The 225388-nt window shown below is 60.5% G+C and carries 214 protein-coding genes, 3 pseudogenes and 1 riboswitch (2 of these 218 only partly in view); of the genes and pseudogenes, 110 read left to right on the top strand and 107 right to left on the bottom strand.

Going from position 1 to position 225388, the window contains the following annotated elements:
- From ACVWXD_RS26495 to ACVWXD_RS26530, 8 genes are all read left to right on the top strand, one after another.
- A protein-coding gene (locus ACVWXD_RS26495) for a hypothetical protein (RefSeq protein ID WP_032884242.1) crosses the window boundary here: on the top strand, positions 1 to 208 show its 3' portion. It extends 32 nt beyond the left edge of the window; the window shows 208 of its 240 coding nt (coding positions 33-240); the start codon falls outside the window, past its left edge; it ends in the stop codon at positions 206 to 208.
- Positions 209 to 288: 80 nt separating this feature from the next.
- Positions 289 to 1647 (top strand): glutamine synthetase family protein, encoded by a 1359-nt coding sequence (locus ACVWXD_RS26500; protein WP_032884240.1) that lies wholly within the window; start codon positions 289 to 291, stop codon positions 1645 to 1647.
- A gap of 58 nt (positions 1648 to 1705) precedes the next feature.
- Positions 1706 to 3070 (top strand): aspartate aminotransferase family protein, encoded by a 1365-nt coding sequence (locus ACVWXD_RS26505; protein ID WP_032884238.1) that lies wholly within the window; start codon positions 1706 to 1708, stop codon positions 3068 to 3070.
- 181 nt (positions 3071 to 3251) lie between these two features.
- Positions 3252 to 4346 carry a polyamine ABC transporter substrate-binding protein gene (locus tag ACVWXD_RS26510; protein WP_032884518.1) on the top strand — a complete coding sequence of 365 codons (1095 nt, stop codon included), beginning with the start codon at positions 3252 to 3254 and terminating at the stop codon, positions 4344 to 4346.
- Positions 4347 to 4554: 208 nt separating this feature from the next.
- Positions 4555 to 5649, top strand: a complete 1095-nt coding sequence (locus ACVWXD_RS26515; protein ID WP_457371506.1) for a polyamine ABC transporter substrate-binding protein — start codon at positions 4555 to 4557, stop codon at positions 5647 to 5649.
- 67 nt (positions 5650 to 5716) lie between these two features.
- Positions 5717 to 6859, top strand: coding sequence for an ABC transporter ATP-binding protein (locus tag ACVWXD_RS26520; RefSeq protein WP_003195240.1), 1143 nt, complete (start codon positions 5717 to 5719; stop codon positions 6857 to 6859).
- The gene (locus ACVWXD_RS26525; RefSeq protein WP_032884234.1) at positions 6856 to 7776 is read left to right on the top strand and encodes an ABC transporter permease subunit; all 921 of its coding nucleotides are present in this window, start codon (positions 6856 to 6858) and stop codon (positions 7774 to 7776) included. Before ACVWXD_RS26520 ends, ACVWXD_RS26525 begins: the two co-directional genes overlap by 4 nt.
- Positions 7773 to 8657 (top strand): ABC transporter permease subunit, encoded by an 885-nt coding sequence (locus ACVWXD_RS26530; RefSeq protein ID WP_032884233.1) that lies wholly within the window; start codon positions 7773 to 7775, stop codon positions 8655 to 8657. The genes ACVWXD_RS26525 and ACVWXD_RS26530 overlap by 4 nt, the downstream gene beginning before the upstream one ends.
- A 119-nt stretch (positions 8658 to 8776) precedes the next feature.
- Here the strand turns inward: ACVWXD_RS26530 and ACVWXD_RS26535 are convergent, their stop codons facing one another.
- Positions 8777 to 9415, bottom strand: a complete 639-nt coding sequence (locus tag ACVWXD_RS26535) for an HD domain-containing protein (protein ID WP_099601719.1) — start codon at positions 9413 to 9415, stop codon at positions 8777 to 8779.
- Between the two features lie 292 nt (positions 9416 to 9707).
- On the opposite strand from ACVWXD_RS26535, the gene ACVWXD_RS26540 reads away from it, so the two are divergent.
- On the top strand, positions 9708 to 10679 hold the full coding sequence (locus tag ACVWXD_RS26540; protein WP_457371507.1) for a GlxA family transcriptional regulator: 972 nt from the start codon (positions 9708 to 9710) through the stop codon (positions 10677 to 10679).
- A gap of 29 nt (positions 10680 to 10708) precedes the next feature.
- On the opposite strand, the gene ACVWXD_RS26545 is transcribed toward ACVWXD_RS26540, so the two are convergent.
- Positions 10709 to 13063 (bottom strand): penicillin acylase family protein, encoded by a 2355-nt coding sequence (locus ACVWXD_RS26545; RefSeq protein WP_457371508.1) that lies wholly within the window; start codon positions 13061 to 13063, stop codon positions 10709 to 10711.
- A 27-nt stretch (positions 13064 to 13090) separates the two neighbouring features.
- Positions 13091 to 13666, bottom strand: a complete 576-nt coding sequence (locus tag ACVWXD_RS26550) for a DUF6436 domain-containing protein (protein ID WP_032884222.1) — start codon at positions 13664 to 13666, stop codon at positions 13091 to 13093.
- A 104-nt stretch (positions 13667 to 13770) separates the two neighbouring features.
- On the opposite strand from ACVWXD_RS26550, the gene bipL reads away from it, so the two are divergent.
- Complete coding sequence (gene bipL, locus ACVWXD_RS26555; RefSeq protein WP_032884220.1) at positions 13771 to 14712, top strand: phospholipase BipL; 942 nt, start codon at positions 13771 to 13773, stop codon at positions 14710 to 14712.
- Between the two features lie 104 nt (positions 14713 to 14816).
- On the opposite strand, the gene ACVWXD_RS26560 is transcribed toward bipL, so the two are convergent.
- Positions 14817 to 15569, bottom strand: a complete 753-nt coding sequence (locus ACVWXD_RS26560) for a DUF2059 domain-containing protein (RefSeq protein WP_457371509.1) — start codon at positions 15567 to 15569, stop codon at positions 14817 to 14819.
- Positions 15570 to 15700: 131 nt separating this feature from the next.
- Between ACVWXD_RS26560 and ACVWXD_RS26565 the strand changes: the two genes are divergently transcribed.
- Both ACVWXD_RS26565 and ACVWXD_RS26570 read left to right on the top strand, forming a co-directional pair.
- Positions 15701 to 16333, top strand: a complete 633-nt coding sequence (locus ACVWXD_RS26565) for a 2OG-Fe(II) oxygenase (RefSeq protein WP_095185157.1) — start codon at positions 15701 to 15703, stop codon at positions 16331 to 16333.
- A 2-nt stretch (positions 16334 to 16335) separates the two neighbouring features.
- Positions 16336 to 16818 carry a DUF523 domain-containing protein gene (locus tag ACVWXD_RS26570; protein ID WP_032884217.1) on the top strand — a complete coding sequence of 161 codons (483 nt, stop codon included), beginning with the start codon at positions 16336 to 16338 and terminating at the stop codon, positions 16816 to 16818.
- On the opposite strand, the gene ACVWXD_RS26575 is transcribed toward ACVWXD_RS26570, so the two are convergent.
- Complete coding sequence (locus tag ACVWXD_RS26575) at positions 16769 to 17293, bottom strand: transporter substrate-binding domain-containing protein (protein WP_401384216.1); 525 nt, start codon at positions 17291 to 17293, stop codon at positions 16769 to 16771. The genes ACVWXD_RS26570 and ACVWXD_RS26575 overlap by 50 nt on opposite strands.
- 134 nt (positions 17294 to 17427) lie before the next feature.
- On the opposite strand from ACVWXD_RS26575, the gene ACVWXD_RS26580 reads away from it, so the two are divergent.
- Positions 17428 to 17868 (top strand): DUF4399 domain-containing protein, encoded by a 441-nt coding sequence (locus tag ACVWXD_RS26580; RefSeq protein WP_457371510.1) that lies wholly within the window; start codon positions 17428 to 17430, stop codon positions 17866 to 17868.
- Between the two features lie 68 nt (positions 17869 to 17936).
- Here the strand turns inward: ACVWXD_RS26580 and serA are convergent, their stop codons facing one another.
- Complete coding sequence (gene serA, locus ACVWXD_RS26585; protein ID WP_003176761.1) at positions 17937 to 19166, bottom strand: phosphoglycerate dehydrogenase; 1230 nt, start codon at positions 19164 to 19166, stop codon at positions 17937 to 17939.
- A gap of 205 nt (positions 19167 to 19371) precedes the next feature.
- Between serA and ACVWXD_RS26590 the strand changes: the two genes are divergently transcribed.
- The 4 genes from ACVWXD_RS26590 to ACVWXD_RS26605 all read left to right on the top strand — a co-directional run bounded on the left by ACVWXD_RS26590 (position 19372) and on the right by ACVWXD_RS26605 (position 23668).
- Complete coding sequence (locus ACVWXD_RS26590; RefSeq protein WP_032884215.1) at positions 19372 to 20766, top strand: FAD-binding oxidoreductase; 1395 nt, start codon at positions 19372 to 19374, stop codon at positions 20764 to 20766.
- A gap of 23 nt (positions 20767 to 20789) precedes the next feature.
- Positions 20790 to 21455, top strand: a complete 666-nt coding sequence (locus ACVWXD_RS26595) for a fumarylacetoacetate hydrolase family protein (RefSeq protein WP_260367075.1) — start codon at positions 20790 to 20792, stop codon at positions 21453 to 21455.
- 251 nt (positions 21456 to 21706) lie between these two features.
- Entirely contained in the window at positions 21707 to 22633 is a 927-nt protein-coding gene (locus ACVWXD_RS26600; RefSeq protein WP_095185154.1) for an SdiA-regulated domain-containing protein, read from the top strand.
- A gap of 120 nt (positions 22634 to 22753) precedes the next feature.
- Positions 22754 to 23668 (top strand): SdiA-regulated domain-containing protein, encoded by a 915-nt coding sequence (locus ACVWXD_RS26605; RefSeq protein ID WP_032884208.1) that lies wholly within the window; start codon positions 22754 to 22756, stop codon positions 23666 to 23668.
- A gap of 51 nt (positions 23669 to 23719) precedes the next feature.
- Here the strand turns inward: ACVWXD_RS26605 and rpiA are convergent, their stop codons facing one another.
- Positions 23720 to 24391: a ribose-5-phosphate isomerase RpiA gene (gene rpiA, locus ACVWXD_RS26610; RefSeq protein WP_017253881.1), complete on the bottom strand. Its 672-nt coding sequence runs from the start codon at positions 24389 to 24391 to the stop codon at positions 23720 to 23722.
- A gap of 136 nt (positions 24392 to 24527) precedes the next feature.
- On the opposite strand from rpiA, the gene ilvA reads away from it, so the two are divergent.
- Both ilvA and ACVWXD_RS26620 read left to right on the top strand, forming a co-directional pair.
- A complete protein-coding gene (gene ilvA / locus ACVWXD_RS26615; protein ID WP_181642978.1) occupies positions 24528 to 26042 on the top strand; it encodes a threonine ammonia-lyase, biosynthetic in 1515 nt (504 codons plus the stop codon).
- Between the two features lie 42 nt (positions 26043 to 26084).
- Positions 26085 to 26498 carry a DUF2269 family protein gene (locus ACVWXD_RS26620; RefSeq protein ID WP_095185153.1) on the top strand — a complete coding sequence of 138 codons (414 nt, stop codon included), beginning with the start codon at positions 26085 to 26087 and terminating at the stop codon, positions 26496 to 26498.
- 149 nt (positions 26499 to 26647) lie between these two features.
- Here the strand turns inward: ACVWXD_RS26620 and ACVWXD_RS26625 are convergent, their stop codons facing one another.
- Complete coding sequence (locus tag ACVWXD_RS26625; RefSeq protein ID WP_181642977.1) at positions 26648 to 27307, bottom strand: histidinol-phosphatase; 660 nt, start codon at positions 27305 to 27307, stop codon at positions 26648 to 26650.
- Positions 27308 to 27450: 143 nt separating this feature from the next.
- Between ACVWXD_RS26625 and ACVWXD_RS26630 the strand changes: the two genes are divergently transcribed.
- Together ACVWXD_RS26630 and ptsP are read left to right on the top strand one after the other, a co-directional pair.
- Positions 27451 to 27930 (top strand): RNA pyrophosphohydrolase, encoded by a 480-nt coding sequence (locus ACVWXD_RS26630; RefSeq protein WP_003176750.1) that lies wholly within the window; start codon positions 27451 to 27453, stop codon positions 27928 to 27930.
- Positions 27931 to 27952: 22 nt separating this feature from the next.
- Complete coding sequence (ptsP, locus tag ACVWXD_RS26635; protein ID WP_032884201.1) at positions 27953 to 30232, top strand: phosphoenolpyruvate--protein phosphotransferase; 2280 nt, start codon at positions 27953 to 27955, stop codon at positions 30230 to 30232.
- A 126-nt stretch (positions 30233 to 30358) separates the two neighbouring features.
- Here the strand turns inward: ptsP and ACVWXD_RS26640 are convergent, their stop codons facing one another.
- Positions 30359 to 31105 carry an NRDE family protein gene (locus tag ACVWXD_RS26640; protein ID WP_032884199.1) on the bottom strand — a complete coding sequence of 249 codons (747 nt, stop codon included), beginning with the start codon at positions 31103 to 31105 and terminating at the stop codon, positions 30359 to 30361.
- 121 nt (positions 31106 to 31226) lie between these two features.
- Here ACVWXD_RS26640 and ACVWXD_RS26645 point away from each other — a divergent pair, with 121 nt between their 5' ends.
- The 3 genes from ACVWXD_RS26645 to ACVWXD_RS26655 all read left to right on the top strand — a co-directional run bounded on the left by ACVWXD_RS26645 (position 31227) and on the right by ACVWXD_RS26655 (position 33776).
- The gene (locus tag ACVWXD_RS26645) at positions 31227 to 32009 is read left to right on the top strand and encodes a sulfite exporter TauE/SafE family protein (protein WP_032884198.1); all 783 of its coding nucleotides are present in this window, start codon (positions 31227 to 31229) and stop codon (positions 32007 to 32009) included.
- A 65-nt stretch (positions 32010 to 32074) separates the two neighbouring features.
- Positions 32075 to 32887 carry a prolipoprotein diacylglyceryl transferase gene (lgt, locus tag ACVWXD_RS26650; RefSeq protein ID WP_032884196.1) on the top strand — a complete coding sequence of 271 codons (813 nt, stop codon included), beginning with the start codon at positions 32075 to 32077 and terminating at the stop codon, positions 32885 to 32887.
- Between the two features lie 55 nt (positions 32888 to 32942).
- A complete protein-coding gene (locus ACVWXD_RS26655; protein WP_015886389.1) occupies positions 32943 to 33776 on the top strand; it encodes a thymidylate synthase in 834 nt (277 codons plus the stop codon).
- Positions 33777 to 33892: 116 nt separating this feature from the next.
- Here the strand turns inward: ACVWXD_RS26655 and cadR are convergent, their stop codons facing one another.
- A complete protein-coding gene (gene cadR, locus ACVWXD_RS26660) occupies positions 33893 to 34333 on the bottom strand; it encodes a Cd(II)/Pb(II)-responsive transcriptional regulator (RefSeq protein ID WP_032884195.1) in 441 nt (146 codons plus the stop codon).
- 85 nt (positions 34334 to 34418) lie between these two features.
- Between cadR and ACVWXD_RS26665 the strand changes: the two genes are divergently transcribed.
- The 8 genes from ACVWXD_RS26665 to ACVWXD_RS26700 all read left to right on the top strand — a co-directional run bounded on the left by ACVWXD_RS26665 (position 34419) and on the right by ACVWXD_RS26700 (position 44067).
- Entirely contained in the window at positions 34419 to 36677 is a 2259-nt protein-coding gene (locus ACVWXD_RS26665; protein ID WP_457371511.1) for a heavy metal translocating P-type ATPase, read from the top strand.
- A gap of 16 nt (positions 36678 to 36693) precedes the next feature.
- The gene (locus ACVWXD_RS26670) at positions 36694 to 37557 is read left to right on the top strand and encodes a LysR family transcriptional regulator (protein WP_032884193.1); all 864 of its coding nucleotides are present in this window, start codon (positions 36694 to 36696) and stop codon (positions 37555 to 37557) included.
- A 237-nt stretch (positions 37558 to 37794) separates the two neighbouring features.
- Complete coding sequence (locus tag ACVWXD_RS26675; protein ID WP_401383897.1) at positions 37795 to 38859, top strand: putative 2-aminoethylphosphonate ABC transporter ATP-binding protein; 1065 nt, start codon at positions 37795 to 37797, stop codon at positions 38857 to 38859.
- A gap of 1 nt (position 38860) precedes the next feature.
- Positions 38861 to 40567 carry a putative 2-aminoethylphosphonate ABC transporter permease subunit gene (locus ACVWXD_RS26680; protein WP_401383899.1) on the top strand — a complete coding sequence of 569 codons (1707 nt, stop codon included), beginning with the start codon at positions 38861 to 38863 and terminating at the stop codon, positions 40565 to 40567.
- A gap of 19 nt (positions 40568 to 40586) precedes the next feature.
- Positions 40587 to 41609 (top strand): putative 2-aminoethylphosphonate ABC transporter substrate-binding protein, encoded by a 1023-nt coding sequence (locus ACVWXD_RS26685; RefSeq protein WP_095185149.1) that lies wholly within the window; start codon positions 40587 to 40589, stop codon positions 41607 to 41609.
- Positions 41610 to 41744: 135 nt separating this feature from the next.
- A complete protein-coding gene (locus ACVWXD_RS26690) occupies positions 41745 to 42878 on the top strand; it encodes a TIGR03364 family FAD-dependent oxidoreductase (RefSeq protein WP_095185148.1) in 1134 nt (377 codons plus the stop codon).
- A complete protein-coding gene (locus tag ACVWXD_RS26695; protein WP_181642972.1) occupies positions 42878 to 43432 on the top strand; it encodes a phosphonate degradation HD-domain oxygenase in 555 nt (184 codons plus the stop codon). The genes ACVWXD_RS26690 and ACVWXD_RS26695 overlap by 1 nt, the downstream gene beginning before the upstream one ends.
- Before the next feature lie 92 nt (positions 43433 to 43524).
- Positions 43525 to 44067: a hypothetical protein gene (locus ACVWXD_RS26700; protein ID WP_181642971.1), complete on the top strand. Its 543-nt coding sequence runs from the start codon at positions 43525 to 43527 to the stop codon at positions 44065 to 44067.
- A gap of 6 nt (positions 44068 to 44073) precedes the next feature.
- Here the strand turns inward: ACVWXD_RS26700 and ACVWXD_RS26705 are convergent, their stop codons facing one another.
- The gene (locus ACVWXD_RS26705; RefSeq protein ID WP_181642970.1) at positions 44074 to 45441 is read right to left on the bottom strand and encodes a DUF3482 domain-containing protein; all 1368 of its coding nucleotides are present in this window, start codon (positions 45439 to 45441) and stop codon (positions 44074 to 44076) included.
- Positions 45434 to 46813 (bottom strand): DUF2868 domain-containing protein, encoded by a 1380-nt coding sequence (locus ACVWXD_RS26710; protein ID WP_457371512.1) that lies wholly within the window; start codon positions 46811 to 46813, stop codon positions 45434 to 45436. The genes ACVWXD_RS26705 and ACVWXD_RS26710 overlap by 8 nt, the downstream gene beginning before the upstream one ends.
- A 69-nt stretch (positions 46814 to 46882) precedes the next feature.
- Between ACVWXD_RS26710 and ACVWXD_RS26715 the strand changes: the two genes are divergently transcribed.
- Positions 46883 to 47395 (top strand): dihydrofolate reductase, encoded by a 513-nt coding sequence (locus tag ACVWXD_RS26715; RefSeq protein WP_122763940.1) that lies wholly within the window; start codon positions 46883 to 46885, stop codon positions 47393 to 47395.
- Positions 47396 to 47472: 77 nt separating this feature from the next.
- Here ACVWXD_RS26715 and ACVWXD_RS26720 read toward each other — a convergent pair whose 3' ends face one another.
- Positions 47473 to 48864, bottom strand: a complete 1392-nt coding sequence (locus ACVWXD_RS26720) for an L-cystine transporter (RefSeq protein WP_457371513.1) — start codon at positions 48862 to 48864, stop codon at positions 47473 to 47475.
- A 242-nt stretch (positions 48865 to 49106) separates the two neighbouring features.
- Between ACVWXD_RS26720 and ACVWXD_RS26725 the strand changes: the two genes are divergently transcribed.
- Complete coding sequence (locus ACVWXD_RS26725) at positions 49107 to 50168, top strand: HAD family hydrolase (protein WP_095185144.1); 1062 nt, start codon at positions 49107 to 49109, stop codon at positions 50166 to 50168.
- Between the two features lie 193 nt (positions 50169 to 50361).
- On the opposite strand, the gene ilvD is transcribed toward ACVWXD_RS26725, so the two are convergent.
- Positions 50362 to 52203, bottom strand: coding sequence for a dihydroxy-acid dehydratase (gene ilvD / locus ACVWXD_RS26730; RefSeq protein ID WP_032884175.1), 1842 nt, complete (start codon positions 52201 to 52203; stop codon positions 50362 to 50364).
- 281 nt (positions 52204 to 52484) lie between these two features.
- On the opposite strand from ilvD, the gene ACVWXD_RS26735 reads away from it, so the two are divergent.
- Positions 52485 to 54218: a DUF4153 domain-containing protein gene (locus tag ACVWXD_RS26735; protein WP_122681963.1), complete on the top strand. Its 1734-nt coding sequence runs from the start codon at positions 52485 to 52487 to the stop codon at positions 54216 to 54218.
- On the opposite strand, the gene ACVWXD_RS26740 is transcribed toward ACVWXD_RS26735, so the two are convergent.
- Positions 54215 to 55375 carry an MFS transporter gene (locus ACVWXD_RS26740; RefSeq protein ID WP_122763938.1) on the bottom strand — a complete coding sequence of 387 codons (1161 nt, stop codon included), beginning with the start codon at positions 55373 to 55375 and terminating at the stop codon, positions 54215 to 54217. The genes ACVWXD_RS26735 and ACVWXD_RS26740 overlap by 4 nt on opposite strands.
- A gap of 250 nt (positions 55376 to 55625) precedes the next feature.
- A complete protein-coding gene (locus ACVWXD_RS26745; RefSeq protein WP_003213799.1) occupies positions 55626 to 56822 on the bottom strand; it encodes a class I SAM-dependent rRNA methyltransferase in 1197 nt (398 codons plus the stop codon).
- 169 nt (positions 56823 to 56991) lie between these two features.
- Here ACVWXD_RS26745 and ACVWXD_RS26750 point away from each other — a divergent pair, with 169 nt between their 5' ends.
- On the top strand, positions 56992 to 57858 hold the full coding sequence (locus ACVWXD_RS26750) for an HDOD domain-containing protein (RefSeq protein WP_032884170.1): 867 nt from the start codon (positions 56992 to 56994) through the stop codon (positions 57856 to 57858).
- A 22-nt stretch (positions 57859 to 57880) separates the two neighbouring features.
- Positions 57881 to 58693 (top strand): bifunctional DNA-formamidopyrimidine glycosylase/DNA-(apurinic or apyrimidinic site) lyase, encoded by an 813-nt coding sequence (mutM, locus tag ACVWXD_RS26755; RefSeq protein ID WP_095185142.1) that lies wholly within the window; start codon positions 57881 to 57883, stop codon positions 58691 to 58693.
- A 117-nt stretch (positions 58694 to 58810) separates the two neighbouring features.
- Here mutM and ACVWXD_RS26760 read toward each other — a convergent pair whose 3' ends face one another.
- From ACVWXD_RS26760 to ACVWXD_RS26780, 5 genes are all read right to left on the bottom strand, one after another.
- Positions 58811 to 59062 (bottom strand): YfhL family 4Fe-4S dicluster ferredoxin, encoded by a 252-nt coding sequence (locus ACVWXD_RS26760; protein ID WP_032884168.1) that lies wholly within the window; start codon positions 59060 to 59062, stop codon positions 58811 to 58813.
- Positions 59063 to 59323: 261 nt separating this feature from the next.
- Positions 59324 to 59803, bottom strand: coding sequence for a pantetheine-phosphate adenylyltransferase (coaD, locus tag ACVWXD_RS26765; RefSeq protein WP_003176711.1), 480 nt, complete (start codon positions 59801 to 59803; stop codon positions 59324 to 59326).
- 103 nt (positions 59804 to 59906) lie between these two features.
- Entirely contained in the window at positions 59907 to 61502 is a 1596-nt protein-coding gene (locus ACVWXD_RS26770; RefSeq protein WP_032884166.1) for a GMC family oxidoreductase, read from the bottom strand.
- 39 nt (positions 61503 to 61541) lie between these two features.
- Positions 61542 to 62087 carry a twin-arginine translocation pathway signal protein gene (locus tag ACVWXD_RS26775; protein WP_095185140.1) on the bottom strand — a complete coding sequence of 182 codons (546 nt, stop codon included), beginning with the start codon at positions 62085 to 62087 and terminating at the stop codon, positions 61542 to 61544.
- Positions 62088 to 62115: 28 nt separating this feature from the next.
- On the bottom strand, positions 62116 to 63543 hold the full coding sequence (locus ACVWXD_RS26780; protein WP_457371514.1) for a coniferyl aldehyde dehydrogenase: 1428 nt from the start codon (positions 63541 to 63543) through the stop codon (positions 62116 to 62118).
- Positions 63544 to 63689: 146 nt separating this feature from the next.
- Here ACVWXD_RS26780 and ACVWXD_RS26785 point away from each other — a divergent pair, with 146 nt between their 5' ends.
- Together ACVWXD_RS26785 and ACVWXD_RS26790 are read left to right on the top strand one after the other, a co-directional pair.
- On the top strand, positions 63690 to 64361 hold the full coding sequence (locus ACVWXD_RS26785) for a TetR/AcrR family transcriptional regulator (protein WP_095185138.1): 672 nt from the start codon (positions 63690 to 63692) through the stop codon (positions 64359 to 64361).
- A 31-nt stretch (positions 64362 to 64392) separates the two neighbouring features.
- Positions 64393 to 65247 (top strand): sulfurtransferase, encoded by an 855-nt coding sequence (locus ACVWXD_RS26790; protein ID WP_457371515.1) that lies wholly within the window; start codon positions 64393 to 64395, stop codon positions 65245 to 65247.
- Between the two features lie 120 nt (positions 65248 to 65367).
- On the opposite strand, the gene ACVWXD_RS26795 is transcribed toward ACVWXD_RS26790, so the two are convergent.
- The 4 genes from ACVWXD_RS26795 to ACVWXD_RS26810 form a co-directional block, all read right to left on the bottom strand.
- Positions 65368 to 66363 (bottom strand): hydrolase, encoded by a 996-nt coding sequence (locus ACVWXD_RS26795; RefSeq protein ID WP_260367821.1) that lies wholly within the window; start codon positions 66361 to 66363, stop codon positions 65368 to 65370.
- A gap of 192 nt (positions 66364 to 66555) precedes the next feature.
- Positions 66556 to 67167, bottom strand: a complete 612-nt coding sequence (rsmD, locus tag ACVWXD_RS26800) for a 16S rRNA (guanine(966)-N(2))-methyltransferase RsmD (protein WP_032884156.1) — start codon at positions 67165 to 67167, stop codon at positions 66556 to 66558.
- Positions 67167 to 68651, bottom strand: coding sequence for a M16 family metallopeptidase (locus ACVWXD_RS26805; protein ID WP_095185136.1), 1485 nt, complete (start codon positions 68649 to 68651; stop codon positions 67167 to 67169). Before ACVWXD_RS26805 ends, rsmD begins: the two co-directional genes overlap by 1 nt.
- Complete coding sequence (locus ACVWXD_RS26810) at positions 68644 to 69999, bottom strand: M16 family metallopeptidase (RefSeq protein WP_032884151.1); 1356 nt, start codon at positions 69997 to 69999, stop codon at positions 68644 to 68646. Before ACVWXD_RS26810 ends, ACVWXD_RS26805 begins: the two co-directional genes overlap by 8 nt.
- 233 nt (positions 70000 to 70232) lie before the next feature.
- Here ACVWXD_RS26810 and ftsY point away from each other — a divergent pair, with 233 nt between their 5' ends.
- From ftsY to rpoH, 4 genes are all read left to right on the top strand, one after another.
- Entirely contained in the window at positions 70233 to 71648 is a 1416-nt protein-coding gene (ftsY, locus tag ACVWXD_RS26815) for a signal recognition particle-docking protein FtsY (protein ID WP_457371516.1), read from the top strand.
- Entirely contained in the window at positions 71645 to 72316 is a 672-nt protein-coding gene (ftsE, locus tag ACVWXD_RS26820) for a cell division ATP-binding protein FtsE (RefSeq protein ID WP_003213784.1), read from the top strand. Before ftsY ends, ftsE begins: the two co-directional genes overlap by 4 nt.
- Positions 72313 to 73335: a permease-like cell division protein FtsX gene (ftsX, locus tag ACVWXD_RS26825; RefSeq protein ID WP_032884149.1), complete on the top strand. Its 1023-nt coding sequence runs from the start codon at positions 72313 to 72315 to the stop codon at positions 73333 to 73335. Before ftsE ends, ftsX begins: the two co-directional genes overlap by 4 nt.
- A 129-nt stretch (positions 73336 to 73464) precedes the next feature.
- Complete coding sequence (gene rpoH, locus ACVWXD_RS26830) at positions 73465 to 74319, top strand: RNA polymerase sigma factor RpoH (protein ID WP_003176698.1); 855 nt, start codon at positions 73465 to 73467, stop codon at positions 74317 to 74319.
- A gap of 120 nt (positions 74320 to 74439) precedes the next feature.
- Here rpoH and mtgA read toward each other — a convergent pair whose 3' ends face one another.
- Positions 74440 to 75162, bottom strand: coding sequence for a monofunctional biosynthetic peptidoglycan transglycosylase (gene mtgA / locus ACVWXD_RS26835; protein ID WP_457371517.1), 723 nt, complete (start codon positions 75160 to 75162; stop codon positions 74440 to 74442).
- Between the two features lie 74 nt (positions 75163 to 75236).
- On the opposite strand from mtgA, the gene ACVWXD_RS26840 reads away from it, so the two are divergent.
- The 4 genes from ACVWXD_RS26840 (at position 75237) to trmB (ending at position 77467) form a co-directional block, all read left to right on the top strand.
- Positions 75237 to 75614: a DUF423 domain-containing protein gene (locus ACVWXD_RS26840; RefSeq protein ID WP_401382908.1), complete on the top strand. Its 378-nt coding sequence runs from the start codon at positions 75237 to 75239 to the stop codon at positions 75612 to 75614.
- 71 nt (positions 75615 to 75685) lie between these two features.
- Positions 75686 to 75886, top strand: a complete 201-nt coding sequence (thiS, locus tag ACVWXD_RS26845) for a sulfur carrier protein ThiS (RefSeq protein WP_032884144.1) — start codon at positions 75686 to 75688, stop codon at positions 75884 to 75886.
- Positions 75887 to 75934: 48 nt separating this feature from the next.
- Positions 75935 to 76729: a thiazole synthase gene (locus tag ACVWXD_RS26850; protein ID WP_457371518.1), complete on the top strand. Its 795-nt coding sequence runs from the start codon at positions 75935 to 75937 to the stop codon at positions 76727 to 76729.
- Positions 76730 to 76738: 9 nt separating this feature from the next.
- Positions 76739 to 77467: a tRNA (guanosine(46)-N7)-methyltransferase TrmB gene (trmB, locus tag ACVWXD_RS26855; RefSeq protein ID WP_032884142.1), complete on the top strand. Its 729-nt coding sequence runs from the start codon at positions 76739 to 76741 to the stop codon at positions 77465 to 77467.
- A gap of 140 nt (positions 77468 to 77607) precedes the next feature.
- Here trmB and ACVWXD_RS26860 read toward each other — a convergent pair whose 3' ends face one another.
- The 9 genes from ACVWXD_RS26860 to ACVWXD_RS26900 form a co-directional block, all read right to left on the bottom strand.
- Positions 77608 to 77931, bottom strand: a complete 324-nt coding sequence (locus tag ACVWXD_RS26860) for a DUF3392 domain-containing protein (RefSeq protein WP_032884141.1) — start codon at positions 77929 to 77931, stop codon at positions 77608 to 77610.
- 17 nt (positions 77932 to 77948) lie between these two features.
- A complete protein-coding gene (hemW, locus tag ACVWXD_RS26865) occupies positions 77949 to 79151 on the bottom strand; it encodes a radical SAM family heme chaperone HemW (RefSeq protein WP_032884140.1) in 1203 nt (400 codons plus the stop codon).
- Positions 79148 to 79744 carry an RdgB/HAM1 family non-canonical purine NTP pyrophosphatase gene (rdgB, locus tag ACVWXD_RS26870; protein WP_457371519.1) on the bottom strand — a complete coding sequence of 199 codons (597 nt, stop codon included), beginning with the start codon at positions 79742 to 79744 and terminating at the stop codon, positions 79148 to 79150. The genes hemW and rdgB overlap by 4 nt, the downstream gene beginning before the upstream one ends.
- Positions 79741 to 80175 (bottom strand): DUF4426 domain-containing protein, encoded by a 435-nt coding sequence (locus ACVWXD_RS26875; protein WP_032884139.1) that lies wholly within the window; start codon positions 80173 to 80175, stop codon positions 79741 to 79743. The genes rdgB and ACVWXD_RS26875 overlap by 4 nt, the downstream gene beginning before the upstream one ends.
- A gap of 21 nt (positions 80176 to 80196) precedes the next feature.
- Positions 80197 to 80817, bottom strand: a complete 621-nt coding sequence (gene metW / locus ACVWXD_RS26880) for a methionine biosynthesis protein MetW (protein ID WP_010207236.1) — start codon at positions 80815 to 80817, stop codon at positions 80197 to 80199.
- Between the two features lie 7 nt (positions 80818 to 80824).
- Positions 80825 to 81964, bottom strand: a complete 1140-nt coding sequence (gene metX, locus ACVWXD_RS26885; RefSeq protein ID WP_095185132.1) for a homoserine O-succinyltransferase MetX — start codon at positions 81962 to 81964, stop codon at positions 80825 to 80827.
- Positions 81965 to 82086: 122 nt separating this feature from the next.
- A complete protein-coding gene (locus ACVWXD_RS26890) occupies positions 82087 to 82677 on the bottom strand; it encodes a YggT family protein (RefSeq protein ID WP_032884137.1) in 591 nt (196 codons plus the stop codon).
- Positions 82678 to 82686: 9 nt separating this feature from the next.
- A complete protein-coding gene (gene proC / locus ACVWXD_RS26895) occupies positions 82687 to 83505 on the bottom strand; it encodes a pyrroline-5-carboxylate reductase (RefSeq protein ID WP_457371520.1) in 819 nt (272 codons plus the stop codon).
- A 33-nt stretch (positions 83506 to 83538) separates the two neighbouring features.
- Positions 83539 to 84225 carry a YggS family pyridoxal phosphate-dependent enzyme gene (locus ACVWXD_RS26900; protein WP_032884134.1) on the bottom strand — a complete coding sequence of 229 codons (687 nt, stop codon included), beginning with the start codon at positions 84223 to 84225 and terminating at the stop codon, positions 83539 to 83541.
- A gap of 57 nt (positions 84226 to 84282) precedes the next feature.
- Between ACVWXD_RS26900 and ACVWXD_RS26905 the strand changes: the two genes are divergently transcribed.
- Positions 84283 to 85317 carry a type IV pilus twitching motility protein PilT gene (locus tag ACVWXD_RS26905; RefSeq protein ID WP_122756281.1) on the top strand — a complete coding sequence of 345 codons (1035 nt, stop codon included), beginning with the start codon at positions 84283 to 84285 and terminating at the stop codon, positions 85315 to 85317.
- Positions 85318 to 85457: 140 nt separating this feature from the next.
- Here ACVWXD_RS26905 and ACVWXD_RS26910 read toward each other — a convergent pair whose 3' ends face one another.
- Positions 85458 to 86093, bottom strand: a complete 636-nt coding sequence (locus ACVWXD_RS26910; protein ID WP_032884130.1) for a C40 family peptidase — start codon at positions 86091 to 86093, stop codon at positions 85458 to 85460.
- A 250-nt stretch (positions 86094 to 86343) separates the two neighbouring features.
- Here ACVWXD_RS26910 and ACVWXD_RS26915 point away from each other — a divergent pair, with 250 nt between their 5' ends.
- A complete protein-coding gene (locus ACVWXD_RS26915; RefSeq protein WP_027606088.1) occupies positions 86344 to 86772 on the top strand; it encodes an NINE protein in 429 nt (142 codons plus the stop codon).
- 132 nt (positions 86773 to 86904) lie between these two features.
- Here ACVWXD_RS26915 and ACVWXD_RS26920 read toward each other — a convergent pair whose 3' ends face one another.
- From ACVWXD_RS26920 to gshB, 7 genes are all read right to left on the bottom strand, one after another.
- A complete protein-coding gene (locus ACVWXD_RS26920; protein ID WP_032884129.1) occupies positions 86905 to 88176 on the bottom strand; it encodes a dihydroorotase in 1272 nt (423 codons plus the stop codon).
- On the bottom strand, positions 88173 to 89177 hold the full coding sequence (locus ACVWXD_RS26925; RefSeq protein ID WP_015886339.1) for an aspartate carbamoyltransferase catalytic subunit: 1005 nt from the start codon (positions 89175 to 89177) through the stop codon (positions 88173 to 88175). The genes ACVWXD_RS26920 and ACVWXD_RS26925 overlap by 4 nt, the downstream gene beginning before the upstream one ends.
- Before the next feature lie 24 nt (positions 89178 to 89201).
- On the bottom strand, positions 89202 to 89708 hold the full coding sequence (pyrR, locus tag ACVWXD_RS26930) for a bifunctional pyr operon transcriptional regulator/uracil phosphoribosyltransferase PyrR (RefSeq protein WP_122756283.1): 507 nt from the start codon (positions 89706 to 89708) through the stop codon (positions 89202 to 89204).
- Between the two features lie 73 nt (positions 89709 to 89781).
- Positions 89782 to 90219 carry a Holliday junction resolvase RuvX gene (gene ruvX / locus ACVWXD_RS26935; protein ID WP_457371521.1) on the bottom strand — a complete coding sequence of 146 codons (438 nt, stop codon included), beginning with the start codon at positions 90217 to 90219 and terminating at the stop codon, positions 89782 to 89784.
- Positions 90219 to 90788 (bottom strand): YqgE/AlgH family protein, encoded by a 570-nt coding sequence (locus ACVWXD_RS26940; protein ID WP_032884125.1) that lies wholly within the window; start codon positions 90786 to 90788, stop codon positions 90219 to 90221. Before ACVWXD_RS26940 ends, ruvX begins: the two co-directional genes overlap by 1 nt.
- Positions 90789 to 90855: 67 nt before the next feature.
- Positions 90856 to 91761, bottom strand: coding sequence for an energy transducer TonB (locus tag ACVWXD_RS26945; RefSeq protein WP_032884124.1), 906 nt, complete (start codon positions 91759 to 91761; stop codon positions 90856 to 90858).
- Positions 91762 to 91838: 77 nt separating this feature from the next.
- Entirely contained in the window at positions 91839 to 92792 is a 954-nt protein-coding gene (gene gshB / locus ACVWXD_RS26950) for a glutathione synthase (RefSeq protein WP_032884123.1), read from the bottom strand.
- 238 nt (positions 92793 to 93030) lie between these two features.
- On the opposite strand from gshB, the gene pilG reads away from it, so the two are divergent.
- The 6 genes and pseudogenes from pilG (at position 93031) to ACVWXD_RS26980 (ending at position 102817) form a co-directional block, all read left to right on the top strand.
- On the top strand, positions 93031 to 93438 hold the full coding sequence (gene pilG, locus ACVWXD_RS26955; protein WP_095185125.1) for a twitching motility response regulator PilG: 408 nt from the start codon (positions 93031 to 93033) through the stop codon (positions 93436 to 93438).
- Between the two features lie 46 nt (positions 93439 to 93484).
- Positions 93485 to 93850, top strand: coding sequence for a twitching motility response regulator PilH (pilH, locus tag ACVWXD_RS26960; RefSeq protein ID WP_014720320.1), 366 nt, complete (start codon positions 93485 to 93487; stop codon positions 93848 to 93850).
- Between the two features lie 12 nt (positions 93851 to 93862).
- The gene (locus tag ACVWXD_RS26965; protein WP_032884121.1) at positions 93863 to 94387 is read left to right on the top strand and encodes a chemotaxis protein CheW; all 525 of its coding nucleotides are present in this window, start codon (positions 93863 to 93865) and stop codon (positions 94385 to 94387) included.
- Positions 94384 to 96436, top strand: a pseudogene (locus ACVWXD_RS26970) (methyl-accepting chemotaxis protein). The gene ACVWXD_RS26965 and the pseudogene ACVWXD_RS26970 overlap by 4 nt, the downstream one beginning before the upstream one ends.
- Before the next feature lie 113 nt (positions 96437 to 96549).
- Complete coding sequence (locus ACVWXD_RS26975) at positions 96550 to 102369, top strand: Hpt domain-containing protein (RefSeq protein WP_457371522.1); 5820 nt, start codon at positions 96550 to 96552, stop codon at positions 102367 to 102369.
- On the top strand, positions 102362 to 102817 hold the full coding sequence (locus tag ACVWXD_RS26980; RefSeq protein ID WP_032884118.1) for a chemotaxis protein CheW: 456 nt from the start codon (positions 102362 to 102364) through the stop codon (positions 102815 to 102817). Before ACVWXD_RS26975 ends, ACVWXD_RS26980 begins: the two co-directional genes overlap by 8 nt.
- Positions 102818 to 102872: 55 nt before the next feature.
- Here ACVWXD_RS26980 and ACVWXD_RS26985 read toward each other — a convergent pair whose 3' ends face one another.
- Complete coding sequence (locus ACVWXD_RS26985) at positions 102873 to 103508, bottom strand: LysE/ArgO family amino acid transporter (protein ID WP_032884116.1); 636 nt, start codon at positions 103506 to 103508, stop codon at positions 102873 to 102875.
- Between the two features lie 22 nt (positions 103509 to 103530).
- Positions 103531 to 104337, bottom strand: coding sequence for a 2OG-Fe(II) oxygenase (locus ACVWXD_RS26990; RefSeq protein ID WP_260367829.1), 807 nt, complete (start codon positions 104335 to 104337; stop codon positions 103531 to 103533).
- A gap of 288 nt (positions 104338 to 104625) precedes the next feature.
- Between ACVWXD_RS26990 and ACVWXD_RS26995 the strand changes: the two genes are divergently transcribed.
- Positions 104626 to 105261, top strand: coding sequence for an NBR1-Ig-like domain-containing protein (locus ACVWXD_RS26995; protein ID WP_242461392.1), 636 nt, complete (start codon positions 104626 to 104628; stop codon positions 105259 to 105261).
- A gap of 20 nt (positions 105262 to 105281) precedes the next feature.
- Here ACVWXD_RS26995 and ACVWXD_RS27000 read toward each other — a convergent pair.
- Positions 105282 to 105569, bottom strand: a pseudogene (locus tag ACVWXD_RS27000) (HigA family addiction module antitoxin).
- 211 nt (positions 105570 to 105780) lie between these two features.
- Between ACVWXD_RS27000 and ACVWXD_RS27005 the strand changes: the two are divergent.
- The 12 genes and pseudogenes from ACVWXD_RS27005 to madM all read left to right on the top strand — a co-directional run bounded on the left by ACVWXD_RS27005 (position 105781) and on the right by madM (position 114507).
- On the top strand, positions 105781 to 106164 hold the full coding sequence (locus tag ACVWXD_RS27005; protein ID WP_457371523.1) for a polymorphic toxin type 44 domain-containing protein: 384 nt from the start codon (positions 105781 to 105783) through the stop codon (positions 106162 to 106164).
- Complete coding sequence (locus ACVWXD_RS27010) at positions 106142 to 106561, top strand: hypothetical protein (protein WP_032884113.1); 420 nt, start codon at positions 106142 to 106144, stop codon at positions 106559 to 106561. The genes ACVWXD_RS27005 and ACVWXD_RS27010 overlap by 23 nt, the downstream gene beginning before the upstream one ends.
- Positions 106562 to 106838: 277 nt before the next feature.
- Positions 106839 to 107078, top strand: coding sequence for a DUF6124 family protein (locus tag ACVWXD_RS27015; protein ID WP_457371524.1), 240 nt, complete (start codon positions 106839 to 106841; stop codon positions 107076 to 107078).
- 298 nt (positions 107079 to 107376) lie between these two features.
- Positions 107377 to 109047 (top strand): malonate decarboxylase subunit alpha, encoded by a 1671-nt coding sequence (mdcA, locus tag ACVWXD_RS27020; protein WP_095185123.1) that lies wholly within the window; start codon positions 107377 to 107379, stop codon positions 109045 to 109047.
- A pseudogene (locus tag ACVWXD_RS27025) lies at positions 109048 to 109882 on the top strand (triphosphoribosyl-dephospho-CoA synthase).
- Positions 109882 to 110181, top strand: a complete 300-nt coding sequence (locus ACVWXD_RS27030) for a malonate decarboxylase subunit delta (RefSeq protein WP_032884109.1) — start codon at positions 109882 to 109884, stop codon at positions 110179 to 110181. The pseudogene ACVWXD_RS27025 and the gene ACVWXD_RS27030 overlap by 1 nt, the downstream one beginning before the upstream one ends.
- Entirely contained in the window at positions 110174 to 111016 is an 843-nt protein-coding gene (locus ACVWXD_RS27035) for a biotin-independent malonate decarboxylase subunit beta (protein WP_457371525.1), read from the top strand. Before ACVWXD_RS27030 ends, ACVWXD_RS27035 begins: the two co-directional genes overlap by 8 nt.
- On the top strand, positions 111013 to 111783 hold the full coding sequence (gene mdcE, locus ACVWXD_RS27040) for a biotin-independent malonate decarboxylase subunit gamma (RefSeq protein ID WP_181642956.1): 771 nt from the start codon (positions 111013 to 111015) through the stop codon (positions 111781 to 111783). Before ACVWXD_RS27035 ends, mdcE begins: the two co-directional genes overlap by 4 nt.
- Positions 111777 to 112373, top strand: a complete 597-nt coding sequence (locus ACVWXD_RS27045; protein ID WP_260367831.1) for a malonate decarboxylase holo-ACP synthase — start codon at positions 111777 to 111779, stop codon at positions 112371 to 112373. Before mdcE ends, ACVWXD_RS27045 begins: the two co-directional genes overlap by 7 nt.
- The gene (mdcH, locus tag ACVWXD_RS27050; protein ID WP_442117677.1) at positions 112370 to 113269 is read left to right on the top strand and encodes a malonate decarboxylase subunit epsilon; all 900 of its coding nucleotides are present in this window, start codon (positions 112370 to 112372) and stop codon (positions 113267 to 113269) included. The genes ACVWXD_RS27045 and mdcH overlap by 4 nt, the downstream gene beginning before the upstream one ends.
- Before the next feature lie 67 nt (positions 113270 to 113336).
- Positions 113337 to 113741, top strand: a complete 405-nt coding sequence (madL, locus tag ACVWXD_RS27055) for a malonate transporter subunit MadL (protein ID WP_027606068.1) — start codon at positions 113337 to 113339, stop codon at positions 113739 to 113741.
- Position 113742: 1 nt separating this feature from the next.
- The gene (gene madM / locus ACVWXD_RS27060; RefSeq protein WP_032884101.1) at positions 113743 to 114507 is read left to right on the top strand and encodes a malonate transporter subunit MadM; all 765 of its coding nucleotides are present in this window, start codon (positions 113743 to 113745) and stop codon (positions 114505 to 114507) included.
- Positions 114508 to 114616: 109 nt separating this feature from the next.
- Here the strand turns inward: madM and ACVWXD_RS27065 are convergent, their stop codons facing one another.
- On the bottom strand, positions 114617 to 115531 hold the full coding sequence (locus ACVWXD_RS27065) for a LysR family transcriptional regulator (RefSeq protein WP_032884099.1): 915 nt from the start codon (positions 115529 to 115531) through the stop codon (positions 114617 to 114619).
- Positions 115532 to 115675: 144 nt separating this feature from the next.
- On the opposite strand from ACVWXD_RS27065, the gene trhA reads away from it, so the two are divergent.
- Positions 115676 to 116293 carry a PAQR family membrane homeostasis protein TrhA gene (gene trhA / locus ACVWXD_RS27070; RefSeq protein ID WP_032884097.1) on the top strand — a complete coding sequence of 206 codons (618 nt, stop codon included), beginning with the start codon at positions 115676 to 115678 and terminating at the stop codon, positions 116291 to 116293.
- 18 nt (positions 116294 to 116311) lie between these two features.
- Here trhA and ACVWXD_RS27075 read toward each other — a convergent pair whose 3' ends face one another.
- A complete protein-coding gene (locus ACVWXD_RS27075) occupies positions 116312 to 117214 on the bottom strand; it encodes a LysR family transcriptional regulator (RefSeq protein ID WP_032884095.1) in 903 nt (300 codons plus the stop codon).
- 108 nt (positions 117215 to 117322) lie between these two features.
- Between ACVWXD_RS27075 and ACVWXD_RS27080 the strand changes: the two genes are divergently transcribed.
- From ACVWXD_RS27080 to ACVWXD_RS27090, 3 genes are read left to right on the top strand one after another with little or no spacing between them, the layout of a single operon-like run.
- Positions 117323 to 118564 (top strand): D-amino acid dehydrogenase, encoded by a 1242-nt coding sequence (locus tag ACVWXD_RS27080; RefSeq protein WP_095185116.1) that lies wholly within the window; start codon positions 117323 to 117325, stop codon positions 118562 to 118564.
- Between the two features lie 10 nt (positions 118565 to 118574).
- Positions 118575 to 118925 (top strand): RidA family protein, encoded by a 351-nt coding sequence (locus ACVWXD_RS27085; protein WP_032884091.1) that lies wholly within the window; start codon positions 118575 to 118577, stop codon positions 118923 to 118925.
- Positions 118926 to 118941: 16 nt separating this feature from the next.
- Complete coding sequence (locus ACVWXD_RS27090) at positions 118942 to 119844, top strand: transporter substrate-binding domain-containing protein (protein WP_095185115.1); 903 nt, start codon at positions 118942 to 118944, stop codon at positions 119842 to 119844.
- 73 nt (positions 119845 to 119917) lie between these two features.
- Here the strand turns inward: ACVWXD_RS27090 and ACVWXD_RS27095 are convergent, their stop codons facing one another.
- Entirely contained in the window at positions 119918 to 120637 is a 720-nt protein-coding gene (locus ACVWXD_RS27095; protein WP_032884087.1) for a 16S rRNA (uracil(1498)-N(3))-methyltransferase, read from the bottom strand.
- Positions 120638 to 120669: 32 nt separating this feature from the next.
- Positions 120670 to 122076 (bottom strand): adenosylmethionine--8-amino-7-oxononanoate transaminase, encoded by a 1407-nt coding sequence (locus ACVWXD_RS27100; RefSeq protein ID WP_457371526.1) that lies wholly within the window; start codon positions 122074 to 122076, stop codon positions 120670 to 120672.
- 272 nt (positions 122077 to 122348) lie between these two features.
- Here ACVWXD_RS27100 and ACVWXD_RS27105 point away from each other — a divergent pair, with 272 nt between their 5' ends.
- Positions 122349 to 122900 carry a cytochrome b gene (locus ACVWXD_RS27105; RefSeq protein WP_032884081.1) on the top strand — a complete coding sequence of 184 codons (552 nt, stop codon included), beginning with the start codon at positions 122349 to 122351 and terminating at the stop codon, positions 122898 to 122900.
- 32 nt (positions 122901 to 122932) lie between these two features.
- On the top strand, positions 122933 to 123511 hold the full coding sequence (locus ACVWXD_RS27110) for a YceI family protein (protein ID WP_095185113.1): 579 nt from the start codon (positions 122933 to 122935) through the stop codon (positions 123509 to 123511).
- Between the two features lie 94 nt (positions 123512 to 123605).
- Here ACVWXD_RS27110 and ACVWXD_RS27115 read toward each other — a convergent pair whose 3' ends face one another.
- The 5 genes from ACVWXD_RS27115 to ahcY form a co-directional block, all read right to left on the bottom strand.
- Entirely contained in the window at positions 123606 to 125498 is a 1893-nt protein-coding gene (locus ACVWXD_RS27115) for a DEAD/DEAH box helicase (protein WP_032884076.1), read from the bottom strand.
- Positions 125499 to 125719: 221 nt separating this feature from the next.
- Entirely contained in the window at positions 125720 to 126511 is a 792-nt protein-coding gene (locus ACVWXD_RS27120) for a substrate-binding periplasmic protein (protein ID WP_032884074.1), read from the bottom strand.
- A gap of 63 nt (positions 126512 to 126574) precedes the next feature.
- Complete coding sequence (locus ACVWXD_RS27125; RefSeq protein ID WP_032884073.1) at positions 126575 to 127657, bottom strand: hypothetical protein; 1083 nt, start codon at positions 127655 to 127657, stop codon at positions 126575 to 126577.
- Between the two features lie 83 nt (positions 127658 to 127740).
- Positions 127741 to 128586, bottom strand: a complete 846-nt coding sequence (metF, locus tag ACVWXD_RS27130; RefSeq protein WP_032884515.1) for a methylenetetrahydrofolate reductase [NAD(P)H] — start codon at positions 128584 to 128586, stop codon at positions 127741 to 127743.
- A gap of 177 nt (positions 128587 to 128763) precedes the next feature.
- Positions 128764 to 130173 carry an adenosylhomocysteinase gene (ahcY, locus tag ACVWXD_RS27135; protein WP_032884071.1) on the bottom strand — a complete coding sequence of 470 codons (1410 nt, stop codon included), beginning with the start codon at positions 130171 to 130173 and terminating at the stop codon, positions 128764 to 128766.
- 21 nt (positions 130174 to 130194) lie between these two features.
- Positions 130195 to 130301: riboswitch (S-adenosyl-L-homocysteine riboswitch) on the bottom strand.
- 198 nt (positions 130302 to 130499) lie between these two features.
- Between ahcY and ACVWXD_RS27140 the strand changes: the two genes are divergently transcribed.
- Entirely contained in the window at positions 130500 to 130904 is a 405-nt protein-coding gene (locus ACVWXD_RS27140; protein WP_032884068.1) for an acyl-CoA thioesterase, read from the top strand.
- Positions 130905 to 130980: 76 nt separating this feature from the next.
- Entirely contained in the window at positions 130981 to 131868 is an 888-nt protein-coding gene (locus tag ACVWXD_RS27145; RefSeq protein ID WP_401382965.1) for a formate/nitrite transporter family protein, read from the top strand.
- On the opposite strand, the gene ACVWXD_RS27150 is transcribed toward ACVWXD_RS27145, so the two are convergent.
- The gene (locus tag ACVWXD_RS27150; RefSeq protein ID WP_260367833.1) at positions 131862 to 133121 is read right to left on the bottom strand and encodes a cation:proton antiporter; all 1260 of its coding nucleotides are present in this window, start codon (positions 133119 to 133121) and stop codon (positions 131862 to 131864) included. The two genes, ACVWXD_RS27145 and ACVWXD_RS27150, sit on opposite strands and share 7 nt — an antisense overlap.
- A 205-nt stretch (positions 133122 to 133326) precedes the next feature.
- Between ACVWXD_RS27150 and ACVWXD_RS27155 the strand changes: the two genes are divergently transcribed.
- The gene (locus ACVWXD_RS27155; protein ID WP_032884065.1) at positions 133327 to 133713 is read left to right on the top strand and encodes an MAPEG family protein; all 387 of its coding nucleotides are present in this window, start codon (positions 133327 to 133329) and stop codon (positions 133711 to 133713) included.
- A gap of 57 nt (positions 133714 to 133770) precedes the next feature.
- On the opposite strand, the gene mltA is transcribed toward ACVWXD_RS27155, so the two are convergent.
- On the bottom strand, positions 133771 to 134958 hold the full coding sequence (gene mltA / locus ACVWXD_RS27160; RefSeq protein WP_179179789.1) for a murein transglycosylase A: 1188 nt from the start codon (positions 134956 to 134958) through the stop codon (positions 133771 to 133773).
- A 128-nt stretch (positions 134959 to 135086) separates the two neighbouring features.
- Here mltA and ACVWXD_RS27165 point away from each other — a divergent pair, with 128 nt between their 5' ends.
- The gene (locus ACVWXD_RS27165) at positions 135087 to 135536 is read left to right on the top strand and encodes a c-type cytochrome (RefSeq protein WP_401382969.1); all 450 of its coding nucleotides are present in this window, start codon (positions 135087 to 135089) and stop codon (positions 135534 to 135536) included.
- 6 nt (positions 135537 to 135542) lie between these two features.
- On the opposite strand, the gene ACVWXD_RS27170 is transcribed toward ACVWXD_RS27165, so the two are convergent.
- The 5 genes from ACVWXD_RS27170 to ACVWXD_RS27190 form a co-directional block, all read right to left on the bottom strand.
- Positions 135543 to 135938, bottom strand: a complete 396-nt coding sequence (locus ACVWXD_RS27170; protein ID WP_032884062.1) for a DUF1090 domain-containing protein — start codon at positions 135936 to 135938, stop codon at positions 135543 to 135545.
- Positions 135939 to 136005: 67 nt separating this feature from the next.
- A complete protein-coding gene (gene ligB / locus ACVWXD_RS27175) occupies positions 136006 to 137670 on the bottom strand; it encodes an NAD-dependent DNA ligase LigB (protein WP_260367834.1) in 1665 nt (554 codons plus the stop codon).
- A 95-nt stretch (positions 137671 to 137765) separates the two neighbouring features.
- Positions 137766 to 138116 carry a DUF1090 family protein gene (locus ACVWXD_RS27180; RefSeq protein ID WP_032884059.1) on the bottom strand — a complete coding sequence of 117 codons (351 nt, stop codon included), beginning with the start codon at positions 138114 to 138116 and terminating at the stop codon, positions 137766 to 137768.
- Between the two features lie 214 nt (positions 138117 to 138330).
- Positions 138331 to 139521: a methionine adenosyltransferase gene (gene metK, locus ACVWXD_RS27185; RefSeq protein WP_032884058.1), complete on the bottom strand. Its 1191-nt coding sequence runs from the start codon at positions 139519 to 139521 to the stop codon at positions 138331 to 138333.
- A gap of 18 nt (positions 139522 to 139539) precedes the next feature.
- Positions 139540 to 140535, bottom strand: a complete 996-nt coding sequence (locus tag ACVWXD_RS27190) for an ArsR/SmtB family transcription factor (protein ID WP_095185106.1) — start codon at positions 140533 to 140535, stop codon at positions 139540 to 139542.
- A gap of 272 nt (positions 140536 to 140807) precedes the next feature.
- On the opposite strand from ACVWXD_RS27190, the gene tkt reads away from it, so the two are divergent.
- From tkt to fba, 6 genes are all read left to right on the top strand, one after another.
- Positions 140808 to 142805, top strand: coding sequence for a transketolase (tkt, locus tag ACVWXD_RS27195; RefSeq protein WP_095185105.1), 1998 nt, complete (start codon positions 140808 to 140810; stop codon positions 142803 to 142805).
- Between the two features lie 138 nt (positions 142806 to 142943).
- Positions 142944 to 143999, top strand: a complete 1056-nt coding sequence (epd, locus tag ACVWXD_RS27200; protein WP_032884053.1) for an erythrose-4-phosphate dehydrogenase — start codon at positions 142944 to 142946, stop codon at positions 143997 to 143999.
- Positions 144000 to 144025: 26 nt separating this feature from the next.
- Positions 144026 to 145189 carry a phosphoglycerate kinase gene (locus tag ACVWXD_RS27205; protein WP_032884052.1) on the top strand — a complete coding sequence of 388 codons (1164 nt, stop codon included), beginning with the start codon at positions 144026 to 144028 and terminating at the stop codon, positions 145187 to 145189.
- A gap of 29 nt (positions 145190 to 145218) precedes the next feature.
- Positions 145219 to 145446, top strand: a complete 228-nt coding sequence (locus ACVWXD_RS27210; RefSeq protein WP_032884051.1) for a hypothetical protein — start codon at positions 145219 to 145221, stop codon at positions 145444 to 145446.
- A 60-nt stretch (positions 145447 to 145506) separates the two neighbouring features.
- Positions 145507 to 145839, top strand: coding sequence for an MliC family protein (locus ACVWXD_RS27215; RefSeq protein WP_017531025.1), 333 nt, complete (start codon positions 145507 to 145509; stop codon positions 145837 to 145839).
- Positions 145840 to 146111: 272 nt separating this feature from the next.
- Positions 146112 to 147176, top strand: a complete 1065-nt coding sequence (fba, locus tag ACVWXD_RS27220; protein ID WP_032884050.1) for a class II fructose-bisphosphate aldolase — start codon at positions 146112 to 146114, stop codon at positions 147174 to 147176.
- A 161-nt stretch (positions 147177 to 147337) separates the two neighbouring features.
- Here fba and ACVWXD_RS27225 read toward each other — a convergent pair whose 3' ends face one another.
- From ACVWXD_RS27225 to ACVWXD_RS27235, 3 genes are all read right to left on the bottom strand, one after another.
- Positions 147338 to 148117 (bottom strand): hypothetical protein, encoded by a 780-nt coding sequence (locus tag ACVWXD_RS27225; RefSeq protein ID WP_457371527.1) that lies wholly within the window; start codon positions 148115 to 148117, stop codon positions 147338 to 147340.
- Between the two features lie 573 nt (positions 148118 to 148690).
- Positions 148691 to 148879 carry a hypothetical protein gene (locus ACVWXD_RS27230; RefSeq protein WP_122681993.1) on the bottom strand — a complete coding sequence of 63 codons (189 nt, stop codon included), beginning with the start codon at positions 148877 to 148879 and terminating at the stop codon, positions 148691 to 148693.
- Between the two features lie 142 nt (positions 148880 to 149021).
- A complete protein-coding gene (locus ACVWXD_RS27235) occupies positions 149022 to 149687 on the bottom strand; it encodes a polysaccharide lyase family 7 protein (protein ID WP_032884045.1) in 666 nt (221 codons plus the stop codon).
- A 308-nt stretch (positions 149688 to 149995) separates the two neighbouring features.
- Here ACVWXD_RS27235 and ACVWXD_RS27240 point away from each other — a divergent pair, with 308 nt between their 5' ends.
- Genes ACVWXD_RS27240 through ACVWXD_RS27250 form a run of 3 tightly spaced genes read left to right on the top strand, consistent with a single transcriptional unit; the run spans position 149996 to position 152961 of the window.
- Positions 149996 to 152101 (top strand): putative bifunctional diguanylate cyclase/phosphodiesterase, encoded by a 2106-nt coding sequence (locus tag ACVWXD_RS27240; RefSeq protein ID WP_181642948.1) that lies wholly within the window; start codon positions 149996 to 149998, stop codon positions 152099 to 152101.
- A gap of 43 nt (positions 152102 to 152144) precedes the next feature.
- Positions 152145 to 152645: a M48 metallopeptidase family protein gene (locus ACVWXD_RS27245; RefSeq protein WP_032884043.1), complete on the top strand. Its 501-nt coding sequence runs from the start codon at positions 152145 to 152147 to the stop codon at positions 152643 to 152645.
- Between the two features lie 19 nt (positions 152646 to 152664).
- Positions 152665 to 152961, top strand: a complete 297-nt coding sequence (locus ACVWXD_RS27250) for a winged helix-turn-helix domain-containing protein (protein WP_032884042.1) — start codon at positions 152665 to 152667, stop codon at positions 152959 to 152961.
- 106 nt (positions 152962 to 153067) lie between these two features.
- On the opposite strand, the gene ACVWXD_RS27255 is transcribed toward ACVWXD_RS27250, so the two are convergent.
- Entirely contained in the window at positions 153068 to 153520 is a 453-nt protein-coding gene (locus ACVWXD_RS27255; protein WP_095185098.1) for a GNAT family N-acetyltransferase, read from the bottom strand.
- Between the two features lie 201 nt (positions 153521 to 153721).
- Here ACVWXD_RS27255 and ACVWXD_RS27260 point away from each other — a divergent pair, with 201 nt between their 5' ends.
- Positions 153722 to 154459, top strand: coding sequence for a substrate-binding periplasmic protein (locus tag ACVWXD_RS27260; RefSeq protein ID WP_032884040.1), 738 nt, complete (start codon positions 153722 to 153724; stop codon positions 154457 to 154459).
- Positions 154460 to 154568: 109 nt separating this feature from the next.
- On the opposite strand, the gene yccS is transcribed toward ACVWXD_RS27260, so the two are convergent.
- The 10 genes from yccS to betI all read right to left on the bottom strand — a co-directional run bounded on the left by yccS (position 154569) and on the right by betI (position 169299).
- Positions 154569 to 156752 carry a YccS family putative transporter gene (yccS, locus tag ACVWXD_RS27265; protein WP_032884039.1) on the bottom strand — a complete coding sequence of 728 codons (2184 nt, stop codon included), beginning with the start codon at positions 156750 to 156752 and terminating at the stop codon, positions 154569 to 154571.
- Between the two features lie 220 nt (positions 156753 to 156972).
- Positions 156973 to 158151, bottom strand: a complete 1179-nt coding sequence (locus ACVWXD_RS27270) for a BaiN/RdsA family NAD(P)/FAD-dependent oxidoreductase (protein ID WP_032884038.1) — start codon at positions 158149 to 158151, stop codon at positions 156973 to 156975.
- 159 nt (positions 158152 to 158310) lie between these two features.
- Positions 158311 to 159648, bottom strand: a complete 1338-nt coding sequence (dbpA, locus tag ACVWXD_RS27275; RefSeq protein ID WP_233897098.1) for an ATP-dependent RNA helicase DbpA — start codon at positions 159646 to 159648, stop codon at positions 158311 to 158313.
- A 130-nt stretch (positions 159649 to 159778) separates the two neighbouring features.
- Positions 159779 to 161206, bottom strand: coding sequence for a multidrug transporter subunit MdtD (gene mdtD, locus ACVWXD_RS27280; RefSeq protein WP_032884036.1), 1428 nt, complete (start codon positions 161204 to 161206; stop codon positions 159779 to 159781).
- A 35-nt stretch (positions 161207 to 161241) separates the two neighbouring features.
- Positions 161242 to 162132, bottom strand: a complete 891-nt coding sequence (locus ACVWXD_RS27285) for an alpha/beta fold hydrolase (RefSeq protein ID WP_032884035.1) — start codon at positions 162130 to 162132, stop codon at positions 161242 to 161244.
- Between the two features lie 183 nt (positions 162133 to 162315).
- Entirely contained in the window at positions 162316 to 163632 is a 1317-nt protein-coding gene (locus ACVWXD_RS27290) for a TldD/PmbA family protein (protein WP_122756298.1), read from the bottom strand.
- Positions 163632 to 165074 carry a TldD/PmbA family protein gene (locus ACVWXD_RS27295; protein ID WP_099601671.1) on the bottom strand — a complete coding sequence of 481 codons (1443 nt, stop codon included), beginning with the start codon at positions 165072 to 165074 and terminating at the stop codon, positions 163632 to 163634. The genes ACVWXD_RS27290 and ACVWXD_RS27295 overlap by 1 nt, the downstream gene beginning before the upstream one ends.
- Positions 165075 to 165276: 202 nt before the next feature.
- Complete coding sequence (gene betA / locus ACVWXD_RS27300) at positions 165277 to 166980, bottom strand: choline dehydrogenase (RefSeq protein ID WP_032884032.1); 1704 nt, start codon at positions 166978 to 166980, stop codon at positions 165277 to 165279.
- Positions 166981 to 167122: 142 nt separating this feature from the next.
- A complete protein-coding gene (gene betB, locus ACVWXD_RS27305) occupies positions 167123 to 168595 on the bottom strand; it encodes a betaine-aldehyde dehydrogenase (protein WP_032884031.1) in 1473 nt (490 codons plus the stop codon).
- A 110-nt stretch (positions 168596 to 168705) separates the two neighbouring features.
- Positions 168706 to 169299: a transcriptional regulator BetI gene (betI, locus tag ACVWXD_RS27310; RefSeq protein ID WP_032884029.1), complete on the bottom strand. Its 594-nt coding sequence runs from the start codon at positions 169297 to 169299 to the stop codon at positions 168706 to 168708.
- A gap of 389 nt (positions 169300 to 169688) precedes the next feature.
- On the opposite strand from betI, the gene ACVWXD_RS27315 reads away from it, so the two are divergent.
- Positions 169689 to 171623 carry a BCCT family transporter gene (locus tag ACVWXD_RS27315; protein WP_233897097.1) on the top strand — a complete coding sequence of 645 codons (1935 nt, stop codon included), beginning with the start codon at positions 169689 to 169691 and terminating at the stop codon, positions 171621 to 171623.
- 177 nt (positions 171624 to 171800) lie between these two features.
- Here ACVWXD_RS27315 and choV read toward each other — a convergent pair whose 3' ends face one another.
- The 3 genes from choV to ACVWXD_RS27330 form a co-directional block, all read right to left on the bottom strand.
- Positions 171801 to 172979: a choline ABC transporter ATP-binding protein gene (gene choV / locus ACVWXD_RS27320; RefSeq protein WP_032884027.1), complete on the bottom strand. Its 1179-nt coding sequence runs from the start codon at positions 172977 to 172979 to the stop codon at positions 171801 to 171803.
- The gene (gene choW, locus ACVWXD_RS27325; protein WP_003194913.1) at positions 172976 to 173821 is read right to left on the bottom strand and encodes a choline ABC transporter permease subunit; all 846 of its coding nucleotides are present in this window, start codon (positions 173819 to 173821) and stop codon (positions 172976 to 172978) included. Before choW ends, choV begins: the two co-directional genes overlap by 4 nt.
- Positions 173822 to 173890: 69 nt before the next feature.
- Positions 173891 to 174838, bottom strand: coding sequence for a choline ABC transporter substrate-binding protein (locus ACVWXD_RS27330; RefSeq protein ID WP_032884025.1), 948 nt, complete (start codon positions 174836 to 174838; stop codon positions 173891 to 173893).
- 416 nt (positions 174839 to 175254) lie between these two features.
- On the opposite strand from ACVWXD_RS27330, the gene ACVWXD_RS27335 reads away from it, so the two are divergent.
- Both ACVWXD_RS27335 and gbdR read left to right on the top strand, forming a co-directional pair.
- Positions 175255 to 176631 carry an L-serine ammonia-lyase gene (locus ACVWXD_RS27335; protein WP_099601669.1) on the top strand — a complete coding sequence of 459 codons (1377 nt, stop codon included), beginning with the start codon at positions 175255 to 175257 and terminating at the stop codon, positions 176629 to 176631.
- A gap of 590 nt (positions 176632 to 177221) precedes the next feature.
- On the top strand, positions 177222 to 178325 hold the full coding sequence (gene gbdR / locus ACVWXD_RS27340) for a choline metabolism transcriptional regulator GbdR (protein WP_032884022.1): 1104 nt from the start codon (positions 177222 to 177224) through the stop codon (positions 178323 to 178325).
- A 103-nt stretch (positions 178326 to 178428) separates the two neighbouring features.
- Here the strand turns inward: gbdR and ACVWXD_RS27345 are convergent, their stop codons facing one another.
- The 5 genes from ACVWXD_RS27345 to ACVWXD_RS27365 form a co-directional block, all read right to left on the bottom strand.
- Positions 178429 to 178692, bottom strand: coding sequence for a hypothetical protein (locus ACVWXD_RS27345; protein WP_032884020.1), 264 nt, complete (start codon positions 178690 to 178692; stop codon positions 178429 to 178431).
- A gap of 251 nt (positions 178693 to 178943) precedes the next feature.
- Positions 178944 to 179420, bottom strand: coding sequence for a thioesterase family protein (locus ACVWXD_RS27350; protein ID WP_095185094.1), 477 nt, complete (start codon positions 179418 to 179420; stop codon positions 178944 to 178946).
- Positions 179421 to 179559: 139 nt separating this feature from the next.
- Positions 179560 to 180525: an L-carnitine dehydrogenase gene (locus ACVWXD_RS27355; protein WP_339482618.1), complete on the bottom strand. Its 966-nt coding sequence runs from the start codon at positions 180523 to 180525 to the stop codon at positions 179560 to 179562.
- A gap of 125 nt (positions 180526 to 180650) precedes the next feature.
- Entirely contained in the window at positions 180651 to 181538 is an 888-nt protein-coding gene (locus tag ACVWXD_RS27360; RefSeq protein WP_122682001.1) for a BKACE family enzyme, read from the bottom strand.
- 73 nt (positions 181539 to 181611) lie between these two features.
- Complete coding sequence (locus ACVWXD_RS27365; protein ID WP_032884015.1) at positions 181612 to 182556, bottom strand: choline ABC transporter substrate-binding protein; 945 nt, start codon at positions 182554 to 182556, stop codon at positions 181612 to 181614.
- A gap of 193 nt (positions 182557 to 182749) precedes the next feature.
- Here ACVWXD_RS27365 and ACVWXD_RS27370 point away from each other — a divergent pair, with 193 nt between their 5' ends.
- Both ACVWXD_RS27370 and ACVWXD_RS27375 read left to right on the top strand, forming a co-directional pair.
- On the top strand, positions 182750 to 183694 hold the full coding sequence (locus ACVWXD_RS27370; RefSeq protein WP_164444906.1) for a GlxA family transcriptional regulator: 945 nt from the start codon (positions 182750 to 182752) through the stop codon (positions 183692 to 183694).
- Positions 183695 to 183762: 68 nt separating this feature from the next.
- The gene (locus ACVWXD_RS27375) at positions 183763 to 184941 is read left to right on the top strand and encodes an AAA family ATPase (RefSeq protein ID WP_181642939.1); all 1179 of its coding nucleotides are present in this window, start codon (positions 183763 to 183765) and stop codon (positions 184939 to 184941) included.
- Between the two features lie 124 nt (positions 184942 to 185065).
- Here ACVWXD_RS27375 and ACVWXD_RS27380 read toward each other — a convergent pair whose 3' ends face one another.
- The 3 genes from ACVWXD_RS27380 to ACVWXD_RS27390 are packed head-to-tail and all read right to left on the bottom strand — an operon-like array spanning position 185066 to position 186447.
- The gene (locus tag ACVWXD_RS27380; RefSeq protein ID WP_032884011.1) at positions 185066 to 185482 is read right to left on the bottom strand and encodes a DUF3010 family protein; all 417 of its coding nucleotides are present in this window, start codon (positions 185480 to 185482) and stop codon (positions 185066 to 185068) included.
- A gap of 40 nt (positions 185483 to 185522) precedes the next feature.
- Entirely contained in the window at positions 185523 to 186005 is a 483-nt protein-coding gene (locus ACVWXD_RS27385) for a hypothetical protein (RefSeq protein ID WP_122754262.1), read from the bottom strand.
- A gap of 40 nt (positions 186006 to 186045) precedes the next feature.
- On the bottom strand, positions 186046 to 186447 hold the full coding sequence (locus tag ACVWXD_RS27390) for a lysozyme inhibitor LprI family protein (protein ID WP_032884009.1): 402 nt from the start codon (positions 186445 to 186447) through the stop codon (positions 186046 to 186048).
- 219 nt (positions 186448 to 186666) lie between these two features.
- Here ACVWXD_RS27390 and ACVWXD_RS27395 point away from each other — a divergent pair, with 219 nt between their 5' ends.
- The 6 genes from ACVWXD_RS27395 (at position 186667) to etfB (ending at position 194428) form a co-directional block, all read left to right on the top strand.
- Complete coding sequence (locus tag ACVWXD_RS27395; protein WP_032884008.1) at positions 186667 to 187644, top strand: dipeptidase; 978 nt, start codon at positions 186667 to 186669, stop codon at positions 187642 to 187644.
- 77 nt (positions 187645 to 187721) lie between these two features.
- Positions 187722 to 188252: a DUF5943 domain-containing protein gene (locus tag ACVWXD_RS27400; protein ID WP_005792152.1), complete on the top strand. Its 531-nt coding sequence runs from the start codon at positions 187722 to 187724 to the stop codon at positions 188250 to 188252.
- A gap of 15 nt (positions 188253 to 188267) precedes the next feature.
- On the top strand, positions 188268 to 190328 hold the full coding sequence (gene dgcA, locus ACVWXD_RS27405) for a dimethylglycine demethylation protein DgcA (RefSeq protein ID WP_179179799.1): 2061 nt from the start codon (positions 188268 to 188270) through the stop codon (positions 190326 to 190328).
- Between the two features lie 155 nt (positions 190329 to 190483).
- Positions 190484 to 192427, top strand: a complete 1944-nt coding sequence (gene dgcB, locus ACVWXD_RS27410; protein WP_122682006.1) for a dimethylglycine demethylation protein DgcB — start codon at positions 190484 to 190486, stop codon at positions 192425 to 192427.
- Positions 192427 to 193647: an electron transfer flavoprotein subunit alpha gene (gene etfA, locus ACVWXD_RS27415; RefSeq protein ID WP_095185087.1), complete on the top strand. Its 1221-nt coding sequence runs from the start codon at positions 192427 to 192429 to the stop codon at positions 193645 to 193647. Before dgcB ends, etfA begins: the two co-directional genes overlap by 1 nt.
- Positions 193648 to 193657: 10 nt before the next feature.
- The gene (gene etfB, locus ACVWXD_RS27420) at positions 193658 to 194428 is read left to right on the top strand and encodes an electron transfer flavoprotein subunit beta (RefSeq protein ID WP_457371528.1); all 771 of its coding nucleotides are present in this window, start codon (positions 193658 to 193660) and stop codon (positions 194426 to 194428) included.
- A 136-nt stretch (positions 194429 to 194564) separates the two neighbouring features.
- On the opposite strand, the gene ACVWXD_RS27425 is transcribed toward etfB, so the two are convergent.
- The 14 genes from ACVWXD_RS27425 to gbcA form a co-directional block, all read right to left on the bottom strand.
- Positions 194565 to 196484 (bottom strand): secretin N-terminal domain-containing protein, encoded by a 1920-nt coding sequence (locus ACVWXD_RS27425; RefSeq protein WP_457371529.1) that lies wholly within the window; start codon positions 196482 to 196484, stop codon positions 194565 to 194567.
- A gap of 18 nt (positions 196485 to 196502) precedes the next feature.
- Positions 196503 to 196994 carry a hypothetical protein gene (locus tag ACVWXD_RS27430; protein WP_122754264.1) on the bottom strand — a complete coding sequence of 164 codons (492 nt, stop codon included), beginning with the start codon at positions 196992 to 196994 and terminating at the stop codon, positions 196503 to 196505.
- Positions 196991 to 197527, bottom strand: a complete 537-nt coding sequence (locus tag ACVWXD_RS27435; protein ID WP_032884514.1) for a hypothetical protein — start codon at positions 197525 to 197527, stop codon at positions 196991 to 196993. The genes ACVWXD_RS27430 and ACVWXD_RS27435 overlap by 4 nt, the downstream gene beginning before the upstream one ends.
- Before the next feature lie 5 nt (positions 197528 to 197532).
- Positions 197533 to 198087, bottom strand: a complete 555-nt coding sequence (locus ACVWXD_RS27440) for a hypothetical protein (protein WP_122754265.1) — start codon at positions 198085 to 198087, stop codon at positions 197533 to 197535.
- The gene (locus ACVWXD_RS27445) at positions 198084 to 198809 is read right to left on the bottom strand and encodes a hypothetical protein (protein WP_457371530.1); all 726 of its coding nucleotides are present in this window, start codon (positions 198807 to 198809) and stop codon (positions 198084 to 198086) included. Before ACVWXD_RS27445 ends, ACVWXD_RS27440 begins: the two co-directional genes overlap by 4 nt.
- The gene (locus ACVWXD_RS27450) at positions 198790 to 200427 is read right to left on the bottom strand and encodes a GspE/PulE family protein (RefSeq protein ID WP_032883997.1); all 1638 of its coding nucleotides are present in this window, start codon (positions 200425 to 200427) and stop codon (positions 198790 to 198792) included. Before ACVWXD_RS27450 ends, ACVWXD_RS27445 begins: the two co-directional genes overlap by 20 nt.
- Positions 200428 to 200431: 4 nt before the next feature.
- Positions 200432 to 201616 (bottom strand): type II secretion system F family protein, encoded by a 1185-nt coding sequence (locus ACVWXD_RS27455; protein ID WP_032883996.1) that lies wholly within the window; start codon positions 201614 to 201616, stop codon positions 200432 to 200434.
- Positions 201613 to 202077, bottom strand: coding sequence for a transglycosylase SLT domain-containing protein (locus ACVWXD_RS27460; RefSeq protein WP_032883995.1), 465 nt, complete (start codon positions 202075 to 202077; stop codon positions 201613 to 201615). Before ACVWXD_RS27460 ends, ACVWXD_RS27455 begins: the two co-directional genes overlap by 4 nt.
- A gap of 6 nt (positions 202078 to 202083) precedes the next feature.
- A complete protein-coding gene (gene gspG / locus ACVWXD_RS27465) occupies positions 202084 to 202515 on the bottom strand; it encodes a type II secretion system major pseudopilin GspG (protein WP_095185080.1) in 432 nt (143 codons plus the stop codon).
- 202 nt (positions 202516 to 202717) lie between these two features.
- Entirely contained in the window at positions 202718 to 204226 is a 1509-nt protein-coding gene (locus ACVWXD_RS27470; RefSeq protein ID WP_181642929.1) for a lytic polysaccharide monooxygenase, read from the bottom strand.
- A gap of 70 nt (positions 204227 to 204296) precedes the next feature.
- Positions 204297 to 204803 carry a type II secretion system protein gene (locus ACVWXD_RS27475; RefSeq protein ID WP_178075193.1) on the bottom strand — a complete coding sequence of 169 codons (507 nt, stop codon included), beginning with the start codon at positions 204801 to 204803 and terminating at the stop codon, positions 204297 to 204299.
- The gene (locus ACVWXD_RS27480) at positions 204790 to 205170 is read right to left on the bottom strand and encodes a type II secretion system protein (protein ID WP_032883989.1); all 381 of its coding nucleotides are present in this window, start codon (positions 205168 to 205170) and stop codon (positions 204790 to 204792) included. The genes ACVWXD_RS27475 and ACVWXD_RS27480 overlap by 14 nt, the downstream gene beginning before the upstream one ends.
- Positions 205145 to 205639, bottom strand: a complete 495-nt coding sequence (locus ACVWXD_RS27485) for a prepilin-type N-terminal cleavage/methylation domain-containing protein (protein ID WP_181643044.1) — start codon at positions 205637 to 205639, stop codon at positions 205145 to 205147. Before ACVWXD_RS27485 ends, ACVWXD_RS27480 begins: the two co-directional genes overlap by 26 nt.
- Positions 205640 to 206451: 812 nt before the next feature.
- Positions 206452 to 207747 carry a glycine-betaine demethylase subunit GbcA gene (gene gbcA / locus ACVWXD_RS27490; protein WP_032883986.1) on the bottom strand — a complete coding sequence of 432 codons (1296 nt, stop codon included), beginning with the start codon at positions 207745 to 207747 and terminating at the stop codon, positions 206452 to 206454.
- 284 nt (positions 207748 to 208031) lie between these two features.
- Between gbcA and gbcB the strand changes: the two genes are divergently transcribed.
- Positions 208032 to 209132 (top strand): glycine-betaine demethylase subunit GbcB, encoded by a 1101-nt coding sequence (gene gbcB, locus ACVWXD_RS27495; protein WP_032883983.1) that lies wholly within the window; start codon positions 208032 to 208034, stop codon positions 209130 to 209132.
- 533 nt (positions 209133 to 209665) lie between these two features.
- On the opposite strand, the gene ACVWXD_RS27500 is transcribed toward gbcB, so the two are convergent.
- Both ACVWXD_RS27500 and ACVWXD_RS27505 read right to left on the bottom strand, forming a co-directional pair.
- Complete coding sequence (locus ACVWXD_RS27500; protein ID WP_401382779.1) at positions 209666 to 209788, bottom strand: hypothetical protein; 123 nt, start codon at positions 209786 to 209788, stop codon at positions 209666 to 209668.
- A 647-nt stretch (positions 209789 to 210435) separates the two neighbouring features.
- Positions 210436 to 211476: a threonine aldolase family protein gene (locus ACVWXD_RS27505; protein ID WP_457371531.1), complete on the bottom strand. Its 1041-nt coding sequence runs from the start codon at positions 211474 to 211476 to the stop codon at positions 210436 to 210438.
- Positions 211477 to 211566: 90 nt separating this feature from the next.
- On the opposite strand from ACVWXD_RS27505, the gene ACVWXD_RS27510 reads away from it, so the two are divergent.
- The 8 genes from ACVWXD_RS27510 to fdhA all read left to right on the top strand — a co-directional run bounded on the left by ACVWXD_RS27510 (position 211567) and on the right by fdhA (position 221577).
- A complete protein-coding gene (locus ACVWXD_RS27510) occupies positions 211567 to 212295 on the top strand; it encodes a TraX family protein (RefSeq protein WP_457371532.1) in 729 nt (242 codons plus the stop codon).
- Between the two features lie 238 nt (positions 212296 to 212533).
- Positions 212534 to 213787, top strand: coding sequence for a serine hydroxymethyltransferase (glyA, locus tag ACVWXD_RS27515; RefSeq protein ID WP_181642927.1), 1254 nt, complete (start codon positions 212534 to 212536; stop codon positions 213785 to 213787).
- A gap of 22 nt (positions 213788 to 213809) precedes the next feature.
- Positions 213810 to 215060: a sarcosine oxidase subunit beta gene (locus ACVWXD_RS27520; protein ID WP_010207084.1), complete on the top strand. Its 1251-nt coding sequence runs from the start codon at positions 213810 to 213812 to the stop codon at positions 215058 to 215060.
- 15 nt (positions 215061 to 215075) lie between these two features.
- Positions 215076 to 215378 (top strand): sarcosine oxidase subunit delta, encoded by a 303-nt coding sequence (locus ACVWXD_RS27525; RefSeq protein WP_003194855.1) that lies wholly within the window; start codon positions 215076 to 215078, stop codon positions 215376 to 215378.
- Positions 215375 to 218392, top strand: coding sequence for a sarcosine oxidase subunit alpha (locus ACVWXD_RS27530; RefSeq protein ID WP_032883975.1), 3018 nt, complete (start codon positions 215375 to 215377; stop codon positions 218390 to 218392). Before ACVWXD_RS27525 ends, ACVWXD_RS27530 begins: the two co-directional genes overlap by 4 nt.
- A 129-nt stretch (positions 218393 to 218521) precedes the next feature.
- Positions 218522 to 219154 (top strand): sarcosine oxidase subunit gamma, encoded by a 633-nt coding sequence (locus tag ACVWXD_RS27535; protein ID WP_032883974.1) that lies wholly within the window; start codon positions 218522 to 218524, stop codon positions 219152 to 219154.
- A 168-nt stretch (positions 219155 to 219322) separates the two neighbouring features.
- Complete coding sequence (gene purU, locus ACVWXD_RS27540; RefSeq protein ID WP_032883972.1) at positions 219323 to 220180, top strand: formyltetrahydrofolate deformylase; 858 nt, start codon at positions 219323 to 219325, stop codon at positions 220178 to 220180.
- Between the two features lie 197 nt (positions 220181 to 220377).
- Positions 220378 to 221577, top strand: a complete 1200-nt coding sequence (gene fdhA, locus ACVWXD_RS27545) for a formaldehyde dehydrogenase, glutathione-independent (RefSeq protein WP_005792122.1) — start codon at positions 220378 to 220380, stop codon at positions 221575 to 221577.
- A 135-nt stretch (positions 221578 to 221712) separates the two neighbouring features.
- Here fdhA and ACVWXD_RS27550 read toward each other — a convergent pair whose 3' ends face one another.
- From ACVWXD_RS27550 to ACVWXD_RS27560, 3 genes are all read right to left on the bottom strand, one after another.
- A complete protein-coding gene (locus tag ACVWXD_RS27550) occupies positions 221713 to 222171 on the bottom strand; it encodes an anti-sigma factor (protein ID WP_095185075.1) in 459 nt (152 codons plus the stop codon).
- Positions 222172 to 222247: 76 nt separating this feature from the next.
- Positions 222248 to 222925 (bottom strand): anti-sigma factor, encoded by a 678-nt coding sequence (locus ACVWXD_RS27555; protein ID WP_095185074.1) that lies wholly within the window; start codon positions 222923 to 222925, stop codon positions 222248 to 222250.
- Positions 222922 to 223548, bottom strand: a complete 627-nt coding sequence (locus ACVWXD_RS27560; RefSeq protein ID WP_122754275.1) for a sigma-70 family RNA polymerase sigma factor — start codon at positions 223546 to 223548, stop codon at positions 222922 to 222924. The genes ACVWXD_RS27555 and ACVWXD_RS27560 overlap by 4 nt, the downstream gene beginning before the upstream one ends.
- 130 nt (positions 223549 to 223678) lie before the next feature.
- On the opposite strand from ACVWXD_RS27560, the gene ACVWXD_RS27565 reads away from it, so the two are divergent.
- Complete coding sequence (locus ACVWXD_RS27565; protein WP_032883963.1) at positions 223679 to 224251, top strand: DUF2780 domain-containing protein; 573 nt, start codon at positions 223679 to 223681, stop codon at positions 224249 to 224251.
- Here ACVWXD_RS27565 and ACVWXD_RS27570 read toward each other — a convergent pair.
- Complete coding sequence (locus ACVWXD_RS27570) at positions 224248 to 225135, bottom strand: acyltransferase (RefSeq protein WP_181642923.1); 888 nt, start codon at positions 225133 to 225135, stop codon at positions 224248 to 224250. The genes ACVWXD_RS27565 and ACVWXD_RS27570 overlap by 4 nt on opposite strands.
- Before the next feature lie 172 nt (positions 225136 to 225307).
- Here ACVWXD_RS27570 and rloA2 point away from each other — a divergent pair, with 172 nt between their 5' ends.
- Positions 225308 to 225388, top strand: partial view of a retropepsin-like aspartic peptidase RloA2 gene (gene rloA2 / locus ACVWXD_RS27575; RefSeq protein WP_032883961.1) — the beginning only. 420 nt of this gene lie beyond the right edge of the window; the window shows 81 of its 501 coding nt (coding positions 1-81); its start codon is at positions 225308 to 225310; its stop codon lies beyond the right edge, outside the window.

Consider the following 225388-nt stretch of genomic DNA (forward strand, 5'->3'; position numbering starts at 1 on the left):
CTGCTCCAGCCAGGCGTTGTCCGCAGTTCGTTCGCCCCGCGTGAATGTCCCTGCACCGGCCAATATTCTTGACGGCCAGTCCGACCTCTTCTTTGCCACCTCAACTGCCTCTGACCGGCTCCCGTCCACGGAACCGATCATGATTCTGCACGACTTTGGCGTGAGGAATGCAACGCTGCAGCAAATGGCAGGTAAGCTCCTACCCTGAATGAACAAAACGACGCGGATGCTGCGTCAACCAACGCCTGGCCTTTAATGGATGCCAGGAAACCCAGCCCAGAGGCATTTATGAGTAACAACCTCGACCAGCTCACCGATTGGTTGAAAGACCACAAGATCACAGAAGTCGAATGCATGATTGGCGACCTCACCGGCATCACCCGGGGCAAGATCTCGCCGACCAACAAGTTCATCGCCGAAAAAGGCATGCGCCTGCCCGAGAGCGTTCTGCTCCAGACCGTGACCGGCGACTATGTCGAAGACGACATCTATTACGAATTGCTCGACCCGGCCGATATCGACATGATCTGCCGCCCCGACCAGAACGCGGTATTCCTGGTGCCTTGGGCCATCGAGCCCACTGCCCAGGTGATCCACGATACCTACGACAAGCAAGGCAACCCGATCGAGCTGTCGCCGCGCAACGTGCTCAAGAAAGTCCTCAAGCTCTACGCCGACAAAGGCTGGCAGCCCATCGTGGCGCCGGAGATGGAGTTCTACCTGACCAAACGCTGCGAAGACCCTGACTTCCCGCTGCAACCGCCGATTGGCCGTTCCGGGCGCCCGGAGACCGGTCGTCAGTCCTTCTCTATAGAAGCCGCCAACGAATTCGACCCGCTGTTCGAAGACGTCTACGACTGGTGCGAACTGCAGGAGCTGGACCTCGACACGCTGATCCACGAAGACGGTACCGCGCAGATGGAAATCAATTTCCGTCACGGCGATGCGCTGTCCCTGGCTGACCAGATCCTGGTGTTCAAACGCACGATGCGTGAAGCAGCGCTCAAGCACAACGTGGCGGCCACCTTTATGGCCAAGCCGATGACCGGCGAGCCCGGCAGCGCGATGCACCTGCACCAGAGCATCATCGACATCGCGACTGGCAAGAACGTCTTCTCCAATGAAGACGGGAGCATGAGCCAGCTCTTCCTCAACCACATTGGCGGCCTGCAGAAATTCATCCCTGAATTGCTGCCGCTGTTTGCTCCCAACGTGAACTCGTTCCGCCGTTTCCTGCCCGACACCTCGGCGCCGGTCAACGTGGAATGGGGCGAAGAAAACCGCACCGTCGGACTGCGCGTACCGGATGCCGGCCCGCAGAACCGCCGCGTAGAAAACCGCCTGCCGGGGGCCGACGCCAACCCTTATCTGGCGATTGCCGCCAGTTTGCTGTGCGGCTACATCGGCATGGTCGAAGGCCATAACCCGAGCGCACCGGTGGTAGGTCGTGGTTACGAACGACGCAACCTGCGTCTGCCGTTGACCATCGAAGACGCCCTGGAACGCATGGAAAACAGCAAGACCATCGAGAAATACCTGGGTCAGAAATTCATCACAGGCTACGTCGCGGTCAAGCGGGCCGAGCATGAAAACTTCAAGCGCGTGATCAGTTCGTGGGAGCGGGAATTCCTGCTCTTCGCCGTCTGATGCGCCGGGCGCACGGGGTAACCCGCGCGCCCTTAACTGAAAAGTCTAGGAGATTGGTATGTCCAGCAACAACCCGCAAACCCGTGAATGGCAAGCCTTGAGCAACGATCACCACCTGGCGCCGTTCAGCGACTTCAAGCAATTGAAAGAGAAAGGCCCACGGATTATCACCAAAGCCCACGGCGTTTACCTGTGGGACAGCGAAGGCAACAAGATCCTCGACGGCATGGCCGGCCTGTGGTGCGTGGCGATCGGTTATGGTCGCGATGAACTGGCTGACGCCGCCGCCAAACAAATGAAAGAACTGCCGTACTACAACCTGTTCTTCCAGACCGCTCACCCGCCTGTGCTGGAGCTGGCCAAAGCCATTTCCGACATCGCACCCGCCGGCATGAACCACGTGTTCTTCACCGGTTCCGGCTCCGAAGGCAACGACACCATGTTGCGCATGGTCCGCCACTACTGGGCGATCAAAGGCCAGCCGAACAAGAAAACCATCATCAGCCGTAAGAACGGCTACCACGGCTCCACCGTGGCCGGCGCGAGCCTGGGTGGCATGACTTATATGCACGAACAGGGCGACTTGCCGATCCCGGGCATCACCCACATCGCCCAGCCGTACTGGTTCGGTGAAGGTGGCGACATGAGCCCCGAAGAGTTCGGGATCTGGGCCGCCAACCAGTTGGAAGAGAAGATCCTCGAGTTGGGCGTGGACACCGTCGGTGCCTTTATTGCCGAGCCGATCCAGGGTGCCGGTGGCGTGATCGTCCCGCCCGCCACTTACTGGCCGCGCATCAAGGAAATCCTCGCTAAATACGACATCTTGTTTGTGGCCGACGAAGTCATCTGCGGGTTTGGCCGTACCGGTGAGTGGTTCGGTAGCGATTTCTACGACCTCAAGCCAGACATGATGACCATCGCCAAGGGCCTGACCTCGGGTTACATCCCTATGGGCGGCCTGATCGTGCGCGACGAAGTGGTCGAGGTGCTGAACGAAGGCGGCGATTTCAACCACGGGTTTACCTACTCCGGTCACCCGGTGGCCGCAGCGGTGGCCCTGGAAAACATCCGCATCATGCGTGATGAAAAAATCATCGAGCAGGTCAACAGCGAAACGGCACCCTATTTGCAGCGTCGTCTGCGCGAGCTCAATGATCACCCGTTGGTGGGCGAAGTTCGCGGAGTGGGTCTGTTGGGCGCCATTGAGCTGGTGCAGGACAAGGCCACGCGCAAGCGTTATGAAGGCAAAGGCGTGGGCATGATTTGCCGCAACTTCTGTTTCAACAATGGCCTGATCATGCGCGCCGTGGGCGACACCATGATCATTTCCCCGCCACTGGTGATCAGCAAGGCTGAGATCGATGAGTTGGTGACCAAGGCGCGCAAGTGCCTGGATCTGACTTTGGCGGCATTGCAGGGCTAAGTGCTAGGCTCAGTGCGCAGAGCACTGGGCAGTTATAAATGTAGGGGCTTTGGTTGAAAGCCGGCCCCTTAACTTGCCAGACTGTCGCCCTGTTTTGTTGCCCTCTGGAAGGGCCGCAGAACATGAAAAAACGTGGCCCAAAAAAGAAAAATTGGAGCATCACCAAATGAAGGCATTAGGTTTGAAGAACGCTGGCAAGACCCTCCTCGCCTTGTCCCTGATGGGCGCAATGGCGGGCGCGGCCCAGGCAGACGATAAGGTGCTGCACGTCTACAACTGGTCCGACTACATTGCACCGGACACCATCGCCAACTTTGAAAAAGAGTCGGGCATTAAAGTGGTGTACGACGTTTTTGACAGCAACGAAACCCTGGAAGCCAAGTTGCTGGCAGGCAAGTCCGGTTACGACATCGTCGTGCCGTCGAACAACTTCCTCGCCAAGCAGATCAAGGCCGGTGTCTACCAGGAGCTGGACACGTCCAAGCTGTCCAACTACAGCAACCTGAACAAGTCCCTGCTTAAAGCCGTGTCGGTCAGCGACCCGGACAACAAGCACGCCTTCCCGTACATGTGGGGTTCGATCGGCATCGGCTACAACCCGGAGAAGGTCAAGGCTGCGCTGGGCGTGGACAAGATCGACTCGTGGGACATCCTGCTCAAGCCTGAGAACATCGCCAAGCTCAAAAGCTGCGGCGTGAGCTTCCTCGATTCGCCGACCGAAATGCTGCCAATCGCGCTGCATTACCTGGGCCTGCCGACCGACAGCCAGAAGAAAGAGGACCTCAAGCAAGCCGAAGCGCTCTTCCTGAAGATCCGTCCTTCGATCGGCTACTTCCACTCCTCCAAGTACATCTCGGACCTGGCCAACGGCAACATCTGCGTGGCCGTGGGTTACTCGGGTGATATCCAGCAGGCTAAATCCCGCGCGGCTGAGGCCGGTGGCAAAGTGAAAGTTGCCTACGACATTCCGAAAGAAGGCGCTGGTAGCTTCTTCGACATGGTCGCCATCCCTAAAGATGCCGAAAACGTCGACGCCGCTTACAAGTTCATGAACTACCTGCTCAAGCCGGAAGTCATGGCGTCGATCACCAACAGCGTGCGTTTCCCGAACGGTAACGAGAAGGCCACCGCACTGGTCGACAAAGACATCACCAGCGATCCGGGCATCTACCCGCCAGCCGATGTGCAAGCCAAGCTCTACGCCATTGCTGACTTGCCAGCCGCAACTCAGCGCGAAATGACGCGCAGCTGGACCAAGATCAAATCGGGCAAGTAAGCCTTAAAACCTGTGGAAGGGGGCTTGCCCCCGATGGCGTTGTATCAGAAACACATGCGCAAGCTGACACACCGCCATCGGGGGTAAACCACCTCCCGCACATTAAATGACAGAAAGTTTTGCCGGATCGGTTTATCGAGGGTAAGTTGCGCGCCGGTTTTGTTGCCGGGCAACAACTTCAGGCCCAACTATTTAAGAGGACCTCCACTTGCCAATTTCTTTATTTCGCAAAGCCATGCTGGTGGGCGCAGGTGTCACGCTGGCTGTCAGCGTGCAGGCCGCATCGACGGTGCATATTTATAACTGGTCGGACTATATCGGTACCGACACCCTGGCCAACTTCGAAAAGGCCACCGGCATCAAGCCCGTGTATGACGTGTTTGATTCCAACGAAACCCTGGAAGGCAAGTTGCTGGCCGGACGTACCGGCTACGACGTAGTCGTGCCGTCCAACCACTTCCTCGGCAAGCAGATTAAGGCTGGGGCGTTTCAGAAACTCGACAAATCGCTGCTGACGAATTACGCAAATCTTGACCCGGCCTTGCTCAAACGCCTGGAAAAGAACGACCCAGGCAACCAGTACGCCGTGCCGTACCTCTGGGGTACCAACGGCATCGGTTACAACGTCGACAAAGTGACGGAAGTGTTGGGCGTCGACAAGATCGACTCCTGGGCTGTGCTGTTCGAGCCGGAAAACATGAAGAAGCTGGCCACCTGCGGTGTGTCGTTCATGGACTCGGCAGATGAAATGCTGCCGGCGGTGCTCAACTACATGGGCCTGGACCCTAACAGCACCAACCCTGAAGACTACAAAAAGGCCGAAGAAAAGCTGCTTAAAGTACGGCCCTACGTGACCTACTTCCATTCGTCCAAATACATCTCGGACCTGGCCAACGGCAACATCTGTGTGGCGGCCGGTTTCTCTGGCGATGTGTTTCAGGCCAAGGCCCGTGCGGCTGAGGCAGGTAAGGGCGTGAACATCGCCTACGCGATTCCAAAAGAAGGCGGCAACCTGTGGTTTGACGTGCTGGCGATCCCCAAGGACGCCACCAACGTTAAACAGGCCCACGCCTACATCAACTATTTGCTGCAACCTGAGGTAATCGCCCAGGTCAGTGATTACGTCGGTTACGCCAACCCTAACCCAGGGGCGGACAAACTGATGGAGCAATCGATACGCACCGACGAAGCGGTTTACCCACCGCAGGCGGTTCTCGATCGGACATTCGTCAACTTCGAGCTACCCCCGAAAGTGCAACGTTTAATGACCCGTAGCTGGACCAAGGTCAAGACGGGCAAGTAAGGCTCAAATTATCCAAGGGTCGTCCGTATTGGGCGCTCTGCACTCTTTTTTTCTGGGAGTTTCGTAAATGGCAGTTGCCTCCGGCGCCTACAAGAAAGCCCTCGAAGGGGACCAGACACCGAAGAAGGTGTTGGTCAAAATCGACCGGGTCACGAAGAAGTTCGACGAGACGATTGCCGTGGACGATGTGTCCCTGGAAATCAAGAAAGGCGAGATCTTCGCCTTGCTCGGCGGTTCGGGTTCGGGCAAATCCACGCTGCTGCGCATGCTCGCAGGTTTCGAGCGCCCGACCGAGGGTCGCATCTACCTCGACGGTGTGGACATCACCGACATGCCGCCGTACGAGCGGCCGATTAACATGATGTTCCAGTCCTATGCCCTGTTCCCGCACATGACCGTGGCGCAGAACATCGCCTTCGGCCTGCAACAGGACAAGATCCCCAAGGCCGAAGTCGACGCCCGCGTAGCCGAAATGCTCAAGCTGGTGCAGATGAGCCAGTACGCCAAACGTAAGCCGCACCAGTTGTCCGGCGGCCAGCGTCAGCGTGTGGCCCTGGCCCGCTCCCTGGCCAAGCGCCCGAAACTGCTGCTGCTCGATGAGCCCATGGGCGCCCTCGACAAGAAACTGCGTTCGCAGATGCAACTGGAGTTGGTGGAGATCATCGAGCGCGTCGGCGTGACCTGCGTGATGGTGACCCACGACCAGGAAGAGGCCATGACCATGGCCGAACGCATCGCAATCATGCACTTGGGCTGGATCGCACAGATCGGCAGCCCGATCGATATCTACGAAACCCCTACCAGCCGCCTGGTGTGCGAGTTCATCGGTAACGTCAATATTTTCGACACCCAAGTGGTGGACGACGCCGAAGGCCACGCCGTGCTCAAGTGCCCGGACTTGGACCGCGACATCTACGTGGGCTACGGCATCGCCACCTCGGTGGAAGACAAGTCGGTGACCTACGCCATCCGCCCGGAAAAACTGCTGGTCACCACCGAAATGCCGACCTGCGAGCACAACTGGTCCAGCGGCAAGGTGCACGACATCGCTTACCTGGGCGGCCACTCGGTGTTCTACGTGGAACTGCCGAGCGGCAAGCTGGTGCAGTCCTTCGTCGCCAACGCCGAGCGCCGTGGTCAGCGGCCGACCTGGGGTGATCAGGTTTACGTGTGGTGGGAAGACGACAGCGGCGTGGTACTTCGCTCATGAACACAAAAAAGCTCAAGCGGCGCTTGAACCGCCTCGTCCCGAGCGGCAAGCAGGTGGTCATCGGGATTCCGTTCCTGTGGCTGTTCCTGTTTTTTGCCCTGCCGTTTTTCATCGTCCTGAAAATCAGCTTTGCCGAAGCCGACGTGGCAATCCCGCCGTACACCGAGATCTACACCTACGTTGAACAAAAGCTGCAAGTGGTGCTGAACCTGGCCAACTACAGCTTGTTGGCAGGTGATGAGCTGTATATCGCTGCGTACCTGGGCTCGCTGAAGATGGCGTTCTTCAGCACGTTGCTGTGCCTGCTGATCGGCTATCCGATGGCGTATGCCATTGCCACTGCGCGCAAAGAGATGCAGACCGTGCTGGTGCTGCTGATCATGATGCCGACCTGGACCGCGATCCTGATCCGCGTGTATGCGTGGATGGGCATCCTCAGCAATAACGGCTTGCTCAATGGTTTCCTGATGTCCATGGGGCTGATCAACGAACCGCTGCAGATCCTCAACACCAACATCGCGGTGTACATCGGCGTGGTCTATTCGTACTTGCCGTTCATGATCCTGCCGCTGTACGCCAACTTGGTGAAGCACGATCAGAGCCTGCTGGAAGCCGCATCCGACTTGGGTTCGAGCACCTTCAACAGCTTCTGGAAAATCACCGTGCCGCTGTCCAAGAACGGCATCATCGCCGGCTGCATGCTGGTGTTTATTCCGGTGGTGGGCGAGTTCGTGATTCCGGAACTGCTGGGCGGCCCGGAAACCCTGATGATCGGTAAAGTGTTGTGGCAAGAGTTCTTCAACAACCGTGACTGGCCGGTGGCGTCTGCCCTGGCGGTAGTGATGCTGGCGATCCTGATCGTGCCCATCATTCTGTTTAACCGCAGCCAAGCCAAAGAGATGGAGGGCAAGATATGAAGCGCGTCAGTTTCTCAAGCTTCATGCTGGTGGCGGGGTTGTTGTTCATCTACCTGCCGATGTTGATCCTGGTGATCTACTCGTTCAACGAATCCAAGCTGGTAACGGTGTGGGGCGGTTGGTCGATCAAGTGGTACGTGGGCCTGCTGGACAACACCCAGTTGATGGGCTCGGTGGCACGTTCCCTGGAAATCGCCTGCTACACGGCGGTGGCCGCTGTTGCGCTGGGTACGTTGGCGGCGTTTGTGCTGACGCGCATCAGCCAGTTCAAGGGCCGCACGTTGTTCGGCGGCCTGGTGACCGCGCCGTTGGTGATGCCGGAAGTGATCACCGGTCTGTCGCTGTTGCTGCTGTTCGTGGCTATGGCGCAGATGATCGGTTGGCCCCAGGAACGTGGCATCGTCACCATCTGGATCGCCCACACCACGTTCTGTGCGGCGTATGTGGCGGTGGTGGTGTCGGCGCGTTTGCGTGAGCTGGACCTGTCGATTGAAGAGGCGGCCATGGACCTCGGCGCGCGGCCTTGGAAGGTGTTCTTCCTGATCACCATCCCGATGATCGCGCCGTCGTTGGCGGCAGGCGGCATGATGTCGTTTGCGCTGTCCCTGGATGACCTGGTACTTGCCAGCTTCGTCTCGGGCCCGGGTTCGACGACGTTGCCGATGGAGGTGTTCTCGGCGGTGCGTCTTGGGGTTAAACCTGAGATCAACGCCGTCGCCAGCCTGATTCTGTTGGCGGTGTCGTTGGTGACCTTCCTGGTGTGGTTCTTCAGCCGTCGTGCCGAAGAGATGCGCAAGAAGGCCATCCAGCAAGCCATCGAAGAAGCCGCTGCCGATGGCTGGCAGCAGCCGGACAGGCGTCGGGCTCCAGCGCCGGTCTAAAGGCCTGCGCAGTCCAAATGTGGGAGGGGGCTTGCCCCCGATGGCAGTGGGTCAGTCAATAGACGCAGTGACTGACACTCAGCAATCGTGGGCAAGCCCCCTCTCACATTTGATGCATTTCAGGTCCAAGGCGATTGGCGAATCACCTCGACAAAGTTCATCGGTTTGAACCCCGGCTCCTGATCCACCAGTACATCCGTCTTCACGTTGCCAAACGTGGTCTGCGGGCGATGGCGCAAGCCGTCGGCGAACGCACAGATGATGCACTCCTTGAACCCTTCACCCCGTGGATGCGCATGCACCACTGCTTCGCGCTGCACACTGCTAAACGCGGCGTAGTCCATGCCCAGCACGTCCATCTCCACCCCGGCAGTCACCAGCGCGACGGTGGGGCGCAGATGCTGCGGCACACCTGGCGTAGTGTGCAGGGCGATGGACAGCCACACCTGTTCGATATCGTCATCGCTGAGCCCGTAAGGTTTGAGGAAGGCCGCCGCCGCGTTGGCGCCGTCCACTTCGAAACGCTCGTTATCGCTGCGATACCCTTCCACCAGGCCCAAGTCATGGAACATCGCGCCCACGTAGAGCAACTCCGGGTTATAGGCCAACTGCTTGCGCTCACCGCTCAATGCGCCGAATAGAAATACCCGCCGCGAGTGGTGGTAGAGCAGATCGGATTCGATGTCGCGGATGTACTCGGTGGTGGCCTTGGCCAGGGCGCTGTCGGGGATCTTGATACCGGCGATGGTGGTGGTCATGGTTGCTCTCCTCTGGAAAGCAATCAGTTTGGTCGCTCGTCTGTGCAGCGGCCATCGCGGTGAGGGCGCGATCCCGGCCAATGTGCCGACACATCGTGCCAAGCAGAAATCGACTAGGGTGTAGCGGGCGATATCACTCTTGAAGCCTGCGAAAATCCCAATGTGGGAGGGGGCTTGCTCCCGATTGCTGAGTACCAGGCACTGCATCTGCTGGCTGATACAGCGCCATCGGGAGCAAGCCCCCTCCCACAGGGTTTGCATTTTATTCCGCTAGAAAAAGGTGTCTGTGAGCATGCACAAGACCGTCGCCATCCTGATCTTCCCCGGCGTCCAGTCACTGGATGTGACCGGCCCCATGGATGTGTTCTGCGAAGCCAACCGCTTTCTGCCGCCCCAGGATCACTACCAGATAGAGGTCATCGGGCTAGGCCACGGCACCATGGCCGCCTCCAATGGTTTGGCATTGCAGGCCCACAGGCATTACAGCGAAGCCCTGCAGGCCTATGACCTGCTGCTGGTCGCCGGTGGCCCGCAGTTGCCGTTCGAAGATTTCGGCGTGTCGTTCGATAATTGGCTGCGTGGCGCCACCGCTCGGGCGCGACGTTTCGGCTCGATCTGCAACGGCGCCTTCATGCTGGCGCGCGCCGGATTGCTGGACGGAAAAACCGTCACCACCCATTGGAACGACGCCGCTGACCTGGCGCGCCTGTGCCCCTCGGCCCAGGTCGAAGCCGACCGCCTGTACGTCCAGCACGGCAACCTCTACACCTCGGCCGGGGTCACGGCGGGCATCGATTTGTCGTTGTACCTGCTGGCCCAGGACCACGGTCCGGAAGTGGCTTTGAGCGTGGCCAAGCGCCTGGTGGTGTTCACCCAGCGTTCGGGCGGGCAGTCGCAGTTCAGCCCTTTTCTTACACCCCACGCCGAAACCACATCGGCGGTAGCGCTGGTGCAGCTGTATGTATTGGCGAATTTGACCGGGGATCTGACCATCGCCGACCTGGCCAAGGCTGCCAATATGAGCGCGCGCAATTTTTCTCGGGTGTTTGCCCGTGAGGCGCAGGTTACGCCTGCGGAATTTGTTGAGCTGGCCCGGGTGGATGCGGCGCGGGTGATGCTTGAAAGTACTCACGCGCCATTGAAAACCGTGGCGTACCAATGCGGTTTTCGCGATGCCCAGCACATGCGCAGTGTGTTCAATCGCCGCCTGGGGGTGACGCCGCAGCAGTTTCGGCTCAACTTTGCGCCCCCAGCAACGGCGTAGACCAACGGTAGGCGTTGGCTTGCATAGGGCTACCGCGCCGGTAGTAGCTTCAAGGTGCCGCGCGTATTCGCCGTGACTTCCTCATCACTGAAATGCGCTTGCTCGTAACCGCCTTCGATATAGGTCTCTGCCTGGTCGCCATAGTGCTTGTCAAACGGCACACCGCTTTGACCGACCGGGTTGATCGTCAGCGCGTGGGCCACATCGGCGAAGTCGATCAGACGGCGGGTCGAAGGGCCGTAGGTCACCGGCCAGGGCGCGGGGCCGATGGCGGCCGACTGATTGTTCGGCACTTCGTGAGTGCCGGGCGCCGGGAAGGGGCCGACGTTGAGAATCAGGTCCCGCGGCTTTTGCGAACCCAGCGGATGGCCGTGGGTCAGGGTATGGGCCTTGCCCCACTGCCACTGGGTCGGGTCATCGCCGAAAGTGGCTTTCAGGTGCGTGAGGCTGTTGTCCCAGGCGAGTTTGACGGTGTCGGCGCGCTTGCCGTCCCACCAGGGTGAGTCCGGGGCGGCAGCCAGGCGGGGCAGGGCGGCGTCGATTACGCGGGTGGTGAGCAGGGTCTTGAACATGGCGTCACCCAGTTTCGGGTGGAAGGCTGCATCGGCGAGGTTGAACAGGAACTGGTTGAACAGCGTGGCGCTGATGGAATCGAGTGGGTAGTCACCCTTCCAGCTTGCAAGCTGTTCCACCTGTTTCAACTGTGCCGGGTCTTTGACCACCTCACGCAGCACCGGCAACAACGGCGCCAACAGGCGCGGGCCGAAGGCGGTAGTGGTACCCAGTTGCAGGGCCTGGCTGTTGTTCACATCCCACTTCACGCTTTTGTCGCTTAACTGCGCGTTCAACTGCTGGCCACGGTCGGCCAGATTGTAATAGCCGGGGATTTCCAGGCCGGTGGGTGATGCCGGTTGGGCATTGGCCGACACCACATAGCCACGCGCGGGGTTTTCTTCCTGGGGGTTGGCGCTGAAGGGGTAGAAGCCCAATTTGTCGGCCTGGGCGGTGCTGCCGTCGAGGATAAACCCAGGGTTGACGCCGGCCGGACGAATCGGCAACTGCGCCGCCGCCCACCAGCCGATATCGCCCTTGGCGTTGGCCCACACGATATTCAGCCCCGGCGCCGACACTTTGGCCGCCGCCGCACGTGCCTTGGTCAGGGTGTCGGCGCGGTTGAGCTGATAAAAGCCGTCGAGAATCGGGTTCTGGGTGTCGAGGAAGGCCCACCACATGGCGATGGGCGTCTTGCCGGCGCTCTCGCCGAGTACGTCATTGATAATCGGCCCGTGGGGCGACTGGCGCAGGGTGAAGGTGACTGGCGTCTGGCCCTTCACCGCGATCTGTTGTTCGCTGCTGGTCATGTCGACCCATTGGCCCTGGTACCAGACCTGGTTGGGGTTGTCCGGGTTGAGCTTCTCGGCGATCAGGTCGACGTCGTCGTTCTGGAACATCGTCAGGCTCCAGCCGAAATCCAGGTTGTGCCCCAGGAAGGCCACTGGCACCAGCGCGTTGTGATAGCCATACAGCTCAAAGCCCGGCGCCGACAGGTGCGCCTCGTACCACACCGACGGCACCGAGAAGCGGATATGCGGGTCACCCGCCAGTAGCGGCTTGCCGCTCTTGGTGCGACTGCCGCTGATGGCCCAAGCGTTGCTGCCTTCGAACTGCGGCAAGCCGTTGTCGGCCAAGGCCTGTTCGCTCAGGGACGCGATGGCACCGAGGGTTTGCCAATCGCCGGCAGCCAGGTTGAGTGCGCCTTTGGGTTGCCAGTCGAGGTCGAACACTTTCAGGTAGTTACCGCCCAATTGGTCGCGAACGTAGGTCAACAAGGGCTCGGTGCGAAACGCGGCGGCAAAGCTGTAGGCCATATATCCGGCGACGCTGATGGTGTCTTCGGCGGTGAACCGGCGCTTGGGGATGCCCAGCACGTCAAACTCCATGGGGCTGGCGTGGGTGTCCTGATACTGATTGATTCCATCCAGATAGGCTTGCAGGGCCTTCCAGGACGCAGACTCGTGATCCATCTGCTCCACATAGCTCAAGGCCCGCTCACGGATGCGCAGGCTACGAAACAGTTTGTCGGTCTCCAGCAGCTTGGGGCCGAGTACTTCGGCCAACTCTCCACGGGACAGGCGCCGCATGATCTCCATCTGGAACAACCGGTCCTGGGCGTGCACATAGCCCAGGGCGCGATACAGGTCTGTCTCGTTGTCGGCGCGAATATGCGGCACGCCACGGTCGTCGTAGCGCACCGTGACCGAGCCTTGCAGGTTGGCCAGCGTGACCGAGCCCTGGCGAGTGGGCTGCTTGCTGTACACGTACCAGCCGCCGCCGAGGGCGATCAGCACCAGCAGAACCGCGAGAACCCGCAAGACGCGCTTCATGAACTTTCCTTACCGGGAGTGGAGTGACTAACGATCTTCAGGCCACGAACAATAGCAGCCCACTGCCAAGGTGTGAGTGGCATTCACTTCGCGCCCCGCTTGGAGTGCCTTCAGGATCGGCTCGATAAAACTGTTGCTGGCGTTGCACGTCAGGCCTTCGCTGTACGGCCCGAAATACGCGAGCTTGCCCGTGCGATCCCAGATGCCCACGGCCGGGCTGGCCGGTACTTGGTCGGCGCCGGGCAGGGCGGTGAGGATCTTCATGCTGCGCAGGTTGTCTGGCAAACGGCCGTGGCTGTCAGGTTTTTGCAGGGCGTAGAACTCGACGCCTTGTGGCGCGTATTGCTCGATCAACTCGCCCAAGTGTTGCTGATTACCGACGTTGCACGGGCAGGCCGGGTCCCAGAAGTGCACCAGGCGGATCGGGCCAGGCCCGCTCAGCTCGGCGGGCAGGCGCAGTGCATCGCCGGAAAACACCGCTGTGTGTTCGCTGAAGGCGCGCAGGTAGCGGCCCTGGAACCAGTCATACGCGGCCCACAGCGCGACAGCGCAGATGATCAGGATCAGGCTGGCGAACAGGGTGGTACGGTAGGGTTGTCGCATCCGGATCTATCCTCGAAGGTCGCGTAGCTTGCCATGCTTGTCCTGACAGATGAATATCGCAGCTCGATATTCATCTGCCCTGTGCGTTAAGTCTGGAACCCCTTATGCCCGTTACCTTTGACCCCGATCATCTGCGCGACAGCTTGCGACCCCTGGTGGATGCGCAACCGCTCAGCGCCGAAGCGCGGGTGTACCAGCGCTTTTATGGATTGGACCTGGCCGCGCGCAAAGTGCCGGCTGTGAGCCGCCTGGGGCGCTTTGAGGTGCGCGGGTTCGAGGTGGTGGGGCAGGTGTGGTCGCCCCCACAACCGGTGGCGACGATGTTTATGTTTCACGGCTTCTACGACCACATGGGCCTGTACCGCCACGTGGTGGACTGGGCGCTGGACCAGGGTTTTGTGGTGATCGCCTGCGACCTGCCGGGCCATGGCCTGTCCAGCGGCGCGCGGGCCAGCATCGATGATTTTGCGGTGTACCAGGAGGTGGTGCAGGCGCTGTTCGCCCAAGCCCAGGCGCTGAAATTGCCGCAGCCCTGGCATCTGTTTGGGCAGAGCACGGGCGGCGCGGTGGTGGTGGACCATTTGCTCAACCAGGGGGCCGACAGCCCGGCCCAAGGCAAGACCTTCCTGCTGTCACCGTTAGTGCGGCCGCGTGCGTGGGGGTGGTCGCAGGTCAGTTATTACCTGCTGCGTCCGTTCGTCAAAGGTATCGCCCGGCGTTTCAGCGAGAACACTAACGACCCCGCCTTCAAGCCGTTCCTGGAGGCCGACCCGCTTCAGCCGCGCCAACTGCCCACCGCCTGGGTGGGGGCGTTGGCGCGCTGGATCAAGCGCATCGAAGCCGCACCGCGCAGCCCCCGGAGGCCGGTGATTGTGCAGGGTGAGGAAGACATGACGGTGGACTGGCAGCACAACTTGCAGGTGCTTCGGGGTAAGTTCGACCAGCCTGAGGTGCTGATGCTGAAGCGGGGAAGGCATCACCTGGCGAATGAGATTCCCGAGATTCGTGAAGAGTACTTCCGGTATTTGACAGACCATTTGAAATAACACAATCCAAATGTGGGAGGGGGCTTGCTCCCGATAGCGGTGCATCAGTCAGCTTATCTGTAGCTGACCCACTGCCATCGGGGGCAAGCCCCCTCCCATATTTTCTACTGCGTCAGGCTTGAAGTGCTTTGGCCGACCGCCAGCCCCGCGCGAATAGCTGCCAGCGCCGCCTGGTAATACGCCTTACCTTCCGGCGACTCTGCAAACGTGGCGAACTCTTCCAGCTCCGGGTCGGACAAATCCCGATAGACGTACAGCAGGGTGTTGTTCAGATCCTTATCGATCTGCTGCATCAGCCGTTCACGTTGACCATTCAACATGCCCTGCGCCTGAGCACCGCCCAGCAAACCGGGAATCATTTGGCTCAAACTGTCGGCCGCCACGCCGGCAATCGCCAGGCTGACTTCCGCACCGGCCTCGCGGGCGGGCAGGGCCTGGGCCAGGTGGCCGATGATCAGGCTGCGGGTGGCGTCGGCTTCGATTTTCGGCAGGCCTTGGGCGTTTTTGGCCAGTTGGTCGCGGCGGGTGGCCAGCAGCTCTGCGGCGACAATCTTGCGGCCCAGCGGTGATTGGAAGAACGCCAGGGCAGGCTTGGGATCCGCCAGGTTCTTGCGCAATTGTGCCTCGGCGCGCTGGTCCATGGCCTGGGCGGCAAAGCGCTTATTGCTGTTGTCCACCAGCGCCTGGTACACCGCCGGCGGCAGGCTATTGCGGTAGCGCTGCTGGGCGGCACTGAGGGCGTCATTGAAATGCGCACGTTGTTCGGCCCAGCCGGCGACCTTGTACAACTGGTCATGGCCGTCTGCCCAAGCGGGCAAAACGCAGAACATCAGCAAGGAAAAAAACAAACGACGCATATGGACTCCTGTCAGTCGGCCACTATTGTCCGTGTCGGGCGTAGGATTTGTCGAGAAGTCCTATCAGTCACCTGACTAAAGTGTATTGAGACGCTCGACGGCGCTGTCGGATTTGAAGGCGTATGGATACTATGCGCGCCATGCAAATACCCCTTGATCACCCCCTGCTGCAACGCATTGTCGACGACCTGGCCGAGAAAGGTTGGTCGCAGCAGAACGGCTTCCTGCCCCAGGCTCTGACCCTGGAACTGGCGGCTGAGTGCCGTAAACGTGCGGCCGAGGGTGAATTGGCACCGGCGGCGGTGGGGCGCGGACCATCCCAGGAGATCCGCGAGGGCATTCGCGGCGACCATATCCAGTGGCTGGAGGAGGGCGACGCCGCCGTCTGCGACAGCTACATGGCGTTGATGGACAGCCTGCGCCTGGCGATGAATCGAGGGCTGTTCCTCGGTCTGGAAGACTTCGAAAGCCACTTCGCGATGTACCCACCAGGGGCGTTTTACCTCAAGCACCTGGACCGTTTCCGCGACGATGACCGGCGCATGGTTTCGGCGGTGATCTACCTGAATGACGCCTGGCTGCCCGAGCATGGTGGCCAGTTGCGCATGTACCTCAAGGACGGTGTTGAATACGATGTGGTGCCTACCGGCGGTTGCCTGGTGGTGTTCCTGTCGGGCGAAGTGCCCCACGAAGTTATGCCCGCCACGCGCGAACGCCTGTCCCTCACCGGCTGGTTTCGGCGGCGGGGCAACGAGCCGTTTTAATCATGCAAAAGATACTGATCAGCCGCTGCCTGCTCGGGCACAAGGTGCGTTATGACGGCGGAGCCAGCGGGCCGTTCGATCAATTGGCTGCGTGGCAGGCCGAAGGCCGTGTGGTTGCGATCTGCCCGGAAGTGTCGGGCGGTTTGCCGACGCCCAGGCCCTCTGCCGAAATTCCCGGCGGGCAAGGCATCGATGTCTGGGAAGGTCGCGCCAAAGTACTGACTGCCGAGGGCGAAGACTTCAGCGCCGCCTTCCTAGACGGCGCCCGCCAAGCGTTGGCGCTGGTGCAGCGCCACAACATCCGCGTCGCCATCTTAAAGGCCAATAGCCCATCCTGCGGCAACCTGCTGACCTATGACGGCACCTTCACCGGCGTAAAGGTGAGCGGCGAGGGCGTCACGGCGGCGCTGCTCAAACGCCATGGGGTGCAGGTGTTCAGTGAGCTGGAGTTGCCGGAGGCGGCACAGGCGTTGGCGCTTCTGTAGAGGCATCCCCCTCTAACCACTTCTGCGACAGCGCTTTCAACCGGCCATCGTCCTTCACCCGCTTCAACGCCCCGTCCAGGCTGGTCTTGAACGCCGGGTTGCCTTTCTGGAACGGGATTGCCAGCTCGGGTTTCTCGCTATAAGCCTCGCTGAAATCGAACTGATCCTTAAGCTCGGCAGTCAGAGCGATATGGTTGATGGCCACGTCGTATTTGCCGGTGGCAACCCCTGGCAGCAGGTCGGCGCCATCAGTGGTGATAAACGAGGGGCGCACGTCCATTTCTTTAGCCAGCAGTTCTCCCAGCTCGACTTCAAAACCGGTGAGCTTTTCGCCTTCCTTGAAGTTATAGGGCGGGGTGTTGGCTTCAATGGCGATGCGCAGTTCACCGCGATCATTGACGTCGTCGATCAGTTCGGCATGAGCCAAGGGGCTCAGAAGGGGAAGCAAAAGTAACAGGCCAGGCGAAAAGCGCATGGTCACTCCTAAAGAATTCGAATGTGCGAGACGCCGTTCAGCATCGCTTTGCTATGGTGGTGAGTGACTTGGACAGCAATTTATCGCGAAGTTGTCATAACCCTACAGATTTCACAGAAAAACTGGAGAAGCGAATGAAAGCCCTTTTGTCCCGTGCAACGATTACCAGCCTGTTGCTGGGTGCCTCGGTGTTGGCAAATGCCGCTGATGTGCCTCGTACCCCAGCACCCAAGGGCGCGGAGGTGTTTATCGTCTCGCCCAAAGATGGCGCCACCGTCGACAAAACCTTCACTGTCAAATTCGGCGTCAAGAGCCTGGACCTGGAGCCGATCGACAAGCAAGTGCCTAACGCCGGCCACCACCACTTGCTGGTAGACCAGGACGTGCAGTCGCTTAAAGCCGACGAAGCCATCCCGGCCACTGCAACTTCGATTCACTTCGGCAAGGCGCAAACCGAAACCGAACTGACCCTGACTCCAGGCAAGCACACCCTGCAGCTGGTAGCTGGCGACAACGTGCATCGCCAGTTCGAACCCACTGTAGCGTCGAAAGTGATCACGGTTAACGTCAAGTAAGATGTGTTCAGACAAAAAAATGGGAGGCCCCTGCGGGTCTCCCATTTTTTTGTGCAGCGTTTAAAGCGTTAGAACAACACGCGGCTACGGATAGTGCCGTTGATGTGCTGCAGCTTCTCTTGCGCCAGGTCCGAGTACTCGGCGTCGACGTCGATCACCACGTAGCCAACCTTCTCGTTGGTCTGCAGGAACTGACCGGAGATGTTGATGCCGTTTTCCGCGAAGACCTTGTTGATCTCCATCATCACGCCAGGGATGTTCTGGTGGATGTGCAGCAGACGGTGCTTGCCAGGGTGAGCCGGCAGGGCCACTTCCGGGAAGTTCACAGACGATACCGACGTACCGTTGTCGCTGTACTTGACCAGCTTTTCCGAGACTTCCAGGCCGATGTTGGCCTGCGCTTCGGCGGTGGAGCCGCCGATATGCGGAGTCAGGATCACGTTGTCCAGGCCACGCAGTGGGCTTTCGAAGATATCGTCGTTGGAGCGAGGCTCCACCGGGAACACGTCGATGGCGGCGCCGATCAGGTGCTTGTCCTTGATCGCGTCGGCCAGGGCGTCCAGCTCGACCACAGTGCCGCGCGCGGCGTTGATCAGGATGCCGCCTTTCTTAATGGCGCGGATTTCCTTCTCGCCGATCATCCACTGGGTCTCAGCGGTTTCCGGAACGTGCAGGGTCACGATATCGGACATGCCCAGCAGCTCGGTCAGGCTCGACACCTGGGTAGCGTTGCCCAATGGCAGCTTGGTCAGGGTGTCGTAGAAGAACACCTGCATGCCCAGGCCTTCAGCCAGTACCGACAGCTGAGTGCCGATCGAGCCATAGCCGACGATGCCCAGCTTCTTGCCGCGGATTTCGAAGGAGTTGGCCGCGCTTTTGATCCAGCCGCCACGGTGGCAGGAAGCGTTCTTCTCCGGGATGCCGCGCAGCAGCAGGATGGCCTCGGCCAGCACCAGCTCCGCAACGGAACGGGTGTTGGAGTACGGTGCGTTGAACACCGCGATGCCGCGTTCGCGCGCAGCGTTGAGGTCGACCTGGTTGGTGCCGATGCAGAAACAGCCGACAGCCACGAGTTTCTTGGCGTGATCGAAGATTTCTTCGGTCAGCTGAGTGCGGGAGCGAATGCCGATGAAGTGCGCGTCGGCGATCTTTTCCTTGAGCTGGGCTTCCGGCAGAGAACTGGTGATGTACTCAATGCTGGTGTACCCGGCGGCTTTCAGAACGTCGACAGCCGATGGGTGGACGCCTTCCAGAAGAAGGAACTTGATCTTGCTCTTATCGAGAGAAGTCTTGCTCATCTGCGTAAACCTGTATCCCGGAGAAAAATGGCAGGGAATCGAGCAGCGCAAGCTGACCCGGACGGCAGGAAAGCCGTCACCGCAGAAACGCCCTTGGGCTCTGTCCTGCGGGGGCGGTATGCTAGCATACGCGCCCCGCTAAACACCTATTCCTGCGACGTGAAGCGTTCTCAGGATGACCATGAATTGTTCGAGAGTTCTGTCGATGACCCATCCTGCCCTGATTGATGAGCTAAAGACCCTGGTTGAGCCCGGCAAAGTGCTGACCGACGCCGACTCCCTGGAGACTTACGGCAAGGATTGGACCAAGCACTTCGCACCCGCGCCCACCGCCATCGTGTTCCCCAAGACCATCGAGCAGGTACAGGCCATTGTCCGTTGGGCCAATGAGCATAAGGTGGCACTGGTGCCGTCTGGCGGTCGCACTGGCCTGTCTGCAGCTGCTGTTGCGGCCAATGGCGAAGTGGTCGTGTCCTTCGACTATATGAACCAGATTCTGGACGTGAACCTCACCGACCGCACCGCCGTGTGCCAGCCGGGCGTGGTCACAAAGCAGTTGCAGAACGTCGCCGAAGAAAAAGGCCTGTACTACCCGGTGGACTTCGCCTCATCCGGTTCCAGCCAAATTGGCGGCAATATCGGCACCAATGCCGGCGGGATCAAGGTTATTCGCTACGGCATGACCCGTAACTGGGTCGCCGGCATGAAAGTCGTCACCGGCAAAGGCGATGTGCTGGAACTGAACCGCGACTTAATCAAGAACGCCACCGGCTACGACATGCGCCAGCTGTTCATCGGCGCTGAAGGCACCCTGGGTTTTGTGGTCGAGGCCACCATGCGCCTGGACCGTGCGCCGAAGAACCTGACCGCCATGGTGCTCGGCACCACCGACTTCGACTCGATCATGCCGGTGCTGCACGCGTTCCAGAGCAAGCTGGACCTGACCGCGTTCGAGTTCTTCTCCGACAAAGCCCTGGCCAAAGTGCTGGGTCGTGGCGATGTGCCGGCACCGTTTGAAACCGAGTGCCCGTTCTACGCACTGCTGGAATTCGAAGCCACCACCGAAGAAGTCGCCAACCACGCGCTGGAAACCTTCGAACACTGTGTCGAACAGGGCTGGGTGCTGGACGGCGTGATGAGCCAGAGCGAAACCCAACTGCACAACCTGTGGAAACTGCGCGAGTACATCTCCGAGACCATTTCCCACTGGACGCCGTACAAGAACGATATCTCAGTCACTGTCTCCAAAGTGCCAGCGTTCTTGAAAGAAATTGACGCGATCGTCGGCGAACACTATCCGGACTTCGAAATCGTCTGGTTTGGCCATATCGGTGACGGCAACCTGCACTTGAACATTCTCAAGCCGGAAAGCCTGAGCAAGGACGAGTTCTTCGCCAAATGCGCCACCGTGAACAAATGGGTGTTCGAGACCGTTGAGAAATACAACGGCTCTATCTCCGCCGAACACGGCGTGGGCATGACCAAGCGCGATTACCTGACGTACAGCCGTTCGCCGGTCGAAATTGAATACATGAAGGCCGTCAAAGCAGTGTTCGACCCGAACGGGATCATGAACCCTGGCAAGATCTTCGCTGTTTAACCGCCCCCCGAAGGAGTCGTTCCATGAGCTACCAGCACAAGTATGTCGACGGCACCAACATCCACTTCCCGGTGGGTAAAGTGGTGTGCATTGGCCGTAACTACGCCGAACATGCCAAGGAACTGGATAATCCAGTGCCGACCGAACCGTTGCTGTTCATCAAGCCCGGCAGCTGTGTCGTGGCGCTGGAAGGCGGTTTTGCCATCCCTGCCGACCGTGGCTCGGTGCACTACGAAGCGGAAATCGCGGTATTGATCGGCAAGCCGTTGTCGAACAAGCCAAGCCGTGAAGAAGTGCTGGACGCCATCTCCGGCTTCGCCCCGGCCCTGGACCTGACACTGCGTGACAAACAGGCCGAGCTGAAAGCCAAGGGCCTGCCGTGGGAAATTGCCAAATCCTTCGACGGCGCGGCAGTGATCGCACCGTTCGTGGTGGGCAGCACTTTCCCGGACGTGACCGATATCGGCATTCGCCTGACCATCAACGGCGAATTGCGCCAGGACGGCAACAGCTCGCAAATGCTCAACCCGATCATCCCGATGATCCAGCACATGGCCGGCTGCTTCTCGCTGCAGGCTGGTGATGTGATTCTCACCGGCACCCCGGCTGGCGTGGGTCCGCTGAATGTGGGTGATGAGTTGGTGTTGGAATTGGCGGGCGTGAATCGCTTCGACAGCAGCGTTCGATAAGCACCTGGCCAACGCGGTCAAACCTGTGGGAGGGGGCTTGCCTCCGATGGCGGTGTATCAGTTAAGTGGATGTTGACTGACGCGCTGCTATCGGGGGCAAGCCCCCTCCCACATTGGAGTTGTGTCGGCCGGTAAAGCCCCGGGTTTTTGCATTTTTTTCACACGCCATCCGGATAATCCCCAGCCTCCAGAGCGCGGGCCCGTCGATCCTGTGCTATCACCTAACGCTGACTTTCCGGAAAAAGCGCCCCATGGCCGTGTCCCTGCCCTCCGCCACACCCAAGCCGCGTTCCCGTTTTGCCCTGCGCTGGTATTCCTGGCTGTTTCTGGCGGGGGCCATCTTTTATGGCGTTGCCTGGGCCATGCATTGGGATGACCGCGGCGTGCTGTGGGTGCTGGAGCGCTTCGAGACGCCCACCGAGCGCAGTGAAAGCGTATGGCTGCCGGACTACCACGCGGTCATCGACGCCAAGGTGTTGCCGGGAATGGAGAAGGACGAAGCCTCGGACGTCGCCTACAACCCGCAGACCAAAACGCTGTTTTCCGTCATGGGCAAAAACCCGTTCCTCGTTGAGTTGAGCCTGCAAGGCGATGTGCTCCGCAAGATGCCGCTCAATGGCTGGGAAAATCCGGAAGGCGTGACGGTCCTGGAAAACGGGCTGATGGCAGTGGTCGACGAGCGCCAGCACAGCCTGACCATCGTCAAGGTCGACGCGACGACCCAACAGTTGAACAAGGCTGATTTCCAGGCCTACGACCTGGGCCCGTCCAAAGACCAGAACAAAGCTTTTGAGGCGATCACCTGGGACAAGCGCAACCAGCAACTGGTGTTGGGCGAAGAGCGCCCGCCGGCATTGTTTACCTGGAAAAGCGACGGCAGCCAGATCCTGAACGGTGATAAACAAAAACTCGCCAGCAAAGAACTGGATATGCGCAACCTCTCGGCCCTGGCTGTCGATCCGCGCACCGGCCACCTCCTTGCGCTTTCGGCCGACTCTCACCTGCTGCTGGAGCTGGACGAGAAGGGCGAACAAGTCAGCTTCATGACCTTGCTGGGCGGCTTCAATGGTCTCAACAAAACCATTCCTCGTGCGGAAGGGGTGACCATGGATGAGGAAGGCACTCTGTACATAGTGAGTGAGCCGAATCTGTTCTATCGTTTCGAAAAGCAGAAATAATCGACCAGTTACGTCGGATATTTCTCTATCAGCGGCATTCGCCAGACATCCGGGCGCGTTTAAGTTTAAATTCAGACAGGCGTGATATTCATTCGCCACTTTTGATTTTGAGCCCGCCCAATGCGCCGACTTGCCCGCCCCAAGCCCATTCTTTTTCTGTTCGTGCTGATCGCCCTGATCTGCGCCGGGGTCGCTGGGCAGCACTTTCGCTTGTTCGAGCGCGCTTGGTTCAATTGGCAGACATGGCGTCATCCCGCCGATGAGCGTTCCATTGGCCTCGCCGATTACCGGGTAACGCTGGAGGCCCAAGTCATCGAGGGGCTCGATGACGATGTCTCGGCACTCACCTATGACCCTGTGCGCAAAAGCCTGTTTACCGTGACCAATCAAAACGCCGAACTGATCGAGTTGTCGCTGGACGGCAAGATCCTGCGGCGCATTCCCTTGGTGGGATTTGGTGATGCCGAGGCCGTGGAGTTCATCAGCGACAACATCTACGTCATCACCGATGAACGCCAACAGCGCCTGATCAAGGTGCATGTTGACGACGACACCCAGTTCCTCGACGCCGCAGATGCAGAGCAAATGACCCTGGGCCTGCATGTAGGTGGCAACAAGGGCTTTGAGGGGCTGGCCTATGACTCAGTGGGCAAGCGCCTGTTCGTGGCCAAGGAGCGCGATCCGATGTTGATCTATGAGGTCCACGGGTTTCCTCATTTCAAACCGGAAAAAACCTACTCGGTGCACGTGATCAATAACCCCAAGCGTGACGCCGGGCTGTTTGTACGCGATCTGTCGAGCCTGCAATACGACGAGCGCAGCGGCCATCTGCTGGCGCTGTCGGATGAGTCATTTTTGGTGTTGGAACTGGATATCGACGGTCGCCCATTGAGCAGTCTTTCTCTACTCAATGGGCGCCATGGCCTGAAAAAACGTGTGCCTCAGGCCGAAGGGATCGCCATGGACGACGAAGGTACGTTGTACCTGGTCAGCGAGCCGAACCTGTTCTACGTGTTCAAGAAACCCAGTCCCTGACACACCGCCATTCGGGGGCAGGCCCCCTCCCACGTTGGATTGGTGGTGTCCTCAGGCCTTGAGGGTTTTCACGCCTTCGGAAGTGCCCAAGAGCAGCACATCCGCCGGACGCGCAGCGAACAGGCCGTTGGTGACCACGCCGACGATGGCATTGATCTGCGTTTCAAGCTCCACCGGATTGGTGATCTGCATATTGAATACGTCGAGGATGATGTTGCCGTTGTCGGTCAGCACGCCTTCGCGGTAAACCGGATCGCCGCCCAGCTTCACCAGCTCGCGGGCCACGTGGCTGCGGGCCATCGGGATGACTTCCACCGGCAGCGGGAATGCGCCGAGGACCGGTACCAGCTTGCTGGCGTCGGCGATGCAGATGAAGGTCTTGGCCACGGCCGCGACGATCTTCTCGCGAGTCAGGGCTGCGCCGCCGCCCTTGATCAGGTTCAGGTGCGCGTCGCTCTCATCGGCGCCGTCGACATAGAACTCCAGGTCGCTCACGGTGTTGAGCTCGTACACCGGAATGCCATGGCCTTTCAGGCGTGCGGCAGTGGCTTCGGAGCTGGCCACGGCGCCATCGAACGCGCCCTTGTGCTGGGCCAGCGCATCGATAAAGCAGTTGGCAGTGGAGCCGGTGCCGACACCGACGATGCTTTTGTCGTCGAGTTTAGGAAGGATTAAATCGACAGCGGCCTGTGCCACTGCCTGTTTGAGTTGATCCTGGGTCATGCGGGCTCCGGAACGGGCGGGGAGTAAAGAGGGGCGCGAGTATAACCCAACAAAACCTCGGGATTCGTGTGGTCGTACGGCCAAAAGCCGGGTTAGACTCCTCGGCCCTGCCCAACTCGCCCAGTGATTCCCGCCGATGCTTGAACAGTACGTCAAAAAGATCCTCACCTCGCGCGTTTACGACGTTGCCGTAGAAACCCCGCTGCAGACCGCCCGCCAGCTCTCCGAGCGGCTGGGCAACAAGGTCTGGCTCAAGCGCGAAGACTTGCAGCCGGTGTTCTCGTTCAAGATTCGCGGCGCGTACAACAAGCTGACTCAGTTGACGGCTGAAGAGCGCGCACGCGGCGTAGTCACGGCGTCGGCGGGCAACCATGCGCAGGGCCTGGCCCTGGCGGCCAAGGTGCTGGGGGTCAAGGCCACTATTGTGATGCCCAAGACCACCCCTGAGATCAAGGTCGAAGGCGTGCGCTCTCGCGGCGGTAAAGTGGTGCTGCATGGCGACTCTTTCCCAGAGGCGCTGGCCTACTCGCTGAAACTGGTCGACGAAAAAGGCTACGTCTACATTCACCCCTACGATGATCCGCACACCATTGCCGGGCAGGGCACCGTGGCGATGGAGATTCTGCGCCAGCATCCAGGGCCGCTGGATGCGATCTTCGTACCCGTGGGTGGCGGTGGTTTGATCGCGGGCATCGCGGCGTACGTGAAATACCTGCGCCCGGAAATCAAGGTCATCGGCGTCGAGCCGGACGACTCCAACTGCCTGCAAGCTGCCATGGCCGCGGGTGAGCGCGTGGTCTTGCCGACGGTTGGGATCTTTGCCGACGGCGTGGCGGTGGCGCAGATCGGCCAGCACACCTTTGAAATCTGCAAAGACTATGTCGACGAAGTGATCACCGTGAGCACCGATGAAATCTGTGCGGCGATCAAGGACATCTACGACGATACCCGCTCCATCACCGAGCCAGCAGGCGCGTTGGGTGTGGCCGGGATCAAGAAGTACGTTGAGACCCGTGGTGTCAGCGGCAAGACGTTCGTCGCCATCGACTCCGGGGCCAACGTTAACTTCGACCGCCTGCGCCACGTGGCTGAGCGCGCTGAGTTGGGTGAAGGCCGTGAAGCCATCATCGCCGTGACCATCCCTGAGAAACCGGGCAGCTTCAAGGCGTTCTGCGAGGCCGTGGGCAAGCGCCAGATCACCGAATTTAACTACCGTTACCACTCCGGCAGCGAGGCGCACATCTTTGTCGGCGTGCAGACCCACCCGGAAACCGACCCGCGCAGCGCGCTGATCGCCAGTCTCACCGAGCAGGGTTTCCCGGTGCTCGACCTGACAGAGAACGAACTGGCCAAGCTGCACATCCGCCATATGGTCGGTGGGCATGCCGCGCACGTCAGCAATGAAGTGGTGTTTCGCTTTGAGTTCCCGGAGCGTCCGGGGGCGCTGTTCAACTTTCTTAACAAGTTGGGCGGGCGCTGGAATATCTCGATGTTCCACTATCGCAACCACGGCGCGGCTGATGGTCGTGTGGTCGCCGGCCTGCAAGTGCCGGCGAACGAGCGTCACCTGGTACCGGCAGCGCTGGAGGCGATTGGCTACCCGTATTGGGATGAAAGTGATAACCCGGCCTACAAACTGTTCCTCGGTTGAGCGACTACGCTGATTGGGGGCAGCCTCTAAGGAATACGAAACATGGAAACCCTGATCACCCTGAAAGTTGTCCACATCGCGGCCACCGTGGTGTTGTTGCTCAGCGGCCTTGGCTTGGCGCTACTGGCCTGGCGTAAACGCAGCGCCGGCCCAGCCGTCACCGTGCAGCGTCCGTGGGCGTTTGTGTGGTTGCTGATGGGTATTTGTATGGTGAGCATGCCGTTCACCGGCTGGTGGCTGGTGCACCTGGTCGGCTGGCCATTGGGGCAGACTTGGATTCTGGGCTCCAGCATTCTCTACACCGTGGCGGCGCTGGCGTGGTTCTGGCTGGTGGCACGGCTCAATCGCTTGCGGAAAGGCGAGGGCGGCAGCCTGAATTTCACTCTGGTGCTGGCGGTGGTGAGCCTGGTGGGGTTTGTGGCGATTGCCGGGCTCATGGGCGCCAAGCCGGTTTAACGCGGTGAGGGCTTCTGTGGTGAGCGAGCTTGCCCCGCGCTGAGCTGCGAAGCGGCCCTGACAAAGGCCCGCATTTTTCCTGATAAGACCGGTTGGCAGGTTTTGGGGCTGCTTCGCAGCCCAGCTCGGGGCAAGCCCGCTCACCACGGTTACTCGCTACGCAGCGTAATCACCGGCCAACCACGTTTCTCGGCTTCAGCGCGCAGATTCGGATCCGGATCCACCGCCACCGGATGCGTCACTTGCTCCAATAGCGGCAGGTCATTCATCGAGTCGCTATAGAAGTAGCTGTCTTCCAGGCTATACCCCGTTTCTTCCAACCAACGATTCAAGCGCGTCACCTTGCCTTCTCGGAAGCACGGCACGTCAGTGCTGCGCCCAGTGTATCGGCCATCTTCCATCTCGCACTCGGTGGCGATGAGGGTTTCAACGCCCAGGCGTGCGGCAATTGGCGCGGTGACGAAACGGTTGGTGGCGGTGATGATCACCAGCTTGTCGCCAGCGGCGCGGTGCTTGGCCAGCAGTTCGACGGCCAGTGGCAGCATGATCGGCTCGATGCAGTCGCGCATATAGTCGTTGTGCCACTCATCCAGTTGGGCCATTTCGGTGCGGCCGAGGATTTCCAGGCAGAAATTCAGGTAGGCGGCGTTGTCCAGCTTGCCGGCCAGGTAGTCCTGATAGAACTCGTCGTTGCGGGCCTTGTAGGCTACCGGGTCGAGAATCCCGCGTTCGCACAGGTAATCGCCCCACGCGTGGTCGCTGTCACCGCCGATAAGGGTGTTGTCCAAGTCGAATAAAGCCAGGCGCATTGCAGTTACTCGCTGAAAAGTCTGTAAAAAGGCGTCCAGAATACGGTCTTTTCACAAGAGTGCACATAAGCTAAGAAGCCTCGTTGCCGCTTGCGCAACCTTTGTGGAACAATGCGGCGACATGCGTTTGCGAGGTTGTTGCCGTGATCGACCCCGATGGTTTCCGTCCTAATGTCGGGATTATTCTTACGAATGATGCCGGACAGGTGCTATGGGCTCGCCGAATCAACCAAGATGCCTGGCAGTTTCCTCAAGGCGGAATCAACCCCGACGAAACCCCTGAAGACGCCTTGTACCGTGAGTTGAACGAAGAAGTCGGCCTTGAGCGCGAAGATGTGCAGATTCTGGCCTGTACCCGTGGCTGGTTGCGCTATCGTTTGCCGCAACGCCTGGTGCGTACCCACAGCCAACCGCTGTGCATCGGCCAGAAGCAGAAATGGTTTCTCCTGCGCCTGATCTCCAACGAGCAGCGGGTGCGGATGGATTTGACCGGTAAACCGGAGTTCGATGGCTGGCGTTGGGTCAGCTATTGGTACCCGTTGGGCCAGGTGGTGACATTCAAGCGCGAGGTTTATCGTCGCGCTCTCAAAGAGCTTGCCCCGCGCCTTTTAGCGCGCGACTGACGACGGAGTTCGACCCCGAGCCATGCTCAATACGCTGCGCAAGATCGTCCAGGAAGTTAACTCCGCCAAGGATCTCAAGGCGGCGTTGGGGATTATTGTGTTGCGCGTCAAGGAAGCCATGGGCAGCCAGGTCTGCTCGGTTTACCTGCTGGACCCAGAGACCAACCGTTTTGTGCTGATGGCCACGGAGGGCTTGAACAAGCGCTCCATCGGCAAAGTCAGCATGGCGCCCAATGAAGGTCTGGTGGGCCTGGTGGGGACGCGTGAAGAACCCCTCAACCTTGAAAACGCGGCTGATCACCCGCGTTATCGCTACTTTGCCGAAACCGGTGAAGAGCGCTACGCGTCATTCCTCGGCGCACCGATCATTCACCACCGCCGCGTTGTCGGCGTGTTGGTCATCCAGCAAAAAGAACGTCGCCAGTTCGACGAAGGTGAAGAAGCCTTCCTCGTGACCATGAGCGCGCAGCTCGCCGGGGTTATTGCCCACGCCGAGGCCACGGGTTCGATTCGCGGCCTGGGCCGTCAGGGCAAGGGCATCCAGGAAGCCAAGTTCGTCGGCGTACCGGGTTCGCCGGGTGCTGCCGTCGGTACGGCGGTGGTCATGCTGCCACCGGCCGACCTCGATGTGGTGCCGGACAAGACCGTCAACGACATCGACGCCGAAATCAAACTGTTCAAGACCGCCCTGGAAGGCGTGCGCGCCGACATGCGCAACCTGTCGACCAAGCTGGCCACCCAGCTGCGCCCTGAAGAACGTGCGCTGTTCGACGTTTACCAGATGATGCTCGACGACGCGTCCCTCGGGAACGAAGTCAAAACCGTGATCAAGACCGGTCAATGGGCCCAGGGCGCACTGCGCCAAGTGGTCACTGATCACGTCAACCGTTTCGAATTGATGGACGACGCCTACCTGCGCGAGCGTGCCTCGGATGTGCGCGACCTGGGTCGCCGTCTGCTGGCTTACCTGCAGGAAGACCGCACCACCAACCTGGTCTACCCCGACAACACCATCCTGATCAGTGAAGAACTGACCGCCACCATGCTCGGCGAAGTGCCGGAAGGCAAACTGGTGGGCTTGGTCTCGGTTCTCGGTTCGGGTAACTCCCACGTCGCGATCCTGGCCCGCGCCATGGGCATTCCGACGGTGATGGGCCTGGTGGACCTGCCGTACTCCAAGGTCGACGGCATCGACATGATCGTCGATGGCCATCGTGGTGAAGTCTTCACCAACCCCAGCGACGTGCTGCGCAAGCAATACGCCGAAGTGGTGGAAGAAGAGAAACAACTGGCGCTGGGCCTGGATTCATTGCGCGAGTTGCCGTGCGTGACCACTGATGGTCACCGCGTACCGCTGTTGGTGAATACCGGACTGCTGGCCGACGTGGCCCGGGCGCAGCAGCGCGGCGCCGAGGGCGTGGGGCTGTACCGCACCGAAGTGCCGTTCATGATCAACCAGCGTTTCCCGAGTGAGAAGGAGCAGCTGGCGATTTATCGCGAGCAACTGCAAGCCTTCCACCCGTTGCCGGTGACCATGCGCAGCCTGGACATTGGCGGCGACAAGTCACTGTCGTATTTCCCGATCAAGGAAGACAACCCCTTCCTCGGCTGGCGCGGCATTCGCGTCACGCTCGACCACCCGGAAATTTTCCTCGTACAGACTCGCGCCATGCTTAAGGCCAGCGAAGGTCTGAACAACCTGCGCATCCTGTTGCCGATGATCTCCGGCACTCATGAGCTGGAGGAGGCGCTGCATTTGATCCACCGCGCCTGGGGCGAGGTGCGCGACGAAGGCGCTGACGTACCGATGCCGCCGATTGGCGTCATGATCGAAATTCCAGCGGCGGTGTACCAGGCCAAAGAACTGGCGCGGCAGGTGGACTTCCTGTCGGTCGGCTCCAACGACCTGACCCAATACCTGCTGGCCGTGGACCGCAACAACCCACGGGTAGCCGATCTCTACGACTATCTGCACCCGGCGGTGCTGCAAGCGCTGCAACACGTAGTGCGCGACGCCCATGCCGAAGGCAAGCCGGTGAGCATCTGCGGTGAAATGGCTGGTGATCCGGCGGCGGCGGTGCTGTTGATGGCGATGGGCTTTGACAGCCTGTCGATGAACGCCACTAACTTGCCGAAGGTGAAGTGGATGTTGCGCCAAGTCGAGCTGAGTATGGCCAAGGATCTGCTGGCGGAGTTGATGACCATCGACAACCCGCAAGTTATCCACAGCTCGCTGCAATTGGCGCTGAAGAACCTTGGGCTGACACGGATGATCAATCCGGCCTCTGCCAAGACCCTCTAACGCCTGGCGGCGATCAAAAATGTGGGAGGGGGCTTGCTCCCGATGGCGGTGTGTCAGTACCAGATATTCTGACTGACACACTGCCATCGGGAGCAAGCCCCCTCCCACGTTGGTTTTGTGGTGTGCCTAGAGCGTGAGTTCGACTTCGCCGAGTCGGCCACCATGGGGCCCAAAACTACGCTCCACCATCCGCCGCGTGCCATCGGCATTTACAATCAGCGCCGTACTCGCCCGTGTTCCATAACTTGGGCTGGCGATAAATACGCTCGATAACAGGCTTTCAGTCGCCAACCCCACGCCGGTATCCGGCAACTCAGCAAAGGGCGCGATCTGCGGATCGCTCAGAATCTCCAGTAGCGCTTCGGGTTGCGGATTGTTCAGCAACTCACTCAGCGCTGCTTTGGCCTTAAGCAGTTTCGGCCAAGGCGTATCCAGCCCTGCGTTGGATAACCCGTACACGCCCGCTTTCAACTGCGTGGGCTCGGTGTGATTGGCGTTGTAATGCCACAACTCATCCCGCGTGCCCACCAGCAGGTTAAACCCGGCGTATTCAATCGATCGGCCGTTAACGTCGGCCAAGTAGTCGTCAATGGGCAGTGAACCGCTGAGAAAGCGCGCCACCAATTCCCCGCGCGACTTGCGTGCAGGCGGTTGGTGGGGATCACGGATATTGGTCAGGGCAGCAAATCGCCCATCGGCATTCACGCCAAGCCAAGTGCCGCCTGCTTCCTGATCGCGACCGGCATAGATTTCGGGCACGTCCGGCCACTGGGCCAGCGGCAGACTGGGGCGGGCATAGAACTCGTCACGGTTGGCCGCGACGATCAGCGGTTGGGCGTGGCCCGGCCGCCAGGCGAAAACAATCAGGCACATCAGGCGATTCCCTTTTGTGTTTTTTGCCACTCTACCCACACCGGCAGCGGTGTTCCATCGTATCCAGTTGGGCCGCATGCCTTCCATCCGTTAACATGCCGGACTTGATTCGGGGGCTCCCATGGAATTTCTGCTGTATTTGCTGCTGGGCGCCTGTGCGGGTGTACTCGCCGGGCTGTTTGGCGTGGGCGGCGGGATCATTATCGTGCCGGTGCTGGTGTTCAGCTTCACCTTGCAGGGCTTCGACCCGCAGGTGCTGACTCACTTGGCCGTAGGCACATCCTTGGCGACGATCATCTTTACCTCGGTCAATGCCGTGCGTGAGCACCACCGACGTGGCGCGGTGCGTTGGCCGATCTTTGTGTGGATGACCGTGGGCATCCTGATCGGTGCAGGTTTCGGTGCGCTGACCGCCGAGGCGATTTCCGGTCCGCATTTGCAGAAGATCATTGGCGTGTTCGCGCTGATCATCGCCGTGCAACTGGCCCTGGAGGTTAAGCCCAAGGCCAGTCGAACGGTGCCAGGCAAGGTCGGCCTGACCCTGGCCGGTACGGTGATTGGCTGGGCTTCGGCCATTTTCGGCATCGGCGGCGGCTCGCTGACCGTGCCGTTTTTGACCTGGCGCAGCGTGCCGATGCAACAGGCGGTGGCCACCTCGTCCGCCTGTGGCCTGCCGATTGCCCTGGCCAGTGCATTAAGTTTCATGATTCTGGGCTGGCATGACCCGCTGTTGCCCGCTCATAGTCTAGGGTTCGTGTATTTACCGGCGCTGCTGGGCATTGCCCTGACCAGTATGGTGTTTGCCCGCTTTGGCGCACGCCTGGCGCATCGGTTGTCGCCGCGGTTGCTCAAGCGGTTGTTCGCCGGCTTGCTGTTTTGCGTGGGCTTAAACTTTTTGCTGTAACGCAGACTTAATCGCGCCCGGGCATGGTCCGGTCGCCATAACGCATGATTTAACGAGGAGTCGCAATGCTGCCTTACCCGCAGATCGACCCGGTGGCTCTGGCCATCGGTCCGCTGAAAATCCACTGGTACGGGTTGATGTACCTGATCGGCATCGGCGGCGCCTGGCTGCTGGCCTCCCGCCGCCTGAACCGTTTCGACCCGACCTGGACCAAGGAGAAACTCTCCGACATGGTCTTCTGGCTGTCCATGGGGGTCATCGTCGGCGGGCGTCTGGGGTATGTGCTGTTCTACGATCTGTCCGCCTACATCGCCAATCCGACACTGATTTTCGAAGTGTGGAAGGGCGGCATGGCGTTCCACGGCGGGTTTATCGGCGTAATGATTGCTGCCTGGTGGTTCGGCCGCCGCAATGGCAAGTCGTTCTTCCAACTGATGGACTTCGTTGCGCCGTTGGTGCCGATTGGCCTGGGCGCCGGGCGTATCGGTAACTTCATCAACGCCGAGCTCTGGGGCAAGCCGACCGACGTGCCGTGGGCCATGGTGTTCCCGCCGTTCAGCGACCCGGCACAACTGCCGCGCCATCCGTCGCAGCTATACCAGTTCGCACTGGAAGGTGTGGCACTGTTCCTCATTCTGTACATCTTCTCGCGCAAACCGCGCCCGACCATGGCCGTTTCCGGCATGTTCGCGCTGTTTTACGGCATCTTCCGTTTCATCGTCGAATTCGTACGTGTGCCGGATGCGCAACTGGGCTACCTCGCGTGGGGCTGGCTGACCATGGGTCAGGTGTTGAGCATCCCAATGATCCTCGTGGGGCTGGGCCTGCTGTGGTGGGCGTACAATCGCCCGCAGCCGCTGAAGAACACCGCGCTTTAAATTCGAATGCCGGGGCCTGCGTGCGGGCTCCGGCTTCAACGATACGGGTACTTACATGAAGCAATATCTCGAACTACTGAACGACGTCGTGACCAATGGCCTGACCAAGGGCGATCGCACCGGCACCGGCACCAAGGCCGTGTTCGCCCGTCAGTATCGGCATAACTTGGCCGACGGCTTCCCGCTGTTGACCACCAAGAAGCTTCACTTCAAAAGCATCGCCAATGAGCTGATCTGGATGTTGAGCGGCAACACCAATATCAAGTGGCTCAACGAAAACGGCGTGAAGATTTGGGACGAATGGGCCACCGAAGACGGCGACCTGGGCCCGGTCTACGGCGAGCAGTGGACTGCTTGGCCGACCAAAGACGGCGGGACGATCAACCAGATCGACTACATGGTGCACACGCTCAAGACCAACCCCAACAGCCGTCGCATTCTGTTCCACGGCTGGAACGTCGAATACCTGCCGGACGAAACCAAGAGCCCACAGGAAAACGCGCGAAACGGCAAACAGGCCCTGCCACCGTGCCACCTGCTGTACCAGGCGTTCGTGCATGACGGCCATCTGTCGATGCAGTTGTACATCCGCAGCTCCGACGTATTCCTTGGTCTGCCGTACAACACCGCTGCCCTGGCGTTGCTCACCCATATGTTGGCGCAACAGTGCGACTTGATCCCTCACGAGATCATCGTCACCACTGGCGATACCCATGCCTACAGCAACCATATGGAACAGATCCGGACCCAACTGGCGCGTACACCGAAGAAGCTGCCGGAGTTGGTGATCAAGCGTAAGCCGGCGTCGATCTACGATTACAAGTTCGAAGATTTTGAGATTGTGGGCTATGACGCTGATCCAAGCATCAAGGCCGATGTCGCTATCTAGCGTCTGACGCCGTCCAATGTGGGAGGGGGCTTGCCCCCGATTGCGGTGGGTCAGTCACCCAATACTTAACTGACCCACCGCCATCGGGGGCAAGCCCCCTCTCACATTTGGTCCGTTTAATGGCCGTGGCTTCTGCCTACATGTGAGGGCTCAGCCTCGCTGGCCTGCATACTCCCGCTGACCTCCAACTGCTGCAAAATCCCACAGTGATCCCCGCCGCCACAGCGTTGGCGCAAGTCCAGCAACTGCACCTGCAACGCCAATAACCCGTCGATCCGCGCTTTCACATGGTGGATATGCTCGTCGACCAACGCATTCACGCTTTCGCATTGGTCCTGTGGACTGTCGCGCAGGCTGAGCAGGCTGCGGATTTCTTCGAGGGTCATGTCGAGGCTGCGGCAGTTGCGGATAAAGATCAGCCGCTCGGTGTGCGCCTGGGTGTACACGCGGTAGTTGGCGTCGGTGCGCGCCGGCGGCGGCAGCAGGCCTTCTTTCTCGTAATAACGGATGGTTTCCACCTGACAGTCAGTCAGTTTGGCCAATTCGCCGATCTTCATCGCAGCAATCTCCAAATGGGTGCTTGACCCTATAGTGGCTACAGGGTCTTTACTTGGCAACAGGCACCTTTACGGACGCGACCGAATGAGCGACTCCATCCACACCCCGCATAAACACGATCACGATCACGATCATGATCATGGCCCTAAGAAACTCACGCCTGTGCATAACCACGGCCACGGTGGTGCCTGCTGTTCCGGCACTCCAGCACCCGAGTTGGTGCAATTGAGCGAAGCGCCCACCGCCGGCTCGCGCCTCAGCACCTTCCGCATCGAAGCCATGGACTGCCCCACCGAGCAAACGCTGATCCAGAACAAACTGGGCAAGTTGGTGGGTGTGCAGCAACTGGAATTTAACCTGATCAACCGCATCCTCGGCGTCACCCACGACTTGCCGAGTACCGCGCCGATCATCGATGCCATCAAGTCCTTGGGCATGCAGGCCGACCCGATCGAGGAAGGCACCCCGGCTGCCGAACCTCCTGCCAAAAAACACTGGTGGCCGTTGGCGTTGTCCGGCGTCGGTGCGTTGGGCGCCGAAGTGCTGCACTTCACGAATGCCGCGCCGACGTGGGTCATTGCCCTCGTGGCGCTGGTGTCGATCCTCAGCGGCGGCCTCACCACCTATAAAAAGGGCTGGATCGCCCTGAAGAACCTCAACCTGAACATCAACGCCTTAATGAGCATCGCCGTGACGGGCGCGATCCTGATCGGCCAGTGGCCGGAAGCCGCCATGGTGATGTTCCTGTTCACCGTCGCCGAGCTGATTGAAGCCAAGTCCCTGGACCGTGCGCGCAATGCCATCAGCGGCTTGATGCAGATGACCCCGGAACAGGCCACGGTGCAGCAGGCCGACGGTAACTGGGTTGAGCAGGAGGTTAAAAGCATCGAACTGGGCGCCATCGTCAGGGTTAAACCCGGCGAGCGCATCGGCCTGGACGGTGAAGTCACCGCAGGTCAATCCACCATCGACCAGGCGCCGATCACCGGGGAAAGCCTGCCGATTGAAAAAACCGTGGGCGATAAAGTCTTCGCCGGCACCATTAACCAAGCCGGCTCCCTGGAATACAAAGTCACGGCAGCGGCCAATAACTCCACACTGGCGCGGATCATCCACGCCGTCGAGCAGGCACAAGGTGCACGGGCTCCGACCCAGCGCTTCGTCGACAGTTTTTCCAAGGTCTATACCCCGGCCGTCTTCCTGTTTGCCTTGGGTGTAGCGATTATTCCGCCGCTGTTCATGGCCGGTGTCTGGTTCGACTGGATCTACCGCGCCCTGGTGCTGCTGGTGGTTGCCTGCCCCTGCGCGTTGGTGATCTCCACTCCGGTGACGATCGTCAGCGGCCTGGCGGCGGCGGCGCGCAAAGGCATCCTGATCAAGGGCGGCGTGTACCTGGAGGGTGGTTACAAGCTCGACTACCTGGCGCTGGACAAGACCGGCACCATCACGCACGGCAAACCGGTGCAGACCGATTACTTGGCGTTGTTCCCAAACGTCGAGGACAGCGCACCGGCCCTCGCCGCCAGTTTGGCTGGGCGTTCTGACCACCCGGTGTCGTTGGCCATTGCGAATGCGGCTGTGGATAAAAACCTGCCGGTGCACGTTGTGGATAACTTCGAAGCCCTGGCCGGTCGTGGTGTGCGCGGCGATATCAAGGGTGAGACTTACCACCTGGGTAACCACCGTCTGGTAGAAGACCTCGGCCTGTGCTCGCCTGAGCTGGAAGAAAAGCTGTTCGCGCTGGAGAAGCAAGGAAAGTCCGTGGTGTTGCTGCTCGATAAGTCCGGCCCCCTGGCGCTGTTCGCCGTGGCCGATACCGTCAAGGACAGCAGTCGCGAGGCCATTCAGCAATTGCACGAGTTGGGCATCAAAACCCTGATGCTCACCGGCGACAACACCCACACCGCCCAGGCGATTGCGGCCCAGGTCGGCATCGACCAGGCTCAAGGCGACCTGTTGCCCACCGACAAACTGCAAGCCATCGAAACCCTCTACGGCCAAGGCCACCGGGTGGGCATGGTCGGCGACGGCATCAACGACGCCCCGGCCCTGGCCCGCGCCGAGATCGGTTTTGCAATGGCCGCTGCTGGTACCGACACTGCCATCGAGACTGCCGACGTGGCGCTGATGGACGATGATTTGCGCAAGATACCGGCATTCATTCGTTTGTCGCGGCAAACGTCGAGTATCCTCAAGCAGAACATCGCCCTGGCGCTGGTGATCAAGGCGATCTTCCTCGCAGTCACTTTCCTGGGGATGGCCACCATGTGGATGGCGGTCTTCGCCGACATGGGCGTGAGCCTGCTGGTGGTGTTCAATGGCCTGCGCCTTTTGCGCAAATAAACGATGAGAGGGCGGTGTGCTGAGTGCTGAGCTGAAGGCGTTTTTTATGGTCGCCCGCCTGGGCAGCATTACCCAGGCGGCGAAAAAACTCGGCCTGAGCCAGCCCACAGTCACCACCCAGATCCGCAACCTGGAAAGCCAGTACGGCGTTGAGCTGTTCTACCGCGGTGGTCGCCGCCTCACGGTCAGTGATGACGGCGCCCGGTTGCTGCCGATGGTCAAGGCGTTGTTGCAGCAGGAAGCGGACATCGAGTTTTTCCTGCGCAACAGTGGTCAACTCCAGGGCGCTTTGCGCATTGCCGCGACAGCGCCGTATTACATCCTCGACCTGGTCAAAGCCTTTCGCGAACGCCTGCCCCATGTGGAGGTGTCGGTGGACATCGGCAATTCTCAGCAGGTACTCGAAGCGCTGGACGAGTACCGCGTAGACGTCGCCGCCTCTTCGCAGTTGCTGGAAGACCCGCGTTTGATCCGCCGCGTATTGGGCACTGATCCTCTGGTGTTGGCGGTGCATCGCAATCATCCCCTGGCCAAGCTTGATCATGTGCCATTGACTGCCCTGGCCGGACACACCTTATTGATGCGCGAAGCAGGTTCCACCACCCGACGGCTTACCGAGGAAATGCTGCAGGGTGCTGGGGTGAGCTATGGGCCGTTGCTGGAGATCGGCAGTCGCGAGTCAATCCGGGAGGCGGTGTTGCGCAATATCGGTATCAGCATCATTGCTCGACAGGAAGTGCCCCATGATCCGCAGTTGCGGGTGTTGACCATTGAGAATGCGCCGCAGATTCCGGAGTACCTGTACTGCCTCAAAGAACGAAAAGGCGCTCGCCTGCCGGCGGCGTTTCTAGGGTTGGCGCAGGAAATGTCGCCAATTTAGAGGTTTGGTGGCTGCCTTTAGGGCCAATCGGGGGCAAGCCCCCTCCCACACTTGGGATGTGTTCGCAGATTAAAATGTGGGAGGGGGCTTGCCCCCGATTGCGGTAAACCAGGCACCCCCCTCCAAATCACCTACACAAATCCACCAATACCACTATCACTCCCTTTTGCCTTTCTGCCACAAGAGGGACGCATTGCCCGCCTAGCATGGCCTTCATCAGTTCGATGAGGTGCCACCATGAACACAGTCCTGACTCAACCCGGCGCGCCAATGAAAGCGCGCGGTATCCAGAAACGCTTCGGCGCCTTTACCGCGCTGGACCACGTGTCCCTGGACGTCGCCGCCGGCGAGCTGGTGTGTCTGCTGGGTCCGTCTGGCTGCGGCAAGACCACCTTGCTGCGTTGCATCGCCGGCCTGGAGCGCCAGGACAGCGGCGAACTTTACCTGGGTGATCGCGATGTTTCCCTGCTGCCACCTCAGGCGCGGGACTACGGCATTCTGTTCCAGTCCTACGCGCTGTTTCCCAACCTGACCATCGAAGCGAACATCGGCTACGGCCTCACCGGCAGTGGTCGCGATGAAGTGCGCCAGCGTGTTGGGCAGATGCTGGAACTGGTTGGTCTGGTCGGCAGCGAAAAGAAATACCCCGGCCAGCTCTCCGGCGGCCAACAGCAGCGCGTTGCCCTGGCCCGCGCCTTGGCGCCGGCCCCTTCGTTGCTGCTGCTGGACGAACCCATGTCCGCCCTCGACGCCCGCGTGCGTGAGCACCTGTGCACCGAGCTGCGCCAGCTGCAACGGCGCTTGGGCATCACCACGCTGATGGTCACCCACAACCAGGACGAAGCCATGTTGATGGCCGACCGTATTGCCGTAATGAACAACGGTAAGGTCGAGCAATACGCCACGCCCCAAGAAATTTACGACCGCCCGGCCACGCCGTTCGTGGCGGAGTTTGTCGGCCAGGGCAACTGGCTGCCGTTCAGCCGCAACAGTGCCAGCCATGCCCAGGTCGGCGGGATGAACATGCGCTTGGCCGAGGATGCCGGTGTGGCCACGTCCGGCCGCCTGTTCTGCCGACCGGAAGCCATCAGCGTCAACCCGCCAGTGCATGAAGAAAACCTGTTCGCGGCCAAGGTCCGCGAGATCACCTTCCTCGGCAACCGCTGCCGCATGAGCTTTGAACTGGACCAACTGCCTGGCCACCCGCTGCTGGCTGAACTGGCCCCGGAGGCGATGCCGCGCCTGGGCGCTCAAGACATCTGGGTCGCCTTGCCGCCGCGCAGCCTGCAGGTGTTTGCCTGAGATGGCCGCTGTCATGACCCTGCCGCGGCAAGTTTCCCGCGCCGAAACCTGCGACCGTATTTTTGTGCTCGGCGGCAAACTGCTCTGGCTGTGCCTGCTTAGTGTTGCCGTGTTGATGCCGCTGCTGGCGATCTTCTGGCGCGGCTTTAGCAGCGAGGCCGGGCAGGGCGGTGGCCTTGTGGCCGCTCGGGATTTAATCACCAGCGAGAACTTCCACTGGCTGCTGGGCAATAGCCTGAAAGTCTCCCTCAGCGTGGCGGCCATTGTCGTACCTCTGGCCTACCTGTTTGCCTACGCGCTGCAACGCACGTTGATTCCAGGCAAGGCGATCTGGCGAGGCCTGTCGCTGCTGCCGTTGATGGCACCGTCGATGCTGCCGGGCATTGCGCTGGTTTATCTGTTCGGTAATCAGGGCATGCTGCGCGGGCTGCTTTCGGACAACATCTACGGCTTCTGGGGGATTGTGCTCGGGGAAGTGATCTACACCTTCCCGCACGCGTTGATGATCCTGTTGTCGGCGCTGTCCCTGGCGGATGCGCGGCTGTTCGATGCCGCCTCTAGCATGGGCGCCAGCCCGGCACGGGCGTTTCGCAGCATCACCTGGCCGGCCACGCGCCAGGCGGTGTTCGCCGCATTCTGCCTGGTGTTCACCTTGACCATTACCGACTTCGGCGTGCCCGTGGTGGTCGGTGGTGATTACCAAGTGCTGGCGTTGGAAGCCTACAAGGCGGTGGTCGGCCAGCAACAATTCGGTCGCGGCGCGTTGATCGGCATGGTGTTGCTACTGCCGGCGCTGTTCAGTTTTGGCGTGGATGCGTGGTTGCGCCGGCGTCATGGCGACGCCATGAGTGGCCGTGCCCAGGTGTTCCAGCCCACGCCATCGCGGGTAAGGGATGGCTGCTACCTGGCCATCGTCCTACTGATCTGCTCCGTGTTGCTGCTGGTGTTCGGCATGGCGGTGTACTCCTCGCTGGTGAAATTCTGGCCGTACAACCTGTCGCTGTCGCTGAACCACTACCAGTTTGAAGACACGGCGGGCGGCGGCTGGCTGGCCTATCGCAACAGCCTGCGCATGGCCTTGTGCACAGCACTGATTGGCAGTGTGCTGATCTTCACCGGCGCCTATCTGATGGAAAAAACCAAAGGTCAGAAGGGCCTGAACCTGGCGCTGCGCATGCTCAGCTTTGTCCCGATGGCCGTGCCGGGTTTGGTGCTGGGCCTGGGCTACGTGTTCTTCTTCAACCTCAACGGCAACCCGCTGCACGTGTTCTACGGGACCATGACCCTGCTGGTGGTGTGCACCATTGCTCACTATTTGACCACTGCGCAGATGACCGCCACCACCGCGTTGCGCCAGCTGGACGCCGAGTTTGAAGCCGCCGCGCTGTCGCTCAAGGCGCCGCTGTACCGTCATTACCTGCGCGTCACCGTGCCGATCTGCCTGCCGGCGCTGCTGGACATCGTGCGCTACCTGTTTGTGTCGGCGATGACCACCGTGTCCGCCGCGATCTTTCTCTACAGCCCCGACACCATCCTCGCCGCCGTCGCCGTGTTGAACATGGACGACGCCGGCAATGTGGGCGGCGCGGCGGCCATGTCGACCCTGATCCTGTTCACCTCGGCCGGCGTCTCGCTGCTGCTGGCGTGGGCCTCACGTGGCGCGCTGCGCCGATCCCAAGCCTGGCGCCAGACCGCGCCCGGCCAATAACCCTTAAAGGAGGTATTCCATGTTCAAGCCCCTGGCGCTGGTCGCTGCCGTACTCACTGCATTCAGCCTGAATGCCTTCGCCAAAACCGAACTGACCGTGTACACGGCCCTCGAAGCCGAGCAGTTGAAGACCTACAAAAAGGCGTTCGAGCAAGCCAACCCTGATGTTGAAATCAAGTGGGTACGCGACTCCACCGGCATCATCACGGCCAAGCTGCTGGCCGAGAAAGATCGCCCGCAAGCCGACGTGGTCTGGGGACTGGCGGCCTCCAGTCTGGCGATCCTCGACCAGCAGGGCATGCTCGACAACTACGCGCCTAAGGACCTGGACAAGATCGGCAAAAACTACCGCGACGCTGCCAACCCCCCGGCCTGGGTCGGCATGGACGTGTGGGCCGCGACCATCTGCTTCAATACCGTCGAAGCCGAGAAACAGGGCCTGACCAAGCCGGTGAGCTGGCAAGACCTGACCAAGCCTGAGTACAAGGGCAAGATCGTCATGCCCAACCCGGCATCGTCCGGCACCGGTTTCCTGGACGTAAGCGCGTGGCTGCAGACCTTCGGCGAGAAACAAGGCTGGCAGTACATGGACGACCTGCACCAGAACATCGGCCAGTACGTTCACTCCGGTTCCAAGCCTTGCAAGCTGGCGGCTTCGGGGGAATTCCCGATTGGTATTTCGTTTGAATACCCGGCGGTACAGCTCAAGCGCCAGGGCGCGCCGCTGGACATCATCCTGCCCAAAGAAGGCCTGGGTTGGGACATCGAAGCGACTGCCGTGATCAAGGGCAGCGCCCATGCCGACGCGGCGAAGAAACTGGCGGACTTTTCTGCCAGCCCTGCGGCGATGGAGTTGTACAAGGACAACTTTGCCGTGCTCGCCCAGCCGGGAATCGCCAAGCCGCAGACCGAATTGCCAGCGGACTACGAGCAGCGTTTGATCAAGAACGACTTCGGCTGGGCCTCCAAAAACCGCGACAGCATCCTGACTGAATGGCGTAAGCGCTATGACGGCAAGTCGGAGAAGGTAGCGGGTCAGTAAGGTTTTCGTTAGGGCTGATGGCCCTAGCGGGAGCAAGCCCCCTCCCATAGTCGACCGAGTTCCTGCATGAGAATGCGGTCAACTGTGGGAGGGGGCTTGCCCCCGATGGCGGTCTTGAAAACAGGACATCACTAAATGACACACCACAGCGACCTGCTGATCATCGGCGCCGGCATCCTCGGCCTTTCCCACGCTTATGCAGCCGCCAAACGCGGCCTCAAGGTCAAAGTCTTCGAGCGCAGCGCCACGCCGTTGGGCGCCTCGGTGCGCAACTTCGGCCAGGCTCTGGTCACCGGCCAACCACCGGGGCCGATGCTCGACCTGGCGCGGGAAAGCCGTGCGATCTGGGGGCAGTGGGCGCAAGTCGCCGGGCTGCAACTTAAGCGCAACGGCTCGTACTTGTTCGCCCGCACCGAAGCTGAAGAACACCTGCTGGAAGCCTTCTGCGCCGGTCGCGCGCAGGAGTACGGCTATAACGTCGAGTTGCTGCAAGGCGCAGCAATGAAGGATCTGTACGGCGGCCAGTTCCGCCACCACCGCGCCGCGCTGCATGGCAAGGACGATCAACAGCTGTATTCGCGCGAGGCGATTCCGGCGCTGATCAACTACCTGACGCAAGCGCTGAACGTGGAGTTTCATTTCTCCACGCTCGTGCGCGACGTGGAGCCGGGGCAACTGCACAGCACGGCGGGGAGCTTTCGTGGCGAGCAGATCATCGTCTGCTCCGGCCACGATTACCAAACCCTGCTGGCCGAATCGATTGCGCCGCTCAACCCGCAGGTCTGTCGCCTGCAAATGCTGCGCGCTCGGCCGGTGCTCAACCTGAACCTGCAACACGCCTTGCTCACCGGCCTCAGTTGCGTGCATTACGGTGCTTTCGCCGACTTGCCGGAAGCCGCGCCGGTGCAGGCGCAGATCCTTCGCGAAGCACCGTACCTGCATGAGCATGGCATTCACTTGCTGATCAGCCCGACGCCTCACGGCGAACTGATCATCGGCGATTCCCACGAGTACGGCAGCGATGCGTCGCCCTTCAACGCCGAACAGGTCGACGACTGGATGATCGAACTGGCCCAGCAGACCCTGGGCTGCAAGATCCAGGTGGTGGAGCGTTGGCAGGGCGTTTATGGCTCGCGTGGACCGGCGCCGTTTTCGTTCTTGCGGGCGGCGCCAGGCGTGAGTGCAGCGTTGATGCACACCGGCGTGGGCATGAGCGTGGGACCAGCGATGGCCGAGCGCAATATCCGCGCGTTGTGTGGGGAGGCGTGATGAACCGGGAACAGGTGATTACCGACGTCTTCGGTTTGTACGAACAGCACGGCACGGCGGACTACATCGGCGAGCCGGTGTCGCAGATCGAACACATGTCCCAGACCGCGCAGTTGGCCATGGCAGAAGGTTTCGATGATGAAGTGGTATTGGCAGCGTTCTTTCACGACATCGGCCATCTCTGCGGCCAGGGCAACGCGAACATGGGTGGTTATGGCGTGGTCAGCCATGAGCGGTTGGGGGCGGATTACCTGCGTCGGGCAGGGTTCAGCGAACGCATGGCCAGGCTGGTGGAATATCACGTGCAGGCCAAGCGCTACCTGACCTTCAGTCAGCCGGATTACTACGCGCGCCTGAGCGAAGCCAGCCGTCGAACCTTGGCTTATCAGGGCGGCGTGATGACGGCCGATGAGGCACGGGCCTTCGAGCAAGACCCGCTCCATGCAATCAGCCTGCGCCTGCGCCACTGGGACGAATTGGCCAAGCAAATGCACGTGCCGGTGCTCGATCTGCGGGCACTCAAGGCCAAGGCCGCACGGCTACTGGCTGCGTAGATTGGCCTTACGCCAAACGCAGATACGCCGCCTAGAACGCCGGTGGTCGGCTCACTAAGGTGTTTGCTTCTTTAATTCAAGGAGCAACGCTGATGCGCTACTTAAAAGTGACGGCCCAGGACATGAGCGGCAATGGTCAGGCGGACACGGTTATCCTGCACTTCTATGAGCAGCAGGCAGGCTGTCCCGATGAGCTGATCCACGAGATCTTTGCGGTGGACATGAGCGCGGATGGCAGGGTCGACCTGCAATGGGCGGACGACCTTAACCCCATTACCCGCCCCAGCGGGTTGGAAAAGCATCGAGTGGACACCTTTGCCGACAGCTTTTTGAAGTTGAACTGGTTCAATCGGCGCAGCCATTGGCAGCGTACGTTGACGATGTACGTCGATCATTACGCAAAAGCAGGCACGCCCAACGCGGTCAAGCTGGACTTCCATGAGCGCACGGCGTCGCAGTGCAAGGGTTCGCTAATCTACAAGGCCGCCGCCTATGACGGTGATGGCGACGGGGTGCTGGAATCGTTTACCAACAGTGATATCGACCGCGACGGTATCGCGAACAAAGCCGATAAAGAGTTGATCCGCACGTTATGCACGGCTTTTCTGGGATTTGAGTGGTACGCGTCCCAGTAAGCGCAGTCACGCTTCATCGAGCCGTGCGGCCAGGGCTTCGACCTGCTCCTGACGCTCGGTCTGGCTCAGCTTGGCGTGGGGGTTGAGCGACGACCATTGCGGATGGGCACGGGCTTTGTGCAGCGCCTCCGGCAACTTGCCTTCGCGCCAGGTTTTGTCCTGGGGCGTATCGACCTTAATGCTGTGCATCGCCGCGTGGCCGCGCACGCTCAGGGCCTTGAGCAACTGGCGTTGGCGCAGGGCGAGCAGTCGCAGGACGCTATCATCGACGGTCAACTCGCGTTGGCCCTTGATCTTGCCCAGCAGGCGGCTGCCATAGCTGCGCGCGGTTTGCAGCGCGCCCCCGGCGATGGCACCGGCCAGGGCAGCGGCGCCCAGCGTCAGCCCGCCAACCAGCAGATCCACGCCGGCACCCGCCGCCGCGCCGGCAGCGATCCCGCCACCCACGCGCACGCCGAGTTGCTTGAGGGTTTCCGGGTTGAACAGGTCGTCGCCCCAGCGGCCATCCAGCAGCGGCAAGTCGCTGGCGGCAGCGTCTTGTGGGCGGAAACCGAACAGCTTGAGCAGGGCCTCCACACATTTTTGTTCGCGCTGGCGCACGGCCTTGCGCAAATCGCCGATGGCTTGCTGCTCATCTTCAGTGACCACGCTGCGCCTGCACGCGGCGCAGTCGATCAATAATTCGGCGATCAACCGCGCTGCGCTTTGCTGGCGGGCCTGGCGTTGGGCTTGCTGATCAAGGACCAAGCGTTCCAACTGCGGTCGTGCGTTTTCCAGCAGCAGGGCCAGACTTTCATACAGACGACGCTCGCCGTCTTCCGGCGGCGCGACGCTGTCGAAACGCACCAGCGCATGCAGGCCGAGGCGGGCCAGGGCTTCGCGCCAGTCCGGTTCGCGGTGGTCGCTGCTGCTGACGAAATTGAGCACCGGCAGCAAGGGTTTGCCGCAACTGGCCAGTACTTGCAGCTCATCGCGGTACTTGGCCAGCACCGGCTCGCGGGCATCAATCACATACAGACCGGCGTCCGAGGCCAGCAGTTGGCGCAGCACTTTGGCTTCCTGCTCGAAACGCTGGCGCGCTTCGCTGCCTTCGAGGAACCGCGCCAGGCGCGCCGGGCCGTCCAAGCGTTCGCCGGGTCGGTCGAGACGTTCCAGGTAATCAAGCAGGGCGATGGCATCTTCCAGGCCGGGCGTGTCGTACAGCTCCAGCAGGGCTTCGCCGTCCACCGACAGGCGCGCGCCTTCCACATGCCGCGTGGTGCTGGGACGATGGGAGACTTCACCGAAGCCCACATCCCGGGTCAGGGTGCGCAGCAGCGAAGTTTTGCCCACGTTGGTGTGGCCGACCACGGCGAGTTTCAGCGGTTTAGTCATGACCGGTCTCCAGCCAGTTCAACGGCGCGCAGTCGGCGAAGGGCAGCTCCAGCTGATGCAGCGCGGTGTGCCAATCGCCGAGGCGTTCGGCATCCAGCGCTTGGCCGGGCGGCGCTTGCAGCAGCCAGACGCGGGTGGCTGCGGCGCTGCGCGCGAGTTCGGCGATCAGCGCGAGGCTGCCGCGATCCGGTGAACGGCGGGGGTCGCAGGCGATGGCCAAGCGCGCGGGCGGGAAGCGGGTGAGCTGCTCCAACAGCTTGTTGCGCGATTCACGGCTGTCGAGGATGCCGGCGTTTTTCACTTGGGCTGGTAGCTTGGGCGGCCAGGGGTGTTGGTCGTCCAGCTCGATGGCCACCAGCAGGGCGCCGTCGCTTTCCAGCTCGCTGACGCCGCCGGTAACGTGGTGCAGTTGCTCGGGCGCGGCGTCGTTGACGCCGAGGCGTTCACTGCTTGGCATCAGGCGTTCACGCAGTTGGCTATAGCCCGGTAGGTTCAGGTCCAGACGCAAGGCCGCGCGTCCTGCTTTCCAACGCCACAGGCACAACAGGGCGAGGATGAGTCGGGGCAGCAGGCCGTAGACCAGCAACACGCCCACCAACCAAGCGGCCCAGGCTTGGCGGGCGCTTTCGATATTGAGGGCGGAGTCGCCGCTGGCGCGGATCATCTCGACGGTCGGTACATTGAAACCAAGCACAGCTGGCAGGGCGCCGAGGGCCTGGGTGACGGCGACGAAAGTGTCGGCACCGAGAATGGTGGTTTCCCACACAAAGCCGTAGCGCCTTGTGGCGAGCAGTGTCAGCAGAATGATCAGCGCGCTGAGCAATGCCAGCAGCCACAGTCCGTTGACCAGCACACCGACTGCCCAGCGATTGAGTTTCTGGCGCTGCAACAACAGCAATAACGCCGGGGCCAATTGCGCGGCCTTGGCGTCACGGGCGAGTTTTTCACTGAGCCACAGCCATAAGCGACCAAGGCTGGCGCTGTGCTCTCCAGCAAACAGCAGGCCCAGTGCCCAGCTTATCAACAGGATCAGGTTCAAACCGAGCAGGCTGCCCAGGGCCCAGAACACATTCACCGGGGCCAAGCCGTTGCCCAGTGCCGCGAAGGCCAGCCCGGCGCCGCTGATAACGGCGACTAGCGCCAGCAGCACCAGTGCCAAACGCGCACCTTGCAGCCAGCGGGTGAGGGCGGCAGTCAGCCCATCGCGCTCGGCCAGATGCAAGGCGCGATGCTGGATGCGCGTCGACAGATCGCCGCCGGCCGTGCGGGCCAGGCGGTTGGCTTCCAAGTCTTCCAGAGCGCCTGCGTGTTCTTCACGCAGGCGCACGGTTTCTGTCAGCCAGAGTTTTTGCAGCGGGTTCAGTGCAGTCACGCGCCGTCCTGTTGAGCAAGTGAGGTTGGAGCATAACCGCTAGGTCTTGGCTCTGGTATTCTCGTCGCCATGAAAAAAACTCTCCCTTTAAGCCTGATCGCGGCCCTCGGTGAAAACCGCGTGATCGGCGTCGATAACAGCATGCCCTGGCATTTGCCGGGGGATTTCAAATATTTCAAGGCCACCACCCTTGGCAAGCCAATCATCATGGGGCGCAAGACCTGGGATTCTCTGGGTCGACCGCTGCCTGGGCGCTTGAACCTGGTGGTCAGCCGTCAGACCGATCTTAAGCTTGAAGGTGCGGAAGTTTTTCCGTCACTCGATGCCGCCGTGGCGCGGGCTGAAGCTTGGGCGCTGGAGCAGGGCGTGGATGAGTTGATGCTGATCGGTGGCGCGCAGTTGTATGCGCAGGGGCTGGAGCAGGCGGATCGGTTATATCTCACGCGCGTGGCGCTGAGTCCGCAAGGGGATGCGTGGTTTCCGGAGTTTGATGCGAACCAGTGGACGTTGGTTTCCAATCTGCCAAACCCAGCTGAAGGTGATAAGCCGGCTTACAACTTCGAAGTCTGGGAAAAAGCCTAAAAGCATCGGGGCAAGCCCCCTCCCACATTGAAGTGCATTCCAAATGTGGGAGGGGGCTTGCCCCCGATGGCGGTCTATCAGGCCTGCGCTAACTCCGCATGCTCATCTGCATCCAACAATGCCTTGTCCGTCTGCCCCATGATCTGGCTGGTAATTGCCCCTGCCGTCATCGAACCATTCACGTTCAACGCCGTACGGCCCATGTCGATCAGCGGCTCCACGGAAATCAGCAGCGCCACCAGTGAGACCGGCAAGCCCATGGCCGGCAGCACGATCAGCGCGGCAAACGTCGCACCGCCACCCACGCCAGCAACACCGGCCGAACTCAGGGTCACAATCGCCACCAGGGTCGCGATCCATAGCGGGTCCAACGGGTTGATGCCCACGGTCGGCGCCACCATCACCGCCAACATGGCCGGGTAGAGGCCGGCGCAACCGTTCTGGCCGATGGTCGCGCCGAACGAAGCAGCGAAACCGGCGATGGATTGCGGAATGCCGAGGCGGCGAGTCTGCGCCTCAATGCTCAGCGGGATAGCCGCCGCGCTGGAACGGCTGGTGAAGGCAAACGTCAGCACTGGCCAGACCTTGCGGAAGAAGCGCAGCGGGTTGATCCCGGCCAGCGACAGCAGCAGGCCATGCACCACGAACATCAGGCCCAGGGCCAGGTACGACACCAGCACGAAACTGCCGAGCTTGATGATGTCTTGCAGGTTGGAACCGGCGACCACTTTGGTCATCAGCGCCAATACGCCGTATGGGGTCAGTTTCATCACCAGGCGCACCAGACGCATCACCCAGGCTTGCAGGGTGTCGATGGCGTTGAGCACTTTCTGGCCTTTTTCCACGTCATCCTTGAGCAGTTGCAGCGCGGCAACTCCCAGGAAAGCAGCGAAGATCACCACGCTGATGATTGACGTTGGCTTGGCGCGGGCCAAGTCGGCAAACGGGTTTGACGGCACAAACGAGAGCAGCAACTGAGGGATGTTCAGGTCGGCGACCTTACCTGCGTAATCACTCTGGATCACTTGCAGGCGCGCCATTTCCTGGGTGCCGGCCACCAGGCCCTCGGCGGTGAGGCCGAACAGGTTGGTCAAACCGATACCGATCAATGCCGCAATCGCGGTGGTGAACAGCAGCGTGCCGATGGTCAGGAAGCTGATCTTGCCCAAGGACGCTGCGTTATGCAGGCGCGCCACAGCGCTGAGGATCGAGGCAAATACCAGCGGGATCACGATCATTTGCAGCAACTGCACGTAGCTGTTACCGACTAGGTCGAACCAGCCGATGGAGGCCTTGAGCACCGGGTTGCCGGCACCGTAAATGCTGTGCAGCGCCACACCAAACGCCACGCCCAGGACCAGGGCAAACAGAACCTTCTTGGCGAGGCTCCAGTTTGTGCGACGGGTTTGTGCCAGGCCCAATAGCAGGGCCACGAACACGAGTAAGTTGAGAATCAGGGGCAGATTCATTGAAGCTCCGTTGAGAAGGCAGCCAATCGCGTGAGCCTGCGATTGCGAACCGGAAATCCTAACAGCTTGAAATATATTGATTTAATACCAATATGGAATGGTGACTGTCGTTTTTGGAATAAGCCTTTGACGCTCAGGCGTATGCCGTTGGCGGGATCAGGACGCGCGCGGTCGCGCTCAACATGGGAACTGTCACGAGGATTTGTTAGCGTCGATGTCTTTCACTCAGGGAGACAACGTCTATGAAGCTCGCGCCGAAACTACTGGTATCCGCCGCACTTTGCCTGGGACTCGCCAGCCAGGCGTTTGCCGCCACGGAGTTGAAACACTGGCCCGCACCTGCGGCCAAGCAACTGAACGACATGATCGCCGCCAACGCCAACAAGGGTAACTACGCGGTGTTCGACATGGACAACACCAGCTACCGCTACGACCTCGAAGAGTCCCTGCTGCCCTACATGGAAAACAAGGGCCTGATCACCCGCGACAGCCTTGATCCTTCGCTCAAGCTGATGCCGTTCAAAGACACGGCCGACCATAAGGAAAGCCTGTTCAGTTACTACTATCGCCTGTGCGAAGTGGACGACATGGTCTGCTACCCCTGGGTCGCCCAGGTGTTTTCCGGCTTCACCCTCAAGGAACTCAAGGTTCAGGTGGATGAGCTGATGGCGTCCGGCAAGCCCGTGCCGGTCAGCTATTTCGAAGGCGACGTGGTGAAGAAGTCCGAGGTGCAGCCGCCGAAAGTCTTCACCGGCCAGACCGAGCTGTACAACAAGCTGATGGAAAACGGCATCGAGGTGTACGTGATGACGGCCGCTTCCGAGGAACTGGTGCGCATGGTCGCGGCGGATCCGAAGTACGGCTACAACGTCAAACCTGAAAACGTCATCGGCGTGACCACCCTGCTCAAGGACCGCAAGACCGGCGAGCTGACCACCGCCCGCAAGCAGATCACCGCAGGCAAATACGATGAGAAAGCCAACCTCGGCCTGGAGCTGACCCCCTACCTGTGGACCCCGGCGACCTGGATGGCCGGTAAACACGCGGCGATCCTCACCTACATCGACGAATGGAAAAAACCGGTGATCGTCGGTGGCGACACGCCGACCAGCGACGGTTACATGCTGTTCCACGATGTAGACGTCGCCAAGGGCGGCGTGCACCTGTGGATCAACCGCAAAGACAAATACATGACTCAACTCAACGGCATGATGGCCAAGCATGCTGCGGCGCAGGCCAAGGAAGGGTTGCCGGTGACGGCGGATAAGAACTGGGTGATCGTCAAGCCGGATGAGATTCAATAACCACGGCTCTACGCCGGTAAATGTGGGAGGGGGCTTGCTCCCGATAGCAGGGTGCCAGTCGGTGCATGTGTTGACTGACCCATCTATATCGGGAGCAAGCCCCCTCCCACATTGTGATCCTCAGTGTTTTGGAGAATTGCTCCAGGCAAAAAAATGCCCCGCACTTGGCGGGGCATTTTTATTGGGGCGAGGCTTACAGGCCGTCGAGCATCGCCTTGTTACGCACAGCACCCTTATCGGCGCTGGTGGCCAGCAGGGCATAAGCCTTCAGCGCGGTGGTCACTTTACGTGGACGTTTTTCAACCGGCTTCCAACCTTTCTTGTCCTGTTCGACCCGGCGCGCCGCCAGTTCTTCATCGCTGATCAACAGGTTGATCGAACGGTTCGGAATGTCGATCAGCACCTTGTCGCCATCCTGCACCAGGCCAATCGCGCCACCGGCAGCGGCTTCTGGCGAAGCATGGCCGATGGACAGGCCCGAGGTGCCGCCGGAGAAGCGGCCGTCGGTCAGCAGGGCGCAGGCTTTGCCCAGGCCTTTGGATTTCAGGTAGGACGTCGGGTAGAGCATCTCCTGCATACCCGGACCGCCTTTCGGGCCTTCGTAGCGGATGATCACGATGTCGCCTTCTTTCACTTCGTCGGCGAGGATGCCGCGAACCGAGCTGTCCTGGCTTTCGTAGATCTTGGCGCGACCTTCGAAGACGTGGATGGACTCATCCACACCGGCGGTTTTCACCACACAGCCATCGAGGGCGATGTTGCCGTAGAGCACGGCTAGGCCGCCTTCTTGGGAGTAGGCGTGTTCGACACTGCGGATGCAGCCGTTTTCACGATCGTCGTCCAGGGTGTCCCAACGGGTCGACTGGCTGAACGCAGTCTGAGTCGGGATGCCCGCCGGGCCGGCCTTGAAGAAGGTATGCACGGCTTCATCGTCAGTCTGGGTGATGTCCCACTTGGCGATGCCTTCGGCGAGGGACTTGCTGTGCACGGTCGGCAGGTCAGTGTGCAGCAGGCCGCCACGGGCCAGAGAGCCTAAGATCGAGAAGATCCCGCCGGCGCGGTGCACGTCTTCCATGTGGTACTTCTGGATGTTCGGCGCGACTTTGCACAGTTGCGGCACGTGACGGGACAGGCGGTCGATGTCGCGCAGGTCGAAATCGATCTCGGCTTCCTGGGCGGCGGCCAGCAAGTGCAGGATGGTGTTGGTGGAACCGCCCATGGCGATGTCCAGGGTCATGGCGTTTTCGAACGCCTTGAAGTTGGCGATGTTGCGCGGCAATACCGAGTCATCGTTCTCGGTGTAGTAACGCTTGCACAGCTCGACGATGGTGCGGCCGGCCTGCAGGAACAGTTGCTCGCGGTCGCTGTGGGTCGCCAAGGTCGAACCGTTGCCCGGCAACGCCAGGCCCAGGGCTTCGACCAGGCAGTTCATCGAGTTGGCGGTAAACATGCCGGAGCACGAACCGCAGGTCGGGCAGGCGCTGCGCTCGTATTCCGCAACCTTCTCGTCAGAAGCGCTGGAATCGGCGGCGATGACCATGGCGTCGACCAGGTCCAGGCCATGGGAGGCGAGCTTGGTCTTGCCGGCTTCCATCGGGCCGCCGGAGACGAAGATCACCGGGATGTTCAGGCGCAGGGAGGCCATCAGCATGCCGGGGGTGATCTTGTCGCAGTTGGAGATGCAGACGATGGCGTCGGCGCAGTGCGCGTTGACCATGTACTCCACGGAGTCGGCGATGATCTCGCGGCTTGGCAGCGAGTACAGCATGCCGTCATGACCCATGGCGATGCCGTCATCCACGGCGATGGTGTTGAATTCTTTTGCTACGCCGCCAGCGCGTTCGATCTCGCGGGCGACCAGTTGGCCCAGGTCCTTGAGGTGGACGTGGCCCGGTACGAACTGGGTAAAAGAGTTGGCAATCGCGATGATCGGCTTCTTGAAGTCGTCATCTTTCATCCCCGTGGCACGCCACAGTGCGCGCGCGCCGGCCATGTTGCGGCCGTGGGTGGATGTTTTCGAGCGGTAATCAGGCATTGGAGCACTCCGGGCGGCTAATCGGTATCAAAGGGGAGTGAGCTTCTAGTGACGTCTGGAACACCCGAAAAATGGCCCTGGTGTCCGGAAGTTGCCGCAAACGTGACGGGATCGCCGTGCGCATTGGCCTTGAGCTCATAAACCCGCCGGGGGATGACTGGCGATGAATAGGGCCGATTCTACACCGCTGGCGGCTGGAGGGAACGGGGCAATACTCATGTCCGTGGGCTTTGTTTAGACTAGCGACCCTTTGCCCCCCACCCCTCTCCAAAGGAATTGGAATGCCCGGTATCCATCGTTTTCTTGGGTTTTACCTGCTGATCGGTCTGATCCAGGGAATCGTCTTCAATTACTCCGATCAGCTCTATCGCTTGAGCGAAACTCTGTTTTTTGTCACCTACACCGTTGTGTTGGTCGGCGGTACCACCTTGCAGTTGCTGGGGGAAAAAGCCCTGCGGTGGCGGTCGCTGCTACCTACGCTGGCGTTCACCCTGTTGATGGGCGGCATGACGCTGTGGGTCTGTTACGGCCTCGACCATGTCGGCAATAGCCGTTGGGCGATCAATTCCTGGTTTATCAGCGTGATGTTGTTGAGTTATGTCTGTGCCACGTTTTTGTTCGCCTGGCCCGCCGAAAAAGGGCAGCGCTGGCGTTATGAGGACCTGTTTCAGCAGGCCTGGAACAGCGTGTTCATCGTGCTGTACGCCCTGATCCTGGTGGGGGTGTTCATGTTGTTGCTCAAGCTATGGGGCCGACTGTTCCTGATGCTGGGCATCGAATTTTTTGAGCATCACTTCTGGAGCCAGCGATTCCTGTGCATCAGCTTGCCGTTGGTGTTCGCCCTGGGCATGTACCTGGCGGCGCGCAGCGAGAAAGTCATCGGCCAGATGCGCGGCATGCTGTTCAGCGCCTGTGGCTTGTTGTTGCCGTTGATCGCCCTGATCAGTCTGCTCTTTACCCTGACTTTACCGTTCACCGGGCTCCAACGAATTTGGGCGACGGGTTATTCAACGCCCATTCTTCTGGTACTGGCAGGTGCGCAACTGTTCTTGCTCAACGGTGTTTTTCAGGAGGGTGTTCAGCCTCGGCCGTACCCCAAATGGTTAACGCGTTTTATCGAGTTGAGCCTGCTGTGTCTGCCGATTCTCGCCGCCATCGCGTTTTATTCGAGCTGGCTGCGGGTGGAGCAATATGCCTTGTCGCCACAACGCTTCATTGCGCTGGCGGCGGCGCTATTGTGTGGCTTGTATGGCCTGGCGGCCGTTTGGGCGGTGGTGTTGCGTTCGCCGATCTGGCTCGCCAACTTGCGGGTGACCAACCCGGCCCTGGCGTTGCTGTTTTGTGGGCTGGTGGTGTTGGTCAATACGCCGATCCTCGATCCGGTACGTTTGAGCGTCGACGATCAGGTCCGGCGTTTGCTCGACGGGCGCACCAAGGCTGAAGCGTTCGATGCGGACTACTTGCGGTTTGGCCTGGAGAAAGCAGGCGAGGAGGCGTTTGCAAAGTTGCAGGTCGACTTGGATCAGGAACGCATTCTGGACCCGGATTCGCGCCGCGCCTTGCGTGAGCGGATGGACGACACGGCGCTGAGTTTCACCGAGCGCTATGCAAAGGAACAGGCGGAGCGGCCCAAGCCCGAACTGGAATGGATCGGCCCGGAGCCCAAAGGCAGCGAGCAATTTGCCGAGCTCAGCCTGAGCACGGACTCCCCTTGCGAGTTGGGTTGCGTGCTGTGGGCGGTCGACCTGGATCAGGATGGCCAACCCGAAGTGCTGGCAATGCCGAGCACCAGTTATCGTCACGATTCCAAGCCGCCACGCATTTTCGTGCTGGATGAGAAGGGCGAATGGGACGATCGTGGTCCGTTGTTGTGGACGCAGCTGCCGGACGGTTATGTCGACACGGAGACGCTGATCCACGATATCCGCGAAGGAAAGGTTTCGCTGGTCAAACCCCGTTATTTGCAGTTGCAGACCAGCGATATGCTGCTTACGCCGGTGATTCGGGAGCCTTAGCGGCCCGCACGGCTGTTGGTCATCAGCCCCCACAGGCTGAGCACAATGAACCCGATGGCGATGGTGATGAGCAGATAATCGCCGGCCTGGGCCAGTGCGGCGCTGCTGATGGCCGCCGTGAGAAACATGATGCTGTTCCCGGCCGATGCTGCGGTGCCCGCACTGCTTGAGAACAACAGCATCGCTGCGGAAATCGCAGCAGGCCGAACCAGGGTGACGGCCAGGGCGCTGATCAGCATTGGGATGAGCAAGGTCACGGTGCTGATGGCTTTCAGGCTCACGATCAGGGTTAACAGTGCGCCAGCAACGAGCAGTAGTCCGAGACCGATGTTGATTTGCCGGGACAGCGTCATGCGTTTTTGCAAGTGCGAGGCTGCGACGCCCCCGAGCAGGTAGGCCACGCCATACACCATCAGCACCAACGCGTACTGGTACTCGGACAGCTTCAGCGCATCCATGAAAATCAGCGGTGTCACGCTGATCAAGGCGAAATAGCAGGCAAACACCAGGGCGGCGATCCACCAATAGCGCAGAAAGTCGCGATTGGCGGCGACTGCTTTGAGCGTGCCCAGGATCGAAACGGGTACGCGGTGCGGGCTGGCAGCCTGGGAAGGCAGAATGCAGAACGCATGGATCAACATGCCCAATGCCATGAGCGCAAACCCATAGAAGCTCCCTTGCCAGTCGAAGGTGGTTTGCAGCCAGGAGCCGATCAGTGGTGATAGGGCGACAAACGAGCCGCTCAGGGTCATGTAATAGAGGCGTACCCGGGCTCGGTCCTGTTCGTCGAACAGGTCTTCCACCAGTGCATGGCCCAACACGAAGAAGCCGCAGCCCATGGCCTGCACCGTGCGAAACAGCAGGAACGTCAGGTAATCCGGGGCCATTGCGCAGCCTATCGCCCCGAGGATCGACAGCGTGATGCAGCCGAGCAGCACTTCCTTGCGACCCCATTTATCCGACAGCGGGCCAGTGACCAGTTGGGAGATCGAAAACACCAAAGTGAACAGGCTGATGGACAGTGCGATGTCTGCGCTGGGCGTATCGAACTGCGCAGACAGGGCGGGAAACGAGGGCAGCAGGATATTGATCGGGAAGAAGCTGATCAGGGAAATGCAGGTGATTAGGATGAAGCGGGAGAGAGACGGCCCAGACATTGTTTTTGTTTTCCGGAGTAAAACCAGAAACTGATACTAGTCTGCGAAAAGTGGAATTCAATCAAAAGCGTTGATAGAAATTTCCTGAGTAGACGTGGCTTGCTTGGGTAGGAAAAGTTTTCACGGCAACCACAAAACAAATGTGGGAGGTGGCTTGCCCCCGATTGCGTAGTGTCAGCCCCCTATTAGTTGGCTGACGCACGGCTATCGGGGGCAAGCCCCCTCCCACATTTTTATCTGTGCTTGCCTGTTAGCTATTCGGCAACAACCGGCACGTAATGCTCTTGATGTAGCGTGTCTCGGCAATTGCCGGGTGCACCGGGTGATCCGGACCCTGGCCGCCACGCTCAAGCATCTGGATATTGCGGTCCAGATGACGGGCGCTGGTCAGCAGAATGTTCTGCAGGTCGTCTTCCGGCAGGTGCATGGAGCACGAGGCGCTGACCAGGATGCCGTCCTTGCTGAGCAGACGCATGGCTTGCTCGTTCAGGCGGCGGTAGGCGCCTTCGCCGTTCTTCATGTCTTTTTTGCGTTTGATGAAGGCCGGTGGGTCGGCGACGATCACGTCGAAACGCTCTTCGCTGGCTTTCAGTTCTTTCAGCGCTTCAAAAACATCGCCTTCGATGCAGGTCATTTTTTCGGCAACGCCGTTCAGCGCAGCGTTGCGCTCGACGCCGTCGAGGGCGAAGGCGGAAGCGTCGACGCAGAACACTTCACTGGCGCCAAAGGCTGCTGCTTGCACGCCCCAGCCGCCGATGTAGCTGTACAGGTCGAGTACGCGTTTGCCTTTGGCGTATGGGGCCAGGCGTGCGCGGTTCATGCGGTGGTCATAGAACCAGCCGGTTTTCTGGCCTTGGATCACTGGGGCTTCGAATTTCACGCCGTTTTCTTCCAGCGCGACCCACTCAGGCACCAGGCCGAACACGGTTTCGACGTAGCGGTTGAGGCCTTCGGCGTCGCGCGCGGCGGAGTCGTTCTTGAACAGGATGCCGCTCGGCTTGAGCACTTGGGTCAGTGCGGCGATCACGTCTTCCTTATGGGCTTCCATGGTCGCCGAAGCGATCTGCACCACCAGGATGTCGCCGAAACGGTCGACTACCAGGCCCGGCAGCAGGTCGGAATCGCCGTAGACCAGGCGGTAGAACGGCTTGTCGAACAGGCGATCACGCAGGGACAGGGCAACGTTGATGCGGTGCACCAGCAGCGACTTGTCCAGCGGCAACTTGATATCGCGCGACAGCAGGCGTGCGCAGATCAGGTTGTTCGGGCTCATGGCCACGATGCCCAGGGTCTTGCCGCCGGCCGCTTCCAGGATAGCCTGGTCGCCTGCCTGGAAGCCGTGAAGAGGTGTGGCGGCCACATCGATTTCGTTGCTGTAGACCCACAGGTGGCCGTTGCGCAAACGACGATCGGCGTTGGCTTTGAGACGCAGGCTTGGCAGGGACATGACGTCGCTCCGGAAAAAAGAGCGGGAGTATACCTTGTTGCGTAGGAAATCGCGGCGCCGCCGGACATGTGGCCAGCACCCAAATTTGGTCCGGCTCCATCCGGTTTTTGAGGTGTCGGTCAGCTTTGCTTAGGGGGTAGAATCCTCGCCTAGCCCAGAGTGTGTACTTATGTCCCAAGAGCTTTCCGCCGAACAGATCCAGCAGGCCCTGCAAGGCATCAGCGTACCGCCCCAACCGCAAATCATGGTGGATTTGCAAATGGAGCAGTACATGCCTGACCCGGACCTGGAAGTGATCGCACGGTTGATCTCCCAGGATCCCGGCCTGTCCGGCGCGTTGCTGAAGATTGTCAACTCACCGTATTACGGCCTGAGCAACAAGATTGCCTCGATCCAGCGCGCAGTGAACCTGTTGGGCAGCCGGTCGATCATCAACCTGATCAACGCGCAGTCGATCAGGGGCGAGATGAGCGACGACACCATCGTCACCCTCAACCGCTTCTGGGACACCGCCCAGGATGTGGCCATGACCTGCCTCACACTGGCCAAGCGCACGGGTTCCCAGACCGTAGACGAGGCCTATGCCTTGGGCTTGTTCCACGATTGCGGGGTGCCGTTGATGCTCAAGCGCTTCCCCAACTATATGACCGTGCTGGAGCAGGCCTACGCCAATGCCGGCCCTGACTGCCGCGTGGTCGACACCGAGAACAATGCGTTCAACACCAACCATGCGGTGGTTGGCTACTACACCGCCAAGTCCTGGCGCCTGCCGGAACATGTGACCGATGCCATCGCCAACCACCACAACGCCCTGGCGGTTTTCAGCGATGAGTCGTCGCGCAACCCGCAGGTGAAGAACCTGCTGGCAATCCTGAAGATGGCCGAGCACATCTGCTCGTCCTACCGGGTGCTGGGCAACCAGTCGGTTGACCATGAGTGGAACGCCATCGGCCCTCTGGTGCTGGACTACGTGGGCCTGTCGGATTACGACTTCGAGAGTATGAAGTTGTCGATCCGCGAACTGGGCGCGCACTGACTCCCCCCTTCAAGAGGTACACATGCCCGAGTTACCAGAAGTCGAAACCACCCGGCGCGGGATTGCGCCGCACCTGGAAGGCCAGCGCGTCAGCCGCGTAGTGGTACGTGAGCGGCGCCTGCGCTGGCCAATCCCGGAAGACTTGGACGTGCGCCTGTCCGGGCAGCGCATCGTGCTGGTAGAGCGGCGGGCCAAGTACCTGTTGATCAATGCCGAGGTGGGCACCTTGATCAGCCACTTGGGCATGTCAGGCAATTTGCGCCTGGTGGAAGTCGGTATGCCGGCGGCCAAGCATGAGCACGTGGATATCGAGCTGGAATCGGGCATGGCCCTGCGCTACACCGACCCTCGGCGCTTTGGCGCGATGCTCTGGAGCCAGGATCCGCACAACCATGAGTTGCTGATCCGTCTGGGGCCGGAGCCGTTGACCGACCTGTTTGATGGCGAGCGCTTGTTTCAACTGTCCCGCAGGCGGTCGATGGCGGTTAAGCCGTTCATCATGGACAACGCGGTGGTGGTGGGCGTGGGCAATATCTATGCGACGGAAGCGCTGTTTGCGGCGGGGATTGATCCGCGTCGTGAGGCGGGTGGTATTTCACGCGGGCGGTATTTGAAGCTGGCGATTGAGATCAAACGCGTGCTGGCGGCTGCCATTGAGCGGGGCGGCACCACGTTGCGGGACTTTATCGGCGGGGATGGGCAGCCGGGGTATTTCCAGCAGGAGTTGTTCGTCTACGGCCGGGGTGGCGAGGCGTGCAAGGTCTGTGGGACTGAGCTGCGCAACGTGGTGCTGGGGCAGCGGGCGAGTGTGTTTTGCCCCAAGTGCCAGAGCTGATTGTTGTGTGATGGCGGATATAACCATCGGGGGCAAGCCCCCTCCCACATTTGAAATGCATTACAAGTGTGGGAGGGGGCTTGCCCCCGATAAGGCCCTGACAGGCGCTGAAGAACCTCAGGCCTTACCGGTAATCTTCCGGTACTTCTCCATCAGTTCCTCTTCAGTCTCCGGACGCGCCTCATCCAGCGGAATGCAATCCACCGGGCACACCTGTTGGCACTGAGGTTCGTCATAGTGGCCGACACACTGGGTGCACAGGTTCGGATCGATCACGTAGATCTCCTCACCTTGGGAAATGGCAGCGTTCGGGCACTCGGGTTCGCAGACGTCGCAATTGATGCAATCGTCGGTGATGATCAGGGACATGGAAACTCCTGCCAGGGCTGTCAGCCAGGGCATCTGAAAACTAATGCGCGCAATTGTGCCGCATTGGCGCCCGCAGTGCGAGCCGGTCTGACTTGTGGCTTTTGATTTTTGTGGTGAGCGGGCTTGCCCCTCGCTGGGCTGCGAAGCGGCCCCAATCCAGGCGGCCGGGGTTTGCCTAAAGCTACGCGGTGCTCTTATTGGGGGCTTCGCAGCCCGGCACGGGGCAAGCCGGCTCACTACAGGTAAACCGGCAAACCTCGGCTACTTCTTGAAGCGCAGCGTCAGCGCGTCCGCCACGGCAGGGTGCACGAACTTGGTGATATCTCCGCCCAAAGCGGCGATTTCACGGACTAACGTCGAGGAAATGAACGAGTAACGTTCCGAAGGCGTGAGGAACAGGCTCTCAACGTCCGGCGCCAGTTGGCGGTTCATGTTGGCCAGTTGGAATTCGTATTCGAAGTCCGATACCGCACGTAGGCCGCGCAGGAACACATTGGCGTTCTGCTCTTTGGCGAAGTGCGCCAGCAGCGTCGAAAAGCCCACGACTTCGACGTTAGGCAGGTGCTTGGTGACCTCACGCGCCAGCTCCACGCGCTGTTCCAGGGGAAACAGCGGGTTTTTCTTGGGGCTGGCCGCGACCGCGATGATCACATGGTCGAACAAGCGAGAGGCGCGTTCGACCAGATCGCCATGGCCTTTGGTAATCGGGTCGAAGGTTCCTGGGTACAACACTCGGTTCATCGCGTCGTCCTGGCGGAGTCCGTTGGGGAACCGGATGGTATCGCAGCCATCCCGGTCGGCCAAGTCGACTTATGTAGATACATGCCGCTGATCGAGCGTTTTTTCATGCTGTTTTCAGACGTTCGGCCAATGCTGTGGCCAGTTGGGCGGTCAATCCGTACACCGACAATTGGGGGTTGGCCCCAATGCTGGTGGGGAATAACGAGCCATCGTGGATCGACAGATTACGTAATTGGTGATGGCGACCCAGGCTGTCGGCCACGGCGTTTTTCGGGTCTTCACCCATCGCGCAACCGCCCATCACATGGGCGCTGCCCAGGGTCGTGCGATGCAGTTCCAGGTTCAAACCGTCAATCAGTTCGCGGGCTTGCGCCAAGGTGTTTACGTAGCGCGCATCGTGATGCAGCGGCTTGACCGACTTGGCGCCCGCTGCAAACTGAATTTCGGCCATGCTGTGAAAGGCCCGGCGCAGGCCGTCCCAGGCGTAGGGTGAAACCTGATAATCGAGAACGGGAGTGCCGTCGCCGCGCAAATCTACCGTTCCACCAGGGCTGTCGGGGTGAAAACCGTCGCGCAAAAGGGCGAGCATGGCGTGAGTATTCGGCAATTGGCTCATGTCCAGCGCGTTCCCGGTGCCGTAGCCGCCGAACAGCGTGCTGGCCAATCCTGGGTGTAAGGGCGGCGCTTCTAGCTTGTAGGACATTTTGCCGGTCGTGCCGTCCTGCCATTGGAAGTGATCGGAGTAGATCGACTGCGGTGCACCGTAGAACGGGTTGATCACCTCGTCGAACAACCCGGCGGAGAAATTCACAAGGTGCAAAAAGGTGCGCTTGCCCAAGCGCGAGTGCGGGTCGGGTGCGTCCGAGCGCATCAGCAACGCCGGGCTGTTGATACCGCCGCCCGACAGCACGTAGTGTTTTGCCTTGACTGTGATCTTGCGCCCGGTCGGCGATACGCAGCGCTCATCCATGGCCACGCATTCCAGGCTGCTGATGGTGTCGCCGCTGTATTTGAGGTGTTCGGCGCGGGCCAGGTAGAGCAACTCGCCGCCTTTCTCCAGGGTGGACGGTATGGTGGTCACCAGCATCGATTGCTTGGCATTGACCGGGCAACCCATGCCGCAATAGCCCAGGTTGAAACAGCCACGCACATTGCGCGGGATCACATGCCAGCTGTAGCCAAGTTTTTCGCAGCCTTTGCGGATCACGTCATTGTTGGCGTTCGGCGGCATGGCCCAAGGCGCGATGCCCAGGCGTTGTTCCATTTTTTCGAACCACGGCGCCATCTCGGCGCTGCTGTGGCCTTTGACCGCGTATTCACTGGCCCAGTGAGAGAGGGTGGCGTCCGGTGTGCGGAAGCTGGAGGTCCAGTTGATCAACGTGGTGCCGCCCACTGCCCGACCCTGCAGGATAGTAATCGCGCCGTCCTTGCTCATGCGGCCGATGCCTTCCTGATACAGGCTGGTGTAGGCCTCGTCCTCCAGCAACTTGAAGTCGCTGCTGGTCTTGAGTGGGCCTTCCTCGATCAGCAGCACTTTATAGCCGGCGGCGCTGAGGATCTCGGCCGTGGTGCCGCCACCGGCGCCGCTGCCGATGATGGCGACGTCGGCTTCCAGCGTCAGGTCATTGTCGAGGGCGGCGCCGTTGTGGGTTTTCCAGCCACGGGCCAGGCCTTCGCGGAACAGATCGGGTACGGGCATCAGGATCGTCTCTTGTTTTTATTGTTGAGGGGATGCGGATCAGATCTTCGGCGGGCCGGGATAGCCGCAATGGGCCCAGGATGCGGGCTGGAAGTACCAGGCCATGATCACCAGCTTGAGCAATGAGCCCTGGCCCATGCGCAGCAGGTTCAGGTAGCTGTTTTCCCAGCGGTGCAGGAAGTTGTGGATCTGCTCTGTGCTGGCGTTCTCCCAACTGCCCCAGATACCGGTCAACGGACCTCGGGTGATGGCCATGCCCAATACGTCGAACAGCTGCTGGGTGAGCTTGAACATCTCGGGCGACAGGCGCTGCAGGCTGAAATCGAGTTTTTTCAGAGTGTCTTCAACGCCGTTGGCCACCTCCTGGGCGCTGGCTACACCTTCCAGCAATACCGGAATGACCGCGCGTAAAAACGGCAGATCGCTGCTGCGCAACAGGGCAAAGCCGCTGGCCGGTGTGCTGCTGGAACAGCCGCTGAGGCTGGCGCCAAGCCCGGCGGTGGCGAGGAAGGCGCTGGCGCACAGGCCGATTTTCAAGACGCCGCGCCGCGACAGCGCGGGTGAATCAGTGAGGCTAGGGTTCATTGTTATTGTTATCCCGTGGGTGGCGGTGTCAGCGAACGAACAGCTTCTGGATCAACTTCTGAATAGCCTTGCCATAAGGCGGGTAGATCAACTTAGCGGCGTTCAGGCGCTGCTTCACCAGCACACCCTTAGCCTTGCTGAAAGTCAGGAAACCTTCATGCCCGTGGTAATGGCCCATGCCCGAAGGGCCGATGCCGCCAAATGGCATGTCGTCCTGGGCCACGTGCAGCAGGGTGTCGTTCAGGCACACGCCGCCGGAATGGGTCTCGTGCAGCACTCTGTTCTGTTCGCCCTTGTCGTAGCCGAAGTAATACAGAGCAAGCGGGCGAGGGCGTTGGTTGATGTAGGCAAACGCCTGGTCGATACCGCGATACGGCACGATCGGCAGCACTGGGCCGAAGATCTCGTCCTGCATCACAGTCATGTCGTCGCTGACATCCAGCAGCAGGCTGTGGGCCATGCGGCGCGCCTGGCCTTGCTCGTACAGCGGAATCAGCGTCGCGCCTTTGTCGGTGGCGTCCTTGACGTAGCTATTGAGCCGAGCCAAGTGCCGTTCATTGATGATTGCGGTGTAGTCCGGGTTGTCTGCCAGGGTCGGATAAAATCCGCGAACGGCTTTGCTGTAAGCCTCGACGAAGCCCTCGACACGGTCTTCCGGCACCAGCACGTAATCCGGCGCCACACAGGTTTGACCGGCATTCAAGGCTTTGCCGAAGGCGATGCGTTCGGCGGCGTCCTTGAGCGGTACATCGGCGGAAACGATGGCTGGCGACTTGCCGCCCAGCTCCAGGGTGACCGGCGTGAGGTGCTCCGCCGCTGCGCGCATCACGTGTTTGCCGATGCTGGTGGCGCCGGTGAACAGCAGGTGGTCGAAGCGCAGCTTGGAAAACGCCATGCCCACGTCGGCTTCCCCCAACACCACGCACACCAGATCCTCGGGGAAGATTTTCGCCAACAGGGTTTTGAGTAGTTCGCCGGTGGCGGGAGTGGACTCGCTGAGCTTGAGCATCACCCGGTTACCTGCCGCCAACGCGCCGACTAACGGCCCAATGGCCAGGTACAGCGGGTAGTTCCACGGCACGATCACCCCGACCACGCCCAGCGGTTGGTAAATGACCTTGGCTGAGGCCGGTTGAAAGGCAATGCCTACAGCACGGCGGGAAGGTTTCATCCAACCTTTGAGGTGTTTGCTGGCGTAGTGAATGCCATGCAGGCTTGGCATCAATTCGGCGAAAAGGGTCTCGTCGGCGCTGCGGTGGCTGAAGTCCTGGCTGATTGCGTTGATCAGCGCCTGACGCTCGTCGCTGAGCAGGTCGCGCAGGGCCTTGAGCCATTGCTGGCGTTGTGCTGCCGGCGGCATGGGGTTGGCGGCGTAGGCGCGATGTTGAGCGTCGAACAGGCCCTGGAGCTGATCCAGCACCTGGGAATCTTGCAGGTAGGCAACGTTGGCAGACATGGCGCAGCACCGATTGTTATTGGTCTGCCTGGATTTTTAGAGTCATTGCTCTAAATTGTCAAATAACATTGCGGCAACATGCAGATTTATCCTGGCAAGGATAGGTCGTAAGATGCGCCATCACGTGTATAGAAGCTGATTCCCCTATGGCACCACGAGTAAAGACCAGCGAGCGCATTGTGCAAACCAGCCTGGAGCTTTTTAACCAGCAGGGTGAGCGCAGTATCAGCACCAACCATATCGCCGCCCATATGGAAATTTCGCCGGGCAACCTGTACTACCACTTCCCCAACAAGCAGGCGATCATCGCCGTGCTGTTCCGTGAATACGAAGCGCTGGTAGACAGTTTTCTGCGTCCGCCACAGGGGCGCGCCGCGACGGTTCAAGACAAACGTTTCTACCTGCAGGCCCTGCTGGCCGGGATGTGGCGCTATCGCTTCCTGCATCGCGACCTTGAACATCTGCTGGAGAGCGATCCCGAGCTCGCCACCGGTTATCGGCGCTTTTCCCAGCGTTGCCTGACCCAAGGCAATGCGATCTACCGGGGGTTCGTCGACGCTGGCATCCTCAATATGGACCCTGTTCAAACCGAAGCACTGACCCTCAACGCCTGGATCATCCTCACGTCGTGGGTGCGTTTTCTGTGCACCACCAATGAAAATTCTGCCCATTTGAGCGCCGAAGCCATCAAGCGTGGGGTGTATCAGGTGCTGGTGCTGGAGGCCGGTTTTGTCACGCCTCAGGCGAAAGAGGACGTGGATGCGCTGTTCAAAGAGTTTTACGTGCCGCTGAACCAGGCACTGGAAGAAGTGAAGTAGGCCTTTCCCACTGCATTCGTAGGAGTTCGTCATGCCGCTTGCCCAACTGATCAGTCCCCAGCAATTGGCCGAGCGCCAGAAGTCGACCGGGCTGGTGATCCTGGACTGTCGTTTTGCCTTGGAAGACCCGGATTACGGACTTTGCAGCTACGCCGAAGGGCATATCGACGGCTCGCAATATGCCGACCTGGAACGCCATCTCAGCGGCCCGGTAATCAAGGGTGTGACCGGCCGCCACCCATTGCCGGCGGCGGACACTTTTGCCGAGCAATTGCGGGCCTGGGGCATCCATGCCACTACCGACGTGGTGCTCTATGACGACGGCCCCGGCGCATTTGCCGCCCGCGCCTGGTGGCTGCTGGCCTGGCTGGGCAAGCGCGATGGCGTGTTTATCCTGGATGGCGGCCTCAAGGCCTGGCATGTAGCTGGTTTCCCTTTGAGCCTGGACGCGCCGGTGACAGAGCCTGGCACCTTCGCGGGTACGCCGGACAATCATCTGTTGCTGGACGCCGAACACCTGCAAAAACGCTTGGGCCAACCCGGCCTGACCTTGATCGATGCCCGTGCCCAAGCGCGTTTTCGCGGTGACGTTGAACCTATTGATCCGATTGCCGGGCATATCCCCGGTGCGCAATGTGCGGCGTTCAACGAAAACCTGGGCAGCGATGGACGTTTCCTGCCGGCCGACCAACTCAGGCAACGCTTCGCCGCGCAGTTGCAAGGCCGCTCGCCGGAAGATCTGGTGGCGTACTGCGGCTCGGGTGTGACGGCCTGCCACAACCTGTTCGCCCTGAGTCTGGCGGGTTATCCGTTGGGCAAGTTGTATGCGGGGTCGTGGAGCGAGTGGATTACCGATCCTGCGCGGGCAATTGCGACTGGCGACTGATTTACCGGTCGTGTAAACCCAATCCAAATGTGGGAGGGGGCTTGTCCTCGATTACGGAGTATCAGTCGACACATTATTGACTGTTCCACCGCAATCGGGGGCGAGCCCCCTCCCACATGTTTAACCGTGTTTTGACAGTAACCATTGGGGAATGCGCCGCTCCAAGTAGTAGCTGGGGCGTTTCAGTGAGCCATCGACGAAGCCCACGTGCCCACCTTTGGCCGTCAGCTCAAACTTGGTGCACGCCGACAGCTCGCTGGCCTCGGGCAAGCTGTGGGCGAATACGAACGGGTCGTCGGCAGCCTGGATAATCAACGTCGGCGTGCGTATAGCACCCAGGTAGTAGCGACTCGACGCGCGGCGGTAATAGTCCTCGGCACTCAAGAACCCGTGCAGCGGCGCGGTGACCCGGCCATCGAAGTCCCAGAAGGTACGCATCTTCTCCAGTGAGCCGAGCGCTTCCAGGGTTTTCAACCCGTCCTCCCGACCATCCTGCAAAAACTGACGCTGCTTGACGCGGATATACGCGAGCATCTCGCGCATGAAGTGCTTCTGGTAAACGCGCGAGAAGCCTATCCCGATGCGGTCCGCACACTGGTCCAGGCGAAACGGCACCGACACCGCCGCCGCGCCTTGCAGCCCGGATGCCTCGCCGGTTTCCCCCAGGTGCTTAAGCAGCACATTGCCACCCAGCGAATAACCCACCGCATACAGCGGCGCCAGCGGCCGCTTGGCGCGTAGATGCGCAATGGCGGCGGCCAGGTCTTCGCTGGCGCCCGAGTGATAGCTGCGGGCCAACAGGTTGGGCTCGCCCGAGCAACCACGCCAGTTCAAGGCCGCACTGGCCCAGCCTTGCGCTGCGAGGACTTTTTGCAGGCCGGCTACATAGGGGGAATTGGACGAGCCGGTCAGCCCATGCAGCACCAGCACCAACGGCGCCTGCGCGTCATGCGGGCCATGCCAGTCGAGGTCAAGAAAGTCGCCGTCTTCCAGCCACAGGCGTTCGCGTTGGCGTTCGATATGGGTGGTAGGGCGCCACAGCGGCCCCCACAGGGTTTGCAGGTGAGGGTTGCCGAGGCCGAAGGCGGGGGTGAATTTTTCAGAGGAAGGGGTCATGCAGATCTCTGTGGCAAGCGCGTTTGCTGTGGTGAGCAGGCTTCTGTGGTGAGCGGGCTTGCCCCGCGCGGGGCTGCGGAGCGGCCCAGACCAAGCGACCGAGTTCTAGCTGATGGTGCGCGGTGTTTTTATTGGGGCTGCTCCGCAGCCCCGCGCGGGGCAAGCCCGTTCACCACAAAAGCTGGATTACTCTCAGTTCTCGACCAACCGATGCCACAACGCGTAATACACCCGCCCGGATTTCTGCTCCCGGTGCAGTCGCCACGCGCCCGGCAGTCCCAAGGAAGATGGCGCAGTCTCGCTTTCAGTGTAGATCCAAGCGTCGGGCGCCAGCCATTGGCGTTCTTCCAGCAGCGTGCACACGGTCGGCAAGAGGTTCTGGTTAAACGGCGGGTCGAGGAACACTACGTCGTACTCGCTGGCCGCCTGGGTTTCCAAGTAGCGCAGAGCATCGGCAGTTTGTACCTGGCCATTGGTGCAACGCAGGGTGCCCAGGTGTTCCTTGAGGCTGGAGACCGCCACATTGCTGGCATCCAGCGCCTGTGCCTGAGACGCGCCACGGGACAAAGCTTCCAGGAACAGTGCGCCACTGCCAGCGAACGGGTCCAAGACCTTAGCGCCCGCGATATACGGCGCGAGCCAGTTGAACAGGGTTTCACGCACGCGATCCGGCGTTGGGCGCAGGCCCACGACATCGGGGAAGCTCAGCTTGCGGCTGCCCCATTCACCGCCAATGATGCGCAGTTGGCCCACACCGTTGTGTACGTTGTGGACAGGTTTTTTCGGGCGAGATGAACTGGCCATTAATGCTCCGGAACCCCGAGCGGCTGCTCGGCGGGTTTATCAGTGGGGGGCGGTAGTGGCTTTTGCGCAATCGTCGGGCCGGCGGTCACGATGACCATCTTATCGGCGCTCAAGTGTTTATTCATTGCAGCCTTGACCTGCTCTACGGTCAGGGCCTGGGATTGTTTCATGAAATCTTCCAGATAGCTCAGCGGCAGGTTGTAGAAACCCATGGCGCCCAGCTGACCGACGATATCGGCGTTGCTGGCGGTAGACAGCGGGAAGCTGCCGGCCAGCTCGCGCTTGGCGTCATCCAGCTCTTTTTGCGTCGGACCGTTCTTGAGGTAATCGGCCACGACGTCTTCGACCAGGCGCAGGGTGCCGCCGCTCATTTCGGCGCGTGTCTGCAGGTTGATCATGAACGGACCGCGTACCTGCATCGGTGAAAAACCGGAGTAAACACCGTAGGTCAGGCCACGCTTTTCACGTACTTCGCTCATCAAACGGGTACCGAAGCCACCGCCGCCGAGGATCTGGTTACCCAGGGACAGGGCCGCGTAGTCCGGGTCGGCGCGGTCGATGCCGAGTTGGGCGAACAGCAAGTGCGTCTGCTTGGATGGGAACTCGATATGGCTCAGGCCGGCCTTTGGTTCAGTCGGCTGGGCAATCTTCGCCAGGGCCGGGCCTTTAGGCAGCGATGCGGACACCTTTGCGGTCATGGCTTCAGCTTCGGCGCGGGTCAGGTCGCCTACCACCGCAATCACCGCATTACCGGCGGCGTACGCCTTGGCGTGGAACGCCTGCAACTGCGCCAGGTTAATTTTCGGCACGCTTTCAGGTGTGCCTTCGCTCGGGTGCGCATAAGGGTGATCGCCGTACAAGCGCTTGAACAGCTCCAGGCTGGCGAGTTTGCCGGGGTTTTGCTTCTGATATTCGAAGCCGGCGAGGATCTGATTCTTGATGCGGGCCAGGGAGTCGGCCGGAAAGGTCGGCTTGCCGATCACGTCGTCAAACAGCGCCAGGGCGGCGTCGCGTTTATCGCTGGCACTCAGGCTGCGCAGGGATACCAGTGCCATGTCGCGGTAAGCGCCATTGCCGAAGTCGGCGCCCAGGCCTTCAAAACCACTGGCGATCTGGCTGACGTCCTTGCCCGGTATGCCTTCGTTGAGCATGGCGTTGGTCATCAACGCCAGGCCCTGCACATCGCCATCCTGGCTGCTGCCGGCGGCGAACAGGATGCGCATGTCGAACATCGGCAGTTCATGAGCCTCAACAAACAGCACCTTGGCGCCTTCGGCGGTGGTCCAGGTTTGCACGTCGAGCTTGCGGTTGGTGGGTGCCTTGCCGTCCAACTCCGCCAAGGATTGCAGTTTGTTGGCTGACTGGGCTTTTTCAAGCGCCGGGCTCGCGACCGATTCACTTGGGCGCAGGAAATACACGGCGCTCGCCGCGATCAGGGTAACGGCGATCAGGCCAGGCAGGATCAGGCTTTTGCGATCACTCATGAGCAGTCTCCTCAGGCAGAACATGGGCGACGCTCAGACGCTCGCGGGTGAAATAAGTACGCGCGGCCTTCTGGATATCTTCAGGCGTCACGCTTTGCAGGTCGGCGAGTTCACTGTCCATCAGCTTCCAGGACAGGCCGACAGTTTCCAGGGAGCCGATGGCCGTGGCCTGGCTGGTGATGGAGTCACGCTGATAGACCAGGCCGGCGATGACCTGAGCGCGGATGCGTTCCAGTTCTTCGGCGGTTGGCGGCTTGGCTTTGAGTTCTTCGAGCAGTCGCCACAGGCCGGCTTCGGCTTGGGCAACGGTCTTTTTCTTCTGCTGGTTTGGAGTGGCCGACAGCATGAACAGGGTGTCGCCGCGGGTATAAGCGTCGTAATTGGTGGAGGCGGCCGAAACCAGCTCTTCACCGCGTTCCAGCTGCTCCGAGATGCGCGCACTGTAGCCGCCATCCAACAGGGCCGAAATCAGGCGCAGGGCTTGCACCGAGCGTTTATCTTCGGCAGTCGCCAGGCCAGGAACGTTGAAACCGAGCATCACGCTCGGCAATTGGGTCTGTACGTGCATCGTCAGCAGGCGCTCGCCGGGTTCGGCCAGCTCCATCGGGATCTTCGCGGGCGGTACGTCACGCTTGGGGATCGGGCCAAAGTAGCGTTGGGCCAGGTTCTTCACTTCGTCCGGAGTTACGTCGCCGACTACCACCAGGGTGGCGTTGTTCGGCACGTACCAGGATTGGTACCAGTGGCGCAGTTCTTCGACCTTCATGCGGTCCAGATCGGCCATCCAGCCGATGGTCGGCGTGTGGTAGCCGCTGGCCGGGAAGGCCATGGCCTTGAAGCGCTCGTAGGCCTTGGACATCGGGTTGTCGTCGGTGCGCAGGCGACGTTCTTCTTTAATAACCTCGATTTCGCGGCTGAACTCGTCGGCCGGTAGACGCAGGCTTGCCATGCGGTCGGCTTCAAGTTCGAAGGCCACGCCCAGGCGGTCACGGGCCAGGACTTGGTAATAAGCGGTGTAGTCATCGCTGGTGAACGCGTTTTCTTCGGCACCCAGGTCGCGCAGGATCAGCGAGGCTTCGCCGGGGCCGACTTTGGCGCTGCCCTTGAACATCATGTGTTCCAAGGCGTGGGACAAACCAGTCTGGCCCGGGGTTTCGTAGCTCGAACCCACTTTGTACCAAACCTGGGAAACCACCACCGGGGCGCGATGATCTTCGCGCACGACGACCTTGAGGCCGTTGTCCAGGGTGAATTCATGGGTGGGTTGTGGGTCGGCAGCCAAGGCTGTAAGAGGCAGACAAACTGTGCTGAACAGCAGGCCTGCGGCGCGGCGGGCTAGAGCATTCATTCGTTTTTAAACCTGTTGGGCTGCCCGCTTGGTCTTAGCGTCAGCGGGCGAGGAGGTGCTAGGATACTGGTCGAATATACGGACGGCCACTGCGGCAGTCTTGTTGAGGCCCTATTTAGGCCTTACAAAATGTTGCGCATGAACGAGCTGGCTAAAAAACAGTCTGTTACGCATCGAATTTTATTTACCGACGTGCCGCTCTGGCACTTCGCTACCTTGAGATAGCCGTCTCCATGTTTGGTTCCAACGACGACAAGAAGACCCCAGCTGCGGCTGGCGAGAAGAAAGGCCTGTTCGGATGGCTGCGCAAAAAGCCGCAGGAAACCGTTGTCGAACAGCCACAGGTTCAAGCTGAGCCGATCCCCGAACCTATAGTAGAAGCCGAGCCGGTTGCCGAAGTGCCTGCGCCGGTGGTGTTGCCGATGGCTGAGCCGGTGTTGCAGCCAGTGGTTGAGGCCGAGCCTGAGCCTGAGCCTGAGCCTGAGCACAAGCCGTGGCCTGAGTTGCCAGTGGCCGAAGAGCCCGTGGCGTTGGTCGAAGACATACAGGCTGAGCACGTGGTCCCGCCGATTCCTGCGGTGGTTGAGCCGGTCGAGGTGGTGGCCGAAGCGCCACTCGCCGTGGAGGTCCCGGTTCCTGCGCCTGTTGTGGCCGCTGAGCCTGCCCAAGTTATCGAGGTTGTCGAGCCAGAGCCGATCGCCCCACCCACCGAAACAAGCAAGACCGGCTTCTTCGCTCGTCTCAAGCAAGGCCTGAGCAAGACCAGCGCCAGCATCGGCGAAGGCATGGCCAGCCTGTTCCTGGGCAAGAAGGTCATCGATGACGAACTGCTGGAAGACATTGAAACCCGTCTGCTGACCGCCGACGTGGGCGTCGAAGCTACCGCGGTGATCATCCAGAGCCTGACCCAAAAGGTCGCGCGCAAGCAGCTGACCGATGCCGATGCACTCTACAAATCCTTGCAGGCCGAACTGGCGGCGATGCTCAAGCCCGTGGAAGCACCGCTGGTGATCACCCCGAACAAGCCGTTCGTGATCCTGGTAGTGGGCGTCAACGGCGCCGGCAAGACCACCACCATCGGCAAACTGGCCAAGAAACTGCAATCGGAAGGCAAGAAAGTCATGCTCGCTGCCGGCGACACCTTCCGCGCCGCTGCCGTTGAGCAATTGCAGGTCTGGGGTGAGCGCAACAAGATTCCGGTGATCGCCCAGCACACGGGTGCCGATTCCGCCTCGGTGATCTTCGACGCCGTGCAAGCCGCCAAGGCTCGTAACATTGATGTGCTGATCGCGGATACCGCTGGTCGTCTGCACACCAAAGACAACCTGATGGAAGAGCTGAAGAAAGTCCGCCGCGTTATCGGCAAGCTCGACGCTGACGCGCCGCACGAAGTGCTGCTGGTGCTGGACGCCGGTACCGGCCAGAACGCTATCAGCCAGGCCAAACAATTCAACCAGACGGTCCAACTGACCGGCCTCGCGTTGACTAAGCTCGACGGCACGGCCAAAGGCGGTGTGATCTTCGCCTTGGCCAAGCAGTTCGGGTTGCCGATTCGTTATATCGGCGTCGGTGAAGGCATCGACGACCTGCGCACCTTTGAAGCCGAACCCTTTGTACAGGCACTGTTTGCCGAGCGGGAGCGTTCATGATTCGATTCGAACAGGTCGGTAAACGCTATGCCAACGGGCATGTCGGCTTGCATGAGCTGAGCTTTCGAGTGCGTCGCGGCGAGTTCTTGTTTGTCACCGGTCACTCGGGGGCCGGCAAAAGTACGCTGTTGCGCCTGCTGCTGGCCATGGAACGCCCGACTACCGGCAAGTTACTGCTCGCCGGCCAGGACCTGGCCACCATCAGTAATGCGCAGATCCCGTTCCTGCGCCGCCAGATCGGCGTAGTGTTCCAGAACCACCAGTTACTGTTCGATCGCACGGTGTTCAACAACATTGCGCTGCCGCTGCAGATTCTTGGGTTGTCCAAGGCCGAAATCGTCAAGCGTGTGGATTCTGCCCTGGAGCGCGTGGCGCTGTCGGACAAGACCGACCTCTACCCCGGCGACCTCTCGACTGGTCAGCAGCAGCGCGTCGGCATCGCCCGCGCCATCGTCCATCGCCCGGCCTTGCTGCTGGCGGACGAACCTACCGGTAACCTCGACCCGCGTCTGGCGGCCGAGATCATGGGGGTGTTCGAAGACATCAACCGCCTGGGCACCAGCGTATTGATCGCCAGCCACGACCTGGCGCTGATCGCCCGCATGCGCCACCGCATGCTGACCCTGCAGCGCGGTCGCCTGATCGGTGACGGGGAGGCTGGCGTATGAGTGCCACACGTAGCCCTAAGGTTTCCGAGCGCGTTGCGCCAAAACCGGCCGACCCGCAACCGAAAAAGAAAAAACACGACGATGACGACGGCCCGGACTTCAGCACCTTGCTGCGCGCCTGGATCGAAAGCCACCGCGCCAGCCTGCTGGACAGCTTGCGCCGTCTGGGCAAACAGCCGATCGGCAGCTTTTTCACCTGCCTGGTGATGGCTGTGGCCTTGAGCCTGCCAATGGGCTTGTCGCTGCTGCTTAATAATGTGGAGCGTTTGGGCGGTTCCTGGCAGCGTGCGGCGCAGATTTCGCTGTACTTGAACCTGGATGCCAGTACCAAGGAAGGCGAAGCGCTACGGGACGATATCAAGAATATGCCGGGCGTCGCGGACGCCGAGTACGTTAGCCGCGACCAGGCCCTTGAGGAGTTCCAACAGCAGTCCGGCCTGGGCGAGGCGCTTAAAGAGCTGCCGCAGAACCCACTGCCCGGCGTGGTGCTGGTGACCCCGAATGAAGTCGACAAGCCGGCCCTTGAAGCCCTGCGGCAAAAACTCGCAGAGATGCCGAAGGTGCAACAGGCGCAACTTGATCTAGTCTGGGTAGAGCGCCTGGCGGCGATCCTCAAGCTTGGCGACCGTTTTGTGTTCGGCCTGACGGTGCTGTTGGTGTCTGCATTACTTTTGGTGATAGGTAATACCATTCGTCTTCATATTGAAAACCGTCGCATCGAGATAGAAGTGATTAAACTGGTCGGCGGCACGGACAGCTATGTGCGTCGGCCTTTTCTGTACATGGGCGCGCTTTATGGCCTGGGTGCGGGGATTTTGTCCTGGGGCGTGCTGGCGTTCGGCCTGAACTGGCTGAACGACGCAGTCGTTGGGCTTGCCGGCTTGTACGGCAGTGATTTTGCCCTGGCCGGGGTACCGGTGGCCGATGGTCTGTCACTCTTGCTTGGCGCGGTATTGTTGGGTTATATCGGTGCCTGGATTGCGGTCGCACGGCATTTACGTGAGCTGGCACCGAAGTAGTTAATGTCAGATTAATGTGGTTTCGTTTGTATTGACCGTATCAGTGGTTTAGGGAACTTGTCCTACGGTTCCCGGTCAATTTTCGCAGTGCTGAACTGCACGAGTTATGTGAGTCGGAGGTTTTTTCGTATGACCACTTCTTTGCAACCTGCTTATGCCTTGGTCCCTGGTGCGAACCTGGAAGCCTATGTGCACACGGTCAACAGCATTCCATTGCTGACGCCCGAGCAGGAGCGTGAACTGGCCGAGAGTCTCTACTATGAGCAGGATTTGGGGGCGGCTCGGCAGATGGTGCTCGCCCACCTGCGTTTTGTCGTACATATCGCCCGTAGCTATAGCGGCTACGGGTTGGCCCAGGCTGACCTGATTCAGGAAGGCAACGTCGGCCTGATGAAGGCTGTAAAGCGCTTCAACCCTGAGATGGGCGTGCGCCTGGTGTCGTTTGCCGTGCACTGGATCAAGGCGGAAATCCACGAGTTCATCCTGCGCAACTGGCGCATTGTGAAAGTCGCGACCACCAAGGCCCAGCGCAAGCTGTTCTTCAACCTGCGTAGCCAGAAGAAACGCCTGGCGTGGCTGAACAACGAGGAAGTCCACCGCGTGGCCGAAAGCCTCGGTGTGGAGCCCCGTGAAGTGCGCGAAATGGAAAGTCGCCTGACCGGCCATGACATGGCCTTCGATCCGGCCGCCGAAGCGGACGACGACAGCGCCTTCCAATCGCCGGCCAACTATCTGGAAGACCACCGGTACGACCCGGCGCGTCAACTGGAAGACGCCGACTGGAGCGACAATTCCAACCACAACCTGCACGAAGCGCTGGAAGTGTTGGACGACCGCAGTCGTGACATCCTCTACCAGCGATGGCTGGCGGAAGAAAAAGCCACGCTGCACGACTTGGCGCAGAAGTACAACGTGTCGGCCGAGCGAATTCGTCAGCTTGAGAAAAGCGCGATGAACAAGCTGAAGTTGTCGATCGCCGCTTAAAAGCGCCGCTTAAAAATGTGGGAGGGGGCTTGCCCCCGATAGCAGAGTGTCAGTCGACATAAAAATGACTGATCCAACGCTATCGGGAGCAAGCGTCCTCCCACATTTTTTTGTGTTGTATCAGTCGGACCAAGGCGCTTTGCGCGAGTTGTTCAGTTCCACCAGATAACCATCTCCGCCTAGCTGGCTCATCTGCTGGCGAATCCACGCCGCCCGCCGCGCCACATAAGCGGTCGGGTGGCTGGCACTCCATACCCGTGGGTTAGGCAACACCGCCGCTAAATAACTGGCCTGCTGCCGGGACAAGCCCTTGGCGCTTACGCCGAAGTGATGCCGTGCCGCCGCCTCCGCGCCGAATACGCCTTCATCCCATTCCACGCTATTGAGGTACACCTCAAGAATCCGTTGCTTGGGCCACAGCACCTCGATCAACCCGGTAAACCAGGCCTCCAGCCCTTTGCGCAAATAACTGCGGCCAGCCCACAGGAACAGATTCTTCGACACCTGCTGACTCAACGTACTGGCGCCGCGAATCGAACCGCCGCGCTCGTTGTGCAGGATCGCCGCGTGGATCGCGCCGAAATCAAAGCCCCAATGCTGCGGGAAGCGCTGGTCTTCACCGGCCATCACCGCCACTTTGAGCTCATCGGAGATCTCGTCCCACGGCACCCAGGTGCGCTGCAGGTCAATGGGTTCGCCGTCGAACCAGGATTCGACCTTGCGCTCCACCATTAGGGCAGTGAAGGGCGGCGGGACGACACGAAACAGCAGCACCAGCAAAACACTGCCGATGGCAAACCATTTCACGACGTTGAGAAAGCGTTTGAATAGGAGACGCAGCATAGAGATGGCTTGGCCGAACCCGTTGAGCGGGCCATTATACAGACCCTGCCCGATGAGTCTGACTGGAGTTCCCTATGCTGCGTAGCTTTCTGATGCTGGCCGCGTTTTTCGGCTTCACCGGTGTGGCCTTGGGCGCGTTTGCCGCCCACGGCCTGAAAAACCGTCTGAGCGCCGAGTACCTGGCGATCTTCCATACCGGAGTGACCTACCAACTGGTGCACACACTGGCGCTGTTCGGCGTGGCGTTGCTGGCCGCCCAACTTCCCGGCCGCCTGGTGACTTGGGCCGGTATCTCGTTTGTCATCGGTATCCTGCTGTTTTCCGGCAGCCTCTACGTGCTGACCATGACCGGTATCAGCAAGCTCGGCATCATCACGCCGTTCGGTGGCCTGGCGTTCTTGCTCGGCTGGTTCTTCCTCGGTTTGTTTGCCTGGCGCTTGCAGGTCGTCTGACCAAGGGACTTGGGCCGGCAACGCCAATCAAGCTAGAATGCTGGCCCCTAAAAACGATGGCGGCCCGCGGCATGCGCATTCTGTTGAACGGCGAATCCTTTGAACTGCCCGACGGTGAAACCGTTTCGGCCCTGCTGACCCGTCTGGACCTGACCGGGCGTCGCGTCGCAGTGGAGCTCAACCTGGATATCGTTCCGCGTAGCCTCCACGCCGAGACTGCGCTCACCGAAGGTGATCAGGTTGAAGTGGTCCACGCCATCGGCGGCGGCTAGTCGCCTGCCCGAATTCTGCAGAACCTCACCCCATTTCGAGGATTTCCCATGAGCATCGTTCGTAGCGACAAGCCCTTCGTCCTGGCCGGTCGTACCTACCAGTCCCGCTTGCTGGTCGGCACCGGCAAGTACCGCAACATGGAAGAAACCCGCCTGGCCATCGAAGCCTCGGGCGCTGAAATCGTGACCTTCGCCGTACGCCGCACCAACCTCGGTCAGATCGAGGGCGAGCCGAACCTGCTCGAAGTGCTGTCGCCGGATCGCTACACCTTCTTGCCGAACACAGCCGGTTGCTATGACGCCATTGAAGCCGTGCGAACCTGCCGCCTGGCCCGTGAGCTGCTTGATGGTCACAACCTGGTGAAGCTGGAAGTGCTGGCCGACCAGAAAACCCTGTTCCCCAACGTGATCGAAACCCTCAAGGCCGCTGAGACGCTGGTCAAGGAAGGCTTCGACGTGATGGTCTACACCAGTGATGACCCGATCATCGCCCGTCAATTGGCGGAAATCGGCTGCATCGCCGTGATGCCGCTGGCCGGTCTGATCGGTTCCGGCCTGGGTATCTGCAATCCGTACAACCTGCAGATCATCCTCGAAGAAGCCAAGATTCCCGTACTGGTGGATGCGGGCGTAGGCACTGCCTCCGACGCGACCATCGCCATGGAGCTGGGTTGCGACGCTGTGCTGATGAACTCCGCCATCGCCCATGCTCAGCAACCGATCATGATGGCCGAAGCCATGAAACACGCCATCGTCGCAGGCCGCCTGGCTTACCTCGCCGGGCGCATGCCGAAAAAACTCTACGCCAGCGCCTCTTCGCCGCTGGATGGTCTGATCAAGTAAGAGCCATTGATGACTGAATCAAACGAAACGCCGAACACCGTGGAAGAAGCAGGCGACGAGTCCAAGCATCGCCGCATCAAGAGCTTTGTGATGCGCGCCGGTCGTATGACCGAAGGCCAGCAAAAGGGTCTGGAGCAGGGCACGCCGCTGTTCGTATTGCCCTTGGCCGATGCGCCCGTGGACTACGACCAAGTGTTTGGCCGTTCGGCCCCGCGCTCACTGGAAATCGGCTTCGGCATGGGCCACTCCCTGCTGGAAATGGCCGCTGCCGCGCCGGACCAGGACTTCATTGGCGTGGAAGTACACCGCCCAGGTGTCGGCGCACTGCTTAACGGCGTCCTGACTCAAGGCCTGACTAACCTGCGGGTCTACGACTGCGACGCGATTGAAGTGCTTAACCGTTGCATCGCCGACAACAGCCTTGACCGCCTGATGCTGTTCTTCCCGGACCCATGGCATAAATCCCGCCACCACAAACGCCGCATCGTCCAGGCTTCCTTCGCGGAGCTGGTGCGCAGCAAGCTCAAGGTTGGCGGCATCCTGCACATGGCCACCGACTGGGAGCCGTATGCCGAATACATGCTGGAAGTGATGGACGTTGCCCCTGGCTACCGCAACCTGGCCGAAGATGGCAAATGCGTGCCGCGCCCGGCTGAGCGTCCGATCACCAAGTTCGAACGTCGCGGCGAGCGGTTGGGGCATGGGGTTTGGGATTTGAAGTTCGAGAAGCTGGCGTAACTCGCCACTGACTTGAAATGCAATTCAATGTGGGAGGGGGCTTGCCCCCGATAGCGGAGTGTCAGTCGACATCAAAGTGACTGATCCACCGCTATCGGGGGCAAGCCCCCTCCCACAGTTGTTTTGTGTTGGATTTGAGGTCAGCGGCGATCGGCGACGACGCCAATCAACACCAGCACCACCACCAACACCGGCGCCAGGCTGTAGTTATTGAACTGGCTCAAGCCCCGCACAATCCACGGTGTGGCGTAGATCAATGCAGCGCCGCTGCCGACCATGCATACCAATGCCATCAGCGGGACGCGCAAGGCGCCGGCGATGCTGCCCAGGCGTGCTTCGACCCAGCCCTTGATATCTGCGCCGAACAGCACCAGCAAACAGCCCACGAGCGCTAGGGAGATTTCCGACAGGTTGCTGCGGCTCCAGCGGGATACGGTGGCGAGCAGGTCGAGTACCAAATCCATTCGAATTCCTTAGAGCGTCAGCTCAAAAACTTCTGCAACAGGTCATTGAGAAAGAGTTGCCCGCGATCAGTGGCCGCCAGGCGTGACGGTTCGACCTGCATTAAGCCACTTTGTTCTGCCTCGCGACGTGCCTCGTCGAGGCTCGCCAGGTCGAGGCCCGTGCGCTCGGCGTAGAGCCTGGCGTCGACGCCGTCGGTGAGGCGCAGAGCGTTCATCAGAAACTCGAAAGGTAGCTCGTCATTGGTCAGCTCCTTCGCCCCAGCCTGGAAGCTTTTGGCCGGGTTCAGGTAGTCCTTTGGCGCGCGGGTCTTCCAGGTGCGCACGATGCGCCCGTCCGGATGGCTGAGCTTGCCGTGGGCACCGGCGCCGATGCCGATAAAGTCGCCGAAGCTCCAGTAATTCAGGTTATGCCGCGCCGGGCGGCCCGGTTGGGCATAGGCTGACACTTCGTATTGGGCGTAACCGTGCTCGGCCAGCAGTGCCTGGCCTGCTTCCTGGATGTCCCAGAGGGTGTCGTCTTCTGGCAGCGCCGGCGGCTGGTTCCAGAACACCGTGTTGGGTTCCAGGGTCAATTGATACCAGGACAAATGCGTGGGTTTGAGCGCGATGGCCTGGCGCAGGTCACTGAGGGCGTCGTCCAGGGACTGATCGGGCAAACCGTGCATCAGGTCCAAGTTGAAGTTATCAAATCCGGCCTGGCGCGCCATCCCGGCAGCGCGTACAGCTTCGTCGCCATTGTGGATACGGCCCAGGGCCTGAAGTTTTTCCTGCTGGAAGCTCTGGATACCGATGGACAGGCGGTTGATCCCCAGCTTGCGGTACGCCACGAACTTCTCTTGTTCGAACGTGCCGGGGTTGGCTTCCAGGGTGATCTCGATATCGCCGGCAAACGGGATGCGCGCTTCCACGCCTTTGAGCAGGCGACCCAGTGCTGCAGCGCTGAACAGGCTTGGGGTGCCACCGCCGAAGAAGATCGAACTCAGTTCCCGGCCGTAAACGGCATGCAGATCCTGATCGAGGTCGGCCAACAGTGCGTCCACGTACTCTTCTTCCGGCAGCACTTTGCTTGCGGTGTGAGAGTTGAAGTCGCAATACGGGCATTTACGTACGCACCACGGGATGTGGATATACAGCGCCAGGGGCGGCAGCACGGGCAAGGCCGCCCGAGGTGTTTGCGCGCCGCCGTGGATCAGCGGCAGCGCCTGGGTGTCGTGGGTCATTTCAGGCTCAGGCGTTGGCGCAGCAAATCCATTGCGCGGGCGCGGTGGCTGATCTGGTTCTTGTCGGCCGGGCTCAGTTCTGCGCTGGAGACATTGCGCTCTGGCACCCAGAACAGCGGGTCATAGCCAAAACCATGCTCACCGCTGGCCGCATGCAGGATGCGCCCGTGCCACAGGCCTTCGCAAAGGATCGGCAACGGGTCGTCCGCATGGCGCACCAGGGCCAGCACGCAGACGAACTGCGCGCCGCGTTCGGCGTCCAGCACGTCCTTGAGGGCGTCCAGCAACTTGGCGTTGTTGGCCGCGTCACCTTTGCCATCGGCGTAGCGCGCCGAATAGATGCCAGGTGCTCCGCCGAGAAAATTCACCGCCAGGCCAGAGTCATCCGCCAGCGCCGGAAGGCCCGAGATACGCGCCGCATTGCGCGCCTTGAGGATGGCGTTCTCGACGAACGACAGGCCTGTCTCTTCCGGCTCGACCTGGCTGAACTCGCCAATCGAGCGCAGTTGCACGGAGTCGCCGAGCATGGCCTGCAGTTCTTTGAGTTTGCCGGCGTTATGGCTGGCGAGTACGAGCTGGGTAAGGTTCATCATTCCGCCGGAAACAGTTCCTGGTTGAATTGGAAGCTATGGGCTTTGCCGCCGGTTTCAACGTTGATGGTAAACGTCTTGTATTCCCGCTGGGTCACGGCGTAGGGCGCGAGATAATTGATCCCGCCTTTTTCGTTGATTTGCTTGAAGGTGAGGATCTCGCTCTTGCCGCCCAGATCCTTGATGGTGCCCGTTACTTGTGCGGCCACGGGGGTCACGCCCTTGATCACGGTCACATTGATCAAGCCCTTTTCCTTACTGCGTACCACGCCGACTTTCTGGGCGGTTTCCGGTTGCAGGAAGCTGGAGGTGAAGGTGTTGTAGTGAACGGTGATATCGCCGAAGTCTTTCTTGCGATTTGCGTCGATAGCGTCGGCTGCCAAGGCGTTGGCACCCAGGCAAGCGGTCAGTAGAAAAATAGCCAAGCGACTCATGAGCGCCCCTCTGGAAAATGATTAGACGGCAATTTTGTGGTCGGTCAGGCCAGGACTGCTGACCCGGTAGATACCGATTTCGCCCAACAGGTTGGGCCATAGTTTACTCGCCCAGCCGTGACGGTGCTGTTGATCGACGGCAAGTCGGTTAATCACTTTGGCTTCACGCTCGCCACACAGCGCTTCGAAGTCTTCGAAGGTGCAGAAGTGGATGTTCGGCGTGTTGTACCAGGTGTAAGGCAGGAAATCCGACACCGGCATGCGACCCTTGGTCGCCAGGTACCAGCGGCAGCGCCAGTGGCCGAAGTTAGGGAAGGTGATGATGCACTGGCGACCCACGCGCAGCATTTCGTCGAGGATGCGGTCAGGGTAGTGCACCGCTTGCAGGGCTTGGGTCATCACCACGATGTCGAAGCTGTTGCTGGCAAAGTTACCCAGGCCCTTGTCCAAGTCCTGCTCGATCACGTTGATGCCCTTGGCCACGCACTGGGCGATGTTGTCCGGGTCGTTTTCCAGGCCATAGCCGGTGACTTGCTTGTTGTCGCGCAGCCAGCTCAGCAGTTCGCCATCGCCGCAGCCCAGGTCAAGCACGCGGCTGCCGGCGGGGATCCATTCTTGGATGATTTCCAGGTCGGCTCTCATGGCGTTCTCACACTGTAATCCGGTTCATGTAATTGCCGAACGCCTGCAAGTAACGCGGGATCGGAATCAGAAAGGCGTCATGGCCTTGCGGCGCATCGATCTCCAGGTAGCACACGTCTTTGCGTGCGGCCATCAGTGCATCCACCAGCTCGCGGGAGCGGGCCGGGGAGAAGCGCCAGTCGGTGGTGAACGACATCACGCAGAACTTGGCCGTGGCGCCTTCGAAGGTTTTCGCCAGGTCATCGTCGTGGTTGGCCGCCGGGTCGAAATAGTCCAGGGCCTTGGTCATCAGCAGATAGGTGTTGGCATCGAAACGCCCGGAGAACTCCTCGCCCTGATAACGCAGGTAGCTTTCGACCTGGAATTCGACGCTGTGGAAATCGTAGTTGAGCTTCTCGCTCTTGAGGCCACGGCCGAATTTTTCGCCCATGGAGTCATCGGACAGGTAGGTGATATGCCCGACCATCCGCGCCAGCATCAAGCCGCGCTTGGGAATCACGCCCGCTTCCTGGAACGAACCGCCGTGGAACTCGGGGTCGGTGAGGATCGCCTGGCGCGCCACTTCGTTGAAGGCGATGTTTTGCGCCGACAACTTGGGGGCCGAGGCGATGGCCAGACAATGGCGTACGCGATCAGGGTAGGTGATGGTCCATTGCAGTGCCTGCATCCCGCCCAGGCTGCCACCGATCACGGCGGCCCACTGGTTGATGCCCAACAAATCGGCAAGACGCGCTTGGCTGTGTACCCAGTCTTCCACGGTCAGCACCGGGAAGTCGGCGCCGAACGGCTTGCCGGTTTCCGGGTTGATACTGCTGGGGCCAGTGGAGCCGTTGCAGCCGCCGAGGTTGTTCAGGCTGACCACGAAGAATTTGTTGGTGTCGATGGGCTTGCCGGGACCGATACAGCTGTCCCACCAACCGGGCTTGCGCTCGTCGGCACTGTGGAAGCCTGCTGCGTGGTGATGACCGGACAAGGCGTGGCAGATCAGCACGGCGTTGCTCGCCGTGGCGTTCAGTTGGCCATAGGTTTCGTAGATCAGGTCGTAGGCGGGCAGAGAACGGCCGCAGGCCAGGGCCAGGGGTTCGCTGAAGTGCGCCACTTGGGGCACGACCAGACCAACAGAATCGGGGGGGAAGGCAGCTGGCATCGACCCTGCTCTCGTTTAAATGAGGCGTAAGTCTAAAGACCACTGCACCCAGCGGCAAGCAAAGGCCTGCGCGCTGCGAAATGAGGGAGGGAGGGAGCAAGCCCCTCCCTCATTTGTTTGCGTCAGATCAGCAGGCGCAGAATCTCAGGCATCCCGGTCATGGTGGCCAGGTTGTTGATCACCAGCATGTCCAGCAGCTTGAGCACCATGAACGCCAGGATCGGCGAGATATCCAGGCCGCCCAGGTTCGGCAGCAGGCGGCGGAATGGCGCCAGGGCGGGCTCGCAGATCTGGTTCACCAGTTCGGCGCCAGGGTTGTGGCTACCCGGGGCGACCCAGGACAGGATCACGCTGATGATCAAGGCGAAGAAGAAAATCTTCAGGAACAGCGCGGTCACACCGATGATTGCCCAAATCAGCAACTGTATGAAATTGCCGGTGGTGCCGTACGTCAGCAGCAGTGTCAGCGCCATCAAGGCCAACTGCACCAGGATCGCCAGTACCAGCGACGACATATCCAGGCCGAACAGGCTCGGGATCACCCGGCGCAACGGCTTGAGCAGCGGCTGGGTCGCCTTGACGATGAACTGGCAGAGTGGGTTGTAGAAGTTGGCACGTACCAGTTGCAGCACGAAACGCAACAGCACGATCAGCAGGTAGAGGCTGCCGAGGGTTTGCAGCACGTAGACGGCTGCGGTGTTCAAACCAATCATATTGGCTCCTTAGTTGCCCAGTTGTTCGGCCATTTCGGCCGATCGGTGCGCAGCGGCACCCAATGCTTTTTCCACCAGGGCTTCAAAGCCCCCGGCCTGGAACGATTCAATGGCGGCCTGCGTCGTGCCGCCTGGTGAGGTCACGCGACGGCGCAGCTCGGCGGCATCCGCATCGCTGGACACGGCCATCTTCGCGGCGCCCAAGGCGGTCTGCTCGGACAGTTGCTCAGCGACTTCCCGTGGCAGGCCGAGTTTCACGCCGGCGGCGGTCATGGCTTCAATCAGCAGGAAGAAGTATGCCGGGCCGCTGCCGGAGACGGCGGTGACCGCTTCCAGTTGTTGTTCCTGATCCAGCCACAGGGCAATGCCCACGGCGGACAGCAACTCTTGGGCCTGGTCACGTTGTTCGGTGCTGACCTCGGCGGTGGCATACAAACCGCTGACGCCTTGGCGCAGCAGAGCCGGAGTGTTGGGCATGCAACGCACGATGGGCTGGGCCCCCAGCCACTTCTTCATGCTGGCGCAGGTTATGCCGGCAGCGATGGACACCACCAACTGATGCGGTTGCAGATTTGGGCGCAGGCTTTCGCACACGGCCTTCATGGCTTGTGGCTTGACCGCCAGCACGATCACGTCGACGCCTTGGATGGCCTCGGCATTGTCGGCAAAGGTGTCGATACCGTGCTCGGCGCTGACGCGCGCACGGGTGTCGGCGCCCGGGTCGCTGGCGCGGATCTGCGCGGCGTCCAGGCCCTTGGCCCGTAGGCCGCCGATCAGGCTGGCCGCCATGTTACCGGCGCCGATAAAGGCAATACGCGTGTTGCTCATGACAGGTCCTTATTCAGAGGGAGGTCAGCCATTTCACGGCTGGCCGTAATCACGGGCGCCAAACAGGGCGGTACCGATCCGCACCCAGGTGGCGCCTTGGGCGATGGCCGACTCAAGGTCGTGGCTCATGCCCATGGAAAGCGTGTCGAGCGGCAGGTTCAGGCTGTTTTGCAGGTCGCGAACGGTAGCGAACGCTGCATCTTGCTCGGTCCGATCTTCAGTCGGCTCGGGGATTGCCATCAGGCCACGCAGCGTCAAGCGCGGCAGGGCACTGATGGCATTGGCCAAGGCCGGCAAGTCGGCGGGCGTGCAGCCGGACTTGCTGGCTTCGCCGCTGACATTGACCTGGATACAGATGTTCAGCGGCGGCAGGTCGGCCGGGCGTTGTTCGGACAGGCGTTGTGCAATTTTGAGGCGGTCCACGGAATGCACCCAAGCGAAGTTCTCGGCGATAGCGCGCGTCTTGTTCGATTGAATGGGGCCGATGAAGTGCCAACTCAAGGGCAGGTCGGTTAATTCAGCCTGTTTGCCCAGGGCTTCCTGCAGATAGTTTTCGCCGAATTCGAGCTGCCCGGCGGCATAGGCTTCGCGCACTGCTTGGGCGGGTTTGGTCTTGCTCACGGCCAGCAGGTGGATGCTGCTTGCGTCACGTTGCACGGCGTCGGCTGCGGCGCGGATGCGCTGGCTAACCAGGCCGATGTTGTCTGCTATCGTCGACATTCAAGATGCGCCCGTGGATATGGAGTCCGCGGCATTCTACTGGAAATGGAAAGCCCTATGGATATCACTGAATTACTGGTGGCCGGCGTGCGCCGTGGCGCCTCCGACCTGCACCTGTCGGCGGGGCTGGCGCCGATGTGGCGAATCGATGGCGAAGTCTGGCCGATGGATTGGCCGGTGCTTTCTGCCCCGCAAGTCGCGGATTTATTGAGCCCTTTGCTCAATCAATACCAGCAAAAGGATTTCGAAACATCTCTTGAAACGGATTTTGCCTTCGAGCTGCCGGGTGTAGCGCGCTTCCGGGCCAACGTATTCCAACAGGATCGCGGCATGGGCGCGGTGTTTCGTACTATTCCGGCCGAAGTCCAGAGCCTGGATAGCCTGGGTCTCGGGGCGGTGTTCCAACGCATCGCCCAATTGCCACGTGGCCTGGTGCTGGTGACCGGACCCACTGGCTCCGGCAAGTCCACCACTCTGGCGGCAATGATCGATTACCTCAATCAGCATCGGCGCCAGCACATCCTTACGCTCGAAGACCCTATCGAATTTATCCACAGGCCGAAAATCGCGCTGATCAACCAGCGCCAGGTGCACCGCGACACCCACAGTTTTTCGGTAGCCCTGCGTTCGGCGCTGCGTGAAGACCCCGATGTGATCCTGGTGGGCGAACTGCGTGACCTGGAAACCATCCGCCTGGCCCTGACGGCGGCTGAAACCGGGCATCTGGTATTTGGCACCTTGCACACTACCTCCGCGGCAAAGACCGTGGATCGGCTGGTCGACGTGTTCCCGGCCGGCGAAAAGGCCATGGTCCGCTCAATGTTGTCGGAGTCGTTGCAGGCGGTGGTGTCACAGGTGCTGGTGAAGAAGCTCGGCGGCGGGCGCGTGGCGGCCCATGAAATCATGTTGGGCACGCCAGCCATTCGTAATCTGATTCGTGAGGACAAGGTGGCGCAGATGGTCTCGGCTATCCAGACCGGCGGGGCGTTGGGGATGAAGACATTGGATATGAGTTTGAAGGCGTTGGTCACGCAGGGCGTGATCAGCCGGGAAGAGGCGCTGGAGAAGGCGAGGGTGCCTGGGGATATCTAAGATCGGGAGATATAAGGAGATCCAAATGTGGGAGGGGGCTTGCTCCCGATTGCAGTGGGTCAGGTACAGATAAACTGACTGATTCACCGCGATCGGGAGCAAGCCCCCTCTCACATTGACGACTGCATTTCAGCTTGAAATCAGCGTTGAACCACTCGCAAGGTGTTCTGCTCTTTCGGCAGAACCCGCTTGGCAATCACGTAGTTCTTGTCCCAAAACGGCTTTTTCAACGTGTCGATGCTGACCGACTTGCCACGACGCGGTGCGTGGATAAAACGGTCATTGCCCAAGTAGATGGCAACGTGATTGACCTGGCGGCTCTTCAATTTGAAGAACAGCAGATCACCTGGTTTCAGGTCCTTGCGATCAACCTTCTGCCCGTGGCCGGCGGCCATGGCATTGGAAGTGCGCGGCAGATCCACGGCGGCTACGTCGTTGAACGCATATTTCACCAGGCCGCTGCAGTCGAACCCTTTACTTGGGCTGCTGCCGCCCCAACGATAAGGTGTACCGAGCACGTTTACGGCGCGGCTGAGGACGTTGCTGCTTTGCTTGGTGTTGACTGCCACGAGGCCGGGAACTGCTTTACCGTGCGCCTTGCTCAATTGAGTCGGGCGGCTGACGGTCGGCTTTACCGATTTGGCAGTGCTTGGCGTGCTGTGGACTTTAGGGGTGAAACCGTTAACGTTCGGAAGTCGTTGCTCACGATTGGTGGCGTGGGCGGCCAGTGGCATTAATAGGCAAATGGTTAGCCATGTCTTTAAAAATGGTCGCATTAGGCGTGGCTCTTATGGGTTTGCGCGCAACTTTATAACAGCTTTTTGTGTCGTTCTCAGGCCGTTTGTCGACTGAACCTTGACGTCAAAATCAGGAAATACGCGACGATTCGCCGCAATTGTCCTACACAGGTCAGGTGGCATAAGGCTTTCAGGGCAGTGAAGATACCATTTGCCGTACGTCGGGCGCCCGTAAAAAAGTCACAAAGAAAATGAAAAAATTTATCTATCGAAGCAAAAGAGGTACGTCATGAACACCTATCAACAGGTTGGGCCGCAACAAGACACCCACAGCAAGGTGATCGGTTACCTGCTCTGGATTTTCGGGTTTACCGGCGCGCATCGTTTTTATTACGGCAAACCTGTCACCGGGACGATCTGGTTTTTTACCCTTGGCCTGCTGGGTATCGGCTGGCTGATCGACCTGTTCCTGATCCCGGCCATGGACCGTGAAGCCGACCTGCGCTTTACCGCCGGTCCCATCGAATACAACGTGGCGTGGATTCTGTTGGCGTTTCTGGGGGTGTTCGGCGTGCACCGCATGTACCAGGGCAAATGGATCACCGGCCTGATCTACCTGCTGACCGGTGGCTTGTTCCTGGTGGGGGTGCTGTATGACTTCTGGACGTTGAATACCCAGGTTTCGATCCGCAATGCAGAGCGCAACGGGGGACGCTGATTTCTCAGGCTTTATAGAGAACTAAATGTGGGAGGGGGCTTGTCCCCGATAGCGGTGGATCAGTCAGCTTATCTGGTGCTGACCCACTGCAATCGGGGGCAAGCCCCCTCCCACTTTTTTTGCGTGCCCGCTTTAGGCCTGGTAGCTGATGCGCCCATCCACCAAGGTGTAGCGCACGCTCGCCGGCAGGCTATGGCCGATGAACGGGCAGTTTTCACCCTTGGACAGCCAGTGCTCCCCGGCAACCGTGGAGCTGGCCGTGTCAAACAGCACCAGATCCGCTGCGGCGCCCACGGCCAATTTGCCGGCCGGCAGGCGCAAGGCTTCGGCCGGGCCAGCGCTCAGGCGCTGGAGCAGCGTCGGCAAGTCGAGCAGGCCATCCTCCACCAGCGTCATCGCCAGTGGCAGCAACAGCTCCACACTGCTGATCCCCGGCTCGGTCGCGCCAAACGGTGCCAGCTTGGCATCGCGCTCGTGGGGCTGGTGGTGGCTGGAAATCGCCGAAACCACACCGGATTTGACCGCGGCACGCAAACCGTCACGGTCGGCCAGGGTGCGCAGGGGCGGTTGCACGTGGTACAGGCTGGAGAAGTCGATCAGCGCTTCATCCGTGAGGATCAATTGGTACAGCGCCACATCCGCAGTCACCGGCAGACCGCGAGCCTGAGCCTGTGCAATCAGGGCCACGCCCCGGGCACTGGTGAGTTGGCTGAAGTGCGCGCGTACGCCGCTTTGTTCCACCAGCAGCAGGTCACGGGCAAGAGCGACGGTTTCGGCGGTTTCCGGAATACCCGGCAGGCCGAGGAAACTGGCGACGGCGCCTTCATGGGCCAAGCCGCCTTCGGCCAGGTCGCGGTCCTGGGAGTGGAAGATCACCGTCAGATCGAAGGTGGCCGCGTATTCCAGGGCGCGGCACAAGGTGCGGGTACTGCGAAAGCTCTCCAGACCGTTGCCGAAGGCCACGCAACCAGCGTCGCGCAGGGCGATCAATTCGGCGAGTTGTTCGCCTTCCAGACCTTTGCTCAGGGCGCCGATGGGGAACACTTTGCAATTGCCAGCTTCGCGGGCACGGTCGAGGATCAGCTCGGTCACGGCCGACGTATCGAGGATCGGCTTGGTGTGCGGTGGGCAGCACAGGCTGGTCACGCCACCGGCCGCAGCGGCGCGGGTTTCGCTGGCGATGCTGCCTTTACGGCTGTAACCCGGCTCGCGCAGGGCGACGTTCAGGTCCACCAGCCCAGGCGCGGCCACCAGACCTTTGGCGTCGATGGTCTGGCTGGGGCTGAAATCGCTGGGAGCGGCGCCGATGGCGATGATCTTGCCGGCTTCCAGATGAAGATCGGTGACTTGATCCAGGCCACTGGCCGGGTCGATAACGCGAGCGCCAAGAATGCTGAGCTTCACTGGGCGTTCTCCTGCTCGAATTGACGTTGCGCGGTTTGCCCGCTCATGGCCATGGACAACACCGCCATGCGCACGGCGATGCCGTAGGTCACCTGGTTGAGAATTACCGACTGGTTGCCATCGGCCACCGCCGACTCAATCTCCACCCCTCGGTTGATCGGACCCGGGTGCATCACGATGGCATCCGGTTTGGCGCCGGCCAGGCGCGCGGTGGTCAGGCCGAACAAGCGGTAGAACTCACCCTCGCTCGGCAGCAAACCACCGGACATACGCTCGCGTTGCAGGCGCAACATGATCACCACGTCTACATCCTTGAGGCCTTCGGCCATGTCGGTGTAGACCTTCACGCCGTACTGCTCAATGCCGATGGGGAGCAGGGTTTTCGGCGCGATCACGCGAATGTCCGGGCAACCCAGGGTTTTCAGGGCCAGCATGTTCGAGCGTGCTACCCGCGAGTGCAGGATGTCGCCGACGATGGCCACCGATAGGTTTTCAAAGCTGCCCTTGTGCCGACGGATGGTGAGCATGTCGAGCATGCCTTGGGTCGGGTGGGCGTGACGGCCGTCGCCGCCGTTGATGATCGCTACCTGCGGGCACACGTGCTCGGCGATGAAATGCGCGGCGCCGGAGTCGCCGTGGCGCACCACGAACATATCGGCGGCCATGGCTTCCAGGTTACGCAGGGTGTCGAGCAGGGTTTCGCCCTTGCTCGCCGACGAAGTGGACACGTTCAGCGTGATCACGTCGGCCGACAGTCGTTGGGCCGCTAGCTCAAAGGTGGTGCGAGTGCGGGTGGAGTTTTCGAAGAACACGTTGCAGATGGTTTTGCCGCGCAGCAACGGGACTTTCTTCACCGCCCGGCCACCGACTTCGAGGAATGAGTCGGCGGTGTCGAGGATTTCGGTGAGCAGTTCGCGGGGCAAACCGTCGAGGGACAAAAAGTGTTGCAACTGGCCCTGAGCATTGAGCTGCAGCGGGCGCTTGGCATCTAGAGGCGTCATCGCGGGGACTCTTTACAAGGCGGTTTAAAGGGCGAGGTCTTGCAGTTCGAGTTCGAGCGGCGTTGGACCGGACAATTTTACCCGTTGCTGGGCTTGCAGCGACAGGGTCGCGCCAACCACATCCGGGCTGATAGGCAACTCGCCGGCGTCCAGATCCAGCAGGCAGACCAGCGTGATGCTGGCCGGGCGGCCGTAGTCGAACAGCTCGTTCATGGCGGCGCGGATGGTACGGCCGCTCATCAGCACGTCGTCGATCAGCACCAGGTGCTGGCCTTCAATCTCGAACGGCAGGGCGGACGGGCGCACTTGCGGGTGCAGACCGTTCTGGCTGAAGTCATCACGGTAGAAGGACACGTCGAGGGTGCCCAGTGGCGAGTCGCTGCCCAGTTCGTCCAGTAACGCCTGAGCGACCCACACACCGCCGGTGCGAATGCCGATAAAGCGCGGTTCGCTGATTCCGCGGTGTTCCAGGTGCGCTTTGAGGCGTAATGCCATCTGGCTGATCAGTTCGGCGGGATTGGGCAGGCTCATGGTGGCTCCTTCAAGGCCTTGCTGTAGGCAAGTTCCGGGCTCAAACGTAAGAAGACGCGGCAAGCCGCGTCAGTCAGGATTCAAATAAAGCGGTGTTTTCGTCCAGCCAGCCCTGCAACAGCAAGGCGGCGGCGATGGCGTCTACGGGGTTTTCGCGGTAACTGCCCTTCTGGCCGCCACGGTCGCGGCGTTCACCCTTGGCTTCAAAAGTGGTCAGGCGTTCATCGTGGGTATAGAAGGGGATGTTGTAACGACCATTGAGGCGACGGGCGAATTTTTCGGCGCGCAGGCACATGTCGCTGGGGGTGCCGTCCATGTTAAGGGGCAGGCCGACCACCACCGCGTCGGGCTTCCATTCCTTGATCAGGGCTTCGACCTGATTCCAGTCCGGTATGCCGTTCTGGGCCTTGAGGGTGCACAACTCGCGGGCCTGGCCGGTGATCACCTGGCCGACCGCTACGCCGATCTGTTTGGTGCCGTAGTCAAAACCGAGGATCAGACGCAAGGCCATCAGGCGTGCCCCGCCTGGCTGGTCAGCAGGCTGAGGTTGACCCGCAACTTGGCGGCGGCCGCTTCCAGGCGCAGTTCACTGGCCGTGTTGAACAGGATGTCGGCGTCGAAGGGGCAGGTCAGCCAGGCATTGCTGGCCAGTTCGGCCTCCAGTTGCCCTGCTTCCCAACCGGCGTACCCCAAGGTGATCACGCTTTGCTCTGGGCCTACACCGTCGGCGATGGCGAACAACACGTCCTGGGAGGTGGACAGCGACACACCGTCCAGGTCCACCGTGGCCTGGAACGTCGGCCCGGTCGGGTGCAGCACAAAGCCGCGATCAGTTTGTACCGGCCCGCCGATGTAGATCGGCACCGATTGGCAACGGGCCGGCGGATCGATCTCCGGACGCAGTTGCTCAAGGATATCGGCGAGGTTCAGCGCTTGCGGGCGGTTCACCACCAACCCCATGGCACCATTGGCCGTGTGCTCGACGATGTAGGTCAAGGTCTGCGCAAAGTTCGGGTCGGCCATATGGGGCATGGCGATCAGGAATTGGTGCTTGAGGTAGGTCGGGCTGACATTTTTCATGTCCGCTAGTGTGGCGTTGGAGGGGCGAACTGACAAGCTGGAGTTACCTGTGGCAGGACATGTCTGATCAGTTGCTGGAGAGCCGATCGCCCTTGGCAAACTTCCAGGTACGGATGATTTCCAGGCGGTCCACGTCATTCAGGTCGCCGGTAAACGGGGCAAACGGCGCGGCCAGGCGCACGATGCGTTGGGCGGCCTGGTCCAGCAGCGGTTGGCCGGAGGACTCCAACACCTGCACTTCATATAAGGTGCCGTCGCGGTTGATCGATACCAATAGACGCAAGTTGCCGTAGATCTGCTGGCGCCGCGCTTCTTCCGGGTAGTTGAGGTTACCGATGCGCTCGACCTTCTTACGCCACTCGTCTTTATACCAGGCACCTTTGTCGCGCATGGTCGAGGCGGCATTCAAGCGGTAGATGCGTGGGCGCTTGGCGTACAACTGCTGTTCGTTAGCCAGTTCGGCTTCCAGGCTGGAGATTTCGTCGGACAGGGTCGAGCTGTCGAAGGTAGGCGCCGGTTTGACGGGCTCCGGCTGCGGCTCGGTCTTGGTCTTTTCGCGTTGGACCGGAGCTTTTTGCGGTTTGGGTGCGATGGTGGCCACCGTAGGCTTGGGCGTAGCCTGCTTGACCTCGGGCTTCGGCGCAGGAGGTGGCGTGACTTTATTGACCTTGTTGTCCTGGAACGGTGCCAGTTCGGTGGTCTTGGGGATGGCTTTCTTGTCGAGGGTGCCGCTGCCCTGTTGATTGTCCTGGGCTAGAAAATCTGCCTTCTCGGGCTTCTTTTCACTCTTGAACGTGGCCAGGGTGATTTCCAGGGTCTTGGTGATCTGCTTGGGTTCGACCATGGTGAAGCCCACGCCAAGGAGCAAGGCCAAATGAATCAAGGCAGCCAGAAACAGGGTAAATCCGAGCCGATCAGCCGGGCGCACGCCGCTGTGGGAGAGTTCGGGGGGCAGATCGGACGGGAGTGTCATGACAAAAGAACCAACATCGCGCGTTTCACAGGTGGCGCATGATAACGCAATGTTGGTGTGTGTCCGGCTGTTCTATATCACTTGGCTGCGAGCTTGCGCTCAATGGCGGCCATCAGCATTTCGCCGATGTTCGTGCCAAATGCATTGTCTATCTCGCGAATACAGGTCGGGCTGGTGACGTTGATTTCGGTGAGATTTTCACCAATTACGTCAAGGCCTACAAACAGCAGGCCTTTTTCCCGCAAGGTCGGGCCAACTTGGCTAGCGATCCAGCGATCCTTATCCGATAAAGGCCGTGCTTCACCGCGCCCACCTGCCGCCAGGTTGCCTCGGGTCTCGCCTGCCGCCGGGATACGCGCGAGGCAGTAGTCCACCGGTTCGCCGTCGATCATCAGGATGCGCTTGTCGCCGTCCTTGATTGCTGGCAGGTAAGCCTGGCCCATGATCTGCTGGGTGCCCAGGGCGGTCAGGGTTTCCAGGATCACCGACAGGTTCGGGTCGCCAGCGCGGTGACGGAAGATCGACGTACCGCCCATGCCGTCCAACGGCTTGAGGATCACATCGCCGTGTTTGGCGGCGAATTCACGCAGCACATCGGCGCGGCGGCTGACCACGGTCGGCGGTGTGCACTGCGGGAACAGTGTGGCGAACAGCTTTTCATTGCAGTCGCGCAGACTTTGCGGCTTGTTGACGATCAGCACGCCGGCGCGCTCGGCCTGCTCCAGCAGATAGGTGGAGTAGACGAATTCCATGTCGAACGGCGGATCCTTGCGCATCAGGATCACGTCCAGGTCGCTCAGGGGGCTGTCGATTTCGTCCGAAAGCTCGAACCATTTTTCCGGGTTGGCGAACACCTGCAGCGGGCGCATGCGCGCGCGGGCCTCGCCGTCGCCCTGGTACAGATCGCGCTGCTCCATATAGAACAGGGTCCAGCCGCGGGCCTGGGCGGCCAGAAGCATGGCCAGCGAGCTGTCCTTTTTATAGGAAATGCTGGCGATAGGGTCCATGACAATGCCGACGCGAACGCTCATGGGGGATTTCCTCTAGCAAATTGGGCGCATAAAAGTGGCGTCAGAGTGGCGCTGCGGCTGTTGTGGGTCAAGGAAAAACCACCTGGCGGGTGCCTCGATAGATTGCTCTCCGAGACTGTGCTAAAAAGACTGCCACAGCGCAGCAGCCCTTGAAATCCAAGGCCTGCGGCGATCATCCTGTGCAACATCAGGCAGTACACACCGAAAACCGACTCGCTGTGGCGATGGTAGAGCAGATATGGAACAGCATTCCAACGCCTTGAGAGTGATGGTGATCGACGATTCGAAAACGATCCGCCGCACCGCCGAGACGCTGTTGAAGAACTCGGGGTGCGAGGTCATTACGGCCATCGACGGTTTCGATGCCCTGGCGCGGATTGTTGATCATCACCCGCACATTATCTTTGTAGACATCATGATGCCGCGCCTGGATGGTTATCAGACCTGCGCCCTGGTGAAGAACAACCCGGCGTTCAAGTCGATTCCGGTGATCATGTTGTCCTCCAAGGACGGTCTGTTCGACAAGGCCAAGGGGCGCATCGTGGGTGTCGATCAGTTTTTGACCAAGCCTTTCAGCAAGGAAGAACTGCTGGGTGCAATCAAGGCCTATGTGCCGGGGTTCGCCGCAGTAGAACAAGCACACTGACGCCGCCCCACAAGGGCCGGCGCCGACCAATGTAGTGGGGAAAACCATGGCACGTGTTCTGATCGTCGACGATTCGCCGACCGAAATGTACAAACTCACCGGCATGCTGGAAAAGCACGGCCACCAAGTCCTCAAGGCCGAGAACGGTGCGGACGGCGTGGCCCTGGCTCGCCAGGAAAAGCCCGACGCAGTGCTGATGGACATCGTGATGCCTGGCCTCAATGGCTTCCAGGCTACTCGCCAACTGTCCAAGGAGCCGGAAACCAACGGTATCCCGATCATCATCATCACCACCAAGGATCAGGAAACCGACAAGATCTGGGGCGCGCGCCAGGGTGCAAAGGACTACCTGACCAAGCCTGTGGACGAAGAAACCTTGATCGCCACCCTGAACAAGGTGTTGGCCGGCTGACGGCACGCCATCATGACCGAGTCGCAAACCGCCTTCGAGTTGCTGCTGGACATCGACCGCCGCTGCCGCCTGCTGGCCGCCGACCTGCCGTCCCAGGAAACCCGCCTGCAACGCTGGAGCGGTATCGGCTTTCGCCTGGGGCAACATTGGTATGTGGCGCCCATGGGCGAAGTAGCCGAAGTCCTGCATGAACCACGTTGCACTTTAATGCCTGGGGTCAAGGCTTGGGTCAAAGGGGTTGCTAACCTGCGCGGGCGCCTGCTGCCGGTGATGGACCTGGGTGGCTTCCTCGGCCTCGCGCTGTCCAAGGCGCGCAAGCAACGGCGGGTGCTGGTGGTGGAATACAACGATCTGTTTGTCGGGCTGCTGGTGGATGAGGTGGTGGGGATGCAGCATTTTGCACAAGACGCCTTGCTGGCGAACACCAGCCCTGGCGCGCCGTTTATCCAGGGTCACTTCGAGGGTGATCCGCTGTGGCAGGTCTTCAGCCCCTTCGCCCTGGCCCAGGCCCCAGGCTTCATGGATGTCGCCGCATGACCACCGCTACCACGCCCAAACCCCAGGCCGGCTCGCGCAGCCGTTCACAGATCATCGTGCTGTTTATCGCACTGATCGTGTTCATCATGCTGCTGTTCGCCAACTTCGCGTACCTCAACACCCAGTCTACCTACGACAAACAGTACATCGGCCACGCCGGTGAACTGCGCGTGCTGTCCCAACGCATCGCCAAGAACGCTACCGAGGCCGCCGCTGGCAAGGCCGCTGCTTTCAAGCTGTTGGGAGATGCGCGAAACGATTTTGCCCAGCGCTGGGGCTACCTGAAAAAAGGCGACCCGCAAACCGGCTTGCCCGCGGCACCCAGTGCGGTCCGTGCCGAGATGCGTGCTGTGCAGACCGATTGGGAAGCGCTGCTGAAAAACACCGACGCGATCCTCGCCAGCGAGCAGACCGTACTGTCCCTGCATCAAGTGGCTGCGACCCTCGCTGAAACCGTGCCGCAATTGCAGATGGAGTCGGAGAAGGTCGTCGACATCCTGCTGCAACGTGGCGCCCCGGCCAGCCAGGTGGCCTTGGCCCAACGCCAGTCGCTGCTGGCCGAACGTATCTTGGGTGCGGTCAACACCGTGCTGGCCGGCGACGAAACCGCCGCGCAGGCCGCCGACACCTTTGGCCGTGATGCCGCCCGCTTTGGTCAGGTCCTCAATGGCATGCTCAACGGCAACCCTGGGCTGCGCATCACCCAAGTCGAAGACCACGATGCCCGCGCGCGGCTGGCGGACATTGCCGAGCTGTTCGAATTTGTCTCTGGCTCCGTGGATGAAATCCTCGAAACCTCGCCGCAGCTGTTCCAGGTGCGTGCCTCGGCGAGCAATATTTTCAACCTGTCGCAAACCCTGCTTGATGAAGCCTCGCACTTGGCTATCGGGTTCGAAAACCTCGCCAGCGGGCGCAGTTTCGACACCATCGGCGGGTATGTGCTGGGCCTGTTGGCGCTGGCCTCGATCATCCTGATTGGCCTGGTGATGGTGCGTGAGACCAACCGCCAACTGCACGAGACTGCCGAGAAGAACGAGCGCAACCAAAACGCGATCATGCGCTTGCTGGATGAAATCGAAGACCTGGCCGACGGTGACCTCACTGTGACGGCTTCGGTGACCGAAGACTTCACCGGCACTATCGCCGACTCGATCAACTATTCCGTGGACCAACTGCGCGATTTGGTCGCGACGATCAACCTCACCGCCGGCCAGGTCGCCGGTGCTGTGCAAGACACCCAGGCCACCGCCATGCACTTGGCCCAGGCCTCCGAGCATCAGGCCCAGCAGATCGCCGAAGCCTCCACCGCAATCAATCAGATGGCCCAATCCATCGACCAAGTGTCGGCCAACGCCGCCGAGTCTTCGGCAGTGGCGGAGCGCTCGGTAGAGATCGCCAACAAGGGCAACGAGGTGGTGCACAACACCATCCACGGCATGGACAACATCCGCGAACAGATCCAGGACACCGCCAAGCGTATTAAGCGTTTGGGTGAATCGTCCCAGGAGATTGGCGACATCGTCAGCCTGATTGACGACATCGCCGACCAGACCAATATCCTCGCCCTCAACGCCCGCCATCCAGGCGAGCATGGCCGGGGATGCCGGGCGCGGTTTTGCGGTGGTGGCCGATGAGGTGCAGCGATTGGCCGAGCGCTCGTCGGCTGCCACGCGGCAGATCGAAACCCTGGTGCGGGCGATCCAGACCGACACCAACGAGGCGGTCATCTCCATGGAACAGACCACCACCGAAGTGGTGCGCGGTGCACGGCTGGCCCAAGACGCGGGCGTGGCATTGGAAGAGATCGAAGGCGTATCGAAGACCTTGGCGGCGCTGATCCAGAGCATCTCCAATGCGGCGCAGCAACAGACGTCCTCGGCAGGGCAGATCTCCCTGACCATGAACGTGATCCAGCAAATCACTACGCAGACGTCGTCGGGTTCCACCGCCACTGCCGAAAGCATCGGCAATTTGGCGAAGATGGCGAGCCAGTTGCGCAGGTCGGTCTCGGGTTTCACCTTGCCTGCGGCCAAACAGGTTGATGATTGAAATGCAGTCAAAGTGTGGGAGGGGGCAAGTCGAATCGTCGCACCGCCCCTCCCACATGTGATCTCCATCTGTCTGGAGATCCAGGCAACCCACGAATTCTAAGCGGAGCAGTTATGGTTGATCGGCACGACTACGTGGCCCTCGAATGGGTCAAGGGCGACATTGCCGAAACCCTGAAACAGGCCCGTTCGGCGCTGGATGCGTTTGTCGAAACCCATGACGATGACGTGATCAGCCAATGCCTGTCCGGTATCCACCAGGTGCATGGTGCGCTGCAAATGGTCGAGTTCTATGGCGCAGCGCTGCTGGCCGAAGAGATCGAAGAACTGGCCCTTGCGCTAAAGGCCGGGCGGGTCAGTCAGCGCGATGAAAGCATCCGTCTTCTGCAACAGGCCCTCGGCCAACTGCCGCTGTACCTCGACCGCGTGCACAGCGCCCGTCGCGATCTGCCGTTGGTGGTGCTGCCGCTGCTCAACGACCTACGCAGCGCACGGGGTGAAAGCCTGCTCTCGGAAACCAGCCTGTTCAGCCCACAATTGCTGTCGATCGCGCCGCTGCCCGATGAAACCCTGACCCAGCGCGCGCCGCCTGAGCTGCATGAGCAATTGCGTCAATGGCACCAGTTGCTGCAACAGGCGTTGGCCGGACTGCTGCGTGAAGACCACGGCCCAAGCAATCTGGAAGACATGGCGCGGGTGTTCGCACGCCTCGAAGCCCTCTGCCAGGGCGCGCCGTTGTTGCCGTTGTGGCAAGTGGCCTCGGCGCTGGTCGAGGGCATGCTCACCGGTGTGGTCGCCAACAGCCCGGCTTTGCGCAGCCTGCTCAAGGCCAGTGACAAACAACTCAAGCGCCTGCTCGCCCAGGGCATAGGCGGCATCAACCAATCTGCGCCGGATGAGTTGCTCAAGAGCCTGTTGTTCTACGTCGCTAAAGTCACCCGGCCAACGCCGCGCATGCAAAGCCTGAAAGAGCGATACGGCCTGGATGAAGCCTTGCCCGACAGCACGGTGGTCGACGCCGAGCGCGCCCGCCTGGCCGGGCCGGACCGCAATGCCATGGGCTCAGTGCTCGGTGCGTTGTGCGAGGAACTGGTGCGGGTCAAGGAACGCCTCGACCTGTTCGTGCGCAGCGACCGCCAACACACCAGCGACCTTGATGCGCTGCTGGCGCCGCTGCGGCAGATCGCCGATACCTTGGCGGTGCTGGGGTTCGGCCAGCCGCGCAAAGTCATCATCGACCAGCTTGCGGTAGTACTGAGCCTGGCCCAAGGCCAACGCGAACCCAACGACGCCGTGCTGATGGATGTCGCTGGCGCGCTGCTCTACGTCGAAGCCACCTTGGCCGGAATGGCCGGCACCGTCGAGCCGGAAAGCCGCGAAGAAAGCCGCCTGCCCACTACCGACCTAACCCAGATTCACCAGTTGGTGATCCGTGAGTGCTGCCAGTGCCTGAAGCAGGCTAAAGAGCTGGTGATCGACTGCATGGAAGCCGACTGGGACCGTCAGCGCCTGGAATCGCTGCCGGAGTTGCTGAGCCAGGTGCGTGGCGCGTTGGCGATGATTCCGCTACCGCGTGCAGCGAGCCTGATGCGCGGCTGCACCGACTACGTCGATGAGCAGTTGATGGTCAACGAAGGCCCGCCGGCAGAGGCGCAACTGGAGCATTTTGCCGATGTGATCAGCAGCTTGGAGTACTACCTCGAACGCATGCTCCAGGACCCCGACGCTGCTGGCGAGCGGGTATTGGAACTGGCCACCCAAAGCCTGGCGACGCTGGGCTATCTGCCCGCCGAGAAACCCTGGCGCCAGGCGTTGGTCGCCCCCGATGGTGCGTTGTCGAGCGAGGTCACGCCCAGCCAGTCGCAGTTCGACGCACTGGCCAACCCTACCTCGCGCCTCAACCCGCCGGCCCTGCAACGCCCCGGTAGTCTGCTACCGCCGCCAGCCGATGAAGCGCCTATCGACGATGAACTACGCGAAGTCTTCCTTGAAGAGACTGACGAAGTTCTCGAAGTGCTGCACCGCCACCTGCCCAACAGCGCGGACAAAACCGCCCAAGGCGAAATGCGCCGCGCTTTCCACACGTTGAAAGGCAGTGGCCGCATGGTGCGCGCCCTGGTCCTGGCCGAGTTGGCCTGGGCTGTTGAAAACCTGCTGAACCGGGTGCTGGAACGCAGTGTGGCCCTAGGCCCCGAGATCCAGCAGGTGCTGGATGACGCCGTGGCCCTGCTGCCGGAGTTGATCTCCGATTTTGCGACGGACGACCAACACCAACGCGACGAGGTCGACGCCTTGGCCGCTCGCGCCCACGCCTATGCCAGCGGCGGCGCCCTATCTGCTGGCGAACCCCACGACCCGATGCTGCTGGAAATTTTCCGCAACGAAGCCCAGAGCCATCTGGACAGCCTCAACCACTTCCTGCAACAGGCCGCCGAGCATGTGCCGCTGCAGGTCAGCGATGAGCTGCAACGCGCGCTGCACACTCTCAAGGGCAGTGCGTACATGGCCGGCGTGTTGCCGATTGCCGAGCTGGTGCGCCCACTGGATCACCTGACACGCGAATACAAGGCCCATCGTCTGCCGCTGGACCTGGACGAGGTGGAGTTACTGCTGGAAGCCGAAGCTCTGTTCCAGCGTGGCTTACGCCAACTGGATCGCGACCCTCTGGTGCCGATCAGGGGCGCGGCCGACTTGATTGGCCGCACCCAAGCCCTGCTTGACCATCAGTTGGCAACGCTGCTCGACGCGCCCAACACCGGCTTGCGCATCAAGCGTGACCCGCAACTGATCGCCAACTTTCTGGCCCAGGGCATGGATATCCTGCTCGACGCCGAAAGCCTGCTGCGTCGTTGGCAACAGCACCCTGGCGAGCGCCAGGAACTCACGGCGTTGCTGGATGAACTGACCACGCTGGGAGAAGGGGCACACATCGCCGACCTGCATCCTATCGACGAACTGTGCGAAGCCTTGCTCGACCTCTATGGCGCGGTGGAAGAGAGCAGTCTGGCCGTCAGCGAGCGGTTTTTCCGGGAGGCCGAACAGGCCCATGAAGCGCTGATCAACATGCTTGACCAACTGGCCGCCGGGCAGGAAATCAGCCTGGCCCCGGCACGGGTCGAGGCCCTGCGCGAATTGCTGGACGGAGCCCTGGACCCGTCCGCCACCGGCCTGATCAAAAGTGACGGTAACCGCGCCCTGAGCATCGCTGAACTCGGTGCCGCCACCGCGCAGTTGGAGCATGAAACGGCGATGGACGATGAGATCGTCGAGATCTTCCTCGAAGAAGCCGTGGACATTCTCGACAGCGCCGGGCAGTCCCTCAAGCGCTGGCTGCTGGAGCCCGAAAACGCTGCACCGTTGTCCTCGTTGCAGCGCGACCTGCACACCCTCAAGGGCGGCGCGCGCATGGCTGAAATCGGCCCGGTGGGCGATCTGGCCTATGAGTTGGAATGCTTTTACGAAGGCCTGGTTGACCGTCGCTACAGCTACAGCGCCGAGTTGTCTCAAGTGCTGATGGCCAGCCATGAACACCTGGCCTTGCAGCTGGAAGAACTGCACCACCACCAGCCCTTGAGCGACAGCGTCGAGCTGGTTGCCAAGCTTCGGGAGCTGCGACAGAGCAGTACGCCCGCGACCCAGGCGCCAGCGCCTGAAACGGCGGGCGCCGACCCGGAATTGCTGGATATCTTCCTCGAAGAAGCGGCCGACATTCTCGACAGCTCGGGCAGCGCGTTGCTGCGCTGGCAGGCCGAGCCGAACAATCGCCAGGAAGTCGAAACCCTGTTGCGCGACCTGCACACCCTCAAGGGCGGCGCGCGCATGGTCGAGATCGGGCCGATTGGTGACTTGGCCCATGAGCTTGAATTTCTGTACGAAGGGCTGTCCGCCGGTTTGCTCGCGCCGTCGGCTGAGCTGTTCGCGCTGCTGCAAGGCTGCCATGACCGCCTGGCGCAGATGATCGACGCCGTGACGGATGGGGTGCCGGTGGGCTCAGTGGACAAGCTCATCGAACGCATCAAAAGCCTGGTGCACCCCAGCGTAGAGCCAGTGGTGCCGGTGGCGTTGCCCGCAGGCAAGGCCGAAGCGGTCGCTGATCCTACCGCCGACATGGTGAAAATCTCCGCCGACCTGCTGGACGATCTGGTCAACCTGGCGGGTGAAACCTCGATCTTCCGTGGCCGCATCGAACAGCAGGTCAACGACGCGCGCATTGCGTTGAACGAGGTGGAAACCACCATTGAGCGAATGCGCGATCAACTGCGCCGCCTCGACACCGAAACCCAAGGTCGCATTCTCAGCCGCCAACAGGCCGAGGCCGAACGCCTGGGCTACGAAGACTTCGATCCGTTGGAGATGGACCGCCATTCGCAGTTGCAGCAACTGTCCCGCGCGTTGTCCGAATCCGCCTCCGACCTGCTCGACCTGAAGGACACCCTCGACCGTCGCAACGAGGATGCGCACGACCTGTTGCAGCAACAGGCACGCATCAACACCGAGTTGCAGGAAGGCCTGATGCGCACGCGCATGGTGCCGTTCGAGCGTATGTTGCCGCGACTCAAACGTATCGTGCGCCAGGTGGCGGGCGAGTTGGGCAAGGACGTGGAATTCATCGTCGGCAATGCCGAGGGTGAGATGGACCGCAACGTGCTTGAACGCATGGCGGCGCCCTTGGAGCACATGCTGCGCAACGCCGTTGACCATGGCCTGGAGTCCCGCGATGTGCGGCTGCTGGCCGGTAAGCCGGAAAAGGGCCGCATCACCCTGGACCTGACCCACGAAGGCGGCGATATCGTTTTCGACATGCGCGACGACGGCGCCGGCGTGCCCCTCGAAGCGGTGCGGCGCAAGGCGATCAAGCGCGGGTTGCTCGCCCCTCATCAAGAGATCAGCGACCGCGACGTGTTGCAGTTCATCTTGCAGCCGGGGTTTTCCACTGCGGAAAAGATCACGCAGATTTCCGGGCGCGGCGTGGGCATGGACGTGGTGCATGAAGAAGTGCGCCAGCTCGGCGGCTCGATGTTCATTGAGTCGACGCCGGGCGAGGGCGTGCATTTTCGGATTCGTCTGCCGTTCACCGTGTCGGTCAACCGCGCACTGATGGTGCAGTGCGCCGACGACCAATACGCAATCCCGCTCAACACCATCGAAGGGCTGGTGCGTGTGCTGCCCCATGAGCTGGCGGGGCACTACCAGCAAGATCCGCCGCGTTATGAATACGCAGGTCAGCGCTACGAACTGTTTTACCTCGGCGACCTGCTGCATACCGTGGCCCGTCCGAAACTGCTGGGCCAGTACCAGCCGGTGCCGGTGCTCTTGGTGCAGTGCAATGAGCGGCGTGTGGCGGTGCATGTGGATGCCATGGCCGGCACGCGGGAAATCGTGGTCAAGGGCCTGGGGCCGCAGTTCGCGGGGGTGCAAGGCTTGTCCGGCGCGACCATCCTCGGCGACGGCCGCGTGGTGCTGATTATCGACTTGCTGGCGCATATCCGCGCCCGCCAACCAGCCTTGCCGGCGCAGTCGGTGGATGCGCCACTGATCCTCAACGACCCGTTGAAAAAACGCCCCTTGCTGGTGCTGGTAGTGGACGACTCGGTTACCGTGCGCAAAGTCACCAGCCGGCTGCTGGAGCGCAACGGCATGAACGTGCTCACTGCCAAAGACGGCATCGACGCCCTGGCTGTGCTTGAAGAACACACCCCAGACTTGATGCTGCTCGACATCGAAATGCCGCGCATGGACGGCTTTGAAGTGGCCACGCAAGTGCGCAACGACCCGCGCTTGATGCGCCTGCCGATCATCATGATCACCTCCCGCACTGGCCAGAAACACCGCGACCGCGCCATGGCGATCGGCGTCAACGAATACCTCGGCAAGCCGTATCAAGAGTCGGTGCTGCTGGAAAGCATCGCCTATTGGAGCAAGTCCCATGCTTGACCACCGCACCAGCCAACTCACCGGCCTGCTGCTGCCCCTGGCCGACCGTCACCTGGTACTGCCCAACGTCGCCATCGCCGAGTTGATCGACTTCCAACGCGGCGAACCGGCCAGCGACGCACCGCCGTGGTATTTGCGGCAAGTGACGTGGCGGGATCGGCAGATTCCGTTGATCAGTTTCGAAGCCGTGTGCGGCGAGGCCAGCGTGACCGGCGAACGCTCGCGGATCGTGGTGTTGAATGCGCTGGGCGGGCGGACGACGTTGAAGTTTATTGCGCTGGTGATCCAGGGTATTCCGCGGTCGTACAAGCTCGACAGCGAGTTGAGCTATGTGGACGTGCCGCTGTGCCCGCTGGAACTGGCAGCGGTGCAGGTGGGGGAACATGTGGCGAAGGTGCCGGATTTGATGGGGCTTGAGGCGCTGCTGGTGGAGTCCGGGTTGGCCTGAGTGGCGCATTCTCCATGAGAAATGAAAGGCCCCTGTGGTGAGGGCGGTTTCCCGTTCAGAGACGCTGCAGCAGATGAAAATCAGCAATCAGCATACCCGCGAGGTACACCATCAAAATCACCACGCCGGCGTCCAACAAACGCCAGACCTTTGCCGAACGAAATAGCCCCGTCAACCTTTGGCATCCCAACGCCAAAACCACAAACCATACCAGCGACGCGGTCATTGCTCCGCCGGCAAAGAACGCTTGTTGGCTGACGGGCTTTGCCGCACCAATAGAGCCAATTAGCACCACGGTATCCAGCCAAGCATACGGATTGGCAAATCCAAGTATCACCGCCGTGCGCAGTAATCCGCGCTGTGAGGTGAGGTTGCTTTGAGTATCTGGCATCGACTGGTTACGCACACAAGCCAATAACCGCTGCCAGCCAAACCACAACAGATAGGCCGCTCCCGACAGCAGCAGTAACGCCACCAAACCTGGCTTGCTGCCGAGCAACGAGCCCAAGCCCATGACCCCAAGAGCGATGAGGATGATATCGGCGAACACGCATACCGCCACCACACCCCAGACAGGGCTGCGACTGACACCCTGGCGAATAACCAGGGTGTCCTTCGGTCCAGGAGCGGCGAACAGTCCGATGCCCAGTAGAAGACCTTCGAGATAAAAGACGTTGAGGTCTGGAGTCATGAAGTGCTCGACCGCCTGGGTATCAGTTCAATTGAAGGGGTTGATTACCGAAACCGGTATGGCGCGCGTTGGCGGCGCTTTTCAAGTCGATCGGCTGGTGGCGGAAAAAGCCTTTCAGTTCCTGCTCTGCATCAGGGTTGACGAAGTAAATGAGAGAGCTGCGTGGCATTGGTCTCCGAGGAGTCAGAACCGCGTGGTATGCAGCGGAAATTGCATAGTCTGAGAGGTCAGTCAGTAACGATCCGGCCAAGATTGCAACCTCGTTCTCCAAGAGGCGTACCGGCTCCAGCGAGCTGCCTCGAACCAGGACGAGGCCATCACGAGTCGGCTTGATAAATGACAACAGATGACCATCCTCATGAGGGTCCTGAGCAAACTGGCGCTGACCCGACCCGGAATTAGCTCCATAGACACACAGTTGCAGATAGGACGTTGCACGCAAAGAGTTCAACGAAGTGGCTCCAAACTCCGCGCAAATTCCGTCCATCAATTCCTGGGCAAGCTCGCTGATCTGTTGTTCAAAAGCATTAACGGCGGCAAAAAATTCACTTCGTGTGAATTCAAACGCTCTTCGTTTTGATGACTGCGCAGGCCAGTAACAAAATCGCTCACACAGGTCTGGCTGATCCTCAAGGCTCGAGTACTCAGCGCCAAAGGGGAAAAATCCATCGGTGTCTTTCGCGAAGGAAAACGAGGCCTTGGTGGCTGGCGATATTGCGGAGTATCCCTCAACGATTTTTTTGTAATCCAGCAGCATCGCTTCTGATATTTGCAGGGTGCCAAAGCCTGTTTGAGCAACGGATTTACAGCACGCTTTGATGTGGTTCATGGCTATATCCAAAGGTAGATGTAAAGGAATGCAACAAACACTGGGTTCGCAAGCAGGCGAGAAACTACGACACTGGATATGACTGACTAAAAGGGCCCCATCCATGTCCTTCACAACTTCGCCAGCAGGCGGCGAGTGTGCATGGTTCAAGACACGTGGCGGCGGACAGGTTGTCTTTTTTGGCGGACAAAGAAATGACGTTCACCTAAAAATGGGAACCGCAAACTTCGTATGAATATAAGAACGCGAGATACCCTCAGGTCGCTGGTTGCACGGCGCAGCCGAGAGTTGGGCAAGCCCCTGACTGCGCTGGCCAAGGAGGCGGGAATTTCCAGAACCTACCTGTACGGTCTATCGGCTGGAGCTTCCAGGGACCCGTCGGTGCGCACGCTGATCAAGCTGGCGAAGGCATTGCAGGTTTCTCCCTTGCTGCTGTTTCGCTACTTCGCTGACCTGACAGGTGCGCCCGGTAATGCGTGCTCAATGGCTACCACCAATCGGGCTGCAGGTATTGATGATCCGGAGGACGTTGCGGTGTTCAATGCCGATGTCACGACGCCTGATCAAACCGTCGTGTTGCCGGGGGAAGTTTTTCAGAAAACCTGGGAGATTCAGAACCTGGGCACACGACCCTGGCGCGGGCGACGACTGGTGCGTGTTGATGGGGAATACGTTATTGCCCGCCGCGCAGATCCACAAGGCCAGTTGGAGGTAGTGATGGATATTCATCTGCGCAGCCTGCACAGCGAGCTCCCGATTGCCGATACGCTGCCGGGCCAGCCGGTGCATATCAGTGTGGAATTTGCAGCACCCAGGGAGACTTGTACGGTGGCTTCAGTCTGGAGAATCGAGGATGAACAGGGGAAACCTTGTTACGGGCCTGCGTTCATTTTGCATGTGGTGGTTAACGTCATGGCACGTTGAGCGTCCGGTCGGATTTTTCCTTAATCAATCCGCGCAAACGGCTCAAGCATCGGCTGCTCCCGATGCTCGGCCTGCCACAAGTCGTAGGCGCTTTGCATCGATAATCATAACTGCGCAGTACTTACGCCGACTCGCTCCAACCGGACGGCAAGGTCCGGGCTTACGGGGGCGTGGCCATGCAAGATCCTTGAAAAAGTATCGCGGGCGAAGCCAAGGCGCCTGGCCATTTCGGTGATAGCAATACCGAGGGCCGGGACTACATCCTCAAGCAGAATTTCGCCTGGGTGAGGTGGGTTGTGCATACGCAGATTGGGTTTAGAGTTCGGATTCACGATGGTCGCCCGTGGTGGGCTTGGACGAAAAAAGGCTAGAGAGACAGGTTCCGAGCAACAACCTGAACATCTTGTAGGAATGGAGTGCGGTTATTGTCGGCGAGTTCTGCATTTGGATTTATCGGGTTTCCAGGCCTGAGCGCGGTGGCTAAGTTCTACGCTCCTCACTGCCACCAAGGCCCCGAAAATGATCGTACCGTTAATGCCGCCTGGTGTTTCAATACTTGAAAACATGGCGACAGCCAAGTGCAAGGGCACTCATCTCAAGCCCGGTTCGGCATTCGCCTATTCGTGGTTTTATTCCCAGGTTCGTGCAGCCGGTCCATGGAACTACAAGAAGCGAGGGCGTCAGTACGAAGCTTTTGGTAATTTCAATTATGGTGCTACAGGTACGGTACTCGGTATTCCCGAGCATGTTCTGTTGCGGGCAGCCGGCGTCGCTCAAACATTCGCAAAAACCACCAAGCCGGAGTTTGGATCATGGTGGGGCGGTGACCCTTTTGGCGATGATCCCCAAGATCAATATTGGATAAAGAGGGGGATTGAGTATGCAATTTCTCAGGGCCACTAAGGGGCTCTTGCCGGTCCTGCGTAACTGTCTTCTGGTGGCCTGCCTGATATACATCGGGGGCAATTGGATCATGTCATCCGGTACGCCTGACCTGGACGAAGTGGTTTTGAAGCACTCCTTGGGCAATGGCAGCTCAATTTATGGTGCGCGTGACGGGCAGGGCGGCGCGACGGTGGGCTTTTCCTACAGGTACTACGTGCATAAGGACCTGCGTAATGATCACGAAATACTCACGTCACTGGTCTCGGCACATCCATTTCTAAAAACCAAAGAGCCTGATGTGCAAGTGAACCAGGTGGATGGAGTCATCCACCTCATTGTCCGTGGGGAGGTTTATGAGTACCGCAGCTACCCGCTTGAAGCTTTGGGGGCTGTGAGCATCGACATGAGGTTGTAGGCCTGCTGGCTTCGGATTTTTCCTGCACGATTTTGGGCCGTGCATGAACTTGTCGCGTGCAGTCCGCGCGCCTAGTCTTCGGCGCACCAACGCCCATAGCCATTCAACGGGTGTTTTTTATGCCTGCTGTATTTGTTATGGCGGCTGTGCGTGGGAGATCCTTCGGGGTCTGCCGGGGTCCGATATGCCCGGTCTTGCACACCGGCGCACCGCTGCCACCTTAATTCGCGTGCAAGCGAAAGAGCGCAGCCTCCATCACATATCGGCGTTGTAAATCATGGTCAAACCTACCCCCAATCCTCCCGCAAACCTCTTCACCGTAAACCCCCACCAAAACACCGAAACCCTGCTGGTCAACGCCAGCGAAACCCTGTCCTCCCTCAACGCACTCACCTGCAACCTGGCCTTCGACCTGGACACTTCCCAGCGCGCCATCTTGCTCGGGATCCAGCAAATGGCCGAGTTGGGGCAGTTGTTGGTGGATCGGGCGCTGGAGCAGGTCAGCCCTTCGCTGTAAAAGGTCCCAAGCAGGGACTGATCAGTCTTTTTTTGAGACCGCACTCTCACAGACATCAGTGAGCAAATGTGGGAGGGGGCTTGCCCCCGATGGCTGAGTGTCAGTTGAAACATCACTTAGCTGACACACCGCCATCGGGAGCAAGCCCCCTCCCACATGTTGATCTTCTTTGGGCTCAGGTCAGTGTTTGCTTATGTTCCATTACTCTAACCGTAACGATCCATCGCTAAGCTTGATTGATGGCTCCCGGATTCACTCCTAAGGTAAGCCTCACGACAGCTAACCTCGTGGAGCGACCATGACAACAACAATAACCCCCGACTCGCGCTGGACGCGGCGGCGCGACGAGAAGCAGCGGCGGCTCGGGCTGGTCAAAAAGTACGCAGACGGCGCGGTGCTGCCCAGTGACAAGATTGTCGAGGCGCTTGAGGCGCTGATCCTCCCCGGCGACCGCGTGGTGCTGGAAGGCAACAACCAGAAGCAAGCCGACTTCCTCTCGCGCTCGCTGGCCAAGGCCGACCCGGCCAAGCTTCACGATTTGCACATGATCATGCCCAGTGTCGGGCGGTCCGAGCACCTGGACCTGTTTGAAAAGGGCATCGCCCGCAAGCTGGATTTCTCCTTCGCCGGCACCCAATCCCTGCGCATCAGCCAGTTGCTGGAAGACGGCCTGCTGGAAATCGGCGCGATCCACACCTACATCGAACTCTATGCACGGCTGGTGGTGGACCTGATCCCCAACGTGGTGCTCTCCGCCGGTTTCATGGCCGACCGCGCCGGCAATATCTACACCGGCGCCAGCACCGAAGACACTCCGGCGCTGATCGAACCCGCCGCGTTCAGCGATGGCATCGTGATCGTGCAGGTCAACCAGTTGGTGGATGACGTCACCGATTTGCCTCGCGTCGACATTCCTGCCAGTTGGGTGGATTTTGTGGTGGTGGCCGACAAGCCGTTCTACATCGAGCCGCTGTTCACCCGCGACCCGCGCCATATCAAACCGGTGCATGTGTTGATGGCGATGATGGCGATCCGTGGCATCTACGAAAAACACAATGTGCAATCGCTCAACCACGGCATCGGTTTCAACACCGCCGCCATCGAATTGATCCTGCCCACCTACGGCGAATCCCTGGGCCTTAAGGGCAAGATCTGCCGCAACTGGACCCTCAACCCGCACCCCACGCTGATCCCCGCCATCGAAAGCGGTTGGGTGGAAAGCGTGCATTGCTTTGGCACCGAACTGGGCATGGAGAACTACATCGCCGCCCGCCCGGATGTGTTCTTCACCGGCCGCGACGGTTCGATGCGCTCCAACCGCATGTTCTGCCAATTGGCCGGCCAGTACGCAGTGGACCTGTTTATCGGCGCCACCCTGCAAGTCGACGGCGACGGCCATTCCAGCACCGTTACCCGTGGCCGCCTCGCCGGTTTCGGAGGGGCGCCGAACATGGGCCACGACCCGCGCGGTCGCCGCCATGGCACCCCGGCGTGGCTGGATATGCGCCACGACGATGCGCCGGTCGCGCTGCTGGAACGCGGCAAAAAGCTCGTGGTGCAGATGGTCGAGACCTTCCAGGAAGGCGGCAAACCCACCTTCGTCGACACCCTCGACGCCGTGGAAGTGGCACGCAAAAGCGGCATGCCCCTGGCGCCGATCATGATTTACGGTGACGACGTCACCCACCTGCTCACCGAAGAAGGCATCGCCTACCTGTACAAGGCGCGCTCCCTGGAAGAACGCCAGGCGATGATCGCCGCCGTCGCCGGGGTGACCGCCATCGGCCTGCGCCACAACCCGAAGGACACCGCACGCATGCGTCGCGAAGGCCTGATCGCCTTGCCCGAAGACTTGGGCATCCGCCGCACCGACGCCACCCGCGAGCTGTTGGCCGCCAAGAGCGTGGCCGACCTGGTGGAGTGGTCCGGTGGCCTGTACAACCCGCCCGCCAAATTCAGGAGCTGGTAAATGCGAGCTCTCAAACTGCATGAACTCAGTCTTGCGGATCGCCTGGCGGATATGGCCGTCGATGCGCTGATCGATGAAGCCGACCTGTCGCCTAAACCCGCCCTGGTGGACCGTCGCGGCAACGGCGCCCACAGTGATTTGCACTTGGGGCTGATGCACGCCTCGGCGCTGTCGTTATGGCCGATGTTCAAGGAAATGGCCGAAGCGGCGATTGAAATCGGTGAGGTCGGCTTGCCTCTGCGCGAAGCCCTCGGTCGTATTGGCCGTGAGGGTGAGCAAGCGATGCTCACCACCACTCAGGGTGTGAATACCCATCGCGGCGCGATCTGGGCGCTCGGCTTGCTCACTGCTGCGGCAGCCTTGGAGCCCCGCGCTATAACGCTGAACGCGGCCAGATTAGCCCTGCTCAACGACCCGCTACGCCCCACAGCCACTGAGCCACGGCGCCCAGGTCGCGCAACGCTACGGCGCGCGCGGTGCCCGTGAAGAAGCGCAGCTTGGCTTCCCCTCGGTGATGCAGCGCGGCCTGCCGCAACTGCACAAAAGTCGCCGCCAAAACGCAGGCGAACAGAACGCACGCCTGGACGCCTTGCTCGCGATCATGACCGACCTGGCCGACACCTGCGTGCTCTATCGCGCCGGCCTGGAAGGCCTGCATGCCATGCAGCGCGGCGCTCAGGCCGTGCTCGATGCTGGCGGCAGCGCTAGCCTCGCCGGGCGCCGCCAACTGCATGAGCTGGACCACCAACTGCTGGCCCTGAATGCCTCCCCCGGTGGCGCCGCCGACCTGTTGGCCGCCTGCCTGTTTATCGACCGCCTCGACGGAGCGTTGTGATGGAAACCTTATCCTTTGAATTCCCCGCCGGGCAGCCGCCAAAAGGCCGTGCGCTGGTGGGTTGCGTCGGCTCGGGCGACCTGGAAGTGCTGCTGGAGCCGGGCACGGCCGGCACGTTGACCATTCAGGTACAGACCTCGGTGAATGGCGCCGAACAACGCTGGCAGCACCTGTTCGAACGCATCTTCCAAGAGCAGACGCCACCCGCCCTGAACATTGATATTCATGATTTCGGCGCCACCCCCGGCGTGGTGCGTTTGCGCCTGGAGCAGGGTTTCGAGGAGATCGGCCATGACTGACTTGCTCGCCAAACACAGCTTCGTGGAACTGGGTGCGCGGCAGCGGGCCAAGGCCTTGTTGGATGTTGGCACCTTTCGCGAACTGATTGACCCGTTCCAGCGGGTCATGTCGCCCTGGCTCAGCCGCCAAGGTGTGGTGCCCCAGGCCGATGACGGGGTGGTGATCGCCAAGGGCAGTATCGGCGACTTGCCTGTGGTGATTGCAGCCATTGAGGGCAACTTCCAGGGCGGCAGCCTCGGTGAAGTGGGCGGCGCGAAAATCGCTGGCGCCCTGGAGTTGGCAGCTGAAGACAACCGCAAGGGCATCCCGACCCGCGCGGTGCTGCTCCTGGAAACCGGCGGCGTACGCTTGCAGGAAGCCAACCTCGGCCTGGCCGCAATTGCCGATATACACGCGGCGATTGTCGACCTGCGCCAGTACCAGCCGGTGATCGGCGTGGTGGCGGGCAGCGTTGGTTGTTTCGGCGGCATGTCCATCGCGGCCGGGCTGTGCAGCTACCTCGTCGTGACCCGCGAAGCGCGCCTGGGCCTCAATGGTCCGCAGGTGATCGAACAGGAAGCCGGGTTGGAAGAATACGACTCCCGCGACCGTCCCTTTATCTGGAGCCTCACGGGTGGCGAGCAACGTTTCAACAGCGGCCTGGCCGACCGTTACGTGGCCGACGATGTGGCGCAGATCCAACAGACGGTCAGCGCGTTGCTGCAGCAAGGCGTGCCCGCCCAACAGCGCAGTCGCCAGGCTGATTATTACCTCACACGCTTGGCCGAGCTGGACGCCGTACCGCAAATCGACCCGGCGACGGTACGCGAGCTGTATCAAGGAGAACGCTCATGAGAGGTTTGCAGTGGTTCAACGCATTGAGCGCCGGCGCTCCACCTGTAGACGGTTTTCCCGCGTCGCTGAGGGTTGCCGACGGTGTATTGGGTGAGCAAAAGGTGCGCTTTGTCGCCGTGGTGACTGACGCGCAAAACCGCTTCCCTCGGGCGCGCAATGGCGAAGTCGGCCTGCTCGAAGGCTGGGGCCTGGCCAAGGCCGTCGATGAAGCCATCGCCCGCGGCGACAAGCGCCCGCTCATCGCCATCGTCGATGTGCCCAGCCAAGCCTACGGCCGTCGCGAAGAAGCCCTCGGCATCCATCAGGCCCTGGCCGCTGCCGCCGACAGCTATGCCCGCGCTCGCCTCGCCGGCCACCCGGTGATTGCGCTGCTGGTGGGCAAGGCCATGTCCGGTGCGTTCCTGGCCCACGGTTACCAAGCCAACCGCCTGATCGCCCTGCGCGATCCTGGTGTGATGGTGCACGCCATGGGCAAGGCCTCGGCTGCGCGGGTGACCCTGCGCAGTGTCGAAGAGCTGGAAGCCCTGGCCGCCAGCGTGCCGCCCATGGCCTATGACATCGACAGCTATGCCAGCCTCGGATTGCTGTGGGAGACCTTGTCGGTGAGCCAGATTGAACAACCGACAGCGGACGATGTGGTGCGGGTCAGTGAATGTCTGGCGAGTGCAATCAAGGACATTGGCACACCCGATTTGAGCGGACGCCTCGGCGCCACTAATCGCACCGCTTCCAGCCACGTGCGCGAGTTGTTGCGGGAGCAATGGTGAACGCGCACGACCTGCTCTGGGGCATGACCCCGGCGCATCTGCCCGTTGACGCACCGGCCTGGGCGGTGGACGCGATCAGCGCCGGTCACCCGGTAGTGGTGCGTCGCGCGCTCGCCGAGCCGGGCCAGGTGGCGGTCGGCGTGCGTGGACGTTTGCGCGAACAGCGTTTTGCCGCCGTGATGCCGATTGCAGCGGTGCGTCGGCGTGTGGTGCCGGAGGCGTTGCGCGCCGTGATCTCGACGCGGGATTTACCTGCGTTGCACGCATTGCAGCAGTTGCGCCCGGTGCTGGCCCAGACAAGCTGGGGCGTCAGCGGCAGTGCGGGTTTTGAGTTGGCGACCGGCATTGAGGCGCTGCATGCTGAGAGTGATCTGGATTTGATCCTGCGCGCGCCTGAGCCGCTGGATCGCAATGACGCGCGGGCTCTTCTGGAACGACTGGATAAGGCGGTGTGCAGCGTAGACCTGCAATTGCAAACCCCGTTCGGCGCCGTCGCGTTGCGCGAGTGGGCCGGGCCATCCCGCCGCGTATTACTCAAAACCACCAGCGGTGCGCACCTTGTAATCGACCCCTGGCAGGTTGTGGCATGAGCAGCCTGCTGGTGTTTCCGGGGCAGGGCGCCCAGCGCACGGGCATGCTCCAGGCGCTGCCTGCCGACATCCTGGCAGAAGCCAGCGATGCCCTGGGCGAAGACGCGCGCCTGCTCGATTCCGCGCAAGCCCTGGCCAGTACCCGCGCCGTGCAGCTGTGCCTGTTGATTGCCGGCGTTGCCCACGCCCGTCTGTTGGATCGCACCCCGGATTACGTGGCGGGCCTGTCCATCGGTGCCTATCCGGCTGCGGTCATCGCTGGTGCGCTGGATTTTCCCGATGCGGTAAAGCTTGTGAGCCTGCGCGGCCAACTGATGCAAAGCGCTTATCCACACGGCTACGGCATGACCGCGATCATCGGCGTGGAGTTATCCACCGTCGAAAACATCCTCGCCGACATCCACAGCCCCGAAACCCCGGTATACCTGGCCAATATCAACGCCGATAACCAGAGCGTGATCGCCGGCAGCGACGAGGCCATGAAGCGTGTTGCCGCGCGCATCAAGGGCAATGGCATCGCCAAGCGCCTGGCCGTCAGTGTGCCGTCCCATTGCGCGCTGCTGGAGCAACCGGCCGAGGCCCTGGCCCAGGCGTTTGTCCCGCTCAAGGCGCCGCGCATCACCTACCTGAGCAGCACCCGCGCGCGGCCGATCCACAACCCCGAACACCTTTGCGACGACCTGGCCTTCAACATGTGCCGCGTTGTCGACTGGCGCGGCACCGTGCAAAGCGCCTATGAGCGCGGCGTGCGCCTGCAAATCGAACTGCCCCCGGGCGCCGTGCTCACCGGCCTGTCACGCCGCGTGTTCGAACAAGGCACGGTGATCGCCTGTGAAGGCGCACGCCTGGATACCTTGCAGGCCCTGCTGGAAGAGGAGGAGCGCCGCCACCGATAAAGCACTACCCAAGGCTGTCGAATCACAAAAACAACAATTTCGATCGAGCACTTCGAGGACAACAACAATGATTATTTACGGTGTGGCATTGCTGGCGATCTGCACGCTTGCAGGTGTGATCATGGGCGACATGCTCGGCGTGTTGCTTGGCGTCAAATCCAACGTGGGCGGGGTGGGCATCGCCATGATCCTGCTGATCTGCGCCCGCCTGTGGATGCAAAAACGCGGCGGCATGACCAAGGAATGCGAGATGGGCGTCGGCTTTTGGGGCGCGATGTATATCCCCGTGGTGGTGGCGATGGCCGCGCAACAAAACGTCGTGACCGCCTTGCACGGCGGCCCGGTCGCGGTGCTGGCGGCCATTGGTTCGGTGGTGGTCTGTGGTTGCACCATTGCCTTGATCAGCCGTACCCACAAGGGCGAGCCTCTGCCCGCCGAAGAGCCGTTGATCGTGCCTGCGGGAGGTCGCTGATATGTGGGATCTCATCGAAAAAGGTTTGGAACATAACGGCCTGATCACCGCGTTTGCCTTTGTTGGCGTGGTGATGTGGATTTCTGTGGTGCTGTCCAAGCGCCTGACGTTCGGGCGTATCCATGGCTCGGCGATTGCCATCGTCATCGGCCTGATCCTGGCCTGGGTCGGCGGCACCATTACCGGCGGGCAAAAAGGCCTGGCGGACCTGGCGCTGTTCTCCGGTATCGGCCTCATGGGCGGCGCGATGCTGCGCGACTTCGCCATCGTTGCCACGGCGTTTGAGGTGCAAGCCACCGAAGCGCGCAAGGCCGGGATGATCGGTGTGATTGCGCTGCTGCTGGGCACGATCCTGCCGTTTATCGTCGGCGCCAGCATGGCCTGGGTGTTTGGCTATCGCGACGCGATCAGCATGACCACCATCGGCGCGGGTGCCGTGACCTACATCGTCGGCCCGGTGACCGGTGCGGCGATTGGCGCGACCTCGGATGTGATGGCGCTGTCCATCGCGACCGGGTTGATCAAGGCGATCCTGGTGATGGTCGGTACACCGGTGGCGGCGCGTTGGATGGGCTTGGATAACCCGCGTTCGGCGATGGTGTTTGGTGGCTTGGCCGGCACCGTGAGCGGCGTGACGGCTGGGCTGGCGGCAACGGACCGACGGTTGGTGCCTTATGGTGCATTGACGGCCACGTTCCACACCGGGCTTGGGTGTTTGCTTGGGCCTTCGCTGCTGTACTTCATTGTGCGTGGGTTGGTTGGCTAGCTTTGGAAGTTGTGTTGTCTGGTTTGGCCTCATGGGGGCAAGCCCCCTCCCACATTTTGAATTGCGAACACATTCAAGTGTGGGAGGGGGCTTGCCCCCGATGGCTATCTCAAGCCTGCCGATTGGCGTACATCCGACACTCCGCCAACAACGCCAGCAAATTTGGGTCACGTTCCTTGGCTTTCAGAAATACCACGCCAATCTGCTGCTGCAACCGATACCTGGCTTGCAGCGGTATCAGCTTCACGCGGTTTTCATACACCGCCGCAATCCGTCCCGGCAACAACGCATAGCCCACGCCTGAGCTGACCATGCTCAACAGCGTGAAGATGTCATTGACCTGCATCGCCACCTTCGGCTCGAACCCCGCTTGCTTGAACACTCGGTTGCCATCCTGGTGGGTGGCGAAGCCTTGGGTGAGGGTGATGAAGGTCGCGTCGCGCACGTCGGCCAGGTCGATTTCGTGATCACGGTCGAAGGGTGAATCCGCTGGAGTGGCGAGGAAGATGTCGTCGGAGAACAGCGCGATCTGCTCGCAGTCGGGGTCGTTGGCCTGTTCATCCAGGGAGATCAGGATCGCGTCCACTTCCATGTTCTTGAGCTTGTAGAGCAGGTCGAAGTTGGAGCCCAGGATCAGGTCGATATTGAGCTCGCTGCGACGAATCTTCAGGCCCATGATCAGTTGCGGCACGGTCTTGACCGTCAGCGAATACAGCGAGCCCAACTTGAAGCGCTCGGCCGAGAAGCCGGCGGCTTCGCGGGTCAGGCGCACGCTGTCGACCACATCGGCCACCAGTTTCTGTGCGCGTTCTTCGAGGACGTAGGCGCTTTCCAGCGGGGTGAGGTTGCGGCCCTCGTGTTTGAACAGCGGGCAGCGCAGTGCATTTTCCAGCGAGTGGATGGCGCGGTGCACGCTGACATTGCTGGTTTGCAGTTCGGCAGCGGCACGGGCCAGGTTGCCGGTGCGCATGAACGCCAGGAAGATTTCCAGCTTTTTGAGGGTGAATTCTTCGTCGATCAGCATGGCCGTGGGCTCTTGTTCGAATGCCGTCGATTGTGCCCGCAAAACCGCGCGGCGTCGCCGGAACGTCATGCGACGCTTGCACTCTTATGCCCAAGGCGGGAGGCTTGCCGCCAGCTGTTAACGGTTACAGGAGGTCGGTGACACATGTACCACGGGGAACGATTCAACGCCTGGAGCCATTTGCTCGGTGCAGTCGCGGCGTGTATTGGCGCTGTGTGGATGTTGGTGGTGGCGAGCCTGGACGGCAGCCCCTGGAAGATCGTCAGCGTGGCGATTTACGGCTTTACGTTGATGGTGCTGTACAGCGCGTCGACCGTGTACCACAGCGTGCAAGGTCGGCGAAAAGAGATCATGCAGAAGGTCGATCACTTTTCGATCTACCTGTTGATCGCCGGCAGCTACACGCCGTTTTGCCTGGTGACCCTGCGCGGCCCGTGGGGCTGGACGCTGTTCGGCATCGTGTGGGGGCTGGCGGTGATTGGCATCCTGCAAGAGATCAAGCCGCGCTCTGAGGCGCGCATCCTGTCCATTGTGATTTATGCGGTGATGGGTTGGATCGTGCTGGTGGCAGTCAAGCCGCTGATCGCCGCGCTGGGGACGGCGGGGTTTACCTGGCTGGCGGCGGGCGGGGTGTTGTACACCGTGGGCATTATCTTTTTTGCCCTGGAGGACCGCCTGCGGCATTCCCATGGGATCTGGCATCTGTTTGTGATCGGCGGCAGCCTGCTGCACTTTGTGGCGATCATGCATTACGTGCTTTGAATGAGAGGGGCGATGTCCTTAGAGGCGTCCCAACAACTCGCATGACCGCTTGCCCAAGATCTCCAGCAGATTGGCCAGCATATGCGGCGGCGGTCCGTCGGCGCGGGTCAGGGCATACAGGGTGATCGGCAGCGGCGGGGTGAGCGTGCGGATGCAAGTGGTGTCCGTCGAGGCGCCCAGCGCGGTGAACGGGTCGATCACCGTTAACCCCGCGCCGGACTCCACCATCGCGCGCGCCAGCGAATAGGTTTGCACCGAGATCGTCACCCGGGGCGCAGGGTCGACATTCTCCAGGTAGCTGTCGAGTTTTGCCGCCAGCGGGTCGGCGCTGGACAGGCCAATCAGCGGCGCGCCCGCCAAGTCGGCCAATGGCAGGGGCTGATGCAGCTCAGTCTCCGGCCAATAGCCTTTGGACGCCAACGCCACCAGCACACCGTTGGCCAACACCTGGGTGGTCAACCCTGGATGGCCGGAGAAGTTGAGCGTCAGTGCCAGATCAATCTCGCGCATCAACAACTTTTGCACCAGTTCGCGGCTGTGGTCGCTGGACAGTTCACAGGCCATGTCCGGATAGTCGCGCTTCCATTCCAGAATCGCCGGCGGCAGCAGCGACAGTGCCAGGGCGGGGGTTGCGCCGATGCGCACACTTTGCCCCGGCGCACGACGCAAGCTCTTGGCCAGACGCCGCACCCCTTGCAGGCTCGCGGTGACTTTCTCCACTTCACTCTCCAGCGCCAGTGCTTCCGGCGTGGGTTGCAACTTGCCGCGTACGCGCAGGAACAATGGGAAGCCCAGTTGCAGCTCTGCGTGCTGCAACACTTTGGTTACTGCCGGCTGCGACACGTGCAGCAATTGCGCGGCGGCGCTGACGGAGCCGGTCTGGCGGATTGCCTGGAAGATTTCGATATGACGCAGGCGCATGGCAAGTCCATAACCTTTGTTTATAGGTGAGCCATCTTTATTCATTGTCGGCGGCCTGTCACCTGCCCCTACGCTTGAGCCTACTTAATCGATGGCGAGGGGGCGGGGATGGCCAGGCAGGTTTGCATCATTGGCGGTGGAGTCATTGGCTTGGCGAGTGCGTATGCGCTGGTGCGTGCCGGCCATGAAGTGACGGTGATCGACGCTCGCGACCGACTGGGCAGCGAAACCAGTTTCGCCAACGGCGGGCAACTGTCCTACCGCTATGTCGCGCCGTTGGCTGATGCCGGAGTGCCGCTGCAAGCGCTTGGCTGGCTGGTGCGCGGTGACTCTCCGTTGAAATTGCGCCCACGCCTCGATCCCCAGCAATGGCGTTGGATGGCGGCGTTTATCGGCGCATGCCGAGGTTCGGTGAATAAGCGTAATGCGGAGCACCTGCTGCGCTTGGCCTCCTTGAGCCAACGCACGTTGCAGCAATGGCGCGAGGATGACCACCTGGACGGTTTCGACTGGCGGCGCAATGGCAAGCTGGTGACTTTCCGCGATAGCCGTTCATTCGCGCATGCGCGCAGCAAGGTCACGGATATTTTGCAGCAGCAGGTATGGTCCGCCGCCGATTGCGCGCGGCTGGAGCCTGCGCTGGCGGGCGATGGGTTTGTCGGCGGCATCTACACGCCGAACGAGGAAGTCGCGGACTGTCACGCGTTCTGCCAACGATTGGCGGCGCGGCTTGAGGCCTCTGGGCGCTGCCGATTTTTGTTGGGGCGCAAGGTGACCGGGATTCGTCACGCGGACGGCGCGGTACAAGCCATCGAATTGGCGGATGAAGTGATGCCGGTCCAGCACCTGGTATTGGCCGCGGGGTATCGCAGCGCCGAGTTGGGGTTGCCGGGGCTTTCGCTGCCGCTGTATCCGCTGAAGGGCTACAGCCTGAGCGTGCCGATTGGCCCGCAGCACCAGGCGCCGAATGTGAGCATCACCGACTACGACCGCAAGATCGTCTACGCGCGCATCGGCGAACAACTGCGGGTGGCGGCGATGGTGGATATCGTCGGTTTCGACGCGGGCCTGGAGCCCAAGCGTTTGGCCCTGATCAAGCGCCAGGCGGTCGAGACGTTCCCTCTGGGCGGCGACTATGCCCGTGCGGTCGAGTGGGCCGGCATGCGCCCGGCCACGCCTACCGGTGTGCCGCTGATTGGCGCCAGCGTTTATCGCAACCTGTGGCTGAACCTGGGCCACGGCGCCCTGGGGTTTACCCTGGCATGCGGCAGCGGCCAACTGTTGGCCGAGCTGATCGGTCGGCACGCCCTTTCCATTGATATGCAGGGCCTGACGCCCCGCGCCGCTTGAGGATGTAACCATGACCATCAATCGAATCAGCAGCAACGAGCGTCTTTCTGGTGCCGTGACTTTCAAGGACTTGGTGTTCTTGTCGGGTCAGGTACCGGGTGACGGTCAGGATGTCGCGACACAAACCCGCGAAGTGCTGGCCAAAATCGACGGGTTACTGGCCCAGGCGGGCAGCGACAAGGACCATCTGCTCAATGCGACCATTTACCTCAAAGACATCGGCACCGGTTTTGCGCCAATGAACGAGGTGTGGTCGGCGTGGCTGTCGCCGGGGATGGCGCCCACGCGAACCACCCTGCAGGCGGAGCTGGCGCGACCGAGTGTGTTGGTGGAAATCAGTGTCATCGCTGTACGTAAATAACCAACGGAGTAGAACAATGAAAAAAATCCTGTTGACCGGTTGTACCGTGGGGCTGTTGTTTGGGGCTCAGGTTCAGGCAAATGAACCGGCGCTGAACGGCACGTTGAGCAAGATCGCCAACGCCAAGTCCATCACCCTGGGCTATCGCGATGCGTCGGTGCCGTTTTCCTATGTGGGGGATCACAGCGGCAAACCCATGGGTTATTCGGTGGACCTGTCGAGCAAGATTGTCGAGCGCATCCAGCAGAAAACCGGAGTGGCCGACCTCAAGGTGAAGTACAACCTCGTGACGTCCCAGACGCGAATTCCGCTGGTGCAGAACGGCACCGTTGACTTGGAATGCGGTTCCACCGGAGTGACCGCCGAGCGCCAGAAGCAGGTGGCATTTTCCTATGGGTTTATTTATGTGAAAGGCCAGTTGCTGACGGCTAAAGACAGCGGCATCAAAGGCTTCACCGACCTTGCCGGCAAGAACGTGGTGACCACCGCCGGCACCACCAACGAACGTTTTCTCAAGAGCTACAACGCCGAGCACAAAACCAATATGTTCGTGATCAGCGCAAAGGATCATGGCGAAGCGTTCAAGATGCTGGAGACGGGCCGCGCCGTGGCGTTTTATATGGACGACGCGCTCCTCTACGGCGAACGCGCCAAAGCCAAGGACCCGCACAAATGGGTGGTGGTGGGCGAGGAGCAGTCGCGGGAGATCTACAGCTGCATGGTGCGCAAGGACGATCCGCAGTTTCTTGCGGTGGTCAACGAGACCCTCGGCGACCTGTACCGCTCGGGGGAGATCAACGGGATTTACCAGCGCTGGTTTGAACAGCCGATTCCGCCCAAGGGCTTGAACCTGGAATTCCCGATGACCAGCGAGTTGAAGGCGATTATTGCCAAGCCGGTGAGTGATCCGGTGGAGTAAGAAGGGGTAACTCAATCGTAATGTGGGAGGGAGCAAGTCCCTCCCACATTACGGTCGTTTTTGCAGCTGTGGGCTAGAAGTCGCCCCAGAGTTGTTGGGCGACGGCCAGCGCTACCACTGGCGCGGTCTCGGTACGTAGCACCCGTGGGCCGAGACGGGCGGCATGGAAGCCGGCGGCTTGGGCGGTGTCGACTTCATTGTCCGTCAACCCGCCTTCCGGCCCGATCAGAAACGCCAGGCTCGCAGGCTTGGCATGGCTGACCATCGGCTCTGCCACCGGGTGTAGCACCAGCTTCAGATCCGCCTCGACCTGCTTCAGCCAGTCCGCCAGCAACAGCGGTGGGTGAATCACCGGCACCGTCGAACGCCCGCATTGCTCGCACGCACTGATCGCCACCTGGCGCCAGTGCAGCAGGCGTTTGTCAGCGCGTTCGTCCTTGAGTCGCACTTCGCAGCGGTCGCTGAAAATCGGGGTGATTTCGTTGACCCCCAGTTCAGTGGCTTTCTGGATTGCCCAATCCATGCGCTCGCCCCGGGACAGGCCCTGGCCAAGGTGGATGTGCAGCGGCGATTCGGTCTGGCCCGTGAAGCTTTCGGTGAGTTGTACGGTGACGCGTTTTTTCCCGACCTCCAGCAATGTGCCGCGAAACTCCAGGCCGGAGCCGTCGAACAATTGCACGGCGTCGCCCTCGACCATGCGTAGCACGCGGCTGATGTAATGCGCCTGGGCTTCTGGCAGTTCATGGTCACCGAGGCTCAGCGGGGTGTCGGTGAAAAAGCGGGACAGTCTCATGTCTGTTCTCTGAAGAATTTAGGTAGGAACCATCAGCCCGGGTCGCGAAAGCCTGGGTGGAAGTCTTTTGGCACGGCGACGCTGACCTTGCTATTGGTCGCGATATCGATGCCTTCGCTGGCAACGGTGGCGAGGAAGTCGATCTGCTCCGGCGTAATCACATACGGCGGCAGGAAATACACCACGCTGCCCAATGGCCGCAGCAGCGCACCACGTTCCAGGGCATGCTCGAACACCTTCAAACCACGGCGCTCCTGCCACGGATAGGCGGTTTTGGTGGCCTTGTCCTGGACCATTTCGATGGCCAATACCATGCCGGTCTGGCGCACTTCCGACACATGGGGATGATCGACCAGGTGGGCAGTGGCGGTTGCCATACGCTGGGCCAGGGCCTTGTTGTTTTCGATGACGTTGTCTTCTTCGAATATATCCAGGGTCGCCAGGGCCGCCGCGCACGCCAGCGGGTTGCCGGTGTAGCTGTGGGAGTGCAGGAACGCGCGCAGGGTCGGGTAGTCGTCGTAGAAGGCGTCGTAGACATCATCTGTGGTGACCACCGCCGCCAACGGCAGGTAACCGCCGGTGAGGGCCTTGGACAAGCACAGGAAGTCCGGACGGATGCCGGCCTGTTCACAGGCGAACATCGTGCCGGTACGGCCGAAGCCCACGGCGATTTCGTCGTGGATCAGGTGCACGCCGTAGCGGTCGCAGGCTTCGCGCAGCAGCTTCAGATACACCGGGTGGTACATGCGCATGCCGCCTGCGCCCTGGATCAGTGGCTCGACGATCACGGCGGCGACGGTGTCATGGTTGTCGGCCAGGGTCTGTTCCATGGCCAGGAACATAGTGCGCGAGTGTTCTTCCCAGCTCATGCCCACGGGGCGCAGGTAGCAGTCCGGGCTTGGCACCTTAATGGTGTCGAGCAGCAGCGCCTTGTAGGTTTCGGTAAACAGCGGCACGTCGCCCACCGACATCGCAGCGATGGTTTCGCCGTGGTAACTGTTGGTCAGGGTGACGAAGCGCTTTTTGTTCGGCAAACCGCGGTTGAGCCAATAGTGGAAGCTCATCTTCAGCGCGACTTCGATGCACGACGAACCGTTATCGGCATAGAAGCAGCGGGTCAGGCCTTCGGGGGTCATCGCGACCAGGCGTTCGGACAGTTCGATCACCGGCTGGTGGCTGAAGCCGGCGAGGATCACGTGTTCCAGTTGGTCGACCTGGTCCTTGATGCGTTGGTTGATGCGTGGGTTGGCGTGGCCGAACACGTTGACCCACCAGGAGCTGACAGCGTCGAGGTAGCGCTTGCCTTCGAAGTCTTCCAGCCAGACGCCTTCCCCGCGCTTGATCGGGATCAGCGGCAGCTGCTGGTGGTCTTTCATCTGGGTGCAGGGATGCCACAGCACGGCGAGGTCGCGTTGCATCCACTGGTTGTTCAAGCCCATCGGTGATCTCCTCGAAGCGGTCCTGCGAACGGCGCAGGCGAAACAATCGCGCAAGCCTATGCAATGGAGGCCTGGGTCACAAGCCATTGTGGGGAATTCGGAGTAAACGCGGGACGGACTGTCACGTTTGTTAGGGATAGTCCTTAATCCTTGGTTAACTTATTGTGCATACGCTCTAGATCGTATTTCTCGATATTTCAAAGCAAAATTTTCCGCTTTAATTCGATAGGTAAATCGCTAGTCTTGGGCGCAGCTCTTACGGGATTAAGTACATGCAGCTACGTAACTCACCGGCCCGTTATGGCTGGGTCAGTATGATTTTGCACTGGGGTGTGGCCCTGGTTGTGTTCGGTCTGTTCGCCCTGGGTTTGTGGATGGTTGGGCTCGACTACTACAGCGCCTGGCGCAAAGACGCGCCGGACCTGCACAAGAGCATTGGCATCACGCTGTTCGCCATCATGCTGGTGCGTATCGTCTGGCGCCTGATCAGCCCGCCACCACCGCCGTTGGCCAGTTACAGCCGCTTGACCCGCATCGGTGCCGCGTTCGGCCACGCGTTCCTTTATCTCGGGCTGTTTGCCGTGATGATTGCCGGATACCTGATTTCCACCGCCGATGGTGTCGGTATCCCGGTGTTTGGCCTGTTTGAAATTCCTGCCGTGGTTTCCGGTCTACCGGACCAGGCAGACAACGCGGGCTTGGTGCATCTGTACCTGGCCTGGGTGCTCGTGGTTTTCGCCGGCTTGCACGGCGTGGCTGCGTTGAAACACCACTTTATCGATCGTGATGCGACCCTCACGCGAATGCTGGGGCGCAAAGCCTGATGTTCAACCTCGACTCACAAGGAATATAAAGCATGTTGAAGAAGACCCTCGCCGCTCTGGCAATCGGTACAGCGCTGCTGTCTGCAGGTCAGGTGATGGCCGCTGACTACAAAATCGACAAGGAAGGCCAACACGCCTTCATCGACTGGAAAATCAGCCACCTGGGCTACAGCTTCATCCACGGTACCTTCAAGGACTGGGATGGTACGTTCAGCTGGGATTCCGCCAAGCCTGAAGCCAGCAAAATCGCCGTCGACGTGAAAACCGCCAGCCTGTGGTCCAACCACGCTGAGCGTGACAAGCACATCGGCAGCAAGGACTTCCTGGACGTTGCCAAGTTTGCTGACGCCAAGTTCGTATCTACCGCTGTTAAATCCACCGGCGAAAAAACCGCTGACGTGACCGGCGACCTGACGTTCCACGGCGTGACCAAGCCTGTGACCTTCAAGGCTACCTTCAACGGTGAAGGCAAGGATCCATGGGGCGGCGAGCGTGCGGGCTTCAACGCCACCACTACGCTGGACCTGAACGACTTTGGCATCAAAGGCCCAGGCCCGTCTTCGCAGACTGTTAACCTGGACATCTCGCTGGAAGGTGTTAAGCAGAAGTAATTTCTGTCCACAGCAGGGCTCATTCTTTTTTGTTGAGTCCAAAAAAATGCCCCGTCTCGAAAGAGGCGGGGCATTTTTTATGGAGCTTTGAAACTCAGCGGTTGCGAGTCAGCAGCGCTGGTTTTTCACCACGAGGACGGCCTGGCAGTTGATCCAACTGCTCAGGTGTCGGGAAGCGGTCAGCTTTCGACTCCTTGTGGATGATCTTCGGCGCTGGGCCACCGCGCGGGTTTTGCACGGCTGGCTCGGACGAACGAGGCTGGTCGTCACGGGCTGGGCGGCGGTTGTTGCTGCGCGAATCTTCGCGGCGGGCCTGGCCGTCACGCGGTGCACCGCTACGCGGGCCGCTGCGTTTGGCAGGCGGGGTGCCGGTGGTGCCGCCGCTGCTGTTGCGCGGACCGTTCTGGCGCGCGCCCTGTGGCTGGCCGCCACGGGGTGCACCAGTGCCTGCGCCGGCACCCTGTGCTGGGGCACCTGGACGACGGCCACGGCCTTGGGCCGGTTTGGCCTGTGGCACGTAGTCGACGCGGTTACCGAAGTTATCCACGTCGTCGTCGAGGAATTCGTCCGGGGCACGGTCGGCTGCAGCGCGCGGCGGTTGGCTCGGCTGACGCTGTTCACGGGCCGGGGTACCTTCACGAGGCTTCTGCTCGCGGGCTGGGCGTTCGCCACGGCCGTTGGTTGGCGCTTTTTCCTTGCCGCCTTTGTCTTTGCCTTTGTCGCGACGACCGCCGCCACCACCGCCGCCGTTCGGGCCATCGCCCTTCGGACCGCGTGGGTTGCGTGGGTTACGCACGTCAGGACGTTCGCGGACTTCAGGCTTTTCGGCCTCTACAGCGCTGGCATCAAAGCCCATCAGGTCGCCGTCGGCGATTTTCTGCTTGGTCATGCGCTCGATGCTTTTCAGCAGTTTTTCTTCGTCCGGTGCAACCAGGGAAATGGCTTCACCCGAACGACCGGCACGGCCAGTACGGCCGATACGGTGCACATAGTCTTCATCGACGTTTGGCAGCTCGAAGTTGACCACGTGTGGCAACTGGTCGATATCCAGGCCGCGTGCAGCGATATCGGTCGCTACCAGGATGCGTACGCTGCCGGCCTTGAAGTCAGCCAGGGCTTTGGTGCGAGCGTTTTGGCTCTTGTTCCCGTGGATGGCGACGGCGGTGAGGCCGTGCTTGTCCAGGTATTCAGCCAGGCGGTTGGCGCCGTGTTTGGTACGGGTGAACACCAGCACCTGCTCCCACGCACCGTGGGTGATCAGGTGGGCCAGCAGCGAGCGCTTATGGCTGGCGGCCAAGCGGAAGACGCGTTGCTCGATACGCTCGACCGTGGTGTTCGGCGGCGTGACTTCGATGCGCTCCGGGTTGTGCAGCAGCTTGCCGGCGAGGGCGGTGATGTCTTGGGAGAACGTTGCCGAGAACAGCAGGTTCTGACGTTTGGCCGGTAGGCGGGCGAGGACTTTTTTCACGTCATGGACAAAGCCCATGTCGAGCATGCGGTCGGCTTCGTCCAGCACGAGGATTTCCACGTGGGACAAATCGACGCTGCCTTGGCCGCACAGGTCGAGCAAGCGACCAGGGCATGCCACCAGCACGTCAACACCACGGGACATGGCCTGAACCTGTGGGTTCATGCCGACGCCGCCGAAGATGCAGGCGCTGACGAACTTCAAGTCGCGGGCATACAGCTTGAAGCTGTCGTGCACTTGGGCGGCGAGTTCGCGGGTAGGGGTCAGAACCAGTACGCGTGGTTGGCGCGGGCCGTGACGCTGGGATTTGTCCGGGTGACCGTTGGGGAACAACCGCTCCAGAATCGGGAGGGCGAAGCCGCCGGTTTTACCAGTACCTGTCTGAGCCGCAACCATCAGGTCGCGACCTTGCAACACGGCGGGAATGGCCCGCTGTTGCACCGGAGTAGGCTCGGTATAGCCCGCTGCCTCGATGGCGCGGACTAAAGCCTCGGAGAGACCGAGGGAAGCAAAGGACATGAGTAATCCTGTTTTAGTTAGGGCTTGGCCCAAAGGGATAATCTTGCCGGGCGTGAATGGCGCTTAGGGGAGCGCAATCCCGTCCGGTCCTGCTGCGTCTGGCGGGCACTCCACCGGCTCGCGCGGGCTGAAAGCTGCGCAGTAGCGGGGTTGGGTGCCTTTTTCAAGACCTCAGCGGCCGGGCGTAAGCCTGGCGGGAAGGCCGGAGTATAGCAGAGCAATCACGGTGCGCCGCTTTCCTGCTGCTCAACGGTGTGTCCGGACGCCGTAATCGCTTCGAATCCACCATATTTGGCGCTCAATGCCGTGTAGGCCGGCTCCTGCTTGAAGCGTTTGAGCTCGGCGGCAAAGCGTTGCACAAGCAGGTCCATGCCTGCGCCACGACGTACGGCGAGGTACTGCTGCTGGCGGCTGACGACAACGGGGGCCTGGCTGACCTTGCCTTCCAGGCCCAGTGTCTTGATCACGTGCTGGCCAACCCGGCGGTCGGTGATCACAAGGTCGATGCGCCCCAGCAATAATTTGCCGAAGTTGGCTTCATGGCTGGGGGCCGGCTCGCGGTTGAATAAGGTGGAGTCGCTGAAGGGTAATCCGTACAGGTAGCCTGGCGACGTGCCGACTGTGAGGCCACGCAAGTCGTCGAGGCTTTGGACCGGATGCGGACGGTCGTTGGCGTAGAACATTACGAACTCCACTTCCGACAGCGGTTCGCTGGGGTACAGCAGCAGGGCGTCGCGGTCGTGGCTGTGGAAAATATCCAGCGCGCCATCGGCATGGCCTTGATCAAGCATGGCCAGACAGCGCTTCCAGGGCAGGAACTGCCATTGCACTTCGACCCCCAGGCGCTGGAATACGATCACCGTCGTTTCGTAATCCAGCCCGTGCATGGCGCCGTCTTCTTCATACACATAAGGCGCCCAGGGCTCGGTGACAATGCGCAGTTTCTCGCCGTAAGCGGCCAGGCTCAGGCAAGTGAAAAACGCGGCGATCAACAGCTTCAGAATGACAGGCATGCCCTGAGGTTACGACGCCCGTGCGTTAAAGAGAAGCTCTGGCTTAAGCTTCTGCGGGCCGCTCTATTTTGTGGGCGAGGTCATCAGGTGTTCATAGATGGCTGCGCGTCGCTCCCCCAGAATCAGGCGCACCACGGGGTTGGCGAACCAGTGTTCGAGTTGGTGTGCGTCCACCGGGCATTTCTGGCGTTCTTCCTGGTTTTGAAGGGCTTTTTCCCACCAAACTGGGCCGCAGGCCTTGTCGAATTCATTTTCGTGCTCGTAGCAGCCGTAGAGAATCTCACGGATGAACTGCTGCTTGCGCTTGGGCAGCGCTAGGGTGATCAGTTTGTACATCAGGCGCTGCAAGCGTGGTGGGCGGGGCAGGTGGGCGGAGACCTTGCGTGTATCGGCCAGGGCCTGGGTGCAGAGAGGGTCGGCGGCATGCTTGGTTACCCACGCCTTGACCTTGGCCCGGAACAACTGCTTGCGGCTCCAATAGTGATGGATCAGGTCCGGGCACTGGCGCACGTTGAGCGTGCGGTACGCGGCTACTGACAGGCAGAACTCTTCGAGGGTGTAGGCGCCGTGGGCCATGGGGAACAGCTCATCCATCAACTCGATCGAACGGTCCAGAATGTGCGCATCTTGCCGGGTCAAGCCCATCACGCCTGAGTTGAGCAGCCACATATCATCGTCGGCGAGGCCTTTGTCGGCCAGGTACTTGGCCAGGGCTTCATACAGTACGCTTTCGCGGTTGTCGCCATACTTGGCCTGGAAGGCGTTGCACAGCACGGTGCCCGGTGTTACGCGCTCGAACAATGCCATGGGCGAGTCGTGGAAAAATGTATCGGTGTCGATCAGCAGCGCCAGTTCCGCCGTTTCCAGCACCTGACGCAACAGCACATGTTTGGTACGGAAATGGTAGCCGTGGGGTTCGCTCCAGCGTTGTCGCGTGGCGCTGTCCAATGTGTGGACCTGTACTGGCAAGCCACGGTACGGGGCCGGGTTGTCGCTGAACACTTGGATGTCTAACGGCATATCCTGAGGCCCGCCCAGTTGGGCAACGGCACTGGCGATGCTGAATACGGCTTCCTGATGGTAGGTCTCGGCGCCGAATACCAGGTAAATCAGCTGGGGGCGAGGAGTCGGGGACGCTGTATTCATTTACTGCTGGCTTCCTTTCCGGGGACATGTAGACAAAAAAAGCCCCCGTGATAACGAGGGCCGGGAACTGCTATTAAACCGGCTTAGCGTGGCAGTTTAAGGTTGTTCCAGATAGCGAGGCTCGGCTCAGCCTGGTTCAGGGTATAGAAGTGCAACCCCGGCGCGCCACCTTGTAACAAACGTTCACACATTTCGCTGATGACCTGTTCGCCGAACGCCTGGATGCTCTTGACGTCGTCGCCATAGGCTTCCAGTTGCTTGCGCACCCAGCGTGGGATTTCGGCACCGCAGGCGTCGGAGAAACGTGCCAGCTTGCTGTAGTTGGTGATCGGCATGATGCCCGGCACGATCGGGATGTTCACACCCATGGCCCGTACGCGCTCGACGAAATAGAAGTAGCTGTCGGCGTTGAAGAAGTACTGAGTGATCGCGCTGTCGGCGCCCGCGTTTGCCTTGCGTACGAAATTCTGCAGATCGTCTTCGAAATTGCGCGCCTGAGGATGCATCTCCGGATAAGCCGCCACTTCGATATGGAAGTGATCGCCGCTTTCTTCACGGATGAAGCTCACCAGGTCATTGGCGTAGCGCAGCTCACCGCTGGCCATGCCCATGCCGGAGGGCAAGTCGCCGCGTAGGGCGACGATGCGCTGAATGCCCGCTTGTTTGTATTGGGTCAGCAGGCCGCGCAGGTCGTCCTTGCTGTCGCCCACGCACGACAAGTGCGGCGCGGCGGGAACTTTGACTTCGCTTTCCAGCTGCAACACGGTGTTGATCGTGCGATCACGGGTCGAGCCGCCAGCGCCGTAGGTGCAGGAGAAGAAGTCGGGGTTGTAGCTTGCCAACTGTTTGGCAGTCGCCATCAGTTTTTCATGCCCAGCATCGGTCTTGGTGGGAAAGAACTCGAAGCTGTAGCGACGGTCTTGGGACATGGTCATACCCTTTGAAACTCAGAAGCCGGAGTGTGTACACCGCCAATGTGGGAGCGGGCTTGCTCGCGAATGCGGTATGTCAGTGAAGAATAAGTTGACTGAAACACCGCATTCGCGAGCAAGCCCGCTCCCACATAAAGCCCGCTCCCCTTAAGATAGAGAGCGGGCACAGGCAAATCAGTAGCGGTAAGCGTGCGGCTTGAACGGGCCTTCGACGGTCACGCCGATGTAGTCGGCCTGGGTCTTGGTCAGTTGAGTCACTACGCCGCCGAAGCCGCGGACCATTTCCAGGGCCACTTCTTCGTCAAGTTTCTTCGGCAGTACTTCCACGGTCAGGCGCTCGGCTTTCTGGGCTGGCGACAGGTCGGCGTACTTCTGGCCGAACAGGAAGATCTGGGCCAGTACCTGGTTGGCAAATGAACCATCCATGATGCGGCTCGGGTGGCCGGTTGCGTTGCCCAGGTTAACCAGACGGCCTTCGGCCAGCAGGATCAGGTAGTCATCGTTCTGCGGGTCGAAATCGCCAGCGCCGGTACGGTGAACCTTGTGTACCTGCGGCTTCACTTCTTCCCATGCCCAGTTCTTGCGCATGAAAGCGGTGTCGATCTCGTTGTCGAAGTGACCGATGTTGCAGACAACGGCGCGCTTCTTCAGGGCTTTGAGCATGTTCGCGTCGCAAACATTCACGTTACCGGTGGTGGTCACGATCAGGTCGATCTTGCCCAGCAGGGCTTTGTCGATGCTCGCTTCGGTGCCGTCATTGACGCCGTCGATGAACGGCGAAACCACTTCGAAACCGTCCATGCAGGCTTGCATGGCGCAGATCGGGTCGACTTCGGAGACCTTAACGATCATGCCTTCCTGGCGCAGGGACTGGGAAGAACCCTTACCCACGTCACCGTAGCCGATCACCAGGGCTTGCTTGCCCGACAGCAGGTGGTCGGTGCCGCGCTTGATGGCGTCGTTCAGGCTGTGACGGCAGCCGTACTTGTTGTCGTTCTTGCTCTTGGTCACCGAGTCGTTGACGTTGATGGCCGGGATCTTCAGCTCGCCCTTGGCCAGCATGTCCAGCAGGCGGTGTACGCCGGTGGTGGTTTCTTCGGTGACGCCGTGGACACGGTCCAGGATCGCCGGGTATTTCTTGTGCAGCAGCTCGGTCAGGTCGCCGCCGTCGTCGAGGATCATGTTGGCGTCCCAAGGCGCGCCATCTTTGAGGATGGTTTGTTCCAGGCACCACTCGTACTCTTCTTCGGTCTCGCCTTTCCAGGCATAAACCGCGATACCGGCAGCGGCGATAGCTGCGGCGGCCTGGTCTTGAGTCGAGAAGATATTGCAGGACGACCAGCGTACTTCGGCACCCAGGGCAACCAGGGTTTCGATCAGCACGGCAGTCTGGATGGTCATGTGGATGCAGCCGAGGATCTTCGCGCCTTTGAGTGGTTGCTCAGCGGCGTACTTGCGGCGCAGACCCATCAGGGCTGGCATTTCGGATTCGGCGATAAAGGTTTCGCGACGGCCCCAGGCAGCGAGGGACATGTCGGCGACTTTGTAGTCGGTGAAATCTGCAGGCGTGTTGACAGCGCTCATGAAGAGCCTCCATTCGTAGTGTGCGAATGGGCGCCGTTGTGCGTTTAGTATCAGGCCAGGGGAATCAGGCCGGACAACGCCCCATCCGAGCCTGACAGGCCTAGCCTGCTGCAGCGCCCCTCGGACAGGTGGCGGGAGAACGGTATCAATCGAAGATGACCGTTTTGAAACGGGGGCGATTATAGCCGTGTGCGCCAGACTTCCCAAGCCTTTCTGTCGGCGGCATGAAGATCGTTCATGGGCTTGATAGGCAATGGCTCATAGAGCTTGGGCCTGGGCTCTGCCATGATGTCGCCCATCATTCGGCAAGACGCTTTGGAGTGACCATGAACTTCCACACCCGCAAATGGGTAAAACCTGAAGACCTCAACCCCAACGGCACCCTGTTCGGTGGCAGCCTGCTGCGCTGGATCGACGAAGAAGCAGCCATCTACGCCATTGTCCAACTGGGCAACCAACGGGTGGTGACCAAGTACATCTCCGAAATCAACTTCGTCAGTGCCTCGCGCCAGGGTGACATCATCGAACTGGGCATCACCGCCACCGAGTTCGGCCGCACCTCCATCACCTTGACCTGTGAAGTGCGCAACAAGATCACCCGCAAGAGCATCCTCACGGTTGAGAAAATGGTCTTCGTCAACCTCGGCGAAGACGGATTGCCGGCGCCTCACGGGCGTACCGAGATCAAGTATGTCAAAGACCAGTTCCAGGACGACGGCGTCAGCGAATAATCCTGCGTCGGACCAGTGAACGCTATTGATCGGCCATAGGTCGTACCTGAACACCGCCCCCCGTTCAGGTATCGCCATGGCCACGCAACACGACGGCAAGACCCCCAACTTATCCCAGGAAGAGCAACAGGACGTCGACGACAACCAGCCGCCCCGCGCGGCGGTCCTGCATGAAATTATCCGCACCCAGGGAGATCAGGAGCTGGAGCGCAGTGTTGCCGCTTTGTGGTGGTCGGCACTGGCGGCCGGACTGACCATGGGCCTGTCGCTGATGGCCATGGGATTGCTCAATTCACGTCTTCCCGAGGGTGAAGCCTTCAAGGTGATTGCCAGCTTCGGCTACTGCGCGGGATTCCTCGCGGTAATCCTTGCGCGGCAGCAGCTGTTCACCGAAAACACCCTGACCGCGGTGCTGCCGGTGATGAGCAAGCCGACCTTTGGCAATGCCGGGCGCCTGTTACGGCTGTGGTCGGTGGTGCTGGTGGGTAATCTTTGCGGCACCCTGTTGGTGGCGTATGTGATGCTGCACTTGCCGATCTTCGACACAAAGACCGACCAGGCCTTCCTGGAAATCGGGCGCAAGATCATGGAGAACGACACCGGCCAGATGTTTGCCAAAGGCATCGTCTCCGGCTGGATGATCGCCACCATGGTGTGGATGATCCCGTCGATGGAAAGCGCCAAGATGTGGATCATCATCCTGATCACCTACCTGATGGCGCTGGGGGATTTCACCCATATCGTGGTGGGGTCTGCGGAAGTGTCTTATCTGGTATTCGCCGGCGAGTTGCCGTGGAAGGATTTCTGGCTGGTGTTTGCCGGCCCGACTCTGGCCGGCAACATCATCGGTGGCAGCTTTATCTTTGCCTTGATCAGCCATGCGCAGATTCGCAGTGAAGGCAGCTTGCCGGGTAAGAAGGCTGCGGACCCAAGGCATCCGCAACCTATCGACAAGGATCAGTGAGCGTCAGGCGTGGCGTGGGGGTCGTCCCGGGTCACGCGTTTGACCAGTTTGCCGATGCTCAAACCCTGCAGCAGGATCGACGACAGCACCACGATGTAGGTGATGCTCAGCAGCAGATCGCGCTCCGGCCCCAGTGGCAGGGCCAGCGCCAGTGCCACCGAAACCCCGCCGCGCAAGCCGCCCCAGGTGAGGATACGGATGGTGCCGCGCGGCACGGTACGCCAGCGGCGCAGCAGCAGGATCGCCGGGGCCACAGTTAGCAGGCGTGAGAGCAGGATCGCCACTGCCAGCAAACTGGCCGCGAATACGTGCAGCCAATTGAACGGCAACAGCAGCAATTCCATGCCGATCAGCGCAAACAGCAGAGCGTTGAGCATGTCGTCGAGCAATTCCCAGAAACCGTCCAGGTAGCGACGGGTCATGTCGTTCATCGCCAGCTTGCGCCCGAGGTTACCGATGATCAGCCCGGCCACCACCATCGCAATCGGGGCGGAGACGTGCAGCTCGGTGGCCATCGCTGAGCCGCCGATCACAAGGGCGAGGGTCAGCATGACTTCGATCTGGTGCTGTTCGATGCTCTTGATCATCAGGTAGACCAGATAGCCGATCAGCCCCCCGAACGCCACGCCGCCAACGGCTTCATGGACAAACAACATGGCTGTGGCGCCCACGGTAGGCGTCTCGCCCAATTGTGCGATGCCCAGCAGCACGGTAAATACCACCACCGCTGTACCGTCGTTGAACAGCGACTCGCCGACGATGGTGGTTTTCAGCGGTTTCGACGCATTGGCGGTTCGCAATACACCGAGTACCGCAATCGGGTCCGTGGGCGAGATGAGTGCGCCGAACAGCAAGCAGTAGAGGAAGCTCACGTGCCAGCCGAACAGTGCAAAAATGTAGTACGCCAGACTGCCGATCACTACGGTGGCGATCAACACGCCGAAGGTTGCCAGCAGGCCGATGGGCCAGCGGTAGCTGCGCAGATCGTTGAGGTTGACGTGCAAAGCGCCGGCGAACAGCAGGAATGACAGCATCCAGTTCATCAGCAAGTCGCCGAAGTCGATCTGGCCGATCAGTTGCTGGATACGCTCCTCAAGGCCTGGGTAGCCGAGCACGCTCAAGCCTTGCAGGATCAGGGAAAACAGCAGGGCCGTGACCATCACACCGATGGTGGGCGGCAGTCCGATAAAACGGAAGTTCACATAGGTGAGCAGGGTGGTGAGGCAAATGAAGGCGGCGACAAGTTCAAGCATCCGGGGTCCTTGGAGTGGGAAAGATCAGTCATGAGTGGGTGGATGGACCGCCGCAGCGGCCTGAGGTTGCAGGCAGGGCGCAAAACACCGGTAGAACCTTTTGGCGTGTGGCGGCTCATAGCGGTGGGTGCGGCTTGCCAGAATTGGTGCTAAAACTCTAATTTCTGTTTCAAATTAAAAATAGAAAACTAAAAGGGAATCAGTGATGACGGTAGCTTTCTGGTGTGTGTTGATCGCAATTTTCTTGCCTTACCTGTGCACAGGGTTGGCCAAGTTCAGTCAGGGCAAGTTCGGGCCTCGGCAGAACCATGACCCTCGCGCTTTTCTGGAGACTCTCGATGGGTTCGCTCGGCGCGCCCACAACGCCCAGCTCAACAGCTTTGAAGTCACCCCGGCATTTGCGGCGGCGGTGATTATCGCGCACCTGGCGGGTACGGCTGAACTGGTGACCATCAATGTACTGGCCGTGCTGTTTATCACCAGCCGCCTCTTGTACATCATTTGCTACGTGGCCGATTGGGCGATCCTGCGTTCACTGGTGTGGTTCGTGGGCATGGCGTTGATTGCGAGTTTCTTCTTTGTCTCGATCTGAGCCGTGACGCAGATCCACTTGTGAGGGGCGGCAAGTCCAACCGCCCCCACAGTTGATCTAGAGTATCTCCGGCACCTGCGGCAACGCTGCGCCCTTGGGCCATAGCATCCAGATTTGCCCTTGCTGCTTCATGTTCCCCGCCAGCTCACCTGCCGCATCGCCGGTGCCCCAGAACAAATCCGCACGCACCTCACCGGTAATTGCACCGCCGGTGTCCTGGGCCGCGACCGGTCGAACGATCGGCGAACCATCGGGCTTTGTCGTCGACAGCCACAGCAGGCTGCCCAGCGGGATGACTTTGCGATCCACCGCCACGCTGTAGCCGGCGGTCAACGGCACGTTCAGCGAGCCACGTGGGCCTTCGTTGCTGTCGGGGCGAGCACTGAAGAACACGTAGCTGGGGTTGCTCGCCAGCAGTTCCGGGATTCGTTCCGGGTGCGCCTTCGCCCAGGCGCTGATGGCGCCCATGGTCACGTCTTCTTTTTTCAACTCGCCTTGCTCCACCAGCCAGCGGCCGATAGGGCGGTAGGGATAGCCGTTCTGGTCGCCGTAACCGACGCGCAGTTGGCGCCCGTCTTTCAATTGAATGCGGCCTGAACCCTGGATTTGCAGAAATTGCAGGTCCATCGGGTTGGTCAGCCAGGCGATCGGCTTAGCTGTGGAGCCTTGGCCGTTGATGGCGCTGGCATCGTCATAAGGCTTGAGCACGCGACCTTCAAGACGACCGCGCAGGCGCTTGCCTTTCAGTTCAGGATAAATGCTTTCCAGGTTGACGATGATCAGGTCATCCGGCACGCCATACACCGGCACGTGGGCGGTGGCAGTCTTGGTGAGGCTGCCGGGGTAGACCGGTTCGTAGTAGCCGGTGATTAAACCGTTAGGGGTGTTATCGGACGAGCGCAAGCCGAACACATCCAGACGCTCCTTGAGAAAGCCTCGCACCGCTACAGCATTGCCCGGCACGCTGGCCGCTGCCGCGCAGGTCGCGCCCCATACAGGGTCGGTCTTCAGGCGCTGGCAAGCACTGCGCCAGGACTCAAAGCCGGCCAGCAGGTCGCTGTCGGACACCGCCGGCAGTGCTTCCCAAGGTGCGTTTACATAGGTGGCGACGGCGTGGGGTTTGGCAACTTCATCTTTGGCCGTGTCTTTGCCGGTGTCCTTGCCCGCGTCGCAGCCGGCCAGCAGCGCAATCATCGGCAGAGCCCATGCCAGGCGGCGGCTCCAGGGTTTCAATGTGAGACTCATACATGTAATTCCTGAAACGGTTGCCCGCGCCGTAGCGCCGTTGGGCAACCCTTATTATTAATAGGGCTATTGGTCTTTGCGGGTGGGGCGAGGATACTGGCCGCCGTTTTCCGTGACCCTGAGCCACCATGACTTTTAAAAAATTTACGGTTGTATTGTTGGCCTGCCTGGCAGTGTCTGCCTGCGGCGGTGTCGATCCGAATTCGCCCTTGGGCCAGCGCAAGGCGATCTTCAAGCAGATGCTCAAGACCGGCGAAGACCTGGGCGGCATGTTGCGCGGACGCATTGCGTTCGACGGGGCGAAGTTCGCTGAGGGCGCGGTCAAGCTCGATGCGTTGTCCCATGAACCTTGGAAACACTTTCCGAGCGTGCGCGAGGAAGATCACACCAGCGCCAAGGATGACGTGTGGCAAAAACAAGCGCAATTCCAGCAGTTGGCCCGCGACCTGGAGGCGGCCACCGGTGAATTGGTGATCGCCAGCCAAGTGCAGCCCTACAAGGCCAGTAACCTTTCGCCTGCCGTACAGAAAGTCGAAGATGCCTGCAGTGCCTGCCATAAACAGTTTCGGGACCACTGACCGGTTTTACTGGTCAAGTTCTTCCACGGCGTCCTGCAGTTCCTTGCGGGACTCGGCAAGTTTGTCCTTACGCTTGTTGATCTTCTCCGCGTCGCCCTTTTTCATTGCCTTGTCGAGGTCCGCCTGACGGCGGCTGACGTCGTGCTTGGCGTCAAGCACCTTGTTTTCCCGCTCCTTGCGCAGCGATGCGTCGGTGCAATTGGCGGTCACTTCGCTCAGGGCTTTTTCCAGGCCGGCTTGTTGGTCGCTGTTGCCATGGGCCTTGGCTTGTTCGATCTGGGTGCTGATGGCTTGGCGCTTAGCGGCGCAGCCAGTGAGTTGGGGGGCTTCTTCGGCGGCCAGCAGCGGCGTGGCCATAAAGCTTGCGACGGTCAGCAGGGCAAAAGGGGCGAGGAATTTCATGTGGAGCTCCAGATTCGCAAAGGGCAGGGTGAATTCTGCGGTGGTTTAAAGGTGGCTGGGGGCGCGTTCAAAACCCGTCTATTCCGGCCACACGTAATGTTTCAGCTAAGGACTGTACCTGCGGGTCGCGAAAAAAAGCGCTCAGTTGCGCTGCACGAGCCGGACCTATGCCATCGATCTCCAACCAGGCCTGGGTGTCTCTGGCAACCAGTGTCTGCCAGTTTTCTTCCAGGTTGCTGCGGGCCGCAGGCGGCACACCCAAGGCTTTTAGCCATTGTGCAAAGGGTCGTTGCCGAGCGCTGTGAAGGCTGTCGAGCAGTCGGGTGCGGCTGCGCTCACCCAAGCCATCAATGTTAGCAAGCTCTGCCGCATCCAGGGTTAACCAATCGAGAAAGCCTGCGATTAGACCGGCCTGGATCAATACGTTCCACGTCTCGCGACCCATGTGCGGTAACGCCAGGCCCTGGTTGCTGCTCAGCCAGGTCAGGCGTGCGAGCAACTGTTCTTCGCAGCCTGGGTCCAGTTGCCAGCAACTCAGGGCGTGAAAGTCTCGCGGGTCGGGCACTGGCAGGTCGATCCGCGTGGGATTGCGCAGGATCACGTGGTCCAACCGAGGGATCACCTGGCCCGCCAGGCTGATGGATACTTGGTCGCCAGGGCGAATATCCAGCGCTTGCCAGTGTTTCAAGGAGCCGACGCTGACCCGACGGATCTGCCGGTCGTCCAGCCGCACCGGCTCCAACTCCAGAATGGGGGTGATGCGCCCCGTGCGGCCGATCTTGAACTGCACCTTGCGTACCAGAGCCAGCGCCTTGGAAGTCGGGTACTTCCAGGCGACCGCCCAATAGGGGGCGCTGACTTGCCAGCGTTTGCCGGGCGCTCGTGATGCTTGGTGCAGCACCACTCCATCACTGGCGAAGGGCAGTGAGTGGTTGTACCAATACATGCGCCAGTGCGCGGCTTCGGTGAGAGTTCGGATGGGCTGGCTGTAACGCAGGCTGTCGGTGAAACCCCATCGTGCCAGGGTGGCCAGGCGCTCGGTAAATACGCTTGGGCCGTCCGGCCAGGCCCAGACAAACAGGCCTATACCAGCGGCGTCGGCGTCACTCAGCTGTCGACGGTTCATCAGGCCAGCCACCTTGCTGCGGGCATTGAGCCCACCTGTGGTCGATTGCACGTGGTCGTCCAAGCGCCAATAGAGCTCGCCTTGCAGTACCACGTCGATAGGCTCCGGCAGTTGCTGGACAATGCCGGGGATCCTGCGGGCGGAAGCGGACCAGTCCTGGCCAAGTGCGCCATCGCCGCGGCTGATCACTTGCTCCAACCGGCCCTGACGATACACCAGCGTCACTGCAACCCCGTCGACCTTGGGTTGAATCCACACGTCTTGTCGGCTATCGAGCCAGGCACCGACGGCCTGTTCATCCAGCAGTTTTTCCAGGCCAGTATGAGCAACGGGATGCCGGAAGGTGCCCCGAGCGCCGGCCAGCGGGTTGTCAGGTTTTGCGAGGGTTTGAGGGAAGCACTGGCGCCAATGGGCCAGGCGCTGGCGGGCTTGGTCGTAGAGTTCATCGTGGACGGGTGATTGGCCGAGGCGGTGGTAGCTGTCGTCCCACAGACGGACCTGTTCGGCCAGGGTGTCGACCTGGGTTCTGGCCTCATCGGTACAGGCTTCGGCCCATGCCAAAAAGGGCAACGCGCTGAGTGACAGAGCAATCAGTAAACGCATCATGAGCATCCTTGCTCGGAAAGGGTGCCCAGCCTAAATGAACCTCCCGGCCACAAAAAAGCCCCGACAGTGCGGGGCTTTTTACCGGGTGTTTCTGCTTACTTGAACAGACCGCCCAAGGCTTTCACGGCATCCGGCTTGTCAGCCTTGGCTTCCTGGGTTTGCTGCTTGGCATCGGCTTTGGCCTGGGCTTCAGACAGTTTGTCACAACCTTTGTTGATCTGGTCTTGCGCCGCTTTGAAGGCCTTCACTTTGAAGGTGTCTTTGCTGGCTTCGGCCGCATCGATTTTGGTTTGCAGGTCTGCGGCTTGCTTCTGGCAGTCGCCGGAGTTACCGCCACCCAACTGGGAGCTCAGGGCGCCACTCAGTGCGCTCAGGTCGGCGGCGTGGGCCGGCAGGGCGAACAGGCTGAGCAGAAGGGCAGCAGGGGCGAGCGTGGAGATGCGCATGAAAAACCTCAATGTTCGATTGCCTGCGCGCGTGTCTATCCCGGGCTGGCGCAGGGCAATATCCAAATAAGGTAGAGGGCCCGAGAGGGCGCGGATTCTAGAGGGCCATCATTGGGCCTGCAAGGTTTGGATCCAAAAAATGTGAAGGTGATCGCGCAGGCAATAAAAAACCCTGCCGGGCGAACCCGGCAGGGCTTTTGGGTGCAACGCGTGCTTACAGGCCGGCGGCGGTGCGCAGGTCGTTGGCGCGGTCGGTTTTTTCCCACGTGAAGGTGGTGAAGGTGTCGTCGCCGACGGTCTTCTGCTCCGGGGTGCGGCCGAAGTGGCCGTAGGCTGCGGTTTCCTGGTACATCGGGTGCAGCAGGTCGAGCATGGTGGTGATCGCGTAAGGGCGCAGGTCGAAGATCTCACGCACCAGCTTAACGATCTTGTCGTCGCTGATCTTGCCGGTACCGAAGGTATTCAGCGAGATCGACGTAGGCTGGGCCACACCAATGGCGTAGGACACCTGGATCTCGCAACGCTCGGCCAAGCCGGCAGCAACGATGTTCTTGGCCACATAACGACCTGCGTAAGCGGCCGAACGGTCAACCTTGGACGGATCTTTACCGGAGAACGCGCCGCCGCCGTGACGAGCCATGCCGCCGTAGCTGTCGACGATGATCTTGCGACCGGTCAGGCCACAGTCGCCCACCGGGCCACCGATGATGAACTGGCCAGTCGGGTTGATGTGGAACTGGGTGTCTTTGCTCAGCAGCTCGGCCGGCAGTACGTGCTTGACGATCAGCTCCATCACGCCTTCACGCAGGTCGGCGTAGGACACGTCCGGGTTGTGCTGGGTCGACAATACAACAGCGTCGATACCGACGACTTTGCCGCCTTCATAGCGGCAGGTCACCTGGGACTTGGCATCCGGGCGCAGCCATGGCAGCAGGCCGGATTTGCGGGCTTCGGCCTGGCGCTGTACCAACTGGTGCGAGAAAGTGATCGGTGCAGGCATCAGCACGTCGGTTTCGTTGCTGGCATAGCCGAACATCAGGCCCTGGTCGCCGGCACCCTGGTCTTCCGGCTTGGCACGGTCGACACCCTGGTTGATGTCCGGGGACTGCTTGCCGATGATGTTCATCACGCCGCAGGTCGCGCCGTCGAAGCCGACGTCTGAGCTGGTGTAGCCGATGTCGGTGATCACGTCACGGACGATCTGCTCCAGGTCAACCCAGGCGGTGGTGGTCACTTCGCCAGCGATGATCGCTACACCGGTTTTCACCAGAGTCTCGCACGCCACACGGGCGAACTTGTCTTCAGCAATGATGGCGTCCAGCACCGCATCAGAAATCTGGTCGGCGATTTTGTCCGGATGCCCTTCAGACACGGACTCGGAGGTGAAAAGGGAGTATTCGCTCATCTCGATGTTTTCCTGATATTACCGATGGTGAGTGTCGCCAGCCGGTCGCTGAAAATGGCGAACCTGGATCTGGAAACCATTACGTAAGCCTACATAGAGGCTTTCCCCGGGAACGAGCCCCGCAGCGGTGGCCCAACGGGCCAGATCGTCCTGTTCAAAACCCAACCAGAGATCACCGCAGGCCTCCCTGGCCCAATTCTGGTTGTGGCTGCATAAATCCGTAACCAACAGGCTACCGCCGGGGTGCAGCAACCCGGCCATTTGCTTTAACGCGTCGGCGGGGGCGGCGAAATGGTGCAAGACCATGTTCAGCACCACGCAGTCGGCTTTGATCTGTGTGCCGCTCAAGGCGTCAGCCAGTTGCAGGGTCACATTGCGCAGCGATTCACGCTCGCACAACTGGCGCGCCAGTTCGAGCATCGCCGGGCTGTTGTCCAGCGCGGTTACCTGATGAAAGCGGCGCGCCAACTCCGGCAGAAAACCGCCGTCCCCAGGCCCGACTTCCAACGCGGTCGCCTCATCACTGAAGCTCAGCTTGTCCAATAGCGCCAGCACGCTGTCGCGGTACTGCGGCAGGCCGGCGATCAGGTCTTGCTGCGCGCGAAACTTCTCGGCCACCCGTGCGAAAAAATCCTGACTCGCCGCTGCGCGTTGCCCGTGAACCTGGCCGATACGCGACTGTACGTCGGTTGGCAGGCTCAGGTTGTCGACTTCTTCGAGCAGGGCGGCGTGCAGCTTGCCGCCGAGCAGGTCGGTGTGGGGCAGGGCGCGGCGGTAAAAAATTGCATTGCCTTCGCGGCGTGTGGCCACTAGGTCGGCCTGGGACAGCACCTTCAAATGGTGGCTCATGCCGGACTGGCCGATGGCGAAGATCTGCGCCAGTTCCAGTACGCCGAAGGAATCGTTTGCCAGTGCGCGCAAGACGTTCAGACGCAACGGGTCGCCAGCGGCCTTGCACAAGGCTGCAAGTTCATCGCCGTCGTCGGGACGCAGTGAGGGCACGGGTAGATTCATAAGGGCAGCAGTCTAGTGACGGGTGGATATCCTCGCAAGGTCAATATCAAAAAGTTTTGATATTGATCGATAAGTGGCGGTTATAAGCAGCCGCTATAACTTTTAGACGAACAAGTAGGCGGTCAATGCAGGCGATTGCCGCGCAAAGCACAGGAAAAACAGCCACAAGTGACTATCTGTCATTGCCCGCAGGCGGTGGCTGAGGGAAAATGCCGGTCCTTTTTTCCGTTTCTTTTAATCATTCACTCTTCAAAATCCTCAGGAGAACAGCGATGCCCAGCCGTCGTGAGCGTGCCAACGCCATTCGTGCCCTCAGCATGGATGCCGTGCAAAAAGCCAACAGCGGCCATCCCGGTGCCCCGATGGGCATGGCGGATATCGCCGAGGTACTTTGGCGTGATTACCTGAAACACAACCCGAGCAACCCGTCCTTCGCCGACCGTGACCGCTTCGTGCTGTCCAACGGCCACGGCTCGATGCTGATCTACTCGCTGCTGCACCTGACCGGCTACGACGTCACCATCGATGACCTCAAGAGCTTCCGCCAGCTGCATAGCCGCACTCCGGGTCACCCTGAGTTCGGCTACACCCCAGGCGTCGAGACCACCACCGGTCCCCTGGGCCAAGGCCTGGCCAACGCCGTAGGTTTCGCACTGGCTGAAAAAGTCCTGGGCGCGCAATTCAACCGTCCTGGCCACGACATCGTCGATCACCACACCTACGTGTTCCTGGGTGATGGCTGCATGATGGAAGGCATTTCCCACGAAGTCGCTTCGCTGGCCGGCACGCTGGGCCTGGGCAAGCTGATCGCCTTCTACGATGACAACGGCATCTCCATCGACGGCGAAGTCGAAGGCTGGTTCACCGACGACACCCCTAAGCGTTTCGAAGCCTACAACTGGCAGGTGATCCGCAATGTCGACGGCCACGATCCGGAAGAGATCAAGACTGCCATCGACACCGCTCGCAAGAGCGCGCAGCCGACCCTGATCTGCTGCAAGACCACCATCGGCTTCGGTTCGCCGAACAAGCAAGGTAAAGAAGACTGCCACGGCGCCCCACTGGGTGACGCGGAAATCGCCTTGACCCGTGAAGCGCTGAAGTGGAACCACGGCCCGTTCGAAATTCCGGCCGACATCTACGCCGAATGGAACGCCAAGGAAAAAGGCCTGGCGGCCGAAGCCGAATGGGACCAGCGTTTTGCTGCCTACTCCGCCGAATTCCCAGAGCTGGCCAATGAGCTGGTTCGCCGCCTCGCTGGCGACCTGCCTGCCGACTTCTCGGAAAAAGCCTCGGCCTACATCGCCGAAGTCGCGGCCAAGGGCGAGACCATCGCCAGCCGTAAAGCCAGCCAGAACACCCTGAACGCCTTTGGCCCACTGCTGCCTGAGTTCCTCGGCGGTTCGGCTGACCTCGCCGGTTCCAACCTGACCCTGTGGAAAGGTTGCAAAGGTGTCTCGGCCGAAGACGCCAGCGGCAACTACATGTACTACGGCGTGCGTGAGTTCGGCATGAGCGCCATCATGAACGGCGTGTCCCTGCACGGCGGCCTGGTGCCTTACGGCGCAACCTTCCTGATGTTCATGGAATATGCGCGCAACGCGGTACGTATGGCTGCGCTGATGAAGAAGCGTGTGATCCATGTCTACACCCACGACTCCATCGGTCTGGGCGAAGACGGCCCGACGCACCAGCCGGTCGAGCAACTGACCAGCCTGCGCACCACGCCGAACCTGGATTGCTGGCGCCCAGCCGACGCGGTGGAATCCGCCGTGGCATGGAAGCACGCCATCGAGCGTAAAGACGGCCCTTCGGCGCTGATCTTCTCCCGTCAGAACCTGCAGCACCAAGTGCGTACCGACGCACAGATCGCCGACATCAGCCGTGGCGGCTACGTGCTCAAAGACTGCGTGGGTGAGCCGGAGCTGATCCTGATCTCCACCGGTTCCGAAGTGGGCCTGACCGTTCAGGCTTACGACAAGCTGACTGCCCAAGGCCGTAACGTGCGCGTTGTGTCCATGCCGTGCACCAGCGTGTTCGAAGCCCAGGATGCCGGCTACAAGCAATCGGTCCTGCCGTTGCAGGTCAGCGCGCGTATCGCCATCGAAGCGGCTCACGCCGACTACTGGTACAAGTACGTGGGCCTGGAAGGCCGCGTGATCGGCATGACCACCTACGGTGAGTCGGCGCCGGCTCCAGCCTTGTTCGAAGAGTTCGGTTTCACCCTGGAAAACATCCTGGGTCAGGCTGAAGAGCTGCTGGAAGACTAAGTCAGTCTGCGTTGTCTGAACTGGCGCTATCGCGGGCAAGCCCGCTCCCACATTTGGATCGCGGTCTAATGTGGGAGCGGGCTTGCCCGCGATGGCGATAGTGCATTCAGCACCGAACTAACCTTGATCGAGAACCCCATGCCCCAACCGCGTCCCTATAAAGTTGCACTCAACGGCTACGGCCGCATTGGTCGTTGCGTCTTGCGTGCTCTGTTCGAGCGAGGGGCGGCAGCCGGGTTTGAAATTGTCGCGATCAACGATTTGGCCGACATGGCCAGCATCGAATACCTGACACGCTTTGACTCCACCCACGGCCGCTTCCCTGGTGAAGTGCGGGTTGAGGGCGATTGTCTGCATATCAAAGGCGACTGCGTAAAAGTACTGCGCAGTGCCACCCCCGAGGGCATCGACTGGGCGGCGCTGGGCGTCGACCTGGTGTTGGAGTGCTCCGGTGCCTATAACACCCGCGCCGATGGCCAGCGTTTTCTCGACGCCGGCGCGCCGCGTGTGCTGTTTTCCCAGCCAATGGCCAGCGAGGCGGATGTTGACGCCACCATCGTCTATGGCATCAACCAGGATTGCCTGACCGGCCACGAGCTGCTGGTGTCCAACGCCTCCTGCACCACCAACTGCAGCGTGCCACTGTTACGCCTGTTGGATCAGGCGATTGGCATCGATTACGTATCGATCACCACCATCCATTCGGCGATGAACGACCAGCCGGTGATCGACGCCTATCACCACGAAGACCTGCGCCGCACGCGCTCGGCGTTCCAGTCGGTGATTCCGGTGTCCACCGGCCTGGCCCGTGGCATCGAACGCCTGCTGCCGGAACTTGCCGGGCGAATTCAGGCCAAAGCCGTACGGGTGCCGACGGTAAACGTGTCTTGCCTGGACATCACCATGCAAACCGTCAGCGACACCGATGCGGTGGAGGTCAACCGGATTCTGCGCGATGCCGCCACCAGCGGCCCGCTCAAAGGCTTACTGGCCTACACCGAGTTGCCCCACGCCAGTTGTGACTTCAACCATGACCCGCATTCGGCAATTGTCGATGCCAGCCAGACCCGCGTTTCCGGCCCGAGGCTGGTGAATATCCTGGCCTGGTTCGATAACGAATGGGGTTTTGCCAACCGCATGCTGGATGTTGCAGAACACTATCTGCACGTTGCCTCATCAAAACCTGCCCTTTAAATAAGTCAATTCAGGAACTGCGACCCATGACCGTGTTGAAGATGACCGACCTCGATCTGCAAGGTAAGCGCGTACTGATTCGCGAAGACCTCAACGTCCCAGTCAAGGACGGTGTTGTCACCAGCGATGCGCGAATCCGGGCTTCGCTGCCGACCATCAAGCTGGCCCTGGAAAAAGGCGCGGCCGTAATGGTCTGCTCCCACCTGGGTCGCCCGACCGAAGGTGAGTTCTCGGAAGAAAACAGCCTCAAGCCTGTGGCCGATTACCTGAGTGAGGCCCTGGGCCGCACAGTGCCGTTGGTGTCTGACTACTTGGGTGGCGTTGACGTCAAGGCCGGCGACATCGTGCTGTTCGAAAACGTGCGCTTCAACAAAGGCGAGAAAAAGAACAGTGACGAACTGGCCCAGCAATACGCAGCCCTGTGCGACGTATTTGTGATGGATGCGTTCGGTACGGCTCACCGTGCTGAGGGTTCCACCCACGGCGTGGCCAAGTTCGCCAAGGTCGCGGCTGCTGGCCCGCTGCTGGCTGCTGAACTGGATGCACTGGGCAAGGCCCTCGGCGCACCGGCTCAGCCGATGGCTGCCATCGTGGCTGGCTCCAAGGTGTCCACCAAGCTGGACGTGCTCAACAGCCTCAGCCAGATCTGCAACCAATTGATCGTCGGTGGTGGCATCGCCAACACCTTTCTGGCCGCAGCCGGCCACCCGGTGGGCAAGTCCCTGTATGAACCGGACCTGCTGGATACCGCTCGCGCCATCGCTGCCAAGGTCAGTGTGCCGTTGCCGGTAGATGTGGTGGTTGCCAAGGAATTCGCTGAAAGCGCCGCCGCCACCGTCAAGCTCATCGCTGACGTGGCTGCCGACGACATGATCCTGGACATCGGTCCGCAAACCGCAGCCAACTTCGCCGAACTGCTGAAAGCCTCCCAGACCATTCTGTGGAACGGCCCGGTCGGCGTGTTCGAGTTTGACCAGTTCGGCAACGGCACCAAAGTGCTGGCCAATGCCATCGCTGAAAGCTCGGCGTTCTCCATCGCCGGCGGTGGCGACACCCTGGCGGCCATCGACAAATATGGTGTGGCTGACCGTATCTCCTACATTTCTACCGGTGGCGGCGCGTTCCTTGAATTCGTCGAAGGCAAAGTGCTGCCCGCCGTTGAAGTGTTGGAAGCTCGAGCCAAAGGCTAAGGCCCGTGATCAGGAAAAGGAGCATTCCCATGATCAAGTCGTTGGCACTGTTGATCGCAGCGGGCCTTCTGGCCGGCTGCGGCAGCACGCCAAGCGCGGCGCAGGAGGCTGGAAAGCCGTTGCCTGTGCAGAAAAAGAGCTGCTACCAGGCCGATTGGCAAGCCGAGACCATGCCGGTGATCAACAAGCGCATCGGCAACGAACGGCTGGAGAAATACGACTCCGCGCCCAACGGTCAGGAACAGGGTTGCCCTTGACGGGTCTGATCAACTAACCGACAGCATCGGCGGCCTCTGGCGCCGCTGCGAGGATTGGCAATGAAAGGCGTTTTCGCCCTGGCAGCCCTGGCCCTACTGGCCGGTTGCAGCAGCATGAACATGTTCAACAAGGCAGAGCCTGCCGATAAGTGGACCACTTGGACCTGCGACAGCAAGGCCGAGGTCAACTGGCGATTTGCCAACCAGGCCCGTAGCGAGGTGGATGTACGCCTCGGCGGTTCCGACCAGGTTTACCGCCTTAAACAGGACGTTGCCGCTTCGGGCGTGCTGTACAGCAACGACCAGTTGGCGTTTCACACCAAGGGTGAGGAAGGCCTGGTTTACTGGGTTGCCACCGACGATCTGATCGGGCGGGGCTGCAAGGCCCAGTAAATAGAACACGGTCTCGAATGTATTGAGATCCAAATGTGGGAGGGGGCTTGCTCCCGATTGCGGTGGGTCAGTCACCGAAGTCAGCGACTGATAGATCGCTATCGGGAGCAAGCCCCCTCCCACATTGATTCGGTTCCAAATGGCGAGCCGGACACTGCAATAACGATTCAGCAGGCCAGGCATGCAAAACCTGACCGGCAATAACTTGAATAGCAGCCGCCGCTACGGCAGGCTTGCACGATTAACGACCCTCGACCGGGAGAGACAACACAATGGCACTTATCAGCATGCGTCAAATGCTGGACCACGCAGCCGAGTTCGGCTACGGCGTTCCAGCCTTTAACGTCAACAACCTTGAGCAGATGCGCGCCATCATGGAAGCCGCTGACAAGACCGACTCCCCAGTGATCGTCCAGGCTTCGGCCGGTGCCCGCAAATACGCCGGTGCTCCATTCCTGCGTCACCTGATCCTCGCCGCAATCGAAGAATTTCCGCACATCCCGGTGTGCATGCACCAGGACCACGGCACCAGCCCTGACGTGTGCCAGCGCTCCATCCAACTGGGCTTCAGCTCGGTGATGATGGACGGCTCCCTCGGCGAAGACGGCAAGACCCCAACCGACTACGAATACAACGTGCGCGTAACCCAGCAAACCGTAGCCCTGGCTCACGCCTGCGGCGTCTCGGTTGAAGGCGAACTGGGCTGCCTGGGTTCTCTGGAAACCGGTATGGCCGGCGAAGAAGACGGCATCGGCGCCGAAGGCGTGCTTGATCACAGCCAAATGCTGACCGATCCGGAAGAAGCCGCTGACTTCGTCAAGAAGACCCAGGTCGATGCCCTGGCCATCGCCATCGGCACCAGCCACGGCGCCTACAAGTTCACCAAGCCGCCTACCGGCGACGTGCTGGCCATCGACCGCATCAAGGAAATCCATAAGCGCATCCCTAACACCCACCTGGTGATGCACGGTTCTTCCTCGGTCCCGCAAGAGTGGCTGGCGATCATCAACCAGTACGGTGGCGACATCAAAGAAACCTACGGCGTACCGGTTGAAGAAATCGTTGAAGGCATCAAGCACGGCGTGCGCAAGGTCAACATCGACACCGACCTGCGCCTGGCGTCCACCGGCGCAATGCGTCGCCTGATGGCCACCAACCCGAGCGAATTCGACCCACGTAAATTCTTCGGCGCCACCGTGACCGCGATGCGTGATGTGTGTATCGCTCGCTACGAAGCCTTCGGCACTGCCGGCAACGGCTCTAAGATCAAGCCGATCTCGCTGGAAGCGATGTACCAGCGTTACCTGAAAGGTGAGTTGAACGCTAAGGTGAATTGAGCCGCAAGCGTGAATAAACCCGTGGCGATGCGGGTTTTTGATGACCAAGCGTAATGTTCGTTGGAGCCTCGCTCGCGGGCATGAAATTTACGGTGTCCTGTAGTTGTGCAATATAACAACCCGTCGTGAGACGGGTTGTTATATTTAGCTGATTTTGGACGTTATACAGGCTCCGCTTCAAAGTTTCCTGCTACAAAATAGAATGAGCCCGTTGGCTTGCTCCTTATAACAATATGCTCCATGTTTAAAGTGCTGAAGGTAAACCGGTCTAAACCCTGTGTTGCTGCTTTTATGGGGGTAGTGGTTTTGCCATCCGACCATTCGAATGACAAAGGGCCAACAGCGATATATGAAAAACTCATTTTGTTGAAATTGAGAGGGACATCATCTGTTCCTCGCAAATAAATTTTTACCGATGCGGCCACGGCCTGCTCTGATCTACTAACATAGACTTTAGGCCCGAAGAGTGCTTCGCGCTGAATGTCACTAATTACATATTGTCTAAGGTTAGTCTTGCTTATGGCTTCTATGGATTTGCTGAAAGATCGCTCAATGTTGCCCTCGTGTATGAATTTAAAGTTGTTATTGGTAACAAATTCTTGATTAAGGGCGAATCTCAATTCTTCATCGGCTAAGTTTTCAGTGATTTTTTTCTGAATATCAAGATTTATCGAGACTTGTTTCGGGGTCGCATCAGTTTCAGTCAGCGTCAAAGTAACAGGGCCTGAGATTGAGGCCATTACACTATCTGAAAATATTCCATTCGCTGAGATTTTTATCGTTTTCAGTGGCTTGCTGCTGGCAGCGCCCAGTCGTACCTCTAGTTCCCCATTTGGAAAGCCAATGCCTTCGATTCTGAAAGAGCGGTCAACGAGAGCTGTAGCGCTTGGCGATGCTGTAGAGCCGTTTATTTTTTCGATGATAGGGGTAATGCCGCTCATTTGAATGCTCCTTGTTTTTTCGAACAACAAAGTTGTACGGGTAAGTGATATTTAATGTTGCTCTAACTAGGGGGTGGGCGCCATGGTTTGTCAGGATGGCGTGTTCGCTGCATAAACCTTTTTTCCATCTTGTGATAATTAGTTTGGATTGAAATAATGGTTTTGAAACCTGTAATAATTAACAGTTTTTTATGACTTTTTGCTATGTATGTTAGTGCGAATTCCAGCCCTCCACCTGTTATAAGGCAGCCACGCCTTGATGGTCCAGGTAGCGGGAGATGCAGGTCGTTAATAGCGGATGGGCTATCGATTCAAAAAGGGCCGGATTAGTTGGCTGTCAATCGAGAGAGCGAACAGAAAACTGCGTGTGGCAAGGGCGCTTAGGTTGGACTGCGCAGCGGCTTCCGGCGGTAGCAAGTGCCCTTACCGCAGGAGTTGGTGCATTGTTTAAGAGGCTGGGGATGTCAGTGAATCATCATTGGGGCAACAGAAAACACCTGCCGAGTTTATGCCGGGCTCAGTAATCCAAAGGGTTCGATGACTTTGTGTTATCGCTGATCGGCTCAATGGTCTTTATGTCCTGAGGTTGACGGTCCGGTACACGCCTGCTGAGCGATAGTAAGTCAGCTCTGCTTTTTTATCGTCGAACCTTGGGTCTTCTCCTTCATCGGTCTCGTCGGAGCTATCGCTCAGGCGGACGTCTATTTTGAATTTCTTCGTCGATTGAAGTTTTTTACGGATGTCATTCATTGAGATGCGCATCTCAAGACTCCAGATCCATGGGGGAGGCCCACGGTTATGGGCGTTAGATTCCCCCAATAGGTTAATCTTGGCGACTGTGAGGCCTGACAGTTTTCAAGATGATTTGGCTATGCGTGATATCGCGAAAACGTTGGGTCACGCATCACTCGTGATCAATATCCAACTTCGCAAACGTCACCTTCGCGCCTTCCTTGCTGTCCCCACTGTTGTCCTGCACATACGCGCCGGCCTTGAAGTACAGCGGCTTGCTGCCCCACGCTGCGCCAATGCGCTCGTTCCATTCACTGTCGGCGGCGTACACGCTGAGCAGCCCGGCTTTGTTGAGGTTGATCACGTAGGTAAAGCTTTTCTCCAGCGGCACATTGGACGCGACGATGACCACGCGGCTTTCACCTTCATCCGGGCGCATGCGCACTTTGGCGACGATGTTGCCGGTCTGGGTCTTTTCCTTGAACTGGTATTCGAGCTTGATCAGCGGTTTTTGGCTGTCATAGGCGTGGATCTGGCCGATGACGATCTTGCCGCTGGACGGTACTTGGTTCACGGCCAAGGTGGCGCGTAGGAAGTTGTCGGCTTCGGGGTAGGTCCAGTTTCGCAAGCGCCCGTCGGCGTAAGTTTCGCGCAGCTCACTGCGTGGGTAGATGGCGTTTTCGGTGCGGGTGCCGGTGACGGGTGTCCAGAACTGCACGTTGCTGCCTTCGGCCTGGAAGTACTGGTCGTTGAAGCCGCTGAGCAGCTTTGGGGTGTCGATAGTCGCGGGGGGCGAGCCGACCGGAATGCTCAGGTTCCAAGTGGAGAGGTCGATCATGGCGTTGGCCTTTTACAGGGGGTGAAGGCTTTGGCCCGTGGGCCTTACAGGTTCTTTATAGGCGGTGGCCGGCCTGTTGTTAAACATTTGCTGGCAATTTATTGGCGCCAAATGAATGCCAAAAAGCCATGTTTCCCATGAACCGTGGGCTGTAGAGGTTGACCGTTAGTCGGCTGAGTGAACTTTGGCGCAATGATGGCATCCACGTCACTTCTGATTTTCAGTATCCAGGGCTAGAGTGAGCCCTCAATGTTTATCCGTGTTTTCTCTCAGAAGTGACCGGAGTAGACCTAAGGAAGAGACCCAGCATGGAATGCGCTCCACCTCATGGCGATGGCAGTTCGGTTCTTCTGGTCGTCGATGACTACCCGGAAAACCTGATCAGCATGCGTGCGCTGCTACAACGTGATGACTGGCAGGTGGTCACCGCGGAATCCGGGTTGGAAGCTCTGGAGGTGCTGCTGCAGCATGAAGTGGACCTGGTATTGCTGGATGTAATGATGCCCGGCATGGACGGCTTTGAAGTCGCCCGCCTGATGCGTGGCAACCAGCGCACACGCATGACCCCTATTATCTTCCTGAGTGCCAACGCCCAGTCGCCCGCCGCCGTGCTGGAAGGCTATGCCAGTGGCGCCATCGACTACCTGTTCAAACCCTTCGACCCGCATATTCTCAAGCCCAAGGTCCAGGCGTTGCTGGAGCACCAGCGCATTCGCCGGGCCTTGCAGCGCCTGAGCCATGATCTGGAGTCAGCCCGGGCCTTTAATGCCTCGGTGTTGGATAACGCCGCCGAGGGCATCCTGGTGGTGAGTGAGGAGGGCGTGATCGAATACGCCAACCCGGCGATCTCGCGCCTGCTCAATGCCCCGATCCAAGAGTTACAGGGCCAGGAATTCCTGAGTTTCATGCAAAAGCCCCATGTGCCCACGTGGCTGGATTCGCAGATGTACGCCGGTTACCGCAAGGGCGAAACCTGGCGCCTGCACGATGCGCTTCTGCGCACCGGCCGTGGCCAGCAGGTGCCGGCGGCGTTGTCCTGCGCGCCACTGCCCGCCGAACAGAAGGCCATGGTGGTGACGGTGCTGGATATGTCCGAAGTGCGCCACCTGCATCAGCAGTTGGAATTCCAAGCCGTTACCGACCCGCTGACCGGGCTGCTGAATCGACGCGGCTTCCACCAGGCTGTGGAGAACACGCTGTTGCGCAGTGAGCGCACAGAGCAGTCCTTGGTGTTGCTGTACCTGGACCTCGACGGTTTCAAGCGCGTCAACGATTCTTTGGGCCATGATGCGGGCGACCGGGTTTTACGCTGGGTTTCGGAGCAATTGCAGGGCGGCTTGCGCTCCTACGACATTATCGGCCGCATGGGCGGTGATGAATTTACTGCGCTGCTGGAGTTGGAATTCCCAGAGCAGGCGGCAAAAATTTCGGAAAAACTGATCGAACGAGTCTCTGTTTGTCAGCAGGTTGACGGTTTGGATGTGATGCTCGGCGTGAGCATTGGCATTGCTACCTTCCCGGACTGCGGTTCGGACTTGAATGGTTTGCTGCGTGCGGCCGACATCGCCATGTACGAAGCCAAGCGCGCGGGCCGTCAGCAGTATCGCTATTACGACCAGGAAATGAATGGCCGCGCGCGCTCGCGGCTGATGCTCGAAGACAGCGTGCGTACGGCCATTCAAAACAAGGATTTCACCCTGGTCTACCAGCCTCAGGTCTCTCTGGCTGATGGGCGCCTGCGCGGTGTCGAGGCGTTATTGCGTTGGCAACACCCCAGCGTCGGCGATGTACCTCCTGGGCTGTTTTTACCGCTGCTGGAGGAAGCGCGGCTGATCAGCCAACTGAGCGCGTGGATTTATCAACAGGTCGCTGCCCAGCGTCAGGTGTGGCAAAGCACCTTCGACGATGAATTGGTGCTGAGCGTCAGCCTGAGTAGCAGCCAGTTCAATATGCCCAACCTGGCTAACCAGTTGCAGCAGGTGATGGAGCGACATGGGCTTCAGGCTGGGCAGTTGGAGGTGGAAATCGGCGAGGATTGCCTGATGAGTAGCTTGGAAGAGGCCACCAAGCAGCTCAAGTTACTGCGCCGAATCGGGGTGCGCATCGCTTTGGATGACTTTGGTTCGGGACAATGCTCCCTGGCGCATCTGCGTGACTTGGAGTTCGACACCCTCAAACTCGATCCGCAATTAGTCGCGCGCCTGCCGGGGTCGGTGAGGGACGCAGCGATGGCACGCAGCATTATCGAACTGTGCGGGCATTTTGATGTGCTGGTGGTGGCCGAGGGTGTGGAAACTCAGGAGCAAGCTCAGTGGCTCAAAGCCCATGGCTGCCCGTTTATCCAGGGACCGTGGGCGGCGCACCCCCTGATGGCCGACGAAGTGGTCGACTGGTCACGCGCCCGCCTGCGCTGAATTCGCTACACTGGCGCCCATTCGAACCCTGTTGCAGACCTCAATGACCGCGCTGAAATACCTCCAGGCTTACCCCGCAGCCCTCCAGGAGCAAGTACGTCAACTGATCGCCAAGGACCAGTTGGGCGCTTACCTGGAGCAGCGTTATCCCGAGCGTCATGCGGTGCAGAGCGACAAAGCCCTGTACGCCTACGCACTGGCGTTGAAGCAGGAACACCTGCGCAATGCGCCAGCGATCGACAAAGTGCTGTTCGATAACCGCCTGGATCTGACCCACCGCGCCCTCGGGCTGCACACCACGATTTCGCGGGTGCAGGGCGGCAACCTCAAATCCAAGAAAGAGATCCGCATTGCTTCACTGTTCAAGGACGCCGCTCCGGAATTTTTGCGCATGATCGTGGTGCACGAGCTGGCGCACTTTAAGGAATCGGACCACAACAAGGCGTTCTATAAACTCTGCGATTACATGATGCCGGGCTACCACCAGGTGGAATTCGACCTGCGGGTGTACCTCACGTATCGCGACCTGCAGGGCAAGCCCTGACCGCACAAGGCGACTGACCATGGATGTGAGCAAGACCAAAAGCAGCTTCTACCGCCGCCTGTACGTGGCGTACCTGATCGACAGCGGGCTCGCCAGCAGTGTGCCGGCGCTGACCGACGTCACCGGTATGCCCCGGCGAACGGCGCAGGACACGATTGCGGCGTTGGCTGACCTGGATATCGTGTGTGAATTCGAACAGGAAGACGGCGCCCGCAACCATGCCGGGCACTATCGGATTCGCGACTGGGGCGCGATTGATCGGGGGTGGATCGAGGTGAATCTCGACCAGATCAAGCGGGTTCTGGGTTATCCCTGAGTTTGGCGGTGGCTGGTCTGGCGCTATCGGGAGCAAGCCCCCTCCCACAGTTTGAATGTATTCACACATTCAAACTGTGGGAGGGGGCTTGCCCCCGATGGCGGCCTTAAGCGCGCCGCATACCAATATGTGGAATGTCATCCTCCAGGTATTCCTCACCCGCGACCACAAACCCATACCGCCCGTAATAGCCCTGCAAATGCGCCTGGGCTGACAGGAAGATCGGCGTCTCAGGCCAGGTCTCCTCAATCTGCTTGAGAGTTTCTTCCATCATCTCGTGCCCCAGCCCGGTACCCCGTGCCGCCGGTGCGACGATCACCCGACCGATAACCACATCGCCACCTTGGGATTCCGGATCCAGCAGGCGCAGGTAGGCCATCAGTTCATCGTCTTTCCAAGCCATCAGGTGGTGGGTATCACCCGTCAGATCCTGCCCGTCGATGTCCTGATAAACGCACTTCTGCTCGACAACGAAAACCTCACAGCGCAAGCGCAGGATGGCGTATAGCTGCTCCTTGCCCAGGTCGGTGTGATGTTTGCAGACCCAATCGACTGTCATGGTGTGTTCTCACGTAAATGTCTGTTTTGGATAGTAGGCGCGACGGGCTTCGGTGTCTAAATCAACTATTTTTGTGAATGAAATCAATTTGCCACTATTGAGTGCAGGCGGCGGCCGTTTCTTTGTGTAATCTGAGCTAATGTTAGAACCTCAGGCGCAGCCTGAGCTAAGGCCACCGCCTGTCCGCCAAGGATTTTGAGCATGCCGCGATTCTCTCGTGCCGTTGCTTTGATTGGAGTGTTGCTGCTGGCAACGCCTGCATGTGCACAGCGCCTGCGCCTGGTCGCGGATGCCTGGCCGCCCTTTACCGATGCCACGCTGATCAACGGGGGCTTGGCCACTGATATTGTCAGCACGGCCCTGGCGCGCGCGGGCTATGCCAGCGATTTCGAGCAGGTGCCCTGGGCTCGCGCGCTGATGGGCGTGGGTGACGGGCGCTATGACGTGCTGGTCAACGCCTGGTACGACGACGCGCGTACGCACTTGGGGCAATTCTCCGGCGAATACCTGCTCAACCGCGTGCGTTTTATCAAGCGCCGTGACGACCCCATCGAGTTTCAGAACCTGCAGCAACTGCACGACTATCCCATCGCGGTGGTACGTGGTTATGCGTATTCAGCGGCGTTCGATGGGGATGCGCAGTTGCAGAAAGTGCCTGTGCATAACTTCGCCATGGCCGTGCGCATGCTGGCGGCGCAGCGGGTGCGGCTGACGGTGGAGGATGAATATGTGGCGCGCTTTTACCTGGCACGGGAGTCGGCCCGGGTGCGTAATACGGTGGAGTTCCTGCCCCAGCCGCTGAGTGAAAACAGCCTGCATATTCTGGTGAGCCTGAAGAACCCTGAGCACGCGCAGATCGTGGCGAGCTTTGACCGGGAGATTGCCAAGATGAAGGTCGATGGCAGTTATGCGCGGTTGATGAAGGCCCATGGCATGTAGTGCCTGTGCGGGCCTCATCGGGAGCAAGTCGAATCGTCGTACCGCCCCTCCCACATTTGGACCGTGTGAATCCGATCAAGTGTGGGAGGGGCTTGCCCCCGATAGCGGCCTAAGCCGCGCTGGTATCTTTGATCAGGTGCGCCGCCAAGGTGCGCAACGGCCCCAACTGCCGGCAAATCAAGGCCAACTGTGTCTGCACCAATCGCTGCCCTTCATCAATCTCATCCGGCATCTGCTCCAAGTCCGCCGCCAGGGCTTCCTCGGCGTCGCTCTGGATCGCAATGGGTTGCTTGTTGGCCAAACCAGTCGCGATTTCATCGATGCTCGCAGCGAGGGTTTTACCCGCGCCGTCGATCAGATGCTCGCGCACCTCAGCCGGCAATGGCGTATCGCGGTGGGCTCCGAGGCCTGACAAGTAGCTGAGCAAGGTGTGGGACAACACCAGGAAACGGAAGCCCACATCCGCCTCCTTACGGAAATGCCCCGGCTCCATCAACATGTTCGCCAGCGTGGTGGACAGCGCCGCATCGGCGTTGTGCGCGTTGCGGCGGGCCAGGCGATAGGCCAGGTCGTCGCTTTTGCCGGCGGCGTATTGCTGCATGATCTGGCGCAGGTAGATGCTGTTGCATGTCAGGGTGTTGGCCAGCACTTTGTTCAGGCGACGGCCTTGCCAGTCCGGCAGGAACAGGAACACGGCCAGGCCGGCGATCAAACTGCCGAGCAAGGTATCGAACAGCCGTGGCAAAAACAGCCCGTAGCCATCCCCCACCTGGTTAAAGCAGAACAGCACCATCAGGGTGATTGCTGCCGTGGCCAGGGTGTAGCGGGTGGTGCGGTTGATAAAGAACACCAGGCCGGCAGCGATGGCGAACATCGATTGCACCAAGGGGCTTGGGAACAGGTCGAACAGCGCCCAGGCCACGGTGAGGCCGATAGCGGTGCCGATGATCCGCTGGCCGAGCTTGCGCCGCGTCGCACCGTAGTTGGGCTGGCACACAAACAGGGTGGTGAGGATGATCCAATAACCTTGGGAGGCGTGGATGGCATGCAAGGTGCCGTAGCCGATGGTCAGCGCCAGTGACAGGCGCAACGCGTGTCGGAACAGCAGCGACGTCGGCGTGAGTTGGGTGCGCAGGCGCGTCCACATTTCCTTGAGGTTGCGCGGCGCGCGGTCCAACAGGTTGCTGTCGGTGGCGTCGGCCAGGGCGTCGGGGTTGCTCGCGTCGCCGAGCAGGCGGTCAAGGGTGGACAGGTTGGCCGCCAGGGCGCGCAACGAACGCAGCAGGCCTCGCCAGGCCGGGTTGCTCTGGATGCGCAAGTGTTCCAGGGAGGCGTTCAGGTCGCTCAGGGCTTCGGCGAAGCTGTCGTCATAGATGAACGGTTGGCGCAGTTGGATCGACTCGGCCAGGGCCTGGCAGGCCTTACCTTGTTGGCGCAGCAAGCGCTGACAGCGGAACAGCACATCGCTGTGGAAGAACGCATCGGCCAGGGCGTTGTAAGGGTAGTGGGATGAGCTGGCGCGTTCGTGGATGTCCTGGGCCAGGAAATACAGCTTGAGGTAGCGACTGACCTTCGACCCCGGTCGGCCATTGCCCACGCGGTGCAGGATGATTTCTTTCGCGGCATTCAGCGCGGCCACCACCCGGCCATTTTGCTGGGCAAGTTCCAGGCGGCGCGCCTCCACATCCAACTGGCGGATTGGTTCAAACAGCGACGACTTGAGCTTGAGGTAGCGCCCCAACTCGCGGAACAGCCGCGCCAGGCTCTGCTGCACCGGCTGGTTGGAAAACAGCGCCTGCCACAGCACCGACAACGCGCCGTACCAGGCCGCACCGGCCACCAGCAGCAACGGCTCATGCCAGAAATCACTGACGGCGCCGCCGCGCTGGTCCACGCCGATCATGGTGTAGACCGACAGGATCAAGGTGGCCGACGCAATCGCGCCATAGCGTTCGCCCAGCGCCCCGAGCATCGTCAGGCCGAACGTCGCCAGAGCCAGGGAGATGGCGAAAATCCAGGGGTAAGGGAACAGCAATTCCACCGACAGCGCGGCGATGCTGAAGCACACCAGCGTTACTGCCAGGGCATTGAGGCGGCCCTGCCAACTGTCGTCGGTCTCAGCCAGGGCGCTGGCGATAATCCCCAGGAACAGCGGGATCAGCAGCGTCATTTCATCCTGATACCAGCACAGCGCCATGCTGCCGGTGAGGGCGATGAATACCCGAATGCTGTAACTGAATTTATCCAGCGCCCACAGGCGCCGCATAGACTGCTTGAACGAGGTCGATGACATGAAGTCGTGTGTCTTCCGGGACGATGCCGTTAAATTGAGCCATCAGTGACGCCACGGCAAGGGTGGTGATCACATCTGACAACAAATTATTCGCAGGCACACCTCAAATCAAAATGTGGGAGGGGACTTGCCCCCGATTGCAGTGTGTCAGCCAGAATATCGGTGACTGATACACCGCTATCGAGGGCAAGCCCCCTCCCACATTTTTTACTGCGTCGTATCAAACAAACTGCGCGGCCGCGTAGCCGGAAGCCCACGCCCACTGGAAGTTAAACCCGCCCAGGTGACCGGTCACGTCCAGTACTTCGCCAATAAAGTACAAGCCAGGGCTTTTCAGCGATTCCATGGTTTTGGACGAGACTTCCCGCGTGTCCACCCCACCCAACGTCACCTCGGCGGTGCGATAGCCCTCGGTGCCCGCTGGCACCAGCTGCCAGCTCCCCAGCTTCTGCGCGATGTCGGCTATTTCGGCGTGGGTGTACTGCTTCATCGGCTTGGACGCAAACCAGGTGTCCGCCAGCAGGTTGGCCATCTTCTTGGTGAAGATCTCACCCAGCAGGGTTTTCAGCTCGCTGTTGGGGCGCTCGACCTGTTGCTGTTGCAGCCAGGTGTGGGCGTCGTGGTCGGGCAGCAGGTTGATTTCCACGGTGTCGCCGGATTCCCAATAGGAGGAAATCTGCAAGATCGCCGGACCGCTCAGGCCACGGTGGGTAAACAGAATGTTCTCGCGAAAGCTCTGGTCGTTGCAGCTGACCAGACAGTCCACGGAGGTGCCGGACAACTCGCCGCACAAGTCCTTGAGCTGATCAGTGATGGTGAACGGCACCAGCCCGGCGCGGGTTGGCAGCAGTTCGTGACCGAATTGCTTGGCCACTTGATAACCAAAACCGGTGGCGCCCAGGGTCGGAATCGACAAGCCGCCGGTGGCGATCACCAGGGATTCGCAGCGCAACTCACCCAGCGTGGTTTGCAACTGGTAGCCGCCGTCGACCTTGGCAATCTCCTGGATCGACGTGTCCAAGTGCATGCTCACGCCGGTCTGGATGCATTCGTCGAGCAGCATGCCGAGGATGTCGCTGGACTTGTTATCGCAGAACAACTGGCCCAGCTTCTTCTCGTGATACGGCACGCCGTGCTTGGCCACCAGCCCGATAAAGTCCCACTGGGTGTAGCGGGCCAGGGCGGATTTGCAGAAGTGCGCGTTGTGCGAGAGGAAGTTGGCCGGCTCGGTGTACATATTGGTGAAATTGCAGCGGCCACCGCCGGACATCAGGATCTTCTTGCCGGCCTTGTTCGCATGGTCGATCAGCATCACCTTGCGCCCGCGCCCGGCGGCGGTCAGTGCGCACATCAAGCCTGCGGCGCCGGCGCCAATGATCACAACTTCGGTCGAGCGCAAAACGGTGTCCTCATACAAATTCTGATTTGGAATGCAATTAATGTAGGAGGGGGCTTGCCCCCGATAGCGGCGGTTCAGTCACAGCTATATTGACTGACACTCCGCTATCGGGGGCAAGCCCCCTCCCACATTGGATCTCCATATAGGTCGGAGATGGTGTTACAGGATCCGAACGCGCAACGAACGGCCTTTGATCTTGCCGTCATTCAAACGCTGCAACGCTTGCTTGGCGATTCCGCGCTCAACAGCCACAAAGGCCTGGAAGTCAAAGATCGCGATCTTGCCGACCTGGGCACCCGGGATGCCGGCTTCGCCGGTCAGTGCGCCGAGGATGTCGCCCGGACGTACTTTGTCTTTACGGCCTGCGGCGATGCACAGGGTGCTCATCACCGGCAGCAACGGACCGCCGCTTTGCGGCTTGAGGTTGTCCAGTTGGTCCCAGTTCAGCGGCGACTTCTGCAGTTGCTCGATGGCCTGGGCGCGGTGCGCTTCGGACGGCGCCACCAGGCTGATTGCGATGCCGGTCTCGCCCGCACGACCGGTACGGCCCACGCGGTGGATGTGGATTTCCGAGTCGCGAGCCAGTTCGACGTTGATCACCATGTCCAGCGCGTCAATGTCCAGGCCACGGGCGGCGACGTCGGTGGCGACCAGCACCGAGGTGCTGCGGTTGGCGAACATCGCCAGCACCTGGTCACGGTCGCGCTGTTCCAGGTCGCCATGCAGGCCAACGGCGGAAATGCCCTTGGACGTCAGGTGGTCGACGGTTTCCTGTACTTGCTGCTTGGTGAAGCAGAACGCCACGCAGGAAGCCGGGCGGAAATGCGCCAGCACCTTGGTCACGGCGTCCATGCGTTCTTCCGGGGAGATCTCGTAGAAACGCTGCTCGATCTGGTCGTCGGAGTGGAACGCTTCGGCTTTCACTTGCTGCGGCGCGCGCATGAACTTCGAGGCCAACTGCTTGATGCTCACCGGGTAGGTGGCCGAGAACAGCAGGGTTTGGCGGCGTGGTGGGGTCTTGCTGATGATGTCTTCGATCGCGTCGTAGAAGCCCATGTCGAGCATGCGGTCGGCTTCATCGAGGATCAGGGTGTTCAAGCCGTCCAGCACCAGCGAACCTTTGCGCAGGTGTTGCTGGATGCGGCCCGGGGTGCCGACGATCACGTGGGCGCCGTGCTCAAGGGAGGCGATCTGCGGACCGAGGGACACGCCGCCGCACAGGGTCAGGACCTTGATGTTGTCTTCGGCGCGGGCCAGGCGACGGATTTCTTTGGCGACCTGGTCGGCCAGTTCACGCGTCGGGCACATCACCAGCGCCTGGCAGCCGAAGTAGCGCGGGTTGATCGGGTTCAACAGGCCGATACCGAATGCAGCGGTCTTGCCGCTGCCGGTCTTGGCCTGGGCAATCAGGTCCAGCCCTTTGAGGATCACCGGCAAGCTTTGCGCCTGGATCTGCGTCATCTCGACATAACCCAGCGAGTCGAGGTTAGCCAGCATGGCGGCGGACAGGGGCAAAGTATTAAAAGCGGTGGCGATGGTAGTCACGGGACTGGCTCTGCAAAACAAAATGTCGCGCAGTGTACCAGCCCTGTGGGAATTTCCCCGCAAGTTCTAGACGAGACGCCGCTTAATGCTCGATATGTTGGTCCGGGTTGACCACCCGTTTGCCGTCTGTTGGCGACAGTTGCAGGAAGATCGCCGCCGCCAGCATCGCCATGATGCCCACGGTGAGGAAGGTCAACTGGAAGGCGCCCAACACACTTTCCACGCCATCATTGCCCGATTCGGCAGTGAAGCCGCCGAGCAGCGCACCGGCGCAGGCCACGCCCAGGCTCAGAGACAGTTGCGCCACCACCGAAAGCAAACTGTTGCCGCTGCTGGCCTGAGCGTCGTCGAGGTCGATCAGGGTCACGGTGTTCATGGCGGTGAATTGCAGGGAGTTGATCGCCCCCAGCACCGCGAGCATGCCCAGCAGCAAAGGGTAGGGCGTCTGTTCCGTAACCAGACCCATGCTGGCGAGCATCATCCCCAGCGCCAGGGTATTGCCGGTGAGCACGATGCGATAACCCAGGCGCTCGATCAACGGACGCGCCACGGACTTGGCAAACATCGCCGCCGCCGCCAGGGGCAGCATGCTCATACCGGCTTGCGATGGCGAATAACCCAGCGCTACCTGCAACAACAGCGGCACCAGGAACGGCAGCGCGCCGCTGCCCAAGCGGGCGAACAGGTTGCCCAGAATGCCCACCGCAAACGTGCGCGTCTTGAACAGCACCGGCGAGAACAGCGCATTGTCGATATGCCCGGCCCGCAGCCAATACGCCGCCAGGCACGCCAGCCCGCCGAACAGCAGCAACATCACCCGCAGGTGCGGAAGGTGCAGTTCGCCCAGGCCTTCCATAGCGATGGTGATCAACACCATCGCCGCGCCGAACAGCAAAAAGCCGAGGCCATCGAAGCGTGTGCGCTCGCTGCCGCGCAGGTCGGGGATGAATTTCCACACGGCGTAGCAGCCGATCATGCCCACCGGCAGGTTGATCAGGAAGATCCAGTGCCAGGTTAGGTATTGCACCATCCAGCCGCCCATGGTCGGGCCGAGCAATGGGCCGAGCAGGCCAGGAATGGTGATGAAGCCCATGATCCGCACCAGCTCGGAGCGCGGGTAAGCACGGAGAACGACCAGCCTTCCGACCGGCAGCATCAGCGCGCCGCCCAAGCCTTGGATCACCCGCGCACCCACCAGCATGGTCAGGCTGCTGGACAAGGCGCACAGCAAGGAGCCGATGCTGAACAGCATGATCGCGCCAAAGAAGATTTTCTTAGTGCCGAAGCGGTCGGCAATCCAGCCGGACGCCGGGATCAGCAGGGCGACGGTGAGCATGTAGGCGATCACCACACCTTGCATACGCAGCGGGTTCTCGGCGAGGTCCCGCGCCATTGCCGGCAGCGCCGTATTCAGAATCGTCCCGTCCAGCGACTGCATGAAGAAGGCAATCGCCACCACCCAGGGGAGCCAGCGGGCGGTCTTGTCATCGAGCGGGACGCGATTCGGCATGGGAACCCTTTTGTTAGCAGGCTATGTGTTGGCGATTATGCGCCATTCGTCGCGCTTTTTCCCACTGGCGGTTCGTCTAAGTCCGACAACACCGCGTGCTCGCCTACCAAAAAATTCAGCAGCGCGCGGTGCACCGATAACGCGGCCTCGCGGGACTCCAGATCAAGCAAATGACCGGTGTGCTCGGCCACTGCAAAGCTGCTGCGGGCCACGTAATGCTTGAATAGCTGGGCTTCGGCGGCCGGGGTGTATTCGTCCAGGGCGCCGTTGAGGAAATGCACCGGCGTTTCAATCTGCCGCAGTGCTGGCAGGTAGTTGCCGTCGCCCAGACCGAGTACCTGATGGATATGGAAGCGCGCCTGGCGGTACTCGGTGGTGGCCATGGTCGACAGGTGACGGTGGTTATTTCGCTTGAGCCGGGGCGAGAGGTATTTGCCGACCGTCTCGTTGAGCAAGTGGCCGACAGCGGATTTGTCATCGGCCTCGATCAGCACACGCACGCGCTCCACGTAGTCGAGCATGGGTTGGTTGAGGTTGGGCGCCAGGGCCATCACCACAGAGCTTTCGATGGACGGCGGGTTGTGCGCGAGGGTCAGCAGCGTGGAGATGCCACCCCAGGAGGCCGATACTAGGTGGTTGACCTCGAAGCGTTCCACCAGGGCGCGCAGCATCTGCACTTCGTCGTCTTTGGTCACTAGGTCCAGGTCGGTGTTGTGCTCGCGGGAATAGCCGGAGAATGGCAAATCGAAGAGCAGCACATTGAAATGCTCGGCCAGGCATTTGCTGGTGCGGGCGAAGGAGCGGGTGGTGGAGAGCGCGCCATTGACCATCAGTACCGTTTTCTTTTGCGGGTCGTGACCCAGTTGCTCCATGTGAACGTTGTAGTGTTTGAACAGCTTTTGTATGACGAAACTTCCATGGTTCATCGCAGTACTTCCAGTATGTGGCGGTATGCCACTAGCTGTTATAGCGAGGTTTTTTGCAGGCGACAACAGGCCGCCCGTGCAAACGGACAGGAAGAGAATTTACGGTAGGAAGGGCCGAAACCGGGATGTCTGAAATCAGCACAAAACACTGTGGGAGGGCCTCCTCCCACAGGCATTTGATGTTTAGAGAGTCAGGGTCAGGCGTTTTACCAAAGCCCCCGGCAACAGGTTGGATGCAGTGTTGCGCTGTCCGTAGGTGCTGGCCGACAGCAGCAACTCGCGCTCAGCGGTGAGGGCTTCCAACTGCGAGCCGAGCAGGCTGTAGACGCTGTCATCAAACCGCATGGTGCTGACCGGCGCTTTGATCTCGCCGTCTTCCACCCAGAACGTGGCGAAGCGCGTCATGCCGGTGAGGCGGGCGGCGGGCAGGTCTGAATAGTTCAGGTACCACAGGTTGCTGATGTACAGCCCGGTGCCGAGTTGTTTGAGGATGTCAGCTTCGGCCAGGCTGCCCGCTGCCATCTGCAAGGCACTGGGGGATTCGTCGCTGCTGGCGCCGTTGGTGCTGAGACCATATTCGGCGGCACTGCGCGAGTTAACCAGTTGGCCTTCGGCCTTGCCCGCGTTGATCAGCGTGACATCGCCGCGCGGGTAGCCCTCGCTGGAAAACGCCTGGCTCAGGGAGCCGCTGACGTGTTCGTTCACTGTTACCAGCGGGCTGAGGTGTTGCTCGCCCGCGTACAGCTTTTGCAGTGAGCTGCCTTTGCTGGCGATGGCCTGTGCGGAGAAACCACCCCAAGTGATGATGCTGATGATTTCTTCCAGCGCCGCCGGGGCGAGGTAGGCGCGATACTGCCCGGGCGCCAGGGTGTGCAACGGTCGACCGAGGAACTCAAGCTGGTTGCGGGCCTGTTCCAAGCGGCGGGCAAACTCGGCGCTGTCCCAGGTGTGCCCGGCATAGTTGGCCTTTACCGCTTCGCCGTTGGCATGGAACAGGCTGAAGTCGAAGTTGAAGCTATTGGCCTGGTGCCAGCCGAATGCCCCATCGGAACTGGCAAAGCCACGGCTGATCGGCCCGGCGGCGTAGATGCCGACCAAGTCCACGCCGTCAGTGGCCTGGCTGATGTCCTCCAGCACGAGGGCCAGGTCGGGCAACGGCTGGGCCTGTTCGTTGTGGCTGTGCCAGGCATCGTGGTTGAGCAACAGATACGGGTCATGGGGCAGCAACGGCAAGGTTTCGCGCAGTTGTTGCAGGCCATCGGCGAGGCGCTGGCGGTCCAGCTCAGGCGTGCCGGCCAGGGTGATAGCGAGGTCGGCGTGGCGGCCATCGTTGATCAGTTTCAGGTTGAGGCTGGCCTGTTGCACTTGTCCGGCCTGGCGCACCTTGGCGTGGTTGAACCGCACGAACTCGGACGCCTCGGCCGCATAGCTCAGGTGAAATTGTTCCTTTTCGGTGATGGCCTGCTTGAGCCACTCCACCAATGCCTTGAAGGTATTCATCAGGCATCTCCCCCAAATACGTCAATGTTGCTGAACACACACGCGGGTGAGGCGTGGCCGACACGGATCACCTGGTTGGGTTCGCCCTTGCCGCAGTTCGGCGTGCCCAGCACCTTGGTGGTGCTGGCGTCACCCACGGCGCTGAGCTTGCGCCAGAACTGCGCGGAAATAGCTCGGTAGTTGGGATTCTTCACCACGCCCTTGAGCTCACCGTTTTCAATCAACTGGCCCCATTCGCAGCCGAACTGGAATTTGTTGCGCGCATCGTCGATGGACCAAGAACGGTTAGTCGACATCAGGATGCCGTTTTCGATGCCGCCAATCAGTTGCGCCAGGCTCTTGTCGCCGGCTTCGATATTCAGGTTGGCCATGCGGTCGATCGGCGCGCGGTTCCAACTGCTGGCGCGGCTGTTGGCTACGCCGCTCATGCCGGATCGAAATTGCGACAGCGCCCCACCCAGCGGCTTGATCAACAGCCCTTCGCGTATCAGGAATTGCTTGCTGGCGGCGGTGCCGTCGTCGTCATGGCTGTAGCTGGCGAGCTGCTCGGGAATGTTCGGGTCGAACGTCACATTGAGCAGCTTGGAGCCGTATTGCAGGTGGCCAAAGTCGCTGGCCTTCACAAAACTGGTGCCGGCGTAGTTGCGCTCATCGCCGAGAATACGGTCCAGTTCCAGCGGGTGGCCGATGGACTCGTGGATCTGCAGGATCATCTGGTCAGGCATCAGCAGCAGGTCGCGCGGGCCTTGGGGCGTGTTCGGCGCCAGCAGCAGTTGCAGGGCTTCGTCGGCAATGCGCGGGGCCGCGCCGACCAGGCCGAAACGGTTGATCACCTCAAAGCCGCCTTGCTGGCCAAAGTTGCTGCCGCCGAGGGTGCGGGTCTGGCTGTCGTTGCCGTCAAAGGCTGTAACGTTGACGCCAGGGAACACAAAACGCTGGGCCTGGCGCAGCTCGGCGCCGGCAGTGTTGAGGTAGATCTGCTCGACGTGGGTCAGACCCAGGCTGACGTCCCAACTGACCAGGCGCTCGTCCTTGGGCACGGCGGCCGATTCGTCGCCAAGCAGGTGATAGCAGTCACTTAGGGACGGGAAGGCTTGGTCGAGGTCAGGCGACAGATAGTCGGCGATGTCGCTGGAGACGTGTTGGTCGCGCACATCCAGCAGGGCGTGAGGCTTGATCTGCCGGGCTTGCTGTTCGGCGCGCTCAAGGGCGGCTTGCAGGCCGGCAAGGGAAATGTCGTTGGTCGCGGCGTAGGCTTCGACACCGTTGAGACGCACGGTGAGCATGGCGCCTTCGTCGTTGCTCAAGTGTGGCGGTTCGGCGACGTTCTTGCGCACCGACAGGTACTGGCCGGATTCGCGAACGTAGCGTAGGGAGAAGAAATCGGCGGTAGTGCGCAGGGCACTGAAATGCCGTTTGAGTGTGGCGTGGTGTTCGAACATGGGGCCTTCCTTGTGGGCAGCTCAGCGCGGGCAGGCAAACAGAGTAGGCCTGGGCTGGGGGCTGATCAAGGAAAGTGTAGAGGTAAGGTTTGCAGTGCCTGATAGGGCCCTATCGGGGGCAAGCCCTCTCCCACATTTGATTTGTGAATACATTCAAATGTGGGAGGGGGCTTGCCCCGATGAAGGCACCGCAGTGAATCAGTTACTGCGCAGTCGGCCCCACTTCACGCAACGGCTTGCCACGCACCGGCGCATCGCCTGCCACGTAGTAATCCGCCGTGCTGCGCGGCAGCGGCTGGCGACCACGGATCTTGTCGGCGATTTTTTCGGCGATCATGATCGTCGGCGCGTTCAGGTTACCGGTGGTGATGATCGGCATGATCGAGGCATCGACCACACGCAGACCTTGCATGCCATGCACGCGACCTTCGCCATCCACCACGGCCATTTCGTCGGTGCCCATCTTGCACGAGCAGGATGGGTGGAACGCGGTTTCGGCGTGCTCGCGGATGAACTTGTCCAACTGCTCATCGGTTTGCACGTCGATGCCCGGGCTGATTTCGCGGCCACGGTATTGATCGAGGGCCGGCTGCTGCATGATTTCACGGGTCAGGCGAATGCCATCGCGGAATTCCTGCCAGTCCTGCTCGGTGGCCATGTAGTTGAAGAGGATGCTCGGGTAGTCCCGTGGGTTCTTCGACTTCAGTTGTACGCGGCCACGGCTCGGCGAGCGCATGGAGCCCATGTGTGCCTGGAAACCGTGCTCTTTCACACCGTTGCTGCCGTTGTAGTTAATCGCTACCGGCAGGAAGTGGTACTGGATGTTCGGCCATTCGAATTCTTCACGGGTACGGATAAAACCGCCCGCTTCGAACTGGTTGCTGGCGCCGATACCGGTGCCGTTGAACAGCCATTCGGCACCGATGGCCGGCTGGTTGTACCAGAGCAGCGACGGGTACAGCGACACCGGCTGAGTGCACGCATATTGCAGGTACAGCTCAAGGTGGTCCTGCAGGTTTTCGCCGACGCCAGGCAGGTCATGGACCACCGGGATGTCGAGGCTTTCCAGCAATTTGGCCGGGCCCACGCCGGAGCGTTGCAGCAGTTGCGGCGAAGCGATTGCGCCGCTGCACACCAGCACTTCTTTACGCGCACGGGCTTCAACGCGCTCTTCGGCGGCACCGATCAGGTAACGCACGCCAACGGCACGCTTGCCTTCGAACAAGACTTTGTCGGTGAGGGCGTGGGTGACGATGGTCAGGGTCGAACGCTTCTTGGCCGTGTCCAGGTAACCGCGCGCGGTGCTGGCGCGACGGCCGTTAGGCGTGACGGTACGGTCCATCGGGCCGAAGCCTTCCTGCTGGTAGCCGTTCAAGTCTTCGGTACGCGGGTAACCGGCCTGCACGCCCGCTTCAACCATGGCGTGGAACAGCGGGTTATTGCCGGCTTTAGGCGTGGTCACGCTGACCGGGCCATCGCCGCCATGCCAGTCGTTCGGGCCGATGTCGCGGGTTTCAGCCTTGCGGAAATACGGCAGGCAATCGAGGTAGCTCCAGTCTTCCAGACCTGGCAGCTTCGACCAGTTGTCGTAGTCCATGGCGTTGCCGCGGATGTAGCACATGCCGTTGATCAGCGAAGAGCCACCCAGGCCCTTGCCGCGACCGCATTCCATCCGACGGCCGTCCATGTGTGGCTCTGGATCGGTCTCGTAGGCCCAGTTGTAGCGGCGGCCTTGCAGTGGGAACGCCAGGGCGGCGGGCATTTGGGTACGGAAGTCGAGGCGGTAGTCGGGGCCGCCGGCTTCCAGCAGCAGGACGGTGACGCCTTCGTCTTCGGTCAGACGGGTCGCCAGGGTATTACCGGCGGAGCCGGCACCCACAATGATGTAGTCGTATTCTTGGGACATAAATGCACCCTCTTTGATGTGTGGTCAGGTCGGGCCTCATCGGGGGCAAGCCCCCTCCCACATGTGATCGGGTTCACACCGTCAAAGGTGGGAGGGGGCTTGCCCCCGATGGCGGCCTCAAAGGCAACGCAAGGCTCGGGTCTTAGAACACCGAGGCGTAATCGCCCAGCTCAACCTGTACCGATTTGATGCGGGTGAAGTTATTCAGCGAGCTGATGCCGTTCTCACGGCCAACACCCGATTGCTTGTAGCCGCCGACCGGCATTTTTGCGTCGGACTCGCCCCAAGCGTTGATCCAGCAGATACCCGCTTCCAGTTGATGAATCACGCGGTGAGCGCGGTTCAGGTCTTTGGTGACCAGGCCGGCGGCCAGACCGAAGTCGGTGTCGTTGGCGCGGCGGATCACTTCTTCTTCGGTTTCGTAGGTGAGGATGCTCATCACCGGGCCGAAGATTTCTTCACGCACGATCACCATGTCGTCGGTGCAGTCGGTGAAGACAGTCGGTGCCACGAATGCGCCTTTGGCGAAGTCGCCGTCGGTCAGGCGGTCGCCGCCGCACAGCAGGCGGGCGCCTTGCTCTTTGCCTTTGGCGATGTAGCCCAGCACGCTTTCCATGTGGGCGAAGCTGACCAGCGGACCGAAGTTGGTGTTGTCGTCTTGCGGGTCGCCAACGCGGATGCGCGCAACACGCTCAACGATCTTGGCTTCGAACGCCGCTTGCAGGTGCTTAGGCACGAACACACGAGTGCCGTTGGTGCAGACCTGACCGGAGCTGTAGAAGTTGGCCATCATCGCGATGTCGGCCGCACGATCCAGGTCGGCGTCTTCGAACACGATCAGCGGCGACTTGCCGCCCAGTTCCATGGTCACTTCTTTGAGCGAAGAGCTCGACGCGCTGGCCATGACTTTCTTGCCGGTGTCGGTGCCGCCGGTGAACGAGACTTTCTCGATGCGTGGGTGCTCGGTCAGCCAGGTGCCGACTTCACGGCCGCTGCCGGTCAGTACGTTGAACACGCCAGCTGGAACGCCAGCCTCGGTGTAGATCTCGGCCAGTTTCAAGGTGGTCAGCGAAGTGACTTCGCTTGGCTTGAAGATCATCGCGTTACCGGCAGCCAGGGCCGGTGCGGATTTCCACAGGGCGATCTGGATCGGGTAGTTCCACGCGCCGATACCGGCGACCACGCCCAGCGGTTCGCGGCGGGTGTAGACAAACGAGGTGTCGCGCAGTGGGATCTGCTCGCCTTCGATGGCTGGCACCAGGCCTGCGTAGTATTCCAATACGTCAGCGCCGGTGACGATGTCGACGTACTTGGTTTCGGAGAAGGATTTGCCGGTGTCCAGAGTTTCCAGGGCGGCCAGCTCGTCGTTGCGCTCGCGCAGGATATCGACGGCACGACGCAGGATGCGCGAACGCTCCATGGCGGTCATGGCGGCCCAGATTTTCTGGCCTTTTTCAGCGCTGACCACGGCACGTTCAACGTCTTCTTTCGTTGCGCGTTGCACTTGGGCGAGAACTTCACCGTTAGCCGGGTTGATGGCTTCGAAGGTGGCATCGCTGCCAGCGTCGCTGTAGCCGCCGTCAATGTAGAGTTTTTGCAGGTCGAAACGGGCCATAAAGTCCTCGCAAGTGCATAAGTGGTTGGCGTTACCCGCCGCTAAGTGGGCCATAAGGGTGTGGCAACACTGAGCGGCAGACGTTCAGGGGTTGAGCGTTTATAAGGGCTCTAACTCACCTGCTTGGCCAATTGGAAATCCATGTATTCGTAAGCGATCCGTTGCGCTTGCGCCGTGTCGAAAGCGTCTCCCGACAGGGCGCCGCGCAACCACAAACCGTCGATCAACGCCGCCAGGCCTCGGGCTGCTTTGCGTGCATGCGGCAGCGGCAGCGTTCGGCGGAACTGGCAGCACAGGTTGGAATACAGACGTTGATCGTTGATCCGCTGCAACCTGTGCAATGACGGGTGGTGCATGCTGGTTGCCCAGAAGGCCAACCAGGTTTTCATTGCCGGGCCGTTGACCTGGCTGGCATCGAAGTTGCCCTCGATGATCACCTGAAGGTGTGCCCGTGGGCTGTCGTCCGTGAGCGCAAGCCTGCGTTCGTGGACGTTCTCAATCAGCGCGTTCATCAGGTAGCGCATCGTCGCTGCAATAAGGCCGTTCTTGTCCTTGAAGTAGTGACTGATGATGCCGTTCGAAACGCCGGCCAAACGGGCGATCAGCGCAATGCTGGCATCTCCCATTCCGACCTGATCGATGGCCGTCAACGTGGCTTCGATCAACTGTTGGCGGCGTATGGGTTGCATACCGACCTTGGGCATGTAGCACCTCTCCTTAGGCCTGCCGACGGGCGATGAACGTTCGTCGACTTGAAGGCCAGTCTATTTTGTTTTGATTGAACGTTCAATCAACAAAGAATAAGCTCTGCGACAAATGGTCGCTGCCTACAGGTATTTCCTACGTGAGGGCGGCGACATCTGACACCTGGGAAACCCTTGAAACAGGCCGCATAAGCGCCTGGCACCGCATCGACGGGGCGCAAGAATTTTCGGGGTGTCTTTATAACACCCGTCCGTCGACTGCCGAAAAATCGATGGCCTGGGATAACCGTTGCCTTGTGTTTCTCTCTCGCACTGCCCGGAGCATCTGCGCCATGAGTTCTGCCTCTCTTATAAAGACCCCGCCGGAAAAGGTGCGGGTCAACGGTTGGGTGTTCTACACCTCCACCGCGCTGATTCTGTTGTTGACTGCCATTCTGATCATCGCCCCGCAGGAGGCCGGGCGCATGCTCGGCGTAGCCCAGGCGTGGCTTTCCAAAAGCTTCGGCTGGTACTACATGGTGGTCATCGCCGCCTATCTCGTATTCGTAGTCGGCCTGGCGTTTTCGTCCTACGGCAAGTTGAAACTGGGCAGCAAGGACGACACCCCGGATTTCAGCTACGGCGCCTGGGCCGGCATGTTGTTCTCGTCGGGCATCGGCATCTCGCTGCTGTACTTCGGCGCCTCGGAGCCGTTGGATCACTACTTCAACCCGCCTGAAGGCGCGGCCGCCAGCAATGGCGCCGCTCGCCAGGCGTTGCAACTGACCTTCCTGCATTGGGGCCTGCATGGCTGGGCGATCTACGCCTTGGTCGGCCTGGCCGTGGCGTACTTTGCGTACCGCCATAACCAGCCGCTGGCGTTGCGTTCGGCGTTGTACCCGCTGATGGGCGAGCGTTGGGTCAAAGGCGCGGCGGGCCACGCGGTGGACGGTTTCGGCATGTTCGTGACCCTGCTGGGCCTGGTAACCAACCTGGGGATCGGTTCGTTGCAGGTGTCGTCCGGGTTGGAAAACCTGTTCGGCATGGAACACAGCAACACCAACCTGCTCATCGTGATCATCGTGATGAGCACCGTCGCCACCATCGCTGCCGTGTCGGGTGTGGAGAATGGCATTCGTCGCCTGTCCAACCTCAACATCGTGCTGTTCAGCGGTTTGCTGATCTTCGTCCTGCTGTTCGGCCCGACCCTGCACTTGCTCAATGGCTTGGTGCAGAACACCGGTGATTACCTCAACGGCATCGTGCTGAAGACATTTGACCTGTATGTGTATGAAGGCGACGGTGAAAAAACCGAGCGCTGGATGGGCCTGTGGACGCTGTTCTACTGGGCCTGGTGGATTTCCTGGGCGCCATTTGTAGGTATGTTCATCGCGCGTATTTCCCGTGGTCGCACGGTGCGTGAACTGGTGGCCGGCGTGCTGCTGATCCCGCTGGGCTTTACCCTGGCGTGGCTGTCGATCTTTGGTAACTCGGCGCTGGACCTGGTGCTGAACCAAGGGGCGGTGGAGTTGGGCAAGACGGCGCTGGAACAACCGTCCATGGCCATCTACCAACTGCTGGAGCACTACCCAGCGTCGAAAATCGTCATTGGTGTGTCGATCTTCGTAGGCTTTGTGCTGTTCCTGACCCCGGCGGATTCCGGCGCGGTGATGATGGCCAACCTTTCCTGCAAAGGCGGCAACGTGGATGAAGATGCGCCGCACTGGCTGCGGATCTTCTGGTCGGTGGTGATCACTCTGGTGACCATCGGTTTGCTGTTTGCCGGCAACTTCGAAGCCATGCAAACCATGGTGGTGTTGGCGGGGCTGCCGTTCTCGGTGGTGCTGATTTTCTTCATGTTTGGTCTGCACAAGGCCATGCGCCAGGACGCGGCGATCGAACAGGAGCAGGCGCAACTGGCTGAACGCGGGCGTCGTGGTTTCAGCGAGCGTTTGACGGCACTCGACCTGCAACCGAGCCAGGGCACTGTGCAGCGCTTCATGGACAAGCACGTCACGCCAGCGCTGGAAGAGGCGGCGGTCGCGTTGCGTGAGCAAGGGTTGGAAGTGCAGACGCTGTTGGGCAAGTCCAAGCGTTGCATCGGTGTGCGGATCGAGATGGAAGAGGGCAACCCGTTCGTTTATGAAGTGAGCCTGGATGCTTACTCGTCGGCGCCGAGCGACCTGCCTGAAGAAGAACGCACCCGCTATTACCGTGCCGAGGTGTACCTGCACAACGGGCCTCAGGAATACGACCTGATGGGCTTCGCCCAGGAACAGATCACCCGGGACGTGCTCGATCAGTTTGAAAGCCATCGGCAGCTCCTTGGCCGTGTCTATAGCTGATGCTTTGAAAGCCCGGTGGTGTTGTCACTGACACCACGGGGCAAAAAAATGTGGGAGGGGGCTTGCCCCCGATTGCAGTGTGTCAGTCAGTTCATCTGTTACTGATCCACCGCTATCGGGGGCAAGCCCCCTCCCACATGTTTGACCCAGTTTCTCCAATGGCGTTTGCGGTGTTTGCTAGCCCAGGTTTTTGCCCAGCAGGGCGTGGTAGAGCTCACTGTCACCCAGGATCCCCACCACCTGGTTGTTGTCATGCAACACCAGCTTGTTCCCTGTCTGGTAACGAATCTGCAGCGCATCACGCATGCCGATATTCGAATCCACCAGCGTCGGTACTCGGCCCAGGCCTTCTACTGCTTGCCCCGGTGCCCAGTTCTGCAGGTTCATCACCACGCCATTCTGACGGGCGCCCTGGATAGTATTGCCCTCGGCCAGGTCCAGCCACGAGTCGCCGCCCGGATCGAGGCACACCGAGCCGTTCACTCGCGTGCAGTTGTCCAGCGTGCGCATCAGGCTGCGGCCGCACAGCACGTTCAGCGGGTTGGTGTGGGCGACGAAGGTACGCACATAGTCGTCCGCGGGGTTGAGTACGATCTCTTCCGGCACGCTGTACTGAATGATCTTGCCGTCTTTCATGATCGCGATGCGGCTGCCCAACTTGAGCGCCTCGTCGAGGTCGTGACTCACGAACACGATGGTCTTGCTCAGCTTGCGTTGCAGTTCCAGCAACTCGTCCTGCAAGCCCTGGCGGATCAGCGGGTCGAGGGCGGAGAAGGGTTCGTCCATCAGCAGAATATCGGCGTCCATCGCCAACGCACGGGCCAGGCCAACACGCTGCTGCATACCGCCGGAGAGTTCGTCCGGCTTCTTGTTGCGCCACTGGGTCAGGCCCACCAGCTCAAGTTTCTCGTCCACCAGCTTGCGCCGTTCTTTCTCCGGACGGCCCTGCATTTCCAGGCCGAAACTGATGTTTTCACGCACTGTCAGCCAAGGCATCAGGGCAAACTTCTGGAACACCATGGCGATGCGCTTGGTGCGCATCATTTTCAGCTCGGCAGGGGTGCAGGAAGCGATGTCGATCTGGCGACCTTCATGCTCCACAAACAGCTGGCCACGGCTCACGGTGTTAAGGCCGTTGATGCAACGCAGCAAGCTCGATTTGCCGGAGCCCGACAGGCCCATCAGCACACAGATTTCACCTTTCTCGATATCCAGGCTGGCTTTTTCAACGCCGACAATCTGCCCGGTCTTTTTCAGAATCTCGTTGCGATGCATGCCCTGGTCGAGCAGCTTGAGTGCTTCGCGTGGGTCTTTGGAGAAGATCACGTCGACATTGTCGAATCGGATAATGCTCATGCATCACCCCCTACTTTGGCGTCGGGTTGTTTGCAGATGCGGTCGAGCATGATGGCCAGCAACACGATTGCCAGGCCCGCTTCAAAGCCCAGGGCGATGTCGGCGGTGTTCAGCGCGTTGACCACTGGCTTGCCGAGGCCATCGGCGCCTACCAGCGCGGCGATCACCACCATCGACAGCGACAGCATGATGCATTGGGTAATGCCGGCGGCAATGCTCGGCATGGCGTGGGGCAGTTCAATGCGCGAGAGCAACTGACGGCGCGAGCAGCCAAAGGCTTTGCCGGCGTCCATCAACTCTTGCGGTACATCGCGGATACCCAGGTAGGTCAGGCGGATCGGCGCGGCAATGGCGAATACCACCGTGGAGATCAACCCAGGCACCACACCCAGCCCGAAGAGGGTCAGGGTAGGGATGAGGTAGACGAAGGTCGGTACGGTCTGCATCAGATCGAGCACCGGCCGCATCATGGTGTAGAACATCGGTTTGTGCGCGGCAACAATGCCCAGCGGCACACCGATGACCACGCAGACCAGGGTGGCGAACAGCACCTGCGCCAGGGTCTCCATGGTTTCCTGCCAGTACCCCAGGTTGAGGATCAGCAGGAAGGAGGCGATGACAAAAACCGTCAGTCCCCATTTACGTTGAATAAAGTGAGCCAGCAGCGCAATCAGACCGATCAATGCCAGCGGATTGAACCAGGTCAGCGCAAACGTCACGCCGTGGATCATCGTTTCCAGTGTCGATGCGATTGCGTCGAAGTAGTTGGCACCGTGTTGGGTCAACCAATCGACGAAGGCAGCGATGTACTGGCCTAGTGGGATTTTCTGTTCAGTCAGCATGGTAGTGAATGTCCACATGCGAAGAGGGAATACATCCCGGGGCAGCGTACCGCCCCGGGGTCAGCAGTATTACTTGGCGAGATACGCTTTGACGGCCTCCAGACCTGGTTTGCCATCGACGGTGGTGACCCCTGCAAGCCAGGTGTCGAGTACTTCTGGGTTCTTTTTCAGCCAGGCCTTGGCGGCGGCGTCGGGCTTCATCTTGTCGTCAAGGACGTTACCCATCAGGGTGCTTTCCATGTTCAAGGTGAACGACAGGTTTTTCAGCAGTTGGCCAACGTTGCTGCATTCCTGGGTATAGCCCTTGCGGACGTTGGTGTAGATGGTGGCCTGGCCGTAGTTGGGGCCGAACGAATCGTCACCCCCGGTCAGGTACTTCATCTTGAAACGGGTGTTCATCGGGTGCGGTTCCCAGCCGAGGAACACGATGGCCTGGTCGCGCTTGGAGGCGCGTTCCACCTGCGAGAGCATTCCGGCTTCGCTGGATTCGACCACTTTGAAGCCGGCGGTTTTCAGGCCGAAGGCGTCTTTATCGATCAGCGTCTGGATGGTGCGGTTGCCGTCGTTACCCGGCTCGATGCCGTAGATCTTGCCGCCCAACTCATCCTTGAATTTGGCGATATCGGCGAAGTCTTTCAGACCTTTGTTGTACAGCGCCTCGGGGACCGCCAGGGTGTACTTGGCGTTCTCCAGGTTGGCGCGCACGGTTTCCACGGTGCCGGCATCACGGTACTGCTTGATGTCGTTTTCCATGGTCGGCATCCAGTTGCCGAGGAAAATATCCATATTCTTGCCGTCGGCCAGGGACTTGTAAGTCACCGGTACCGAAATCATCGTGGTGCGCGGCTTGTAGCCCAGGCCCTTGAGGATTTCGCTGGTGGTCGCGGTAGTGACGGTAATGTCGGTCCAGCCGACATCGGAGAAGTTGACGGTCTTGCACTGTTCCGGTTCTGCAGCGTGCGCCATGACGGGAAGACTCAGCATGGCGGCCAACAACAACGAGGGTGAACCTTTCATCTGGGTAGACTCCTGTGTTTTTTCTGGCGGCCTTCGCCGCGCTTTATAAGTGTTGCGGTTGGAGCGTGCGACAACAGCTCTGCCACGGTGCCTTGCAAACGAGTCGAGACTGATCATGTACCAGTGAAAATCTGACGCCTACAGGGGGCGTCGTATCCAGTACAGGGAGGGTCGCATCCAGTGTCGGTGACGTCGCTTACAGGTTTTTCCCAAGGCAAAACCGCAGTTTTTGCCCATCTGCGCCGCTGAAAACGGCCAAAACAGGCGATCGCACGCGAGCGACGCTGGTGAGCATGGGTGCGTCGGTGTGAGACGCCGTGACGGCAGATAAAACCTTGATGATGCCGCCATCTGGGCGATCTGAGCGTAGCAGCTTGTTCAAGTCCGGCCCGTGCTTATCGAGGAGTTCCACGTTAATGGCTATCAGCGTTTTCGACCTGTTCAAGATCGGCATCGGGCCTTCTAGTTCTCACACCGTCGGCCCCATGCGCGCCGCGGCGTTGTTCGTCCAAGCACTGCGTGAACGTGAATTGTTGGAACAAGTACGGCGCGTCGAAGTTCAGCTGTACGGCTCGTTGTCGGCCACCGGCATCGGCCACGGCAGCGACACCGCAACCATCATGGGCCTGATGGGCGAGTGGCCGGATGCAATTGATCCGTCGCAGATCGGCCTGCGCATCCACACCCTGCGCGAGACCGACACACTGCTGCTGGACGGGCGTTTGCCGGTGCCGTTTGTATGGGCACGGGACATGCGTCTGCTCGATGAGAACCTGCCGTTCCACCCCAACGCCATGACCTTGGTGGTAGTTGGTGATGATGGCGAGCTGCACCGCGACACCTACTACTCAGTGGGCGGTGGTTTCGTGGTGGATGAAGCCCAGGCCCGAAGCGGCGTGGCGGATATGGACCGCACCGAGTTGCCCTATGACTTTTCCAGCGCGGTGGAGTTGTTGCAGTTGTGCAAGACCCACAACCTGCGCGTTGCTGAGTTGATGCTGGCCAACGAAAAGGTCTGGCGCTCCGAAGAAGAAATCCGCAACGGCCTGATGAAGCTTTGGCACGCCATGCAGGCGTGCGTGGAGCAGGGCCTCAAGCACGAAGGCATCCTACCTGGCGGCCTCAACGTGCGTCGCCGCGCGGCCAAGTTGCACCGCAGCCTGCAGGAGTTGAACAAGCCCAATGTGATTGGCTCGACGTTGAGCGCCATGGAGTGGGTCAACCTGTTCGCCCTCGCGGTCAACGAAGAAAACGCCGCGGGTGGGCGCATGGTCACCGCGCCTACCAATGGCGCGGCGGGGATTATTCCGGCGGTGTTGCACTACTTCATGAAGTTCAGCGACGAAGTCACCGAAGCCAACGTGGTCGACTACCTGCTCAGTGCTGCGGCGGTAGGCATTCTGTGCAAGAAGAACGCCTCGATCTCGGGTGCCGAAGTCGGTTGCCAGGGGGAAGTGGGTTCTGCGTGTGCCATGGCCGCGGCCGGGCTGGCCGAGATTCTTGGCGCTACGCCGGAGCAACTGTGCAACGCCGCCGAAATTGGCCTGGAACACAACCTCGGCCTGACCTGCGACCCCGTGGGCGGGTTGGTGCAAGTGCCGTGCATCGAGCGCAATGCGATTGCGGCGGTAAAAGCGATCAACGCGGCGCAAATGGCCTTGCGTGGCGACGGTCAGCACTTTATTTCCCTGGACCGGGTAATCCGCACCATGCGCGATACCGGGGCAGATATGCATGACAAGTACAAAGAGACATCGCGGGGTGGGTTGGCGGTCAGTGCGGTGGAGTGCTGATGAGCTTGTTGTGATGAACAGGGCCTTAGTGATGAACAGGGCTTTTGTGGTGAGCGTGCTTTTGTGGTGAGCGGGCTTGCCCCGCGCTGGGTGGCGAAGCCGCCCCAATCAATAAAGGCACCACATAGTTTCAGATAAAACCCGGTCGCCTGATTTTGGGGCGGCTTCGCCACCCAGCGCGGACCAAGCCCGCTCACTGCAAGTGAACACTCCAACCAAAATCGCCACCTTTTAGCGCGTCGCAAACAGATAAGTAGCTCCCGAACGATTTTCCCTCCGACCACCCGTCACCTGTGCATGGGGTGACAGACTTCTCCTACGCCCGCAAAGCGCCTTCCCACAAGTGCTACCGATCTGCTCACACCTCTTAGCAGTGCTGCTCCTACGTCCCTTTTCGGCCGTATCCCGCACTTCCTGCGCGGGCTTATATAGACACGTCATCAGGTCGTTTTCAGGAGTTATTGAATAGCCATTCAATTTTAGGCATGGCATTTGCTCTATCTATTTAAAGCGTCGCCTTCCTGAGGCCGACCGCCATAACAAGAGCCTCGCCTGAGGCCAACACCCGCTTAGTGTGAGGAGATACCGCGATGACGTCGTTCAACTCAGGGGCCCAACCCCAGAACCGTGCGCCTCAATCCATCGGCTTTTTGCTGTTGGACAATTTCACGCTGATTTCCCTGGCGTCAGCCGTGGAACCGCTGCGCATGGCCAACCAATTGTCCGGTCGCGAGTTGTATCGCTGGACAACCCTGAGTGTCGACGGCAACCAGGTCTGGGCCAGCGACGGTCTGCAAATCACCCCCGATGCCTCCATGCACAAAGCTCCGGCCCTGGACACCGTCATCGTGTGCGGCGGCGTGGGTATTCAGCGCACCGTTACCCGTGAACACGTGTCGTGGCTGCAAAGCCAGGCGCGCCAGTCCCGCCGTCTTGGCGCCGTCTGCACCGGCAGTTGGGCCCTGGCTTGTGCCGGCCTGCTTGATGGGTTTGATTGCAGCGTGCACTGGGAATGCCTGGCGTCGATGCAGGAAGCCTTCCCGCGCGTGGCCATGAGCACCCGCCTGTTCACCCTCGACCGCAATCGCTTCACCAGCTCCGGCGGCACCGCGCCGCTGGACATGATGCTGCACCTGATCAGCCGCGATCATGGCCGCGAACTGTCGGCAGCGATCTCCGAGATGTTTGTGTACGAGCGCATCCGCAACGAACAGGATCACCAGCGTGTGCCGCTCAAGCACATGCTGGGCACCAACCAGCCGAAGCTGCAGGAAATTGTGGCGTTGATGGAAGCCAACCTGGAAGAGCCTATCGACCTGGACGAACTGGCGGTGTACGTCGCCGTGTCGCGGCGCCAGCTGGAGCGCCTGTTCCAGAAATACCTGCACTGCTCGCCGTCGCGCTACTACCTCAAACTGCGCCTGATCCGTGCACGGCAGTTGCTCAAGCAAACGCCGATGTCGATCATCGAAGTGGCCTCGGTGTGCGGGTTTGTGTCTACGCCGCACTTCTCCAAGTGCTACCGCGAATACTTCGGCATTCCGCCACGGGATGAGCGCGTCGGTTCCAACACCACCCAGCAGGTGGCGATGATGCCGATTCCGCAGGCGCTGGTGTTGTCACCGTTGGCCGGGCCGATGTCGGCGTTGAGTCAGGCGCGCAATGAGTCGACTTTTGCGAGCGTGCGGCTTTAGACCGAGTTGACTGCATCGGGAGCAAGCCCCCTCCCACATGGGAATGGATTCCAAGTGTGGGAGGGGCGGTGCGACGATTCGGCTTGCTCTCGATAGCGTTCTATCAGACACCAGAGTTCTGCTTGAACTGCACCAAAGCCGGCAACAGCTGCTTATCAATCGCCTGACGCACCGCCGGCAGGATCGTCGCGCTGCCGCTGTACATCTGTTCCACCATGCCCTTGAGCGCTTTGGCCCGTGCTTCACTCAAACCGCGCACGGCGCACTCGCAGGCCTGCTCAGCGGTGGCGCCGCTGGACACGTCGAAACCCAGTGAGCGCAGTTGGCCCAGCAGGTCATCCTGGTCAATCAAATCCGCATGCATCATGACGTTTATCCTGGTGAGGGTAGCGAGGTCTGACTGGGATTCTGGTAGCCGCCCATGCGGTCGGCAAGGGCAGAATGCGCGAATGCCTCAGATGGCTATGAGCGTGTCGTTTTCGGGCCATTTGCCAACCGCACTTATCGGCACACTGAACCCAGGCACACAGCTTGACGGTTTGGTCACCCTCGGGATGTACGGCTCACACAAGGCACTCTGCCCCGATCCACTCCACATTGGATCGGGGTTTTTTTTGCTTATTGTCTGACCGGCAAACCGATGACACGGCCAAGCAGGGCAGGCTTGGGCAGGTCAGCCTGTGCAGCGCTGACAGCGATGATTTTTTCCAGCGTCGGCTCGGTAAACGGCGCCGAATGCGGGCCGGCCAGATCGACGTGCAAGAGCATCTGTTCGTTACCCGCCAGCGCCCGCTCTTCGCCCACAAGATGCAGGCTGTGATAGAGGTGCAGGCGCTTGGCGTCATGGGCGATCAGTTGGGTATGCACCTCAACCTCGGCGCCGAGTTTCACCTCGTGCAGGTAGTTCAGGTGCAGTTCCAGGGTGAACAGCGAGTGGCCGCTGGCGTCGCGGTTTTCGCTGTCCAGGCCCAACGTGTCCATCAGCGCGTCGGTCGCGTAGCTGAAGATCAGCAGGTAGAACGCGTCGCGCAGGTGGCCGTTGTAGTCGACCCACTCGGGGAGGATTGCTGTGGTGTAGGTCGTCAGTGCAGGCATGGAAAACTCCCGGATCAGTACTCGGTCAAAATGTGGGAGGAGCTTGCCCCCGATAGCGGTGTGTCAGTTGCCAGATTTCTTGACTGATCCAATACTATCGGAGGCAAGTCGATTCGTCGCACCGCCCCTCCCACATGGGTTATTCGGCGAAAGTCATACCGTGCTTGGCTTTGGTGGTTTTTACCGCTTCCAGCACCGCCAACAGGCAATCATCACGATAGCGTTCCAGTGCCGAAATGCTGTGTGTACCCAACTGATCGCTAGTGCCATCCACCACATCATCAATCAGTTTGTCAGTCAGCTCGGGCGCCGGCAGATACGTCCACGGCAACTGCAGTGCCGGACCAAACTGCGCCATGAAATGCCGCATCCCCGCATCGCCGCCCGCGAGGGTGTAGGTCAGGAAGGTGCCCATGAACGACCAGCGCAACCCTGCGCCAAAGCGGATGGCATCGTCGATTTCGCCGGTGGTCGCCACGCCGTCATTCACCAGGTGCAACGCTTCACGCCAGAGCGCTTCGAGCAGGCGATCGGCAATGAAGCCGGGGACTTCCTTACGCACATGCAACGGGCGCATGCCGAGGGATTCGTACACCTTGATCGCGGCTTGAATAGCGTCGGGCGCGGTGTTTTTGCCGCCGACCACTTCCACCAATGGCAGCAGGTAAACCGGGTTGAACGGGTGACCGACCACGCAGCGCTCAGGGTGGGTTGAGCCCTCGTAAAACTCGCTCGGCAACAGGCCTGAGGTGCTGGAGCCGATCAATGCATTGGGCTTGGCTGCTGCGCTGATCTTGCTGTGCAATTCCAGCTTCAGCTCCAGGCGTTCTGGGGCGCTTTCCTGGATGAAGTCAGCGTCTTTTACGCACTCTTCAATGGTGGCGACAAAGCGCAGGCGGTCTTGGGATGCGCCGGGTGCGAGGCCTTTTTTCTCAAGCGCTCCCCATGCGTTGGCAACGCGTTTGCGCAGGGCGGCTTCGGCGCCGGGGGCCGGGTCCCAGGCGATTACATCAAGGCCGTGGGCGAGGGCGCGGGATACCCAGCCACTGCCGATGACACCGCTGCCGAGCGCGGCGAAGGTTTTGATTTCGGTGATAAAGCTCATGGCACATTCCTAAAGAGGTTGGTAATCCCCTGTGGGAGGGGGCTTGCCCCCGATAGCGGTGTGTCAGTCGATACAGCTGGTGCTGATCCTCCGCCATCGGGGGCAAGCCCCCTCCCACATGTTGATCAGCGGCGTTTGGTGAGGCCCATCTTTGCCCGGCCCTCTGCGGGGGTCATGACTCGCGCGCCCAAGCGGCTGAGGATCTCACTGGCCCGTTCCACCAACTGCCCATTGGTCGCCAGCACGCCCTTGTCCAGCCACAGATTGTCTTCCAGGCCTACCCGCACATTGCCGCCCAGCAGTACCGCTTGCGCCGCCATCGGCATTTGCATGCGGCCGATGCCGAAGCCCGCCCACACTGCGTCGGCGGGCAGGTTGTCGACCATGGCTTTCATGGTGGTGGTGTCGGCCGGCGCGCCCCATGGGATGCCCAGGCACAGTTGGAACAGCGGGTTGTCGAGCAGGCCTTCCTTGATCATCTGCTTGGCGAACCACAGGTGGCCGGTGTCGAAAATTTCCAGCTCAGGCTTAACGCCCAGCTCTTGAATACGTTTGGCGCCCGCCCGCAGCTGCGCCGGGGTGGAGACGTAAATCGTGTCGCCGTCGCCAAAATTCAGGGTGCCGCAGTCCAGGGTGCAGATTTCCGGCAGCAGTTCTTCCACATGGGCCAGGCGCGTCAGCGGGCCGACCAGGTCGGTATTGGGGCCGAACTCCATCGGGTTCTCGCCGCCGCCAATCTCCAGGTCGCCGCCCATGCCGGCGGTGAGGTTGACGATGATGTCGATGTCCGCCTCGCGGATGCGCTCCATCACTTCGCGATACAGCGCCACGTCGCGGCTGAACTTGCCGGTTTCGGGGTCACGCACATGGCAGTGCACCACGGTGGCGCCGGCCTTGGCGGCTTCAACCGCTGCGGCTGCGATTTGTTTGGGGGTGACCGGCACGTGTGGGCTTCTGGCGGTCGTGTCGCCAGCACCGGTGAGTGCGCAGGTGATGATGACGTCGTGATTCATGAGACGGTTCCTTACAGGCGTGGTGATGCCGTTCGCAGCCGTGTCTGGCTGCGAAGCAGTGGTTGAAAGGGTGTTACTTGCCGGTCAATTGCAGGTTGGCGGCGGCCGGTTTGCCATCGAAGGTGGTCACGCCTTCCAGCCAGCGAGCCTGGTCTTGAGGGTGATCCTTGAGCCACTGCTTGGCCGACTCGATAGCGTCCTTGTGATCCAGCAACGGCTGCATCATTCGGCTCTCGTCGGCCGCGGTGAAGGTCAGGTTGGTCAGCAGTTTGTGCACATTGGGGCACTGCTCGGCGTAGGTCGGCGAAGTGACGGTCCAGACGGTCGCCATGCCTTCGTTCGGGCCCAGGGCGTCGTCGCTGCCGGTGAGATAAGTCATCGCCACGTTGACGTTCATCGGGTGCGGCGCCCAGCCAAAAAACACCACGGCTTCCTTGCGGCGAACGGCGCGGTCGACGGCGGCTAGCATGCCGGCTTCGCTGGATTCCACCAGTTGGAATTTGCCCAGGCCGAACTGATTCTTGGCGATCATCGCCTTGATCTGGGTGTTAGCCCCTGAGCCCGGCTCGATGCCGTAGATCTTGCCACCCAGTTCTTTTTCGAATTTGGCGATATCGGCGAAGGTTTTCAGGCCCTTGTCCGCCAGGTAAGTCGGCACGGCGAGGGTGGCGCGGGCGTCTTCCAGGCTTGGTTTGTCGAGGACTTTGACTTGTTTGGCGTCGACAAATGGCGTGATGGTCTGGGTCATCAGCGGGTTCCAGTACCCCAGGAACAAGTCCAGGCGCTGGTCGCGGATACCGGCGAAGATGATTTGCTGGGAGGCGCTGGTTTGTTTGGTCTTGTAGCCGAGGCCGTCGAGCAGTACTTGGGTCATGGCGCTGGTGGCGATGACGTCGGTCCAGTTCACCACGCCCATGCGCACGTTCTGGCATGAAGCGGCATCCGCTGCCATCACATTGGTGCTCAAAATAGCGCTGGCACTGAGTGCAAGCACGCAGCGGCTGATCAGTCGATTCATGGTGGATCCCTCGGCAGGTCGTTATTGTGGGGTCCGGCGTCTTTGTGCGCCGTGCAGCCAAGTTACGCAAGCCAGGGGCCAGCAAAACGCACGGCGGCGACCACCTCTTGCACTGCAGCGACCTGCCCCCTTGAATCCGCCCCTGAACGGGAGTATCACAGTGCCACGCTGCCCGTCCGACGAGAGCGCCACCATGTCCCAGGATTTCTACTTTCTGCTGATGCCGGGGTTTTCGGCCATTGGTTTTATCTCCGCGCTGGAACCGCTACGGGTGGCCAACCGCTTTCGTGGCGAGCTGTACCGCTGGCATGTGCTGAGTGCCGATGGCGGCGCGGTGTTGGCGAGCAATGGCATGTCGGTCAACGCGGATGCCGGGCTGGAGCCGCTGAAAAAAGGGGCGACCTTGCTGGTGGTGGCCGGCTTTGAACCGCTGCAGTTCGCCACCCCCGCCCTGGAACACTGGCTGCGTCGCCTCGACCACGACGGCGTGACCCTTGGCGCCATTGATACCGGCGCCTGCGTCCTCGCCGAAGCCGGCCTGCTTGACGGCCATCGCCTGACCCTGCACTGGGAAGCCATCGACGCGTTCAAGGAGTCCTATCCTCACCTGACCGTCACCCAGGAGCTGTTCGAGATCGACCGCCGCCGCATCACCTGCGCCGGCGGCACCGCGTCCATCGACCTGATGCTCGACCTGATCGCCCAGGCCCACGGCCCGGAACTGGCGATTCAAGTCTCCGAACAATTCGTACTCGGCCGCATCCGCCCACGCAAAGACCACCAGCGCATGCAGATCGCTACGCGCTACGGCATCAACAACAAAAAATTGGTGCACGTGATCGGCGAAATGGAGCAACACACCGAACCGCCCTTGAGCACCTTGGCCCTGGCCGAAGCGATCAAGGTGACTCGGCGCCAGTTGGAGCGGCTGTTTCGCCTGCATCTGAATGACACGCCCAGCAACTTCTACCTCGGCCTGCGTCTGGAAAAGGCCCGGCAACTGCTGCGCCAGAGCGATTTAAGCGTGCTGGAAGTCAGCATTGCCTGTGGGTTTGAGTCGCCGTCGTATTTCACGCGCAGCTATCGCGCTAGGTTTGCGAAGTGCCCGAGGGAGGATCGGCGACGGGAGGTGGTTTGACGGGCAATTATAGTCAATTATACTCGTGGCTATAATTTATAGTCCTTTCCATAATTGAGTATAAAACCATGACCAAGAACAGCGGTTTCGTGTTCCGCCGCCCAGTCCTGGCGCGCAGCATTGCCGATGGTCTTGTGGGGGCCGGTATTCAGGATTTCACTTCCGGCCTGTTTCTCGCAGCGCCGCGCCGCACCGGTAAGAGTACTTTTTTACGCGAAGACCTGATCCCGGAGTGTCAGCTTCGGGGCTGGCTGACCGTGTACGTGGATTTGTGGGCCGACAAGGAAAAGGACCCCGCCGAGTTGATCGCCAGCGCCATAGCTGCTGCGCTGGTTCCCTATGAAAAGGGCATTCGTAAGCTGGCCAAGAATATCGGGATCGAGAAGCTCAGCTTTCTGCGTACCCTGTCCTGGGATTTCAGCAAGCCGCAATTGCCGGTCGGCGCCACGTTGACCCAAGCCTTGGAGTTGCTCCACAGCGTTGCGCAAAAAACCGTCGTGCTGGTGATAGACGAAGCGCAGCACGCATTGACCAGCGATTCGGGTATCAACGCGATGTTCGCGCTCAAAGCTGCCCGGGACCAACTCAACCAGGGCCGTGACGAGGAGGGCAGCGGGTTGCATCTCGTGTTCACGGGCTCCAATCGCGACAAACTGGCCCATTTGGTGCTGGGCAAAAGCCAACCGTTTTTCGGCTCCAGCATTACGCCGTTTCCGTTGCTGGGCAAAGAGTTCACCCAGGCCTACACCGTGCACCTCAATGCGCACTTGGCCCAAGACAATCAATTCAGTGCTGCGGATATCGACGAAGCCTTCGAGTTGGTCGGTCGTCGTCCCGAAATGCTGCGCACGATCATCGGCGAAGTGGCGTTGGAGTTGGGCGAGGCCAGCAATCTGGGCGAACTGCTGCACAGTCGCGCCGAACTGCTGCGCGCGGGTGTATGGACCGAATTCGAAAGCGCTTGGAACGCCCTGACGATCCCGCAGCGTGCGGTGTTGGAGGTGATGGTGGAGCGCTCACACAACAACGAACCTTTTGCGCCGTTTACCGACAGCACACTGATAGCGGTCAGCAAGGCGCTGGAGGACATGGGCAGCGACGTGGTGCCGGGCACCCAGACCATTCAGGCCTGTATCGATGCGTTGCGCGATAAGGAGCTGGTGTGGAAGTCGAGCCGGGGTGGGTATGCCCTGGAGGACAAAACGTTCGGCGACTGGCTGCGGCACAAGCGCCATACACCCCACTGAAGACACCCCAGACCCAGTGTGGGAGGGGGCTTGCTCCCGATAGCGGTATGTCAGCCAATGCATGAGCAAGCTGATCCACCACCATCGGGAGCAAGCCCCCTCCCACAGTGGATTTCGGCGTGGCTTATTTCTTCAGCAGGGCGGAGCACGCGGTCTTGAAGGCCTCATGCTGATACTTGTTCAACGTCGCCGGCAGTTCAAAGGTGTGCTTCTTGTTCTGCGCATTGATGGTCTGCGGCGACAGCAACGTCACCTCAACCCCCTCCAGCAGTTGAAACACCCCTTCAATCTTGAACGTGGTCGGGCCACCGGCGAATTCGCCTTTTTTGCTGCGTTTCTTGATCGCGATGCGAGTGACGGCGTTGGCCTGCACGAAGGCCTTCACCTGGGCGGCAAAGGCTTTGACGTTGGCCGCTTCATCATCGTCTTCAAGGGCGATTTTCTTGGTAGCCAGGGCGACGTGGCTCAGCGCCTGGTTGTCCAGGGAGGCGACAGCGATGATGGCTTCGCTGCCTTTGATTTCGATGCCGCAGATAGTCATTCAATAGCCTATTGAGAAGAGGAGGACTGGGTAGCCGGTATCAGTAATGCCTGTCTTCCTCTTTATGCTGATAAATCTGGTGGATCGTCCAGAACATCAGGATAAGGCACACAATCATCAAGCCGGCGCTGACGCTCATAATGTAGAAGTTAGGTGAGCTCGATTTCAGGTTCGCCTTGATGCTATGCACCGTCGGGAACCATTTTGAATACACCACCTCGACCGGACCGCCAACCTTGTAGCCACGGTCTTCGACGTAGCTGCTGTTGTTCACCATGCCTTCTACGCGCTGGCCTTCATGATCGAACGCATAGTACACATTGGTGCTTGAGTCCCGTGGGCCGATGCTTTCAAGTTGAATGATTTGCCCGATGGTCTCTACGGGCGCCGCTTTGATCAGCGCATAGGGTGCGCCCCGGTCTTTGGACAAAAACAGCATCAGCGCCAATGCCAGCATGGCGAAAAACAGCAACGTGGCGCGCGTGAACAGGAAGTCTCGTTGCGCTTCGCGTGGGTAGTACATGTGACGTCCTTTTCAATTGTTTTTAACGATTCAGACCTACTCATTCCTGCCCAATCGACTCCAAAAACTCCGACCGCTCATCACTCATCCGCGCCAGGCAGTCATTTTGCGCAATCGCATAGGCTTTGGTGCCGGTCACTGCCGGGAAGGTGTCCACCGCGCAATCGGCGTCACGTAGTTTTTCCCACTTCTGCTGGGCGTCCTTCAGACGAGCGGTAATGTCGGCGAGCTTGGTCTTGTCGCTGCCATAGGTAGAACCCATGCGTTCCAGCAGGCCCTGATAGTTGTCTTTCAACAATTGTTCGGCGGTGGTTTTGTTGTAAGTGGCGCATTCCAGGGTTTGCTTGTCGTTTTCGATGCCATCGCACGGCGTGCTGTCGGTGTCTTCAGCCGCGTGGACGCCGGTTGCGATGAGTGCCAAAGCCAGGAAAATCGATTTCATTGCGCCGTCTCATATCAGGTGATGCGGGAATTCTGGCTCAAGCGTAAGACAAAGAACAGTCGCCAGTCAGAGCTGTCATGTAGGCCTTTGTCGCGGATTGACGCTTTCGGCAATTCCCCTGTCGTTTTTGCACCCGGCTCAGGTTGCCCCTGGGCATATGCTGGCCCCAAAGCGCCGGCAGACGATTCGGCGCATGAATCGCCAATAAGGGGACGCCTGATGAGCCCAGCCGAATTGCACGCCGACAGCATCGTTATCGACGGGCTGATTATTGCCAAGTGGAACCGCGACCTGTTCGAGGACATGCGCAAAGGTGGCCTCACCGCCGCCAACTGCACCGTGTCGGTGTGGGAAGGGTTTCAGGCCACCATCAATAACATCGTCGCCAGCCAGACCCTGATCCGCGAGAACAGTGACCTGGTGATCCCGGTGAAAACCACCGCCGACATCCGTCGCGCCAAGGAACTGGGCAAGACCGGCATCATTTTCGGCTTCCAGAATGCCCATGCGTTTGAAGACCAACTCGGCTACGTCGAGATCTTCAAGCAGCTCGGCGTTGGTGTGGTGCAGATGTGCTACAACACCCAGAATCTGGTCGGCACCGGTTGCTACGAGCGTGACGGCGGCCTGTCGGGCTTCGGGCGCGAGATCGTCGGCGAGATGAACCGCGTCGGCATCATGTGCGACCTGTCCCACGTCGGCTCCAAAACCTCCGAAGAAGTCATCCTCGAATCGAAAAAGCCGGTGTGCTACTCCCACTGCTTGCCTTCCGGTCTTAAAGAGCACCCGCGCAACAAGTCCGATGCAGAGCTGAAGTTCATCGCCGACCACGGCGGCTTTGTCGGCGTGACCATGTTCGCGCCGTTCCTCGCCAAGGGCATCGATTCGACCATCGACGACTACGCCGAAGCCATCGAATACACCATGAACATCGTCGGCGAAGACGCCATTGGCATCGGCACCGACTTCACCCAGGGCCATGGCCAGGATTTCTTCGAAATGCTGACCCATGACAAGGGCTACGCCCGCCGCCTGACCAGCTTCGGCAAGATCATCAACCCGCTGGGCATCCGCACCGTGGGCGAGTTCCCCAACCTCACCGAAACCCTGCTCAAGCGCGGCCACAGCGAGCGCGTGGTGCGCAAGATCATGGGCGAGAACTGGGTCAACGTGCTCAAGGACGTCTGGGGCGAATAAGCCACCGCTGACACTTCTTTACCCTCGGCCATCCGGCGCCGAGGGCATCCAAACGAATTTTCTGGAGTTAAGTTTCCATGGCCAAGATCGCCCCTCAATTGCCTATCGAAGTCGACAGCGAAACCGGTGTCTGGACCTCCGACGCCCTGCCGATGCTGTACGTGCCGCGCCATTTCTTCGTCAACAACCACATGGGCATCGAAGAAGTCCTGGGCGCTGACGCCTACGCCGAAATCCTCTACAAAGCAGGCTACAAATCCGCTTGGCACTGGTGTGAAAAAGAAGCTGAATGCCACGGCCTGGAAGGCGTCGCGGTGTTTGAACACTACATGAAGCGCCTGTCGCAACGCGGCTGGGGCCTGTTCAAAATCCAGGACATCGACCTGGATAAAGGCACCGCCAGCGTCAAGCTCGAACATTCGGCATTTGTCTACGTGTACGGCAAGGTCGGGCGCAAAGTGGACTACATGTTCACCGGCTGGTTTGCCGGCGCGATGGACCAGATTCTTGAGGCCCGTGGCAGCAAGATCCGCACTGTGGCCGAACAAGTCTACGGAGGCTCCGAAGAGGGCCACGATGACGGCTTGTTCACCGTCAAGCCGTTGTAAGCCGAGGACCGTGCCATGGCTTTCGAAGCAATGTTCCAGCCGATCCAGATCGGCAAACTGACCATCCGCAACCGCGTGCTCAGCACCGCCCACGCCGAGGTGTATGCCACCGACGGCGGCATGACCACCGATCGCTATGTGAAGTACTACGAAGAGAAAGCCAAGGGCGGTATTGGCCTGGCGATCTGCGGCGGTTCCTCGGTGGTCGCCATCGACAGCCCCCAGGAATGGTGGAGTTCGGTGAACCTGTCCACCGACCGCATCATCCCGCACTTCCAGAACCTGGCTGACGCCATGCACAAGCATGGCGCCAAAATCATGATCCAGATTACCCACATGGGCCGTCGCTCGCGTTGGGACGGCTTTAACTGGCCGACCCTGATGTCGCCGTCCGGTGTACGTGAGCCGGTGCACCGCGCGACCTGCAAGACCATCGAGCCGGAAGAGATCTGGCGCGTGATCGGCAACTACGCCAGTGCCGCCAAGCGTGCCAAGGCCGGTGGCCTTGACGGTGTGGAACTGTCGGCGGTGCACCAGCACATGATCGACCAGTTCTGGAGCCCGCGGGTCAACAAGCGTACCGACGAATGGGGCGGCACCTTCGAAGGCCGCATGAAGTTCGGCCTGGAAGTGTTGAAAGCCGTGCGCGCGGAAGTCGGTGATGACTTCTGCGTGGGCATGCGCCTGTGCGGTGACGAGTTCCACCCGGACGGCCTGTCCCACGAGGACATGAAGCAGATCGCCAAGTATTACGACGACACCGGCATGCTCGATTTCATCGGCGTCGTCGGCTCGGGTTGCGACACCCACAACACCCTGGCCAACGTAATCCCGAACATGAGCTACCCGCCGGAGCCGTTCCTGCACCTGGCGGCCGGTATCAAGGAAGTGGTCAAGGTTCCAGTGCTGCACGCACAGAACATCAAAGACCCGAACCAGGCCACGCGCATCCTTGAAGGCGGCTATGTGGACATGGTCGGCATGACCCGTGCACACATCGCTGACCCGCACTTGATCGCCAAGATCAAGATGGGCCAGATCGACCAGATCAAACAGTGCGTCGGCGCCAACTATTGCATCGACCGCCAGTACCAGGGCCTGGATGTGCTGTGCATCCAGAACGCCGCGACGTCCCGTGAATACATGGGCGTGCCGCACATCATCGAGAAATCCACTGGACCGAAACGCAAGGTCGTAGTGGTCGGCGCCGGCCCAGCAGGGATGGAAGCTGCGCGTGTAGCAGCCGAACGTGGCCACGACGTAACCCTGTTCGAGAAGAAAGAATTTATCGGCGGGCAAATCACCACTGCTTCCAAGGCTCCGCAACGCGACCAGATCGCGGGGATCACGCGCTGGTTCCAACTGGAACTGGCGCGCTTGAAAGTCGACCTGCGCCTGGGCGTGGCGGCCGATGCCGAGACCATCCTGGACCTGCGTCCAGACGTGGTGGTGCTGGCGGTCGGCGGGCATCCGAACATCGAGCAGAACGAACACTGGGGCGCGGCTGAAGGCCTGGTGGTGAGCAGCTGGGACGTGCTCGACGGCAAAGTCGCGCCGGGCAAGAACGTGCTGGTCTACGACACCATCTGCGAATTCACCGGCATGTCGGTGGCTGACTTCCTGGCCGACAAAGGCAGCCAGGTGGAAATCGTCACCGACGACATCAAGCCGGGCGTGGCGATTGGCGGTACGTCGTTCCCGACCTACTACCGCAGCATGTACCCGAAAGAAGTGATCATGACCGGCGACATGATGCTGGAAAAGGTCTACCGCGAAGGCGACAAGCTGGTGGCGGTGCTGGAGAACGAATACACCGGCGCCAAAGAAGAGCGGGTAGTGGACCAAGTGGTGGTCGAGAACGGCGTGCGTCCGGATGAAGCCATCTACTACGGGCTCAAGGAAGGTTCGCGCAACAAGGGTCAGATTGACGTTGAAGCCTTGTTCGCGATCAAGCCGCAGCCGTGCCTGAGCGAGACGGGCGAGGGGTACTTGCTGTTCCGCATCGGTGACTGTGTGGCACAGCGAAATACCCACGCTGCCATCTATGACGCCCTGCGCCTGTGCAAGGATTTCTGACACCACAGGGCCAAAAATGTGGGAGGGGGCTTGCCCCCGATAGCGGTGGGTCAGCGACAACTGTACCAACTGACAGTCCGCCATCGGGGGCAAGCCCCCCTCCCACATTCGGGTCAGTTTCGCATTAGATTTGTGTGGTCTGTGGGAGCTTCACCATGTTGAACACCTTGCTGCCTATTCTCTTGTTCGCCGCCTTGGGCCTTGCCGTCCTCGGCGCCCTGCGCCGGGTGAACATGTGGCGCCGTGGCCGCGCGTCCAAAGTCGACCTGCTGGGCGGCCTGCTGGCCATGCCCAAGCGCTACATGGTCGACTTGCACCACGTGGTCGCCCGCGACAAATACATCGCCAACACCCACGTCGCCACGGCCCTGGGCTTTGTGCTGTCGGCACTGCTGGCGATTCTGGTGCATGGCTTCGGCCTGCAAAACCGTATCCTCGGCTACGCCTTGCTGCTGGCCTCGGTGTTGATGTTTGTCGGCGCCACCTTCGTTTACCTGCGCCGGCGCAATCCGCCGTCGCGCCTGTCCAAAGGCCCATGGATGCGCCTGCCGAAAAGCCTGATGGCGTTCTCGGTGAGCTTCTTCCTGGTGACCTTGCCCGTGGCCGGGATTCTGCCGGCGGACTTCGGCGGTTGGTTGCTGGCTGCGCTCTTGAGTGTGGGTGTGCTGTGGGGCGTGTCCGAAATGTTCTTTGGCATGACCTGGGGCGGCCCGATGAAACACGCCTTCGCCGGTGCCCTGCACCTGGCCTGGCACCGTCGCGCCGAACGTTTTGGCGGTGGTCGTTCCACCGGTTTGAAGCCGCTGGACCTCAGCGATAAAACCGCGCCGTTGGGCGTGGAGAAACCCAAGGATTTCACCTGGAACCAACTGCTCGGCTTCGACGCCTGTGTGCAGTGCGGCAAGTGCGAAGCGGCGTGCCCGGCCTTTGCCGCCGGCCAGCCGTTGAACCCGAAAAAGCTGATTCAGGACATGGTGGTCGGCCTGGCCGGCGGCACCGATGCCAAATTCGCCGGCAGCCCATACCCAGGCAAAGCCATTGGCGAACACAGCGGCAATCCGCATCAACCGATCGTCAACGGCTTGGTGGACGCCGAGACCCTGTGGTCCTGCACCACCTGCCGCGCCTGCGTGGAAGAGTGCCCGATGATGATCGAGCACGTGGACGCCATCGTCGACATGCGCCGCCACCTCACCCTGGAGAAAGGCGCCACGCCGAACAAAGGCGCCGAAGTCCTGGAAAACCTGATCGCCACCGACAACCCTGGCGGTTTCGCGCCGGGCGGTCGCCTGAACTGGGCGGCGGATTTGAACCTGCCGTTGCTCAGCGACAAAAGCAGCGTTGACGTGCTGTTCTGGGTCGGTGATGGCGCTTTCGACATGCGCAACCAACGCACCTTGCGTGCGTTCGTCAAAGTGCTTAAAGCCGCCAAGGTCGACTTCGCCGTGCTCGGCCTGGAAGAGCGCGACAGTGGCGATGTGGCGCGACGCCTGGGCGATGAAGCGACGTTCCAACTGCTGGCTACGCGCAATATCCAGACCCTGGCCAAGTACAGCTTCAAGCGCATCGTCACCTGCGATCCGCACAGTTTCCATGTGCTGAAAAACGAGTACGGCGCCTTCAACGGCAACTACCGCGTACAGCACCACAGCACTTTCATGGCCGAGCTGATCGGCGAGGGCGCGCTGAACCTGGGCCAGCACAAAGGCAACAGCGTGACCTACCACGACCCTTGTTACCTGGGCCGCTATAACGGCGAATACGAGGCGCCGCGCGAAGTGCTGCGGGCGCTGGGGATTGAGGTCAAGGAGATGCAACGTTCGGGCTTCCGCTCGCGTTGCTGCGGCGGTGGCGGCGGCGCGCCGATCACCGACATCCCCGGTAAGCAACGTATCCCCGACATGCGCATGGACGACATCCGCGAAACCGGCGCCGAGCTGGTGGCGGTGGGCTGTCCACAATGCACTGCGATGCTTGAAGGTGTGGTCGAGCCGCGTCCGTTGATCAAGGATATCGCCGAGCTGGTGGCCGATGCGTTGCTTGACGAGGCGTCGCCAGCCAAAGCTCCCATCAAACGTGAACCTGCGGAGGTGCACTGATGAGCGACATTATCCGCCGCGACCCACGGGCCGAATGGATCGCCCGTAACCGCCTGCACCCGTTGCATGCGGCGATGCAGCCGGTACAACACAGCTGGATGGGGCCGAACGGCGTTATCCGCAAAAACGTACATGGCGTCGGTTTTATCGGCCCTAACGGCATCAAGCGCATCGACCGCAGCGGCGCCCAGCAGGGTGGCGTGACCAAGCGTACGGCGGCGATTGAAGTGCAGTTGCCGCTGCATCAGGTGCCTGCGCCGGCGTTCTATATCAACGTGGTGCCGGACATGGTCGGCGGCCGCTTGAGCAGCCACGACCGCGACCTGCTCGGCCTGGCTCGGCAACTTGCCGGCAGCGACGGTGCGGTGTTGGCGGTGGTGTTTGGCGAGCATAAGGAAAACGCGTTCGCCACGGCCGGTGTCGACCGTCTGCTGGTGCTGGACGGCCACGAATTCGACGGTTATTCACCAGAACAACGCGTGCAGGGTTTGCGGGCTGTGGATAACCAGTTCAACCCACGGCATTGGTTGCTGCCCGACAGCCGCAGCGGCGGTGGTGAGCTGGGTCGGCGGTTTGCCGCGAGCCTCAAGGAGCGCCCGGCCACGCGGGTGTGGCAGATCAAGGGCGACGAGTGCATCGGCCGCGCCGGCGCTGGCCAGGAAGACCTGGCGCGGCCACTGCCGCGCCTGATCCTCGCCGCCGTCGAATGTGCCGATCCGGTCAGCGACACACGTCATGAAGTCTTGCCCGTGGAGTTATCCACAACCCTGGCCCGCAGCCTGCCGCGCATCGAAGACCTCGGCGCGGTGGCAGTGGACCCGGCGGCGATCCCCATGGCCGAGGCCGAGTTTATTTTCTCTGGCGGCAACGGCGTGAAGGATTGGAACCTGTTCCACCAGACCGCTGCTGCCCTGGGCGCCACCGAAGGCGCGTCGCGTGTGGCTGTGGACGACGGCTTTATGGCCCGCGATCGCCAGGTCGGCGCCAGCGGCACCTGGGTCACCGCACGGGTGTATGTGGCCGTGGGGATTTCCGGGGCAATCCAGCACCTGCAAGGCATCGGTGCCTGCGACAAGGTGGTGGCGATCAACCTCGATCCGGGTTGCGACATGATCAAGCGTGCCGACCTGTCGGTGATCGGCGAAAGCGCCGCGATACTGCAAGCCTTGATCGATGCGGTCGAGGCCTACCGCAACGGCGCCAAGCGCGATGCGGCTTGAGGACATGACTATGACCACGAATGTAATCAGCCTGGTGTCCATCGGCGCACACCCTACCTCCGGGCGCCCGCGCCGGGCAGAGCAGGATGCGCGAGCCGTTGAACTCGGCCTGCAAATGGCTGGGGATAAGTTGCAGGTGCTGCACGCGGGCAATATCGCCGAACCCACCTTGCGCAGCTACTTGGGCATGGGCTTGCCGCAACTGCATGTACTCGAACAACCGGAGGGTGCCGATGCCTTGCTGGTACTCAGTGATTATCTGCGCGAGGCAGGCGCCCAGGTGGTACTCACCGGCAGCCAGGCCGAAACCGGTGAAGGCTCGGGCATGCTGCCGTTTCTGCTGGCCGAGCAATTGGGCTGGCCGCTGGTTGTCGGGTTGGCTCAGGTGGAGTCCATCGAAGGCGGCGTTGCTCATGTGCTGCAAGCCTTGCCGCGTGGGCAGCGGCGGCGCTTGAAGGTGCGCTTGCCGTTTTTGGCGACTGTGGATAACGCCGCGCCCAAGCCTCGGCAGAGCGCCTATGGCCCGGCACAGCGCGGTGAGTTGGCAGCCCATGAGGTTGAAGTTGAAGCCGATGAGTTATTCACAGGCGCGGTGCTGCAACCGGCCAAGCCTCGTCCCAAACGCCTCAAGGTGATCAAAGCCAAAAGCGGCGCCGACCGCATGAAAGCCGCTACGGCCAAGGCCAGTGGTGGCGGTGGGCAAGTGCTCAAAGGTGTCAGCGCCGAGGAAGGCGCCCAAGCCATTCTCAAGTTGCTCATAGAAGAAGGCGTCGTGCGCTAACCCACCAACACTGCAAAACAAATGTGGGAGGGGGCTTGCCCCCGATGGCAGTGGTTCAGTTACAGATGAGCTGATTGATACACCGCCATCGGGGGCAAGCCCCCTCCCACATTTTTATCTCCATCAGGGTCTGAGGTTAAGGGGTGGCTGGCGCGGGTTTCGGCACCAGCTCCGGCAGCGGTGGCGGCAGCGGCTGCCAGGTGGCATCCGGCTGTTGCATCGGCGGTGGCAGGGCCGGTGTAGGGTCGCCGCCCATCGGCTTGAGGATCATTTTGTCGGTGGTGTCGCGCAGGATCATGCCCTGGGTTGAGCTGCGCGCTTCGGTGCCGCTGTGAAAGGTGCTGATCTGGGAAATCGGCAGGTCGAGGTTGCGTTCGATCCTCGGCGTCAGCAGCAGGATGATCTCGGTTTTCTGCTGAGTGTTCTGGTTAGTGCCGAACAGCTTCTTGCCGATCCACGGGATCTGGCTCAACCACGGCAGCCCCGAGCCTTCGTCGATATCCGAGGTGCGGATCAGCCCCGAGACGATCTGGGTTTCGTTGTTGCGCGCGGTCAGCAGGGTCTTGGTGGAACGTGAGCCCAGTTCGAAGGTGGCTGGCACGTTTTCCGAGCCGGGAATGCGCTTGGTGATGTGGCTCATTTCCACGTTCAGCTCCAGGTTCACCTCATCGCTCAGGCTGATATTGGGCTTGACGGTGATCTGCAGCCCCACGTCCTGATAAGACACCGATGAGGTGGTGATCTGGTTGGCGGTGGTGGTGGTCACCACCGGGATCTTGTCGCCGATATTCACCTGGGCTTCTTCACGATTGCGCACCCGCACCCTGGGGTTGGCCAGGGTCACGGTGTTGCCGCTGCGCTGCAGCATATTGATACGCGCCGATGTGCTGCCCGAATCCAGCAGGATGTTGTCACCGTTGATGCCGCGAAGCGCGCTGATGGGGATACCTGCGAGCCCGGCGGGCACGTTGGCCAGGTTGCCTACCGACAAGCCGATACCTTCCGGGTACTGGATGCCCAGGTTCAATTCGTCGGTCAGGCTGACCTCCAGCACCTGGATATCGATGGTCACTTCCGACTGCGCAATGTCGATGGCCTCCACCAGTTTTTCCACGGCGCTGAGGGTGTCCAACCCATCGCGCACAATCACCGCATTCAGGCGCTCGTCTACCAACACCTCCTTGGGCTTGAGCACCTGCTTGATCTCGGCGGCGATGACCTTGGGGTCGCCATGGCTGAGGTAGAAGGTGCGGACGGCCAACTCACGGTATTCACGTTCTTTGTCCGGGCGGCGGGGGTAAACCAGGATGGTGTTGGCGTTGAGGATTTTCTTGTCCAGCCCTTGGGTGGTCAGCAGCAGGTTCAGCGCATCTTCGGCGGTGGTTCGGCTGGCGGTCATGCTTGCCGAGGCGCTGGGATTGACGTCTTTGTCGATGACGAAGTTGACCCCTGAAAGGCGCGCGATAGTCTCGAAAATCGTGGTCAGGCTCTGGGCGCTGAACTCCAGGCTCAGGGGTTTGCGCATGGCCTCGGAAAGGTCGGCGCTGAGGTAGTCGGCGCTGACCAGCTCGCGGGTCAGGGCATTGCGAAAGTCCAGGGCCTCTCGGTAGTTGGGCTTTTGCGCGATGATCCGGCGCACCAGGTTGAGCGCCTCCACTGGGTTTGCGCGTTTCATTTCGTAGGCCTGCGCCAGTTGTGGGCGCAGTTGTTTCATCGCCTGGATGCTCTGGATTTCCTGGCGTGCGCCGAGGTTGCTGGGGTCGTATTTGAGGATGGTTTCCAGGGCGCGGATGGCGGCCGCGTCGTCACCACGCATCAGTGCGGTACTGGCCTCGCGGCTGTACTGGGCCACCAGCAACTCCAGTTTGCTGAAATTGGCGGTGCGCAGTTGCACGTCGTCCGGGTCTTGTTTGGCTTCGGCTTGGAGCACTTCCACCGAGCGGATGATGTCGCCCTTTTGGCGCAACTCATCGCTCTCTTTGATTGCGCGTTGGGTCTGGCACGCGCTGAGCAGAGCCAGGGTCAGGCTCAAGTAAATCCATGTACGTATCGCCATGATCGTGTCCCGCCCTGGTCAGTGAGTGTCAAGCCGCAAGGTGCTGACATGCTTGAGCGGCATGTAGGTCAGCACCACGGTCGTGTCGGTCAGCTTGTCCAGTCGGTAGTGCGAGTCGAGCATCTTGCCGGGCACGATGCGCCCCGGCACCGAGCAGCGGTTGCACAGCGTGTATTGGCGATCGTTACCGCGCAGCACGACGATTTTCGATTGGTTCTCATAACGCCACTGCGCGCTCACGCTGAAGGGCAGCGCAGGTGGTTTGGGCGGTGCGGTGTCGACTGGAATGGGGGGCGGCGCAGGTGTCCAGGTTTGGGTGGGGAACAGGTCGACCGTCTCAGCCAAGGCTGGCGCGGAGGGTGACGCTGGCGCTGTGGGTTTGATCTGCGGCGTGGTCGTCACGGGTGACGATGCAGGGGCAGGGCTGTCCACCGTGTCCTGCCAGAACAGCCAGCCACAGCTGATCAGGGTCAATAACAGGAGCACGCGCAAGTACAGTGGCAGCTTCATTCCACCACCCCCAGCACACTGACCTTGAGGTTGATGTCCAGCATGCCGCTGCTGATGTCTTTGCGTTCCAGGGTCACGCGCTCGATGCGCACGGCGGGCTCGTTCGAGAGGTCGACCAGGGCATTGCGCAATAAGGCGTAGGGGCCGGAGAGCGGGATCTCCACGTCCAGCCGTTGCAGCCCTGTGTCGCCGGGCGCGGAGTAGGCCAGCGTGGTCTGTTCGATGGCAAAGCCGTAGCGGCTAAGCACACCCAGCAGCGTTTCCAGGCGGGGGGCAAAGTCCTGCGCGCTGGGTAAGCGCTCGACCACCGCCGGTTCGGTGACTTGCACATCCTGAGGCTGTTCATCGATGCCGGCCTGCAGTTCCTGGCGGCGCAGGTTGTCGCTGATGCCTGCCGGGTAGATCACCGTCACTTCGATCACCAGCGCCGCCATCATGGCCCCCACCGCCAGCAGGCCCCAAAATCCCAGGCGCTGTTGCCACTGGGTCAGTTGCCAGCGCAGGCGCGGCAGGTGGCGAGTAAGGGCATGCATGGGCATTACCCCGCGCCAACGGTGAGTTTGACCTGCACCGGGTGTTGCGGGTCGTTGGCCTTGCGGGCGCTTTGTTGCAGGTTCACCTGTACACCGGGTTGCGCCTTGAGTCGCTCGGCAAATCGAAAGGCGTCTCCCAGCACTTTAGCTTCCAGGTCCAGATGAATCAGTTGGGCTTGTGTGTTGATCTCGACGCGGGTCAAGGCGATGTCTCGGGACCAGGCTTGGGCCACGGCATCCATCAGTGCGAAGGGCGTGACCTTTTGTTGGGCGAAGGTGGACAGCTGCTGTTTTTGCGTGGGCGACAGGCGAATGGCGGCCTGTATCAACTGCTCCTGACGGCGAGTCAGCTGGATGAAGTGCTGCTCCAATGCGTCGGTCTGTTGTTGCTGTTGCTCCATGCGTTGCCAGTGCTGCCAGGTGTTGAACAGCAGGGCGGCCGCGCCCAGCCATAGGACAGTCACCCACGGCCGGCGGGTGGCGCTGGCGCGTAGGAAATCCACGTGTGGCCCTTGAGGCGTACGCAGGTGCTGCCAGACAGTCGCGAGCCTGGATTTCATACAGACGACTCCTCCAGCCAGGGGTGCACCGGACCCAACCGGTTTTCCGCCGGAGTGTTGGTGACTACCAAGGTGGCAGCGGCATGCCGCTCCACCAGCAGGTCGGCGGTGAACAGGTTGTCGCTCAAGGTGCTGCCGCGTGGGGTGGGTATGACGCAGACCTGATCGATCACACCCTGTTGTCGATAGAGGCAACTGAGGCTTTCGGTTTCGGGCACCAACAGCACACAGTCGGCCGGTAAGTGCCGCCAATACCGCTGCGCCACCGCTGTCAGCAATGGCATACACGTCACCAGCGGCAGGCGACGCAGCTTGAATAGCTCACGCAGGTCGTGCAGCAGCTCCCGATGCATCGCGACCGCCAGGCGTTCATGGCCGAAGGCGCTGTCCGCCACGTGTATTTGCCACTGCTCAGGGTCGATGCCGGCTTGTTGGCTGAACGTGGCCTCGGCGAATCCTTGCCAATCGTCTGCGCTGTACAACCCGGTTTGCCACCCCAGCATCAGGTAATGCACATGGGGAAATCCCAGCAGCACCGTGGCGCGGTCCAGGAACCCTATGCGGCCGCGCGGCGCCTGTTCCAACAGCTCGGCGCAGGCGGCCAAGGGCACGCCTTCATGTTGCGCGCGCCACACCGGCGCACCGCGCCAGCGCGGGCGCGCGGCCCACTCGGCACCGGTGCTGTGCAGCCACACCACGTGCTCAATAAAGGGAAATGACACGGTGGATCTCCTTGAGCGTGGTATCGCCCTGGGCGGCATGGGCCAGGGCGATATCGCGGATAAATACGTGGCCGGCTTCACGCGCCAGTTCACGCAGGCTGGAGGCCGAATTGCGGTTGAGCAGGCCCTCCTTGATGCTGTCGGTCAGCGTCAGCACTTCAGCCAGGGCGAGCCGGCCGCGATAGCCGGTGTGGCGGCAGGTCTCGCAGCCTGTGCCCACACGGTAGTGGCCCTGTCTGAGTTGGGCGTCAGGCAGTTGGGCGAGGCGGACAATATCGGGGTCGGGCTCGGCGTCGACGCCGCAGTCCGGGCAGATGCGCCGCACCAGGCGCTGGGCGACCACGCCGTTGAGGGCTTCGACAAAACTGGCCGGGTCCACGTCCATATAGGTAAAGCGCTCCAGCACACTGAACGCGCTGTTGGCGTGCACCGACGACAGCACCAGGTGCCCGGTCAGCGCCGCCTGCACCGCGATGCCGGCGGTTTCGCCGTCGCGGATTTCCCCCACCAGAATCGTGTCCGGGTCGTGGCGCAGGATCGAGCGCAGGCCACGGGCGAAGGTCAGGCCCTTCTTGTCGTTGACCGGAATTTGCAGCACGCCGGGCAGTTCGTATTCCACCGGGTCTTCGATGGTGATGATCTTTTTCTCGCCGGTATTGGTCTCCGACAGGGCGGCGTACAGCGTGGTGGATTTGCCGCTGCCGGTGGGGCCGGTCACCAGCAACATGCCATAGGGTTCGCTGGCCAATACGCGGATGCGCGCGATGGTGTCGGCGCTCAGGCCAAGGGTTTCCAGGCTCAGGGATTCGCCGCGCTGGGACTTGTCGAGAATCCGCAGCACCGCATCTTCGCCGTGGATGCTGGGCATGATCGACACCCGAAAATCCACCTCGCGGCCCTGGATCTTCATCTTGAAGCGTCCGTCCTGGGGCACCCGCCGCTCGCCGATATCCAGCTCCGACAGCACCTTGATCCGCGACAGTGCCTGCTCGGCCATGTCCAGGCCGCTGGCCTGGCCCATCTGCTGCAACACGCCGTCGATACGGTATTTGATCACCAGGCCCTGGGGCGTGGTTTCCACATGGATGTCACTGGCGCGGCTTTGCAGCGCATCGAACAACATGGAGTTGACCAGGCGCACCACCGGGTTGTCGTCGCGGGCGATGCTGCTCAATGAGATTTCCTGGGCGGCCTGGATGACACGGGCGCTTTCATCGTCGCTGCCGAAGGGTTGCATGACCCGTTGGCTGGCTTCGGCCAGAGTCAATTGAGCTTTCACCGCGCCGGGCAGGCTCATGGCGAGGGGTAATTGGCGCAAGGTTTTGGAGGACTGCAACCAGTGTCGGCTGGCCAGGGTGAACGGGTCGCCCAGTACCAGGCAGGGCTCACCGTGGTTATCCACAGGCAGCGCGTTATGGATCAGTGCCTGAGGCAATGCCAGCAGATCAAAACGCCAGTTTTCACTGAGGGTTTGCGGGGCGATGGCAAGCAGGCCGAGGGGCTGGGCGATAGTGCTTAATTGGTCGGGTGCTTTTTCCAGGACCTCCCGCAGGTAATCGGACAAGGGGATGCCTCGTTGTGCCGCAAGCGCTTGCCATTGCAGTGTCTGCTCACTCATCGCGTTACCCCTGAATGGAACCCGCCAGTTCGAAAATCGGCATGTACAGCATGAACACGATCAAGCCGATCAGCCCGCCCACCACCAGCATCAACAGTGGCTCGAACACCTTGCTGAACAGCTCAATGGCGCGCTCCAGTGCCTCATCGTGAAACTGCGCGATGCGCTCACACATGGCCGCCAATTCGCCGCTTTGCTCGCCCACCCGCAACAGGCGTTCGGCGACGGCGGTGGTCAGTTGATGGCGGGCGAGGGCGGTAGAGAGGGGTTGGCCGGCCTGGATATCGGTCATGGCTTGGCGCAAGGCGCCTTGACGTTCCACGGGCAGTAGCGCGCCGGACAATTCCACCGCCGTGACCACCGGCATTCCGCCCATCAGCAACATGCCTGCGGTGCGATAAAACCGCGCGAGCACAAACAGCGTGCGCTGGGCTCCCAGGCTGGGGATTTTCCAGAACAGGCCCGCTGCGCGACGCTTGAACCCGGCGCTGCGAAACATCAGCACCAGTGCGGCGATGACCAGCACCAAGCCGACCAGCATCTCCAGGCTATGGGCGTCCACCAGCGCGCCCCACCACACCATGAAGCGCGCGGTGGCTGGCAGGTCGGTGACCGCATCGAATACCGAGGCGAAGCGCGGGATCACGAAAAACAGCAAAAACAGCAGGATCAACGCGCCCACGCTGAGCACCACCAAGGGGTACATCAGGGCGCCGCTGACGCGCTTTTTGACGGTTTCCAAATGCGCTTCGAAATGATGATAGCGGCGCAGGGCCACGGCCAATTGGCCGCTGTGCTCGGAGGACGCCACGGTGGCGATCAACAGCGAAGGAAACGTCTGTGGCTTGAGCTGCATCGCCTTGGACAGTGAGTTGCCTTCATACATGGAGGCGAGCAGATCGCTCATGACCTGTCGGTTGACGCCCGGCGGCGCCTTGTCGCGCAGGGTTTCCACCGCTTCCACCAGCACCAGTCCGGCGTCCAGCAGCACCACCAGTTCCTGGATAAACAGGCCAAGGGCGAACGTGCTGCGGCGACTCGGCAGTTTGAGTTGGCGGCGGGCTTTGAGCGAGATGACTTGCACACCCTCGGCCTGCAGTTGCCGGCGCGCCTGGGAGAGGTCCACGGCGTGCAGTTGCAGGGACTGCAAATGGCCGTCGCGGATGATGCGTGCGTCGACGTCGATCATGGTGCCTGCCTCGCCAGTTGTTGGCGTTGTTGCAGTAACTCACCGTAGTAGCGCCACACCGCCCGGGCGTAGCGCGAGCGCTGCGCCTGGCGATCCGACTTGGCCCCGGCGTTGTAGGCGCCGACTGCCTGCCAGCCATAGCCCTGTTCGCGGATAAACCCGGCGAGGATCCACGCGCCGACCATCACGCTGGTGCAGGGCTGGGTAATCAGGTGTTGTTCGGTGATGCCCCATTGCGCGAGCGCAGGCAAGTGACGGCTGTTGATTTGCATCAGGCCGATGTCCTGGCTGCCGTCACTGTTGACGTTACGCGCGTGTGGGTTGAGGCCGGACTCGACCTTGGCGATGGCGTACAGCAGAAGCGGGTCAACGTGGTAACGGCTGGCCGCCAATTGCCAGCAGTTGGCCTGGGCAACGCCCATGCAGCACAACAGGGTTAAGGCAAGCGGCAGGCGGCGCATGGTGGGTCACAGCCCGTAGACGATGTCGGCGTAGGTGTTCTCACCGCCGGCTTTGCCGTCTCGGCCCAGGCAGATGATCTCTGCGTCGTTGGGCGCAGTACCGGGGTTCTTGAAGAGGTAAGGGTTGCCCCATGGGTCTGGCGGCAGTGACTTGAGGTACGGCCCTTGCCAATTGTTCGCGTTGGCGGGGCGCGTCGTGAGCGCATTCAGGCCGAGTGTTTCGTCGGGGTAGGTGCCATTGTCCAAGCGGTACTGATGCAAGGCATCGGCAAGGGACTTCATCTGCCCCTGGGCTGTTTGCACCTTGGCCAGTTCCAATCGATCAAACATCTTCGGCCCGACGTAGCTGGCGAGCAGGGCGATGATCAGCAGGACTACCAGCAGCTCAAGCAAGGTGAAACCGCAGGAGCGGGTGCGGAAAAAGGCGCGACTGTACATGGAGATACCCTGTGGGAGTGCCAAGGCACGGCGGTTGTGTAGCCATCTCCCGGCCCGCGTTTGAGCGGGCACCGCCGGTAGTACTGCATCGCTATTCGAATTACACCTCTACAACTGTAGCGTTCGTCGATATAAGGCGCCGTGAGGCGCCCTATAACGTTTGGCTCTTGGGGTTATCGAGTTAATGAATATGCGCGTCGGCTTATTTCATCTCATCCCAAGCCTGGTCCCATGCAGTGCCGGTCCCCGGTGCATAAGCCCATGCCGCGCCCGCACACCAGGCGGTGTAAGGATGCGGTTTGCAGCGATAGTTCTTGCCGCGGTTGCTCACGGTGTCTCCGGCTTTGTACGGTGTGCCCTCTACGTAGGCCGGATATTCTCCGCCGCCGCTGTCTGGAGTCACCGTGAAGTCGAACTCCGCCTGGCTGGTCTTGCCGTTTTGCTGGTCGCGCACATTCAGGCGTGCCTTGAACGGGGTCGCTTCTGTGACGGTGTAGGCGGTCCCGCTGACGTTGGCGGCGTTCTGCGCCCCGGTCATCCCAGGCACCGCCCATTGGTAGAGCAGTTGCCCGTTGCTGCCGGTCGAGCCCGTGCCACTGAAGGTAAAAGCCTGTCCGGACTTCAACGAAGTGGGGCCGGTAATACGGGCAACCGGTGGCGCTGGGTTAACAGGCGTTTCCCCACCCGGAATGATGGCCATCGCCTTGGAGTAACCCTCGGCCAGGACGAACACCGAGTTAGCCCTTGGGTCGGCTGAGTTGAACACAATGGTGGCGCCGTCTTTCTCCCCGATTTTGGCGATACTCGAATTGACCTGACCGGCCAATTGCTGGCCCCAGACTTTCGCGTCCAAATTGGCCTGGGTGATCGGCAGGGTTATGTCGACGACTTCCTTGGCTTGCGGGGTGTTGTCGAGGATGCGGAAGTGCACGGCGTCACCGGGCTTGAGATCATTCATCACGGTGTCGATGAATTGGCCAAGATCGTACCAGCGCTCTGGAACGGCGGCGCCGACGAGGTTGATATCGCTGCAGTTGTAGAACCCTTCCCCGGCCGGGTCAATGCGCTGCCATTGCACAAAGAGCGTCGCCTTGCCGGACTGCTGTGCCGGAACCGGAACTGACATCTTGAAGTAGCCCGAAGCCGAAATAGCCGGTGGCTTGTTGCCCCAGTTGGTTTGCGCGACCGTGAATTGCTCGGTGTGGATAAGGGTCAAGTCATTCCAGGTCAAGGGCGCGCGGGTAGGGTCAAAGCCTGGTTTGGTCAGGAACACCCGCGCAAAACTGGGCACGTGGGGCGCCGTGCCAATGATGCGCACGTCCATCTTGCCGTTTTGAGGCGTCACGTCGGTGCGGTGCCAATCATCCGACACCAGGTTCAGACCGTCTTTTTTGCTGTCGGCTGCCGAGCAGAGCGTGCCGTCGGGCACCTCCCGTTTGACGGTCTCCAGGTCTTCATAACCGGGGGCTCGGATCAAATGCGCGACTTCATTCCATTGCTGGCCTGGGTACTGTCCACTTTTCCTGGCCAAGGCTGCGCACCCAGCGTCGCTGGGGCTACCTGACCAAAAGTCCGGGAGCATCTTGCAGTAGATCTGTCGTGCGACGGGGGTATCCACGCCGCCATGGGCTATCGCTAGCGCCGGCATCAGAATTGCCAGTGCGAGCACCCAGTTAATCAAGTTCCTTGTGTAGCGCTGTAGGTTATTCATGTTGTAGTCCGCCTCAATTCAGATAGAAAAGTTCCGAACGGCTGGAACCATCAGTGTGTGTGCAAGGGCATCATTGGTTGGGCTGGTCTCCACGGGGAGCGCTGGGGATTGGAGGGTTACTCTGTCCAGGGCCGTACAGAAACACCCACCCTTGATAACTGCCTTGCCCTGTAAAACTCTGATTGATCACCGCAAAGTTGCTTTGCTTGAACGGCGTGCCGCTGGCGTTGCTGAACACGCCCATGATCGTTTCACCCGGCCCCGGGACCACGCCCCAATCGGCGGTGCCGGTCAGCGGGTCGTCATAGACCCGGCGCAGGTAGCGCTTGATGGTCGGTTGGCGGCGGTCCAGCACCAAATCTTCGAGGGACTTGGGGAACGTATTACCGGCGGCGTAGTACAGGCCGATCGCCCGCCGAATCTCATTGCCTCGCGCCAGCAGTTCCAACTCACGCTCGCGCTGCAACACGCTGGACCACAGCGTGCCTGTTTCCATCAACATCACCGCCACCACGGCCACTGTCACCAACATGCCCATGAACACCGAGCCGTCCTGGCTGTGTTTACCAGTCTGCATAGGCGCTCCCGTCGTGGGCGCTGCCGGGCGCACCGCTGCGCACGTCGCCCAGGCCTTGTTCGTCGGAGGGTTGCAGTTGCCAGGTGTCGCGCTTGCCGGTGAGCGGGTCCATGGGGATTTCGCGCAAATAGCGCCGGTCGACCAGGGCTTGCAGGGACTCGGGATTGTTGCCGTGGTCTTCACGGTATTGGTCCAGGGCCTGGCGGATGGAGGACAGGTTATGGCGCAGCACGGTTTCCTGGGCCTTGGCGTGCTGGCGAAAATACTGGGGCGTCACGAGGGTCATGAGGGTGGCGATGATAGCCATCACCACCAGCAACTCGATCAGGGTAAAACCCCGATTACCACTGGCTGTATGACGTTCCATTCAAACTCTCCCGAGTGCTGCGGGACGAAACGTCGAATACATCTTCCCCCTCTTGTGGGTTATCAGCGGTGCTCTTGTAACTGCGCAGTTGCCAGGTTTGCGCGGGCAACAGTTCCGGACACTCGCAGACGGGGTCGCGGGGGATGCGGCGCAGGAAGAAGAGTTTTTTGCCTTTGAGATCGGTCTTGTCCGTGACCCCCTCGACTAATGCTTGGAGGGAGGGTGGATAACCGCTGTAGCTGATACTTTTTTCAATACGTCCGGCGTCGCTGGCTTCTTTGTAGGCGTCGATCCCACGGCGTATTTCCCGCAACGAGCGTTGCAGGTCAAGTTCCCTGTCGCGTTTACCCATCAACGCCGTCAGCGGATAAGCCACTGTCGAAAGCGTGGCCAGTAGGGCCAGCGTCAGTAGTAATTCAATCAGCGTAAAACCTTTGGCGCAGTGATGGCTGGAATGACCCCGCCCTATCACTGATCTATCTCCCTCTATCGCGCCAAGGACTTCTGCATTAACCCAGGCCAATGGATATAACTGCAAAAGTGAGTGTAGATGAACTTTGAATCTGAGTATTTTTTGTACAGTTGGCCGATAAGCGGTGGTTACCCACAATCACTGTGCACGTGCCTGTGGATAAGGTGTTTGTGGTTGTCCACAGAGCTTGTAAATCAAGGCCTACAGCGCGCTGTACGAAAAACAACCAGGCTAAGTGGCGGTTTTTACAGGCGTTTTGATGTGGATAAGGACGCTGCCCATTCTCGACTTGCCCCCAAACTCTGTTGGCGGTTCTGTGGATAAGATGTTCGCTATCAGCTACAGGCCATATAAACAGCGGCTCTCAGTGAGTTGGTTGTATTTTGATCAATTCGGCCTTTTTGTTCCGCTAAACCGGTAGATGCCCCGGTTTATGAAGGTTTGAGGCGGTTTTCCACAGCGTCGCCAGAGTTGCCCCCAAAGTCTGTTGGCGGATCTGTGGATAAGGTGTTTGCGTACCGCTGTGGGCTTTGTATTACGTGGCTTGCAGACTATTGATCATAAATTGATCAAAGCAGGGCGAAACCCGTGGAGTTGAATAAGTCACGGATTTTCTTCAGTTAATTTTGGACAAGTAAGCCAGTTGCCCACAATTACTGTGGGTGGCTTTGTGGATAAGTTGTTGGGTAAAGGCTGGAGGGCGCGCAGGCAGAGGCTTGCGAGAGATTTGATCAAATATTGAGCAGTGTGAGGTTCAAGTGCGGGAGGGGGCTTGTCCCCCTCCCACCTTGTTGAGCTGCGGGTATCGGTTATTCGTGTGCAGCCACGCCTTTGAGGTAAGGCGCCGGTGCAGCGCCCAGATTGCTCAGCAGGCGCTCGCTGTACCAGTCCACAAAGTTCACCACGCCGAACTCATAGGTCTTGGAGTACGGCCCTGGCTGGTAAGCGGTGGAGTTGATCCCGCGCTGGTTCTCTTCGGCCAAGCGACGGTCCTGGTCGTTGGTGGCGTCCCACACTTGGCGCATGCGCTCCACGTCGTAGTCCACGCCTTCGACGGCGTCCTTGTGCACGATCCACTTGGTGGTGACCATGGTTTCCTGGGCGCTGATTGGCCACACGGTGAACACGATGATGTGATCGCCCATGCAGTGGTTCCAGGAATGCGGCAGGTGCAGGATGCGCATCGAGCCCAGATCGGGGTTTTTGATGCGGCCCATCAGCTTGGCGCAGCCTTGCTTGCCGTCCAGCGTCATCGACACAGTGCCCTTGAGCAGCGGCATGCGCACGATGCGGTTGCGCAGGCCGAAGCTGGCGTGGGCGTAAGGAATTTTTTCCGCGTCCCAAGCGGCTGCGGAGGCGGCCACGTGGTCCTTGAACGCCTGGTCGGCGCGCGGGTCGGTGACATCGTCCCATTCCAGCAGGGTCTTGAGCAGTTCCGGGTGCGAGGCGTTGCAGTGGTAGCACTCGCGGTTGTTTTCCAGCACCAGCTTCCAGTTGGCTTTTTCCATCAAGGTGGTTTGCACCGCCACCTTGGTGTTCTCCATGTCGTACGGTTCCATGTAGTGGTTCAGGGTCGACAGGAAGTCATCAATGGCCGGCGGGTTCTCGGCCAGGCTGATGAAGATGTAGCCACCGGCGGTCTTCACGTTCACCGGCTTCAAACCGTACTGCTTCATGTCGAAGTCGGCGCCCATTTCGGTACCGGCAAACAGCAGGCGGCCGTCCAGCTCGTAAGTCCACTGGTGGTAGTGACACACCAGTTTGGCGACCTTGCCCTTGTCACTGGTGCACAGGCGCGAACCACGATGGCGGCAGACGTTGTGGAACGCATGCACCACGCCTTCGGCGCCACGAATCACGATGATCGGGTTCTTGCCGATTTGCAGGGTCAGGTAGTTGCCCTTGGCGGGAATTTCGCAGGTCATGCCGGCGATCAACCACTCTTTCTGGAAAATCTCCTGCATGTCGATATCAAACAGCCGGTCATCAGAGTAGAACGGCTGCGGCAGCGAAAACGTGCGCTCGCGCTCTTGCAGCATTTGCGCGGTGGCCTTGCGTGCGGGTTCCAGCGGATCGCCCAAGCTTAAGGTTGCGGTGACGTCCATCGTGTGTGTCCTCATGGCCATTCTGTGTGGCCGGCGAATAGTGGCTACGGTTGATGCTATGCAAGGCGTAAAGAAAGCGTAGTTGTTGGGTGCGAGTGTGGGGCCGGCGTTGCGACGATCCTTATCCATGGGCGACATGGCCCAATCTGATCCCGACGCGCAACCCCCTGTCGTTGGGGGCTGGTCGCGATAAGTATGTGAATGTCGCAGATAGGTAAATGGGTGGTTCTCGCGTTACGCAGAATCGCCACCATAAAGCCGAATATCGGCAGTGGAGAATCAGCATGTCCAACAGTTTCCTGAATCCAGTAACTACCCAGACCTGGGCCAATGGTCGGCACATCGTCCGTTGCGTCAAAGTCATCCAGGAAACCTGGGACGTGCGCACCTTTTGCTTCATGGCCGACCAGCCGATCCTGTTCTTTTTCAAGCCGGGGCAATTTGTCACCCTGGAGCTGGAAATCGAAGGCCAGCCGATCATGCGCTCGTACACGATTTCGAGCTCGCCCTCGGTGCCTTACAGCTTTTCGGTGACCATCAAGCGTGTGCCGGGCGGCAAGGTGTCCAACTGGCTGCACGACACGCTGCACGAAGGCCAGGAACTGGCGGTACACGGACCGGTGGGGTTGTTCAACGCCATCGACTTCCCAAGCCCCAAAGTCTTGTACCTCAGCGGTGGGGTGGGGATTACTCCCGTGATGTCCATGGCGCGTTGGTTCTACGACACCAACGCCAATGTCGACATGACCTTTATCCACAGCGCCCGCTCGCCCAAAGACATCATTTACCACCGCGAGCTGGAGCACATGGCGTCGCGGATCGATAACTTCAGCCTGCACCTGATTTGTGAGAAGCACGGTCTGGGCGAGCCTTGGGCCGGTTATCGGGGCTACCTGAACCACAAGATGCTCGAACTGATGGTGCCCGACTTCCTGGAGCGCGAAGTGTTCTGCTGCGGCCCGACGCCGTACATGAACGCGGTCAAGCGCCTGCTGGAAGTGGCCGGGTTCGACATGGCGCGCTATCACGAGGAATCCTTCGGTGCGACGCCGCCGGAAGCTCGTGCCGATGCGGTGGAACAAGCCGAACAAGCGGCCGACGCGCCGGAAATCGATTTGGCAGACCTGCATCAGGTGGAATTCATTTCGTCAGGCAAGAGCATCCGCGTGGCGCCGGGCGAAACCGTGCACGCAGCGGCGGCCAAGCTTGGGCTGTTGATCCCGAAAGCTTGCGGCATGGGCATTTGCGGAACGTGCAAGGTGATGAAGCTGGGCGGGGAGGTCGAGATGGACCACAACGGCGGGATCACCGAGGAAGACGAAGCCGACGGTTACATCCTGTCGTGCTGCAGCGTGCCGAAAGGGGATGTGCGTATCGAGTTCTGATTGCTCAAGCAGGCACAACACAGTCCAAATGTGGGAGGGGGCTTGCTCCCGATAGCAGAGTGTCAGTCACTGCATGTGCAAGCTGACCCACTGCCATCGGGAGCAAGCCCCCTCCCACATTTTTTATGTACATCAGTGAGTGATTGTCAGGCGCCCATGACTTCGCGGATGTCTGCGGCCAGTTCGCGCACGCGCTCTTCCTCCAGGCACAACACAGTCCACATGTGGGAGGGGGCTTGCTCCCGATAGCAGGGTGTCAGTCACTGCATGTGCAAGCTGACCCACCGCCATCGGGAGCAAGCCCCCTCCCACATTTTTATGTCCATCAGTGAGTCATTGTCAGGCACCCATGACTTCGCGGATGTCTGCGGCCAGTTCGCACACGCTCTTCCTCCAGGCACAACACAGTCCAGATGTGGGAGGGGGCTTGCTCCCGATAGCAGAGTGTCAGCCACTGCATGTGCAAGCTGACCCATCGCCATCGGGAGCAAGCCCCCTCCCACATTTTTTTATGTACATCAGTGATGTCATTGTCAGGCGCCCATGACTTCGCGGATGTCTGCGGCCAGTTCGCGCACGCGCTCTTCCTCCAGGCACAACACAGTCCACATGTGGGAGGGGGCTTGCTCCCGATAGCAGAGTGTCAGCCACTGCATGTGCAAGCTGACCCACCGCCATCGGGAGCAAGCCCCCTCCCACATTTTTTATGCACATCAGTGAGTGATTGTCAGGCGCCCATGACTTCGCGGACGTCTGCGGCCAGTTCGCGCACGCTCTTCCTCCAGGCACAACACAGTCCAAATGTGGGAGGGGGCTTGCTCCCGATAGCAGAGTGTCAGCCACTGCATGTGCAGGCTGACCCACCGCCATCGGGAGCAAGCCCCCTCCCACATTTTTATGTCCATCAGTGAGTCATTGTCAGGCACCCATGACTTCGCGGATGTCTGCGGCCAGTTCGCACACGCTCTTCCTCCAGGCACAACACAGTCCAGATGTGGGAGGGGGCTTGCTCCCGATAGCAGAGTGTCAGCCACTGCATGTGCAAGCTGACCCACCGCCATCGGGAGCAAGCCCCCTCCCACATTTTTTATGTACATCAGTGAGTCATTGTCAGGCGCCCATGACTTCGCGGATGTCTGCGGCCAGTTCGCGCACGCTCTTCCTCCAGGCACAACACAGTCCACATGTGGGAGGGGGCTTGCTCCCGATAGCAGAGTGTCAGTCACTGCATGTGCAAGCTGACCCATCGCCATCGGGAGCAAGCCCCCTCCCACATTTTTTTATGTACATCAGTGAGTCATTGTCAGGCGCCCATAACTTCGCGGATGTCTGCGGCCAGTTCGCGCACGCGTTCTTCCTCGGTATCCCACGCGCACATGAATCGCGCGCCGCCTTTACCGATGAAGGTGTAGAAGCGCCAGCCCTTGGCGGTCAACGCGGCAATGGCTGGTTCCGAGAGTTGCAGGAATACGCCGTTGGCCTGTACCGGGAACATCAATTCCACGCCCGGAATATCCGCCACCAGGCTGCTAAGCAGTTGTGCGCAGTGGTTGGCGTGGCGTGCATGTTTGAGCCAGGCGTCGTTTTCCAGCAGCCCCACCCATGGCGCCGACAGGAAGCGCATTTTCGACGCGAGCTGGCCGGCCTGTTTGCAGCGGTAGTCGAAGTCTTCGGCCAGCTTGTGGTTGAAGAACAGGATCGCTTCCCCCACGGCCATGCCGTTCTTTGTGCCGCCAAAGCACAGTACGTCCACACCGGCTTTCCAAGTCAGGTCTGCTGGCGAGCAGCCGAGGAAGGCGCAGGCGTTGGAAAAGCGCGCGCCGTCCATGTGCAGGTTCAGGCCCAGTTCTTTGCAAGTGGCGCTGATGGCGCGGATTTCTTCCGGGATGTACACGCTGCCGACTTCAGTGGCTTGGGTCAGGGTGACTACGCGGGGTTTGGGGTAATGGATGTCTTGGCGTTTGAGCGCGATCTCGCGGATCGATTCCGGGGTCAGCTTGCCGTTTTCGGTGCGGGCTACGAGCAGCTTGGAGCCGTTGGAGAAAAACTCTGGCGCGCCGCATTCGTCGGTTTCGACGTGGGCCGTTTCCGAGCAAATCACGCTATGGTAGCTCTGGCACAAGGAGGACAGCGCCAGTGAGTTGGCGGCGGTGCCGTTGAAGGCGAAGAACACTTCGCAGTCGGTTTCGAACAGGTTGCGGAAACCGTCGGCGGCGCGGTGGGTCCATTCATCATCGCCATAGGCGCGTTGATGGCCTTGGTTGGCTTGTTCCATGGCGGCCCAGGCTTCCGGGCAAATGCCCGAATAGTTGTCACTGGCGAATTGTTGGCTCTTGTCGGTCATGGCCCATTCCTGTGGTCGATGTTGGTGCGCACTTTAACCAAGATTGTCGGGCGTACGCACGCTCTGTAAATGCAAAGTCACTGGGGAATTATGCACGGTACTGAAACGATACCTGTCGGACGTGTCCGTGATGGCGCTTTGGATTTGCTCAAGTGGCTGGCGCTGCTGAGCATGGTGCTCGACCACCTGCGTTATGTCGGCTTGAGCCTCGATGGCCTCTACGTACCGGGGCGCTTGGCGTTCCCGTGGTTTTGCCTGGCGATTGCGGCGAACCTGCACCGCGTCGCAAACGCACCGGTGACTGGGCATTGGCGTTACCTGGGCTGGCTGCTGCTGTTCAGTGTGATCAGCGAAGTGCCGTACCGGATGTTTATCGACGATGCCGATACGTTGAATGTGCTGCCGACCTTGGCCTTGGGCTTGCTGGTTGCCCGAGGATGGCAGCAGAAGGCGCTTATTGATCGAGGATTGGCGTTGATCGCCGCCACGATAGCGGCCGTATTTTCATCCCACTTAATGTTCGGTTTCTTTGGTGTATTGCTGCCATTGGCGATGCTGCTGGTGTTTAGTCGGCCTTGGTATTTCAGTGTGTTGCCGGGCCTGGTCTGCGTCGCGGCCAACCAGTGGCAGATCCTGCTCAATAGCGGCACGCCGGTGGCGCTGTTGGGGTTGGCTGCATGCCTGGTTGCGCCATTGGCCGGATTGGTCTTATTGCGACATGCCAAAACCGCCGGGCCCCCGGCCATGCGTCGTTGGGCGTATGTGCTCTATCCCGCGCATTTCCTGCTGCTGCTACTCCTTCGCAAGTTCATCACCTGACCCATTGTGGGAGGGGGCTTGCTCCCGATAGCGGTGTGTCAGCCACAGCATGTGCAAGCTGATCCACCGCTATCGGGAGCAAGCCCCCTCCCACATTTGTTCTGTGTTGTTCCGGCAATGTCGTAAACGCACCTTTGCGTGGCGTCCGTAGGCATTTGGCCTGTCTGCGCCAGCCCTACCATCGCATCAAAGGGCCCTGCGACGGGCCTCAACAATACGAAAGGCTGGGAGAGACGCGATGTTCAGCAAACAAGACCAGATCCAGGGATATGACGACGCACTGCTGGCGGCCATGAATGCCGAAGAGCAGCGTCAGGAAGATCATATCGAGCTGATCGCGTCGGAGAACTACACCAGCAAGCGTGTGATGGAAGCTCAAGGCAGCGGCCTCACCAACAAATACGCCGAAGGCTACCCAGGCAAGCGCTACTACGGCGGCTGCGAGCACGTGGACAAGGTTGAAGCCCTGGCCATCGAGCGCGCCAAGCAACTGTTCGGCGCCGATTACGCCAACGTGCAGCCACACTCCGGTTCGTCTGCCAACAGCGCTGTGTACCTGGCGTTGATCAATGCCGGCGACACCATCCTGGGCATGAGCCTGGCCCACGGCGGTCACCTGACCCACGGCGCCAAAGTGTCGTCCTCGGGCAAGCTCTACAACGCGGTGCAGTACGGCATCAACACGGATACCGGCTTGATCGACTACGACGAAGTCGAGCGCCTGGCCGTCGAGCACAAGCCGAAAATGGTGGTGGCCGGTTTCTCTGCCTACTCCAAGACCCTGGATTTCCCACGTTTTCGCGCCATCGCTGACAAAGTCGGCGCGCTGCTGTTCGTCGACATGGCCCACGTCGCCGGCCTGGTCGCCGCCGGCCTGTACCCGAACCCACTGCCCTACGCAGACGTGGTCACCACCACCACCCACAAAACCCTGCGCGGTCCACGTGGCGGTTTGATCCTGGCCAAGGCCAACGAAGAAATTGAAAAGAAACTCAACGCCGCCGTGTTCCCTGGCGCCCAGGGCGGCCCGCTGATGCATGTGATCGCCGGCAAGGCCGTGTGCTTCAAGGAAGCCCAGGAGCCAGGCTTCAAGGTCTACCAGCAGCAGGTGATCGACAACGCCCAGGCCATGGCCGGCGTGTTTATCAAACGCGGCTACGATGTAGTGTCCGGCGGCACCGATAACCACTTGTTCCTGGTCAGCCTGATCCGTCAGGGCCTCACCGGCAAAGAGGCGGATGCCGCCCTCGGTCGCGCCCACATCACCGTCAACAAAAACGCCGTGCCGAATGACCCGCAGTCGCCGTTCGTGACCTCGGGCCTGCGCATTGGCACCCCGGCGGTGACCACGCGCGGTTTCAAAGTGACGCAGTGTGTTGAGTTGGCTGGTTGGATCTGCGACATCCTCGACAACCTCGGCGATGCCGACGTCGAGGCCAACGTGGCCAAGCACGTGTCTGCCCTGTGCGCTGATTTCCCGGTTTATCGCTGAGCGCGGTTTTGGAGTAATGACTATGCAACGCTACTCGGGCTTCGGCCTCTTCAAGCACTCCCTCAGCCACCACGAAAACTGGCAGAAGATGTGGCGCACGCCGACCCCGAAAAAGGTCTACGACGTGGTTATCGTCGGCGGCGGCGGGCATGGTCTGGCGACCGCCTACTACCTGGCGAAAGAGCACGGCATCACCAACGTGGCCGTGGTCGAGAAAGGCTGGCTGGGCGGCGGTAACACCGCGCGCAACACCACCATCGTGCGTTCCAACTACCTGTGGGATGAGTCGGCGCACCTGTACGAACACGCGATGAAACTGTGGGAAGGCCTGTCCCAGGACCTGAACTACAACGTGATGTTCTCTCAGCGTGGCGTCTACAACCTGTGCCACACCCTGCAGGACATCCGTGATTCCGAGCGCCGTGTGAGCGCCAACCGCCTCAACGGCGTGGACGGCGAGCTGCTCAATGCCAAGCAAGTGGCCGACGAGATTCCGTACCTGGATTGTTCCAAGAACACCCGCTACCCGGTGCTTGGCGCCACCGTACAACGTCGCGGCGGCGTTGCCCGTCACGATGCCGTGGCCTGGGGTTTTGCCCGTGCCGCTGACGCACTCGGCGTGGACTTGATCCAGCAGACCGAAGTGATCGGTTTCCGCAAGGAAAACGGCGTGTGCATCGGTGTGGAAACCAACAAGGGCTTTATCGGCGCCAAGCGCGTCGGTGTGGTGACGGCGGGTAACTCCGGCCACATGGCTTCGCTCGCCGGTTTCCGCCTGCCGATCGAATCCCACCCGCTGCAAGCGTTGGTGTCGGAGCCGATCAAGCCGATTATCGACAGCGTGATCATGTCCAACGCCGTGCACGGTTACATCAGCCAGTCCGACAAGGGCGACCTGGTGATCGGCGCCGGTATCGACGGCTACAACGGCTACGGCCAGCGCGGCTCGTACCCGGTGATCGAACACACCATCCAGGCCATCGTCGAGATGTTCCCGGTGCTGTCGCGCGTGCGCATGAACCGTCAGTGGGGCGGCATCGTTGACACCACGCCGGACGCCTGCCCGATCATCTCCAAGACCCCAGTGCCGAACATGTTCTTCAACTGCGGTTGGGGCACCGGTGGCTTCAAGGCTACGCCGGGCTCAGGCAACGTGTTTGCCGCGAGTCTCGCCAAGGGTGAAATGCACCCATTGGCTGCACCTTTCTCCATCGACCGTTTCCACAACGGTGCGTTGATCGACGAACACGGCGCTGCGGCCGTCGCCCACTAACAGGAGAAATTTCCTATGTTGCATATCTTCTGTCCTCACTGTGGCGAACTGCGCTCCGAAGAGGAATTTCACGCGTCCGGCCAAGCGCACATCCCGCGCCCGCTGGACCCGAATGCCTGCACCGACGAGCAGTGGGGCGACTACATGTTCTTCCGCGACAACCCGCGCGGCCTGCATCACGAACTGTGGATCCATGCCGCCGGTTGTCGCCAATATTTCAACGCGACCCGCGACACCGTGACCTACGAAATTCTTGAAACCTACAAGATCGGTGAGAAGCCGCAATTCACCGCCAAGGCCTCTGGAGAGAAGGTATGAGCCAGATCAATCGCCTGTCCAACGGTGGCCGGATCGACCGGAATAAAGTCCTGACCTTCAGCTTCAACGGCCAGAGCTACAAAGGCTTTGAAGGCGATACCCTGGCCGCTGCATTGCTGGCCAACGGCGTCGACATCATTGGCCGCAGCTTCAAGTACTCGCGCCCACGGGGCATCTTTGCTGCCGGCGCTGAAGAGCCAAACGCGGTGCTGCAGATCGGCGCCACCGAAGCCACGCAAATCCCTAACGTGCGCGCCACGCAACAGGCGCTGTACCAAGGCCTGGTCGCCACCAGCACCAACGGCTGGCCGAGCGTCAACAACGACATGATGGGCATTCTCGGCAAGGTCGGCGGCAAGCTGATGCCGCCGGGTTTCTACTACAAAACCTTCATGTACCCGCAATCGTTCTGGATGACCTACGAGAAGTACATCCGTAAGGCCGCAGGGCTGGGTCGCTCGCCGACCGAGAACGACCCGGACACCTACGACAACTTCAACCGTCACTGCGACGTGCTGGTGGTCGGCGCAGGCCCCGCCGGCCTCGCTGCTGCACTGGCTGCTGCGCGCAGCGGTGCCCGCGTGATCATCGCCGATGAGCAGGAAGAGTTCGGCGGTTCGCTGCTTGATTCCCGCGAAAGCCTCGACGGCAAGCCGGCCACTGAATGGGTCGCGAGTGTCATCGCTGAACTGAAATCCCTGCCGGACGTGGTGCTGCTGCCCCGCGCCACTGTCAACGGCTACCACGACCATAACTTCTTGACCATTCACGAGCGCCTCACCGATCACTTGGGTGACCGTGCGCCGATTGGTGTGGTGCGCCAGCGCATCCACCGCGTGCGTGCCAAGCGTGTGGTCCTGGCGACCGGTGCTTGCGAGCGTCCGCTGGTGTACGGCAACAACGACGTGCCGGGCAATATGCTCGCGGGTGCGGTTTCCACCTACGTGCGTCGCTATGGCGTAGCACCGGGTAAAAAGCTGGTGCTGTCGACCAACAACGACCACGCTTACCGCGTTGCGCTGGACTGGCTCGATGCCGGTCTGCAAGTGGTGGCGGTGGCTGATGTGCGCCACAACCCACGCGGCGCGCTGGTTGAAGAAGCTCGCGCCAAAGGTATTCGTATCCTCACCGGCAGCGCCGTGATCGAGGCTCGTGGCACCAAGCGCGTCACCGCTGCGCGTATCGCCGCGATCGACGTCAAGGCGCATAAAGTCACCAGCCCTGGCGAGTGGCTGGACTGCGACCTGGTGGCCAGCTCCGGCGGCTACAGCCCAGTGGTCCACTTGGCCTCGCACCTGGGTGGCAAGCCGACCTGGCGCGAAGACATCCTCGGTTTTGTACCGGGCGAAGCACCGCAGAAACGTGTGTGCGTCGGTGGCATCAACGGCGTCTACGGCCTTGGCGATTCCCTGGCGGATGGTTTTGAAGGCGGCGTACGCGCGGCCAGCGAAGCCGGTTTTGCCCCGGTGGAAGGTACGCTGCCAAAAGCCTTGAGCCGTCTGGAAGAGCCAACCCTGGCGCTGTTCCAAGTGCCTCACGAGAAAGCGACCGCACGGGCGCCGAAGCAATTTGTCGACCTGCAGAACGACGTCACCGCCGCCGCCATCGAACTCGCCACCCGCGAAGGTTTCGAGTCGGTGGAACACGTCAAACGCTACACCGCGTTGGGCTTCGGCACCGACCAGGGCAAGCTCGGCAACGTCAACGGCCTGGCGATTGCCGCGCGCTCCCTGAACGTGACCATTCCGCAGATGGGCACTACCATGTTCCGCCCCAACTACACGCCGGTGACCTTCGGCGCGGTAGCGGGCCGGCACTGTGGGCACATCTTCGAACCCGTGCGCTACACCGCGCTGCAAGCCTGGCACGTGAAAAACGGCGCCGAGTTTGAAGACGTCGGTCAGTGGAAACGCCCGTGGTACTTCCCGCGTAACGGTGAAGACCTGCACGCCGCGGTGAAACGCGAATGCCTGGCCGTGCGCGACAGCGTCGGCCTGCTGGATGCGTCCACCCTCGGCAAGATCGACATCCAGGGCCCGGATGCGCGTGAGTTCCTCAACCGCATCTACAGCAACGCCTGGACCAAGCTCGATGTGGGCAAGGCGCGTTACGGCCTGATGTGCAAGGAAGACGGCATGGTCTTCGACGACGGCGTCACCGCCTGTCTCGCCGACAACCACTTCCTGATGACCACCACCACCGGCGGCGCCGCCCGTGTGCTGCAGTGGCTGGAAATCTACCAACAGACCGAATGGCCGGACCTCAAGGTGTACTTCACCTCGGTCACCGACCATTGGGCGACCATGACCCTGTCCGGTCCTAACAGCCGCAAGCTGCTGGCCGAAGTCACCGACATCGACCTGGACAAGGACGGTTTCCCGTTCATGACCTGGAAAGAAGGCCTGGTAGGCGGTGTGCCGGCGCGGGTGTTCCGTATCTCGTTTACCGGTGAGCTGTCGTACGAAGTCAACGTGCAGGCCGACTACGCCATGGGCGTGCTGGAACAGATCGTCGCGGCCGGCAAAAAGTACAACCTGACCCCGTACGGCACCGAGACCATGCACGTACTGCGGGCAGAGAAGGGCTTCATCATCGTCGGCCAGGACACCGACGGCTCGATGACCCCGGACGACCTGAACATGGGCTGGTGCGTTGGCCGCACCAAACCGTTCTCGTGGATCGGCTGGCGTGGGATGAACCGTGAAGACTGCGTGCGCGAAGAGCGTAAGCAACTGGTGGGCTTAAAGCCGATCGACCCGACTGTGTGGTTGCCGGAAGGCGCGCAACTGGTGTTCGATCCGAAGCAGTCGATCCCGATGAAGATGGTCGGCCACGTCACCTCAAGTTATGCGCATAACTCCCTGGGCTATTCGTTTGCCATGGGCGTGGTGAAGGGCGGCTTGAAGCGCATCGGCGAGCGGGTGTTCTCACCCCAGGCGGATGGCAGCGTGATCGAGGCGGAGATTGTGTCTTCGGTGTTCTTTGATCCTAAGGGTGATCGGCAGAACATCTGATAGACCGCGGCGCGGCCATCGGAAGCAAGCCTCCTCCCACATTTTGATGGGTGAATACTTTCAAATGTGGGAGGGGGCTTGCCCCCGATGAGGCCAGAACAGTCACCCCAGAATTCAGATAGGTGCTTTATGACAGCAGCCAATGTTTACCAACAACGCCCCACCTCCGGCGCCAAGGCCGAGTCGTCGCTGCACCATGCCGACCTCGCCAGCCTGGTCGGTAAGGGCCGCAAGAACGCCGGCGTGACCGTGCGTGAAAAGAAACTCCTCGGCCACCTGACCCTTCGTGGTGACGGCCATGACGCAGCCTTCGCCGCCGGCGTGCACAAGGCCCTGGGCATCGAACTGCCCGGCGCCCTGCAGGTCATCGTCAAAGGCGAAACCAGCCTGCAATGGCTCGGCCCGGATGAGTGGTTGCTGATCGTGCCAAGCGGTGAGGAATTCGCCGCCGAACAAAACCTGCGCGCCGCTCTGGGTGATTTGCATATCCAGGTCGTCAACGTCAGCGGCGGTCAGCAGATCCTCGAACTGAGCGGCCCGAACGTGCGTGATGTGCTGATGAAATCCACCAGCTACGACGTGCACCCCAACAACTTCCCGGTGGGCAAGGCAGTGGGCACGGTGTTCGCCAAGTCGCAATTGGTGATCCGCCACACGGCTGAAGACACCTGGGAACTGGTGATTCGTCGCAGCTTCTCGGATTACTGGTGGTTGTGGTTGCAGGACGCCTCGGCCGAATTCGGCCTGAGCGTTCAAGCCTGATCGAGTGGGCGCTTTTGTGGCGAGGGGGATTGCCCCCCGTTGGAGCGCGCAGCGGTCCCACTAAGGTCAGCGCATTTTTTCTGCAATAACCGAGTGGCGGGTTTTGGAGCTGCTTCGCAGCTCAACGGGGGACAAGCCCCCTCGCCACAAGGGCCTGAGGATTCCAGTATGAGCCGCGCACCCGATACATGGATTTTGACCGCCGACTGCCCCAGCGTGCTCGGCACGGTGGACGCGGTCACCCGCTATCTGTTCGAACAGGGCTGCTACGTCACCGAGCACCATTCGTTCGATGACCGTCTCTCGGGTCGGTTTTTTATTCGCGTCGAATTCCGCCAGCCGGATGGCTTCGACGAGCAGGCTTTCCGCGATGGCCTGGCCACGCGCGGTGAAGCCTTTGGCATGATCTTCGAACTGACGGCGCCGAACTACCGGCCAAAAGTGGTGATCATGGTCTCCAAGGCCGATCACTGCCTTAACGACCTGCTGTACCGCCAGCGTATCGGTCAGCTGTCCATGGATGTGGTCGCAGTGGTGTCCAACCATCCTGATCTCAAACCTTTGGCCGACTGGCATCAAATTCCCTACTACCATTTCCCCCTCGACCCCAACGACAAACCGTCCCAGGAGCGTCAGGTGTGGCAGGTGATTGAAGAGACGGGCGCCGAACTGGTTATCCTTGCGCGCTACATGCAAGTGCTGTCGCCGGAGCTGTGCCGCAAGCTGGACGGCAAGGCCATCAATATTCACCACTCGTTGCTGCCGGGGTTCAAGGGCGCCAAGCCTTATCACCAGGCGTACAACAAGGGCGTGAAACTCGTCGGCGCTACGGCGCATTACATCAACAACGATCTGGACGAAGGTCCGATCATCGCCCAAGGCGTGGAGGTGGTGGATCACAGCCACTATCCAGAGGATTTGATTGCCAAGGGGCGGGACATCGAAGGGCTGACATTGGCGCGGGCGGTGGGGTATCACATTGAGCGGCGGGTGTTCTTGAATGCCAATCGGACGGTGGTGCTCTGACTGCCGCCATCGGGAGCAAGCCCCCTCCCACATTCGACCGCATTCCAAAGGTAGAACTCGGTCAACTGTGGGAGGGGGCTTGCCCCCGATGAGGCCCTCACAAACAACGCAATAACAGCATCTGTACCCGAGCACTTAAACGCGCTGCCCACCCAACGGGCAACGCAGTTCCATAAAAACAACAGCGAGGTGAAAGCATGTCTGGTAATCGTGGTGTCGTGTATCTCGGCAACGGCAAGGTCGAAGTACAGAAAATCGACTATCCCAAAATGCAGGACCCCCGTGGCAGGAAGATTGAACACGGCGTCATCCTGCGCGTGGTCTCCACCAACATCTGCGGCTCCGACCAACACATGGTGCGCGGCCGCACCACCGCCCAGACCGGCCTGGTGCTCGGTCACGAGATCACCGGTGAAGTGATCGAGAAGGGCAGCGACGTCGAAAACCTGAAGATCGGTGACCTGGTTTCCGTCCCCTTCAACGTCGCCTGCGGCCGCTGCCGCTCCTGCAAAGAACAGCACACCGGCGTGTGCCTGACCGTCAACCCGGCCCGTGCCGGTGGTGCTTATGGCTACGTCGATATGGGCGACTGGACCGGTGGCCAGGCCGAGTACGTGCTGGTGCCATACGCCGACTTCAACCTGCTGAAACTGCCCGACCGTGACAAGGCCATGGAGAAAATCCGTGACCTGACCTGCCTCTCCGACATTCTCCCCACCGGCTACCACGGCGCGGTGACTGCTGGCGTTGGCCCTGGCAGCACCGTCTACATCGCCGGCGCCGGTCCCGTCGGCCTGGCAGCTGCTGCGTCTGCACGCCTGTTGGGCGCGGCGGTGGTGATCATCGGCGACGTCAACTCCATCCGCCTGGCCCACGCCAAGGCTCAGGGTTTTGAAATCGTCGACCTCTCCACCGACACCCCATTGCACGAACAAATCGCCGCGCTCCTCGGCGAGCCCGAAGTGGACTGCGCGGTTGACTGCGTAGGCTTTGAAGCACGCGGTCACGGTCACGACGGCGTCAAGGCCGAAGCCCCGGCCACGGTGCTCAACTCACTGATGGGCGTGGTGCGTGTGGCGGGCAAGATCGGTATCCCCGGCCTGTACGTCACCGAAGATCCAGGTGCTGTGGATGCCGCCGCGAAAATGGGCAGCCTGAGCATCCGCTTCGGCCTGGGCTGGGCCAAATCCCACAGCTTCCACACTGGGCAAACGCCAGTAATGAAGTACAACCGCCAACTGATGCAGGCGATCATGTGGGACCGTATCAACATTGCTGAAATCGTCGGTGTGCAGGTGATCAGCCTGGATGACGCACCACGTGGGTATGGCGAGTTCGATGCGGGCGTGCCGAAGAAGTTTGTGATTGATCCGCATAAGTTGTTTAGTGCGGCGTAAATCCCAGGCATACGAAAACCCAAATGTGGGAGGGGGCTTGCTCCCGATAGCGTTCAGTCAGTTACCTATTTACTGGCTGACTCAACGCCATCGGGAGCAAGCCCCCTCCCACAGTGGGTTGTGGTGTTTGGAACATCAGCGGTTGGCCAAAGCCCCCTCATAGACCGTCGGCCCCGTCGGTTGCTTGCTCACTGAGCCGCCTTTGCTCTCCGCACTCACCATCAATTCCACCGGTTTGCTGATCGAGGCCTGCTGCCTCGGGTTCAAGCCGATGATGCCTTCGCCATCCTCCGGTATCAGTCCAAGTGACACGGGCTTGCCGCCGTCGGGTATCGCCCACAGTTCCAGGCTCTGGTCCGGCGCGGGTGCGGTGATGGCGATGGGTTGCACTTCCAGGTAATCCTTGTGAGCCATGACCTGCGCCGCCGGCTGTTGGGTGGTGGTGATCAGGGTGGCGGCGGACTTGACGTTGTCCTGAGTGTAGAACGCGCCGCCGAGGCCGGCGATCACGGCCACGCAGACGCCGATAAACAGGCGTGGACGGCTCCAGAAAGGCGGCTTTGGCTCAATGATTGTGGGGCGTGTCGCGCTCATAACGTTGTTCCTGACAGGGCTTTCAGTGCTGTCATGGACTCTGGTTTGCGCGATGGGTTCCTGACCCCCTTGCAGGTCAAAGTGATGCCAATTGGCCCTGATACAGCACCGGTCCGGTGGGTTGCCCGGTGGGCGAGCCGCCGTGTGGTTCCAGGCTCACGGCCAAGGTCAGCGGTGCGGTAAGCAAGGCTCGCTGCGCTTCGCTCAGTTGGATTCGGCCTTTGCCCACTGCGGGCACCAGGCCCAGGGAGATCGGTTTGCCTCCGGGCTTGATGGCCCACAATTCCAGGTCCTGTGCCGACGTCACGGCGGCCAGTGACAAGGGTTCCACTTGCAGGTGGTCGGCAAAGGCCTTGATCTGCAACGCGGGTTGTTGGTTGGCGGCGACCAGTGTGGCGTTGTACGCCACACCCAGGTCGCGCTGGTACAACACGCCCACCAGCACTGCGATAACAATCCCGAACGCCGCCGCCCACAGTCGCAGGTTCGTCCACAACGGTTTCTTGGCCGGCATGTGCAGCACCTGCGGCTCGATCCGTGACTTGATGCCCGCCCACACATGCTCGGGCACCGGCCGCTCGGGCAATGCGCCGGTCAGGCTGGCAAGCGCTTCCTGCCAATGGCCCAGTTCAACGCGCAGCGCGGCGTCTTCCAATAACAGCGCATCAAAACGCCGACGGGCGGTGGCGGGCATCAGTCCGATGGCGTAGTCGGCTGCCAGGGCGCGGCGCAGGGCTGTGGTTTTGTAGTTCATGATTCAAGGCACCTGCGCAGGCGCTCCATGCCGCGGCGAATCCAGGATTTGACCGAGCCCAGCGGCGCGGCCAAGTGTTCGGCCAACTCCGAACACGACAGGCCCTGGAAGTAAGCCACAGTGATCGATTGACGCTGCATGCCGTCGAGGGTGTCGAGGCAGCGGTTGAGCGCGCGGGCTTCGCGTTCGCTGTCGAGCCGTTCGTAGGCGCTGGGGCCTTCGTCGAGCAAGGCGTCCTGTTGACCGTCGGCCAAAGGCTGTTCGCGGCGTTTACGCAGTTGGTCGATGGCCAGGTTGCGGGTGATGTTGATCATCCAGGTCATCGGCGCCGCCAGGTGGGCTTCGTAGCGCGAAGCGTTGTACCAGATGCGTACGAAGGCTTCCTGCAGCACCTCTTCAGCCAGGTCCTGGCGTCCCATAAACACCATGGCGACCCCGTGCAGACGCGGCGAAACACTGCGATAGAGCGTTTCAAACGCTTGGCGATTGCCCAAGGCGCATTGGGCCAGCAGGGGCCGCAACGTGTCAGCATCAGTGAGCGTAATAGGGCTTCTCCAGGCTCTCGTTTGAGGGCGACGGGACTGCGCACGGTAGGCAGAGGTTAGTTCAGCTTGGGCATTCATTCCATCCAGCTCCGGGCAGCGTATGAAGCCTATACGTAGGGCAGGGCGATTCGGATGCGGGTGTGGGAACAATCCCCCGGAATGCCCAGTCAAACGCCTGCTTTCGCACCTATATCCAGAGGTTGTTTCAATGAAGATTTCACGCGGTTTCGCCCTTTCCTGCCTGATGACTCTGGCGGCCGGCCCCGTACTCGCCGCGGGCTTCAGCCTTGGTGATGCGGCCAATGCCATTTCCGGCATGCAGGGCGGTAGCAACAAAGCCGCTGCCGCCGCACCGTCGTCCGAGACGGCCGGTTTGCTGAGCGCGCTGACCTCGCAACTCAATATCACCCCCGAGCAAGCCGTTGGTGGCACCGGCGCGATGTTGGGCCTGGCCAAGAACAAACTGAGCGGCAACGATTATTCGCAACTGGGCAACAGTGTGCCGGGCCTGGATCAGCTGTCGGGCAACAATGCATTGGGCAGCCTCGGGGCCTTGAGCGGGATGCTCGGCCAGACCGGTGGCAGCAAAACCAGCGGCCTGGACGGCTTGCTGGGTAACGTGAAGAACACAAACGACCTCAACACCGCATTCAGCGCGTTGGGCATGGACAGCGGCATGATCGGCCAATTCGCTCCGGTGATCCTGCAATACCTGGGTGGCCAGGGCGCCAGCAGTTCGGTGCTGGGCAAACTGGCCCAGGCCTGGGGTACCGGCAGCTAAATACTCTGCGCGCGCAGTTGTTCGATGCGCGCGTCTTTCTCCTTCCAGAGCTGGTTGACCCAGTTCTGGACGGTCTGGCGAAATGCTGGATCGTTTTCGTAATCTCCCTGCCACAACGCCGGGTCCAGCTCACGGGTCTGGATGTCGATGATCACCTTCGGCACCGCGCCGCTGATCAAGTCCCAGAACCCCGGAATCTTCTGCTGCGGATAGACCACCGTGACGTCGAGGATTGCGTCCAGCTGTTCCCCCATCGCTGCCAGCACAAACGCCACACCGCCTGCCTTGGGTTTGAGCAACTGGGTGAACGGTGAGTCCTGCTGCGTGCGTTTGGTCTCGCTGAACCGCGTGCCTTCCAGGTAATTGACCACCGTCACCGGCTGGCGCTTGAACAGCTCACAGGCTTGTTTGGTGATCTTCAAGTCCTGGCCCGCCAGCTCGGGGTGCTTGGCCAGGAACGCCTTGGTGTAGCGTTTCATGAACGGGTAATCCAGCGCCCACCAGGCCAGGCCCAGGAAGGGCACCCAGATCAGTTCTTTTTTCAGGAAGAATTTAAAGAACGGCGTACGCCGGTTGAGCGCCTGGATCAGCGCCGGAATATCCACCCAGGACTGGTGGTTGCTGATGACCAGATAGGAGGTGTCCCTGCGCAAGTCGTCGCCGCCGCGAATGTCCCATTGCGTCGGGATGCAGCGGGCGAAGATCAGTTTGTCGATCTCGGCCCAGGTCTCGGCGATCCACATCACCGCCCATGACGCATAGTCACGGTAGCGCCCCGGTGCCACCAGCTTGAGCAGGGCGAACACCAGCAAGGGGCCGATCAGGATCAGCGTATTGAGTAACAGCAGCAGGGTGACCAAACAGCCGGTGAGCAGGCGGCGCATAAGCAACTCTTGGGATCTTGTGGGCGGATCATGATAAGCAAGCTGAGTCTAGAGGCCAAATCGCAAAGCGTCGGACGAATGTTTCACAATGTTCCGGGTATGTTGGGCTGACTAACTAACAGTCGCTTTTGCGGTCTAGAATCCGCCTACTTAATTCAAGGAAACCACCTACGTGAAATCTATCCTTGCCTTGCTTGCCCTCGTTGCGCTGCCTGTCATGGCGGCCGAACCGACCCTTTACGGTCGCTACGAA

This window comes from Pseudomonas sp. TE3911, assembly GCF_054062775.1.

Bases quoted from the DNA above. Each gene is read 5' to 3' on its own strand.
- ACVWXD_RS26500 (WP_032884240.1), top strand. From the start codon at position 289: ATGAGTAACAACCTCGACCAGCTCACCGATTGGTTGAAAGACCACAAG.
- ACVWXD_RS26505 (WP_032884238.1), top strand. From the start codon at position 1,706: ATGTCCAGCAACAACCCGCAAACCCGTGAATGGCAAGCCTTGAGCAAC.
- ACVWXD_RS26520 (WP_003195240.1), top strand. From the start codon at position 5,717: ATGGCAGTTGCCTCCGGCGCCTACAAGAAAGCCCTCGAAGGGGACCAG.
- ACVWXD_RS26525 (WP_032884234.1), top strand. From the start codon at position 6,856: ATGAACACAAAAAAGCTCAAGCGGCGCTTGAACCGCCTCGTCCCGAGC.
- ACVWXD_RS26530 (WP_032884233.1), top strand. From the start codon at position 7,773: ATGAAGCGCGTCAGTTTCTCAAGCTTCATGCTGGTGGCGGGGTTGTTG.
- ACVWXD_RS26535 (WP_099601719.1), bottom strand. From the start codon at position 9,415: ATGACCACCACCATCGCCGGTATCAAGATCCCCGACAGCGCCCTGGCC.
- ACVWXD_RS26540 (WP_457371507.1), top strand. From the start codon at position 9,708: ATGCACAAGACCGTCGCCATCCTGATCTTCCCCGGCGTCCAGTCACTG.
- ACVWXD_RS26545 (WP_457371508.1), bottom strand. From the start codon at position 13,063: ATGAAGCGCGTCTTGCGGGTTCTCGCGGTTCTGCTGGTGCTGATCGCC.
- ACVWXD_RS26550 (WP_032884222.1), bottom strand. From the start codon at position 13,666: ATGCGACAACCCTACCGTACCACCCTGTTCGCCAGCCTGATCCTGATC.
- bipL (WP_032884220.1), top strand. From the start codon at position 13,771: ATGCCCGTTACCTTTGACCCCGATCATCTGCGCGACAGCTTGCGACCC.
- ACVWXD_RS26560 (WP_457371509.1), bottom strand. From the start codon at position 15,569: ATGCGTCGTTTGTTTTTTTCCTTGCTGATGTTCTGCGTTTTGCCCGCT.
- ACVWXD_RS26565 (WP_095185157.1), top strand. From the start codon at position 15,701: ATGCGCGCCATGCAAATACCCCTTGATCACCCCCTGCTGCAACGCATT.
- ACVWXD_RS26570 (WP_032884217.1), top strand. From the start codon at position 16,336: ATGCAAAAGATACTGATCAGCCGCTGCCTGCTCGGGCACAAGGTGCGT.
- ACVWXD_RS26575 (WP_401384216.1), bottom strand. From the start codon at position 17,293: ATGCGCTTTTCGCCTGGCCTGTTACTTTTGCTTCCCCTTCTGAGCCCC.
- ACVWXD_RS26580 (WP_457371510.1), top strand. From the start codon at position 17,428: ATGAAAGCCCTTTTGTCCCGTGCAACGATTACCAGCCTGTTGCTGGGT.
- serA (WP_003176761.1), bottom strand. From the start codon at position 19,166: ATGAGCAAGACTTCTCTCGATAAGAGCAAGATCAAGTTCCTTCTTCTG.
- ACVWXD_RS26590 (WP_032884215.1), top strand. From the start codon at position 19,372: ATGACCCATCCTGCCCTGATTGATGAGCTAAAGACCCTGGTTGAGCCC.
- ACVWXD_RS26595 (WP_260367075.1), top strand. From the start codon at position 20,790: ATGAGCTACCAGCACAAGTATGTCGACGGCACCAACATCCACTTCCCG.
- ACVWXD_RS26600 (WP_095185154.1), top strand. From the start codon at position 21,707: ATGGCCGTGTCCCTGCCCTCCGCCACACCCAAGCCGCGTTCCCGTTTT.
- ACVWXD_RS26605 (WP_032884208.1), top strand. From the start codon at position 22,754: ATGCGCCGACTTGCCCGCCCCAAGCCCATTCTTTTTCTGTTCGTGCTG.
- rpiA (WP_017253881.1), bottom strand. From the start codon at position 24,391: ATGACCCAGGATCAACTCAAACAGGCAGTGGCACAGGCCGCTGTCGAT.
- ilvA (WP_181642978.1), top strand. From the start codon at position 24,528: ATGCTTGAACAGTACGTCAAAAAGATCCTCACCTCGCGCGTTTACGAC.
- ACVWXD_RS26620 (WP_095185153.1), top strand. From the start codon at position 26,085: ATGGAAACCCTGATCACCCTGAAAGTTGTCCACATCGCGGCCACCGTG.
- ACVWXD_RS26625 (WP_181642977.1), bottom strand. From the start codon at position 27,307: ATGCGCCTGGCTTTATTCGACTTGGACAACACCCTTATCGGCGGTGAC.
- ptsP (WP_032884201.1), top strand. From the start codon at position 27,953: ATGCTCAATACGCTGCGCAAGATCGTCCAGGAAGTTAACTCCGCCAAG.
- ACVWXD_RS26640 (WP_032884199.1), bottom strand. From the start codon at position 31,105: ATGTGCCTGATTGTTTTCGCCTGGCGGCCGGGCCACGCCCAACCGCTG.
- ACVWXD_RS26645 (WP_032884198.1), top strand. From the start codon at position 31,227: ATGGAATTTCTGCTGTATTTGCTGCTGGGCGCCTGTGCGGGTGTACTC.
- lgt (WP_032884196.1), top strand. From the start codon at position 32,075: ATGCTGCCTTACCCGCAGATCGACCCGGTGGCTCTGGCCATCGGTCCG.
- ACVWXD_RS26655 (WP_015886389.1), top strand. From the start codon at position 32,943: ATGAAGCAATATCTCGAACTACTGAACGACGTCGTGACCAATGGCCTG.
- cadR (WP_032884195.1), bottom strand. From the start codon at position 34,333: ATGAAGATCGGCGAATTGGCCAAACTGACTGACTGTCAGGTGGAAACC.
- ACVWXD_RS26665 (WP_457371511.1), top strand. From the start codon at position 34,419: ATGAGCGACTCCATCCACACCCCGCATAAACACGATCACGATCACGAT.
- ACVWXD_RS26675 (WP_401383897.1), top strand. From the start codon at position 37,795: ATGAACACAGTCCTGACTCAACCCGGCGCGCCAATGAAAGCGCGCGGT.
- ACVWXD_RS26680 (WP_401383899.1), top strand. From the start codon at position 38,861: ATGGCCGCTGTCATGACCCTGCCGCGGCAAGTTTCCCGCGCCGAAACC.
- ACVWXD_RS26685 (WP_095185149.1), top strand. From the start codon at position 40,587: ATGTTCAAGCCCCTGGCGCTGGTCGCTGCCGTACTCACTGCATTCAGC.
- ACVWXD_RS26690 (WP_095185148.1), top strand. From the start codon at position 41,745: ATGACACACCACAGCGACCTGCTGATCATCGGCGCCGGCATCCTCGGC.
- ACVWXD_RS26695 (WP_181642972.1), top strand. From the start codon at position 42,878: ATGAACCGGGAACAGGTGATTACCGACGTCTTCGGTTTGTACGAACAG.
- ACVWXD_RS26700 (WP_181642971.1), top strand. From the start codon at position 43,525: ATGCGCTACTTAAAAGTGACGGCCCAGGACATGAGCGGCAATGGTCAG.
- ACVWXD_RS26705 (WP_181642970.1), bottom strand. From the start codon at position 45,441: ATGACTAAACCGCTGAAACTCGCCGTGGTCGGCCACACCAACGTGGGC.
- ACVWXD_RS26715 (WP_122763940.1), top strand. From the start codon at position 46,883: ATGAAAAAAACTCTCCCTTTAAGCCTGATCGCGGCCCTCGGTGAAAAC.
- ACVWXD_RS26720 (WP_457371513.1), bottom strand. From the start codon at position 48,864: ATGAATCTGCCCCTGATTCTCAACTTACTCGTGTTCGTGGCCCTGCTA.
- ACVWXD_RS26725 (WP_095185144.1), top strand. From the start codon at position 49,107: ATGAAGCTCGCGCCGAAACTACTGGTATCCGCCGCACTTTGCCTGGGA.
- ilvD (WP_032884175.1), bottom strand. From the start codon at position 52,203: ATGCCTGATTACCGCTCGAAAACATCCACCCACGGCCGCAACATGGCC.
- ACVWXD_RS26735 (WP_122681963.1), top strand. From the start codon at position 52,485: ATGCCCGGTATCCATCGTTTTCTTGGGTTTTACCTGCTGATCGGTCTG.
- ACVWXD_RS26740 (WP_122763938.1), bottom strand. From the start codon at position 55,375: ATGTCTGGGCCGTCTCTCTCCCGCTTCATCCTAATCACCTGCATTTCC.
- ACVWXD_RS26745 (WP_003213799.1), bottom strand. From the start codon at position 56,822: ATGTCCCTGCCAAGCCTGCGTCTCAAAGCCAACGCCGATCGTCGTTTG.
- ACVWXD_RS26750 (WP_032884170.1), top strand. From the start codon at position 56,992: ATGTCCCAAGAGCTTTCCGCCGAACAGATCCAGCAGGCCCTGCAAGGC.
- mutM (WP_095185142.1), top strand. From the start codon at position 57,881: ATGCCCGAGTTACCAGAAGTCGAAACCACCCGGCGCGGGATTGCGCCG.
- ACVWXD_RS26760 (WP_032884168.1), bottom strand. From the start codon at position 59,062: ATGTCCCTGATCATCACCGACGATTGCATCAATTGCGACGTCTGCGAA.
- coaD (WP_003176711.1), bottom strand. From the start codon at position 59,803: ATGAACCGAGTGTTGTACCCAGGAACCTTCGACCCGATTACCAAAGGC.
- ACVWXD_RS26770 (WP_032884166.1), bottom strand. From the start codon at position 61,502: ATGCCCGTACCCGATCTGTTCCGCGAAGGCCTGGCCCGTGGCTGGAAA.
- ACVWXD_RS26775 (WP_095185140.1), bottom strand. From the start codon at position 62,087: ATGAACCCTAGCCTCACTGATTCACCCGCGCTGTCGCGGCGCGGCGTC.
- ACVWXD_RS26780 (WP_457371514.1), bottom strand. From the start codon at position 63,543: ATGTCTGCCAACGTTGCCTACCTGCAAGATTCCCAGGTGCTGGATCAG.
- ACVWXD_RS26785 (WP_095185138.1), top strand. From the start codon at position 63,690: ATGGCACCACGAGTAAAGACCAGCGAGCGCATTGTGCAAACCAGCCTG.
- ACVWXD_RS26790 (WP_457371515.1), top strand. From the start codon at position 64,393: ATGCCGCTTGCCCAACTGATCAGTCCCCAGCAATTGGCCGAGCGCCAG.
- ACVWXD_RS26795 (WP_260367821.1), bottom strand. From the start codon at position 66,363: ATGACCCCTTCCTCTGAAAAATTCACCCCCGCCTTCGGCCTCGGCAAC.
- rsmD (WP_032884156.1), bottom strand. From the start codon at position 67,167: ATGGCCAGTTCATCTCGCCCGAAAAAACCTGTCCACAACGTACACAAC.
- ACVWXD_RS26805 (WP_095185136.1), bottom strand. From the start codon at position 68,651: ATGAGTGATCGCAAAAGCCTGATCCTGCCTGGCCTGATCGCCGTTACC.
- ACVWXD_RS26810 (WP_032884151.1), bottom strand. From the start codon at position 69,999: ATGAATGCTCTAGCCCGCCGCGCCGCAGGCCTGCTGTTCAGCACAGTT.
- ftsY (WP_457371516.1), top strand. From the start codon at position 70,233: ATGTTTGGTTCCAACGACGACAAGAAGACCCCAGCTGCGGCTGGCGAG.
- ftsE (WP_003213784.1), top strand. From the start codon at position 71,645: ATGATTCGATTCGAACAGGTCGGTAAACGCTATGCCAACGGGCATGTC.
- ftsX (WP_032884149.1), top strand. From the start codon at position 72,313: ATGAGTGCCACACGTAGCCCTAAGGTTTCCGAGCGCGTTGCGCCAAAA.
- rpoH (WP_003176698.1), top strand. From the start codon at position 73,465: ATGACCACTTCTTTGCAACCTGCTTATGCCTTGGTCCCTGGTGCGAAC.
- mtgA (WP_457371517.1), bottom strand. From the start codon at position 75,162: ATGCTGCGTCTCCTATTCAAACGCTTTCTCAACGTCGTGAAATGGTTT.
- ACVWXD_RS26840 (WP_401382908.1), top strand. From the start codon at position 75,237: ATGCTGCGTAGCTTTCTGATGCTGGCCGCGTTTTTCGGCTTCACCGGT.
- thiS (WP_032884144.1), top strand. From the start codon at position 75,686: ATGCGCATTCTGTTGAACGGCGAATCCTTTGAACTGCCCGACGGTGAA.
- ACVWXD_RS26850 (WP_457371518.1), top strand. From the start codon at position 75,935: ATGAGCATCGTTCGTAGCGACAAGCCCTTCGTCCTGGCCGGTCGTACC.
- trmB (WP_032884142.1), top strand. From the start codon at position 76,739: ATGACTGAATCAAACGAAACGCCGAACACCGTGGAAGAAGCAGGCGAC.
- ACVWXD_RS26860 (WP_032884141.1), bottom strand. From the start codon at position 77,931: ATGGATTTGGTACTCGACCTGCTCGCCACCGTATCCCGCTGGAGCCGC.
- hemW (WP_032884140.1), bottom strand. From the start codon at position 79,151: ATGACCCACGACACCCAGGCGCTGCCGCTGATCCACGGCGGCGCGCAA.
- rdgB (WP_457371519.1), bottom strand. From the start codon at position 79,744: ATGATGAACCTTACCCAGCTCGTACTCGCCAGCCATAACGCCGGCAAA.
- ACVWXD_RS26875 (WP_032884139.1), bottom strand. From the start codon at position 80,175: ATGAGTCGCTTGGCTATTTTTCTACTGACCGCTTGCCTGGGTGCCAAC.
- metW (WP_010207236.1), bottom strand. From the start codon at position 80,817: ATGAGAGCCGACCTGGAAATCATCCAAGAATGGATCCCCGCCGGCAGC.
- metX (WP_095185132.1), bottom strand. From the start codon at position 81,964: ATGCCAGCTGCCTTCCCCCCCGATTCTGTTGGTCTGGTCGTGCCCCAA.
- ACVWXD_RS26890 (WP_032884137.1), bottom strand. From the start codon at position 82,677: ATGATTGGTTTGAACACCGCAGCCGTCTACGTGCTGCAAACCCTCGGC.
- proC (WP_457371520.1), bottom strand. From the start codon at position 83,505: ATGAGCAACACGCGTATTGCCTTTATCGGCGCCGGTAACATGGCGGCC.
- ACVWXD_RS26900 (WP_032884134.1), bottom strand. From the start codon at position 84,225: ATGTCGACGATAGCAGACAACATCGGCCTGGTTAGCCAGCGCATCCGC.
- ACVWXD_RS26905 (WP_122756281.1), top strand. From the start codon at position 84,283: ATGGATATCACTGAATTACTGGTGGCCGGCGTGCGCCGTGGCGCCTCC.
- ACVWXD_RS26910 (WP_032884130.1), bottom strand. From the start codon at position 86,093: ATGCGACCATTTTTAAAGACATGGCTAACCATTTGCCTATTAATGCCA.
- ACVWXD_RS26915 (WP_027606088.1), top strand. From the start codon at position 86,344: ATGAACACCTATCAACAGGTTGGGCCGCAACAAGACACCCACAGCAAG.
- ACVWXD_RS26925 (WP_015886339.1), bottom strand. From the start codon at position 89,177: ATGACGCCTCTAGATGCCAAGCGCCCGCTGCAGCTCAATGCTCAGGGC.
- pyrR (WP_122756283.1), bottom strand. From the start codon at position 89,708: ATGAGCCTGCCCAATCCCGCCGAACTGATCAGCCAGATGGCATTACGC.
- ruvX (WP_457371521.1), bottom strand. From the start codon at position 90,219: ATGGCCTTGCGTCTGATCCTCGGTTTTGACTACGGCACCAAACAGATC.
- ACVWXD_RS26940 (WP_032884125.1), bottom strand. From the start codon at position 90,788: ATGAAAAATGTCAGCCCGACCTACCTCAAGCACCAATTCCTGATCGCC.
- ACVWXD_RS26945 (WP_032884124.1), bottom strand. From the start codon at position 91,761: ATGACACTCCCGTCCGATCTGCCCCCCGAACTCTCCCACAGCGGCGTG.
- gshB (WP_032884123.1), bottom strand. From the start codon at position 92,792: ATGAGCGTTCGCGTCGGCATTGTCATGGACCCTATCGCCAGCATTTCC.
- pilG (WP_095185125.1), top strand. From the start codon at position 93,031: ATGGAACAGCATTCCAACGCCTTGAGAGTGATGGTGATCGACGATTCG.
- pilH (WP_014720320.1), top strand. From the start codon at position 93,485: ATGGCACGTGTTCTGATCGTCGACGATTCGCCGACCGAAATGTACAAA.
- ACVWXD_RS26965 (WP_032884121.1), top strand. From the start codon at position 93,863: ATGACCGAGTCGCAAACCGCCTTCGAGTTGCTGCTGGACATCGACCGC.
- ACVWXD_RS26975 (WP_457371522.1), top strand. From the start codon at position 96,550: ATGGTTGATCGGCACGACTACGTGGCCCTCGAATGGGTCAAGGGCGAC.
- ACVWXD_RS26980 (WP_032884118.1), top strand. From the start codon at position 102,362: ATGCTTGACCACCGCACCAGCCAACTCACCGGCCTGCTGCTGCCCCTG.
- ACVWXD_RS26985 (WP_032884116.1), bottom strand. From the start codon at position 103,508: ATGACTCCAGACCTCAACGTCTTTTATCTCGAAGGTCTTCTACTGGGC.
- ACVWXD_RS26990 (WP_260367829.1), bottom strand. From the start codon at position 104,337: ATGAACCACATCAAAGCGTGCTGTAAATCCGTTGCTCAAACAGGCTTT.
- ACVWXD_RS27005 (WP_457371523.1), top strand. From the start codon at position 105,781: ATGATCGTACCGTTAATGCCGCCTGGTGTTTCAATACTTGAAAACATG.
- ACVWXD_RS27010 (WP_032884113.1), top strand. From the start codon at position 106,142: ATGCAATTTCTCAGGGCCACTAAGGGGCTCTTGCCGGTCCTGCGTAAC.
- ACVWXD_RS27015 (WP_457371524.1), top strand. From the start codon at position 106,839: ATGGTCAAACCTACCCCCAATCCTCCCGCAAACCTCTTCACCGTAAAC.
- mdcA (WP_095185123.1), top strand. From the start codon at position 107,377: ATGACAACAACAATAACCCCCGACTCGCGCTGGACGCGGCGGCGCGAC.
- ACVWXD_RS27030 (WP_032884109.1), top strand. From the start codon at position 109,882: ATGGAAACCTTATCCTTTGAATTCCCCGCCGGGCAGCCGCCAAAAGGC.
- ACVWXD_RS27035 (WP_457371525.1), top strand. From the start codon at position 110,174: ATGACTGACTTGCTCGCCAAACACAGCTTCGTGGAACTGGGTGCGCGG.
- mdcE (WP_181642956.1), top strand. From the start codon at position 111,013: ATGAGAGGTTTGCAGTGGTTCAACGCATTGAGCGCCGGCGCTCCACCT.
- ACVWXD_RS27045 (WP_260367831.1), top strand. From the start codon at position 111,777: ATGGTGAACGCGCACGACCTGCTCTGGGGCATGACCCCGGCGCATCTG.
- mdcH (WP_442117677.1), top strand. From the start codon at position 112,370: ATGAGCAGCCTGCTGGTGTTTCCGGGGCAGGGCGCCCAGCGCACGGGC.
- madL (WP_027606068.1), top strand. From the start codon at position 113,337: ATGATTATTTACGGTGTGGCATTGCTGGCGATCTGCACGCTTGCAGGT.
- madM (WP_032884101.1), top strand. From the start codon at position 113,743: ATGTGGGATCTCATCGAAAAAGGTTTGGAACATAACGGCCTGATCACC.
- ACVWXD_RS27065 (WP_032884099.1), bottom strand. From the start codon at position 115,531: ATGCTGATCGACGAAGAATTCACCCTCAAAAAGCTGGAAATCTTCCTG.
- trhA (WP_032884097.1), top strand. From the start codon at position 115,676: ATGTACCACGGGGAACGATTCAACGCCTGGAGCCATTTGCTCGGTGCA.
- ACVWXD_RS27075 (WP_032884095.1), bottom strand. From the start codon at position 117,214: ATGCGCCTGCGTCATATCGAAATCTTCCAGGCAATCCGCCAGACCGGC.
- ACVWXD_RS27080 (WP_095185116.1), top strand. From the start codon at position 117,323: ATGGCCAGGCAGGTTTGCATCATTGGCGGTGGAGTCATTGGCTTGGCG.
- ACVWXD_RS27085 (WP_032884091.1), top strand. From the start codon at position 118,575: ATGACCATCAATCGAATCAGCAGCAACGAGCGTCTTTCTGGTGCCGTG.
- ACVWXD_RS27090 (WP_095185115.1), top strand. From the start codon at position 118,942: ATGAAAAAAATCCTGTTGACCGGTTGTACCGTGGGGCTGTTGTTTGGG.
- ACVWXD_RS27095 (WP_032884087.1), bottom strand. From the start codon at position 120,637: ATGAGACTGTCCCGCTTTTTCACCGACACCCCGCTGAGCCTCGGTGAC.
- ACVWXD_RS27100 (WP_457371526.1), bottom strand. From the start codon at position 122,076: ATGGGCTTGAACAACCAGTGGATGCAACGCGACCTCGCCGTGCTGTGG.
- ACVWXD_RS27105 (WP_032884081.1), top strand. From the start codon at position 122,349: ATGCAGCTACGTAACTCACCGGCCCGTTATGGCTGGGTCAGTATGATT.
- ACVWXD_RS27110 (WP_095185113.1), top strand. From the start codon at position 122,933: ATGTTGAAGAAGACCCTCGCCGCTCTGGCAATCGGTACAGCGCTGCTG.
- ACVWXD_RS27115 (WP_032884076.1), bottom strand. From the start codon at position 125,498: ATGTCCTTTGCTTCCCTCGGTCTCTCCGAGGCTTTAGTCCGCGCCATC.
- ACVWXD_RS27120 (WP_032884074.1), bottom strand. From the start codon at position 126,511: ATGCCTGTCATTCTGAAGCTGTTGATCGCCGCGTTTTTCACTTGCCTG.
- ACVWXD_RS27125 (WP_032884073.1), bottom strand. From the start codon at position 127,657: ATGAATACAGCGTCCCCGACTCCTCGCCCCCAGCTGATTTACCTGGTA.
- metF (WP_032884515.1), bottom strand. From the start codon at position 128,586: ATGTCCCAAGACCGTCGCTACAGCTTCGAGTTCTTTCCCACCAAGACC.
- ahcY (WP_032884071.1), bottom strand. From the start codon at position 130,173: ATGAGCGCTGTCAACACGCCTGCAGATTTCACCGACTACAAAGTCGCC.
- ACVWXD_RS27140 (WP_032884068.1), top strand. From the start codon at position 130,500: ATGAACTTCCACACCCGCAAATGGGTAAAACCTGAAGACCTCAACCCC.
- ACVWXD_RS27145 (WP_401382965.1), top strand. From the start codon at position 130,981: ATGGCCACGCAACACGACGGCAAGACCCCCAACTTATCCCAGGAAGAG.
- ACVWXD_RS27150 (WP_260367833.1), bottom strand. From the start codon at position 133,121: ATGCTTGAACTTGTCGCCGCCTTCATTTGCCTCACCACCCTGCTCACC.
- ACVWXD_RS27155 (WP_032884065.1), top strand. From the start codon at position 133,327: ATGACGGTAGCTTTCTGGTGTGTGTTGATCGCAATTTTCTTGCCTTAC.
- mltA (WP_179179789.1), bottom strand. From the start codon at position 134,958: ATGAGTCTCACATTGAAACCCTGGAGCCGCCGCCTGGCATGGGCTCTG.
- ACVWXD_RS27165 (WP_401382969.1), top strand. From the start codon at position 135,087: ATGACTTTTAAAAAATTTACGGTTGTATTGTTGGCCTGCCTGGCAGTG.
- ACVWXD_RS27170 (WP_032884062.1), bottom strand. From the start codon at position 135,938: ATGAAATTCCTCGCCCCTTTTGCCCTGCTGACCGTCGCAAGCTTTATG.
- ligB (WP_260367834.1), bottom strand. From the start codon at position 137,670: ATGATGCGTTTACTGATTGCTCTGTCACTCAGCGCGTTGCCCTTTTTG.
- ACVWXD_RS27180 (WP_032884059.1), bottom strand. From the start codon at position 138,116: ATGCGCATCTCCACGCTCGCCCCTGCTGCCCTTCTGCTCAGCCTGTTC.
- metK (WP_032884058.1), bottom strand. From the start codon at position 139,521: ATGAGCGAATACTCCCTTTTCACCTCCGAGTCCGTGTCTGAAGGGCAT.
- ACVWXD_RS27190 (WP_095185106.1), bottom strand. From the start codon at position 140,535: ATGAATCTACCCGTGCCCTCACTGCGTCCCGACGACGGCGATGAACTT.
- tkt (WP_095185105.1), top strand. From the start codon at position 140,808: ATGCCCAGCCGTCGTGAGCGTGCCAACGCCATTCGTGCCCTCAGCATG.
- epd (WP_032884053.1), top strand. From the start codon at position 142,944: ATGCCCCAACCGCGTCCCTATAAAGTTGCACTCAACGGCTACGGCCGC.
- ACVWXD_RS27205 (WP_032884052.1), top strand. From the start codon at position 144,026: ATGACCGTGTTGAAGATGACCGACCTCGATCTGCAAGGTAAGCGCGTA.
- ACVWXD_RS27210 (WP_032884051.1), top strand. From the start codon at position 145,219: ATGATCAAGTCGTTGGCACTGTTGATCGCAGCGGGCCTTCTGGCCGGC.
- ACVWXD_RS27215 (WP_017531025.1), top strand. From the start codon at position 145,507: ATGAAAGGCGTTTTCGCCCTGGCAGCCCTGGCCCTACTGGCCGGTTGC.
- fba (WP_032884050.1), top strand. From the start codon at position 146,112: ATGGCACTTATCAGCATGCGTCAAATGCTGGACCACGCAGCCGAGTTC.
- ACVWXD_RS27225 (WP_457371527.1), bottom strand. From the start codon at position 148,117: ATGAGCGGCATTACCCCTATCATCGAAAAAATAAACGGCTCTACAGCA.
- ACVWXD_RS27230 (WP_122681993.1), bottom strand. From the start codon at position 148,879: ATGCGCATCTCAATGAATGACATCCGTAAAAAACTTCAATCGACGAAG.
- ACVWXD_RS27235 (WP_032884045.1), bottom strand. From the start codon at position 149,687: ATGATCGACCTCTCCACTTGGAACCTGAGCATTCCGGTCGGCTCGCCC.
- ACVWXD_RS27240 (WP_181642948.1), top strand. From the start codon at position 149,996: ATGGAATGCGCTCCACCTCATGGCGATGGCAGTTCGGTTCTTCTGGTC.
- ACVWXD_RS27245 (WP_032884043.1), top strand. From the start codon at position 152,145: ATGACCGCGCTGAAATACCTCCAGGCTTACCCCGCAGCCCTCCAGGAG.
- ACVWXD_RS27250 (WP_032884042.1), top strand. From the start codon at position 152,665: ATGGATGTGAGCAAGACCAAAAGCAGCTTCTACCGCCGCCTGTACGTG.
- ACVWXD_RS27255 (WP_095185098.1), bottom strand. From the start codon at position 153,520: ATGACAGTCGATTGGGTCTGCAAACATCACACCGACCTGGGCAAGGAG.
- ACVWXD_RS27260 (WP_032884040.1), top strand. From the start codon at position 153,722: ATGCCGCGATTCTCTCGTGCCGTTGCTTTGATTGGAGTGTTGCTGCTG.
- yccS (WP_032884039.1), bottom strand. From the start codon at position 156,752: ATGTCATCGACCTCGTTCAAGCAGTCTATGCGGCGCCTGTGGGCGCTG.
- dbpA (WP_233897098.1), bottom strand. From the start codon at position 159,648: ATGCTGGCTAACCTCGACTCGCTGGGTTATGTCGAGATGACGCAGATC.
- mdtD (WP_032884036.1), bottom strand. From the start codon at position 161,206: ATGCCGAATCGCGTCCCGCTCGATGACAAGACCGCCCGCTGGCTCCCC.
- ACVWXD_RS27285 (WP_032884035.1), bottom strand. From the start codon at position 162,132: ATGAACCATGGAAGTTTCGTCATACAAAAGCTGTTCAAACACTACAAC.
- ACVWXD_RS27290 (WP_122756298.1), bottom strand. From the start codon at position 163,632: ATGAATACCTTCAAGGCATTGGTGGAGTGGCTCAAGCAGGCCATCACC.
- ACVWXD_RS27295 (WP_099601671.1), bottom strand. From the start codon at position 165,074: ATGTTCGAACACCACGCCACACTCAAACGGCATTTCAGTGCCCTGCGC.
- betA (WP_032884032.1), bottom strand. From the start codon at position 166,980: ATGTCCCAAGAATACGACTACATCATTGTGGGTGCCGGCTCCGCCGGT.
- betB (WP_032884031.1), bottom strand. From the start codon at position 168,595: ATGGCCCGTTTCGACCTGCAAAAACTCTACATTGACGGCGGCTACAGC.
- betI (WP_032884029.1), bottom strand. From the start codon at position 169,299: ATGCCCAAGGTCGGTATGCAACCCATACGCCGCCAACAGTTGATCGAA.
- choV (WP_032884027.1), bottom strand. From the start codon at position 172,979: ATGAGCATTATCCGATTCGACAATGTCGACGTGATCTTCTCCAAAGAC.
- choW (WP_003194913.1), bottom strand. From the start codon at position 173,821: ATGCTGACTGAACAGAAAATCCCACTAGGCCAGTACATCGCTGCCTTC.
- ACVWXD_RS27330 (WP_032884025.1), bottom strand. From the start codon at position 174,838: ATGAAAGGTTCACCCTCGTTGTTGTTGGCCGCCATGCTGAGTCTTCCC.
- ACVWXD_RS27335 (WP_099601669.1), top strand. From the start codon at position 175,255: ATGGCTATCAGCGTTTTCGACCTGTTCAAGATCGGCATCGGGCCTTCT.
- gbdR (WP_032884022.1), top strand. From the start codon at position 177,222: ATGACGTCGTTCAACTCAGGGGCCCAACCCCAGAACCGTGCGCCTCAA.
- ACVWXD_RS27345 (WP_032884020.1), bottom strand. From the start codon at position 178,692: ATGATGCATGCGGATTTGATTGACCAGGATGACCTGCTGGGCCAACTG.
- ACVWXD_RS27350 (WP_095185094.1), bottom strand. From the start codon at position 179,420: ATGCCTGCACTGACGACCTACACCACAGCAATCCTCCCCGAGTGGGTC.
- ACVWXD_RS27355 (WP_339482618.1), bottom strand. From the start codon at position 180,525: ATGAGCTTTATCACCGAAATCAAAACCTTCGCCGCGCTCGGCAGCGGT.
- ACVWXD_RS27360 (WP_122682001.1), bottom strand. From the start codon at position 181,538: ATGAATCACGACGTCATCATCACCTGCGCACTCACCGGTGCTGGCGAC.
- ACVWXD_RS27365 (WP_032884015.1), bottom strand. From the start codon at position 182,556: ATGAATCGACTGATCAGCCGCTGCGTGCTTGCACTCAGTGCCAGCGCT.
- ACVWXD_RS27370 (WP_164444906.1), top strand. From the start codon at position 182,750: ATGTCCCAGGATTTCTACTTTCTGCTGATGCCGGGGTTTTCGGCCATT.
- ACVWXD_RS27375 (WP_181642939.1), top strand. From the start codon at position 183,763: ATGACCAAGAACAGCGGTTTCGTGTTCCGCCGCCCAGTCCTGGCGCGC.
- ACVWXD_RS27380 (WP_032884011.1), bottom strand. From the start codon at position 185,482: ATGACTATCTGCGGCATCGAAATCAAAGGCAGCGAAGCCATCATCGCT.
- ACVWXD_RS27385 (WP_122754262.1), bottom strand. From the start codon at position 186,005: ATGTACTACCCACGCGAAGCGCAACGAGACTTCCTGTTCACGCGCGCC.
- ACVWXD_RS27390 (WP_032884009.1), bottom strand. From the start codon at position 186,447: ATGAAATCGATTTTCCTGGCTTTGGCACTCATCGCAACCGGCGTCCAC.
- ACVWXD_RS27395 (WP_032884008.1), top strand. From the start codon at position 186,667: ATGAGCCCAGCCGAATTGCACGCCGACAGCATCGTTATCGACGGGCTG.
- ACVWXD_RS27400 (WP_005792152.1), top strand. From the start codon at position 187,722: ATGGCCAAGATCGCCCCTCAATTGCCTATCGAAGTCGACAGCGAAACC.
- dgcA (WP_179179799.1), top strand. From the start codon at position 188,268: ATGGCTTTCGAAGCAATGTTCCAGCCGATCCAGATCGGCAAACTGACC.
- dgcB (WP_122682006.1), top strand. From the start codon at position 190,484: ATGTTGAACACCTTGCTGCCTATTCTCTTGTTCGCCGCCTTGGGCCTT.
- etfA (WP_095185087.1), top strand. From the start codon at position 192,427: ATGAGCGACATTATCCGCCGCGACCCACGGGCCGAATGGATCGCCCGT.
- etfB (WP_457371528.1), top strand. From the start codon at position 193,658: ATGACCACGAATGTAATCAGCCTGGTGTCCATCGGCGCACACCCTACC.
- ACVWXD_RS27425 (WP_457371529.1), bottom strand. From the start codon at position 196,484: ATGGCGATACGTACATGGATTTACTTGAGCCTGACCCTGGCTCTGCTC.
- ACVWXD_RS27430 (WP_122754264.1), bottom strand. From the start codon at position 196,994: ATGAAGCTGCCACTGTACTTGCGCGTGCTCCTGTTATTGACCCTGATC.
- ACVWXD_RS27435 (WP_032884514.1), bottom strand. From the start codon at position 197,527: ATGCATGCCCTTACTCGCCACCTGCCGCGCCTGCGCTGGCAACTGACC.
- ACVWXD_RS27440 (WP_122754265.1), bottom strand. From the start codon at position 198,087: ATGAAATCCAGGCTCGCGACTGTCTGGCAGCACCTGCGTACGCCTCAA.
- ACVWXD_RS27450 (WP_032883997.1), bottom strand. From the start codon at position 200,427: ATGAGTGAGCAGACACTGCAATGGCAAGCGCTTGCGGCACAACGAGGC.
- ACVWXD_RS27455 (WP_032883996.1), bottom strand. From the start codon at position 201,616: ATGATCGACGTCGACGCACGCATCATCCGCGACGGCCATTTGCAGTCC.
- ACVWXD_RS27460 (WP_032883995.1), bottom strand. From the start codon at position 202,077: ATGCGCCGCCTGCCGCTTGCCTTAACCCTGTTGTGCTGCATGGGCGTT.
- gspG (WP_095185080.1), bottom strand. From the start codon at position 202,515: ATGTACAGTCGCGCCTTTTTCCGCACCCGCTCCTGCGGTTTCACCTTG.
- ACVWXD_RS27470 (WP_181642929.1), bottom strand. From the start codon at position 204,226: ATGAATAACCTACAGCGCTACACAAGGAACTTGATTAACTGGGTGCTC.
- ACVWXD_RS27475 (WP_178075193.1), bottom strand. From the start codon at position 204,803: ATGCAGACTGGTAAACACAGCCAGGACGGCTCGGTGTTCATGGGCATG.
- ACVWXD_RS27480 (WP_032883989.1), bottom strand. From the start codon at position 205,170: ATGGAACGTCATACAGCCAGTGGTAATCGGGGTTTTACCCTGATCGAG.
- gbcA (WP_032883986.1), bottom strand. From the start codon at position 207,747: ATGGACGTCACCGCAACCTTAAGCTTGGGCGATCCGCTGGAACCCGCA.
- gbcB (WP_032883983.1), top strand. From the start codon at position 208,032: ATGTCCAACAGTTTCCTGAATCCAGTAACTACCCAGACCTGGGCCAAT.
- ACVWXD_RS27500 (WP_401382779.1), bottom strand. From the start codon at position 209,788: ATGCAGTGGCTGACACTCTGCTATCGGGAGCAAGCCCCCTCCCACATG.
- ACVWXD_RS27505 (WP_457371531.1), bottom strand. From the start codon at position 211,476: ATGACCGACAAGAGCCAACAATTCGCCAGTGACAACTATTCGGGCATT.
- ACVWXD_RS27510 (WP_457371532.1), top strand. From the start codon at position 211,567: ATGCACGGTACTGAAACGATACCTGTCGGACGTGTCCGTGATGGCGCT.
- glyA (WP_181642927.1), top strand. From the start codon at position 212,534: ATGTTCAGCAAACAAGACCAGATCCAGGGATATGACGACGCACTGCTG.
- ACVWXD_RS27520 (WP_010207084.1), top strand. From the start codon at position 213,810: ATGCAACGCTACTCGGGCTTCGGCCTCTTCAAGCACTCCCTCAGCCAC.
- ACVWXD_RS27525 (WP_003194855.1), top strand. From the start codon at position 215,076: ATGTTGCATATCTTCTGTCCTCACTGTGGCGAACTGCGCTCCGAAGAG.
- ACVWXD_RS27530 (WP_032883975.1), top strand. From the start codon at position 215,375: ATGAGCCAGATCAATCGCCTGTCCAACGGTGGCCGGATCGACCGGAAT.
- ACVWXD_RS27535 (WP_032883974.1), top strand. From the start codon at position 218,522: ATGACAGCAGCCAATGTTTACCAACAACGCCCCACCTCCGGCGCCAAG.
- purU (WP_032883972.1), top strand. From the start codon at position 219,323: ATGAGCCGCGCACCCGATACATGGATTTTGACCGCCGACTGCCCCAGC.
- fdhA (WP_005792122.1), top strand. From the start codon at position 220,378: ATGTCTGGTAATCGTGGTGTCGTGTATCTCGGCAACGGCAAGGTCGAA.
- ACVWXD_RS27550 (WP_095185075.1), bottom strand. From the start codon at position 222,171: ATGAGCGCGACACGCCCCACAATCATTGAGCCAAAGCCGCCTTTCTGG.
- ACVWXD_RS27555 (WP_095185074.1), bottom strand. From the start codon at position 222,925: ATGAACTACAAAACCACAGCCCTGCGCCGCGCCCTGGCAGCCGACTAC.
- ACVWXD_RS27560 (WP_122754275.1), bottom strand. From the start codon at position 223,548: ATGAATGCCCAAGCTGAACTAACCTCTGCCTACCGTGCGCAGTCCCGT.
- ACVWXD_RS27565 (WP_032883963.1), top strand. From the start codon at position 223,679: ATGAAGATTTCACGCGGTTTCGCCCTTTCCTGCCTGATGACTCTGGCG.
- ACVWXD_RS27570 (WP_181642923.1), bottom strand. From the start codon at position 225,135: ATGCGCCGCCTGCTCACCGGCTGTTTGGTCACCCTGCTGCTGTTACTC.